Consider the following 227,137-nt stretch of genomic DNA (forward strand, 5'->3'; position numbering starts at 1 on the left):
ACACGATTCGCCACTGTAATCGAACGGGGACGGGGAGTTCAGGGGCTGCTCGGTATGCCCCCTGTGCCCGAAGAGCGAAGGTTTCCGGCGGGCCTCGCACGGTTTCCGCACACGGGGACGGGGACGGGGCCCGGCGGCGCGGAGCCGGACCCCGAGAGGTAGGGGGTCCGGTCCGGGTGGGCGTCAGGCGCGCGGCGGCGTGGGTACCGCGTCCTCATGCTCAGGTACGACAGCCGCAGCGTCGTCATCCGAGTTGATCTTGTCGATGATCGCGAGCCGTTCGGGGGTGTCCTCGGGCCGCAGGAAGCCGATGCCGATGTAGAGGACCAGCGAGACGGCGAGCGGCACCGAGACCTGATACTGCAGAGGTACGCCGCCGTCGACGTTCCAGCTGATCGGGTAGTTGACGAGCCAGAACGCCAGCAGCCCCATGGACCAGCTGATCAGCGCCGCCGTCGGACCGGAGCGGCGGAACGGCCGCAGCAGCCCCAGCATCATCGGGATGGCCATCGGCCCCATGAGCCCCGCGACCCACTTGATGACGACGGTGATGATGTCCTTGAACGCGGGGGAATTGACCTGGGTCGCCGCCGCCATCGAGAGCCCGAGGAAGACGACGGTCGTGACGCGCGCGACCCGAAGTCCCTGCCCCTGGTTCCAGGTTCGCGCCCGCTTCCAGATCACCGGCGCGCAGTCCCGGGTGAAGACGGCGGCGATCGCGTTGGCGTCGGAGGAGCACATCGCCATCGTGTGGGAGAAGAAGCCGACGATGACGAGCCCCAACAGCCCGTGCGGCAGGAGCTGTTCGGTCATCAGGCCGTACGAGTCGGAGCCGTCCGGCTTGTTCGACCGCACCAGCAGCGGCGACATCCACATCGGGTAGAACAGCACGAGCGGCCACACCAGCCACAGCACCGCCGACAGCCGCGCGGAGCGCTCCGCCTCCTTCGCGTTGGGCGTGGCCATGTACCGCTGGGCCTGGTTGAGCATGCCGCCGTTGTACTCGAACAGCTTGATGAACAGGAACGCCAGCAGGAACACCGTGCCGTACGGGCCGACGAGCGGCTTCTCGTGGCCCTGCAACGCGGGTTCGTCCCAGGCGCCGACGAACCCGATGCCCTTGTCGTTGAGTTCGAGGATCACCGCGACGAACATCGCGATCCCGGCGAGGAGTTGGATGACGAACTGCCCCAACTCCGTGAGCGCGTCGGCCCACAGGCCGCCGATCGTGCAGTACACGGCCGTGATGGTGCCGGTGATGAGGATGCCCTGGTTCAGCGAGATGCCGGTGAAGACCGACAACAGGGTCGCGATGGCCGCCCACTTGGCGCCGACGTCCACGATCTTCAGCAACATGCCGGACCAGGCGAGCGCCTGCTGCGTCTTCAGGTCGTACCGGTTCTTCAGGTACTCCAGCGGGGAGGCCACATGGAGACGGGAGCGGAGCCGGTTGATGCGCGGCGCGAACAGCTTGGAGCCGATCGCGATGCCGAGCGCGATGGGGAAGGACCAGGTGACGAAGGAGGTGACGCCGTAGGTGTAGGCGATGCCGGCGTACCCGGTGAACATCACCGCGCTGTAGCCCGACATGTGGTGCGAGATACCGGAGAGCCACCACGGCATCTTGCCGCCCGCGGTGAAGAAGTCGCTCACGTCGTCGACGCGCTTGTGCGACCAGACGCCGATGGCGACCATCACGCCGAAGTAGCCGATGAGCACGGCCCAGTCGAGACCGTTCATGTGCCCCCTTCCAGGGTTCGCCGTCAACGTGGGGGTACGGGGCAGACAGGCAGGGCAGGCATGTGAACTCTGGGTGTGATGAGGTACGCACGGCAAGCTCAAGGCAGGTCAAGGGACGGTAAAATCGTTCGGCTGGGTGACCTCAATTCTTGTACGTGAACGGTGAGTTGAGTGTTCAGCGCATCAGTTCCCCCGCGTTCACCAGCAACGACTGCCCCGTGATCGCCCGCGCCCGCGCCGACGCCAGAAACACCGCCGCATCCGCCACATCCCCGTCCGTCGCCAGCTCCGGCAACGCCATCCGCCCACTGAGCCGCCCCAGCACCTCGGCCTCCCCAACTCCCTCCGCCTGCGCGGTGAACCGCACGTACGCCTCCACCGGCGGCCCCCACATCCACCCTGGCAGCACGGTGTTCACCCGCACCCGGTACGGCCCCAACTCCCGCGCCAGGGAGTACATCACGCTCGTCAGCGCCCCCTTGGACGCGGCGTACGCGGCCTGCCGCACCTGCGTCGGCGCCGCCACGGCGGACTGCGTCCCGATGAACACGATCGCCCCGCCCCGCTCCTTCAGCGCCGGCAGACACGCCCGCGTCATCCGCAGAGTCCCCAGCAGATTCACGTCCATGACGGACCGCCAGGTCTCGAAGTCGGCGTCCTCGAGCCCGCCGAAGTAGGAGTCCCAGGCGGCGACATGGACGACGGCGTCGACGCCTCCGAACCGGGAGACCGCCAACTCCGCGAGCCGCACGCACTGTTGCTCGTCGGTGATGTCGGTGGCGAGGTAGGCCGTCCGCGCCCCGTCGGGGTCGATGTCCCGCGCCGACTTGGCGAGTCGGTCCTCGGTCCGCGCGCCGAGCACCGCGTTGCCGCCCTCCCGCACGACGGCCGCCGCGACCTGGTGCCCGAGACCCGTGCCGACTCCGGAGACGACGACGGTCTTGCCGGGGAGCAGAGACATGGGCCCTCCCTGATACTTCCGCATTGTCTGACGGACCGTCAGAGTATGGGCGACCGCGCAGGAAAGGGGAACGAGCATGAGCGAGGGCGACAGCGCCGACCTGTATGCCGAGTTGGCGTCCACCGGCCCCTACGGAGTCCACCCCGGGCACGCCCTGATCACCATGGTCGAGCCGCATCCCGGACACGAGTACGCCTACAACCGCTGGTACGAGGACGACCACTACTACGCGGGCGCGATGGCGATGCCCTGGATGTACGCGGGCCGCCGCTGGGTCGCGACCCGGGACCTCCAACTCCTGCGCGAGCCCGAGAAGTCGGCGATCGCCCAGCCCGTCACCCAGGGCTGCTACCTCTCCACCTACTGGATCACCGAGGGCCGTTACACCGAGCACATGCGCTGGACCGTCGCCGTCAACAAGCGCCTCAACCACGACGCCCGCGTCTACCAGGATCGCACCCACGTCTTCACGGCCTTCCAGGACCACGAGACGACCGTCTACCGCGACGGCGCCGCGGGCCCCCGCGACTTCCACGCCCTGGACCACCCCTACCAGGGCCTGATCCTGGAGGTACTGGAGAGCGAGTCGCCCGACCAGCGCGCCGAACTCGTCCACTGGCTGCGCACCCGGCACCTGCCCAAGACCCTCAAGGCGTCCCCCGCCGCCCTGGTGACCGTCTTCCGCCCGACGCCCCTGCCCGTGGACCGCATGTCCTACGTGAAGCAGGTGGAGGGCACCGACACCCGTCTGACCCTGCTCTGGTTCCTCGAACAGGACCCCCGCACCTGCTGGGCCGGCCACTTCGCCGAACTCGCCACGCGGGTAACGGAGTCGGGCCTCGGCAGGGCGGAACTGGTGGCCCCCTTCATCCCGACGGTCCCGGGCACCGACCGGTACGTGGCGGAGCTGCGATGAGCCGACCCCCGGTCAACTCTTCGGACACAGCGGCGAGTTCGCCGGCATCAGCCAGTAGAACGTCTCCCGGTCCGGGCGCCCGGCCACACACGTCGGATCGGCCGCGGTGGTCGCGGTGACCCGGAACGGCCTGCCGTGGTCGTCGAGCGTGAGCACCCCCTTGCGCGCGCCGGTGGTCCAGTCGAGCAGGATCCGGAACTCCGTGTCGTAGCGCCGGGATCGAGGCTGGATGACGAGGTATTCGGAGTCCCCGCGCTTGACCGCGTAGGGCCAGTCGCTGATGGGCCGGCTCCCCTTCTCCTCCGGCGGCCCGCCGGTGACCTCGGCGGGCACCAACCGCGGCGCGGGCCGGTCGAGATCGAGGTCGAACACCCGGGGGGAGACCTCGGATCCGCAGGGGTTCACGATGTGCGTGCCGTGCGCGGGCGGGCGCCGGGCGACGATCCGCACACGGGCCCCGGTGAGCGTCAACTCCTCCTCCCCGCTGCCCTGGAGGACGACGCTCAGCTTCCCGGAGGCGCGGATGCCGCCCTTCGGGAACTCCTGCATCGGCGCCATCCCGTCCGCCCCGATCCTGAGCCCCGGCACGACCGCCGAGTCCTCGCACTTCCAGGCGGTCGTCTCGACATTGGCCCCCAGCCGCGTCTCCTCCTGGCCGCCGCGCGACAGGTAGACGCCGGTCAGCGTGAGGGCGGCCAGGAAGGCGGCGCCCAGGGCGAGATGGCGCTTGCGGACACGGCGCGGAGGATGGACGACGACGCTGCCGATGTCACCGGCCTGCACGACCGGCCCGTGGAACTCGCCGCCCTCGACGCTGCTACGTACGTCGCCCGCCATCGTCCGCCTCCGCTGCCCCGCCCGTCTGCGAGAAGGAAAGCAGAACTCCCGGCGAAGCGCCCGGAGTTCGCCGGGCGCTCACCTCAAGAGGCGACAAAAACCCCGTACTTCACCGAACCCTCACGCGAATCCGTCGCCGAACCCTCGTGCGGCCCTCACTTGAGTTCGTCCGGGCACGGCGTCCCCCGGGGCAGCTGATACGGCGCCGCCAGCCGGTAGATCCCCGCCGACGGCGCGACCAGCATCGTCCACTTGTCGCCCTCCGCGTCCTCCTCCGTCTCGTAGAGGCAGCCGTGCAGGTTCTCGTACACCTTCGGCTCGCCCTCCTCACGGTGCTTGGACGCCTCCGTCTCCTCGGGGGCCTTGAGGCTCTTGCCCTCGGCGTCGACGACACTCAGCCAGGGGGAGTAGGGGATCTTGACGAGGACACGCCCGGCGCGCTTCACGTCGATCGTCATCTCACCCTGCTCGGCCCGCTGGACCACCGCGTCCGGCTCGGCGAGGGGCGCGGGGTCGTTGACGCGGAAGAGCTGCCAGTTGGCGTCGCCCCAGATCTGCTTCAGGTAGGGCAGACCCCGCTGGACCAGCTCACGCTCGCGCTTGCCGCCGTCGCCGTCCGGGGCGTCCTTGGGGACGACGACGAAGTGGACGGCCCACCGCTTGAGCCATTCGTGGTAATTCGCGGAGTTGAGGGTGTCGTCGTAGAAGAGCGGGTTGCGCTTCATGTCGGCCTGCCGGTTCCAGCCGCGCGCGAGGTTCACGTACGGCGCGAGCGCGGACGCCTCCCGGTGCGAGCGGGCCGGGACCACCTCGACCCGGCCCCGCCCGGCGCCGACCTGTTGGAGCTCGTTCACCAGCGGCGCCAGCTCCCGCGCCCAGGACGCGGCCGGGGTGGTGCGGACGACGTCGTCGACCGACTTGAAGCCCACCCACACCACGAACCCGACCGTCGCGATCACCAGCGCGTACCACTTGCGGCTGCGCGGCACCGCGAACGGCACCGCGCACGCCACCACGACCCCGCCGAACAGCATCGCGAGCCGCGTGATGTTCGACCCGATCTGCGAGCTGACGATCCACACGCCGAGCACGAACAGCCCGTACACGGCCGCCGTGATCCGCACCGTCTTCCAGTTCTTCGGCACCGCCAGGAAGACGATCACCGAGTAGACGAACGGCAGCGACGCGGACCCGACGGACATCGGCTGCGTCCCCGAGAACGGGAACAGCCAGGCCGAGACGCCGACGACGACGGCCGGCGCGATCCCCAGCGCCCACGCCCCCGGCCGTCGCTTCTGCAAAAACAGGGCGACCGCCACGAGACCGACGAACAGCCCCGCGACCGGCGACGACATCGTGGCGAGCGCGGCCAGCGGCGCCGCGACCAGCGCCTTCGCCCACCGCTTGTGGCGCCACTTGTGCGGCCAGCAGAAGACGGCGGCCACCGCGCCCAGCGCGAACATGTTGCCCAGGCCGAAGGTGACGCGCCCGCTCGCCGCGTTGCACAGCAGCGCGATCACGCCTATCAGCGCAGGCCAGACCGGGTTCTTCACCGGACGGGAGCGCAGCAGGACCAGCGTCAGCAGGCCCGCGGAGAGCGTGCCGGCGATCATCATCGTCGTCCGCACGCCGAGCACCGACATCAGGTACGGCGAGATGACGCTGTACGACACCGGGTGCATGCCGCCGTACCAGGCGAGGTTGTACGCCGAGTCGGGGTGACGGCCGACGAACTCCGCCCAGGCGTCCTGCGCGGCCAGATCGCCACCGCTGTTCGCGAACGTGAAGAACCAGAGGAGGTGCAGACCGCCCGAGAGGACGGTCATGGAGAGCACGAGATGGCTCCTCAGCCAGGCGCCCAGCCGGACGAGGCGCGGGCTCGACCGCAGCCGTGACACCAGCCGTGACCAGCGCCCGGCGCTCACCGGGGTCTCCTCGGGAGCGAGCCGGTCATGGGAGCCGGACTGCGGCGCGGGCAGCCGTATTCGCGGGCCGGTGTCCTGGCCCGGACCGGTGTCGTCGCGTGTCGGCTCCGCAGTGGCCACCTGTAGGCACTCCCCGTGTCCCGTCTACTTCTTCTCTCGTCCCCCTGCGCCTTCCCGTAAGACCGCGGGGTTACGACCACAGGGTGAGCGGCCGTCGAGTTGTGTCCGTTTCGTGACGCTAGCACGCAGCCCGCCGACCAGCCCCGGGTGGTACTGGTCGACGGGCCGCGGGAGCGAGAAGGGTCAGCCGAGGCGGGTCAGCTTGGCGCCGAAGCCGGGCTCGGCCAACTCACTCTTGAGTGCTACGGGTACCTTCACCGCGCCCGCCGAGCCGCCGTCACCGACGGTCAGGGTCGCGACCTGGGTACCCGCCTTCGCGGTGTGCGGGAGATCACCCGCGACGAAGGAGAGCTTCACCTTCAGACCGGGCCAGCCGACCGCGGTGACGTCCTTCGTGACGACGACCGGGGTCCGGCCGCCGAGACCGTCGTCCACATAACCGACGACCGCGCCCTTCTTCAGGATCGTCGCCGACGTCAGGACGGACTGGGCCGCGCGGATCAGCTTGTCGCCGCCGTCCAGCGCCGCGCTGAGGATCGTGTTCTCCGGGCCGCCGGCGGGCTGGCGGACGACCGCGCCGATGATCGTGCGGGTCTCGCCGCCGACCTCCTTCTTCGCTGCGAACATCAGGTTGCCGAGCGCCGAGGTGGTCGTGCCGGTCTTGATGCCGACGACCTTGTTCTTGCCGACCAGACCGTTCCAGTTCGAGTGGTACTCACCCTTGTAGTCCGTGTACGACATCATCGCCGCGACCTCGCGGAAGACGGGCTGCTCCATCGCCGCCTTGCCGAGCTTGACCTGGTCGATCGCCGTGGAGACGGTCGTGTCGTTCAGGCCCGAGGGGTCCGTGTACGTCGTGTTCGTCATACCGAGGTCCTTGGCGGCGGCGTTCATCTTCTCGACGAAGGCCGTCTCCGAACCGGCGTCCCAGCGGGCCAGCAGACGGGCGACGTTGTTCGCGGACGCGATCAGGATCGACTCCAGGGCCTCGCGCTGCGTGATCGAGTCGCCGGCCGTGACGTTCACGGTCGACTCCTGACCGGCGTTCGACTGGTCCTCGGCGGCCTGGTCGATCTTGATCTTCGGGCCGTCGTCGCCGCTCTTCAGCGGGTGGTCGCGCAGGATCAGATAGGCCGTCATCACCTTGGCGACACTGGCGATCGGGACGGGCTTCTCCTGACCGGACGAGCCGAACGTGCCGACGCCCTGGACGTCCAGCGCGGCCTGGCCCTTCGCCGGCCACGGGATGTCCACCTTCGCGCCCTCGAACGTGTACGAGTTCGCCGCCGTCAGGTCCAGGGTGGGGGTCGGCAGCGGGCGGACACTCTGCGCGATCGCGAACACGACCGCCAGCAGGAGGATCAGCGGGGTCCAGATCTTCACCCGGCGCGCGAGGGTGCGCAACGGGGTGGGCGGGGGCGGCGGCGTGTTCGTCAGCTCCGCCAGCAGGTCCAGGGGCGGCTTCGGCGGCAGCGGCTGCTGCGTCGTCCGCTCCGGCCCGACCTGCGGCACGGCCGCCGTCGCCGCTACCCCCGTGGAGGTACGGGGCTTACGGGTCGAGGGGTCGTCGAGCGGCTTCAGCGCGACGAAGTTGCCGGCGCGCTCGGCGCCGGGCTTCTCGGGAGCGTCGGGCGTCTTCCCGGTGCCGGGTGCCTTCTCGACGGCCGCTTTCTCGCCGGCCGCCTTCGGGGCGTCGCCGGAGCCCTTGCCGCCGGTCGCCGCCGCAGCCGCGCCGGGCTTCTCGGCGTCGGACGTCGTCGAGGCGCCGTCGGTCTTGCCTGCGCCGGGCGCGATCCTCGGGTCGGGGGCCTTCCCGGTGCCGGGTGCCTCGGCTGCGCCGGGCTTCTTCACGTCGCCCAGCTTCAGCATCGTCGTCGGCTGGTCGACGTCCGGCTTCGGGCGTACGGCCTTGAAGACGGCGGTCGGCTGGTCGACGGAACGGGGCGTGTCCTCGGGGGAGGACGGGGCGTCGGTGGACGCGCTCGGCTCGTCGGCGTCGCTGCTGGACTCGGCGTCGGTGCTGGACTCGGCGTCGTCGTCGGACTCGGCCTTGTCGCCGGGTGAGTTGGAGTCGGCGGTGGCGGAATCGGGGTCCCCGGTGGGGGACTTGTCCTCCGTGGCGCTCGCATCCGGTTCGTCCGCAGGCGAGTTGCCTATCACGCCGTCGGCTTCGGTGCGGGCTTCCTCATCGACGTCGGCGTCGGAGTCGGAGTCGGCCTTGGCTTCGTCGGCGTCCGAATCGTCCGCGTCCTGCGCCGAGTTGTCCCGGGCGTCGCCCGAAGCGTCCGGTTCCTCATCGGAGTTGGTCTCCGCGTCAGGCGTGGACTCGGCATCGTCCGGAGCCGCCTCCGCGTCGTCCTCGGCCCGCTCGCCGGAACCTCCGGAACCCGCCGTGGCGCCGTCGTCGTCCGCGTCGCGGTCCTCGGCCTCCCGCTCCGAGCCCCCTTCGGCGCCCTCAGGAGCCCCCTGAGCGCCCTGCGCGCCCCCGGAACCCCCCGATCCGCCCGCGGGCTCCTGGACCCGCTCAGAACCCGCTCCAGGCCCCTCGGCACCCTCGTCGCCACTGACCGGAACGGCATCCTCACTCTGAGCCCCCACGGGGCCCTGGTCGCCCCCGGCGTCCCCGGCGGCCGCGGAGTCGCCGGTCTCCCGGGTCTCCTCGGCGTCCTCGGAACCCTCGGCGTCCCCGGAATTCCCGGCGGCTTCCGAGGCCCCGTCGGCGTCACCGGCGTCACCGGCGTCCCCGGCCTCGCCGGATCCGTCGCCGTCCCGGGCCCCCTCGGCACCCTTCTCGTTCCGCGAGGTCTCCTCGGTGGCGGGCGAAGACTCGCCGGCGTCCGGGGAGTCGGCCTCGGCCGTGTCCCGCGCCGCGCCCTCCGGGTTCGTCGGCAGCGTGAGGACTCGGGTCGCCAAGTCCACGCCCCCCGGCGTCTGTTCGGGGTCGTGGGGTTCGGGAACCGGGGTGCCGGAACCCTGCGTCGGTCGTGACGACTCGTGCTGCTTCGACCTGTCGGGGGACTCGCCCGCCACCGATGCCTCCTCCATACGCCGCACGCCCTGCCGTACGGCAACGAACCGTGTGTCCGGACACCCTCCCCGTGCGCGGACGGCGCCGGGGGCGCTGTCCGAACCATGTACCAGTGTCCTGTGTGGAGCGCTTGGCCCCTGCGGTAGACGAGAACGACATACCTGCCGGTTCCCTTACAAACAGGTCACGCACCCTCGACAGATGAATGTGAGAGGGGTCACCCTGTCTTTCATCCACGCGGGGAGGCATGGATGGGCAGGAGCCGCAGAACACTTCCGGAAGAGCTTCTGCTGCTGGCGTTGGACCCGACCACGGGCACCACCGCACAGCCGCAGTCGCTCGACCTCGGTCTGGCCGGAGCACAGCTAGTGGAGCTGGCGCTGGCCGGACGGATAGCCCCTGACGGGGATCGTATCGCCGTGGTGGCACCACGGCCGACAGGTGATCCGACACTGGACCACGCACTGGAGTTGCTGCGCAGGCGCGGCGCCCCGGTACGCGCGGTCCACTGGATCGGCGGACCCCGCCTGGGGCTCCGCCAGACGTACCTCTCGCATCTCGAACGCTGCGGCATGGTCGCCGCCGTGGCGGGACAGATGTGCGGGGTGCTGCCGACCACGCGCTACCAGGCGACGGACAACGAGATCAGCCGGGAGATCAGGTCCCGGCTGGATTCCGCGATCCGCACCGGCGTCCCGCCGGACCCGCGGACCGCGGCGCTCGCGGCGCTCGCGCACGCGGTCGGTCTCGGCAAGCACCTGTATCCGGGCAACGAGGGACGCTCGTCCCGCTCCCGGCTACGGGACCTGATCAGGCACGACCCGATGGGCGGCCTCGTGGCGCACGCCGTGATGGACGTCCAGAACGGCGTGGCCGTCCAGCCGCGCCGCGCCCCGGCACCGGCCGGCCGTCAGGCCGCGCCACCCGCCAGGGCGAACGCGGAAACGGCCCGTGGGGTCCCGGCGCAGCCACGCCGGCCGGCCACCATGGCGCGTGTCGTGGCCCACTGAGCCGCGGTCCACGACACCCTCGCAACTCCGCGCCCCACCGGACCCGTTCGGGAGCCGCGCGCACCGCGCGGGGTGGTGTCCGTCTCGCCGATCAAGGCGAAACGGTACGCCGCCCCGCGCGGACGCATGTCCGAAAACAGCCGTCCGGTACGGGAGTTGGGCTGGTCACGGGGCAGACGTAATCCACCAGTATCCCCGAACTTGCGGGCCTCGCTGGCATATCCGAGGTTTCCCGGCGGTAATAAGCCTGTTGGTGGCAGTCTGCTCAGCAGCAGATACGCAAAGTATCAACAGGCATCCAGCCGGAGGTGCACATCACATGCCGTCCAACACCAATCCCACCGTGCGTCGTCGGCGTCTCGGTCTGGAGCTGCGCCGGCTCCGCGAGTCCAAGAACATGACCGCGGAACAGGTGGCCAAGCGGTTGCTGGTCTCGCAGTCGAAGATCAGCCGACTGGAGAACGGCCGGCGCAGCATCAGCCCCCGGGACGTCCGCGACCTGTGCGGGGTGTACGAGATCGACGACGACCGCGTCGTCGACTCCCTCATGCAGATGGCCCGCGAATCCCGCCAACAGGGCTGGTGGTACGCCTTCAAGGACGTCCCCTACAGCGTCTACATCGGCCTGGAGGACGACGCGTCGAGCCTGCGCGTCTACGAACCCCAGCTGATCACCGGGCTGTTGCAGACCCCGGAGTACGCGGAGGCGGTGGTGCGGGGCGGGGCGCCGGAGTCGACGGAGGAGGAGGTCTCGAAGCGGGTCGAGGTGAGGATTCGCCGTCAGGGGCGGCTCGGTGAGCAGACCAACCCCAACACCGGCGAGATCAAGGAGGCGATCCGCCTGTGGGTGGTGCTGGACGAGGCGTGCCTGCGCCGGGTCGTCGGCGGTCGGCGAGTCATGCGGGAGCAGATGGAGCACTTGGCCGAGCAGGCCCGGCTGCCCCATGTCACCGTGCAGGTGCTGCCGTTCGGGGTGGGGGCGCACGCCGGTCTGGCGGGGCAGTACGCGATCCTGGAGTTCGCCGAGCTGGCCGACTCCAGCGTCGTCTACATCGAGGGCGTCACGAGCGACCTGTACCTGGAGAAGCCGCACGAGGTGCAGAAGTACTCGCTGATGTACGAGCACCTGAGGGCGCAGTCGCTGAACCCCGAGGAATCGCTTCAGCGCATCCAGGACGCGGCGAAGGAATACGCGCGCTGAAAGGCGGCACCCTACACGGGGCGTCACCCACGCGTGACATGTTCCTGGAATATGCCACTAGGTCGGGTGAATCGCTACCTACTGAGGAGGGGGCTCCCAGTAGCGTCGAATCGCGCCAGTGATCAAAGGTGCTGGCGTGAACGCAACCAGCTACTGGAGTGAAGATGGCAATTCGCCAAGAGTCCACGCATACGTGGACCAAGTCCTCGTACTCCAACGCACAGAGCGCATGCGTTGAAGTCAGGACGCCCTCCGCGTCGTCCTTGGCCGTTCGGGACTCCAAGACTCCCGAAGGTGCCGCGCTGGCCTTCCCCGCGGGTGTGTGGAACGCCTTCGTGGAGTCGGTCAAGTAACTGAACAAGCACCACCGAGAGCCCTCTCGACGAGATCGCCGTCCTTGCCGAGGGGGCTCGGCTTGTGCCCTCAGCCGATCAACTCCTCCAGTTTGCGGGCGGATTCGTCGGGAGAGAGGGCGACCTTGGTGATCAGTTCCTTCTCCGCTTCGAGGTGGACGTCCACTTCTTCCGGGTCGTTGATCATCAACTGGGACGAGAGCATCTCGTAGTACACGGTCGAATTGCCACCGTCGTAGCCCAGGGTGATGAACGCTCCGAGGCTGCCGATGTGGACGGACCGGTGCATCGGGATGATCTGGACCGTCATGTTGGGCCGGTCCGACAGCTCCCGCAGTCTGCGGAGTTGGTCCCGCATGATGTGCGGTCGTCCTTCGAAGACCTGGTGGAGTGCAACTTCGTGGATCACCACGTGTCCTTCGAAGGGCGGGGTGGAACGAGTCAGGATCGCCTGGCGTGCGATGGTCATGTCCGCGTCTCTCTCCACCTTCTGGGGGTCGAGGCCGAACGCGGCATTCACCGCACGCCGGTAGTCGCTTGTCTGCACCAGCCCAGGCACGAGAGCGGTGTTGTAACAGAACTCCCGTAGCGCCTGCGACTCCAGCTCCACGAAGTTGCGGAGGCCGTCCGAGAGCAGATCGGCGTACCGCATCCACCACCCCGGCTCGTCCGCGTCCCTGCACAGCCGCTCGAAGTAAACCCGCTCATCCACCCCCACCCGGTACAGATCCGCCAGCCGCGAATACGTGTCCAGCGACACCTTCGTCCGCCCCGTCTCCCACCGGCTGGCCGTCGCCAGGCTGACCTCCAGCCGGTCCGCGACCTCTTGCAGTGTCAGCCCCTCGGCCAGTCGCCACTGCCGGAGCTGTGCTCCAACTCGACGCCGGCGCGCGGATGTTGCCTCACCCATGTGAACCTCCTGACGCCAGTCTGGCAGTTGCACCACGGGATGGTCATCACCCTGGAGGGTGAGAGTTTTCAGATAGACGAGAACTGCTTGCGCGCTGCCTGGAAACAGGCGCACACTCCTCATCATCGCAACGACCCACCACCCGTGGGGGGACCCATGCATCAACCCCGCCCTTCCCGCTCGGCGGTCGTCTACCTCTGCACGACCGTCCACGCGGACGCCCGCAGCCTCCTCGACGCCTGCCACACCTACGCGAGTAACCGCGGCTGGCACGTCGTCGAGACGCTGCACGACGACACGGGCCTGAGCGACCCGACCAGACCCGCCGAACGCCCCGCCCTGGCAAGGGCGATCGAGGCGCTGGACAGCACGGACGCCTCCGTGCTGCTCACCGTCTCGGCCGGGATGATCTCGTCCCTCCCGGCCGAGTACGACCAGGTCACCCGCCGCGTGACGGACGCGGGCGGGTTCATCCACACGATGGGCTGGGTGAGGACCCGGCCCGCCGACAGGAGGTCCGCATGACCACGTACGAGTTCCGGACGGCCGCCGCATGTGGCGGTCCCTGCTCCGAGGGCTGCCTGGAGGTGGCCACCAATGTTCCCGGCATCGTGGCGCTGCGGGACACCAAGACGGGCACCGTCATGCAGTTCACCCCGCAGGAGTGGGCGGATTTCCTGACCGGCGCGAAGAGCGGTGAGTTCGACCTCGGTGCCTGACCCGGACGACGGCACACGGCCGCACCCGGCGTCGGGTGCGGCCGTCTCGTACGCGCCGTACGCCTCGTGCACCCCGTACGACTCCTGGCGTACGAGCCACCCCACCCACTGGGAGGTACGGGGACTCCACTGGCACGCCTACTCCTGGCGCGGCGACGGCAAGAGGCTCGGCGACGCGGCGGCCCGCAGATCCGCGGCCGAGGACATCGTGCCGTTCGCGTCACGGGACTGGCTGCTCAAGGATGCCCGTCTGATCAGGGCTTCCCCCGGCACGCCTGAAGAGGCGCTGACCTGGCTGCGCGAGCACTTCGACGCGATCGCCCCCACGATGCGGCCGGCACGGCAGCGCACCTTCCTCCGCGACGAGGTCAGATTCGGCACGGCGCTCTACACGCTGCGCTGCGGAACCGACCTGTCCTGGGGCTTCTGGCTGGCCAACGGCTCGTACCAGGCCCTGTCACTGATCGCCGTGGACTCCAGGCAGTGCCCGCTTCACCCGCCGGCGCCCCGCCGCACCGGGAACGCCACATCGCACACCGGATCGTCCGCCCCTGCCGCGTCCCAGTCCGTGAAGCAGGTTTTCCACGGGCTGTTGTAGGACCAGCCCTCCAGTCTCATCCACCGATCTCGCCGGGCAGGGTCCGGTTCTTCAGGGGCGGGGCCCGTTCTCGCGTAGCGGGACGGGAGGAGCCGGATCGCCGCCAGGGTGATTCGGCTTGCCGGAAGACTCAACGGCGCGTCGCAGGTACCACAGCATCTGTCCGTGGGCGGAGCGTCCGTCGTGCGCGGCGGCTGCCTTGATGGCGGCATGGAGGTCGTCGGGGAGTCGGAGATTGAAATTCACCATGCACCCAGAGTAGACCCGGACCAGTCTTGACCATGCACCCATAGTGCACCCACAATGGGTGCATGAGTCGTTTTCGGATGTACCCCACGCGTGGGCAGGAGCAGCAGATGCTGCTGCACTGCGCGCACGCCCGGTACGTCTGGAACCTCGCTGTCGAGCAGCACTCCCACTGGCGCGGGGGGCGCAAGTCCGCCCCTGGTTTCGCGGAGCAGTGTCGCCAGCTCACCGAAGCCCGACGCGACAACGAATGGCTCGGCGCGGGGAACGCCGACGTGCAGCAGCAGGCCCTGAAGGACTTTGCCAAGGCCAAGAGCGCCCGCTTCACCTCCGGGTTCGGTGAGCCGACCTGGCGCAGGAAGTTCCGTCATGAAGGCTTCCGTGTCATCGGCACCGACCGCGTACCCGAGCACAACACCGACGGCTCGCCGAAGCTGAATGCGAAGACAGGCAAGCAGGTCATGGGCCGGTCAGTGGTGTTACAGAAGCTGAACCGGCGGTGGGCGCAGGTCAAGGTGCCCGGCTGCGGCTGGGTCCGCTTCCGCCTCAGCCCGAAAGGCAAGGGCGCCGAGCTACCGTCCGCGAAGACGTTCCGCGTCACGTTCCGCAACGGTCAGTGGCACATCGCGTTCGCGGTCATCCCCCAGCCGATCGACGCGCCCGGTACGGGCGAGGCCATCGGCATCGACCGGGGTGTGGCCGTCACGGCCGCCCTCTCCGACGGCCGCACCCTCAACTGCCCCCAGCTCACCACCCGCGAGCGCGCCCAGATCCGCAAACACCAGCGCCGCGCCGCCCGCGCGAAGAAGGGCAGTCCCGAGAAAGCCGCCGGGTACGCCAAGGTCGCCAAGCTGAAGGCGCGGGAGGTGAACCGGCGTAAGGACTGGTGCGAGAAGACCTCGACCATGCTCGCCCGCACCTACGACCTGGTCCGGTTCGAGAAGCTGAACATCAAGACGATGACCGCCAAGGCCAGGGCGAAGCCCGACCCCGACCAGCCCGGCCAGTACCTGAAGAACGGCCGGGCTGCGAAAGCCGGGCTCAACCGGGCCATCCTCGCCCAGGGCTGGGGGCTGCTGCGTCAGCGTACCGGGCACAAGGCGCCCGGCCGGATCGAGGATGTACCCGCCCCCTACACATCCCTGCGGTGCAGTGCCTGCGGATGGATTGACAAGAACTCGCGCAAGAGCCAAGCCGAGTTCGAGTGTTCCTCCTGTGGCTTCACCTGCAACGCGGACACCAACGCTGGCATCAACGTCGCGGCAGGACAGGGCGGGGTTCCCCGCCCCCGGCGAACAGCCGGTGCCGGAGGGGCGACACCCCGCAAGGGGTCGAGCGTCCGTGAACCTCAGCCCGCATGGGTTGGAATCCCCCTCTTTTGAGAGGGGGAGGATGTCAAACCGGCAGCTCGTCCGCGAGGACGTGCCGGGTCTCGGTGATCAGCCACTGCGCCGGGATCTCCACGAGTTCGACGTCGAACTCGGCGTACAGGTCAGCCATGTCCTGGCTCCTTCCGGTCGTACGGTTCAGCCGACGACGGAGGTGGCCGACGAGGGCGCGCCGCTCGGCGTGCCGGGACTCGGCCTCGGACCAGTAGGCGTCGAGGAGCCCGGCGCCGCGCGCGCCCTCGGCCTCGACGATGCCGGCGATCTGCGCGAGCGGCATGTCCAGCCGGCGCAACAGGGCCACCAGGCGGGCCCGTTCGATCTGGTCCTCGTGGTAGCGGCGGTAGCCGGTCACGGCGTCGACGTGGGCCGGTGTGAGCAGGCCCAGCCGGTCGTACAGCCGCAGCGCCTTCGCGGAGAGCCGTGCGCGGGCCGCGAAGGCGCCGATGCCGAGCAGGGACCCGGGGGCGTCGATGCCGAGCAGGGGCCCGGGGGCGGGTGCGCCCTCGGGGCCGCGTACGTCCTCGTCCATGCCGTCATCCTCCGTCACCGGGCGGGGTGCCCGGTGGGGAGGAGACTGGGGTCTTCCCCTAGGGGAAGGTCAACCAGGGGTTGGCCAACCAGGGGAAGGCCGACGCCGGGTCAGCTCGCGAGCTGTGCCTCCACCGCCGTCACGACCTCCGCCGACTCCGGCTCCGTCTGCGGGGCGAAGCGGGCGACGACCTCGCCGTCCCGACCGATCAGGAACTTCTCGAAGTTCCAGCGGATGTCACCGGTGTGGCCCTCCGCGTCGGCGAAACCGACCAGGCGCTCGTACAGCGCGTGCCGCCCCTCGCCGTTGACCTCGACCTTCTCGGTCATCGGGAAGGTCACGCCGTACGTCGCCGAGCAGAACTCCGCGATCTCCTCGGAGGTGCCGGGCTCCTGGCCCATGAACTGGTTGCAGGGCACGCCGAGCACGGTGAAGCCCTGCTCCGCGTACCGCTCCTGAAGCTTCTCCAACCCGGAGTACTGGGGAGTGAGTCCGCACTTGGAGGCGACGTTCACGACGAGTACGACCTGGCCGGCGTACCGGGACAGCTCGGCGGAGCCGCCCTTGAGGGCGTCGATCTCGACCTGGAGGGGGGAAGTGGCGTTGGTAGTCATGCTTCGGATGCTAACTCCGGCGTCCACACGGTCCATGAACTCCAGCATCCGCCGGTCGATCTCCGCCGCGTGATCGATCTGCGGCCCGTGCCCGGTCCCGCTGACGATCTCGGCGCGGGCTCCCTCGATCAGGCGCGGCACCCGCTCCAACTGCCGCTCCGGGTGCAGGAGAAGACTCCGCCGGCCGAGGACGACGTACATCGGGGTGCGGATCGAGGACAGGGCGTCGTCCGGGAGGGGCAGGGGAGCCGGACGCCGGATGCGGTACGCGCGGACGGCCGTCCTGATCATCGTCCGCAGCTCCGGCATGACGAGGACCGGCTGCTCCAGCCAGGCCGCGAGGCGTGGCCGCAGGCGCTTGGGCGCGAAGGTCGCGAAGAGGCCGGCGAAGAGCCAGACGAAGAACCGCAGGCCCACCTTCTCCAGCCCCCCAGGGTCTAGGGGTATCACCGAGGCGAGGCGGCCGGGCCTGCGGTGCGCCTGGTTCAGGACCAGCCAGCCGCCGTACGAGATACCTACGAGGTGTACACGGTCTAGACCGAGCCCGTTCAGCGTCTCGTCGAGCCACCGCGCGGCGTGCTCCGGCTCGTGGATCGGGGCGCGCTGCACGCTGCGGCCCGGGTCGCCGGGGGTGTCCAGCGCGTACACCGGGCGCCGCGCGGAGAGGTCGGCGGTGTTCGGGTACCACATCGCCGAGCACGAGCCCGCGCCGTGGACCAGTACTACGGGGGTACGGGACTCGTCCGCCGGGTCGTCGGGGCCGTAGCGGTAGACGTGCGTGGTGCCGTACGCGGTCTCGACGTCCAGCTCCGCGCGGGCGGGCGCGCCGAGCGCGTAGACGGCGTCGCAGGCCGCGAAGTAGCGGGCGCGCCAGGTGTCGTCGACGTACCGGCCGACGTCGGGGCGCGGGCGGGCATAGGGCTCGGGCATGTCCACCTCCGGAGACCATCGTTTTTATGGTACGAACGTATCACTACTGTGGTACGGCTGTACCATCAAAAAACGCCGGGGCTGGAGCGGGGGCCGGAGCCGGTGAGCGGCGAAGATGCCGGGCAGGGGTGTTCGGCGAGGATGCCGAGCGGAGGTGCCCGGCGGGGACGCCAGTCGGGGACGTCGAGCGGAGGCGCCCGGCAGCGACAGTGAACGGAGGCCGGCGGATGCCGAAACGGGTGGATCACGCGCAACGGCGCACCGAGATCGCCGAAGCGCTCGTCCGCGTCGCCGGCCGGCGCGGGCTGCACGCGGTGGGCATGCGCGACGTGGCCGCCGAGGCGGGGGTCTCCCTGAGACTCGTCCAGTACTACTTCGAGACGAAGGAGAAGCTGCTCCTCTTCGGCCTGGACCACCTGACGCGGTCCTACGCCGCCCGGGTCGCCGCCCACCTCCGGGCCGCCCCCGCGCCCACCCCCCGCACCAGGATCGAGGCCCTGCTCCTGACGGCCCTCCCGACGGACGACGCCGGCCGCACGTTCCACCACCTCTACACCTCGTACGCGATCCTCTCGGTGACGGACGAAGCACTCGCCGCCCAGCCCTTCATCACCAGCCCCGACGCGGCGGAAGCCACGGTGACCGACCTCCTCCGCGAGGCCCAACACCTGGCCCACCTCCCCGCCGACCTGAACCCCCACCTCGAAGCCGTCACCCTCCTCGCCATGTCAGCGGGCCTCGGCACCAGCGTCCTGGTCGGCCAGCGCACCCCGGAATCGGCGAAGGCGGCACTGGAGCACCACCTGAACCGCCTGTTCGGGGGCGGGGGAGAGGGGGAGGTCGAGGGCGGGAGCAGAGAAGAGGGCGGGAGCCGGGGCGGGAGTGAGAGCGAGGGCAAGGGTGAGGGCGGGAGCCTAGGCGGGAGCGGGCGCGAGGAGTAGTTGGCGGCGGGAGCGAGCGGCGGCCGGCAGTGGGGTGGGGAGTGGCCGGCGGCGGGAGCAAGGAGCGGCTGGCGGCGGGAGCGAGGGGGTGACCGGGAGCGGGAGTTGAGGAGTGGCCGGCGGCGGGAGCGAGTGGCGGCCGGCAGTGGGGGTGAGGAGTTGTTGGTGGCGGGAGTGAGGGGCGGCCTGGGAGCGGGGGCGAACAGCGGCCGGGAGCGGGAGTTGAGGAGTGGCCGGCGGCGAGGAGCAAGGGCGGCCGGGAGCCGGAACGAGGAGTAGCCCGGCAGCCCGGGTCCCCTCGCCTCGCCAAGCCCGCTCGCCTCGCCAAGCCCGGGTCCCGCTCACCCCGCCAAGCCCGAGGCCGCCTCACCCCCCAACCCCCCGAACCACCCCCTCCCCCACCCCCGTCCGCACATACAGCACCGACCTCCCCACCCGCCTCCGCTCCACCAGCCCCGCATCCCGTAGTACCCGTAGATGCCGTCCCACGGACCCGAGCCCCTGCCCGGTCACGGCGACGAGCTGGCTCGTGCTCATGGGCCGCTCGACCAGCAGCAGAACCCGGGCCCGCCCGGCACCGAGGAGTGCGTCGAGTGCCCCCACCCGCCCCACGGCCCGCTCCTCGGCGAGCACCCCGGCGCAGGGGTAGACGACGGCGTACCGGGAGGGCTCCTCCCAGGCGACCCACCCGGTCTGCGGGGTGACGGGGACGAGGACGAGCTGCGCGCCGGCGATCGAACGGGGCGGATACTCATGCCGGTTGACCTGGAAGAGGCTCGCCCCGAGCCACCGCGTCCCGGGCCGGAGCGAGTCGAGGACGGCGGCCCACCCGCCCCGGCTGACCTGGTCGAGCCGCACGGCGACATCGGCCTCAAGGACCTTCCGCCGCCGCTCCCAGTAGGGCTCGACGGAGGACGCCCAGACCCAGGAGAGAAGGTCGGCGGCGAGGTCCCCGAGGTCGTCCCTGAGGAGTACGGGTGGCAGCTCCCCGCCGACCGCCGTCCGCAGATGCGCCCGCGCCTCGGCGCCCGCCACCCCCCGTACCCGTAGTACCTCGGAGGGAAAGTCCTCCCCACCCCGGGGCGCGGGCGTGAGGAAGTCGGCGATCCACTCCCGCCCGAGCCCGGCCCGGACGAGCGCCGCGCTCACGGGATCGGCGGCGAGCCGGGCCCGGTAGGCGGGCAGATGCGCGCCCAGCCACCGGCTCTCCCCGGGATGCCGCCCCACCCCGGCATGCAGCAGCTTCAGCGCCGCGAACGTCTCGGCGAGCGGCGAGAGAACGAACCGGCTCCGCGCGAGCGTGTCCGCATCAACCTGCCAAACCCCCACGAACCCCCCTCACTTGACCCCTCGCCGCCCCTTCAGCGCCTCCTTGCCGCACACGACCTTTCGCGCCCCCTCGCCGCCCGCGACCTTCAGCGCGCCCTTGCCGCCCACTTCACGCTCGCCCCCTCACCGCCTCCCCGGAGCCCGCAACCTTTCGCGCACCGGCGAAACAATAACCACCACACGGGCCCCACCCGGAGACTCCGCCCATGCCCACCGACACCACGGCGACGACGACGCCGTACACCACCCTGTTCAGAACCCCGGAGTTCACCCCCCTCTTCCTCTCCTCGGCGGCCCACGTGGCCGCCCAGACCCTCGCCGGCCTGGCCCTGGGCACACACGTCTACGAGCGGACCGGCTCCCCCCTGCTGTCGGCCCTGAGCATGTTCGGCCCGTCGCTCGCCCAGGCCCTCGGCGCCACCTTCCTCCTCTCGGGCGCCGACCGCCTCCGCCCCCGTACGACCCTGACGACCCTCTCAGGGTCCTTCGCCGTGACGACGGCCCTGCTCGCCCTGCCCCTCCCGCTGCCCGTGGTCTTCGGGCTGCTCCTCCTCCAGGGCCTGGTGTCGGCGCTCGGCGGCGGAGTCCGCTGGGGCCTGCTGAACGAGATCCTGCCGCCCGGCGCCTACCTCCCCGGCCGCGCCCTGTTCAACATGGCGAACGGCCCGACGCAGATCGCCGGTTACGCGACGGCCGGCCTCCTCCTGACGCTCCTGACCCCGCCCCAAGTCCTCCTGCTCGCCGCCCTGTTGTACGCCGCGTCCGCGACATTCACCCGGACCTCCCTGACCGACCGCCCGCCGAGAACCACCGGCCGCCCCACCCCGGCGGAGACCTGGCGCACGAACGCCGAACTCTGGCAGGACCGCCCCCGCCGCCTCACCTACCTGGGCCTGTGGATCCCGAACGGATTGATCGTCGGCTGCGAGTCCCTGTTCGTCGCCCACGACCCCGGCGCGGCGGGCACCCTGTTCGCCTGCGCGGCCCTCGGCATGCTGGCCGGCGACGTGACGGTGGGCCGCGTCCTGAAGCCGGCGGCACGCCAACGCGCCGCGACCCCCCTGCTGTTGCTCCTGGCGGCCCCCTACGCCGTCTTCGCCTTCAGCCCCCCACTCCCGGTGACGGCGACCGCGACCGCCCTCGCCTCGATCGGCTTCGGCGCGAGCCTCGCCCAGCAGGAACGCCTGATGAACCTGACGCCCCCTCAACTCGCCGGCCACGCCCTCGGGTTGCACTCCTCCGGCATGATCACCCTCCAGGGCCTGGCCGCCGCGGCAGCCGGCACCCTGGCCCAACTCACCACCCCCGCACGGGCGATGACGGCCATGGCGGCGGCGTCCGTCGCGGTCACCCTCGCCCTGCACCTGGCCGACAAGGGGCGTCGAATCCGGCGATAAGGGGGAGAACCCAGAAGCCCCCCGCGCACGCGGCGAGAACGGAGCTTTCCGGATGAGCGGCGCTCTGCAAGACCTCTTGGTCAACCTGTCCGCGGCGTCGCTCGCGTTCGTCGCGGGACGCTCGTTCGGCCGGGTCCGCGACCTGTGGCGCTTCCGCGACACCCGGGGCTTCTGGAGGCCGTTCGCGACGCCCGACCTGAAGATGGTGACGTCCGTCTTCATCGAGGGCGAGCAGTACATCTGGGAGCGCTCGGGCCTGGTGGGCGTCGGCGACGTCCTCGCGATCCACGAACTGCGCCAGCAGTTGCAGCGCACGGGCGTGAGCCACCTGCCCCTCACCCCGAGCCACCAGCTGACCGGCTCGGAGCGGCGGGGCAACCTGATCCTCGTCGGCGGCCCGCACTCCAACCGCGTCACCGCCGAGATCGTCCAACGCCTGCCGCTCACCTATACGTTCGGCCCCGCCGACGAACACGACGCCAGGATCACCGACTCCCGCACCGGCGAGGTGCTGTCCCCGCAGACCGACGCCCACGGCCAACTCGCCGTGGATCTCGGCATTTTGGTCCGCGCCGCCAACCCCTTCCAGCCCGGCCGCCACGTCGTCGTCCTCGCCGGCAGCTTCGGCTTCGGCACCAGCGCCGCCGCCCGCCTCCTCGCCGACCCCGACTTCCTCAACAACCCCCTGGTGTCCGGAGGTTCACCCTTCGAAGCCGCCTTCTCCGTCGAGGTCGTCGCCGGCGAACCCCAACGTATCGACCTCAAGGAACTCCGCCCCCTCGACACGGCATCCAGGAGACCGGCGGGCACCTGAGAACGCCGCCTGCCTTCACCGCTCCTCCGGCACCCCGCCCTCCAGCAGTCGTTCCCCGATGTCGTCGGACCAGGAGTGGGCCCAGGCGCGCAGCCGGGCCACGTCGGGACAGCCGGTGAAGGCGGTGTCGTCGAGCCATTCCGTGCGGAGCAACCGGCCCTGGAGATCGGGGAGTTCGAGGCCGTCGGGACTGTGACGGCGGCCCAGCTCCTCCAGTTCGGGCCAGCTGAAGGAGTCGGCGCAGGCGGCGATCCGGGAGAGGTCACGGCCGTAACCGCGCCGGACGAAGTCACGGACCTTGACGCCGAGCGCGTCGGGGAGAGCGAGAGCGAGCCCGGCGGGCGTCCGCACGGGAGGGCGGCAGAAGACCTCCTTGGAGAGGGAGATGGTGACGCCGTCGGCCGTGAGACGCGCGAACAACGGCCCTCTCTCGGAGAGTTGCGCATCCCACCCCAACTCCCCCAGCCCGACGGCCACTTGCGAGGCGATCCACTCAAGTCGCGCAGGATGCTCGGTCGCGACCCCGACCCCCCGCGACCACCCCACCACCCCATGCGCACGCAACGCGCACCCACCCGTGAGGGCGAGCGGAAACTCCGCCCCGACGGCCAGCACATCGGCCTCCAGGGCCCGTTCGGCGAACATGGCTGGATTATGCCGGGCGGACATGCCCCCCGGGGGGCGCGCACTCGCCCCGACGCTCCTCACCGGCACCATCGGCCGTTCCACGGGCACTTGACGCACTCGACACCCGCCCTGACCATGAGCCCATGAACGCGATGTCCGACGAGATCGCAGTCATGTTGTCCGCCGGCGGGCAGGAGGAGGCGTACCGCCAGTACCGCCACCACAGAGAGCTCTTCACACGGCCCCTGTTCGCCCAGGACTGGCGGGCGAGGCCGACGGACCCGGGCCGGCGCGCCTACGAGCGCTACCTCAGACTCCTGCCGGCCCTGCGCCCCACGGAAGCGGCCACGGACCTCCGCGAGTCGGTCACCCTGCACGAGTGGGCGACGACCGTCGACCCGCACCTCGCCCTCCTGCTGAGCGTCCAACTCAACCTGGCCCTGGGCACGTTGACGGAACACTCGCCCCGGACGGGCGAACCCGAGCGGACCCGCCGCCGGATGCTGGAGGGCCGCGCGGTCGGAAGCTACGTGGTGACCGAACTGGGCCACGGCAGCGACCTCAACAACATCGAGACGACCGCCGAATTCGACGACGACACAAGGGAGTTCGTGCTGACGACCCCGTCGCCGACCGCGGTGAAGTTCATGTCCAGCACAGCCCCGCCCCCGCTGGCCGGCTGCGCCCGCTTCGGCATCGTCCTCGCCCGTCTGATCCTGCGGGGCGAGGACCGGGGCCCGTACGCCTTCCTGGTCCACCTCACCGCCCCCGACGGCACGGTCCTGCCCGGCGTCACGGTCCGCCGCCTCCCCGACCGGCCGGTCCTCGGCATCGACAACGCCCTCACCCGCTTCGACGGCGTCCGCGTCGGCCTCGACTGCCTCCTCTCCCCGGACGGCACCCACGTCACCGAGCGGGGCGAACTCGTCGGCCCGCTCGCCGGCGACAGCCGCACCTGGCGCGCGCTCGGCCGCGTCCGCACCGGCCGGATCGTCGCGGCGGCGATGGCGGCAGCGGCGGCCCGCGCCGCCCTGGCCATCGCCGTGCGCCACGCCACCCAGCGCGAGATCGAGAGCAAGGCCGGCGGCCGGATCCCCCTCGCCCACGTCCGCTCCCACCACGGCCGCCTGCTCGACGCCCTCGCCGACACCTACGCCGCGACCCTCGCCGTCCGCGAGGCGACGTCCGCGCTCGACGGCGTGCCGGACGAGTACGCGCCCGTCGTCACCGACGAGATCGCGCTGGCCAAGCACTTCGTGACGGACGTCGCCGCGCACGCCTGCGACGAGGCCCGCGAACGGCTGGGCGCCCAGGGGGCGTTCGCGCACAACCGGATCGTCGAGTACCGGGCGCTGCGCGACGCGGTCACCACCGCCGACGGCGACAGCCGCGTCGGCGCGCTGCACGCGGCCTACCGGCGCCTGACGCTCCCGGAGGAGAAGGGCACCACCCGCTGGGACCCGTCTCATACCTGCGGTGCTGATACCCCGGAGCTATGGCTGCGCTGGCTCGCCGTACGTGAGGAGTACCTCCACCGCAGGGCCCGCCGTCTGCACGCCATCTCCGGCGGCGACGCCCAGAGCCGCTGGGACCGCACCTCCCACGCCGCCCTCGCCGCGGCCGAGGCCCACGCCGCCCACCGCGCCGCCGACGCCCTCGCCCGCCGCACGGCCGGCGTCTCGCCCGCGACCCGCCGCGTCCTGGACGACCTCCTCACCCTCTTCGCCGTCCGCCAATGCCGCGCACACGGCGCCGACTTGCTGCCCGACGGCCCCTTCCCGGCGCTCGCCGAACCCCTGCCCGCGCTCACCGACCGCCTCCACGACCGCCTCGCCCCGCACCTGCGCACCCTCACCGCGGCCTTCGACCTCCCGACGGGCCTCCTCGGCACCCCCTTCGAGGCGCCCGAGGGCTTCGTCTCCCACTACGCCCGCGCACTGGATCCCGCCGGGGAGCGAAGGCGCGAAGGCACTCAGTGACACGAGACGCACGCTCCGCCGAACCGGGGAGCGCGCGGGGCGCTTAGCCGTATAAGCCAACAAGTCACGCACGCCCCTTCCGTACGCCCCCATGCACCCGAGATCGATATCCGGCCCTTGGATTAGGTCGGCCCGGGTTGTTGCATGGGTGCCTCCCAGCACCCCTACGACCTCGGAGTTTTCCCCGATGACTACCGCCACACTCGCGCCCCTCTCTCCCGTCCTCGCGTCGGACAGCCCGTTCGTTCGGCGCCTCCGTCGTATGAGCGGTCTGAAGGCGATTCAGGAGTCCGCGGCGCACGGCACCGGGTTCTTCCCGTTCAGCGACGGGCTTGGTGTCCGGGTCCAGATGGCCGAGCGCGGCCGGGTGATCCTGAGCGCCACCCCGACGGACGGACACAGCAGCTGGCCCGGTTTCACGCACGGCGGGTTCACCGCGACCCTGTGCGACACGGCGTGCGCGCTGGCCGCGCTGTCGACCGTGCGGCGCGGCACCAAGGCCGTGACCGGCAACTTCAGCATGAACCTGCTCCAGCCGGTGCCGGCGGGCAGCTTCCGCATCTCCTGCGTGGGCAGAGCGACCCAGACCCAGGGCCCGCGCATCCTCGCCCACGCGGACGTCACCACCCCTGACGGCACCCTCCTGGCGCACTCGACGGCCCTGTTCATCACGAAGGACCTGATGGCCTGACACCCCCTGCCTCCGCATAGCCTCCCGTAGCCGTAGGACGCCCAGACCGGGCGTCCTACGGCTTTTGCGTTCCCGGAACCCTCTCCGGCACCCTCATCTCCGGGGAAAATAGCGCTCGTTACGCAACCCGGCGACACGCGCCACGCCAACGGCACTGAGTGCACACCGATTTGGGCGGCGGCCTTCCGGTGGAATGTCCGCGGCGCGCGCGGACCGCGACTGCCCGTATGGCGGAAGCCAGTTGCTCCAACTCGGGGGGCACGGGTGCGGCCGAAATTTCCAACGTTCGGCGGACGCCTTTCAGACGCCGCGCGCGGCACCGTCGAGCCGGCTCTTCAGCGTCGTCGTGAGCGGCACCGTGTCGAGCGCGGTGAAGAACCGGGGCACGGCATGTCCGGGCAGCCGGTTGCTGCACCAGTTCACCAACTCCCCTTCGGACGCGTCCGATACGACCTCCGCGGCCACCACCGACCCGACGAACGGCGCGGTCCGCGCGAACACCCGCGCCCAGTGCACGTCCGGATGGGCCAGCAGCACGTCCCGCACCTGCCCCGCCGACAGCCTCAACCCGCCCACGTTCAACTGGTCCTGGCCGAGCCGACCGCTCAACACCACGCGCCCGCCCACGAATTCGGCCCGGTCACTGGTCGCCACCCACTCCGGCACCCCGTCGGCGCCGTGCACCGGACGCACGTACAACTGCCCGTCCCGCACCCGCAGTCCGGGCTTCGTGCCGTCCGACGGCCGCTCCAGCCACTCGACGGGGAACCCGGCCTTCCCGTCGTGGACGACGACGCACGCGCCGGCCTCCGTCGACGCGTAGATCCAGCTGATCCGCGCGCCGGGGAAGACGCCCCGCAGCCGGTCGAGCAGCGGCTGGTCCACCGGCTCCCCGCCCAGCGTGATCTGCCTGGGCCGCAACCGCTCCAGCTCCGGGTCCCCCGAGGCCAGCGCCAGCCGCCAGAACGACGGCGTCGCCGACACCGCGTCCACGCCCTCCGCGAGCGCGACCGGCAGCCACTGGTCGGGCCGCGGCCCCGGCGCCGTCACGAGGTCCTGCCCGGGGAACGTGAGGCTCAGCGCGACCAGTTGCCACCAGGCGTAGGTGCCGGGGGAGTAGGGCAGCAGCCAGCGGTAGGGCGGCGGGGCGTCGCCGAGCGTCGTCAGCGAGGACAGCGTGTGCGCGAGGAGGCGGGGCCGGCCCGCGCTGCCGCTCGTCGTCAGCCAGATCCGCCCCGGCCGCGTGGACCGCCCCTCGGCGAACCTGCGCAGCTCCTTGCACAGCGTCTCGTCGACCCGTTCCCGCGCGACGACCAACAGCTCGCCGGGGTTGCCGAGATGGGCGCGGGCGGCCATGAGCGCGGCGAGCTGGCCGTCCGCCGTGACGACGGTCCGCCGCTCCAGCGGTGGCGGGTCCAGCCGCCACCAGGTGCCCCGGAACCCCTCGCAGACGATCCGGTTGTCGAGCGGATCCCCGGGCCGCGCGCCCGCTCTCCGCCCCCACCGCTCGCCCGGCGGGACGCGTCTGTGCGGCATACCGGCTCCTTCCAGCCACGCCACTCCCACGCCACGTTCCGGGCACGGGAACCACACCTATCCCGAAGGCCCCCTCCCCGGGGAGGCGTACGGCAGGCGCTCAAGTGGCAACCGGCTCCCGGCCCCCACCCCGTATGCCCCCGCCTCACCCGTCCGCTGGATTGCCGCCCCCGGCGCAGGGGGGAAAGTTGACGGCGCGGCGGCCGGAGCCGCCGCGCCAAGTGCCCCCGGGACGCCTCCCAGAACGCGCCCGGAGGGCACCGTCTACGGCGCCACCGCCCGCCCGGTCGTGGGCGAGATCGTCCCCGGGCACAGCCCGCGCGACGCCAGGTTCTGCGCGATCCGAGGGATCGCGGCCCGCGTGTTCGCCGGGCCGTCGTGCATGAGGATGACCTGCCCGTTGCCGAGCCGTCCGACGGCGGCGACGATCGCGTCGGTGCTCGCGTTGTTCCAGTCCTGCGAGTCGACGTCCCAAAGGACCTGCCGCATCCCGTACTTGGCCGCGACCGACTGCACGGTCGCGTTGGTCGCCCCGTACGGCGGCCGGAACAGCCGGGGCGTCCCGCCGCCCGCGTTCGCGATCGACTGCTGGGTGCGCGCCAGCTCCGAGTCGACCTGTCCTTGCGGGAGTTGGGTGAGGTTGGGGTGGGTGTAGCTGTGGTTGGCGACCCACATCCCCGCCGACACCTCGGCCCGCACCAGCGCCGGATAACTCGCCGCGTTCTGGCCGGTGTTGAACATCGTGGCCCGAAGGCCGTTCGCCCGCAGGGAGTTGAGGAGGGTCTGGGTGTTCCCGCCGGGCCCGTCGTCGAAGGTGAGACCGACGTACCCGGAGCAGGCCGCGGCGCGCGCGGGTGCGGCGTCCACCGCGAACGCGCCCGCCGCCGCCAGCGCGGCGACCGTCACCGTGGCCGCGAGAGGTCGTACCGAGAGCATGGGGTCAACTCCCTCAGTTCACGGTGATGTTGGAGTTGCCGCTGCTCTGGTAGCCCTCCGTCGCCATGATCATGTAGTAGTTGAACGAGCCCAGCCGCATCCCGGCGCGCGCCCACGCGTCGAAGTGGTTGCCGGCCGTGATGGTCCCGCCGGTGCGCTTCTGCTGCCGGACGCTCCAGTACTGGTTGAAGGTCTTGACGCCTTCCACGGACGGGGCGTTGTAGCGCGTCGTCTGGTAGATGTCGTAGGTGCCGCCGTCGCTGGTCACGGTGCCCTTGTACGTCCCGGTCGGGCGGTACGTGCCCCAGTTGTCGACGATGTAGTACTCGACCAGCGGATTGGCCGTCCAGCCGTACAGCGTGAGGTAGGCGTTGCCCGACGGGTTGAAGCTGCCGGAGTAGTTCACCGTCCGGCGGCTGCCGTTGCTCCAGCCCTTCCCGGCCACGAAGTTGCCCGTGTTGCGCCAGGAAGTGCTGTAGTTCCCGCCGTTGTTGAGGGTCATCGAGACGGTGCCCTGCGCGTCCGTCCAGAACGAGTAGTAGTAACCGGAGTTGGTGCCGGTCTGGTTGGTCGTGACGACCGTCGCGGCGTGCGCGGTGCCCGGCATGACCAGGGCGATCAGCGCGACCAGAGCTGTGGTGCAAACACTTGCTGCGAACAGTTTGAAGCGGCTCAGAGCTTTCACAGCGTGCTTCCTCCCAGTACTCCAGAGGTGGGGGAGCCTGACGCTGGACAGTGTTGGTATGACCCCGTCAACTGTCAACAGTTTCGGCAGCGAGTTCGAAACATTCGCGCGCAATATGCCAGCTCAGCGCTAATCGATCAGAGGTAATGCGGCTGAATGCACCAGAAAGCGGCCCGTGAAAGCCGAATGTTTCGAAGGATTTCCGGCTACTTTTTACCGTCGGAAATTCCCCGGTCCCGCTCCAGCAGCGCCTGCACCACCGACGCGATGTCGTCCCGCCCGAGCGGGGTGTGGTCGAAGAAGTTGTGCAACGTGAACCCCTCGACGAGCGCGTCCAGCGCCCGCGCCGTGAGCGGGTCGAAGTGCCGGGCCAGCGCGTCGCGGCTGGCCCGCATCCAGCTGTTCAGCACCGTCCGCAGCTCCGGCGTGCGCGCGGCGAACGCGTACAGCTCGAACGTCAGCAGCGGATCGCGCTCGCTCGTCCACAACGTGCCGCTCATGATGTCGACGACCGCGTCCCGGGCCTCCTCCGGGGTGCGGGCGGCCTCCAACTGGGCGCGGTAGTGCGCCGAGACCGTCTCCGCGAGGCGCGTGAACGCCTCCGTGAGGAGCTGGTTCAGGTCGTCGAAGTAGTAGGTCACCGAGCCGAGCGGGACCCCGGCCGCCGCCGCGATCCTGCGGTACGTGACCCGGATGGCCCCCTCCTCGGCGACCACGTCCAGCGCGGCGGTGAGGATCCGGTCGCGGCGGCCGGTGGGTGCGGGTGTGTCCTGAATCATTGCCGAAAACGCCTTCTTACCGCCGTGAACAGGCATGTACGTTTGTCCAAGCCGGTGGGCGAGTGGGCTCGACCGGACGCCGACCCCGTACCCACGGAGCTGCATTCTCATGGACCAGGCCGTGCGCAGGCGCCGCCGGGCGCTGTTCGTGTTCTTCCTGCTCGCCGGGATCGCGCTGTCGTCGTGGGTGACCCGCACCCCCGCGATCCGCGACCGGCTCGACGTCTCCACCGGCGAGATGGGCCTCGTCCTCTTCGGCCTCTCCCTCGGCTCGATGCTCGGCATCCTCTGCTCCGGCCGCCTCGTCTCCCGCTTCGGCACCCGGCCCGTCGTCGTCTGGGGGACGGCCGTCCTGATCTGCGGCCTCGCGACGATCGCCGCCGGCGCGCTCGCCGCGTCCACGCCGCTCGTCACCGCGGGCCTGTTCCTCTTCGGCGCCGGGGTCGGCGGCGGCGAGGTCGGGATGAACATCGACGCGACCGACGTCGAACGCCTCTCCGGGGTGACGACCATGCCGACCCTCCACGGCTGCTTCAGCCTCGGGACGGTGCTCGGCGCGGGCGTCGGGATCGCCGCGACGGCGGCGGACGTGCCGGTGCAGTGGCACCTCGGCGGCGTCACCGTCGTATCCGTAGTACTCCTGAGCTACGCGGTCCCGGCGATTCCCCCCGGCACAGGGCGAGTTGATGCCGGTGCTACCCGAGAGGTACGGGACGCGGGGGCGGCCGTCTGGAAGGACCGCAAGCTGCTGCTGATCGGGGCGATCGTGCTCGCGATGGCCCTCGCCGAGGGGTCCGCCAACGACTGGCTGCCGCTGATCATGGTCGACGGGCACGGGATGGGGGAGGCCGCCGGGTCCCTCGTCTACGCCGGGTTCGCCGCGGCGATGACGCTCGGGCGGTTCGGCGGGGCGTACTTCCTCGACCGGTACGGGCGCGTGACCGTCGTCCGCGCGAGCGCCGTGTCCGGCGGGCTCGGGCTGCTCCTCGTCATCGTCGCCGACAGCGCGGTGATCGCCGGGATCGCCGTCCTCCTCTGGGGCCTCGGCGCCTCCCTCGGCTTCCCCCTCGCCCTCTCCGCCGCCGGCGAGTCCGGCCCCGACGAGACCGCCCGCGTCAGCCTCGTCGCCATCATCGGCTACCTCGCCTTCCTCGTCGGCCCACCCACCCTCGGCTTCCTCGGCGAACACATCGGCCTCCGCCCCGCCATGCTCGTCGTCCTCGCCTTCGTCACGTGCGCGGCGTTCCTGGCCCCGGCGGTGGACGTCCGGGGGCGGCGGGAGGCGGTGGGGGAGGGGGCGTGAGGCGGCGGGCGCGGGCCGGGTACGGCCTCCTCCGCGGTGGGGCGGGCGGCGTGCGGGTCACGCCTGGCCGAGATCGACCTCCACCGCGAAGGGAGCGACGGCCTTGACGACGCCGGTGAACACGTCCCCGTCCCGGTACACCCTCGTCGCGGGGTCGAGGACGTACGTGTAGACGAGCGGCACGCCCGTCGCCGTCTGCTCGATCCGCCAGTAGAAGCCGATGCCCGCCTTCGCGTACTGGTCCACCTTCACGATCCGGTCGGTGGTCTCCGAGCCCGGCGACACCACTTCCGCGACCAGCAGTACGTGCTCGGGGCGGGTGGGGGTGACGTCGATCGTGTCCGCGCGGTACACGACGACGTCGGGGCGGCGGTTGGTGAGGGGGACGTCCTGAAGACGGACGTCGAAGTCGGTGTCGGCGTTCCACTCCGGGCCGGCGGCGGCGTCGAGGGCGTTCGCCAGGATCCGGGCCAGCCGGTTGTGCCGTTTGGATGCGCTCGGGCTCACGACGACCATTCCGTCCACGATCTCGATACCGGCGCACTGCTCCTCGGACCAGGAGTCGTACTCCTGCGCGGAGATCTGCTCGTGCATCCATGCCGGGGGCACCATCTCCGCCGTCATGAAGCACCTCCGGGACCCGTACTACGGGGTTCGGCCCCGGACAGCAGGCCCGGGGCCGAACGGGGCACCTTCCTGAGGCGCCCGAACACTGTGCCCCCGGCAGGATTCGAACCTGCGACACCGGCTTTAGGAGAGCCGTGCTCTATCCCCTGAGCTACGAAGGCAATGGCCAAGGACAGGGTAGCGGATGTGGGCGGGGGGATGGTTTCGGGACTGGTTCATTGACTGTTCGTCACCGCCTGGTTTCTGGTAGTTGTTGCGGCGGGGTACGGGCGAGAGCCCGTGGCGGTGTGGATCGGCACCGCGGGGAGGGACGGGCATGGGCACGACGACTCGGGACGAGATCCTGGCCGGCGAGCAGCGGGCGGTGGATCACGCGTACGACTGTTACGCCAGGAAACTGGCCGAACTGAGCGGCACCTCCGCCGCCACCGCCTCGGCGAGCGGCAAGGACGGCATCGCCAACCGGGCCGAGGCCGAGGCCCGCGCGGCGGCCTACGACGGGCTCGGCGACGAAGCCCTGGTCTTCGCCCGCGTGGACGCGCCGCAGGACCCCGGCGAAGCCCCCCGCCCCTGGTACATCGGCCGCCGCTGCGTGCACGACGCCGCGCACGAACCGGTCGTCCTGCTGTGGACCAGCCCCCTCGCGAAGAAGTGGATCGAGACCCGCCCCGAGAACCCCGGCGAGGTCGTCCTGCGCCGACGCCTGCGCTGCGTCCAGCGGACCGTCGAGCACTACGTCGACGACATCGCCCTCCCGACGTCCGCACCGACGCCCTCGCCGACACCCGAACCGGCGGCCCTTCAACCCGCCGCCCCTCGACCGGCCGTCCCCCGGCCCGCCGCCCCTCGACCGGCCTCTCCTCAACCGACCGTCCCCCGACCGTCCGCGCCCGAACCGGCCGCCCCGCAGCCCGCTCTCCCCGAGCCCGCCGCGCCCGAACCGATCACCCCCGAGCACACCGCCCCCGAGCCGGCCGTCCCCCGGCCCGGCGCCCCCGAGCCACCCCGCCAACCCGCCGCCACCCCTCCACAGCCCCCACCCCCACCCGCACCCACCCCACCCCCCACTCCCACCGACCCCGCCCGCCGCCGGCGCCGTAAACCCCTCCAGCCGGACGACCTCCTCTTACGCGAGCTCCAGCGCTCCCGCCGAGGCCGCATGCGGGACATCGTCGAGACGATCCGCAGGGACCAGCTGGAGCTGGTCACGGGTGCGCCGGCGGACATCATGGTCGTGCAGGGCGGCCCCGGCACGGGCAAGTCGGCGGTGGGCCTGCACAGGGTGACGTGGCTCGTGGACAACGAGCACTTCAGGGCCCAGGACATCCTGGTCATCGGCCCGCACCAGCGGTTCCTCGACTACGTCGGACAGGTCCTGCCGACGCTCGGCACGCGGGACGTGAACGCGGTCCGGCTGGCCCGCCTGTGGGAGGGCGAGACGACCGGCACCGACACCCCGAAGGCACGCCGGGTGAAGTCGGACGGCCGGATGGCGGACGTCCTGCGGCGCCGCGTCGAGAGCGACTACCGCCCGGCGGCGCTGGACGCCCTGACCGTCGCCCCGTCCTTCGAGGGCGACGAGCCCGCGATCGTCGTCACCGCGGGCAGCACGACGCTGCGCGTCCCGAAGTCCGAGGTGCTGGCCCTCCTCGACCGCGCCCACAGCGGCGAGGGCCCGTTCCGGGAGCGCCGCGAGCGGTTCCGGGGCCTCCTCGTCGACCGCCTCCTCCAGGAACTCGCCGGCATCGCGCCCCGCCGGGGGCAGACCGGCACGATCCGCCGGGACCTGGAACGCAACCGCCGGGTCGAGCGCCTGGTCGACCGGGTCTGGCCGTCCCCCGGCGCGAGGGAGGCCCTGCGCAGCCTCTACGACACGCCCGACCTCCTGCGGGAGTGCGCGGACGGCATCCTCGACGAGGACGAGCGGACGGCGCTGCTGCGCCCCCGCGCCGCCACCGCCGACGCCGACCCGTGGACCCTCGACGACCAGGTCTGCCTCGAAGAGCTGCGCGTCCTGATCAGCGGCGACACCCCGCCGAGGTACGGGCACATCGTGATCGACGAGGCCCAGGACCTCACCCCCATGCAGGCCCGCTCCCTGCGCCGGCGCTGCGGCGCGGGCGGCTCCATGACCGTCCTCGGCGACCTCGCACAGGCGACGGGCGCCCACCTGCCGGCGGACTGGGACCTGCTCGGCGCGCTCCTGTCCGACCACGGCGACTGGCGCGTCGCCGAGCTGACCACCAGCTACCGCGTCCCCGCCGAGATCATGGACTTCGTCGCCCCGCTCGCCCGCGCCATCGCCCCGGACCTGCCGTTCCCGCAGGCCGTCCGGGAGGCCGGCGCGGACGCCGTGCGGACAGTGGCGACCGAGCCGTGGAAGCTGCTGGACGACACCGTCGCCCACGTGGCCCGGCTCATGGACACCAGCGACGGCAGCACCGCGCGCTCCGTCGCCGTCGTCGTCCCCGACGACTCGGACTGGCTGGACGCCATCAGCCGCCGGATCGCCGAGGACGACGACATCGGCGCGCGCAGCCGGGAGACCGTGTCCGTGCTGGCCGCGGCCCAGGTCAAGGGGATGGAGTACGACCACGTCCTGGTCGTCGAGCCCGCCACGATCGCCGACCGGGGTCCGGCGGGGCTGCGCCAGTTGTACGTGGCCCTCACGCGCAGCACCCAGAGCCTGACGGTCCTGCACACGGCCCCGCTGCCGACGCGGCTCACGGACACCGACGCAGACGCCGACGCCGGTTCAGGGGAGGCGCGGACGGAGGACGCCGGTGCCGGCAAGCTCCCCCCGATCGGCACGGACGTCCGCGTCGAGGTCGTCGGCCGTGCCCCGGGCGGCCGTTACAAGGTCAGGCCGCTGTCACCGGTGCTCGACCGGCCCCTCGTCCTCACCGTCCGCCACGGCTCGGTCCCCCCTCGGCGGAACGAGAAGGTGGACTGCTGGGTGTTCGCCAACGAGACGACGCAGACGGTGCTCACCGCCGACCAGCGCGGCCGGTCCCCCGTCTCGGAGCGGATGGCGGGGCGCTACCTCGCGGCGCTGGACGTGCTCGGGGAACTCGCCGGGAGCGACGACGGCGACGTCCCCGACGCCCGCGTCCGCCTGTCCGAACTCCAGGGCATGGCCAACCGCATCCTCCGCCGGGACCAGGCCGACTGGGTCAGCGTCCTCCACCTCTTCGGCGACCCGGACCGCGAACGCCTCGGCGTCCTGCGCGACCTCGCCGCGACGACCAGCCGCGCGCTCAAGGAGAGGACGTTCGACGCGGGCCGGCTCGCGGAGGCGGTGACGGCGTCCGGCTGGACGGAACCGCTCGCGCGGGCGCGCCGGGAGCTCCAGGAGCGCTTCGGCAAGGAAGAGCAGGAACCGGCCGCGCAGGAACCGGCTCCACAGGAACCGGAAGAACAGGAAGCAGAACGCCAGATGACCGCTGTGGACACCGTCGCGGAGCCCGCCTCCGCCCCGCAGGACGCCTTTCTGCGCGCGCTGGAGGAGTCCGCCCGCGCCGACCGCGCCTGCAAGAAGCACGAAGCGGTCCGCCACGCGCTGAAGGCGTCGCTCCTGTGGGCGGACCTCCAGCCGGCCGACTCCGCGATCGTCGACGTCAGCTGCGTCACCCGGCACGGCCTGTTCCTGTACGAGGCGCTGGGCGCGGGCCACTGCGCGTACGCGGACCTGCGCGCGGGCGCGACCCGTCTGCTGGAGGTCAACCACACGCTGCCCACCCCGGCCGACGGCCTCTACCTCGTCCTCCCCGAACCGCCGGCCGAGGACTGGTCCGCCGGCACGATCCGCGACGTCTTCCGCGTCCACGTCATCTGGCGCAGCCCGACCGGCTGGGGCGGGGAGGACACGGACACCGCGTTCGGCTCCTGAGGACCCGGCGCCCACGGGAACGCGCCGGGTGGCCCCGCTCTGCCTCCGCCCTGATATTGGGTGCGTCGGGACAAGCGGTGAAAGGGGAACGCGTGGCGCGCGTCGGATGGTGTGCGGGAATTCTGGTCGCGGCGTCACTGCTGGCCGGTGTTCCGGCCGAGGCGGCGGACGGGAGCGGTCGGGTCGCGATATGTGTGGCGGGTTTCGGGAAAGGGGCGAGTTTCGGGAAAGGGGCGGGTTTCGGAAAAGGGGAATCCGCGCGGGAGTTCACGGTCCGGGTGCCACGGGAAAGCGTCGACGCGGTGCTGCGCTCGACCGCTTCGTACACCGGCCCGTGCGCCGAGTACGGCAGCCCGGTGCGGCTCGGGGACGGTGTGCTCAGGGCGTACGAGCAGCGGGCGGGGGAGCGGCCGGTGGCGCTGGGCGTGGTGTTCTCGGCGGCGGCGCTGCGGGGACTGCCGTCGGCCGTCAGCGACGAGAAGCACTGTTTCGACAAGGACGGGAACGGCGGGATCGACCCGCACACGGAATGTTCCGCGGGCCACGAGAACGTGCTGCAACAGCCGACCGCCACAAAGTCCCCCTTCACCTGGGACCTGGTGAACTGGAATCCCCAGGGCCATGTTCCGAAGGGCGTCTACGACGTCCCGCATTTCGACTTCCACTTCTATCTCCAGCCGTTGGCGCAGCGCGACGCGATCCGGCCGGGGCCGTGCCCCATGCTCACGGACTGCGCGGATTACGCACGGGCGAAGAAACCCGTCCCGGAGCGGTACCTCGCACCGGGCTTCATCGACGTCGACGCGGTGGAGCCGGCGATGGGCAACCACCTCCTCGACTCGGCGTCCCCCGAACTGAACGGCGCCCCGTTCACCCACACCTGGATCTACGGCACGTACGACGGCGAGATCACCTTCTACGAGTCGATGATCGCGAAGTCATGGCTTGAGGGCCTGCGGGACGGCACCGTCGCGGACACCTGCGTGCCGTTCCGCCAGCCGAGCGCGTGGCTCCGGACCGGCTGGTATCCGACCCGGTACTGCGCGGAGTACCGGGAGAACCGGGGGGAGTACACGGTGTCCCTCACGGGGTTCACCTATCGCAGGGGTACTTGAGAGGTACCCCGGCACCTCTCACAACTTCCGTTCCACCGACTCCGCGAACCGCGCCAGCAACCGCGCGAACTCCCGCACGTCACCCTCCGGCCAGCCCTCAACCAACTCGTCGAACACCCGCTGCTGGAACTCCCGTGACCGCGCGAGCAGTTCCTCCCCGGCCGGTGTCAGCTCCAGCACCCGGCGCCGGCTGTCGCGCTCACACCGGACACCGGCCGCGCGCTGTCCGCCCTCTACACGGTCCTGATAGGGGTCGGCCTCGGGCTCATGACCCAGATCTACGCCCTCGCGGTCATGAACAACTCCCCGATGCGGGACCTCGGTGCCGCCGTCTCCCTCCAGACCCTCAGCCGCCAGCTCGGCGGCTCCCTCGGCCTCGCCGCGTTCAACGCCGTCTTCCACGCGGAGCTCGTCGAAGGGCTCTCGGGACTGGACGCCGGTCGGGCGAGGGCCGCCGAACAGCCGGAGAACGTCCACGAGTTGACCGGGAGCCTCCGGGAAACGGTGCTGGACGCCTACGACACGGCTGTCGACCGGGTCTTCCTCGTCGCCGCCTGCCTCCTTGCCGTCGCCTTCGTCCTCGCCCTGCTCCTGAAACCCGCGCGCCGCGCCGTCACCGCACGCGGATGAACCGTGACACCACCGCCAGCTCCTCCGTGATCCGCCCGGCGGCGGTGAGCAGTTCGGGCAGGAGAGCGGAGACGCACTCGTCAACGGACCGCCGCGCCACGTGAGTTGCCGCGTTGACGGCGGCCACGACCCGCCCGTCCCGCCCCCGCACCGGCACCGCGAGGGCCCGCACCCCGGCCTCCAACTCCTCGTCGACCAGGGCGAATCCGCGCTCTCGTACCTCGTTGAGCACCTTCCGCAGCTCCCGCGGATCCGTCACGCTCCGCGCGGTGAACGCGCGCAGCTCGCCCAACTGCCGCCGCTCGTCCGGGAGATCGGCCAGCAGGACCCGTCCGAGCGACGTCGCCCACGCGGGCAGCCGCGTCCCCACGCTGATGTCCACGCTCATCACATGCCGCCCGGCGACCCGCGCGGTGTACTGCACCTCGTCACCGGCCAACACCCCCAGCGACACCGGCTCCTGGATCCGCGCCGACAGCTCCTCCAGGTGCGGACGGGCGATCCGCGCGAGGCTCGTCCGCGACATCGGCGGGAACCCCAGCGACAGCACGCGCGGCGTGAGCGCGAAGTCCCGTGGATCGGCGCCGAGTCGGACGAGTCCCAGGTGCCGGAAAGTGATCAGCGCCCGGCGCGCGGTGGCCCGGGGGAGCCCCGTCACCTTCGCGACCTCGGCGAGCGACAACTCTGCCCGCCCCTCCCCGAACGCGGTGAGCACGCTCAGCCCCCGCGCCAGCGACTCCACGAACTCCCGCCCCAACTCCTGCTTCGACGCCCCCGTCCACCCCGCGAGCCCGGCGGGCGCCGGCCCCGCCACCGCCTCCGGCGCCGTCCGCAGAACCTCCTCCATCCCGGCCACGGCCTCCCGCAGCCGTGGCAGCAACACCTCGCACAACCCCCCAGCCGTATGCCGACTCGTATGACTCACCACACTCGCCACACACACCACCCGCCCCTCCCCATCCCGCACCGGCACAGACACCGCCACGAGTCCCGGCTCGATCAACTGATCATCCACCGCGAACCCGTCCCGCCGGGCAACCTCGACCCGCCGCACGAACTCGTCATCGGGGGAGGCGAGTTCACCGCCCGACGCGACCCCGGGCCCACCCGCTGCCGCAACCTCGGCCCCGCTCTCCGGCGCAGCTCCGGGCCCGCCCGTCGGCGTGACCCCGGGCCTGGTTTCCGGCTCGTCCCCGAGCTTGCCCCACGGCTCACCGCCTGCCCCGACCCACAGGCCGGCTTCCACGGCCCCACCCGCCGAACGCCCGTGCCCCGCCCCACCTTTGAGGCCGGCCCTGGCCCCGGCTTCGGCTTCGGCCCCGACCCCGGCCCCGGCTTCGGTCCCGGCTCCGGCTTCGGTCCCGGTCCCGGCCCCGGCTTCGGTCCCGGCCTCGGCCTCGGCCCCGGTCCGCCGCCCGTGCCCCGCAGCCCCGCCCGCCGAACGCCCATTCCCCGCCCCGCCTTTGAGGCTGGCGCCGGCCCCGATGTCGGTCCCCACGGTCGCCCCGGCCCCCCGCTCACCCGCTGCCTCCGTGCTCGTCGGCCAGACCTCCCGCGCCTCCCTCTCCGGCACCGTCCCGAACCCCGCGTCCGTGGGATCCGCCGTCCGCCGCGCGCGCCACTGCGCCCACTGCTCCTCGTCCCACTCGCCCGCGAACACCGCGCCGGGGGCGGTGCGTTCGGCGGGGAGGAGGTCGCCGATGCGGAAGGAGAGGGAGAGGGTGCGGCGTCGGGTGGCCTGGTGGATGAAGCGGATGCCGTCCCGGTCGGCGACGGCGAGGGAGACGGACTCGTCGAGTTCGTCGGCGAGTCGATCCGCGCGGGCGGCCAGCAGCGAGGGCAGCCGCAGCGCGGAGAGGTACGCGTTGCCGAGTTCCGCGACCCGGGGCGCGAGCGAGGCGTCACGGCCGTCGAGCCGGACGTACCCGACCCGCTCCAGCGTGACGGCGATCCGGTCGACGGTGGACCGCGCGAGCCCCGTCTCCCGTTCCAGCGCGCTCAGGCTCAGCGTCCCCCCGGCCCTGGTGAGCCGGTCCAGCACGGCCACACCCCGGATCAGCGGGGCCACGGCCTCGGGCGGAACAACGTCGGACGGCGTCATGGGCGGTGCACTCCGGGGTGAGATCTCGAAAACTCACCGTACGGGAGATCAGCCGAACGGCCTGCTCCGTGTCACCGACACCGCGTAGTTCCCGTCCATGTCGATCCCGCCCACCCCGATGCTCACCCCGTGCTCGCGGTCCACGAACCGCTGCCCCGGGCGGAACGTCGCGTCGGACAACTCGGCGTGGACGTTGGGACTACGGGTGCACCCCCCGCTGTCGCGCCGCGAGTCGTGCACGGTCACCGGCCCCATCCCGGTGTCCACCGCCGCGTCGACCTTGTAGATCAGCACCCCCGGCCGGCACACCGTCTCGTCGTTGCCGCCCCGTGTGCGCAGCTCCACCGCGTACCCGCTGCGCCCGCTGACCGGCACGAACAGCAGCTTGCGCCCGCCCGGGGAGGCGAGCGGCGTCAGTGTGTACTCCGAAGTCCCCTGGGCCGACGCGCAGTTGACCTGCTCCGGGGTCAGCCAGCCCAGCTTCCACTTGTGCCAGCCGAGGAGGTCGTTGTTGGCGCCCCAGTCCTCGCTCATGATGTCCCAGTGCCCGACGGCCCCCCCGCCCTCGGCGGTGTAGAGGTCGGGCAGCCCGAAGACGTGCCCGTTCTCGTGCGGCAGCACCCGGTACCCGGTCTGCCCGTACGTCCCGGAGCCGTCGTCCTGCCGCGAGTACACGAACGACGCGTTGGCCACCGGCACCCCGTCCGCCGTCGGCGCCTCCGTGTTGCCGGCGAACGTCACCGACAGCACCGTGTCCAGCGCGGACGGCCCGGCGTTGGGGGTGACCAGCACGTTCAGCAGGTCGTAGTCCCGGAAGTCGACGCCCGGATCGGCGGCGGCGACGATGTCCTCGACGAGTTCCCGGTACCCGGGGTCGAAGGGCGCCCCGCGCTCTATCCCGTACGCCTCGAACGGCTTCGGCATCCGCAGCCAGCGCGGCACCGGCGCCTCCGCGCGGTAGTCGAGCCGGCCATAGGACGCGGTCCTGAACCAGTCGGCGGTCTGCGGGAAGAACTCCCCGAAGCGGTCCAGCGCGCTGCCCGGCCCCTTGGCGTCCGGGAAGTCGATCATCAGGGTGAGCGCCCTGACCGTACCCGTAGACCTGGAGTAGCCCCCCGGCGTCGGTACTCCCTCGGACATCTGCACCGCCGCCGCGCCCCGGATCATGCAGGGCCCGAGCGCGGAGGCGCGGGCCAGGGTCATCGGGTTCGCGCCGGCCGCGACGGGCCGGGGCGCGCGCGCCCGCTCGCCGGGCCCCGCCGACGTCCCGACCGCCAGCGTCAGCGCGGTCACCGACACCAGCGCGGCCATCCGGTGCGGGCGTATCCGTCGGCGCGGCGAGTGCGGCTGCATGCGGGGCCCTTCGGTCCAGGCAGCCCCGGTCACCGGCTGCACCCTCCCGTTCACCCTCTGCCGGGGCGTGCGGGGGCGCGCGCTGGAAGCGTCCGATCGTGGCTCCACCCCGGAACCCCTGAGGGTGTGGCACAGGTCACATCCGTCCGGGGAAATAACCGGGGACCCGATCCCCGTTTAACCCTGCGTCCGAGCGAAACGGGGACCGGATCCCCGGATCGCGGCAGAAACCTCCCCAGCCGAAGCCGAAGCCGAAGCCGAAGCCGAAGCCGAAGCCGAAGCCCGAAACCGACACCGACACCCTCATCCGACCCTCCCCGCAAGGAGACCGCCGTGGAACCCCTCACGCTTCCCGCGCAGCGCAAGACGCCCCGGCCCCGCGCCGACGCCCTGCGCAACCGGGAGCGGATCGTCGCCGCCGCCCGCGAGATGCTCACCGAGTTCGGCCCCGACGTGCCGCTCGACGAGATCGCGCGCCGGGCCGGCGTGGGGAACGCCACGGTCTACCGGAACTTCCCGGACCGCCAGGCCCTCGTCCGCGAGGTCGTCTGCTCGGTCCTGGACCGCACGACGCGCGCCGGTCAGGAGGCGCTGGCCGAGGAGGCCGACGCCTTCACCGCCCTGGAGCGCTTCGTGCACGTCTCCGCCGACGAACGGATCAGCGCGCTCTGCCCGATGATCTCCGAGTCGTTCGACGAGGACCACCCCGACCTGGCCGCCGCCAGCAAGCGCGCGGAAGGCATCATCTCGGAGCTCATGGACCGGGCGAAGGCGGCCGGCCAGCTCCGGGAGGACGTCGGCCCCGGCGACGTGATGATCGTCGTGGCCCAGCTGAGCCGGCCCCCGGCGGGCACCATGTGCGCCAGCGCCGACCGGTTCATCCACCGTCACCTCCAGCTCGTCCTGGACGGCCTGCGCGCGCCCGCCGCCTCGGAGCTGACGGGCAGCCCCATGACCATCGAGGAGCTGCGCCGGCCGTGACCGATCAGTTCAGCCGATTAGTTCGGCCGCCCCGACCCGTCTGATCTCCGTACACCGTCGTACCGATCACCTTCACCTCACCGTCACCGCGTCGCGCTCGTCCTAAGCGACGTCGTTCTCACCAACGAAGTCCCGGAGTGGGTTCACCCATGTCTCAAGCAGTCCCCATAGCCCCCGACGCCAACCGCTGGAAGGCCCTGGCGTTCATCGCCATCGCCCAGCTGATGGTCGTCCTCGACGCCACCATCGTGAACATCGCGATGCCCGCCGCCCAGTCCGACCTGGGCATCTCCGAGGGCAACAAGCAGTGGATCGTCACCGCGTACGCCCTCGCCTTCGGCGGCCTCCTGCTCTTCGGCGGCCGGATCGCCGACCTGTGGGGCCGTAAGCGCACCTTCGTCGTCGGCCTCGGCGGCTTCGCGCTCGCGTCCGCCCTCGGCGGCGCCGCGACCAACCAGGCCATGATGTTCGGCGCCCGCGGCCTCCAGGGCGTCTTCGGCGCCCTGCTCGCCCCCGCCGCGCTCTCCCTGCTCGCCGTGATGTTCACGGACGCGAAGGAGCGCGCCAAGGCGTTCGGCATCTACGGCGCCATCGCCGGCGGTGGCGGCGCGGTCGGCCTGATCCTCGGCGGCTTCCTCACCGAGTACCTGAACTGGCGCTGGACCTTCTTCGTCAACATCCCGTTCGCGATCGTCGCCGCGGCCGGTGCCTACCTGGTCATCCGTGAGCCCGAGGGCGGTCGCAACCGCAACCCGCTCGACATCCCGGGCGTCCTGCTCTCCACCCTGGGCCTGGTCGCCCTGGTCTACGGCTTCACCCGCGCCGAGAGCGCCGGCTGGTCCGACGCCCTGACGATCGGCATGTTCGTCGGCTCGGCCGTCCTGCTCGCCGCCTTCGTCGTCGTCGAGACGAAGGTCAAGGCCCCGCTGCTGCCGCTGCGCGTCGTCACCGAGCGCAACCGCGGTGGTGTCTACCTCTCGCTGGGCCTCGCCATCATCGGCATGTTCGGCCTGTTCCTCTTCCTCACCTACTACCTCCAGATCGTCAAGGGCTACTCCCCGGTCAAGACCGGGTTCGCGTTCCTGCCGATGGTCGTCGGCATGATCACGGGCTCGACCCAGATCGGGACGCGCCTGATGACCCGGGTCGCTCCGCGCCTGCTGATGGGCCCCGGCTTCCTGGTCGCCGCCCTCGGCATGTTCCTGCTGACCCAGATGAAGGTCGACTCCTCGTACGCGGCCCTGCTGCTGCCCGCGATGCTCCTGCTCGGCCTCGGCATGGGTACGGCGTTCATGCCGGCCATGTCGATGGCGACCCAGGGCGTCGAGCCCCGGGACGCCGGTGTCGCCTCCGCGATGGTCAACACGTCGCAGCAGGTGGGCGGCGCCATCGGCACCGCCCTGCTGAACACGATCGCCGCGTCCGCCACGACCTCCTACGTCAAGGACCACATCGCCGGTGCCGCCGGCCGCTCGCAGCAGCAGCTGGTCCAGCTCGACGGCATGGTCCACGGCTACACGAGCGCCATCTGGTTCGCCGTCGGAATCCTCGTCGCCGCCTCGGTGATCGCCTTCACTCTCGTCAACGCCGGCCGTCCGAACCTCGGCCACGGTGTCGAGGAAGGTGCTGAGGACGAGTTCAAGGTTCCGGTGGTCGCCCACTGACCGACCCGCTCGGACCTGCGCGGGCCCTGGGGACGAGGTCAGCGCAGCCAGGGTAGGTCAGCACCCGCTTCGTTGGGCTGAAGGCCCTCGGCGACGATCGTCAGGATCTCGCCGAGGGCCTTCGTCTGTTCCGGGGTCAGCCGCTGGAACAACGCGGCCCTGACGGCCTCGACATGGCCCGGCGCGACCCTGCGCAGCACCTCGAGCCCGGCGTCCGTGAGGACGGCGAACTGGCCCCGTTTGTCGGAGGGGCAGTCCTCGCGCCGCACCCACCCGTTCTTCTCCAGCCGCGCGATCGCGTGCGAGAGGCGGGAGCGGGTGATCTTGGACTTCATCGCCAGCTGGGTCATCCGCAACCGGTGCTGCGGGGCCTCGCCCAGGCCCACCAGCAGTCCGTAGTACATGTGCGGCATGCCGGCGTCGCGCTGGAGCTGACGGTCGAGGTAGTCGTCGAGGAGCGTCGACGCGTGCAGATAGGCACGCCAGACACACTGCTCCTCTTCGGAGAGCCACTGCGGCTCATCGGGGGTCGGGGAGGGGGATGCCTTCATGTACTCCACAGTAACGCTCCCATCATTGAAATTTAAACAAACAGGTCGTAGGGTATGTATAAGTCGATGCTGCAGATTTGAAGCAATCGGAGGGAGTCACCACCATGTCCGCCGCCAACCCGCAGCGCATGCCCGCCCTGTACCTCAGTCACGGGGCACCGCCGCTCGCCGACGACCCCGTCTGGCCCGGCCAACTCGCCGCCTGGTCCGCGGACCTGCCGCGCCCCAAGGCGATCCTCACCGTCTCCGCGCACTGGGAGGAGGCCCCCCTCGCCCTAGGTGCCGTCAACCCCGTCCCCCTTGTCTACGACTTCTGGGGCTTCCCCGAGCACTACTACAGAGTTACGTACGACGCCCCCGGCGCACCGGCGCTCGCCGAGAGCGTGCGCAAGCTGCTGCGCGCCCCGGGCATCCCCGTACAGGACATCCCCGACCGCGGTCTGGACCACGGCGCCTACGTCCCCCTCGTGGAGATGTTCCCGGACGCGGACGTCCCTGTCCTCCAGATCTCGATGCCGACCCTCGATCCGGTGAGCCTCATGGGCATCGGACGCAAGCTCGCACCCCTGCGCGACGAGGGCGTCCTGATCGTCGGCTCCGGCTTCTTCACCCACAACCTCGCCGCCCTGCGCGGCACCGGCGTCCCCACCTGGTCCGCCGAGTTCGACGACTGGGGGCACCGCGCGCTGGAGTCCCGCGACTGGGACGGCCTCCTCGACTTCCTCCACAAGGCACCGGCCGGCCGCTACGCGCACCCGCGCACGGAGCACTTCGCGCCGCTCTTCGTGACGATGGGGGTCGCCGAGGCGGGGGGCGAGCTGGACGCGCAGAAGTCGGTGATCGACGGGTTCTGGATGGGGCTCGCGAAGAGGTCGGTGCAGTTCGGGTGAGGTGAGGGTGGTGAGGGTGGTGAGGGTCTACAACGCCTTCTCGTACCAGGCGACGTCCCAGTACCGGCCGAACTTCCGGCCGACCTCGCGGTACGTCCCCACGTGCTGGAACCCGAAGCGTTCGTGCAGCCGGGTCGACGCCTCGTTGGGCTGGGCGATGCCCGCGTACGCGCGATGGAGGTCCTCGCCGGCCAGCGCCTCGAACAGGGCCGTGTAGAGGAGCGTGCCGACACCGCGCCCGCCCGCGTCGGGGGCGACGTACACCGTGACCTCCACGGACGTGGAGTACGCCGCCTTCGGGCGGTAAGGGCTGGATGTGGCGTACCCCAGAATTCGCCGTGAGTCCGTGGCCGTGGCAACCATCAGGCGGTAGGGGCCGTCTTCAGGGTGGGAGAGCAGCCAAGGACGGCGCTCCTCCGCAGTGAAAACCCGGGTATCGAATGTGATGGCCGTCTCACGGACGTAGTGGTTGTAGAGCTCGGTGAGGGCGTCGAGGTCCCCCTCGACTCCCGGCCTGACCTGCACGTCTGCCGACTCCGACACATCCGCCTCCTCCGCGTGGCCGGGCAGGATACTGCAAGATCAGAAAATTGGGGGCACGGGTTGGGAATTCTGTCCTGATTCCAGTCGTTGTTTCCATCGAACGGATCTGAGGGACCCGGATCGGAAGAACGGGAACCCCGGACCCGTCCGGACCACCCGGCAGCCACCATTGTTAGGGAGCACGCATGGCAACCCGTGCCGTCGCCCGTCGTCAGTCCGCCACCGGCGAGACAGGCGCTGTGGCCCGCAGTGTTCGCGCCACCGGCGGGGAGATCGCCGACCGCGATCTGGTCGGCATGTACCTCGACGAGATCGCGCGCACCCCCCTGCTCGACGCCGCCAAGGAAGTCGAGCTGTCGCAGATCATCGAGGCGGGCGTGTTCGCGCGACAACTCCTCGACGGCTACGAGGAGTCGGGGTCCGACGCCACCCGCGAGGAGCTGGCGGCCCTGGTCGCCGCCGGTGAGCGCGCGAAGGACGTCTTCATCCGCTCCAACCTCCGCCTGGTCGTCGCCGTCGCCCGCCGCTACCCGCGCAGCGGCCTCCCCCTGCTCGACCTCATCCAGGAGGGCAACGCGGGCCTGGTCCGCGCGGTGGAGAAGTTCGACTACACCAAGGGCTTCAAGTTCTCCACGTACGCGACGTGGTGGATCCGCCAGGCCATCACCCGCTCCATAGCCGACCAGTCCCGCACGATCCGCCTCCCCGTCCACCTGGTCGAGGAGCTGGGCCGGATCCGCCGCGTCCAGCGCGAGTTCAACCGCGAGCACGGCCGCGACCCCGAGCACGCCGAGATCGCCAAGGAGCTGGGCTCCACCCCCGAGCGCGTCTCCGACGTCCTCGACTGGGCCCGCGACCCCGTCTCCCTCAACATGTCCGTCGACGACGAGGGCGAGACCCAGTTCGGCGACCTCCTGGAGGACACGTCCGCGGTCAGCCCCGAGCAGTCGGTCCTCACGCTCCTGCGCAGCGAGGAGCTGGACGGCCTCATCGACCGCCTCGACCCCCGCACCGCCTCCATCATCAAGATGCGCTACGGCATCGAGGACGGCCGCGAGCGCACCCTCACCGAGGTCGGCAAGGAACACGGCCTCACCCGCGAACGCATCCGCCAGATCGAGAAGCACGCCCTCCTCGAACTGAAGAAGCTCGCGAGGGACACGGGTTTCGAGGCGGCGGCGTGAGCGGGGGAGTGGCCCCCGGGGCGTGAGTTCGTGACCTCGCGCGAGGCCGCGGTGTCCGGAACCGAACCCCTCGGGACGCCGGCCCGCATGCCCTGGGCGAACACGCGCTCGCCCCTGCTTCAACCGCCCCTCCCAGGGGAACAAGTCTCCAGGGAACGGCAGTTCACCCCCCAACCCGAGAAACCTCGCACCCCCGCCCCCAGTTGACACCCCCAACAGAGACCACGTCCCGACGCACTCCCCCCGGCGCCGGGACCACCCCAGCCGGGCTCCGGCGCCCTCCCCCCCCCGGGCGCCGAAGCCCGGCTCTTCTTCTCTCCCCACACACCCAAAGAACGGGTCACCCCGAACCTGAACCCCGGGGTGACCCGCCCAATCTCCAAATACTGCCACACCCCCAACTACCCACCCCCACCCCCCACCCACATTCCGCCACCCCCACAAACCTCAGGCCCGCGGGGGGTTGCATCAACGCGCGGCCACCCCCAAGCACCTAAGGGACGCGGGGCTGTACCAACATGCGGCCACCCCCAAGCACCCAAGGGGCGCGAGGCTGTACCAACATGCGGCTACCGCCACGCACCTCAGGGGCGCGGGGAACTGCGCGACCAGCCACATCGAACCCGCACCCGCCAAACCACCGCCCCACCCCCAACCGACCGCGCCCCACCCCCTCACCCGCACTCACCAATCCCCCTCCACCCCCACCCACCCAGGGGCGCGGGGAACTGCGCGACCAGCCACATCGAACCCGCACCCGCCAAACCACCGTTCCACCCCCGACGGACCGCGCCCCCCACTCACCCACCCCCACCCCCCGCCCTCCCCAACCGCTCCCCCAACTCCCGCACACACCGCACCAGTTCCTCCGGCCCCTCCACCACAAAATCCACCCCCACCACCGCAAGCTGCACGGCCAACCACTCCACAGGCCCCCCACCGACCCCCCGAACCCGACACCCCCCACCCTCGACACCCTCCACCCGCCCCATCCACCCCGGCACCCGAGCGGCCACCTCCTCCACCTCCCCGGCGAACACGACAGAGAACTCATACGCGGCCCGCCTCCCCTGAAGCGCCTTACGGACGAACTCCGCCGCATCCCCTTCGGGCAACTCCCGCGCCCCGAACCGAGCCCCGGTCGCAAACGGCTCACTCACCCGATCGACCCGAAACGTCCGCCAGTCCCCCCGATCGAGGTCGTACGCGACGAGATACCACCGCTGCCCGGCGGAAACGAGCCGATACGGCTCGACAACCCGCCGGCTCCCCACCCCATCCCGCGCGCTGTACGCGAACCGCAACCGCTCGCCCCCGGCGATGGCCGACGCGATGACGGTCAACGTCTCCGGCGCGATCCGAGCCCCGTCCCCACTGGTCAACGACGTCGTCGCGGCCTGCAACGTCACCACCCGCCTCCGCAGCCGCGCAGGCAGCACCTGCTCCAGCTTGGCCAACGCCCGCACGGACGCCTCGTCCACCCCCTCCACCGCGTGCCCGGCCCCCGCCCGCAGCCCCACGGCGATGGCCACGGCCTCCTCGTCGTCGAGCAGCAGCGGCGGCATCGCCTTCCCGGCGACCAGCCGGTACCCCCCGTCGGCCCCCATGGTCGCCCGCACGGGATACCCCAGCTCCCGCAACCGGTCGACATCCCGCCGAACGGTCCGCCGGGACACCCCGAGCCGCGAGGCCAGCTCACCTCCGGGCCACTCCCGAGGCGTCTGGAGCAGCGACAACAACTGAAGCAACCGTGCGGGAGTGTCAGTGGTCATGCCCAGAGCATGCCCCACCACTAGGCCAGCCCCTGACCTAAACCCCCACCCGCCCAAACCCTGCCCCAATCCCCACCCCGAAGCCCGATCATGCCCGATCGAAGTCCGAACCTGTTTACTTTCCGGAAATCTGGGCGTAGCCTCCCACCGAAACCACAAGTTCGGACACGAAACAGGCGGCAACCGGACACGGACAGCCGAGAACCGGACACCTCGGAGGCAGCGATGTACGCACCGGAGCGACAGCAGGAAATCCTGCGCCTCGCCCGTGACGGCGGCAGAGTGGACGTCGTGTCGCTGGCCGAGGAGTTCCAGGTCACGGCGGAGACGATCCGCCGGGACCTCAAGTCCCTGGACCGCGCCGGCCTCGTCCGCAGAGTCCACGGCGGCGCGATACCGGTCGGCCGGCTGGACTTCGAACCGGACCTGGCGGAACGCGAGTCCACCTCCGCCGACGAGAAGGACCGCATCGCGAAGGCGGCCCTGGCCGAACTCCCGCCCGACGGCACCCTGATCCTGGACGCCGGCACGACGGTCGCCCGCCTGGCCGCCGCGATCCCCCTGGACGCGACCCTCACGGTCGTCACCCACAGCCTCCCCATCGCCGCCCGCCTGGCCGACCACCCCGGCATCCAGCTCCACCTCGTCGGCGGCCGGGTCCGCCACCGCACGCGCGCGGCGGTCGACGCGTGGGCCCTGCGCGCGTACAGCGAGATCCGCGCGGACGTCCTGTTCGTCGCCGCCAACGGCTTCTCGCCCGGCCACGGCCTCACCACCCCCGACCTCGCCGAGTCCGCCGTCAAGCGCGCCGCGATCGCCGCCGCCCGCAGGGTCGTCCTCCTGGCCGACTCCGCCAAGCACGGCCAGGAACACTTCGCCCGCTTCGGCGACCTCGCCGACATCGACCTCCTGATCACCGACCACAGCCTCGGCGACGACGACACGGCCGCCATCGAACGCGGCGGCACGGAAGTAGTACGCGCATGAACGCCACCCCCGTCCCGACGCACACCCCCGGCGCTCCGACCGCCGGGCGCGGCACGATCCTCACCGTCACCCCCAACCCCTCCCTCGACCGCACCTACGAGGTCCCCTCCCTCGACCGCGGCGAGGTCATCCGCGCCACCGGCGAGCGCATGGACCCCGGCGGCAAGGGCGTCAACGTCTCCCGCGCGGTCGCGGCGGCCGGCCGGCGCACGGTCGCCGTCCTCCCCCTCGGCGGCGCCCCCGGCGCCCTCGTCGCCGACCTCCTCGACGCCCAGGGCATCGAGGTCGCCCCCGTCCCCGTCGCCGGCGCCACCCGCTCCAACATCGCCCTCGCGGAATCCGACGGCGTCCTCACGAAGATCAACGCCCCCGGCCCCGAACTCTCGCCCGCCGAACAGGAACTCCTCCTGGAGACGGTCCGCGAGCACTCGGCCGGCGCCGACTGGATCGCCTGCTGCGGCAGCCTCCCGAGGGGCCTCACGCCGTCCTGGTACGCCGACGTCGTCACCCGCGCGCACGCGGCGGGCGCCCGCATCGCCCTCGACACCTCCGGCCCCGCCCTCCTGGAAGCCCTCCGCGCCGGCCCGGACGTCGTCAAGCCCAACGCGGAGGAGCTGGCCGAGGCGGTGGGCCGCCCCCTGAAGACGATCGGCGACGCCCTGAAGGCCGCCGAACAGCTCCAGGACATGGGCGCCCGAGCCGTCCTCGCCAGCCTCGGCGCCGACGGCCAGCTCCTCCTCGACGCCACCGGCACCTACTTCGCCGCGTCCCCCGTCACCACCGTCCGCAGCAACGTGGGCGCCGGCGACTCCTCCCTCGCCGGCTTCCTCATCGCCGGCGGCACCGGCCCCGCCGCCCTCGCCTCCGCCGTGGCCCACGGCGCCGCCGCCGTCCAGCTCCCCGGCAGCCTCATGCCCACCCCCGCGGACCTCACCCCGGACGCGGTCACCCTCACCTCGGACATCCCGGTGAACCGCCCCCTGAGGGAACCGACGCCATGACACCCCCGAGGCCAAGGCGCCCTCACCCGCACCCACCGGCCGTGGCCGCAGGCGCCCCGCGAGCACGGCCGGACGGCAGCCTCCCGGCCACCCACCACCGCGCACCCGCCCCCACCCGGCCTTCCACCCCCGGCGGGACCCCCACCCACCCGGCCCCCACGCGGCAGAGCCCCTTAAGCGGCGCCCTCGCCACCCCCACCCCCGACTCCACCCCCGCCCCACCGGCGATACGCGTGCGAAGGAGCCCGCGATGAGCGACATGATCACCGCGGACCTGGTCGACCTCGACCTGTCCGCCGAGAACAAGGAAGCGGCGGCCCGGTCCCTCGCCGCCCGCATGGTGACCCTGGGCCGGGTCACGGACCTGGACGGCTTCCTGGCCGACGTGGCCGCGCGTGAGGCGCAGATGCCGACCGGCCTGGACGGCGGCATCGGCATCCCGCACTGCCGCAGCACCCACGTCACGGAACCCACCCTGGCCTTCGGCAGGGCCACCCCCGGCATCGACTTCGGCGCCCCCGACGGCCCCGCCGACCTGATCTTCCTGATCGCGGCCCCGGCCGGCGCGGACGACGCCCACCTCACGATCCTGTCCGCCCTGGCCCGCCAGCTGATGAACACGGCCTTCACGGACGCCCTGCGCGCGGTCACGGACCCGGCGACGGCGGCGTCCCTGATCCGGGGCGACCTGACCCCCGAGGACATCACCCCCGAAGACTCCGCTGCGGCACCGGTGGCGGCCTCCACCGGTGCCGCAGCGGCCGAAACCCCGGCGCCCGCGGCCGCTGCTGGGACCCCCGAGCCGGCCCCCTCCGCCGAGCCCGCCCCGGCGACCGCCCCCGCGGCTCAGCCCTTCCGCATCGTCGCCGTCACCTCCTGCCCCACCGGCATCGCCCACACCTACATGGCCGCCGAGTCCCTGGAGAACGCGGGCCGGGAGGCCGGTGTGGAGCTGACCGTCGAGACCCAGGGCTCGGCCGGCTTCACCCGCCTCGACCCGGACGTCATCGCCGCGGCGGACGGCGTGATCTTCGCGCACGACGTCCCCGTCCGCGACAAGGCGCGCTTCGCCGGCAAACCGACCGTCGACGTCGGCGTCAAGGCCGGCATCAACCGCCCCGCCGAACTGATCGCCGAGGTCCGCGACAAGGCCGCCCGGGGCGTGACGACCGCCCCGGCGACCGGCACCACCCCCGTCGAGCGCGCGGGCGACTCCACCGAGGGCTACGGCACCAAACTCCGCAAGTGGCTGATGTCCGGCGTGAGTTACATGGTCCCCTTCGTCGCGGCGGGCGGCCTCCTGATCGCTCTCGGCTTCGCGATCGGCGGCTACAAGATCAACAAGGCGCCCTCGGTGATGGACCACTTCGCGTGGACCCAGGCCGACAGCTGGGCCGCCCTGCTCTTCCAGATCGGCGCCGTCTCCTTCGGCTTCCTGGTCCCCGTCCTCGCCGGCTACATCGCGTACGGCATGGCGGACCGGCCCGGCCTCGTCCCCGGCTTCGTCGGCGGCATGATCGCCTCCACCATCAACGCCGGCTTCCTCGGCGGCCTCGCCGCGGGCCTCCTCGCGGGCGGCGTGGTGATGGGCATCCAACGGGTGAAGATCCCGACGGCGCTGCGCGGCATCATGCCGGTCGTGGTGATCCCGCTGATCTCGACGGCGATCGTCGGCTTCCTGATGTTCGTCGTGATCGGCAAGCCCATCGCCTCCGCCCAGAAGGGCATGACGGACTGGCTGAACGGCCTCACCGGCTCGAACGCGATCCTCCTGGGCGCCCTGCTCGGCCTGATGATGTGCTTCGACCTCGGCGGCCCCGTCAACAAGGTCGCCTACACCTTCGCCACCGCCGGCATCGCCGTCACCGACCCCGGCGACTCGGCGATGAAGGTCATGGCCGCCGTGATGGCCGCCGGCATGGTCCCGCCGCTGGCGATGGCCCTGGCGACGACCGTCCGCGGCAAGCTCTTCACCGAGACCGAGCGCGAGAACGGCAAGGCCGCCTGGGTCCTGGGCGCCTCCTTCATCTCCGAGGGCGCCATCCCGTTCGCCGCGGCCGACCCCCTGCGCGTCATCCCCGCGTCCATGGCGGGCGGCGCGGTCACCGGCGCCCTGTCGATGACCTTCGACGCCACCCTGCGCGCCCCGCACGGCGGCATCTTCGTCGTCCCCCTGATCGGCAACCCCTTCCTCTACCTGATCGCCCTCGCGGCCGGCGTCGGCGTCACCACCGCGCTCGTGATCCTCCTCAAGGGCCTGCGCAAGTCCTCCCCGGCCGGCGCGGTCCCCTCCGGGGCGGGGACGGCCGACCGGTCTGCCGAGGCCAAGCAGCCGGTGGCGGCGTAGGCGGTGGTATAGCGCCCTCCATCCCGGCGACCGGCCGTGGCCTCCTCGTGAGGGGGTCACGGCCGTCGTCGTCCCACACCCCTCACAGCCCTCCTCCGGCAGGCGCGCACCACCCTCGTACGCCCCTCGGACACCCCATGCGCCCTTCGCAACTCCCAAGCCCCATATGCGCATTTAATACCCCCCGCGAGCCCTGCCGGATTCTCCACGATCCGGCACAAAAGTAACGAACCGTGGTGTCTACTGGTTCCCATGCCCGCGCATCTCACCCTCCCTCAACTCGCCGCCCTCACCACCCTCACGCTCGGGGCCCTCACCTGGCTGACCACCGTGGCCCGCACCCTGCGCCGCCCCCGCCACCCCCGCGGCCCCACCCGGTACACCACCACCCCCCTCCGCCACCGCGCCGACGGCCTCCCCGCCCTCCCGCACCAACGCCGCACCGGCCCCGCCGCCGAAACCGTCCGCCTGACCCCCGCCGAGGAACACGCCTTCGCGACGCTGGTCCGGCAGTTGGCCGAGGAGCACTGAGGCGGACGGCGTGTCTTGAACCGTGCGGTTGAGGCCGATGTCGTGCACGTGAGGCCGACGCCGTGCGTTGTGAGGCCGACGGAGGATCACCTTGCCGGCCCGGCCGCTGGCCCGACGCCCCTCGCCGCGCCGCCCGCCTGGCGATCACGGACACACCCGCCAAACCCTCCGCGCCGCCCCCTCACCTCTCAACAAGCCGCCGCATCACGACAGTTGCGCGGCCCGCCGTTCCATCGCCGCCCGCGCCTCGTCCTCCGTCGCGTACACCTCGCACATGTGCCGCCCGTCCGGCGTCGCCGTGTGCTCCACCTCCCACAGGGACACCTCCTCCCCGTCGGCCAGCAGGAACGCGTGCTCGTAGAGCGCGTACCCGAGCTTCGCGCGCCCCGCGCGACAGGGCCGGCCGAAGGACTGGGTGATCTCGTACGCCGCCGCCGCGGCCACCAGCTCCGTCAACTCCCGCGCGGGCCGGTCCGTGTTCTCCGCCCGCCGCATCAACCGCCGTACGTGGTCCGCCGAATCACCCCGCACGTACATGTGCCGGGGCACCGGCATCGGCGCCAGCTGCACGTACGCCGGCAGTTCGAACTCCGGCGAGTCCGGCGGTAACGGCAGCCGGACGGTCGCCTCCCGCAGCTCCTCCGGATCCGCGTACACCTCGTGCTGCGGCTCACCGCTCGCCGTGACGTTGTGCACCAGCTCCCACAGCGTCAGCGCCTGGCCGTCCGCCAGCAGCCAGGTGTGCCGGTACGTCTCGCGGTGCAGACCCGCGCTGTGGTGCGCGGAGTGCAGCGAACTGTCGTGCGCCAGCGCGCCGTCGAGCCGCCTCAGCACCTCGTCGGCCAGCTCGAAGGAGTTCAGGGCCCGACCGAGGAGCCGCGCGAGGTGCTCCTCCGGAGACTCGGGCGACTCGGCTGGTTCGTACGCCGCCATCTCGTACGGAACGCTCAAGGTTTCTCCCGGCGTTGCTGCATGTCACCTTGTGGGTGCATACGGTAGCCCCTCGGCCCGACATCATGTCCCCGAACAGCGAAACGTATGCCTTCTAAAACGCACCCCCCACCCAGAAAGTTCCCCCACCCCAGACAAACCATCAAAACCCACAACTCCCCACCCCCACCCCACACAACACCCCCAACCTTCCCACCCCCGAACGCCCCCTCGCCCTCGCCAACCCACCCTCACCCGTACAACTCCCGATAAGACGGCCACACACCCCCGTCCCCCTCCACCGACTCCGCCGCCCGCACCGCCTTCACGATCGCCCGGGTCACCGCGTCCGCCCCCGCGACCAGCACCTCGTTCAACGCCAGCGGATCCTCCGAGGTCAACTCCCGCACTCCTGTGGCCAACGCGAACACCGTGTCCCCGTCGTGCATCAGATGCGCGGGCCGCACAGCGCGGGCGATCCCGTCATGAGAAACCCCGGCCAACTTCTGCGCCTGCGCCTTGGACAACCCGACGTCCGTCGCCACCACGGCCAGCGTCGTGTTGAGCGGCGGCGGCACGACCCCCTCCGCGCACTCCGCGAGCCGCCGCCGAGCGGCCTCGTGCACGGCACGCGGCGGACACTTCACCCGCCCCCGCGCCAACTCCCCGTACAACGCCCCCGTCTCCGGCTCCACCACGGACCCCACCGCGTTGACGACGACCAGCGCCCCCACGACACCCCCCGACCCCAGCCGCACACTGGCCGTCCCGACCCCACCCTTCATCGCCCCCGCGACCGCCCCCGCCCCGGCCCCCACGCACCCCTCGGCCACCGGCTCCCCGACCCCGCTCGCCGCGGCGGCCTCCACCGCGGCCCGCCCCATCACCGCATCGGGCCGCGCCCGGAAATCCCCGCCCCGCCCCAGGTCGAACACGCAGGCCGCCGGTACCACCGGCACGACATGCCCCGCCTCGGGCCCCACCCGCACGCCCCGCCCCCGCTCCTCCAGCCAGCCCATCACCCCGGACGCCGCGTCCAGCCCGTACGCGCTCCCCCCGGTGAGCACGACCGCCTCCACCCGCCGCACCACGTTCCGGGGATCCAGCGCGTCCGTCTCCTTCGTCCCCGGCCCACCTCCACGCACGTCGACGGCGCCCACCGCACCCCCTTCCGGCGCGAGCACGACGGTCGTCCCGGTCAGCCACCCACCCCCGACCCGCGTCGCATGCCCGACCCGCACCCCGGCGACATCCGTCAAAGCGTCAACTGTCATACCCCCAGTCTCCCTTCACGCCCCCGCCCTCACACGCACCCCCGCCCGCGCACTCAACGCTGTCCCCACCGCCACCGCGCACGCCCCCACCACCCCGGCCGCGAGCACCGCCCCGTGCCCGAGGAAGGTGCGGCGCAGCACCAGCACCGCCGTCCCCGGCAGCACCGCCTGCTGCCCGGACCCCACCTTGAAGTGCCGCGCGTGCAACGCCCGGACGGTCACCAGACACAGTGCCGCTGGCACGGTGACGACCGCCGTCGCCGAGACATGCGCCTTGCCGATCGCCTCCGCGGCCACCGGCACACTCAGCTCCCCGACCACCATCACCAGAAACACCCACACCCGCACCCGCACCCCCTCGGAAAACACCAGCAGCCCCAGCACCCACGCGACCGCTCCCGGCCTCCCCCACACCCCCGTACCCTGGAGGAATGAGCACCCCTCCCGCCGCCCCCCGCGACCCGAAGGCCGCCCTGGTCTTCGACGACCCCCTGGACCGGCAGTCCTCGGACGACACGGACCGCGGCTGGGGCGAGTCCGCCACGACCGGCGCCGACGCGGCGGCCGACCTGAAGCGCTTCCTCGACGAGAAGCCGCCCCACCACATCTGAAGCGCCCCGCACCACCGCCGAAGGCTTCCACGGAGCCGGCCCCGAAGCCCCCGGGACAGCAGAACGGCCCCACGGGCGAGGCCGGACGCCGCCCGCAGGGCCGAGGAGAACGCGGCTACCGCCCGTCGCCCTGCCCCGAACCGCGCTGCGCCACCAGAGCGTCGCGGATCTCCTTCAGGACCTCCAGCTCGGACACCTCGATGACCTCCTGCGTGCCCTCCTTCGCCTTCTGGCGCGCGGTCTGCCGTGCCAGGTACTTCGACATCGGCAGGACCATCAGGAAGTACACGACCGCGGCCGTGATCAGGAAGCTCAGCGTCGCCCCGAGCACCGAGCCCCACTGGATGAGGACGCCGCTCTCGACCGACCCGTCGGCCGCCAGCCTGCAGGGGTCCTTCAGGCACGTGCTGTAGCTGTCCAGGTTCTTCGTGCCGATCGCACCCACCAGCGGGTTGATGACGCCCTTCACCACCGAGTTGACGATGTTCGTGAAGGCGGCGCCGATGACCACCGCGACTGCCAGATCGACGACGTTGCCACGCGTCAGGAAGGCTTTGAAGCCGTCCCAGACGCCGGCCCCCTTCTTTTCGCTCACCTCGGTGACACTCCTCACATGTACAGGTTGTGGAACGAACAGCTCCGCAACCTACGCCAGAGCGAGGCGTACATGTCCAATTCGGTAGCTCGAACGAGGGACTTGACGACAGCGGACCGAACACAGAACGGAAGACGGAGGTCACCACAGGGTCACCGCCAGCCGTGCCGTGGCGCCCGCGCCGGCCAACTGCGCCGCCGCCTTGCGCGGCACCGCGAGGACGACCAGCGCGCCACTGTCCGGACTCTCGCCCAGCGGCTCCGGCACCTTCGACACCAGCGCCCCGCGTGCGACGACCCGCGCCTCGCCACCACCCGCCGCGGCCTGTTCGGCGGCGATCACGTCGACCCGGTCACCCGGCCGCAGCAACCGCACGGTCTCCGCGTCCGCGATCCGCACGGGCGCCGACACCGTCTCGACGGAGGCCCTCCGGCCGGGCGGGGCGGCGGCGAGCCCGGCGTCCTCGGGCCGGCCGCGCGCCGAGTCGGCGGCCTGCGCGGTGCTCTGCGCGCCGTCCTGCGGCCCCGCCGCCACGAGCGCGGCGGCGGTGACGGCGAGCCCCAGCGCCAGCGCCCTGCGCCGGTGCCGTACGAGCCGCTGCCACTGATACCGCGCGCCACGCACCCGCACGGGCGAGAAGTGCGGGACCTCGCACGTGACGGGAGTGTCCGAGCCCGGCGGGCAGACCTCGGACGACGGGGGAGGGGGCGGAACGGACATGGGATCACCACCTGCGACGAAGGGCCGGCCCGCTGCACACAGAGCACACGGCGTACAGAACGGACCGCACAGGCCGCGAGACCGGCCTGCGAGATCCACGATGAGCAATTCGGCAACGCCCCGCCGCGGCCTGTGGGTAACCCCGCACCTGTGGAAAACTCCGTCACCCGATCGGGAGCCAGGTACAGAGCCAGGTACCGCCGAACCGTTCCGCCACCCCCCCCGGAGGCAGCTCCGTCAGCCCCCTACGGCAGCGCGAACCCCGGCTCAAGCCCGCCCAACGCGTTCACGCAGAGACACGTCCGCCCGTCCACCGCCGGCAACTCCGCCACCACGTCGAACAACACGTCCCGCAACCGCCCCACGTTCGCCGAGAACACCTCGAGCACCTCCTCGTGGGACACCCCCTCACCGGTCTCCGCACCGGCGTCCAGGTCGGTCACGAGCGTCAACGACGTGTAGCAGAGCTCCAGTTCACGGGCGAGCGCGGCCTCGGGATGCCCGGTCATGCCGACCACCGACCAGCCCTGGGCCTGATGCCACAGGGACTCGGCGCGCGTCGAGAACCGCGGCCCCTCGATCACCACCAGCGTCCCGCCGTCCACCGCCTCCCAGTCCCGCCCGCGCGCCGCCTTCAGCGCGGCCGCCCGCCCGGCGGGGCAGTACGGGTCGGCGAGGGAGACGTGGACGACGTTGGGGACGGTCCCGTCGGGCAGGGGCAGTCCGTCGAAGTACGTGCCCGCCCGTGTCTTCGTGCGGTCCACCAGCTGGTCGGGCACCAGCAGCGTCCCGGGCCCGTACTCGGGGCGCAGCCCGCCCACCGCGCACGGCCCGAGCACCTGCCGCACCCCGACCGACCGCAGCGCCCACAGGTTCGCCCGGTAGTTGATCCGGTGGGGCGGCAGATGGTGCCCGCGCCCGTGCCGGGGAAGGAACGCGACCCGCCGTCCGGCGACCTCGCCGAGGAAGAGGGAGTCACTGGGAGTGCCGTAGGGCGTGTCGACCTGTATCTCGGTCACGTCGTCGAGAAACGAGTAGAACCCGGAGCCGCCGATCACGCCGATCTCTGCGTTCGTCATGCCCGGAACAGTAGCCGCAAACACCGAAGACCCCGCCGTCACCGGACGGCGGGGTGCGCGGAAGCGAGGTGTCTCAGGCGGCGGTCGACCCGGCGGACGGCTTCGAACCCGAGGCGGGCTTCGCGTCGGACGACGGCTTGGAGTCCGAGGACGACGAGGAGGACGCCGGCTTGGACGACGTCGAGGCGGGCGAGCTGCTCGACGACGAGCCGCGGCTGTCGTTGCGGTAGAAGCCGGAGCCCTTGAAGACGATGCCGACCGCGGAGAACACCTTCTTCAGGCGGCCACCGCAGCTGGGGCACTCGGTCAGGGCGTCGTCGGTGAACTTCTGCACCGCCTCAAGGCCCTCGCCGCACTCGGTGCACTGGTACTGGTAGGTCGGCACTGTCTTCCTCCTGGCACTCTCACTCGATGAGTGCTAACGAGGGTCCATAGTGACGTATTCCTGAGGATCAGTCCACTGCCACCGGCACGCGGTGACCGACGCCACGTGCCACCGTGCGCCCGCGCGTGGGCGACGCCAGCCGGGAACGCAGCGCCACCACGGTCGCCAGCGCCAGCACCGTGCCGCCCAGCGGGACGAGGAACCCGGAGCCGCCCCAGAAGCGGTCCTCCAGCTGCCCGGCGACCGTGACGGCCGCCGCCTGCCCCAGCGCGACCGCGCCGGTCATCCATGTGAACGCCTCCGTGCGCGCGCCCGCCGGGACCAGCTCCTCGACCAGGGTGTAGCCGGTGATCAGCGCGGGCGCGATGCACACACCGACCAGCAGTCCGAGCCCGGCGAGCAGCAGCACCGAGTGCGCCGCCCACAGCCCGGACGCGGCCAGCGCGAGCGCGCCGTACGCGACGAGCAGCCGGCGCCTCGGAGCGACCTTCCAGGCGATCGCGCCGCAGACGATCCCGGAGAGCATGTTGCCCGCCGCGAACGTGCCGTACAGGACGCCGTTCAGACCGGGCTCGCCGATCGACTCGGTGAACGCGGCCAGCGACACCTGCATACCGCCGAAGACGGACCCGATGCCGAGGAACGCGACGATCAGCACGCGCACCCCGGGGACGCGCAGGGCGGAGGCGTGCTCCACGCGCGCGTGCCCGTCCGCGGTGACCGGCGGCTGGGTGCGCTTCTGCGCGGCGAACAGCAGCCCGCCGACCAGCGTCAGGGCGGCCTCCGTGACGAGCCCGGCCGCCGGGTGGACGGCGGTGCACAGCGCGGTCGCCAGCAGTGGGCCGACGACGAACGTCAGCTCGTCGGTGACGGACTCGAAAGCCGCCGCCGTCGTCATCAGGGGCGAGTCCTTCAGCGTCACGCCCCACCGCGCGCGCACCATGGGCCCGACCTGCGGCACCGAGGCGCCCGTGGGGACGGCCGCCGCGAACAGCGCCCACAGAGGCGCGTCGGCGAGCGCGAGGGCGGTCAGCGTGAGGCCCGCCAGCGCGTGCACGACGACGCCGGGCAGCAGGACGGCCCGCTGCCCGTACCGGTCGGCGAGACGGCCGCTGAGGGGCGAGAACAGGGCCAGGGAGACGCCGGTGACGGCCGCCGCGGCGCCCGCCGCCCCGTAGGAGCCGGTGGTGTGCTGGACCAGCAGCACGATGGAAATGGTCAGCATCGCGAACGGCTGCCGTGCCGCGAAGCCCGGCAGCAGGAAGGTCCACGCGCCGCGCGTGCGCAGCAGTTGTCCGTATCCGGGACGGCCTTCGGCCGACGTCTTGGTGACCGTGGATGCCACGGCCCGTGCCTTTCTGCCGCCTGGTAGCGCGACCCCGGAGGGGGACGCCGAGAGCTGTCCTCTTGCGCGCTCTGCGGTAGATACCGTCGTCCCTGCCAGGAGGGTGTCTCGGCCGCCATACGGTCGCGCCAGCCCTGCTTCAGACAGAGTTGGTTCGATCAAGGTGCGCGTTCATCGTACAGCGGCGACGCCTCGCGCGGCCTGTGAAAGTGAGCACTGCGAAACCTGCCCTTAACGCGTGCGCCCGCGCTCAGCGCGTTCCGCCCGTCCCCAGCCACCCGGCGAGCTTGCCGCCGTGGCCGACCGCGCGCAGGCGCTTCTCCGCCGCGTCCCGCACGGGGTCGGTGGCGACGACCAGGAGCTCGTCGCCGTGCCGCAGGACGGTCGTCGGGGACGGCACGAAGGACGTGTCGTCCCGGACGACGAGCGTGACCGCCGCACCGGCCGGCAGCCGCAGTTCGCCGACCTCGACGCCGTGCATCCTCGACCCGTCGGGGATCGCGACGGACAGCAGGTGCCCGCGCAGCCGCTCCAGGGGCGCCGATTCGATGCCCAGGTCGGTCGCCTCGCTGCCGTCGCCCAGGCGCAGCTTGCGCGCGAGCCAGGGCAGCGTCGGCCCCTGCACGAGCGTGTAGACGACGACCAGGACGAAGACGATGTTGAAGATGCGCCGGTTGCCGTCGACGCCGTTCACCATGGGGATCGTCGCCAGGATGATCGGCACCGCGCCGCGCAGCCCCGCCCAGGACATCAGCGTCTGCTCCTGCCAGGGCACCCGGAACGGCAGCAGGCACAGCAGGACGCTCAGCGGGCGCGCGACCATCGTCAGGACCAGGCCGATGATCAGGGCGGGCAGGAAGTCGTCGCCCAGTTCGTGCGGGGTGACCAGCAGGCCGAGCAGGACGAACATGCCGATCTGGGCGATCCAGCCGAGCCCTTCGGCGAACCCGCGCGTGGCGGGCCAGTGCGGCAGCTTGGCGTTGCCCAGGACCATCGAGGCGAGGTAGACGCCCAGGAAGCCGCTGCCGTGCGCCATGGCGCCCGCCGCGTACGCGGTGACGGCGATGGCCATCACGGCGATCGGGTAGAGGCCGGAGGCGGGCAGCGCGACGTGCCTGAGGCCCCAGGCGCCCGCGAAACCGACCGCCAGGCCGATCGCGGCTCCGATGGCCAGCTCCAGGGCTATCTCGCCGAGCAGCACGTACCAGTGCTCGACCGGGCCCGCCGTGGAGAACGCGACGACCAGGATGACGACCGGGGCGTCGTTGAAGCCGGACTCGGCCTCCAGGGTGCCCGTCACGCGCGCGGGCAGCGGGATCCTGCGCAGGACGGAGAAGACGGCCGCCGCGTCCGTGGACGACACCACCGCGCCGATGATCAGCGCCTGCCGCCACTCCAGGCCCACCAGGTAGTGGGCGGCACTGGCGCTGACGCCGACGCTCACCGCGACCCCGCCCAGCGCCAGCACGGACGCCGCCGGCAGGGCCGGCCTGATCTCCTTCCACTTCGTGCCCAGACCGCCCTCGGCGAGGATCACGACCAGGGCCGCGTACCCGATGACCTGGGTCATCTCGGCGTTGCTGAAGTGGATGTCGCCGATGCCGTCCTGGCCCATGAGGACGCCGATGCCCAGGTACACGAGCAGGCTGGGAAGCCCGCTGCGCGAGGAGATCCGGACGGCTGCGACGGCGACGAGCAGGACGAGCGAGCAGACGAGCAGGAGCTGGTTGAGGTGGTGGACGGTCAGCGGCGGATTCCTTTCCTGGCGCGCGGGCGGGTGGGGGACCAGGTGCGTCGCGGAAGCCGACGCACGCATCCGCGCGCGGGGTGCACGAACACATCGGACATGAAGCATCGACGCCACACATCCAACTACTTCGTTACCTTACCTAACTCTTGACGATTTCTTGACGCTCGCCGAGGTGTGGATCGAACACTCCCGCGTCCGCGTTCCCGACTCCGAGTCAAGTGGCGCCTGAGCCTGCGCCTATGGTTGCTCCAGCGTTCATTCAAAGTCACAGCCCGACCTGCCGCTCGCGTTAGGACAGCAAGGACAGCGATGCCCCCGAATACCACCGCCACAACGGGTGACAACCCCGGCAAGTCCGGCAGGAAAAAGGGGCGCAAAGCCCGCCTGATCGTGATCATCCTGGTCCTAGCGGTGATCGGCGGCATCGCCTACGGCGGTTACTGGTCCGTCAGTACGGTCCGGGCCTCCTTCCCGCAGACCTCGGGGGAGACCGACCTCAAGGGCCTCTCCGGTCCCGTCGAGGTCAAACGCGACGGTTACGGCATCCCGCAGATCTACGCCTCCTCCGACGAGGACCTGTTCATGGCGCAGGGCTACGTCCAGGCGCAGGACCGGTTCTACGAGATGGACGTGCGCCGGCACATGACCTCCGGGCGCCTGTCGGAGATGTTCGGCAAGGGCCAGGTCGAGAACGACGAGTTCCTGCGCACCCTGGGCTGGGACCGCGTCGCCAAGGAGGAGTACGACAAGGTCCTGTCGGCCTCCACCAAGAAGTACCTCCAGGCGTACGCCAAGGGGGTCAACGCCTACCTCCGGGGCAGGTCCGCCGAGGACATCTCCCTGGAGTACGCGGCCCTGGGCTTCACCAACGACTACAAGCCCGCCGAGTGGACCCCCGTCGACTCGGTCTCCTGGCTCAAGGCGATGGCCTGGGACCTGCGCGGCAACATGAAGGACGAGATCGACCGCGCCCTCATGACCAGCCGCCTCGGCCCGCAGCAGATCGCCGACCTCTACCCCGCCTACCCGTACAGCCGCAACCAGGCCATCGTCCAGGACGGCCAGTACGACGAGCTGACCGGGGAGTTCGAGGCGAAGAACGGCTCCACCGGCTCCTCCGAAAGCTCCAGCGGCTCCTCCACGGGCTCGGGAACCGGCTCGGGCTCCGGAACCTCGACCCAGGGCTCCACGGCCCTCCAGAGCCAGCTGGCGGGCCTCAACGGCGTCCTCGACGACCTTCCCGAGGCCGTCGGCGTGAACGGCAACGGCATCGGCTCCAACTCCTGGGTCGTCTCCGGGAAGCACACCATCACCGGCAAGCCGCTCCTCGCCAACGACCCGCACCTCACCGCGTCCCTGCCGTCCGTCTGGTACCAGATGGGCCTGCACTGCCGCACCCTCTCGGCCACCTGCCAGTACGACGTCTCCGGCTACACCTTCGCGGGCATGCCGGGCGTCGTCATCGGCCACAACCAGAACATCGCCTGGGGCATGACCAACTCCGGCGTCGACGTCACCGACCTCTACCTGGAGAAGATCACCGGCGACGGCTACGAGTACGACGGCAGGGTCCGGCCGTTCGCCACGCGCACGGAGACCATCGACGTCGCCGGCGGCAGCTCCAAGAAGATCGTCGTCCGCCAGACCGAGGACGGCATGCCCTTGCTGTCCGACCGCAACGACGAACTCGTCGACGTCGGCAAGAAGGCCGGCGTCACCTCCGCCGCGCCCGACCGCGGCGACGGCTACGGCGTCGCCCTGAAGTGGACCGCCCTGCAGCCCGGCACCACCATGGACGCCGTCTTCGCCATGGACAAGGCGGCCGACTGGGAGGACTTCCGCGACGCCGCCGAGCTCTTCGACGTCCCCTCGCAGAACCTGATCTTCGCCGACACCAAGGACGACATCGGCTACCAGCTGCCCGGCAAGATCCCCACGCGCGGGAAGAACCACGACGGCTCCATCCCGGCGCCCGGCTGGGACTCCAAGTACGCGTGGACCGGCTACCTCAAGTTCGACCAGCTGCCCTACGAGTACAACCCGGACCGCGGCTACATCGTGACCGCGAACCAGGCCGTCGTCGACCCGGACGACTACCCGTACACGCTCACCACGGACTGGGGCTACGGCACCCGCAGCCAGCGCATCACCGACCTGATCAAGCAGAAGATCGAGGGCGGCGGCAAGATCTCCACCGACGACATGCGCCAGATGCAGCTCGACAGCAGCAGCGAGATCGCCAAGCTGCTCGTGCCGAGGCTGCTCAAGATCGACCTCGCCGACCCGGACGTCCGGGAGGCCCAGAAACTCCTCCAGGGCTGGGACTACACCCAGGACGCCGACTCCGCCGCGGCCGCCTACTTCAACGCCGTCTGGCGCAACATCCTCAAGCTCGCCTTCGGCAACAAGCTCCCCAAGGAGCTGCGCGTCGAAGGACAGTGCCTGTGGGTCGACCCGGTCAACTCCACCGGGCCCGTCGACGACACCCAGAAGGTCCGCGAGTGCGGCATGCGCGACGCCGACCAGGCGCAGCCCGACGGCGGCGACCGCTGGTTCGAGGTGGTCCGCAACCTCCTGGACAAGCCCAAGAGCGAGTGGTGGACGACCCCCCGCGCGGGCACGCGCCCCGGCGCCACCGACCGTGACGGCCTCTTCAGGCGCGCGCTGATCGACGCCCGCTGGGAGCTGACCGCCAAGCTCGGCAAGGACATCGACACCTGGAGCTGGGGCCGCCTGCACCGGCTGTTCCTGAAGAACCAGACCCTCGGCACCGAGGGCCCCGAGTTCCTGCGCTACATCCTCAACCGCGGCCCCTGGAAGCTCAGCGGCGGCGAGGCGTCCGTCAACGCGACCGGCTGGAACGCGGCCGGCGGCTACGGCGTCGTCTGGGTGCCGTCGATGCGGATGGTCGTCAACCTCGACGACTTCGACAAGTCCAAGTGGATCAACCTGTCGGGCGCCTCCGGGCACGCCTTCAGCGCCCACTACACCGACCAGACCGGCAAGTGGGCCAACGGCGAACTCCTTGACTGGTCCTTCTCCTCGAAGGCCGTCGACGGCAGCACGAGCGACACCCTCACCCTGAAGCCCTGACCGGCACAGCGGACTGAGAAAGGGGCCCCCGCGCGGGGGCCCCTTTCTTTTTCTTTTTGTCTCGTGCTCCCTATGCCCTGCCCTGTACGCCGATGCGCCAGCGTTACGACGATACGGAACCGTACCGACGAATCCCGGACGGTGTCACCACCGCGTGCACCGCACGGTCGTGCTCCTCCGAAGGCACCCGCGCGACGACCTCGCCGTCGTACAGGAGCACCACCAGGGCCGCCCCGGCGCCCGCCCGTTCCAGCCGGGCCAGCACCCGGTCGTACGACCCCCCGCCGCGCCCCATCCGCACCCCGCGCCCGTCGACCGCGAGACCGGGCAGCAGGACCACGTCGGCGCCCGTCACGGCGTCCGGGCCGAGCCGGTCGCCGACAGGCTCCAGGAGGGCCATCCGGCCCCCGTGCCGGACGCTCGCGAGAGAGCCCTCGCCGTCGTAGACACCCCAGTCCAGGTCGTTGTCCGGCAGCAGCGCGGGCAGCAGGACGCGCACGCCCCGCGCGCGGAGCGCGTCCAGGAGCGCGAGCGTGCCCGGTTCGCTCCCCACGGACACGTACGCGGCCACCACGCGCGCCTGCGCCAGCTCGGGCAGCTCCAGCGCGCGCCGGGCGAGCGCGGCAGCCGATTCCCGCAGGTCGTCGGGGGTCAACCCGGCCCGTGCGGCGAGGAGTTCCCGCCGTAGCTCCCGCTTGTCCGACGCGGCCGGGCCGCCGGAAACGCTCATGCACCACTCCGCACTGTCTCGAATGCGCTCATATGAGCATCCATGATCCGGTGTCACGGATTCCGCTCAAGAGCACCGGATAGGGTGACCGCCATGACTCACCCCAGGATCAGCAAGGCTGTCATCCCCGCGGCCGGCCTCGGAACCCGGTTCCTGCCGGCGACCAAGGCGACTCCCAAGGAGATGCTGCCGGTCGTGGACAAGCCCGCGATCCAGTACGTGGTCGAGGAGGCCGTCTCCGCCGGCCTCGACGACGTCCTCATGGTCACCGGCCGCAACAAGCGGCCCCTTGAGGACCACTTCGACCGCAACTACGAGCTCGAGTCGGCCCTCCAGAAGAAGGGCGACGCCGCCCGGCTCGCCAAGGTCCAGGAGTCCAGCGACCTCGCGACCATGCACTACGTGCGCCAGGGCGACCCCAAGGGGCTCGGCCACGCGGTGCTGTGCGCGGCCCCGCACGTCGGCCAGGAGCCCTTCGCGGTCCTCCTGGGCGACGACCTGATCGACCCGCGCGACCCGCTGCTCCAGCGGATGATCGAGGTCCAGGAGCGCCACGGCGGCAGCGTCGTCGCCCTCATGGAGGTCGCGCCCGAACAGATCCACCTCTACGGGTGCGCGGCCGTGCGCTCCACCGCCGACGCCGACGTCGTCGAGGTGACCGGCCTGGTCGAGAAGCCGGAACCCGCGGACGCCCCGTCCAACTACGCGATCATCGGCCGCTACGTCCTCGACCCGGCCGTCTTCGACATCCTGCGGACCACCGAGCCCGGCCGCGGCGGCGAGATCCAGCTCACCGACGCCCTCCAGCAGCTCGCCCAGGACAAGACCGCCGGCGGCCCCGTCCACGGCGTCGTCTTCAAGGGCCGCCGCTATGACACCGGCGACCGCGGCGACTACCTGCGTGCCATTGTCAGACTCGCGTGCGAACGTGAAGACCTGGGACCGGACTTCCGGACCTGGCTCCACCGTTACGTCACCGAGGAGTTGCAGCCGAGTTGAGCACCCCCCGCCCCGCCCCGCAGGGCCGCACCTGGTCCGTGGACGAGCACGTGCAGGACGTCCTGGCCACCGTCCGCGCCCTCGAACCCATCGAGCTGCAACTCCTCGACGCCCAGGGCTGCGTCCTCGTCGAGGACGTCACGGTCGCGGTCTCCCTGCCGCCGTTCGACAACAGCTCCATGGACGGGTACGCGGTGCGGGTCGCGGACATCGCGGGCGCGAGCGAGGAGTTCCCGGCCGCCCTGGAGGTCGTCGGGGACGTCGCGGCAGGCGGACCGGCGGGCCTGCTGCACGTCGGCCCGGGACAGGCCGCCCGCATCATGACCGGCGCCCCCCTGCCGCCCGGCGCCGAGACCGTCGTCCCCGTCGAATGGACCGACGGCGGGCTCGGCGCGGGCCCGGTCGGCTCCATGCGCGCGCACAGCCTCGCCCCCGAGGGCGCCTTCGGGCACGTACGCGTGTACCGGCCCGCCGAAGCACGCGCGCACGTACGCGCGCAGGGCAGCGACGTCCGCGCGGGCGACCGCGCTCTGAGCGCCGGCACGGTCCTCGGGCCGCCGCAGATCGCCCTGCTCGCCGCGATCGGCCGGGGCACCGTCCGCGTACGCCCGCGCCCGCGCGTGGTCGTCCTGTCCACCGGCAGCGAACTCGTCCAGCCCGGCGAGGAGTTGGCCGACGGTCAGATCTACGACTCCAACAGCTTCGCCCTCACCGCCGCCGCCCGCGACGCCGGAGCGATCGCCTACCGGGTCGGCGCGATCGCCGACGACCCCGAGACGCTGCGCTCCGCCATCGAGGACCAACTGGTCCGCGCCGACCTGCTGGTGACCACCGGCGGCGTCAGCGTCGGCGCGTACGACGTCGTCAAGGAGGCCCTGTCGTCCGTCGGCGACGAGGACGAGGCGGGCGGCGGCGTCGACTTCCGCACGCTCGCCATGCAGCCCGGCAAACCCCAGGGCTTCGGCACCGTCGGTCCCGACCACACCCCGCTGCTGGCCCTCCCGGGCAACCCGGTCTCCTCCTACGTCTCCTTCGAACTGTTCGTGCGGCCCGCGATCCGCGCCCTGATGGGCCTCACGGACCTCCACCGGCCCACCACGCGCGCGAAGCTCACCGCCGACAAGCCCCTGACGTCCCCCAGGGGCCGCCGCCAGTTCCTGCGCGCCACCTGCGCCGACGGCGCCGTCACCCCCGTCGGCGGGGCGGGCTCCCACCTGGTCGCCGCACTCGCGCACGCGGACGCGCTGATCGTCGTCCCGGAGGACACCGAACGCGTCGAACCGGGCGCCGAGGTCGAGGTCGTCCTGCTCGGCTGAGGCACACGCGCGTGTCCGGCGGTTCGCGGGACGGTCCCGTTCCGTCGTCCCGCCGGTCGGGGAGTACCGTGTCGCGGACAACAGGCCCGACCGGGAGCGCCACACAGCATGAGCACGCAGGACCGACTGACGCACATCGACGAGGCGGGCGCCGCCCGGATGGTCGACGTGACCGGCAAGGACGTGACGGCCCGCACCGCGCGCGCCTCCGGACGCGTCCTCGTCTCCCCGCGCGTGGTCGAGCTGCTGCGCGGCGAAGGCGTCCCCAAGGGCGACGCGCTGGCCGTCGCGCGCATCGCCGGGATCATGGGCGCCAAACGCACACCGGACCTGATCCCGCTGTGCCACCCGCTGTCGCTGTCCGGTGTGACACTGGACCTGTCGGTCGCGGACGACGCCGTCGAGATCCTCGCCACGGTCCGCACGGCGGACCGCACGGGCGTCGAGATGGAAGCCCTCACCGCGGTCTCGGTCGCCGCGCTCACCGTGATCGACATGGTCAAGGCGGTCGACAAGGGAGCGGTCATCACGGACGTGCGCGTGGAGGAGAAGACGGGCGGCAAGTCGGGCGACTGGAGCAGGGCATGACCCCCGGCACGCCCGCCGGCGGCGCGCTGTCCGCGCCGTACTCCGCGCTGGTCGTGACCGCCTCCAACCGGGCCTCCGCGGGCGTCTACGAGGACAGGGGCGGCCCGCTGGTCGCCGAGGGCCTGCGCGGCCTCGGATTCGCCGTGGACGGCCCGCAGATCGTCCCCGACGGTGACCCGGTGGAAGCGGCCCTGCGCGCGGGTGTGGAGGCCGGGTACGACGTGATCGTGACGACCGGCGGCACCGGCGTCTCGCCCACCGACCGCACCCCCGAGGCGACCCGCGCGGTCCTCGACCGCGAGGTCCCCGGCATCGCCGAGGCCATCCGCGCGTACGGGCGCGACAAGGTCCCCACGGCCGCGCTGTCCCGGGGACTCGCCGGCCTCGCGCGCGGGACGCTCATCGTCAACCTCCCGGGCTCCACCGGCGGGGTGAAGGACGGACTGGCCGTCCTGGAGCCCCTGCTGGTCCACGCCGTCGACCAGATGCGCGGCGGCGACCACCCCAGACCCGGGGGTGCGAGCTGAACAGCCCCTCCTGGCCCGCCCGGCTGGTGGACGGCGACATCGTCCTGCGGCCCATAAAGGTGCGCGACCAGAACGCCTGGCGCGAGGTCAACCGGCGCAACCGGGACTGGCTGCGCCCCTGGGAGGCGACGATCCCGCCGCCCGCCCCGAACGGGCCCCTCGCGCACCGGCCGACCTACCGCCAGATGGTCCGCCACCTGCGCTCCGAGGCGAACTCCGGCCGCATGCTGCCCTTCGTCATCGAGTACCAGGGGCGCCTCGTCGGCCAGTTGACGGTCGCCGGCATCACCTGGGGCTCCATGTGCTCCGGGCACATCGGCTACTGGGTGGACCAGGACGTGGCCGGGCGGGGCGTCATGCCGACGTCCGTCGCGCTCGTCGTCGACCACTGTTTCCGCACCGTGGGACTGCACCGCATCGAGGTCTGCATTCGCCCCGAGAACGGCCCGAGCCGCCGGGTGGTGGAAAAACTCGGATTCCGCGAGGAGGGGCTGCGGCCGCGTTATCTGCACATCGACGGCGCCTGGCGTGACCACCTCGTGTTCGCACTCACCTCCGAAGAGGTACCCGAAGGGCTGCTGAACCGCTGGCGCCGTTCGTACGACCGGCACCGCGCGCCGGGTAATCCCACCGGACCAGGAAATTGAATAAATGTTCGATATTGATCGAGCGGTGACCGACTCGAAACGCTGAAGTTCCCACTCCTGGCGGTCCGCTGATCGCATCGGTCACAAAAAAAGCTCGAAATATCAGCCAGATCGTGCGACACACCGGCCCAATTGGCGGATGGCCTCAACCAAATCCCTCTACGGTGTGAGGCGTGAGCAGCAGCGGCCTCATCTACGCAGTCATTGTCGGGGCCTGGGCCGCCTACTTGGTGCCGATGTGGCTCCGTAGGCAGGACGAGCTGAACGAGGCCCGTCCGACGGAACGCTTCAGCACAGCCATCCGGTTGCTGTCCGGCCGGGCAGGGATGGAGCGCCGGTACGCCCGGGACCTGAGGGCCCGCTCCGCCGAGGCGGGGGAGCCCGACGACGCCTTGGACGTCGACACCGAACCGGTGGACGTCCGGGCCTTCGCCATGCCTCCGGCGCGCCCGCAGGCGCACGCGGTGGCCCCGGAACGAGAACCGGGCCGGCCGGCTCCCCAGGGGCGCGAGGCCAAGCAGACGCCCGCATCGGACCCCGCGCACCCCGCGCACGCGCGCGAGGCGCACGCCGGGCGGGAGGCGGGCCCCGGACGCGAGACGGGCGCCCCCCGCGAGGCAGCCGCCCCCGCGCGCGAGGCGAGTGCCGCACCCGCGCGTGAGGCGGGCGCCGCACCCGCGCAGCAGCGCGTACCCGCCGCCCGGCGCACGGCCCCGGAACGTCCCGCCACCGCGCGGGCGACCGAGCGCGCCCAGCGCTCCAAGGCCCTCGCGCGCCGGCGCCGCACCACGGTCCTCCTCTTCCTCGCCTTCACCCTGGGCGCGGTCGTCGCCGCCGTGGGGGGCCTCGCGTTCCTCTGGGCGCCCGGTGTGCCCGCCGTCCTGCTCAGCGCCTACATCGCCTACCTGCGCTCCCAGGAGCGCCGCCGCTTCGCCGTCCAGATGGACCGCCGGCGCGCGGAGGTCGCCGCGCAGCACCTCAAGGAACGTGTCCGCCAGCCGCACCGCCGCGCGTCCGCCGCCGTGCCCACGGAGGCGTTCGACGTCCCCGCAGAGGAGCCCGAAGCAGCCCCTGAACCCGAGGACCCGGGGCTGCTCGCCCTCGCCGCCGACCGCCGGGCGCTCGTCGAGCAGACCGACCACGCCGAGTGGGTCGACCAGCAGCGCGAGCGGCAGCGCCGTCCGGACCACGGCGACAGCTGGGACCCCGTCCCGGTGCCCCTCCCGACGTACGTCACCGCCCCGGTCGCCCCGCGCGCCACCTCCGACGTCGACCTCGGCGCCCCCGACACCTGGAGCTCCGCCCGCTCCAGCGCGGTCGCCCCGGATCACGAGGCGGAGCCCGAGACGGCCGCCTCGGAGCCCGCCCCCGGGGACGACGACGCCGCGCGCGCGGACGGCGGCGAACGCTCCGACGCCCGCCGCGCCGCCTCGGCCCGCCGCTCCCGCGAACGCGGCCGCACCCCCCTGTTCGACCAGTACGAGGACGGCGACCGCCCGCGCGCGGCCAACGAGTGACCGTCCGCCCCGTGACCTGCGAGCGGGCCTCCGGACCCCCGAGGGGGACGGATTTCCGAGCAGGGCGATGAGGGTGCTAGAGTTTCACTCGTTGCAAGGGCCTGTGGCGCAGTCCGGTAGCGCACCTCGTTCGCATCGAGGGGGCCAGGGGTTCAAATCCCCTCAGGTCCACCCGCAACAACTGCTCGCAATGCGAGAGCGGTTGAGAAGACCCCATCCAGTCGGATGGGGTCTTCTGTTTTAGCCAGGGCCTTCCGGCTGACGGGGTGTCCGGAGCAGGGCGCCCGAGACCGGAGTGGTTCCCGGGGTGTCGCCGTCGGTGTGGCGCAGGACCCAGTCGTCGAGGTCGAGAGCGGCTTCCAGGGGCTCTTGGAGGACGTAGGGCGGGAGTTGGGCCGTCCTGGCTGTGTCGAGGGCCCCCAGGGGCCGCAGTTGCTCGTGGAAGGCAGCCTCGGCGAGGGCGAAGCGGACGCGGGCGGCGCGGGGTGAGATGCCCAGGACGGCGCCGACGAGATCCCAGCCGGCGCCCGCGAGGCGTTCGTGGACGACGGCGGCGTCCAGGAGCCGGTGCGCGGCGGCCAGGACGCCGGCGGCCTCGGTCAGGAGGGCGCCCGGGGTGCCGGCGGCCACGGGGATCGGGACGGCCGCGCGCGCGAGGTCGGACAGGACGTACGCCTCGTACGAGGCGGCCAGTCGCGCACGGAGCGCCGGAGTCGGGGTGTCCTCGGACATGGGGATCCTCTTCAGCCACGTAGGAAGTACAGGACCGTCATCGCGGTCGCCGTCGTCAGGACGACGCCCTGGAGCAGTCGCGCGGGCATACGGCGGCCCAGATGGGCACCGGCGAAGCCGCCGGCGACCGCGCCGGTCAGGAGGGCCGTCAGGTGGCCCGGGACGCTCAGGGCGTTTGAGGCGGTCAGGAACAGGACGGTCGCACTCAGGTAGACCGCCGTGACCTGCGCCGTGCGCATCGGATTGCCGGTAGCCGCGTCCAGGCCCGTACCGACGCTCCACAGGGCCATCATCAGGATGCCTACGGCACCGCCGAAGTATCCGCCGTACACACCGAGCAGGAACTGACCCGCCAGGAGCACGCGCGGTGACAGGACCGCTGCGCGCCCGCGTGAGGAGGCGAGCGTCCGGGACAGGCGGGGACCGCAGGCCAGGGCGACCGTCGCGAAGGCGATCAGCCAGGGCACCGCCGCGTCGAACGACGAGGCCGGGAGCGCCAGCAGAAGACCCGCGCCCACCGAACCGCCCAGGACGCCGACGACCGTCAGATCCCTCGTTGCGACCCCTTCGACCTGCTTGATCTCCCGCCGGTACACCCACGCGCTCGCCACCGAACCGGGGACGAGCGCGACCCTGGACACCGCGTTCGCGGTGACCGGCGGCACGCCGAGGGCGACGAGGGCGGGCAGCGCGACGAACGTGCCGCCACCGCCTATGGCGTTGAGGGCACCGGACGCGACGCCGGCCAGGAGGACGATCAGGAACTCGGACACACGCCGAGCATCGCGGCACCACCGGCACGCCCACAATGCGCGATCGGCGCAGTCTGCCTATGGCCCGGACATAGGCTCGCAACCGTGCGCTACGACCTGGACGACCTGAGGCTCTTCCTGCACGTCGTGACCGAGGGGTCCATCACGGCCGGTGCCCGCCGCATGCACCTGAGCCTCCCGTCGGCCAGCGCACGCGTACGCGCGCTGGAACGCCAGGCCGGAGTGGAACTGCTCGTCCGCGAACGGCGCGGCGTACGGCCCACCCCGGCGGGGACGACGCTCGCCCGGCACGCGCGCGATGTGCTCGACCGGACCGCGCGCCTGGAGAGCGCCGTGGCCAGCTACAGCCGCTCGCCGGCGGCCCCTCTGGTCCTGCTGGGCGGCGGCTCCGCGATGCACCGGCTCGTGCCGCACGCCCTGGTGACGTTCCTGCGCGCGCACCCGGACGTCGACGTCACGGTCTGCGAGAGCCCCACCCCGAGAACCGTGCGCAGGCTCGCCGACGGGCAGGCAGACCTGGGCGTCGTCCTGGACGCCGAGGCCCATGACTGCGGGCTGCGGACGGAACCCCTGGGCGACGACTCCCTCGTGGTGATCGGCCAGGCCGGAGGGATCCTCGCCGGGCGGACGGCCCTGTCGTACGGCGAGGTCGCGGAGCACCCGCTCGTCGGGCTCGACGAGAACTCGTCGCTGCGCCGCTGGATCGAGCGCCGCCTCGGCGAGCACGCGCCGGCGGTGCGGTACCGGACGACCGTCGCGAGCCTGAACGTGCTGGTCGCCCTCGCGGCCGGCGGAGTCGGCCTCGCGGTCGTCCCGCGCCGGGCCCTCGACCCGGGGCGACCGCTCGACGTGTGCGAACTCCAGGACCCCTGGGCCCGCCGCCGGCACCTGCTGGCCTGGGGCGTCAAGGACAGCCCGAGGACGGCCGTCACAGCCCTCGCCGACCACCTGAGGCGCGCGGCCCTGGCCGAGCCGCCCTCCGGCGCCCTGACGGCCACGGAGAGCGACTGAGGGTCCTCTCGCGCCCGGCCGGCCCGTCACGCCTTCCGGCCCGCCCGTGCCGCGAGCGCCGCGGCCGACGCGAGGACCGCGAGCAGCGCGCAGACGGCCGTGACCGCGCCCAGGGCCGCCCAGGGCGGCGACAGGACCGGCGGCGCCGACAGCAGGCGCAGGGCCGCGCTCATGCCGGACAGGTCGACGAGCGTCACCAGGAGCCCCAGGACCGCCCCCGCGATGACGACGACCAGGGCCTCCAAGGCGGTCAGGCGCAGGAGTTGCGCGCGCGTCGCGCCGGTCAGCCGCAGCGAGGCCAGTTCGCGCCCCCGGTCGGACGCGGCCATCAGCAACGTGTTGACCAGCGCGATCGTCGTGTAGAGCACGGCGATGCCCAGGACCAGGAAGACACCCACGCGCGCGGCCCGGTTCGCGGCCGGACGTGCGGCCCGCACCCACTGCTCCCCCGTGAACGTCCGCGCACCGTCCACCGCGCGCAGCGCCGACTCCACCGCCGCCCGGTCGGCCCCCGCGCGCACGCGTACGTCGACACGGTCGACCACCGCCCCGGGCGCGTTCGCCGGGGTGACGTACGCGCCGTTCGCGCCCGTGCCGACGGCCAGGACAGCGGCGATCCGCAAGGTCCGGGGCGTGCCGTCCGCGAGCCACACGCGGACCTTCTCGCCGGCCCTGTGACGGGCCCACTCCTCCGTGACGACGATCGAGCCGTCGTCGAGGTCGGCGAGCCTTCCGGACACCACCGGCAGCCGCGCGGTGGCGGACAGCAGTGTTGGATCGACCGCTCGGGCCTCGGACTTCACCAGAGCGACACCGTCCTCCAGCGTGTGCAGGACCGTCGGAGCGGAGGCGGACACGTCGGCCCCGGGCACGTCCTTCAGGCGCGCGGCCGAGGCCGGATCCGACGGCCGGACGACGAAGTCGGCGGTCGTCTGCTGGCGTGCCTCACGCGCGCGTGCCTCCGCGAGCGTCGCGGGCGCGCCCAGCAGGGAGCCCGACAGGGCGACGGTCACCAGGACCGGGGCCGCCAGGGAGGCGGTGCGGCGCAGCGAGGCGGAGGCGTTCTCGCGCGCGAGGAGCCCCACGGCGCCCCTGAGACGGGTCGCGGGCCAGGAGACCAGCCGCACCAGCGGGCGGATCAGCGCGGGGGACAGCAGCGCCACCGCCGTGATCAGCAGCATGGGGCGGCTGACGTACGTCTTGCGGTGCAGCAGGTCACCCGGATCGGCCAGCAGGCTGTACGCCAGGGTCGCGACCGCCGTCAGCAGGAGGGCCGCGCCGCAGACCCGGCGCCCCAGGGGCAGTGTGCCCGCGTCCACGGAAGCCTCGCGCAGGGCCTGCGACGGGGCCGTGCGGCCCGCGCGCCAGGACGCGGCCACGGCACCGCCCACCGCGACTGTGACGCCCGTCCAGAAAGCCGCGTGGTACGGCCACGCGCGCCCTCCCACGGTGAACCAGGCGGGGGCGAGACCGGCGTCCACCACCAGGTCCGCCGCGTACGGGGCCGCGTACGCGCCGAGCGCGCACCCCGCGGCCGACGCGAGCACACCGATCAGCAGGGCCTCCGTGAGGACCGTCCGGCGGACCTGGCCCGCGGTCGCGCCCGCCATGCGCAGCAGGCCGAACTCCCGGCGCCGGCCGGCGACCGTGAAGGCGAAGGTGGAGGCCACGACGAACACCGACACGAAGGCCGTCACCCCGCCCGCCGTGCCGAACAGGGCGTTCAGCGCGGTCAGTTCCTCCGCCTGGCGGTCGGGGACGGCGTCGGCGTCGGCACGGTCGGCGCCGGTCAGGATCCGCACGTCCGTGCGCGCGAGGGCGTCGCGTACGGCCGACGGGTCGGCCTCGACCACCGCCTGCACGGTCCGCGGGGCGAGGGCGGCGGCCTGGGCGGCCGTGAAGAACACCGCCCGCTCGAAACCGAGGTCGCCTGCGAGTCCTACGACCTCGAACGTGCCTTGCAAGGTGCGGAGTTGAGCGCCCGGTGAACTCCAGTTCCCGGTCACCACGACCTCGTGGGAACTCTGCGGCGGACGTCCCTCGTTGAGGCGGTACGGGGCGAAACGCGCCGTCGGCCAGGGGTGGCCGACGAGGTCGCCGGGGCCGCCGTCGACGCGGACCGGGAAGGCGCGGTCCTCGGTGACGCGACCCGAGGCGCGCAGGGCGGTGAGGGTTTCGGCGGACAGGGGGCGCGGGGTGGCGAGTCCGGAGGTGCGGACACCGGTCGGGGTGGGCACACGCAGGGTGTCCTGGGCGCGGACGACCACGGGCGCCGCCGCGAAGCGCTCGGGGACGCGTTCGGGCGCCTGGAGCGAGGCGGCCACCGCCTGCCCCATGACGACGAGGAGGGCCACGGCCGGGACGAGGGCGACGAACGCGCCCAGGAACGTCACCCAGCGGGCGCGCAGACCGGCCAGGGTGACGCTCAGCACGGCAGCGCCTCCCGCCGCGCGTCGAGACCGCCGCGAGAGTCCTTCGCGTCCGGGCGCGCCCCTGCCGTCAGCCCCGCCATGTGCGCCGCGATCCGCTCCGCTCCCGCGCCCGCCAGCTCGCCGTGCACCCGCCCGTCGACCAGGAACAGCACCCGGTCCGCGTACGACGCGGCCAGCGGATCGTGGGTCACCATGACGACCGTCCGGCCGTCGGTGTCGACCGCCTCGCGCAGCAGCCGCAGTACCTCGCGGCCGGCCGTCGAGTCCAGGGCGCCGGTCGGTTCGTCGCCGAACAGGACGCGCGGACGGGTGATCAACGCGCGGGCGACCGCGACGCGTTGCTGCTGGCCGCCCGACAACTCGCCGGGGCGGTGCTCGGCCCGGTCGGCGAGCCCCACGCGCGCAAGCGCCTCCCGCACCCGCGCCGACGACGGACGTCGGCCGGACAGCCGCAGCGGAAGGGCCACGTTCTGCGCGGCCGTCAGGGACGGCAGCAGGTTGAACGACTGGAACACGAAGCCGATGTGTGCGCGCCGCAGCAGCGTCAGCCGGCGCTCGCTCAGCCCGGTCAGTTCGGTGCCGTCGATCCGCACCGAGCCGGACGTCGGCCGGTCCAGCCCCGCCGCGCACTGGAGCAGCGTCGACTTGCCCGAGCCGGACGGCCCCATGACGGCGGTGAAGGACCCGGCGGGCAGCGCGAGGGAAACGGCGTCCAGGGCCGTCACACCGGCGCCGTACCGCCTGGTCACAGAGGTCAGTTGAACGGCGGGGCGGGCCGTGGCACCGTCCGGCGCGGAAGCTGTCGAGGTCATGCCCCAACGAAACCGCCGCGACCCCCGCGCGGTCGTTGGGGCAGGGGCGAGACCTGGGGTAGGGCCAGGCATACCCCCGAGGCTCGGTCCCGCCGTATGGCCCGGCCGGGGCGGCGCTTCTACGGTGATCCGCATGGGGCGGGACGCGAGCGTGCGCGATGTGTGGGAGAGCCTGGCCGGGCGGGGGTACCTGCTGTCCCCGTGGCCGTGGCGGGCGGTGCTGTACCTGCTGACGGGCGCGCTGACCGGGGCGGCCGTCCTGGTGGGGCTGGTCCTGCTGGCGGTGGCGGGGAGCGTGCTCGCCGTCGTCCTCGTCGGGCTGCCGCTGCTCGGCTGTCTCGCCCTCGCCGGGCTGCCCGTCGCCGCGCTGGAACGGCGTCGGCTGCGGCTCGTCGACCGGGACGAGGCGCGCGGGGCGCACGCCGAGCCTGTGGAGCCGGGGCTGCGGGGCTGGCTCGCCGTACGCGTGCGCGAGCGCGCCACCTGGCGGGAACTGGGGCACGCACTGCTGACGGCCTGCCTCTGGTGGCCCGCCGAGGCGGTGCTGCTGGCCCTCGCGCTGGGCGGACCGGTGACGATGATCGCGGCGCCGGTGCTGTTCGGCACGGTCGGCGGCGGGCGCGAGACCAAGGTGCTCAAGGTGTGGACGGTCACCGGGTGGCCCACCGCCTTCGTGGCAGCCCTCGGCGGTGTGGTCCTGCTGGCCGCCGGGCTGTACGTCCTCGGCGTCGCCGCCGGGGCGCGCGGCGCGCTGACCCGGCTGCTCGTCGCCCCGCGCGCGGGCGACCTCGGCGAACGGGTCGTCGAACTGACCCGCTCGCGCGCGCGGCTGGTGGACGCCTTCGAGGCCGAGCGGCGGCGTATTGAACGCGACCTCCACGACGGGGCTCAGCAACGGCTCGTCGCCCTCTCCATGGCCCTCGGGCTCGCACGCCTCGACGCACCGCCCGACAGCGCGCTCGCCGCGCAGCTCGCGCGGGCGCACGAGGAGGCGGGCGCGGCACTGGCCGAGCTGCGGGAGCTGATCCAGGGCATCCATCCCCGGGTCCTCGTCGACCACGGTCTGCCCGCCGCCGTCGCCGATGCCGCCGACCGGTCACCCGTCCCCGTCGACACGGAGTGCGCGCTGCGCGGGCGCCTCCCGGAAGCCGTCGAGGCCACCGCCTACTTCGTCGTCCGGGAAGCGCTCGCCAACGTGGCCAAGCACAGTGGTGCCGAACGGGCCTGGGTGCGGGTCGGGACGCGGGGCGGAGCGCTGGTGGTGGAGGTGGGCGACGACGGGCGCGGTGGGGCGGACCGGGCCGCCGGGACCGGGATCACCGGACTCGCCGACCGGGTGTCGGTGGTGGGTGGAAGACTGGCGCTGAGCAGTCCGGCGGGCGGGCCGACCGTGCTGCGGGCGGAGATGCCCTGCGCCGCCGGGCGTTGACGGGGGAGGGAGCCGCCGTGGGGCTGAGGGTCGTCCTGGCCGAGGACAGTGTGCTGCTGCGCGACGGGCTGAGCGCGCTGCTCGCCCGGTTCGGACACGAGGTCGTCGCGGCCGTCGGGGACGCGGACGCGCTGCTCGCCGCGGTGCGCGAGGAAGCCCCCGACGTCGTCGTCACCGACGTACGGATGCCGCCCGGGTTCCAGGACGAGGGGCTGCGCGCGGCCGTCCGGCTGCGCGAGGAGCGGCCCGGTCTGCCGGTGCTGGTGCTCAGCCAGTACGTGCAGCGCGCCTACGCCGGTGACCTGCTCGACTCGGGGGACGGCGCCGGCGTCGGCTACCTCCTCAAGGACCGGGTCGGACAGGTCGAGGAGTTCGTCGCCGCGCTGACCGAGGTGGCGGGCGGCGGGACGGTCGTCGACCCCGAGGTCGTCCGGCAGTTGCTGCGCCGGCGGCGGGATCCGCTGGCTCGTCTCACCTCGCGGGAGAGGGAGGTGCTGGCGCTGATCGCCGAGGGGCGGTCCAACGCGGCGATCGCCCGTGAGCTGGTCGTCTCCGAGGCCGCGGTGGGCAAACACATCGGGTCCATCCTCGCGAAGCTGGACCTGCCGCCGGCTGAGGACGCACATCGACGAGTGCTGGCGGTGCTGGCGTTCTTGCGGGAGTGAGCGGGAGCGAGCGGGAGTAAGAAGGGGTCGCGGCGAGGGCGGCGAAAAAAATTCTGGGGAATCCGGGGAATCGTGAACCGGTCGGCGGGGCCGGAACGATGAAGGGGTACAAGCGCGAAAAATCGGGAGCGGAGGAGACGAGGAGGCTTCGGTGAAGGCGATGAGGCAAGCGGTGAGGACAAGGTCGGGGCGGACCGCCGAGGCGGAAAGAGAAAGGGGACGGCGGTCCGGGCCGGGCATCGGCGGCGGTGCCCTCGGCTACAGCGGCTTCGCGTAGCAGCGACTCGAGTCGTAGTCGCGGTAGTAGCCGAACTTCGGGCAGGGCTCGTAGCCGCTGGAGAGGTACAGGGCGATGGCCTCGGGCTGCTCGGTGCCGGTCTCCAGGATCATGCGGGTGCGGCCGGCGGCTCGGGCGTCGTCCTCCAGGGCGGCGAGGATGCGGCGGGCGAGGCCGTGGCCGCGCATCTCGCGGATGACGAACATGCGCTTGAGCTCGGCGTCGCCGTCCGAGTGGCCCTCGTCGCTGTGGTCCTGGCTGCGCCAGCCGCCGGTGGCGACGGGGCGGTCCGCGTCGTCGTAGGCGATGAGGTAGAGGCCCCGCGGCGGCTTGAAGTCGGAGGGCTCCAGGTGGGTGGCGTCGCCGCCGTCGCCGTAGCGCTCGTGGTACTCGGCCTGTACCTCGTCGTTGAGCTTGACGGCGTCGGGGTGGTCGAAGGGGACCGGGCGTATGTTCATGCAGGTCACTGTACTTCTATGCGGAATCGGAGGGAGGTGGTTATCCGGGCTTGGTCCAGTGTGCCGGTATCGTTCCGGCGGGCCGACCGTGACCAGGGTGAAGGGGTCACGTGGCCGCGACGTGAGAGGCGAGTCTTGTGCTCACTGTGACGACCGTGAACGTGAACGGGCTGCGTGCCGCCGCGAAGAAGGGCTTCGTGGAATGGCTCGCGGACACCCCCGCCGACGTGCTGTGCCTCCAGGAGGTACGGGCCGAGGAGAAGCAGCTGCCGCAGGAGGTGCGGGCGCCGGAGGGGTGGTTCGTCGTCCACGCGCCGGCCGCGGCGAAGGGGCGGGCCGGGGTGTCCCTCTACAGCCGGCGGGAGCCTGACGCGGTGCGGGTCGGGTTCGGGTCGGAGGAGTTCGACGACAGCGGGCGGTACGTCGAGGCGGACCTGCCCGGTGTGACGGTCGTCTCCCTCTACCTGCCCTCCGGTGAGGTCGGGACGGAGCGGCAGGACGAGAAGATCCGGTTCATGGACGAGTTCCTGGTCCACCTCAAGGAGCTGCGGGTGCGGGCGGCGGCCGAGGGGCGCGAGGTCCTTGTCTGCGGCGACTGGAACATCGCCCACCAGCAGGCCGACCTCAAGAACTGGCGCGGCAACACCAAGAACTCCGGGTTCCTGCCGGAGGAGCGGGAGTGGCTGGGCGCGGTCCTCGACGAGGGGGACGGGGGGTACGTCGACGTCGTGCGGGCCCTGCATCCCGATGTCGAGGGGCCGTACTCCTGGTGGTCCTACCGGGGGCGTGCCTTCGACAACGACACGGGGTGGCGCATCGACTACCACCTCGCGACGCCGGGGCTCGCGGCGAAGGCGGTCAAGGGGTACGTCGAGCGTGCGGCGACGCACGGGGAGCGGTGGTCGGACCACGCGCCGGTGACGGTGGTGTACGAGGTCTGAGGGGGGATCCTCGGCCGGGGCTGCGGGGCTGCGGGGCTGCGGGGCTGCGGGGCTGCGGGGCTGCGGGGCTGCGGGGCTGCGGGGCTGCGGGGCCGCGGGGCCGCGGGGCGTCCTCGCGCAGGGGGTGTTGGCTCTCCGGGGGCGGGGGACTCGTCCGCTTCGGGGGTGCCGGGGTGGCAGTTCCTTGAGGGGGGCCTCCGGAGCCTGTCTGTGTTGTGCCGCTCGCCTGGGGTGCCGTCAGTCCGGCGGGCGTAGGTGGCGGTCGAGGGAGAGGGAGAGTTCTGCTTCGAAGATGGCCTTGGCGAGGGGGCGGAGGCGGGGGAGTTGGGAAGGGGGGAGGTGGTGGAGGAGGGTGGTGGTGAAGAGGTCGGCGAGGGCGTCGGTGTGGGCGCGGACCTGGTGGGCGGTGGCGAGGATGGCGGAGAGGGGGATGCCTTCGCGGACGAGGGTGGAGGAGACGTCGAGGAGGCGGCGGCTGATGTGGACGATCTCGTCGCCGTCGGTGCCGAGGTAGCCGAGGGAGAGGGCGGCGGCCAGGTTCTCGGGGGTGGCCTGGCCCTCGAAGCGGGCGGCCAGTTCCTCGGGGGTGAGGTGGACGGGCTCTTCCTCGGTGGGGGCGACGCCGAGGAGGTCGGCGACGTCGCGGCCGTGGTCGAGGGCTTCGGCGAGTTCGGCGATGCCGTTGAGGGTGTGGCCGCGTTCGAGGAGGGCGGCGATGGTGCGCAGGCGGGCGAGGTGGTGGTCGTCGTACCAGGCGATGCGGCCCTCGCGGCGGGGCGGGGCGAGGAGTTTGCGTTCGCGGTAGAAGCGCAGTGTGCGCACGGTGATGCCGGCGAGGGAGGCCAGCTCCTCCATCCGGTATTCGCGCTTCACCGAGGTCTCGTCCTGACTGTCCGCCACGCCCCGAACTGTATGTCGTACCGCCGGTAACTTTCCTCCGTGCGACCCCTACCCATCGGTAAGGCGCTGCTCTACAGTCCGACTGTGCCAGTGATTACTGGCGCGGTCGCGCGAAGGAGGGCGTCTTCATGGCTGGACGCGAGCATGTGAGGGTGGCGGTGATCGGGTCCGGGTTCGGCGGGCTCGGGGCCGCCGTGCGGTTGCGGCGTGAAGGGATCACCGACTTCGTGGTCCTGGAGCGGGCCGACAGCGTGGGCGGCACCTGGCGGGACAACAGTTATCCGGGCTGCGCCTGCGATGTGCCGTCGCACCTGTACTCCTTCTCCTTCGCGCCCAACCCCGAGTGGCCGCGCGTCTTCTCCGGGCAGGGCCACATCCGGGCCTACCTGGAGAAGGTCGCGGACGTCTTCGGGATCCGGCCGCATCTGCGGTTCGGGGCCGAGGTGAAGCGGATGGAGTGGGACGGGCGGCGGCTGCGCTGGGACATCGAGACCGCCGCCGGGGAGTTCTCCGCCGACATGGTGGTCTCGGCGACCGGGCCGCTGTCCGACCCGAAGGTGCCCGACGTCCCCGGCCTGGAGACGTTCCCGGGTGAGGTGTTCCACTCCGCGCGCTGGAACCACGACTACGACCTGCGCGGCAAGCGGGTCGCCGTGATCGGGACGGGCGCGTCGGCGATCCAGATCGTGCCGGCGATCCAGCCGCTCGTCTCCGGACTGACGCTGTTCCAGCGGACCCCGGCGTGGGTCATGCCGCGCGTGGACCGGGCGATCAGCGGCGTCGAACGCGCGGTGCACCGCAAGCTGCCGTTCACGACGCAGGCCAGGCGCGGACTGCTGTGGGGCATCAGGGAGTTGCAGGTCCAGGCGTTCACCAAGCACCCCAACCAGCTCGGTCTCGTCGAGAAGTTGGCCAAGGCAAACATCGCCAAGTCCATCAAGGACCCTGCGCTGAAAGCCAAGTTGACGCCCGACTACCGCATCGGCTGCAAGCGGATCCTGCTGTCCAGCGCCTACTACCCGGCGCTCGCGCGGCCCAACGTGGACGTCGTCGCGAGCGGCCTGAGCGAGATCCGCGGGTCGACGCTGGTCGCCGCCGACGGCAGCACGGCCGAGGTCGACGCGATCGTCTTCGGCACCGGCTTCCACGTCACCGACATGCCGATCGCCGACCGCGTCGTCGGGGTGAACGGCCGTACGCTCGCGGAGAGTTGGGGCGAGAGCGGCATGGAGTCGCTGCGCGGCGCGGCGGTGGCCGGGTTCCCCAACTGGATGACGGTCATCGGGCCCAACACGGGCCTCGGCAACTCCTCGATGATCCTGATGATCGAGTCGCAGCTCAACTACATGGCCGACTACCTGCGCCAACTCGACGTCCTGGGCGGCAAGGTGGCCCTCGACGCCCGCTCCAGCGCCGTGCACCGCTGGAATCGGCGCGTGCAGGACCGCATGGAGCGGACCGTCTGGAACACGGGCGGCTGCGTCAGCTGGTACCTCGACGAGCGGGGCCGCAACACGACCGTCTGGCCCGGCACGACCAGCGAGTTCCGCCGCGCCACCCGACGCGTCGACCTCGCGGAGTACGACGTGCTGAGGGCGCCCGGCCCGCAGCAGCACAACTCCCAGCAGGACAACTCCCAGCAGGACAACTCCCTGGAGAACAAGGCGAGTCGCGACGTCGACGAGGTGGCCGCATGAGAACGCTCACCGCCACCTCGCGCGACGGCTCCCCGCTCCACGTCGAGATCCACGGCCCCGAGACCGCGCCCGCCGTCGTCCTCGTGCACGGCTGGACCTGCTCAACCGCCTTCTGGGCGGCCCAGATCGACGGCTTGAAGCGCGATCACCGCGTCATCGCCTACGACTTGCGCGGCCACGGACGCACCCCCGCGAGTCCTGTGTCCAGCACGGAGGCGCTGGCCGACGACCTCGAAGCGGTGCTGCTCGCCACCCTCGCGCCGGGCGAGAAGGCGGTGGTCGCCGGTCACTCGATGGGCGGCATGACCGTGATGGCGGCGGCCGGGCGGCCCGCGTTCGAGGCGCACGTCGCGGCAACTCTGCTGTGCAGCACGGGGAGTTCACGACTGGTCGCCGAGTCGACGGTCGTCCCCATCGGGCCGGGGCGGGTGCGGACCTGGCTCACCGGGAAGATCCTCGGGTCGAAGGCGCCGCTCGGGCCGGTCACCCCCGTCGGCAAGCGGATCCTCAAGTACGCGACCATGGGCCCCGGTTCGGCCCCGGAAGCGGTCGAGGCGTGCGCGCGGATCGTGCACGCCTGCCCCCGGAAGGTGCGCCACGACTGGTCCGTCGTCCTCGAATCGATCGAACTCGGCGACCAGCTCGCCCGGTTGAGGGTCCCGACGGCCGTCGTCGCCGGTGCCGCCGACCGGCTCACCCCGCCCGCGCACGCCCGGGAGATCGCCGCCGCGCTGCCCAACTGCCTCGGCCTCACCGAGCTGTTCGGGGTCGGCCATATGACGCCCGTCGAGGCGCCGGATCTGGTGACCGCGCGGATACGTGAACTAGCCACCACCTACAGTCAGTTGAAGGAGGGCGCATGAGCAAGGTGAGCCTGGACGGACAGGTCGCCGTCATCACCGGGGCCGCGCGCGGTGTCGGTGAACTGCTCGCACGGAAGCTCTCCGCGCGCGGGGCGACCGTCGCGCTCGTCGGACTTGAGCCCGAGGCGCTGAAGGAGGTCGCCGAGAAACTGCACGGCGACAGCGGCCACTGGTACGCCGACGTCACCGACCAGGACGCCATGAACCGGGTCGCCGCCGAGGTGAAGGAGCGGTTCGGGAAGGTCGACGTCGTCGTCGCCAACGCGGGCGTCGCCGCCGGGGGCACCTTCCTCGACTCCGACCCCGACGCGTGGCGGCGCGTCATCGAGGTCAACCTCATCGGCTCCGCCGTCACCGCCCGCGCCTTCCTGCCCGTCCTCATGGAGAGCCGCGGCTACCTCCTCCAGATCGCCTCCCTCGCCGCGCTCACCCCCGCGCCGATGATGAGCGCGTACTGCGCGTCCAAGTCGGGCGTCGAGGCGTATGCGCACAGCCTGCGCGCCGAGGTCGGCTACCGGGGGGTGCGCGTCGGCGTCGGCTACCTCTCCTGGACCGACACCGACATGGTCCGCGGCGCCGACCAGAACGACGTCATGCGGGAGTTGCGCCAGCGGCTGCCCTGGCCCGCGAACAAGACGTACCCTCTCGGGCCCGCCGTCGAGCGCATCGCCGACGGCATCGAACGCCGGGCCACCCATGTCTACGGGCAGTGGTGGCTGCGGGGGATGCAGGGTGTACGGGGTTACCTCCCCGGGGTGATCGGCGCGGTCGGCGTCCGCGAGATGCGCCGGGTCGCACCCCGGCTGGCCGGGATGAGTACGGGGCTGGTGGGGGCGGGCGGGTCCGCCGACGAGGCGGTCAGGGCGGCGGTACGGGAGGGGTGAAGGGGAGGGGGACGGGAGGGTGAGGGGCGGGCGTACGCCGCTGGGGGTAGGGGGGCTACGGGTATGACGGGGACGGGGTGGCGCGCCTCGTGCGTAGAACCGCTGCCCCGCGTCCGCACGTCATACCCGTAGCACCCGTAGCACCCGTAGCACCCGTAGCACCCGTAGCACCCGCACCGCCCCACAGCACCGCCCACCCCGGAGCCCCCATGCAGCGCACCGACACCGACGAACCCTTCGTCCGTGCCCTCCTCCGCGACCAGCACCCCGACCTCGCGGACCTTCCCATCCGCCCGGTCGCCGGCGGCTGGGGCAATCAACTCTGGCGGGTGAGCGGGGAGTTGGCGGTGCGGCTGCCGATGACGCAGGACGCGCCCGAACTGCTGGCCAACGAGTTCCGCTGGCTGCCGCAGCTGGCCGGCCGGCTGCCGCTGCCCGTGCCGACGCCGTTGCGGTTCAGCGAGCCGAGCGAACGGTTCCCCCGGCCGTGGACGGTCGTGAAGTGGGTGCCGGGCGAGCCGGCGGACGGGGCCGAGATCACCGAGGTGGCCCGCTCGGCGGACGTCCTCGCCGGGTTCCTGCGGGCCCTGCACCGGCCGGCGCCGGACGACGCGCCCGTCAACCCCCGCCGCTGCGGCGACCTGGCCCCGCTCACCGAGTCGTTCGAGGGCGGGCTGAAGAGCCTGGTCGACGACGCCGACGCGCCCCGGCTGCGGGACGTGTGGAAGCGGGCGGTGGCGGCGCCGCGCTGGGGCGGGCCGCCGGTCTGGGTGCACGTCGATCTCCACCCCGCCAACGCCCTCGTCACGGACGGCGTGCTCTCCGGCGTCATCGACTTCGGCGACATGGGTGCGGGGGATCCGGCCGCCGATGTCGCCGCCGCCTGGAAGCTGTTGCCCGAGGGCGGGGCGGACGGGTTCCTGCGCGCGTACGGGGACGCCGACGAGGCGATGGTCCACCGGGCGCAGGGGTGGGCCGTGCTGTCGGCGTTCGGCCTGCTCAGCGTCGGCCGGGCGTGGGAACAGGGGCTGCCCGGCGGCCAGCCGACATGGGGGAGGGCGGGACGCCGGACGCTGGAGAGGGTGCTGGCGCACGGGTAGGGGGGCGCGGGTATTACGGGTTTCACGTACCCCTCATGAGCTACCCCTCATGAGCTACCCCTCATGAGCTATCCCTCCCGAACTACCCCTCCCGAGGCGGCAGCTTCGGCCTGGACCGGTCCGGTACCCCCCGTAGATCCGGCGGCCCCGCCACCTCCCCCTTCTCCAGCAGCTCCAGCGCCAGCCCCACCGCGTCGTCCAACTGGGCGTGCCTCCCCTCGGCCCAGTCCAGCGGTGTGCGCAGTGCCTCGACGTCGGGATCGACGCCCCGGTTCTCCACGGACCAGCCGTACGCGTCGAACCAGGCCGCGTTCATGGGGACGGTGATCACAGTCCCGTCCCCCAGTTCGTGCCGCCCGGTCATGCCGACGACTCCGCCCCACGTCCGCTGCCCCACGACCGGCCCGATGCCGAGGAGTTTGAACGCGGCGGTGATCATGTCGCCGTCGGAGGAGGTCGCCTCGTCGGCGAGGGCGACTACCGGGCCGCGAGGGGCGTTCGACGCGTACGACACGGGCTGGGCGCCCCGCGTGACGTCCCAGCCGAGGATCGTGCGGGACAGCTTCTCGACGACCAACTCGCTGATGTGGCCCCCCGCGTTGCCCCGCACGTCGACGATCAGCGCGGGCCGGGACACCTCCATCCGCAGGTCCCGGTTGAACTGCGCCCACCCCGAACCCCCCATGTCCGGGATGTGCAGGTACCCGCACCGCCCGCCGCTCAACTCCCGTACGACCTCACGGCGTTTGGCCACCCAGTCCTGGTAGCGCAGGGGCCGTTCGTCGACCAGCGGCACGACCGCCACCCGCCGCGCGGGCCGACCCCCCTCCTCCACCCCGCCCTCCACGAACGTCAGTTCCACCGTCGTCCCGCCCGCCCCCGCGAGCAGTGGGAACGGACCGCTGACCGGATCCACGACCCGCCCGTCCACATGGGTCAGCACCGCCCCTTCCCGGATCCCGGTCCCGGCGAGCGGTGAACGGGCCCTGGAATCCGAGGAGTCACCGGGAAGAACCCGGGCCAGCACCCAACGCCCCTCCCGGCGGACGAAGTTGGCGCCGAGCAGCCCCTGCCGGCGCTGGTAGTGCGCAGGCCCCTCGTTGCGCCGCGCGGCGGCGACGTACGCGTGCGAGGTCCCCAGCTCGCCGACGACCTCGCGCAGCAGATCAGCGAACTCGTCGGGAGACGCGACGCGTTGGACGAGCGGACGGTACTGGTCGAGGACGCCGTACCAGTCGATGCCGCACATGCCGGGGTCCCAGAAGTAGGCGCGGATCAGCCGCCCCGCCTCCTCGTAGGACTGCGCCCACTCCGCGCCGGGATCGACCTCGTGGAGGATGCGGCGCAGGTCGATCCAGACGGTCGAGTCGCTGTCGCCGGGCTCGGCGGAGGGGACGGCGCGCAGCTCGTCCTCGTCGACGACGACCAGGCGCGTGCCGTCGCCGCTGAGCGCGAACCAGTCGAGGTGGGCGACGAGTTCGGACTTCTTGGCCTTGCTGATGGTGAAGTGTTCGAGGGTCGGCCGCTCGCTGGTGTCGTCCGGGTTGGCGAAGGTCTCGCCGAGCGCGCCGGAGATCGGCCAGCGCAGCCACACCAGCCCGCCGCCGGCGACCGGGTGGAGCGCGGAGTACTTGGAGGCGGTCACCGGGAACGGCGTGACCCTGCTCTCCAGCCCCTCGACCTCGACGGTCACCGCGCCGCCGTCCTCGGTCTCGGCGGGTACGGGGTCGAGCCCGCCCGCCGCCGGACGCCCGTCCGGGTTCAGCGCGAACGGGGAGGGGGTGGCCGAGGAGAGGGGGACCAGGTAGGGGCGGCAGCCCAGGGGGAAGGAGAGGTCGCCGGTGTGGACGTCGTAGACCGGGTCGAAGCCGCGCCAGGACAGGAACGCGAGGTAGCGGCCGTCGCTGGTGAAGACCGGATTCTCGTCGTTGAAGCGGCCGTTGGTGACGTCGACGATCAACCGGTCCTTCATCCGGGCCAGTTTGATCTGCCGCAGCGAGCGCCCGATCCCGGGGTGGGACCAGGCCAGCCAGGACCCGTCGGGGGAGAACGCGAGGTCTTTGACGGGCCCGTTCACGGACCGGATCAGCTCCGTCGGGGTCTCCGGCCCGGAGACGTCCAGCAGCAGCACCCGCCCGTCGTGCGAGGCGATCGCCAGCCGTTCCCCCTCCGGGTCGGAGACCAGCTCCAGGACCCGGCCCAGTTGCCCGGACGCCAGCCTGCGCGGCGGGCGTTCACCGCTGGCGCGCGGGAGGTAGGCGATCTCGACGGCGTCCTCGCCCTCGGCGTCGGTGACGTACGCGATCTGGCCGCCGGAGCCCAGCATCTCGGGGAGTCGTACCCGTACCCCTGGGGTATCAGTGATCGTCCGCGCGGGCCCGTCGCGGTGGGTCAGCCAGTAGAGGCTGCCCCGTACGACCACAGCGCTGGCCCGGCCGGTCTCGTCGACGGAGACGCCGTCGACGTGCTGCGCGGCCGGGATCTGGTAGGGCCGCCGGCCCGCGCGGGGGCCGCCGAGGCGGACGTCGAGTCGGCGGGGGACGGCGCCGGCGGACAGGTCCTCGACGAGCCACAGGTCGCCGGCGCACTGGTAGACCACCCGGGTGCCGTCGGTCGAGGCGTTGCGGGCGTAGAAGGCGTCGTGATCGGTGTGCCGGCGCAGGTCGGAGCCGTCGTACGCGCACGAGTAGAGGTTGCCGACGCCCTCGTGGTCGGAGAGGAACGCGACGCGGCCGGCGACCAGGAGCGGGGAGGAGAGGTGGCCGGCGAGGTCCGGCAGGAGCCGGCGGCCGTGCAGCCACAGCCGGCCCGTCGCGCCGCCCCGGTACCGCTTCCAGGCGGCCGGTTCGTGCGGCGGGGTGCCGGTGAGCAGGAGGGTCTTGCGCTCGCCGTCGAGGTCCGCGACCTGGAGGTCGCTCACCGGGCCCCAGGGCAGGGGGCCGCCCGGGTCGCCGTCCGGGGGGACGTCGTACGCCCAGGTGAAGTGGGAGAAGGGCTGGTTGTGGGAGGCGACGGCCAGGACGTGGCCCTCGGGGGTCCAGCCGCAGACGCGGGTGTCGGCGCTGCCCCAGTGGGTGAGCCGGCGGGAGCGTCCGCCGGCTACGGGTACTACGTGGATCTCGGGAGCGAGGCTGCGCCAGGTGGTGCAGGCGATCTCGGTGCCGTCGGGGGAGAAGCGGGGGTGGCCGGTCTTGGTGCGGTCGACGGTGAGACGCCAGGCGCGACCGGGGCCGTCGAGCGGGGCCAGCCAGAGGTCGTCCTCGGCGACGAAGCACAGGAGGTCGCCGGCCAGGTGGGGGAGGCGCAGGTAGCTCACGGGTTCCATGCTTTTCCGGGGGCGGGGGAGGGGCAACTCAGAAGTAGGGGGTACCTCAGGGGTACCCCGGAGGTAGGGGCGGCTCAGGACGCCGGGCCCGGGGCCGCGCGCACGCGTTCTTACGCTTTTTTCACCAACGTGACCCAAGCCACGTACGAAACCGTTTCGTTTCGCTTGGCCCTCGGGGTATCGTCATGGACGTAGGAAAACAGCGCGGAGAAGAAGCGCGGAGAAGCGGAGGGGCGTCATGACCGATGTCGCAACGGCGCGTCGCAGTCGGATCACGCCCGAGCGCGAGGCGGAACTGTACGAGGCCGTCCTCGAACTCCTCCGCGAGGTCGGCTACGACGCCCTCACCATGGACGCCATCGCCGCCCGCACCCGCTCCAGCAAGGCCACGCTCTACCGCCAGTGGGGCGGCAAGGCCGAACTGGTCGTCCGGGCCATCCGGTACAGCAAGCCCGACGCGACGGGAGACATCGACACCGGCTCCCTGCGCGGCGATCTGCACGCCGTCGTCACCCTGGAGGACGACTGCACCCACGAGCGGAACTCGGCGCTGATGCGGGGTGTCGCCATGGCGATGCACAACAACCCCGATCTGCGCGAGGCCCTGCGGGCGCAGCTCGTCGACCCGGAGCTGTCCGACTTCCAGACGGTGATCCAGCGGGCCATCGACCGGGGTGAAGTCCGCGCGGACTGCCCGGCGTTGGAGTTCATGCTGCATATGCTGGTCGGCGGTTTCGCCACCCGGATGCTGCTCGACGACCAGCCGCCGACGCAGGCATTCCTCACCTCGTACATCGACGCCGTAGTCCTCCCCGCACTCGGCGTCGACCCCACTGCCTGACCCTGCCCGGCCCTCCCCGGGCCGCAGCTCCTCACCTCCCCGAACCACAGCACCACGCCACACCTGACGTCACCGCTCAAGTCGTCGGGCCGATCGACGCCGCCCTCGAACGGGCTACCTCCCCAGTGCTACCTCCCCGGTACTACCCCCGTCGATCACCCCTGCCCTGAACACCACACACGACTGACCGGGAGTACGCCTCCGTGGCCACGTTCCTCTACAAATTGGGCCGGCTTTCCTTTAGGCGACGGCATTTCGTCGCCCTGATCTGGATCGCCCTGCTGACCCTCGCCGGAGTCGGCGCGGCGAGCGCCCCCTCCGCCGGGGAGACCTCGTTCTCCATCCCCGGCACCGAGGCGCAGAAGACCTTCGACCTCCTCGAACAGCGCTTCCCCGGCTCCGCGGCCGACGGCGGCACCGCCCGGGTCGTCTTCAAGGCGCCGGCCGGCGAGAAGATGACGGACGCCGAGAACAGGGCGACCGTCGAGAAGACCGTCGAGGAACTGGGCGGCGGCCGTGAAGTCGCCTCCGTCACCGACCCGTTCACGACCCACGCGGTCAGCGGAGACGGCACGGTCGCCTACGCGTCCGTCAAGTACAAGGTCCCCGGCATGCAGTTGGAGGAGTCCTCGCGGGACGCCCTCAAGGACGCCGCCGCCGAGGCCCGTGACACCGGCCTGACCGTCGAGGTCGGCGGCGACGCCCTCCAGGCCGCCGCCGAGGCCGGCATCGGCGAGGTCATCGGCATCGCCGTCGCCGCCCTCGTCCTCGTCGTCACCCTCGGCTCGATCGTCGCCGCCGGGCTGCCGCTGCTCACCGCGATCATCGGCGTCGGTATCGGCGTCGCCACGATCACCGCGCTGGCCAGCACGCTCGACCTCGGCTCCACGACCTCCACGCTCGCCTCGATGATCGGGCTCGCCGTCGGCATCGACTACGCCCTGTTCATCGTCTCCCGCTACCGCAGCGAACTCGCCGACGGCCGCGACCGCGAGGAGGCCGCCGGGCGCGCGGTCGGCACCGCCGGCTCCGCCGTCGTCTTCGCCGGGCTCACCGTGATCATCGCGCTGGCCGGCCTGTCCGTCGTCAACATTCCGATGCTGACGAAGATGGGTGTCGCCGCCGCCGGTACGGTCGCGGTCGCCGTCCTCGTCGCGCTGACGATGGTGCCCGCGCTGCTCGGTTACGCGGGCCGCAAGGTCTCGCCGGCCGGGGAGAAGGGCAAGCTGCTCAGCAAGGGCAAGGGCAAGGTCAACTCCGGTCACAGTGACGCCGGTCAGCAGGCCGGCGCCGTCAACCAGCCCAACATGGGCACCCGTTGGGCCCGCTTCGTGCTGCGCCGCCCCGTCGCCGTGCTCACCGTCGGAGTCCTCGGCCTCGGCGCGATCGCATTGCCCGCCAGCCAGCTCCAGTTGGGCCTGCCGGACGACGGCTCGCAGCCGACGTCCACCACGCAGCGCCGCGCCTACGACCTGCTCTCCGAGGGCTTCGGCCCCGGCTTCAACGGCCCCCTGATGGTCGTCCTCGACGCGAAGGGCAGCGCCGACCCGAAGGCCGCCGCGACCACCGTCAGCGACGAGATCAAGGGCATCAAGGGCGTCGAGGGCGTCACCCCGGCCACGTTCAACCGGGCCGGTGACACCGCGATGATCACCGTCACGACCGACTCGAAGCCGGCCTCGGCGGAGACCGAGGACATCGTCCACGAGATCCGCGGCAAGGCGGCCGGGATCAAGGCCGATACCGACGCGCAGGTCCTCGTCACCGGCACCACCGCCGTCAACATCGACGTCTCGCAGAAGATGAACGACGCGCTGATCCCCTACCTCGGGCTCGTCGTCGGCCTCGCGTTCCTGCTGCTCATCCTGGTGTTCCGGTCGATCCTGGTGCCGCTGAAGGCGGCCCTCGGGTTCCTGCTCTCGGTCCTCGCCGCGCTCGGCGCCGTCGTCGCGGTCTTCCAGTGGGGCTGGCTGGCGGGCGCGCTCGGGGTCGACGAGACCGGGCCGATCATGTCGATGATGCCGATCTTCCTGGTCGGCGTGGTCTTCGGACTCGCCATGGACTACGAGGTGTTCCTCGTGACGCGGATGCGGGAGGCGTACGTGCACGGGGAGCGGCCCGGCGAGGCCATCGTGACCGGCTTCAAGTACGGGGCGCGGGTCGTCTCCGCAGCCGCCGTCATCATGATCGCCGTGTTCGCCGGGTTCATCACCTCCAGCGAGTCCATGGTCAAGATGATGGGCTTCGGCCTCGCGATCGCCGTCCTCTTCGACGCGTTCGTCGTCCGCATGGTCATCGTGCCGGCCGTCCTCGCGCTCCTCGGGGACAAGGCGTGGTGGCTGCCCGCGTGGCTCGACCGGGCGCTGCCCAACGTCGACGTCGAGGGCGAGGGGCTGCGCACCGACGCCGAACGCCTCGCCCAGGAGGAGAAGGAACTCGCCCGCGTGTAAGGGGAGTTCACCGAGCCGCCGGTGAGGGTCCGTGGGGACGGGGAGCCCTCACCGGCACCAACTCCGCCCGCGTCGCTGCGATCATCAGGCCATGCGCTTAACGATGATCACGGTCGACGCGGGCGAAGTCGTACTCAACGACCGGCGTACGCAGTCGAGTTGGACGGTGAAACTGGCGCCGTACGCGCTCTCCCGGTGCGCGGTGACGCAGGCCGAGTACGCCGCCCTCACCGGCACACCCCTCACCGAACCCCTCCTCCCCGCCGTGCACGTCACCTGGTGGGACGCCGTCCGGTACTGCAACACCCTCTCCCTCGCGGAGGGTTTGCGCCCGGCGTACCGCTTCCGAGGCGAACTCTCTGAACTCGGCGAAGAAGAAGTCGAGTTGGTGAACCCCTCCGGCTACCGCCTCCCCACCGAGGCCGAATGGGAACACGCCTGCCGCGCCGGCACCACCGGCCCCCGCTACGGCCCCCTCGACGACATAGCCTGGCACCGCGCCAACTCGGCAGACTCTCTCCGGGAAGTAGCCACCCGCCTCCCCAACCCCTGGGGATTCCATGACCTGTTGGGCAACGTCTGGGAATGGTGCTGGGACCTCTACGACCCCGCCGTCTACGGCACCTACCGCGTCCTGCGCGGCGGCGGCTGGTTCGACGAACACTGGAGCTGCCGCGCCTCCGTCCGCCGCCGCAGCCACCCCACGTACGCCGTCGACGACGTGGGGTTCAGGGTGGCGCGGTCGGTCTGAGTACGGGCCCCGCCCCGTCGCGCTCAGACCTTGACGACGCTGACGCGGGGTGTCCGGTGGTCAACAGCTCGATGTCCTCCGCGTCGGACGTGAGGATCGTCACCGGACCCGGAAACTACAGGGCGGCTTCGTTGATCCGAGGGCGGATGACCTCGACGAGCACGGCGGCGGAGGTCACGACAGGGAGGTCCGTGTTCCTGGCCGCCGTGAGCCACTCGTGGACCTCCCGATCGCGGCGCACGGCTCTCGCCAGCCCTTCGCCGCCCACAACCAGAGCTCTGCTCACACCGCGGCCCCGGCTCCGCGATCAACTCGTCGAGGTTGTCCCGCTCGATCTGGCGCTGCGCCGCCTTCTCCAGATAGGTGGACACGCCGCGTTTCCCGACGCGCTCACGGATCGCCTGAAGCGTGCCGGCCGTCAGGGTGACGGAGATGCCGTTGCTCGGCCCGTCCCCAGGGGGGAATTCGGGGTCATCGCTCATGCGGGAATGGTGGCATTCGAAATGCCATAGCGTGAGCGCTCGGGTTCAATCCCGTCGCCTGCCCCCTGCATCGACCGCTACCGTGCGCCCATGACGACAACTGACGCACACCCCCTGTTCGCGCGAGCGCTCCAAGAGATGGGGCTCGATGAGGTGTTGGGGAGGGTGCGGAGGTTTCCGGAGGGGGCGCGGACGGCGGCCGATGCGGCGGCGGCGATCGGGTGTGGGCTGGGGGAGATCTGTAAGTCGTTGATTTTCGCGGCGGACGGGGTGCCGGTGGTGGTGTTGATGGATGGGGCGTCGAGGGTTGATGTGGGGGCGGTCAGGGGGGTGTTGGGGGTGGAGGAGGTGACGCGGGCTGACGCCAAGGTCGTACGGGAGTTCACGGGGTACGCCATCGGGGGTGTGCCGCCGTTCGGGCACCGGACCCGGACGCGGGTGCTTGCCGACCGGGGGCTGATGGAGTTCGCGGAGGTGTGGGCCGCCGCCGGGAATCCGCACGCCGTGTTTCCCATGGCCCCCAAGGAGCTGGTGCGGCACGCGCAGGCGACCCTGGTCGACGTGCGGGAACGGGCGTGACCCCAGGGGTCACCGGGGCCGTCTTGCTCGCGGCGGTCACGCACGCCTGCTGGAACGCCCTCGCGCACAAGATCCCGGACAAGCTGGTGGGGCTCGCCCTGATCTCCGGGGGCGGGGCGGTGCTGGGGTTCGCGGCGGTGCCGTTCGCCGCGTTCCCGGACGGCGCCGCGTGGCCCTACCTCATCGCCTCGGCCGTCATCCACATGGCGTACTTCGCACTGCTGATGTGGTCCTTCAGGATCGGCGACTTCGGCCAGGCGTACCCCATCGCGCGAGGCAGCGCCCCGCTGATCGTCACCCTCCTCGCCGCCCTGTTCGCCCACGAGGTCCCGGACGGCTGGGCCGCGGCCGGCATCGCGCTGTCGTGCGCGGGCCTCAGCGGCGTCGCCCTGTGGGGACTACGGGGACGACGCCCCGACTGGACGGCGATCGGCGCGGCCCTCGGGACGGGGTTCACGATCGCCCTCTACACGGTCGTCGACGGACTCGGCGTCCGCGCCTCGGGGTCCTCGCTGGGTTACATCGCATGGCTGATGGGCGTCCAGGGCCTGGTCCTCCCGGCGTACGCATGGGCCCGCTGGCGCGGGCAGACGCTCGCCCGCCTCAAGCCGTACGCCCGCGTCGGCGCGCTCGGCGCCGTCCTCTCCTTCACCGCCTACGGCCTCGTCCTGTGGGCCCAGACCCGCGCCGAACTCGCCCCGATCGCCGCGCTCAGGGAGTCGTCCATCATCGTCGGCGCCGCGATCGGCGCGCTCTTCTTCAAGGAACGCTTCGGCGCACCCCGCGTCCTCGCGGCCGGGGTACTCGTCGTGGGGATCGGGCTGATGCTGCACAGCGGGTGAGGCGGGGCTGGCGCCGGGGCTGGAGTCAGAGTTGGGGCTGGTGCTGGTCCGCCCGTCGGACGGAACGGACGGCCGTGGTGGATCAGGCGGCGGTCGGGCGGCCGGCGTCGGCGCGCTTCTCCCCAGCTCCCCGAACGGGGCCAGGCGTCGCCGCCTCGCCCCGCAGCCGCGCGCCCCGCATCGCCCCGCGCCCTGTCGCGCCCCTCTCCGAGCCCGCGCCTCCCCGCTCACCACACCCCGCTCCTCCCCGCACCCCTCCGCTCACCGGCACAACCCCATCCCCCCGCGCGCCCTACCCGCCGGAAACCGGATCTACCCCAGCGGAAGCGCGTCCTGGTAGCCGTTCGACGGGCGGTCGATCCTCTTCAATGTCCGTGCGTCCAGGGCGACTTCGGCCGACGCCGTGCCGAGTGCGCCGGACGGGTGCCAGGTCCCCGTCACCGACACCCACGTGTCCGCCTTCGGCGGTGTCACCCCGTACACCTTGACCTTCAGCGATTGCGCGTCCGCCGCGCAGCAGCTGAGGAGGAGGCGGGTGAGGTACCACTCGCCGGGCCGGCCGGCGGGGGTGACGAAGCCGGTCAGGGTGACGGAGCGGGCGGCGATCGCCTTCGTGCGGTCCTGCTGGACGCGGGACGTGAAGTCGCCGAGCGTGATCGGCAGGGGGGACGTCGACGGCAGCGGGCCGAAGCCCTCCTCCGGCGCCGCCGCGACCGCCTTCGGCGACTCCCGGGACGCCGTGTACGAACCCAGCTCCGGCGGCGCGTACACCAGCAGACTCAGCGCCGGCAGGAACAACAGCCAGGCCACCGGCGGGACATGGGCCCCGCGAGCCCCCCGGTGCCGGTACGCCGCCCACGCCTCCGCCGCCCCGAGCAGCAGCAGGACGACGCCGGAGAGGATCAGCGGCGGACGCATCCCCTCCTTCACGTACCGCAGGAACACCTCGGAGAACAGGGCGACTTGGAGGAGCCCCGCACCGGTCAGCGCCAACAGGGCGGCCTGGAGCACGCGTTTCACAGCAGCGCCTCTCCGATCAGGACCGCGCACAGCACCGCCACGACCGTCGTCGCGGCGGAGAACCGCACGGCGAACGCCCGCCCGAACGTGCCGGCTTGGAGCGCGATGAGCTTGAGGTCGACCATCGGGCCGACGACCATGAACGTCAGTCGGGCGGTGGGGGAGAAGCCGGTCAGGGACGCCGCGACGAAGGCGTCCGCCTCCGAGCAGACGGCGATGACGATCGCCAGCGCCGCGAGGAACACCACGGACAGCCAAGGGGAGTTGGCGAACGTGTCCACCCAAGTACGCGGGACGGTGACGTTGAACGTGGCCGCCGCCATCGCCCCGATCACCAGGAACCCGCCCGCGTGCAGGAAGTCGTGCTGGAACCCCTCCCTGAACTCCGCCCAGCGGCTGCGCCCCGGCTCGTGACCGGTGTGCCGCACGGCCGGCTTCAGCCACTCCTCGCGCCCGAACCGCAGCCACAGCCAGCCCATCACGGCCGCCGCCGCGAGCGAGGCGGCCAGCCGGGCGACGACCATCATCGGCGCGCCGGGGAACGCGACTGCCGTCGCCGTCAGCACAATTGGGTTCACGGCCGGCGCGGACAGCAGGAACGTGAACGCCGCCGCCGGGGCAACTCCCCGTCCGATCAGGCTGTTTGCCACCGGCACCGACGCGCATTCGCACCCCGGCAGCACAACTCCCGCCACACCGGCGACCGGTACGGCCAGCGCCGGACGCTTCGGGAGGGCCTTGCGGAACACGGACGCCGGGACGAACGCGTTGATCGCGCCCGACAGGGCCGTCCCCAGCAGCAGGAAGGGCAGCGCCTGCACGGTCACCGACAGGGCGACCGTCCGCCACGCCTCCATCGCCGGGGTGTCGCCCCAGCGGCCGAGGACGACGAGGAGGGTGCCGGGGACGAGGGCGGCGGCGAGCAGGAGGAGGGGGCCGTGCCGGGGCCAGGGGGACGGTTCGGCAGGGGTGACCTCACCCGGTACGTGGTCCTCTACTGCCGTCGGCCCCATTCCCGCCCCTGCCGGTGGTCCTCACATGTCCTCCACATGTTCCGACCAACATACCGGCGTCCCGGTCACGCCAGTGACTCGCGTACCGCCCTCACCAACGCCTGCGGCCTCGGGTCGGCCGTGACCGTCCTGCGGAAACCGTTGGTGACGTAGCCGAACGCGATGCCCGTCTCGGGGTCGGCGAAGGCGAGGGGGCCGCCGCGGCCGGGGTGGCCGAAGGAGGTGGGCGCGAGGAAGGGGGAGGCGGGGCCGTGCAGCATGTACCCCAGTCCGAAACGGGAGTTGACGACCAGGACGCGGTCTCGGCCCGACGACTGCTCCCCGCGCGCGAGTTCGACCGTCGCCGGGGTGAACAGGGCCTGTTTGCCGTCGAGTTCGCCGATCAGCGAGGCGTAGATCCGGGCCAGCCCGTCGGACGTCGCGACGCCGGTCGAGCCGGGGAGGGCCGCCGCGCGGTACACCGGGTCGTTCTCGTCGGCGTCCACGATCGCGCCGAACGCCCTGCGCGTAAGGGAGCCCGGGTCGGCGTACGCCTCGGCGATCGCCGGTTTGGGGCGCGACCTGAGGGCGCCGGCCTCCGTCGCCGTCTCGACCATCGCCGTCCGGCCCACCCGCCACGCCTCACCGGGCGGCAGGCCGAGCCAGAAGTCGGCGCCGGCCGGGCCCGCGATGTGCGTGGCGATCCACTCGGCGGCCGGGCGGCCGGTGATCCTGCGGACCAGTTCGCCGACGGTCCAGCTGAACGTGTGCGGGTGGTAGCCGTGGTCCTCGCCCGGCGTCCACGCCGGGGCCTGCGCCGCGACCGCCGCCGCGCCCGCGTCCGGGTCGGCGGCCTCGGCGACCCCTAGGGGGCGGTCCAGTACGGGGACGCCGGCGCGGTGGGAGAGGAGGTGGCGGACGAGGGTGCGCTCCTTGCCGGCCGCCTTGTACTGCGGCCAGTACGCGCCGACCGGGGCGTCCAGGTCGAGGGCGCCGCGCTGGTGGAGCAGGAGCAGGGCCGCCGCGGCGACGCCCTTCGTGGCGGAGCGGACGATCTGGGCGGTGCCCCGCTGCCAGGGGTCGGTGCCGTCGACGTCCCTCGTGCCGGACCACAGGTCGACGACCTTGCGGCCGTGGCGGTACACCGTCACCGCCGCGCCCCTGTCGCCCAGGGCCGTGAAGTTGCGCGCGAAGGCGTCCCTGACCGGTTCGAAACCGTCGGCCACCGTACCGTTCACTGCCCGTCCTCCCGGGGTCGTCCTTCGACACCGGGTGCAACGCGCCGGGGGCGCCTGGGATTCCTAGGGGCCGGTCCGGGGGTCAGCCGAGGAGAATCGTTACGTCGATGTTCCCGCGGGTGGCGTTCGAATACGGGCACACCTGGTGCGCCGCGTCCACCAGCCGGGCGGCGATCTCGGCGTCCAGGATCGGCAGCGAGACGCTGAGCGCGACGGCCAGCCCGTACCCCTTGGTCGTGTTGGGGCCGATCCCTACCTTCGCGGCGACGGTAGACCCGGTGAGGTCGTACCCCGCCCGATTCCCCACAAGGATCAGCGCGTTGTGGAAACACGAGCTGTACCCCGCCGCGAACAACTGCTCCGGGTTCGTCCCGTTTCCGTCCCCACCCAGCTCCGGCGGCATCGCCACCCGCAGCTCGATCTGCCCGTCCTGGCTGGTCACATACCCGTCCCGGCCACCGTGCGCCGTCGCCTCCGCGACATACATGATCTTCGTCGGACGCGTGTCGACGGCAGCGCCTTCCGTCATGGCGGGACCTCCCCCGGTTGTGCCCAGTTACATCGTGCACAAGGTACTGGCTGGTAGGCAGGGAGAGGTGAGCAGGGGGTGATAACCACGGGTAACGCCAGGTGGGGGATGTGGAGAGGGTGGGGAGGAATGGCTAGGAGAGGGTGGGGTCGGCCAGTACGACCCAGGTGTCCGGGAGGTAGCAGCCCTCGAAGCTGTAGGAGATGGTGAGCCGCAGCATGTTCTCGACGCGGAGGTTCAGTTCTCTGGGCTTCCCGACAGCCAGGGCGTTCTTGGAGAGGACCGTGTCGTCGCCGTGGATCGTCAGCGTGGCCGCCGACTCCGTCGAGTCGTCGTCCACACCGACCGTCGCCCTGAAGCGCTTCCAGTCCCGGCCCAGGTTGTACGTGATGCTCGCGCGGCCCGGACACTGCCGGTCGGACACCAGAGCATCGGCGTACTCCCGCCCGTCCAGGTCGGCGCCGGTCACCTTGAAGTCGTAGTACCCCTCCAGCGGATCGAGCGTGGTGAGGCGTACCCCCTCAGGGGTAGGCGCGGACGTGGTTCCTTCGGGGGAGGGCGATGTGCCGCGCGGGGGAGGGGGCGTAGACGACTGTGCGGCGGACGACGAAGGGCTCGTCGGCGGAGGTGACACGGTGGCCGTAGGTGGAGGCGACGCGCTGTCCCCGCCCTTCGCCGAGGTGGCGAGCACCGTGGCCGCCGTCCCCACCACCGGGACCACGATCCCGATCACCCACCAGGCCCACCGGGGCGGATGCGCGGGGCGGTCCGGCGTCGGAGCGGGGTTTCCTGGATCAGGTTGGCCGGTTGTCCGCGACACGTCTCAACTCCCCCGGGAGAGAACGGTGTTGGTGCCCTTGTGAACGCGCTTCGCTGGTCTCTCGATTCCCCTGCCCGGGTTTCGGTATGCCCCCGCTACCGCGCCCGCTCCGCCACCCCCTCCGCCCGTTCCGCCAGCCCCCACAGCTCCTCGCGCAGCCGGGCCACTTCGGTGCCGCCGAGGCCCGTTGCCGAGAGGAGGGTTTCGGGGACGGCTGCCGCGCGGGTGCGGAGGGTTTCCGCGTGGGGGGTGCAGGTGATCAGGATGGAGCGGTCGTCGTGGGGGGAGCGGGTGCGGTGGATGAGGCCCGCGGTCTCCATTCGCTTCAGGAGGGGGGACACCGTGCCGTAGTCGAGGTGGAGGGTGGACGCCAGTTGTTTGACCGGCGTCTCGCCGTGCTCCCAGAGGGCGAGGAGGACGAGGTACTGGGGGTAGGTGAGGCCCAGCTCGTCCAGCAGGGGGCGGTACGCGGCCGTCACCGCGCGCTGGGCGGCGTACAGGGCGAAGCAGAGCTGGTCGTCCAGGCGTGGGGGGTCCTGGGTCTCCGGGTTCGTCACGCGCCCATTGTGCCGGGTTCGTCACGCGCCCATCGTGGCGGAGCGGGGATCGAAGCCGAACGGCAGCTCCAGGCGGTGGGCGCGCATCAGCTCGGCGTCGGACAGCACCTCCACCGTCCGGCCGTCCGCCGCGATGACGCCCTCGCTGAGCACGAGCGAACGCGGGCAGAGCTCGAGGGCGTACGGCAGATCGTGGGTGACCATGAGGACGGTGACGTCCAACGCGCGCAGGATGTCGGCGAGTTCACGCCGGGACGCCGGGTCGAGGTTGGACGACGGCTCGTCGAGGACCAGGATCTCCGGCGACATGGCGAGCACCGTCGCCACGGCCACCCGCCGGCGCTGCCCGAAGGAGAGGTGGTGCGGCGGCCGGTCCTTGAACTCCCGCATCCCGACCTGGTCGAGGGCGTCGTCCACGACCTTCTCCAGCTCCGCGCCCCGCAGTCCGGCCGCCGCGGGACCGAAGGCGACGTCCTCGCGGACCGTCGGCATGAAGAGCTGGTCGTCGGGGTCCTGGAAGACGATGCCGACCTTCCGCCGGATCTCGGCCATGTGCCGCTTGCCGACGGGCAGTCCGGCCACCCGCACCTCGCCCGCACCCCCGGTGAGGATGCCGTTGAGATGCAGGACGAGCGTCGTCTTGCCCGCCCCGTTCGGCCCGAGCAGGGCCACGCGTTCGCCCCGCGCGATGGTGAAGTCGACGCCGAACAGCGCCTGATGGCCGTCCGGATACGCGAACGCCAGGCCCGATACCTCAAGTGAAGCTGTCACAGCGACCATCCCAGCAGACAGACCCCGAGCGCCGCGACCGGCAGGGCCAGCGCGGCCGACCACTGCGCGCGCGAGGCGCTGATCTCGTCGATGACCGGCATGGACCCGGCGTACCCCCGGCTGACCATCGCGAGGTGCACCCGCTCCCCCCGCTCGTACGACCGGATGAACAGCGCCCCCGCCGACTTCGCGAGCACCCCCCAGTGCCGGACTCCCTTGGCCTCGAAGCCCCTTGACTCCCGCGCGATCCGCATACGCCGCATCTCGTCGGTGATGAGGTCCCCGTACCGGATCATGAACGACGCGATCTGGACGAGGAGTTCGGGCAGCCTGAGCCGCTGCAACCCGAGCAGCAGCTCCCTCAACTCCGTTGTCGCGGCGAGGAGTACGGACGCGGCGACCCCCAACGTCCCCTTCGCGAACACGTTCCACGCGCCCCACAGCCCGTCGACGCTCAGCGACATACCGAGGACGTCGGTCCGCTCGCCCTCCGCGACGAACGGCATCAGCACCGCGAACGCGACGAACGGCACCTCGATCAGCAGCCTGCGCAACAGGAACCCGGCGGGCACGCGCGCCCGGAACGCGACGGCGCCCAGCAGCACCGCGTACGCCCCGAACGCCCACATCGCCTCGCGCGGCGTCGACACGACGACCACGACGAACGCGAACACGGCCGCGAGCTTGGTCTGCGGCGGGAGCGCGTGCACCGGCGTGGACCGCTTCAGGTAGAGCCGGTGGGCATGGCCCGCGCCCATCTCAGGCGTCCTCCGCGCGGCGGCGCCGCACCGCCCAGAACACCCCGGTCCCGGCGACGACGGTCACGCTCACGCCGATCACCCCGGCGAGCCCGCCCGAAAGCCGCGCGTTCTCCACGTCCTTGACGCCGTAGTCCGCCAACGGCGAGTCGGCGGCGGCGTGTTCCTCGACCTTGGTGTCAAGTCCCTTGTCGGCAGCGACCTTTTCGAGCCCGTCGGGGTTCGCGGAGGCGTAGAAGCTGACGACACCGGCGAGCAGCAGCGACGCCGCGAGCCCGCCGATCCACAGACCGCGCCGGGAGATCGCCGGCGTGGAGCCCGACGAGGACGACGCCGGCGTCGGGGCCGCGTCCACCAACTCCCCGCCCACCCGCAGCTTCAACGGCGCCCGAAGCCCCCGCGCCCCGTACACCAGGTCCGGCCGCACGGCGATGACCGCGCCGACCGTCAGCGCGGTGATCGCCGCCTCACCGATCCCGATGAGCACGTGCACGCCGATCATCGCGCCCGCGACCTTGCCGAGCGACACGTTCGTCGTCCCGCCGACCGCGTACAGCAGCGTGAACGCGGCGGCAGCGGCGGGCACCGAGAGCAGCGCGGCGACGAAGGACGCGGCGGTGACGGTCCGGCGTCCGCGCGGGAGCACCTTCACCAGGCCCCGGAAGACGGCGTAGGCGACGACGGTCGTGACGACCGCCATGTCCGTGATGTTGACGCCGAGAGCGGTGAGGCCGCCGTCCGCGAAGAGGATGCCCTGCATGAGCAGGACGACGGAGACGCACAGGACCCCGGTGTAGGGGCCCACGAGTATCGCCGCGAGGGCGCCGCCGAGGAGGTGGCCGCTTGTTCCCGCCGCGACGGGGAAGTTCAGCATCTGTACCGCGAAGATGAACGCCGCGACCAGGCCGGCCAAGGGAGCCGTCCGCTCGTCCAGCTCCTTGCGGGCGCCGCGCAGGGACACGGCGACCGCGCCGGCCGCGACGACGCCGGTCACGGCGGAGGTCGGGGCGTTGATGAATCCGTCAGGTACATGCACTGTCAGATGATGTGGCCTGTTGCGAAGCTCTTGCAAGAGCAGTGGGTGAGCAAAATGTCACCCCCGTAAATCAGAAAATATGCGACATTATTAAGTGAAGCGGTCGTATAGCTTCCATGTAGGTCACGCACCGTAAGGGGCTGTCTGATGTCGGTAGTCGAACAGCATGCGCGCGCTCATATCGTCACCGACGAGGATCTGGTCGAGCAGGAGCGCGAGGCCGTACCCGTAGTACTCAGGTACGACCCCGACGACGATCCGCGCACCGTACGCGTCGACCTCCCCGGCGCCCATCGGATGGCCGTCTCCCGCACCCTCCTGGAACAGGGGCTGCGTGCCCCGGCCGGTACCGGAGAGGTACGGGTATGGCCCTGCGGCCGGGTCCAGGCGATCGTCGAGTTCCACTCGGCGCAGGGCGTCTCGGTGGTGCAGTTCGAGTCGAAGACCCTGGTGAGCTTCCTGCGCCGGACCTACGCCGCCCGCTAGCCCAGCTTCAGCAGCGCCGCCACGATCGGCCCCGCCGTGTCCCCGCCGTGCCCGCCCGCCTGGACGACCCCGGCCGCCGCGAGATCGCCCCGGTACGCCGTGAACCAGCCGTTCGCCTTCTCCTGGCTGTCGACCTCCGCCGAACCGGTCTTCGCGCCGTAGTCGCCGCTCATCCCGGCCATCGCCCCGGCCGCCGTCCCGTACTGGGCCGTGTACTTCATCAGCTCGCGCAGCTGGCCCAGGGTCGCCGGGGACATCGTGCGCGAGGCCGTCGCCAGCGTGCGGTGGTCGAAGTCGGGGGAGACCAGGTAGGGCTGGTGGAAGGTGCCGGACTTGACGGTCGCCGAGACCGACGCCATGTTCAGCGGGTTCATCCGCACCCCGCCCTGCCCGATCAGCGACGCGCCCATCTGGGCCGCCTTCTGCACCGGCACCGCGCCGTCGAAGGTCGGCACACCCACCGACCAGTTGTCCCTGGCCAGCCCGAACACCTGCTGGGCCTGCTTGGTGAGGCTGTCGTTGTCCAGCTTCGGCGCCTGGCTGATGAACGCGGTGTTGCAGGAGCGCGCGAAACTCGCCTTGAACGTGCCCTTCTTGATCTCGAACTCGTCGTCGTTCTGGAACTTCCAGCCGCCGTACGTGAAGTACTTCGGGCAGGGGTGCTCCTTGTCGGCGGACGCGAGCCCCTTCTCGATCAGCAGCGACGACGTGATCACCTTCATCGTCGAACCCGGCGCGAGCGAGCCGAGGAAGCCGACGTTGAAGCCCTTGCCGTTGTTCGCGACGGCCAGGATCTCGCCCGTGGACGCCTTCAGCGCGACGACCGACGCGCGCGGTTTCGCCGCGACCTGCTTCTCGGCGGCGGCCTGCATCGCCGGGTCGATCGTCGTCTTCACCTCGCCCGGCGTGCCCTTGCTCAGTTCGAGGACCGTCTTGTCCGACAGGTCGAGCTTCTTCGACGCCGTCCCGCGCACGACGCGCAGTTCGACGCCCGCCTTGCCGCCGGCCTTCTTGCCGTACTTCTCGCGCAGGCCGTCCAGGACGCTCGCCAGCGACGGGTACGCCTTCGCCGTCAGCTCCGCGCCGTCCCTGTCCAGCGCCTTCACCGGCGGGGTCCCGGACTCGCCGGTCACCAGGGTGTCGCCGTCCGCGAGGTCCGGGTGGACGACCGACGCGTGCCAGTCGATCTGCGGCTCGCCCGTCGTCGTGCTGCGCACGACCGTCAGCGCGCTCGCGTACGCCAGGGGCTTGCTGACCTTGTCGAACGTCACCGTGCCCTTCACGGCGAACGGCACCTTCGCGCCGACCGGGGTGCCCGGGGTGAGCGTCACGGCCGTCACGCGCGCGTCCTTCGCGTACCCGGTCAGCAGCGCCGTCGCCGCCTTCGCGTCGTCCGTCACCGCCGCCGCCCGCGCGACCTCGCCGCGCTGCCAGGACGTCAGGAACGCCGTCGACGCGGACGTCACCTCCGCGGCCGTCAGCGGGCCCGTCTTGATCTTGGGCTTGCCGTCGGACGACGACGAGGACGACGCCGTCGAGCCGTTCTCGGCCGCCGCGCCGCCGCCGTACAGCGCGTACACGCCGAAGGCGGCACCGCCGACCACCACGGCGGCCATCCCGCCGACGACGGCCGGACGGCGCTTGCTCGCGCGCGTCTCGTCGACGCGCCTTCTCTTGCCCACGTACGTGACCTCCGCGCTCCCCGGGGACCCCACTGCCCTCACCCACCCCAACGACGGTGACCAGCCTAGGGTCCCCTTCTGCCCGGGTGACGTGGTTGTGACCTCAGCCACCCGTCCGTAGCGGGGTTGTGACAACGGGGGTGGATGGGGCGGGTGTTGTGGGGTACGGCATGCGTTCACGGTAGGGGGCGGGGGTCACCCGGGGGACGGGTTTCGGAGAAGCGGTGTCAGTCCGCCCCGAGGACGCTCGCCACGATCGGGCCCGCCGCGTCGACCCCGTGGCCGCCGTCCTGGACCATCGCGGCGGCGGCGACGTCGTCGCGGTAGGCGGTGAACCAGCTGTCGGAGGTGGCGCTGCCGTCGCTCTCGGCGGAGCCGGTCTTCGCGCCGATGTCGCCGCCCAGGCCGGACATGACCTCGGCGGCGGTGCCGGAGACGGCCGTGCGGCGCATCATCGAGCGCAGTTGCGCGGACGTGCTCGCGGACAGCCCGCGCGCGGTGGCCAGTTGACGCTCCTTGACGGAGAGCGGGACGAGGACCGGCTGGCGGAAGGTGCCCGTCTTGGCGGTCGCCGTCACGGACGCCATGTTCAGCGGGTTCATCTGCACCTGGCCCTGCCCGATGAGGTTCGCGGCCTTGTCGGGGCCGGAGACGGCGGGGACCTTGCCGTCGGCGGACGCGATGCCGATGCTCCAGTCGTTACGGCCGAGCCCGAACCGCTCCTGCGCCTCGCGGGTGAGGGCGTCGGTGGCGAGGTCGTCGGCGAACTTGATGAACGCGGTGTTGCAGGAGCGCGCGAAGCTCTGCGCGAGCGTGGCGCCCTCGTCCGGCGTGAGGGTCTTGAGGTTCCCGAAGGTCTGGCCCTCCCACAGCGCGGTCGGCGGGCACGGCGCGGGCCTGTTCGCGCTGGTCAGCCCGTTGTCGATGAGCGTCGCGGCGGTGACGATCTTCATCGTGGACCCCGGCGGGCGCGCGCCCTGCACGGCCGCGTTGAAGCCGTCCGCCCGGTTGTTGGCGATCGCGAGGATCTGCCCGCTGCTGGGCTGGAGCGCGACCACCGACGACTCCGGGTAGCGCTTGACGGCCGTCTCCGCAGCCGCCTGCACGCGCGCGCTGAGCGTCGTGCGCACCTTGCCGGGCTTGCCCTCGGTGAGCGTCAGCAGCGTCTTGTCCGGCACCGACCCGTCGCCGTGCCGGACGGCCAGCTCGACGCCCGGCGTGCCGCCCGCCTCGACGGCGTACTCCTTGCGGAGTAGATCCAGCGTGGCTCCCAGGGAGGGGTACTCGCCGGCCGTGAGGACGACGCCGTCCCGGTCCACGGCCTCGATCGGCGGCTGTGTCGCGCCGCCGGTGACCAGGGTGTCCGTGGTGCTCGTCAGCGCCGGGTGCAGCACGCTCGGCTTCCAGTCCACCAGCGCCTTCCCGGTGGTGAGACCCCGTACGACCCTGAGACTGCTGCGGTACGACAGGGGTTTCGTCGTACCTCCGTACGACACCGTCGCGTCGACCCTGAAGGGGACGGTGTCCCCCGTGATCGTCCCCGGGGTGATCCTCACCCCGCCGATGTGCGCCTCGTTCCCGTACCCGGTGAACATCGTCCCGGCGACGGGCGCGTTGTCGGTCAGCCCCGCCGCGACGCTCGCCTCGCCCTTCTCCCACGCCGCGAAGAACGCCCTCGCCGTCTCCTTCACCTCACCCCCGTCCGGCGGCCCCGTCTTCACGGCCACCGGCCCCTTCGCCTCCGACCCCCCACTCACCGCCGACAACAAGTTGTACGCCCCGTACCCGGCCCCGCCCACCATCACGGCGAACACCGACCCCACCACGGCGACCTTGACCCCCTTGGCCATCCCACGCTCCCTCTCGTCTCCCCGTAAGCCTTTTTGAGCGCGTTCAAAAAGACCCCTCTGCCCCGCACTGTACGCACGCCCAGCCACTCCTGTGACCCACGTTTCGGAAACTTGTCCGAATGGAGACGAGCGGAGGGGCTGAACGCGGCGGGGGGCATGCCCGCGAACACGCGCGGAGGGCGGGGCCTGCCGCACGCGCGCAAGGCGGGGTCAGCCGTACTCACGCAAGGCGGGGTCAGTCGTACTCGCGTAAACCGGCGCCCAGCCGGCGCCCCTCTTCCGCCCTGCGGCGCAGCAGCACGGCGGCGGTGGTGTGCAACTCTTTCCAGGAGGGCGGGCGTCCGGCGTCCGACGCGTCGACGACGGACTCCATGGCGACGGCCGAGGCATGCGCCGCCTCTCCAGCCGCCGCGAGTACGCGGCGCGTTTCCCATCCCCGGACCACGCCATGTGCGCCTGCATGCTCAAGGCCGCCCGTCGAGCTGGACGCGTAACCGGCATGTCGACCTTCCGCCGCTCCTAGGCTGGTTCGTCTCTACTGGACCGGAAGAAGGAACCCATGCGACCTGCGCGCTTCCAGGACTGGCTGATCGACGTCGTCAAGAACACGCCGGGCGTCGATCGCGTCCAGTCCCTCGCCGACGCCGGAGACGGCAAGCAGCCCTTCGGTATCGCGCTGACGCGGGGCGGCAAAGAAGAGCGCTGGCAGATCACTCACCAACTGGCCGACGGCGAGAAGCACGAGCACGAGGAGAGCGTGGTCAAGGACACGCCGTTCACCGCGCCGGTCCCGGAGGCCGGCGTCGCGGCGGACGTCTGGCTCGTCGGGGCGATCGGCGCGTCCGAGTCCCCGGAGATCGCCCGCGTCGAACGCTGGCAAGAACGCCCGGAAGGAGCCTCCCAGTCCGGCTTCACGGTGTTCTTCCACGCCGGTTCACGCGCCTTCGTCCGGCCCCTGTAGCCCCTCCGCGTCGGAAGGCTCTTGCACGGGGCCGTGCGCCTAAACCCACGTGTCCAGCCACATCCGCGCCCGCCAGTCGTCCATCGGCATCGCCGTCCCCGTGTAGATCGGCCAGAAGTAGATGAAGTTCCAGGCGATGAGGAGCACCAGCACGCCCGCCCCCGTCGCGCCGATGACGCGGCGGTTGTCGGGGGAGCCCGGGGGGCCGGCGAGGGCGCCGATCATGAGGGCGAGGGCGAGGCAGAGGAAGGGGAGGAAGACGTCGGCGTAGAAGAAGAAGATGGTCCGCTCCTGGTACATGAACCAGGGGAGGTAGCCGGCGGCGACGGCGCCCGCGATCGCGCCGGCGCGCCAGTCACGGCGGAAGAACCAGCGCCACAGGACATAGAGGACGGCGAAACAGGCGGCCCACCACAGGAGGGGCGTGCCCAGGGCGAGGACTTCGCGGGGGCACTTCTCCAGCGCGCCGGAGGGGCAGCCGTCCGTCCCCGCGGACGGGGTCTCGTAGAAGAAGGAGACGGGGCGGCCGAGGACGAGCCAGCTCCAGGGGTTGGACTGGTAGGAGTGCGGCGAGGTGAGGTGCGTGTGGAACTTGTACACCTCGTGCTCGTAGTGCCACAGGCTGCGCAGCCAGTCGGGCAGGAGCCAGGTCCAGGTGCCGCCCTTGCCGTCGGTGGCGGCCCAGTTGCGGTAGTAGCCGCCGGACCCGTCGGACGGCGAGAGGATCCAGCCCGTCCAGGAGACCAGGTAGGTCAGAAGTACTACGGGTACGGTCGTGAGGAACGCGCGCCCGGTGTCGTACTTGAGGACTGCCTGGTACGGGTTACGCGCCCCCGCGACCTTCCGCGACCCGGCGTCCCACAGCAGCGCCATGACGATGAACGCGGCCATGAAGTACAGCCCGTTCCACTTCGTCCCGACCGCGAGCCCCAGCATCAGCCCGGCCCCCCACCGCCAGGGCCGCCAGCCCAGGCGCAGGTGGTCGCCGACGGCGGCGTCGGGCCGGCAGCGGCCGTCCGCGTCCGGCGTCAGCGCCGCCGCCAGCTTCTCCCGCGCCTTGTCCCGGTCGACGACCAGGCACCCGAACGCGGCGAGGACGAAGAACATCAGCACCCCGTCGAGCAGCGCGGTGCGGCTCATCACGAAGTGCAGCCCGTCGACGGCCATCAGGGCGCCCGCGAGGCAGCCGAGGAACGTCGAGCGCAGCAGGCGCCGGCCGATCCGGCACAGCAGGAAGACCGACAGCGTGCCGAGCAGCGCGGTCATGAACCGCCAGCCGAAGGGGTTGAAGCCGAACATCAGCTCACCGAGGCCGATGACGTACTTCCCGACCGGCGGGTGGACGACGTACGCGGCGTCCGAGGGGATGGGCACGTTGCCGTCGGAGCCCAGGATCAGCTGGTTGACGTTCTTGTCCCAGTTGACCTCGAAGCCTCGGTGGACGAGGGCCCACGCGTCCTTCGCGTAGTACGTCTCGTCGAATATGACCGCCTTCGGACTGCCCAGGTTCCAGAACCGCAGCAGCCCCGCGAGCAGCGTCACCAGCAGCGGCCCGATCCACGCCGACCAGCGCGTCAGCCACCCCGCGAGCCGGTGGGAGACGCCCAGCGCCTCCCAGAGCCGGGGGCTCGGCTCCGCGTACGGCGGCACCAGCCGCTCCCTGACGTCCGGGGCGGGCCGCCCCGACCAGCCGAATCGCCGCAGCCGCCGCTGCCACGACAGCCGGTCGGCCTCCGACACGTCGTCATCGAGGGCGGGCCGCTGTTCCGTGGAGTCCGTGGAGGACGCGGTACTGGTCACCGCGCCATCGTAGGGAACACCTCTGTGTGAGTCCCGTGCTTGGCCCGACACGGCTCACAACTGCGAGGATGGAAACGTGACACCGACACCCGGAACCCTCGTCCTCGCCGGCACGCCCATCGGAGACATCGCGGACGCGCCGCCGCGGCTCGCCCAGGAGCTCGCGGAGGCGGATGTGATCGCCGCCGAGGACACGCGGCGGCTGCGGCGGCTGACCCAGGCGCTGGGGGTGACCCCTAGGGGTCGGGTCGTGTCGTACTTCGAGGGGAACGAGTCGGCTCGTACTCCGGAGCTGGTGGAGGAGCTGGTAGGGGGCGCGCGCGTACTACTCGTGACCGACGCCGGCATGCCGTCCGTGTCCGACCCCGGGTACCGGCTGGTCGCCGCGGCCGTCGAGAAGGACGTCCGCGTCACCGCCGTCCCCGGGCCCTCCGCCGTCCTCACCGCACTCGCGCTCTCCGGGCTGCCCGTGGACCGGTTCTGCTTCGAGGGGTTCCTGCCGCGCAAGGCGGGCGAGCGGCTGTCGCGGCTGCGGGACGTGGCCGGCGAGCGCCGCACGCTCGTCTACTTCGAGGCCCCGCACCGGCTGGACGACACGCTCGCCGCGATGGCCGAGGTGTTCGGCGCGGAGCGGCGCGCGGCCGTGTGCCGGGAGATGACGAAGACGTACGAGGAGGTGCGGCGCGGCGGGCTCGGCGAGCTGGCCGCGTGGGCGGCGGAGGGGGTGCGGGGCGAGATCACCGTCGTCGTGTCGGGTGCGCCGGAGCGGGGGCCCGAAGAACTCGGCGCCGACGAGCTCGTCCGGCGGGTGCGGGCCCGCGAGGAGGCGGGGGAGCGGCGCAAGGAGGCGATCGCGGCGGTCGCCGTGGAGGCCGGGATCGCGAAGCGGGTCGTGTTCGACGCGGTCGTCGCGGCCAAACACGGCTCCTGACGTCACGTTCTGGCAAAGCCGTCTCTCCGAAGGCAAAGCCCAACCGCCCCTCGCGGCTCCTTCGGTAAGGAAACGCCAAATCGAGTCCAACAAAGAACAGGGCGGGTGCCGCCGGGCCGCTCCCGGGCGTCCACTGAGGTGAGGGACACGACAGAAGTCCCCTGATCCAGCGGACCTAAGGAGCTGGAATGAGCGAGATCTCAGGGCGGACCGGCCTGCGTGACGGAGCGACGGCCGTGGTCAACGAGTCCTACTCCTTCGCCTGCATGCGCTGCGGGCACGGCTGGGAGCAGTCGTACGAGATTGAGCACCACACCGACGCGGACGGCCACGAGTTCGTCATGTACGTCGTGGACGGCAAGGTCGTCCCGTCACCGCTGTCCCGCCCGACGTGCCAGAACTGCGACGCGCACCTCGTGAGGATCATGCGCGCGGGCCAGGTCTCGTCCGTGCGCGAGGCCACCCGGCGCCTCCACGAGGTGCCGGCCTCCCGCACGGAGCCGGCCACGGACGACGCCGTCCCCGCCGGGTCCCGCGAGACCCACCACTGGCACCTGTCCGACCTCCTCCACCCGTTCCGCAAGGCGAGCTGACGCCGGGGCCCGGCCGGGGTGCGGGGCGTTTCCGTAGGATCAGTGCATGTCTGCGAACGCCTCCGACAAGAACGCCGCCCCGCCGCTCCCGGACCCCCTCCGGGTCGCCGTGGCCGACTCCCACACCCACCTCGACATGCAGTCGGGGACGGTCGAGGAGGCGCTGGCGAAGGCGGCGTCGGTCGGGGTGACGACGGTCGTCCAGGTCGGCTGCGACGTGCGCGGCTCCCGGTGGGCGGCCGAGACCGCCGCCGCGCACGACGCCGTCCACGCGGCCGTCGCGCTGCACCCCAACGAGGCGCCCCGCATCGTCCACGGAGACCCCGACGGCTGGTCCCGCCAGGGCGCGCGGCAGCCGGGGGGCCGGGCCGCGCTGGACGACGCCCTCGCCGAGATCGACCGGCTCGCCGCGCTGCCCCACGTCAAGGGCGTCGGCGAGACCGGCCTCGACCACTTCCGCACCGGCCCGGACGGCAAGGAGTCCCAGGAAGCCTCCTTCCGCGCCCACATCGAGATCGCCAAACGCCACGGCAAGGCCCTCGTCATCCACGACCGCGACGCCCACGACGACGTCCTGCGCATCCTGAAGGAAGAGGGCGCCCCCGACCGCACGGTCTTCCACTGCTACTCCGGCGACGCCGACATGGCCGCCGTCTGCGCCCGCGCCGGCTACTTCATGTCCTTCGCCGGCAACGTCACCTTCAAGAACGCCCAGCCCCTGCGCGACGCCCTCGCGGTGGCCCCCCTGGAACTGCTCCTGGTGGAGACGGACGCCCCCTTCCTCACCCCCACCCCCTACCGGGGCCGCCCCAACGCGCCGTACCTGATTCCGGTGACCGTCCGCGCCATGGCCGAGGTCCGGGGCCTCGACGAGGACACGCTGGCGACGGCCCTGGGGGCGAACACGGCACGGGCGTTCGCCTACTGAGCCACCCGCTCAGCGAACGCCGTCCATCGCCAGGCTGTTGACGAAGGCGCTGAACGACGACGCCGCCAGAGTCAGGGTGCCGAGGGCAGGCGCTTTCGAGTCACGGACGGAGGGGCCCGCCGCGGTGACGGCGACTTCCACGCACTCGTTGTCGGCCGCGGTGTCTGCCGCCTGCGAACGCAGGTGGTCAAACATGAGCGTGTAAGTCCGCACATCGGTCGGCGAGTCCAAGTAGAGCCCCCGCTTGTGGAGTTCGAGATAGACGACGTTCATGCCGTTGAGCCATGGTGCGCAGGTACTCGATCTGTTCCACCGTCACCTCGGCGTCGCCGACCATGCGGGGGAGGCGACCGCGAGCATGTGGCGAGGCGTCTGAAGCAGTCCTGGCACGAGGGCGTTGGCGAAGACGTGTTCGTACTGGGCCACGTCCTCGAAGGACAGAAGTGGGTCCATGATCTCGGGGACGGCGGGATGGTCCCTGTGGAGACACCGGCGCTCTTGGCGACTTCGGACTGGGTGAAGCCCGCCTGAGCGCGGAGCGTTATCGCCCAGGGGCGCGGGGCCCGGCTCGGTGAGCCCGGAGCCGGCTTCCGCGGCAGCCTCTTCCTGCCGGGCGACGACCTGGAGTCCATCACAGGCGAGTTGGTCGCCAACGCCCTGGAACACACCGACAGCCGCACGGTCACCGTCGTCTGCTCCCTGACGCCCCGAACGCCGACCGGGAACGCGGCCGGGGCCTGCTGATCACCGATGCCCTCGCCACGCGGTGGGGGACGTGCCGGACACGGGGGGCTGACGGCCTGGGCGTAGATCACCCTCGCCCCCTGACCGGACCTCACCCCAAGTCGTACTCCGCCGACAGCGCGCGGCCCGAGCCGACGAAGTCGACGGCGTACTCGACGACGCGTTCGTCCTGGTCCCAGTAGTGGTTGGTCATGACCAGCGCGAGGGAACCGGCCTCGGTGCCCAGGAGTGTGGCCAGTTCGTCCGGTACCGGAGCCAGGGTGACCGTGTCCCGGCGGCGGACGGTGCGGCGGCCGGTGCGGTCCTCGATCAGGCCGAACGTCATCTTCGGGAGGGGGCCGGTCTCCAGGAGTTCGGGGGCCGCCTCGGCCAGGATGCCGTCGAGCCATGACGTGGAGACGGTCACGACGCCTTCGTCGTCGAGGTAGCGCCGACGCCGGCGGACCGTGGGAGCCCCCTCGTCGACGCCGAGCGCCGCGGCGACGTCGTCGGGCGCCGGTACGAGATCCGCGCTGACGATCTCGACACGTTCTCCCGGCTCGAAGCCGGTTCCCCCTGCCCTGAGCATCTGGAGCCGGTCAGAACCTGCTGTGAGTTTGCGCGGCACAGTGACCACCGTTCCGATCCCGGGAACCGATTCGACGTGCCCTTCTGCCCTGAGTACGGCAGCGACGCGGGTCGCGGTGGCGGTGGTGACACCTTCGGTCCGCATGATCTCGCGGACCGACGGGATGTGGTCTCCGGGCTGGAGCTCACCCCTCTCGATCTGCTCCCGGATCTTGGCGGCGATGCGCTGGTAGGGCGGCAGCGCCTGCGGACTCTCAGCCATACGGCGACCTCTGTTCTAGAGCACTTTGAAGCACCCTCTTGACCGTGTGGGGTGCTCTAGAGCATCTTAGAACCGCCGCTGGACGGTGAACAGGTGATGCCCGGTCTGGGCTGACACACCTGCGCTGAACTGCGGGTTCGCACGTCAGGCGCGAAGATCGAAAGGAGCGCCATGGAGGGACAGATCGTTCAGCTCCAGGAACTGGACGGCTCGCTGCTCGAACGGATCCGGCACGAGGCGCTGACCGCCCCCGTTCCCTGGCGTGCCGAATACAGCGAGTTCCAGTCCGGCGGCTGGTGGACGGCGTCGCTGATGAACCCCTCCGGTGACGCGGCGGACGTGAGGATCACCGACGGCACCGCCCGCCCCACCGCCCTGCTGGGTCACATGCCCGCCACCGCGGGTCTGCTGTCCGGACTGGGACTCGGCTACATGTGGGTGCGGCTGGCCAGGCTGGAGGCGAACGCGTTCCTCTGGGAGCACCGCGACTACGACGAACTGACCAAGGCCGAACGGCACCGGCTGCACATCCCGCTGCACACCAATTCCTCGGCCTTCCTGGTCATCGGCGGCACCAAGGTCCACCTGGACGGCGGGCGGATCTGGCGGCTGACCCCGACGTACGCACACGGAGTGTGCAACCTGCTCGGCCCGGACCGGGTCCACCTGATCGCGGACGTCTACGCGGACGACGCCTACCGGGAACTGGCCAGGCAGGCACAGGAGCCGTCGTACGCCGTACCCCTGCCGAACGCGTCCGAGGCGGAACTGGACGAACACCTCGCAGCCGCCCGGCGTCTGGCCGACCTCGGCTACCCGACGGCGGCCGAACACCTGCTGCTGCGGCTGTTCTACGCCTTCGCCCTCCCGGAGGGCGCCGTCTACGACCTGATCGCCGGCCTGTACACCGCGCTCGGAGACCGCGAGGCGAACCAGCGCTGGACGGCAGCCAAGTCCACGCTCCTCGCACTGACCTGAGGACCGCCGATGCCCACCGCACTGCGCCTGACCGAACTCGCCGAGGCCAACCGCCCCAGCCAACTCCCGCTGCTGACCCGGATCGCCGAGGTGCTGTCCGCCTCGCCGTCGGTCACCCACCTGCTGGTCCGCGGCTCGCTCGCCTCTGGCACTGCCGACCGCCTCTCCGACGTCGACTTCGTCGTCGGTGTCCACGACCGCGACCTGCCCGTCTTCATCTCGGCGCTGGACGACCTGATGACGGTCGCGGGCGGAGCCCTGCTGCCCGGCTGGCGCGACACCATCGTCGCTGACCTGGGCGGAGCCGGGTTCGTGTATCTCGTCCAGCACGAGGGGAAGCTTCAGCAGGTCGACCTCTACCTCGTGCCCGCTTCCCGGATCGCCGTGCTGGGCCGGACGGTCGGCGGGAAGTCGCTGCTGGACAGGTCTCCGGTCGAGATCACTCCGGCTCAGGTCCAGCGGGCGCGGGCCCACCTGGCCGAACTCGCGGCGCGGCCCCGTTCGTGCGCCGAGCTGCTGATCGAGCACCTGGTCCTGGCGGTACTGCTGCACAAGCGCATCCGGCGGGGCCAGCGGTTCATCGCTTACGCCGAATGGCACTTGCTGCACACGGCGACAAAGGACCTGATCAAGACGGCCCTCGCTCCAGCATCGGCGTTTTGGGGCTGGTACCGGCTCCGGGAGGACCTCACGCGCACCCCGATCGGCCGGTCCTGCCTGGCCGACCTGGACGCGGCGATCACCTCTCCGGCCGTCCCCGACGCCGCCGATGTCGACGAGGCCCTGGACCGGGTGATCACGCTGACCGCGAGGGCCTGCCCGCACGCACTGGATGGCCTCGCGGACGCGATCACCGCCTACCGCACCTACCTGGAGTTGGTGTGACACCCCGGGGGCGGTCTCACGGGAACGCCGTGTTCTTCGGCGGGGTCGTCCCCGCCTCACCGGGCGAGGAACAGTTCGCCGAAGAGGTAGGCGTGGCCCTCGCCAGGGCTGGGTTCGTGCTGCTGCACGGCGGTTACAACGGGCTGATGGAGGCCGTTGCCCGAGGTGCGGCGGCCGAGGGCGGCACGGTCACTGCGGTCACTCTCGCGGACAAGCACGCTGAATGGGGCGAGTTCAACCCGTACATCACCGACGAGGTCCACCTGCCCGACCTCGGCACCCGCCTCAACCACTATCTGGACGCGGCGGACCTGGTGATCGCGATGGGCGGCGGTGTCGGCACCCTGCACGAACTGACCGCGGCCCTCTACTACGCGAGCACCCTCCGCCCCGTACCCGTCTGGATCACCGGCCCCACCGCGCTCGGCCTCCTGGCCCACCTGCGACGGGAGAAGTGGCTGTTCGAGACGCCCACCCGGCCCTTGGACTTCATCACCTCGATCACGTCACCGGCGCTGTTCGCCACCCGGCTCCACGAACTGACCTGCCAGAAGGAGACCAGCACATGACCCCCGCGACCCTGGCGGCGAGGATCACCGAGACCGCCTGCGTCAACGGCCCGTTCACGCTGCCCGACGGGCAGGAACTGGACTCGTACTTCGACGAGTACCGGCTGGCCTGCGACCCGTACCTGCTGCGCGATGTCGCCGTCGCGATGGCAGCCCTCGTCCCCGACGACGCGGAGGCGCTGGCCGGTATCGCTCTGGGCGGTGTCCCGCTGACCGTCGCCCTGTCGGCGGCCACCGGCCTTCCGGCTGTGTTCCTGCGGCAACAGCCCAAGAGGTACGGCTCACGGCGCCAGATCGAGGGCACCTTCGTTCCGGGACGGCGAGTTGTCCTGGTCGACGACGTGGTCCGCTCCGGCGGCCAACTGCTGGCCATGACCGGGCTCCTGCGGACCGTCGGAGCCCCGGTCACCGACGCCCTCTGCGTGCTGGAGAGGCCCTTGGGCGGCCGGCGGCTTCTGCGCACCCACGGCATCGCCCTGCACCCGCTCCTGACCGAGGCCGAGCTGCCGTCGTGAGCGATCTTGGTGCCCGACCCGCTACAGTCGGCCGCGTGGCGGACGTGTCCGTCACGTTGTTGCTGTGACCGACGGATCTGGAGTCAAGGTGCGGCCCATGGGGGCGCGAGCTATCTGCGTCGAGCCGGAGAACTGAGAACCCTCTCAGTCCCGTTCTCGGCCCGGCTCGGCGTGTGCACCCCCACCCACCTTCCGTGACTCTTCCGCGAGGTCATGCCGCCATGCGTTCGACGCAGATCCGTACGACGTTCACCGATTTCTTCACCTCCCGCGGCCACCACAGGGTGCCGTCGAGCTCGCTCGTCCCGGACGACCCGACCCTGCTGCTCACGAACGCCGGGATGAACCAGTTCAAGCCCTACTTCATGGGCGAGACCACTCCCGCGTTCCCTCGGGCCACCAGCATCCAGAAGTGCGCCCGCACCAGCGACATCGAGAACGTCGGCCGCACCGACCGGCACGCCACGTTCTTCGAGATGATGGGCAATTTTTCCTTCGGCGACTACTTCAAGGAGGACGCCATCGCCTTCGCCTGGGAACTCCTCACCGAGGGCTACCGGCTGGAGAAGGACAGGCTCTGGATCACCGTCTTCGAGGACGACGACGAGGCCGAGCACATCTGGCGCCGGATCGGCGTCCCCGCCTCCCGCATCCAGCGGCTCGGGATGGCGGACAACTACTGGTCCATGGGCGTCCCCGGCCCCTGTGGGCCCTGCTCGGAGATCAACTACGACCGCGGCCCCTCTTTCGGTGAGGAGGGCGGCCCCGCTGTCGACGGTGGGCGCTACGTCGAGATCTGGAATCTGGTCTTCATGCAGTTCCAGCGGGGTGAGGGCGACAAGAAGGGCGACTTCCCGATCCTCGGTGAACTCTCCCGGACAGGCGTCGACACCGGCCTCGGCCTGGACCGGCTCGCCGCGATCCTCCAGGACGTGCGGAACGTCTGCACCACCGACCTGCTCCTGCCGACCTTCCGCACCGTCCAGGACCTCGCGAGCCGCGAGTGCCCGGCCGACGGCGAGGAGACCGTGTCCTTCCAGGTCGTCACCGAACACGCCCGCTCCATCGCCTACTTGATCGCCGACGGTGTGCTGCCCGCGAAGGACGGCCGCGGCTACGTCCTGCGGCGCCTGATGCGCCGCGCGATCCGCCACGCCCGGCTGCTCGGCATCGAAGGCCCCGTCCTGCCCGCCGTCACCGCCTCCGTGATCGGCAACCTCGCCGATGTGTGGCCGGAACTCGCGGCTCAAGCCACGCTGATCGAGCAGGTCGTCACCGCCGAGGAAGAGTCCTTCACCCGTACCCTCACCCAGGGCACCCGGCTCCTGAACGCCGCGATCACCCGCAGCCGGGGCAGTGGCTCGGCCGCGTTGACCGGTGAGACCGCCTTCGAACTCGCCGACACCTACGGCTTTCCCCTGGAACTGACCGTCGAGGCTGCCCGCGACGCCGGACTGACCGTCGACGAGGACCGCTTCGCCACGCTGCTGGACGAACAGAGGAACCGTGCGAAGGCGGGCGGAAGGGCCAGGACCGCCGAGGCCCTGCGCCGGATGGGCACCTACCGTGAACTGGCCGCCCGTCTCCCCCGCACCGAGTTCGTCGGGTATGAGCGGCTGACCGCCGAAGTCACCGTCACGGGTCTGATCACGGGTGGCACGGACACCGAGCTGGTGCTCGACCGCTCCCCGTTCTACGCCGAAGCCGGTGGGCAGGTCGGCGACACCGGGACCCTGACGCTGACCGACGGCACCACCGTCCGGATCACCGGTACCCGCTACGGCCTCGAAGGCTTCCGCGTCCACACCGTCCGCGTCCTGCACGGCGAACTCCGCACCGGCGCGATCGGCGAAGCCGTCGTGGACGCCGAACGCCGGGCCGGTCTGACACGCTCCCACTCCGCCACCCACATCCTGCACGCCGTCGTCATGGCAACCCTCGGCGACCATGCCCGCCAGCAGGGCTCCCTCGTCGAACCCGACCGGCTGCGCTTCGACTTCGCCCACTTCACCGACCTCACCCCGACCGGCTCCAGCAGATCGAGACGGCCGTCAACGGCCATGTCCTCGACGACCCGGAGGTGCGGGCCTGGTACGCCGACCGCGCCGAGGCCGAAGCCGCGGGCGCCATCGCGCTGTTCGGCGAGAAGTACGGCGACACCGTCCGCATCGTCGACATCGGCGACTTCTCCCGCGAACTCTGCGGCGGCACCCACGTCGCCCACGGTTCCCGGATCGGTGCCTTCCGGCTCCTCGGCGAGTCCTCCGTCGGCTCCAACCTCCGCCGCGTCGAAGCCGTCACCGGCCACGGCGTTCTCCGTCACCTCGACACCGAACGGCGGCTGCTGAACGAACTCGCCGTGCTGCTCGGTGCGCGTCCCGTCGATGCTCCCGGTGCTCTGCGCAAGCGGCTTGAGGCTTTCGCCGTTGTGCAGGCGGAGCTGGAACGGCTGCGGACCGGAGAGCTGCGACGGCGGGCCGGACACCTCGCCGGACGGGCCCGGCGTGCCGGTCGCGGGCAACTGATCGTCCAGGAAGTCACCGGCGTCACCTCCGACGAACTCCGTCTCCTCGCCGCCGAGACCCTCACCAGTCTCGGCCACACTCCGGCCGTCGTGATCTTCGGAGCCGAACACGACGGCAAGGCTCTCCTCGCCGCCGCGCTCTCGACCGACCTGCACCTGCGCGGCGTCGAAGCCGGTCGCCTCCTCACCGACGCGGCCCGCATGGTCGGCGGTGGCTCAGGGGGACATGGCCCGCTCGCGAGCGCCGGAGGACGCCGTCCGGAAGAACTCCGCCGGGCTCTGGACCTCGCCGCCCGCGAGGCGGATCGCCTGCTCGGCGAAGACTGACGGCGTGAACGTTCGGACGAGCCTCGAACGCGACCCTCAGTAGTCGAGTCGCTTTGGAGAGTCACCGTCGAGCCGCTAGGTTCTGTGGGCCCGATCGACCACCGGCCCACTGGAGCGTCGGCGTGAGTAGTCCGCAGTACACGTACGCACCGCAGTACGAGCCGTCCGCGGGAGTGGGTGAATATCCGGGCGGTCAGTCTGTTTTGTACGGCGGGACGGGGGAGTACGGGGACGTCGGCTCGTACGAGGTCCCCGGGCTGTACGACGCGCCCGTGCTGGACGACCCCCTCGCACCGAGCGACGCCCCTGCGCCGAGCGGCACCCCCGCCGGCCCCGTCTTCCCCAGGCAGGCCGGGGAAGGGGGTGGGCGGCGGAAGGCGGCGCGGCGGAGGAAGGCTCGGGGTGGGGAGTCGGCGGCGCGGAGGCTGTTGCCGCAGGCGTTGGTGGTGGCGTTCCTCGCGGGCGGGACGAGCGCGTTCGTGGCGCAGGACAAGGCCGTCGAGCTGACGGTGGACGGGGCGCCGAGGACGCTGCACACGTTCGCCGACGACGTGACCGAACTGCTCGCCGAGGAGGGCGTCGCGGTCGGCGAGCACGACCTCGTCGTCCCCGCCCCCGGCGAGGCGCTGGCCAGCGGCGACGAGGTCACCGTGCACTACGGCCGCCCCGTGCGGCTGACGCTCGACGGCACCCGGCGCGAGGTGTGGACGACCGCCCGGACCGTCGCCGGCGCGCTCAGGCAGCTCGGCGTGCGGGCGGAGGGCGCGTACGTGTCGACGTCCAGATCGCAGCGGATCGGCCGCGCCGGGCTCGCGTTGGACGTCCGGACGGAGCGGTCGGTGACCGTGATGGCGGACGGGCGGGCGCGGACGATCCGCACGAACGCCGGGACCGTCCGCGAGGCCGTCGAGGCCGCCGGGATCACGCTGACCGGGCAGGACACGACGTCCGTGCCGCCGGGGAGCTTCCCCCGCGACGGGCAGACGATCACCGTGCTGCGGATCACCGGGACGCGGGAGGTGCGCGAGGAGCCGGTGCCGTTCGAGGTGCGGCGCACCGAGGATCCCTCCCTGTTCAAGGGGACGGAGGTCGTGGAGCGGGCCGGCGAGTACGGGCTGCGCCGCGTCACCTACGCGCTGCGGACCGTCAACGGGGTGAAGCAGAAGCCGAAACGGGTCCGCGTGGAGGTGGTCCGCGAACCCCGGGAACAGTTGGTCCGCGTGGGCACCAAACCCCTCCCCACGTCCGTCGCCGGCGCCGACGGGCTGAACTGGTCCGGCCTCGCCGCGTGCGAGTCCGGGGGGCGGCCGAACGCCGTCGACCCCTCCGGGACGTACGGGGGGCTGTACCAGTTCGACACCCGGACCTGGCAGAGCCTCGGCGGGAGCGGCCGGCCGCAGGACGCCCCGGCTTCCGAACAGACGTACCGGGCCAAGAAGTTGTACGTGCGGCGGGGGGCGAGTCCGTGGCCGCACTGCGGTGCGCGGCTGCACGGGTAGTACGGGAGGGGTAGTACCGGGGACCGTCACCCGGCCCACCCCCGTAACCTTGTCCCGTGACCAGCCCCCTCCCCGATGCCCTCCTCGGCCCCGCCGACATCCGTGAGCTCGCCGCCGTCCTCGGTGTCCGGCCCACCAAGCAGCGCGGCCAGAACTTCGTCATCGACGCCAACACCGTCCGCCGGATCGTCCGGACCGCCGACGTCCGGGCGGACGACGTCGTCGTCGAGGTCGGTCCCGGTCTCGGGTCGCTCACGCTGGCCCTGCTGGAGTCCGCCGACCGGGTGACGGCGGTGGAGATCGACGACGTCCTCGCGAGCGCGCTGCCCGCGACGATCGCCGCGCGGATGCCCCAGCGGGCCGACCGCTTCGCGCTGGTGCACTCGGACGCGATGAAGGTCACGGAGCTGCCGGGCCCCGCGCCGACCGCGCTGGTCGCGAACCTCCCGTACAACGTGGCGGTCCCGGTGCTGCTGCACATGCTGGAGACCTTCCCGAGCATCGAGCGCACGCTGGTGATGGTCCAGTCGGAGGTCGCCGACCGCCTCGCCGCCCCGCCCGGTTCGAAGGTGTACGGCGTCCCGTCGGTCAAGGCCAACTGGTACGCCGACGTCAAGCGCGCCGGCGCCATCGGCCGCAACGTCTTCTGGCCCGCGCCGAACGTGGACAGCGGACTGGTCTCCCTGGTCAGGCGGGCCGAGCCGATCAGGACGACGGCCTCCCGCGCCGAGGTCTTCACGGTCGTCGACGCCGCGTTCGCCCAGCGCCGCAAGACCCTGCGGGCGGCGCTCGCGGGCTGGGCGGGTTCGGCCGCCGCCGCCGAGGCGGCCCTCGTCGCGGCGGGCGTCTCCCCGCAGGCCCGGGGCGAGTCCCTGACGGTGGAGGAGTTCGCGAGGATCGCGGAGAACAAGGGCGCGGAGAACCCGGGCGCCGGGGGCAAGACCGCCGAGAACGACCCCGCCAAGAACAAGGACGTCGAGAACAACACCCCCGAGGCCCGTCCGGAGGACTCCCAGTGACCGTCACCGTCCGCGTCCCCGCCAAGGTCAACGTCCAGCTCGCCGTCGCCGCCTCCCGCCCCGACGGCTTCCACGACCTCGCGAACGTCTTCCTCGCCGTCGGCCTGTACGACGAGGTCACCGCGACCCCGGCCGACGAGCTGAGGATCACCTGCGAGGGGCGGGACGCCGACCAGGTCCCCCTGGACCGGACGAACCTCGCCGCGCGGGCCGCGATCGCGCTGGCCGAGCGGTACGGGCGCGGCCCCGACGTCCACCTGCACATCGCGAAGGACATCCCGGTGGCCGGCGGCATGGCGGGCGGGAGCGCGGACGGCGCCGGCGCGCTGGTCGCCTGCGACGCGCTGTGGGGCACGCACGCCTCACAGGCCGAACTCCTGGAAATCTGCGCCGAGTTGGGCAGCGACGTCCCCTTCAGCCTGGTCGGCGGCGCGGCACTCGGCGTCGGACGGGGCGAGCGGCTGACCCCCCTGGAGGTGGGCGGCGCCTTCCACTGGGTGTTCGCGACGGCCGTCAGGGGCCTGTCGACGCCGGCCGTGTACCGGGAGTTCGACCGGCTGACGGCGGGCACCGAGGTCCCCGACCCGGTGGCGTCGGCGGAGCTGCTGGACGCGCTGGCGAAGGGCGACGTGGACGCGCTCGCGGCGACCGTGTCGAACGACCTCCAGCCGGCGGCCCTCTCCCTGTTCCCGGAGCTGACGGCGACCCTGGACGCGGGCCGTGCGGCGGGCGCGCTCGCGGCGCTGGTCTCGGGCTCGGGTCCGACGACGGCGTTCCTCGTCCGGGACCCGGCGGGCGCGCAGGCCGTCGCGGCGGCGCTGGCGGCGTCGGGGACGTGCCGGAACGTGCGGACGGCGGTGGGCCCGGCCCCCGGCGCGACGGTCGTGACCCCCGATGGCTTGAACTGACCTGTTAGCCAAGGGGTTGTGAAGGACTCGGGGGGATCCCGTAGGTAAGCCTCCGACCTGCGTGAACATTGTGCCGAATGTTATCTACGCCACAGTATTTTAATGTTCACCAATGCGGTTCATGGTCCATTTCGCGCCAGTCTGACCGGCCGGAACGTGGTGGCAGGATCAGGCCACCCCGGCCGAGAGGAAGTCCCGATGGGACACATGGACCACTTCAGCGCGGGATGGGTCACCCCCGTCCTGTCGTATGTGATGGCGTGCGTCGGCTCCGCGCTCGGACTGCGCTGCACCGTCCGCGCACTGGAGTCCGAGGGCGCCTCCAAGCGCAACTGGCTCGTCCTCGCCTCCGTCGCCATCGGCTCCGGCATCTGGACCATGCACTTCGTCGCGATGCTGGGCTTCGCCGTGCACGGCACCCCGATCCGCTACGACGTCCCGCTGACCGTCCTCAGCCTGCTGATGTCGGTCGGCGTCGTCGCGGCCGGCGTCTTCACCGCCGGGTACGGCCGCTCGCGCGTCACCTCGGTCGTCCTCGGCGGCCTCGGCACCGGCCTCGGGGTCGCCGCGATGCACTACACGGGCATGGCCGCGCTCAACCTGCACGGCGCGGTGAGCTACGACCCCGCCCTGGTCATCGCGTCCGTCGTGATCGCGGTCGTCGCCGCGACCGCCGCGCTGACGCTGACGCTGGTCGTCCGGGGCCCGGTGCTGGCCGCGCTCGCCGCCCTCGTGATGGGGCTCGCCGTCAGCTCGATGCACTACACGGCGATGTTCGCCGTCCGGATCTCGCTGGACCCGAGCAGCGCGCCGCTCGCCGGGGTGACGGCGACGCAGTTCATCTTCCCGCTGGCCGTCGTGCTGGGGTCGTTCCTGTTCCTGGCCTCCGCGTACGTCGCGCTCTCGCCGACCGGCGCCGGGAGAAACGATTCGGCAGTGGCTGCCGAACTCCTCCGCGAGGTCGAGCTGACCACAGCCTGAGCCGACCCCCTCAGACCGGGTGCGGTGCCGTATCGGGGGTCGGCGCCGCACCCCTCCCCCCACTTCCTGCCGAGAGGTCACCATGCGCATGCCCCGGTCGTCCGTGCTGCGTCCCAGATCGGTACGGGCGAAGATCGTCGCCCTCCTGATGCTGCCCGTCGTCTCCCTGATGGCCCTGTGGGGCTTCGCGGCCGTGACGACCGCCTCCAGCATCGGCGACGCCGAGCGCGGCAAGGACGTCAACGCCGAACTCCTCGCCCCCGTCGGCGCATTCGTGACGGCCGTCCAGGCCGAGCGGACGGCGGCCCTGCGCGGCGACGAGACCGCCTACCGCACCGCGCAAAGCGCCACCGACCGCACGGCGAAGGCGGTCCGCGACGGCGTCAACTCGGCCGGCTCCGACGCCGGGCTCCTCGACGCCGCGCTGCCCGGCCGCCTCGCCACCCTCAAGGCGGACACCGGGGCGCTCACCGCGCAGCGCGCCCGCCCCTCCTACACCGGGTACTCGGCGATCGTGAGGCACGGACTCGCCGTCACCGGGGCGCTCACCGAGGCCGCGCGCAGCGCCGACGCCTCCGACGGGCGGGTGCTGCTGGAGCTGGCGCGGGCCCGCGAGGCCGTCGCGCAGGAACAGGCGCTGCTCGCGGACGGGACGCTGACGCGGGACGAGTACGCCGCGTTCGTCGGCGCCGTCGCCGTCCAGCGCGAACTCCTCGAACCCGCCGTCGCCGATCTCAAGGCCGCCCACCGGCCCGCCTACCGGCGGGTGCTCGACGGGGACCGGTACGCGCGCGTGCGCGCCGTCGAGGACCAGGTGCGCGCCGCCGGGCCCGGGGGTGCCGTCCCCCTCACCGGCTGGGACGCCGCCGTCACGCAGGTCCTGAGCGGGCTGGCCGGCGCCGAGGCCGACGCGGGCGTCGCCGCCACCGCCAAGGCCGACCCCTTCGGCTGGGACACGCTCGGCGCCTCCGGTGTCGCCGTCGTCCTCGGCCTCGTCGGCGTCCTGCTGTCGCTGCTCGTCTCCGTGCTCGTCGGGCGCGGGCTCATCGTCGAACTGCTCGACCTGCGCAACTCCGCGCTGGAGGTGGCCGGCCGGCGCCTGCCGCAGGCCATGCGGCGGCTGCATGCCGGGCAGGGCGTCGACATCGACGCGGAAGCGCCCATGCGGCGGCTCGCCGGCGACGAACTCGCCCAGGTGGGCACGGCGCTGACGGCCGTGCAGCGGGCCGCGCTGAAGGCGGCGTCCGAACGGGCCGAACTGCTCAGCGGCATCTCCGGGGTGTACGTGAGCCTCGCTCGCCGCAGCCAGGTGCTCCTCCACCGCCAGCTCGACCTGCTCTCGGCGCTGGAACAGCGCCGGCAGGACCCCGCCGAACTGCGCGACCTGTACCGCGTCGACTACCTCGCCACCCGCATGCGGCGCCACTCCGAGAGCCTTCTCATCCTCTCCGGCATCGCCCCCGGACGCGGCTGGCGCGACCCCATCCCGCTGACCGACGTCCTGCGCGCGGCCGTCGCCGAGATCGAGACCCCCGACCGGGTCCAGGTCTGGGCCGTCCCCCGCGTCTCCCTGCTCGGCGGCTCCGTGGCCGACGTCATCCACCTCCTCGCCGAACTCGTCGAGAACGCCGCGTCCTTCTCCCCGCCCTCCACCCAGGTCCAGCTCCGTGCCGCCCGCCTGCGCGAGGGCCTCCTCATCGAGATCGAGGACAGCGGCTTCGGCATGAACGAGGACGCCCTCGCCGACGCCAACCGCAAGATCCAGTCCGACAAGGTCGACCTGCTCGACGCCAAACAGATCGGCCTCTTCGTCGTCAACCGCCTCCGCGCCCGCCAGGGCCTCCAGGTCGAGATCCGCGCCTCCGACACCGGCGGCGTCACCGCGGCCGTCTTCGTCCCCGAGAACCTGATCCGCGACGACATGCCGGTCGGCGAACGGGGGCGGGGACTGGCACCGGCTTCGGCGCTGGTGCCGGAGCAGCGGAGGGCGACGGGGTACGCCTGAGGGGGCGGCCTGTTGTCAGCCGGCCGGCTGGGCGTGGGGGACGGGCGGCCGATGGCGGCCTCCGTGTTCGTCGATGCCGCGCTGCCCGCCCGGGTCGGGCCGACGCCCGTCGCCACCGGAACTGCTGGAGTTCCCGCGCCGTCGGCCGTGGACGGCAGGCTGCCGCGCTGCACCGACTGGCGGGACGAGGCGGACGTCGCGCCCATGGTTCCCGCCCCGCCCCGCCGGGACGGCACGGCGGCTCGTGGGCCTCGTGGCCCCGCGGTGGCGGGCTCGCGCGGGAGGGGGCGGCCGTGCGCATTACGCTGGGAGGCTGACAACCCCCTGGGCAGGAGAACAATGGCCGTCAACCTCGTCAATGTCGAGAACGTCAGCAAGGTGTACGGGACGCGTGCGCTTCTGGACGGGATCTCGCTGGGGGTGTCAGAGGGGGACCGGATCGGGGTCGTCGGGCGGAACGGGGACGGGAAGACGACGCTCATCCGGATGCTGGCCAGGCTGGAGGAGGCGGACTCCGGGAGGGTGACGCACTCCGGGGGGCTGCGGCTGGGGGTGCTGACGCAGCACGACTCGCTCGATCCGACGGCCACCGTGCGGCACGAGGTCATCCGGGACATGGCCGACCACGAGTGGGCCGGGAACGCGAAGGTCAGGGACGTGCTGACCGGGCTGTTCGGCGGGCTGGACCTGCCCGGGTTCCCGCAGGGGCTCGACACCGTCATCGGACCGCTGTCCGGCGGTGAGCGGCGGCGGATCGCGCTGGCGAAGCTCCTCATCGAGGAGCAGGACATGATCGTCCTCGACGAGCCGACCAACCACCTGGACGTCGAGGGGATCTCCTGGCTCGCCCGGCACCTGCAGAACCGCAGGTCGGCGCTGGTGTGCGTGACGCACGACCGGTGGTTCCTCGACCAGGTCTGCACGCGGATGTGGGACGTCCAGCGCGGCGCCGTCCACGAGTACGAGGGCGGCTACTCCGACTACGTCTTCGCCCGCGCCGAACGCGAGCGGATCGCCGCGACCGAGGAGGCCAAGCGGCAGAACCTGGTCCGCAAGGAGCTGGCGTGGCTGCGGCGCGGGGCGCCCGCGCGGACGTCGAAGCCGCGCTTCCGCATCGAGGCCGCGAACGCGCTCATCGAGGACGTGCCGCCGCCCCGCGACTCCAGCGAGCTGATGAAGTTCGCGTCGTCGCGGCTCGGGAAGACGGTGTTCGACCTGGAGGACGTCACCGTCCAGGCCGGGCCGAAGACGCTGATGAAGCACATCACCTGGCAGCTCGGACCCGGCGACCGCATCGGCCTCGTCGGCGTCAACGGCGCCGGCAAGACGTCGCTGCTGCGGGCCCTCGCGGACGCCTGGCGCACCGAGGGGGAGGCGCAGCCGGCCGCCGGGCGGGTCGTCGTCGGCAAGACCGTCAAGCTCGCGTACCTCTCCCAGGACGTCACCGAACTCCCGCCCACCCTGCGGGTGTTGGAGGCCGTGCAGCAGGTCCGTGAGCGTGTCGACCTCGGCAAGGGGCGCGAGATGACCGCCGGGCAGCTGTGCGAGACGTTCGGCTTCAACAAGGAGAAGCAATGGACGCCGGTCGGGGACCTGTCGGGTGGTGAGCGGCGCCGGCTCCAGCTCCTGCGGCTGCTCATGGACGAGCCCAACGTCCTCTTCCTCGACGAGCCCACCAACGACCTCGACATCGAGACGCTGACCCAGCTCGAAGACCTCCTCGACGGCTGGCCCGGGTCGATGATCGTCATCTCCCACGACCGGTTCTTCGTCGAGCGGACGACGGACCGGGTGTTCGCGCTGCTCGGGGACTCGACGCTGCGGATGCTGCCGCGGGGCATCGACGAGTACCTGGAGCGGCGGGCGCGGATGGAGGAGGCGGCGGCCGCCTCCGCCCCTGTGGCGCAGAAGACGGCCGTTCCGGAGAAGAGCGCCGCCGACCAGCGGGCCGCGAAGAAGGAACTCCAGAAGATCGAGCGGCAGTTGGACAAGGTGTCGGCTGCCGAGAGCAAGTTGCACGCGCGGATCGCCGAGAACGCGACCGACTTCGCGAAGGTCGCCGAACTCGACGTCGAGTTGCGGGCGTTGGGGGCTGAGCGGGAGGAGCTGGAGATGCGGTGGCTGGAACTCGCCGAGGATGCGTGAGGTTGGGTGGAGGGCTTCGGGAGGTGTCCGCTGAGCGTCCGCCGGCCGCGCGTAGAGCGCCGGAACAGCCCGTGAAGGGGGCGTGAAGGCGCGTAACGGAGGCATCACGGCCCGGTCCGCCCTTGGGAACAGGGGAGGATTTGGGCCGTTCTGCCGTCTCGGGCCAGTGATAGAAAGGGCCTTCTGGTACGTCTCGGTACCGGTGCGCGTCCTGGGCCCTCGGGGGTCGGGGCGTGGCTGAAAAGCGGTGAACTACATGGGGGAACAGGTCGATGGCTCAGCCGCCGCCGCATGACGGGCACGGGAATTCGCCGGGGGGTGGGTTCGGCCCGGCGCCGGGCGCTCCGCAGGGGCCGTACGGGCAAGGGGGGCAGGGACAAGAGGGCTACGGGCAAGGGGGCTACGGGTCTCCCCAGGCCGGCCCCTACGGGAACGCTCCGCAGCCCGGCCCTTACGGGAACCCTCCCGGTCAGCCGCCTGTCCCTCCGCAGGGGTACGGGTATCCCCAGGCCGGCCCGTACGCCGCCCAGCCCTCCGGTGCACCTGGTACCCCTAGTACCCCCGGTGTACCCGGCCCCTACGCCGCCCAGCCTCCCGCCGGCCCCTACGGGAACCCCCCGCAGGGCTACGGGGGCTACGGGTACCCCCCGGCGCAGCCCCCCGGCACCCCCGGCCCCGGCCGCTCCGGGAAGAAGCCCGCGCTGGTGATCGGCGCCGCCGTCGCCGCGCTGCTCGTCATCGGCGGGACCGTGTGGGCGGTGAGCGGTGGCGGTGACGACAAGGAGCCGGTCGCGCGCACGAGCACGACCCCGACGCCGGCCGCCTCCGACGCGCCCGTCAACCCCGGGGACGGGGAAGGCGACGGCAAGAAGGAGGACGACACCGACTTCAACGCCTCCCGCAAGGCCGGCGAGGCGAAGGTCCTCTGGTACAAGGAGGCCCCGGACACCCCGGCCGACGGCGCGGACGCGCCCGGCATGTGGTTCGCGGACTCCATCGCCGTCAAGGCCGCGTACAAGGAACTCGTCGGGTACAAGGCCGCCGACGGGACGCCCGCGTGGCCCGCGGTCACGCTGCCGCAGAAGATCTGCGCGGTGACCCGGCAGCAGACCGCCGACGACAAGGTCGTCGTCGCCTACATGAGCGGGGTCAGCAGCCGCGCCCAGTGCAACCAGCTCCAGCAGATCGACCTGCGGACCGGGGCGAAGGGGTGGACCGCCGAGGTTCCCGACGGGAAGCTCTTCGACAGCGCGTCCGACATCAGCCTCAGCCTCGCGGGCAACACGGTCATGGTCGGGCGGTCGCAGTCCGGCATCGCGTACGACGTGCGGACCGGGAAGACGCTGTACGAGAAGGAGAAGTACAACGAGGACTGCTTCCCGTCCGCGTTCGCCGGGTCCGCGAACCGGCTGATCTCCGTCGCCTCCTGCGACGCGCTCGGCACGAACGAGCACGTCGAGATCCAGGAGCTGAACCCCGCGACCGGCGCGGTCAAGTGGACCCGGCCGCTCGACAAGGGCTGGGAGGTCGAACGCACCTTCTCCGTCGACCCGCTCGTCGTCTACAGCACCAACGACGACAAGAACCTCATGAACATCGCCGCGTTCAAGGCGGACGGCACGGTGCGGTCCCAGGTCGGCTTCAACCTCAAGGTCGGCACCGACTGCGGGTGGGACCTCTTCCACCGCGACCTCCTCGGCTGCGGGGGGACGGCCGCCGACGCCAACACCCTCTACCTCCCCACCGACTCGACCAACGACCCCAACGACGTCGTCGCCATCGACCTCAACACGGGCAAGGAGAAGTGGCGCGCCAAATCCCCCGGCGACGCCCCCATGCTCCCCATCCGCACGGACGGCTCCACGGTCATCGCCTACCTGGAACCCACCTACGACGCCCCCGGCCGCGTAGTCTCCATCCCCACCTCCACCCCCACCCACACCCCCACCACCCTCCTCCAACTGCCCACCTCCACCGCCAAGATCGAGTCCGGCTTCAACTCCCGCGACGTCGCCTACCTCGACGGCCGCTTCTACCTCTCCACCACCCGCATCACCGGCAACGACGAAACCCGCCAAAAACTCATGCTGGCGTACGGCAAGTGAGCGGCGCGGATGAGCCAACGGTACGAAGTGCACCGGCGGCACGGAGTAGGCCGGCGGCGGGGAGCGGACCGACAGAGCGGAGTGCACCGGCGGTGCGGGCAAGACGACCGCGCGAGTTCGCCGACGGCGCATGTGGTCGGACGTACCGCCCGCCAGCGTACGCCGATCACCGTCCCACCGGCTGGTGCGGCCCAGCGTTTCGGGAGCACAGCCCGGCCTCGGCCGGACAGGCTCGGCGTGCCGCCCGGCGGTGCGAGTGGACGAGCGGGGTTTTCCCGGCGGCGGCGCGAGCCGGTGGCGCGAGTGCGTCGGTGGTGCGGGCGAGTTGGCCGGGCGAGTCCGCTGGCGGCGCGCGCGGGCCGGCGTCGCATGCGGTCGGACGTATGGACCGGATCCCGGCACGAGCCAGCCGGCCGCGTGCGCGGACCCGTGGCGTGCACCGGCACCTGGTCTCAGGTCGGCGCGAGCCGGGCGGACGTACGGGTCGCCCGTCGGCGTGGGCCGATCACTGTCCCGAGCCGGACGCCGGTCCGGGGCAGCCGTCTGTGCGAGCTGCCCCGTACGAGCCGCCCCTGTCGAGCCGCTGGGCGCTCCGAGTCGCCGCCCCGTGCGAGTCGCCCGGCCCTCCGAGTCGCCGGCCCCTTCCAGTCGCCCGGTGCTGTCCATGAACCCGCCGAGGTCGTCGCCCCTTCGGAGCCGGCCTGCGCTGTCCGTGAGCCGGTGTCGTCACTGAGCCGGGTCCGGCTCCCACGTCCCCTCCCCACCCGAGTCTTTCCCGAGGTACCCACACCATGACCCAGCCCCCGCAGGGCCCGACTCCCGGCACCCCCTCGGACCAGCCCCCGGCGTACGGCGCCCCGCAGGGCCCCCCGCCGGCCCCGCAGCAGCCCCCGTCCCCCGAGCAGCCCCCTGCCTTCGGTGCGCCCCAGGGTGCCCCGGCGGCCCCGGCGCAGCCCCCGGCGTTCGGGCAGCCGGAGAGCTCCCCGAAGCAGTCCCCGGCATACGGCCAGCCGACCCCGCCGCAGGGTCCCCCGGCGCAGTCCCCGGCGTACGATCAGCCTCCGTCCCCCGAGCAGCCCCCGGCGTACGGTGCCTCCCAGGGCGCCCCGGCGGCCCCGCAGCAGCCCCCGGCGTACGACCAGCCGACCCCGCCGCAGGGTCCCCCGGCGCAGTCCCCGGCATACGGCCAGCCGACCCCGCCGCAGGGCCCTCCGGCGCAGCCCCCGGCGTACGGCCAGCCCCCGTCCCCCGAGCAGTCCCCGGCGTATGGCGCCCCCCAGGGCCCGCCCCCCGCCGCTCCCGCGGCCCCGCCGCAGCCCCCCGCCTACGGCCAGCCGGCCCCGGCGCAGCTGCCCGCCGCCCACACTCCCCAGCCCCCTGCCGCCCACACTCCCCAGCCCCAGCCCCAGGCACAGCCGCAGCCCCCCACTCCGCCCCAGCCCGCGTACGGCTACCCGCACCCCTCACCCCAGCCCGCCTACGGCTACCCCGCCGCAGGTGACCCCTCCTACGGGTACCCGGGGCAGCAGGGGTACGGGTACCCCTCGCCTCCCACCACCCCCATGCAGCCGCAGGCGGAACCGGCCGGGGACAACGGGCTGATGGCGCAGATCATGATTGTCGCGTCGGCGCTGGTGGCGATCGCGTTGATCATCGGTGGCGGGGTCTGGTACTCGAACTCGAAGGGGGAGGAGAACGAGGCGAAGGGGGACGGGAAGGCGAGCGCGAGCCCGAGTCCAGGGGGAGGTGTGGCCGAGGGCGTGGAGAAGGCGCCCGCCGACCCGAAGTCGAAGGTCCTGTTCCAGCTCCCGATGCCGAAGCTCGCGAAGGGTGAGAGCGAGAACACGGACGGCTCGTGGATCACCGACAAGGTGTACGCGAAGTCGGGCATCGCGGAGGTGAACGGCTACGACCTGGACAAGGGCGGCAAGCTGTGGACGGCGAAACTCCCCGGCCCGGTCTGCGCAGCCTCCCGCTGGCTCAGCGCCGACGGCACGAAGGCGGCGATCGTCTTCAAACCGGCGATGCCCACGAAGCAGACGTACCAGCAGTGCAGCCAGGTCGGCGCACTCGACCTGAACACCGGCAAGCTGCTGTGGACGAAGACCGCCGGCGCCGGTGACTACGCCCTCAGCTTCGACGCCGTGACGATCAGCGCGAGCACGGTCGCCGCGAGCGGCACGAGCGGCGGCGCCGCGTTCGACGTCACCACCGGCAAGCTCCTGTGGCAGCCGAAGACGGCCGACACCTGCACGGACCGCGGCTACGGCGGCGGCCCGAAACTCGTCGCGGTGCGCAAGTGCGGCGGCTACGACAACCCGACCCTGAGCGTGCAGACCCTCGACCCGCTCTCCGGCAAGGTCCTCTCCGAGTACAAGCTGGCGCCCGGCATCGAGTACGCGAGCATCGTCTCGACCGACCCGCTGGTCGTCGGCGCGGACGTCGGCGACAGCGCCGGCGACGGCAGCTCCCTGTCCGACCTGTTCTCCATCGACGGCGCGACGGGCCAGCTCCGCGCCCGGATCTCCGTCCCCGGCGACGACTACGGCGCCGAGTGCGAGATCAGCGAGGCGGACGGCTGTCAGGGCATCGTCGCCTGGGGCGACCGGCTCTACATCCAGACCGAGGACAGCGTCGGCTCGGGCGGGCAGAGCAGTTCGAAGCAGATCGTCGCCTTCGACGTCGTCACCGGAAAGCAGACCGGGCAGCGCGCGGACGGCGGGGAGTTCGACCTGTACCCGCTGCGGATGGACGGCAGGAACCTCCTCGCGTACAAGAGCGCGTCCTACGACCACGGCGGCCAGGTCGTCAGCATCGACGGGACGACGTTCAAGCAGACGACGCTCCTGCGGAACCCCGACACCAAGACGGTCCTCGACGTCGAGGGGCAGATGTCGCCCGGGTTCGCGGAGATCCTGTACGCCAAGGGGCGGCTGTTCATGTCGCAGACGTACGTGAGTGACAGCGACGCGGACGAACAGCTCGCGATCGCGTACGGCACCGGTTCCTGACCGTTTCCGTGCGGTCGACGGCCTCGCATCCGACTCGGGTGCGGGGCCGTTCGCTTACCGTTCGCCGCCCGTGCAGGGGAGGTTTTTCCTCGATCGGGGGCACTTCTCACCAGTAGGGGGAGCGCGACGTCGAACAAGCGTGTAGCTTCCGGGGGCATGAAAGGCGGGGTGCCGGGGGGCTCCCCGCGTGAACCTGTCCGGGTGGGGCATCCATGGGGGGACTGGGGGGTGGCTCGATGGGAGTCCGGCTGATGGTGGTCGACGACCACCGCCTGCTCGCCGAGGCGCTGGCCTCGGCGCTGAAACTGCGCGGTCACCGTGTGCTGGCCGCCGCCGCGCCGGCCGCGGGCGCCGCGGACCTGGTGATCACCAGGGCGCCCGAGGTGTGCCTGCTGGGGACGGCGGCGCCGGCGGAACCGGGGACGTTCGACCCCGTCGTCCGTATCAAGCGGGAGCGGCCGCAGGTCGCCGTCCTCGTCCTCGGCCCCGTGCCGAGTCCGCGGGGGATCGCGGCGGCGTTCGCGGCGGGGGCGTCCGGGTACGTCCGTCACGACGAACGCATAGAGGGCGTCGAACGCGCCATCATGAAGGCCCGCGCGGGAGAGGCGGCGGTGGCCCCCCAGCTCCTCCAGAACGCCTTCAGCGAACTCCTCAACCCCGCCGCCCAGCCGGACGACGAGGGCCAGCGCCTCCTCCACATGCTCACCCCCCGCGAGGTCGAGGTCCTGGTCCGCGTCGCCGACGGCGAGGACACCCGCCTCATCGCCGCCGGCATGGGCATCGCCCCCTCCACCGCCCGCACCCACGTCCAACGCGTCCTCATGAAACTGGGCGTCGGCTCCCGCCTCGAAGCCGCGGCCCTGGCCGCCCGAACCGGCTTACTGGACCGGGCCTCCCCCCACACCCAACCCCAACAGGGCCCGGAGAGCTGAGACCACCGCGGCGCCTGAGCACCAGACGGCGAGGGCGGCCCACCACGCCACGACGCCGGACGAGGCCACCTGCTCTCACCGGCGGTGCGGGGGCGTGGGGGCCTGCGGCCACCGCGCCGCACGGCGTGGGTGGCTGCCCGAGCTGTGGTGTACGGCACGGGCGCTCGCCCCCAAACTCGGTGCGCGGCCGGGGTTCTCGCCTCCAACTCGGCGCACAACGGGACCCGTTCCTACCGGAAGGCACACGCCCGCACACCGGCCCGCCCCGGCAGGGGGCAGCAACCCCCTTCGCCAGGCGACCTGAACAGCCCTCACACCAGCGGCAGTCGAGGTTCGGCCCACAGCGTTCCGGCTGCTCGGGGCGCTGGAGACGCGCGGGTTCGCCGAGCAGGGGACCGCAGTACCGGGGCGAGAACCGGCTCGGCCTCAGGCTCGTACGCCTCGTGCCCATGGGCGACTTCCGGCGGAGACACCGTGTACGGTTCCGGCGCGACGTTCGCCGTCCGGCGAGGACGCAGCAGCGTCGTTATCGCCGACGGCTTCCGCCCGCCCCCGGAAAGAAGGGCGCCCCCCCACACAGGGAACAGACACCCGCGCGCTGCACCGCCCCCGAAGGATCAGACCCCGCAGGCACCGGCCCCGGCGAGCGCAGCGCCCTCGCCCCGTCGGGGCCGGACCCTCAGTTCACCCCGTCCCCTTTTCCTCCCCCTCTACCGGGAGTTCCGGCGTCGGGGCCGCAGCGGGGCGGAGCCACTGCCAGGTGAGGAAGAAGAGGCCCAGCAGGAGCATGCCGAGGCCGGTCCAGAGGTTGATGTTGATGCCCTGGGCCTTGTCGATCTCGGCGTCGCTGTCGGTGAGGCCGGTGATGGTGACGATGACGCCGTAGACGACGAAGAGGCCGCCGATGATGAGGCGGAGGTCGAAGATGCGGGCGGCGGTGGCGGACTGCGCCTCAAGGGCCGTCACCTCGCGGTGGACGTCATGTTCCGAGTGGTGGTCGGACATGGAGCGTTCCTTTCAAAAGGGGGGCTCAGAAGGAGAACGGGATGTAGCAGGCGGCGGCGAGGACGACCGCGCTCCAGCCGAGGAGGGCCGGCCGGCGGTACCAGGCGTCGTCGCCCTTGGCGGGCGCCTCGGACATGCCGGGGGAGCGCGTCCCGTACACCAGGCCCTGGAGTTCGGCCTCCGGCTTCGGCGCGGTGAACAGCGACACGATCACCATGACGACGGCGCCCGCGACGAACCCGGCGATCGCGGAGACGAAGTTCGCGCCCTGGTCGGAGGGGATGCCGATGACGTCCTGCTTGTAGAGGACGAAGTAGTTGACCATCGCGGCGGTGGTCCCGGCGAGCAGCCCCCAGAACCCGGACTTCGCGGAGGCCCGCTTCCAGAACATCCCGATGATGAAGACGACGAACATGGGGACGTTGAAGAAGGAGAACAGCGTCTGGAGGTAGCTCATGATGTTGGAGAAGGAGGACGCGAGGAAGGCCGTGCCCACCGACGCCGCGACGCCGATCGCGGTGATGAGGCGGCCGAAGCGGACGTAGTACGCGTCCTCCCGGTCCCGCACGACGTACTTCGCCCAGATGTCGTTCGTGAACACCGTGTTGAACGACGACACGTTCGCCGCCATCCCCGCCATGAACGCCGCGAGCAGCCCGGTGACGGCGATCCCGAGCACCCCGTTGGGCAGCAGCTGCTCCATGAGGTAGGGGATCGCGTCGTTGTACTGGAGGTCGGACCCGGACGTCCCGATCTTCGGCACCAGCACCGCCGCCACCAGCCCGGGGATCATCACGAGGAACACGATGAAGATCTTGGGGAACGCGGCGATGAGCGGCGTGCGCTGCGCGGCGGAGAGGTTCTTCGCGGACAGCGCCCGCTGCACCTCCGCGAAGTTCGTCGTCCAGTACCCGAAGGACAGCACGAACCCGAGCCCGAGGACGATCGTCAGCCAGTTCGCGCCCAGGGGATTGTCACTGCCGATCCCCGTACCACCCCAGGCGGTGACGAAGTCGTCCCCGTGGCTCGCCTTGAGCGAGTCGGTCAGCCCGTCCCAGCCGCCGACCTTCTTCAGCCCCAGCACGGACAGCGGGATCAGCGCCGCGAGGATGACGAAGAACTGCAGCACCTCGTTGTAGATCGCCGACGACAGTCCGCCGAGCGTGATGTACGCGAGCACGAAGAACCCGGCGACGAGGATCGCGACCCACTCGGGCCAGCCGAGCAGCGCCTCGACGACGATGGCGAGCGCGTACAGGTTGACGCCGGCGATGAGGATCGCGGCGAACGCGAACAGCGCGGAACTGAGCAGATGCGCCCACTTGTCGAACCGCAGCAGCAGCATCTCGGGGACGGACCGCACCTTCGACGAGTAGTAGAAGGGCATCATCACGAGCCCGAGGAACACCATCGCCGGGATCGCGCCGATCCAGTACCAGTGGACGGTGTACGCCCCGTACTGCGCGCTGTTGGCGGCCATGCCCAGGATCTCGGTCGCGGCGAGGTTCGCCGAGATGAACGCGAGCCCGGTGATCCAGGCGGGCAGTGAGCGCCCGGAGAGGAAGAAGTCGAGGCTGGTCTTCACGGAGCGCCGGGCGGCGAACCCGATGCCGAGGACGACGACGAAGTAGATGCCGAGGATCGTGTAGTCGAGCGCGTTGACGGGGAGCCGCAGCTCGGCCGAGAGATACATGGGGGGATGCATGCGCAGCGTGCCTTGTCTCGTAGTCGTACGGTGGTTTATGTTTCTATGTGTTTGGTTCTGTTTGAGTGTGGGATGAGGGACGGAGCGTCCGACGGTGAAGAAGACCTCGACCCGGCTGGCCGACGGTCGTGAGCTGATCTACTACGACTTGCGGGACGACTCGGTGCGCGACGCGGTGGACCGCCGCCCACTCGACCGGACCGTCACCACTTCGGAGGTACGCCGGGACCCCCTCCTCGGTGACGAGGTCGCGATCGCCTCCCACCGGCAGGGCCGCACCTACCACCCCCCGGCCGACCAGTGCCCCCTGTGCCCGACGCGGGGCGACAACCTGAGCGAGATCCCGGACTCGTCGTACGACGTCGTCGTCTTCGAGAACCGTTTCCCCTCGCTGGCCGGCGACTCGGGCCGCTGCGAGGTCGTCTGCTTCGCCTCCGCCCACGACGCGTCGTTCGCCGACCTCACCGAGGAGCAGGCGCGTCTGGTCCTGGAGGCGTGGACCGACCGGACGTCCGAGCTGTCGCATCTTCCTTCCGTCCAGCAGGTGTTCTGCTTCGAGAACCGGGGCGAGGAGATCGGGGTGACCCTCGGCCACCCCCACGGGCAGATCTACGCCTACCCCTTCACCACGCCCCGCACCGCCCTGATGCTGCGCCAGGTCGCCGCGCACAAGGACGCGACCGGCGGGGAGAACCTGTTCGACGCCGTCCTGGAGCGGGAACTCGCGGACGACCGGGTCGTCCTGGAGGGTGAACACTGGGTCGCGTTCGTGCCGTACGCGGCGCACTGGCCCTACGAGGTGCACCTCTACCCCAAGCGCCGGGTCCCTGACCTGCTCGGGCTCGACGAGGACGCGCGCACAGAGTTCCCCAAGGTCTATCTGGAACTCTTGAGGCGCTTCGACCGGATCTTCGGTGAGGACCAGCCCGTGACGCCGTACATCGCCGCCTGGCACCAGGCGCCGTTCGGCCAGCTGGAGGAGTTCGACGGCGTCAGCCGCGACGACTTCGCGCTGCACCTGGAGCTTTTCACGATCCGACGCACTTCCGGCAAGCTGAAGTTCCTCGCGGGCTCCGAGTCGGGGATGGGCGCGTTCATCAACGACATCTCCCCGGAGCGCGCGGCCGAGCGATTGCGAGAGGTAGCGAGTTCATGAGCAAGTACCTGGTCACGGGCGGGGCGGGTTACGTCGGCGGCGTGGTGGCCCAGCACCTCCTGGAGGCCGGCCACGACGTGACCGTCCTCGACAACCTCTCCACCGGCTTCCGCGAGGGCGTCCCGGCGGGCGCGACCTTCATCGAGGGCGACATCCGCGACGCGGGCAAGTGGCTCGACTCCTCCTTCGAGGCGGTCCTGCACTTCGCCGCCAGCTCCCAGGTAGGGGAGTCGGTCGTACGACCTGAGAAGTACTGGGACAACAACGTCGGCGGCACGATGGCCCTGCTGGGCGCGATGCGCGAGGCGGGCGTCCGCAAGCTGGTCTTCTCCTCGACGGCCGCCACGTACGGCGAGCCGGAGTCGGTGCCGATCCCCGAGACGGCCGTCACCAAGCCGACCAACCCCTACGGGGCGACGAAGCTCGCGGTCGACCACATGATCACCAGCGAGGCCGGGGCGCACGGCCTCGGCGCGGTCTCGCTGCGCTACTTCAACGTCGCGGGCGCCTACGGGGCGCAGGGCGAGCGGCACGACCCCGAGTCGCACCTCATCCCCCTGGTACTTCAGGTGGCTCAGGGTCGCAGGGACGCGATCTCCGTCTACGGCGACGACTACCCGACGCCGGACGGCACCTGCGTCCGGGACTACATCCACGTCGCCGACCTCGCGGACGCGCACCTGCTGGCGCTGAAGGCCGCGACGCCGGGCGAGCACCTGATCTGCAACCTCGGCAACGGTGAGGGCTTCTCCGTCCGGCAGGTCATCGACACCGTCCGCAAGGTCACCGGGCACCCCATCCCCGAGGTCGTCGTCCCCCGGCGCGGCGGCGACCCCGCCGTCCTCGTCGCCTCCGCCGCCACCGCGCGCGAGCGGCTGGGCTGGCGGCCGTCCCGCACGGACCTCGCGGGTATCGTCGCCGACGCGTGGGCTTTCACGCAGCAGATTTCTAAGGAGAGTTGAGTTGGGCGCACAGCAAGTCCGGGACGGCTTCGAGGAGTTGTACGGGGCCGCCCCGGAAGGCGTCTGGGCGGCCCCCGGCCGCGTCAACCTCATCGGTGAACACACCGACTACAACGACGGCTTCGTCATGCCGTTCGCCCTCCCGCACACGGCGATCGCGGCGGTCTCGCGCCGCGAGGACGACGTCCTGCGCCTGCACTCCGCCGACATCGACGCCGGTGTCGTCGAGGTGACGGCCCTGGAGCCGGGCTCGGACACCGACTGGACGGCGTACCCGGCGGGCGTGGTCTGGGCGCTGCGCGAGGCGGGCCACCCCGTCCGGGGCGCGGACATCCACCTGTCCTCCACGGTCCCCTCCGGCGCCGGCCTCTCCTCCTCGGCCGCGCTTGAGGTGGTCGTCGCCCTCGCCCTCAACGACCTCTACGAACTCGGCCTCCAGCGCTGGCAGTTGGCCCGCCTGTGCCAGCGCGCGGAGAACGTCTACGTGGGCGCCCCCACCGGCATCATGGACCAGACCGCCTCCGCCTGCTGCGAAGAAGGCCACGCCCTCTTCCTCGACACCCGCGACCTCTCCCAGAAGCAGATCCCCTTCGACCTCACCTCCGAAGGGCTCCGCCTCCTCGTCGTCGACACCCAGGTCAAGCACGCCCACAGCGAGGGCGAGTACGGCAAACGTCGTGCCGGCTGCGAGGAGGGCGCCGCGATCCTGGGCGTGACAGCCCTCCGAGACGTGCCCTACGCCGACCTGCCCGAGGCCCTGTCCCGCATCGACGACGAGGAGATCCGCCGCCTGGTCAAGCACGTGGTCACGGAAGACGAACGAGTAGAACGCGTCGTCACCCTCATGACCACCGGCGCCGACGCCCGCGAAATCGGCCCCGTCCTGGTAGAAGGCCACGCCTCTCTCCGCGACGACTTCCGCATCTCCTGCCCGGAGCTGGACCTGGTGGTCGACTCCTCCCTGTCAGCCGGCGCGCTGGGCGCCCGCATGACGGGCGGCGGCTTCGGCGGCTCGGCCATCGTCCTCGCGGAGGAGTCCGACGTCGCCAGTATCACGAAGACCATCGAAGAAGCCTTCGCGACAGCCGGCTTCACGGCCCCCCGCGTCTTCGAAGCAGTCCCGGCACCCGGGGCGCGGCGACTGGCCTGACTTCGGGGCGAGTCCGCACAAGAAGCGGTTCCCGCAGGTTACTTGCCTGCGGGGACCGCTTCTCCGGTCATGAGAACAGCGCCGGGGTCACCAGGGCGATACGGACGATGCCGGGCTCAGGCGGAGGGGCGTCGTAGACGTAGGTGACGGTCAGGGGCGGGCGGGAGTCCGTGCCCTCGATCCGGGTCGTGCAGAGCTTCATCCCGCCGGTGGCACTGCGGGCTTGGCGGCCGAGCGCCGGGTTCTTCTCCAACTCCGCCCTCAGCGCCTGTGTCACATTCCCGGCCGGGCGCCCGCCGTCTGGCACGCACTCCCCCAAGCTCTCGACTTCGCTCGACCAGGGGGCACCCCCGTCGCGGGCGCTCCGGCGCCTTGCGATCTGGGGGTACCCCCTGCTCGTCAGAGCTTGGGGGAGCATCAGACGACGCGCGCTGATCCGACCGGGGATGTGACACAGGCTCTCAGCGCCTCGACGGCTTCGAGCGCGCCCGCCCCGATGGCCTCGCAGCGGGAAAGCGCCTCGTGCGTGATCTCGGCGATGGTCGGTCGCGACGCGTCGGTCACTCCGCCGTCCTCCGAGCCTCCTGGATCTCCGCGACCGCCGCACCGACGGCCGCGTCGAACGCCGGGTCCTGCCGGGCGGCGATCCGTCCTCGGAACTCTTCCACCAGGCGGACGATGCCGGTGAGGTCGGCCGGGTCGGCGTGGTTGATCTCGCGAGCCAGTTCGGCCTCGAAGTCGTCGGCGTCGCCGGGGAAGCCGTAGCCCATGGTGAGCGCGGCACGGAGTTCGCCGATGGTGCGCAGGGGAGGGACCGATGGCGTGTCGATGGGGTGGGCGGTCATGGCGGCGGGCCTTCCTTCCGTCCGTTCACGAACGAACCCTGTCCTTCCCTGGATGGAACGTAACGCTACCGCGCCGCAAGGTCACGTCGTCCGCCGATGCCGCGCCTTCGGACCCCGGCTCCGCACCCGCACCATCACGAACAGCACCAGCCCGACCGCCGCGAGCCCCACGACCACCTTCGACAGCACGCCCACGTACGCCTCGACGAGTTCCCACTGATCCCCGAGCCAGTAGCCGGCCATGATCAGGACGGAGTTCCAGATGAGGGAGCCGAGGGTGGTGAGGGCGATGAACGTGGGGAGGCGCATGCGTTCGACGCCGGCGGGGACGGAGATGAGGCTGCGGAAGACGGGGAGCATGCGGCCGAGGAAGATGGCTTTGGTGCCGTGCCGGGCGAACCATTCCTCCGTGCGGACGAGGTCCGCCGGCTTCACCAACGGGAGCTTGGCCCAGATCGCGTGGACGCGGTCCCGTCCGACCAGCATGCCGATCCAGTAGAGGACGACCGCCCCGACCGTCGCCCCGAGGGTCGTCCAGAAGAGGGCCGAGTACAGGCTGAGCACACCCTGCCCCGCCGCGAACCCGGTCAGCGGGAGGATGACCTCGCTCGGGATCGGGGGAAAGAGGTTCTCCAGGGCGATCGCCAGCCCGGCGCCGGGCCCTCCGATGGTCTCGATCAGGTTGGTGACCCACCCGGTGATCCCGTCTTCCGAGGGTTCTTTGGGCTGGGCGGCGAGATACAGGGCGGTCATAAGGTAAAGGTAATGCAAAGTGCCCGCCGGAAACGAACGCGGTAAACGGCCGCGGGAAAGGAGCCCGGCGATGGAACGGACGAGGACCCACGAGGAGCTGATCCTCGTGGAACGCCGCCTGTTCGGCCTGATGGACGTCGACACGGACACCTGGCCCGAGGGCCGACACCCGCAGGACGAACCGGTGACGATCCACCCCGGCCGGATCGACTTCGTGAGCTGCGCCCCCGACCACCGGGCCCTCGTCCGCCTGGAGTCCTGGCCGACAGAACCGGCGGAGCCGGAGGCGCAGGGCGACGACGACGAGATCGAACTCCCGTCGGGACACGTCCAGTTGTGGACGCTGACGATGGGCCCCGGCGAGGGGATCTTCGAGGTCGGCCCACCCGGCCGCTACGCCCTGCGCACGACGACCGAGGGCTGCGAGACGGCCCTCGAACTCGCCATGACGGGCCGCCCGGTACCCGACGGCACCGAGCGGTACGTCATACGCTTCTGGCCACTGACGCCCGGCGATCAGTCGACGATGCGGACGTAGAACCGGTCCCCGTCGAGAATCCGGTCCCGCCCGTACCAGGCCCCCAGCCGGCTCCCCGCCTCCTGGTTGTCACTGAACAGCACGGGCCGCACCGAGAACTGCCCGTACGGCACCCCGGGTTGGTACAGATGCCGCGCCGCGCCCTCGTACGTCGCCGAGAACGGATACTCGTCACAGTCCTGACTCAGCTCGGGATACCCCGGCCACCGCGCCTGGCAGACGGGGACGGCGAACCGCTCCCGGTTCGCGTCCCGCCGCGCGGTGTCGTGGTACAGCCGCCGCAGCGGATCGGCGGCCGAGGCCCCCGGAACGCGCTTGCCGTCGACACGGGGGTACGTCGACTCGGGGTGATCCTGCGCGTCCCGGATGTGCCACGCGCTCTCGTTGACCTCGGAGTCCTTCGTGCTGTAGCTCAGCCACGGCGTCACCCGGTCGAAGATCGACCCCTCCTTCTTCGGCAGGTACCACGCGGAGTCGAAGCGGACGCTGGTGACGGGCCCGTCCGCGCTCTTGTTCCCGCCGTCGGCCCGGAAGTCGTACTCGAACGAGAACGTCCCCGTCTTGACCTGCTCACCCCTGGACGCGTCCGCCGGATCCGCCCACGAGTGGAACAGCAACGACCCCTCGGAGTCGGCCTCCCACTGCGGTACGAGTTTCGTCACCTGGTCGAACCCGCCGGAGACACACGCGTCCGACGTCGACCCCGCGCAGTCCGCCTCGATCTTCAGGCTCCCCGCGTCGCTGGTGCCCCACGAGCTGATCTCGTCGACGTACACCTTCCAGTCGACGTCCCGCAGCCCGTCGTAGGCGTACCCCATGTGGGTGATACGCCCGCTGAACGCGCCGGCGGGGACGCAGAAGATGGTCCAGCAGCGGAACTGTTCCGCCGTGAGGACCGTGATCTGGCAGTACGAGAAGTGGTTCTTGATCCACCCCTCCGCCCGCCACGACAGATCACTGTTCTCCCGGCACTCCTCCGGCGTGATGTCGTCCTCCTGCAAGGTGCTGACCTCACCGGCCGCCAACTCCTCACTGGCGGTCCCGTATTCGGCCCCGCTCTTGACGGCCAGCGCGTGCGCCTCGTCCGCGTCCGTCACGGCCGCTTCCCGGTCGGGCGGCGCGGTGGTCGCCAACTGGTCGGCCCTGACTTTCTTGTCCCGGTCGGCTGGATCGGCCTTCAACGCCCCCGCCACGGACCCATCGGCACTCAGCCCCTCGTCCCCGGGCAACGCCCGCACAACATTGACGAGCCTCCCCTCACCGTTGTTGTCGACCGCCACGGCATTCGCCGGAGCAATCGAGGCCGCCACCAACGCGACCAGCCCCACGACCATCCCTGCACGCCATCTCCCTGTCATGCCCATGCCATCCTCACATCGCATTTTTCCACCGGCAACGCCTCAAACATGGGCGCGCCTCAAGGACGGGTCAAGGGGCGTCGGGCAAGCGTGGGTACCATCCCGGCCGAACTTGCCACACCGGTGAACTCCCAGCTGAGCGCCGGTTGTTCGACTCCCCGTACGACCCCGGCACGCATGGCGAAGCCTTGCCAACCTGGCCGAGAAACGGGGGTTGACAAGGCTTGGCTGTGAGGGGGCTGTGAAAGGGAGTTTACGGAAGCGGAAGGTTCCGCTGCTCCTGATCTGAGGTGTCGCCTTCATGCTGGACGTGGGAGGACCCATGACTCAGCAGACCCTGTACCGGCGGCTGCGCGCCATGCGTGACCACTTCACTCCGCCGCCCGGCTTTGCCTGGCCCGAGATCAGTGACGGGAAGATCGTCATGATGCTGAGCCCGCGGCCGCGCCACCAGCTGACCGCGATGCGGGTGCGGAGGCAACTGGACGCCCAGCTCTCCGAAGGGCTGGCCGTGTTCGAGGCGACAGACACCGACGACGAGTCCCTCGGCACCTTGCGCATCCCGGATCTCCACGTCTGCACGGACGAGGCCATGGAGACCGACGGTCCCCTCGACCCCCGCGAGATCGCCCTCGCGATCGAGATCGTCTCCCCCTCGAACCCGGAGAACGACTACCGGGAGAAGTCCCGCGACTACCCCGCCATGGGCATCCCCCACTACCTGATCCTCGACCCCCGCGACGGGACCTGGACCTACCAGTGGGGCATTGTCCGGGCCGAAGGGCGTCCGGGCTACGACAACCGGCTGCACATGCCGTACGGGGAACCGGTCACCGTGGTCACGGAGCTGGGCACCTGGAAGATCGAGACCACGGAGCTGCCCCGCTACAGCCCGAAGGACATGGGGCTCGCCCCGGAGTAGCGGCGCCCGGCGGTCACCCCAGTCGCTTCGTGAACGTGAACTCCGTGACGCCCGGCGGGTAGTCGGGGATCGCGCAGACCTCGTCGTAGCCCAACTTGCGGTAGAAGTCGGGGGCTTGGAAGTCCCAGGTCTCCAAGCGGACGGCCGTGCAGGCGTGTTGGGTGTGGGCGATGCGTTCCGCTTGGGTGAGGAGGCTCGTGCCGAGGCCGGTGCCGCGGTGGGCGGGGTCGACCCAGAGGAACGCCACGTGGAGCCAGTTCGCCCAGGTATGGCCGACGAGGCCGCCGCAGAGGGGGTTGCCGGGGGCGGTCGCCCAGATGTGTAACGGGGTCTCGTGGACGTCGTGCAGCGCCCGAAGCGCCGGAGACGCCTCCGTGTTCGCCGCACGCAGGCGCGAACGGAGCAGCGCGCGCCGGGCATTGTCCACTTCCGTCTCAAAGCTGAACATGCGCCTCACCATAAACGCGTCCGCCGACCAGTTCTGTGAAACTGCTTCCGCTCCGTGCTCCCGGCCCTACTCTGTGAACAGCGCCGGCGGGGGGCCGGTGCCGATCAGGGGGCGAGACAGTCGGGTACGGCACTCGCGGTGGGGGTAGCAGTACGCGCACGGCGGCGGCCGTGCGGCACCCGCCACGGGCGTCGTACCCGCAGCCGTCGTTCTCGGACCTTTTTCTGGGGTATCCCCAGCTCCGCGAGGGGCGTTGGGGGAGGGGGTTTCGTGGTTCGCATCCGAGTTCTGGTCGTCGACGACCACCGTATCTTCGCCGAGTCGCTGGCCGCGGCGCTCGCGGCCGAGCCGGACGTCGAGGTGTCCGCGGCCGGCAGTGGGCCCGCCGCGCTGCGCAGTCTGGAACGGGCCGCGGCGGAAGGACGCCGGTTCGATGTGCTCCTCGTCGACGCCGATCTCGGCGCCGTCGTCACGGGACTGCGGCCCGCGCCGTCCGTCCACGAGGTCAGTGAGAACGGGCACGTGGACGGCATCTCCCTCGTCTCCGCCGTGCGGTCGTCCCAGGCGTACGTCCGGGTCGTCGTCCTCGCGGAGAAGGACGATCCCCGGCGGGCTGCGCTGGCCCTCCAGGCGGGGGCGTCGGGGTGGGTCGCCAAGGACTGTTCGCTGTCCCGGCTGCTCACCGTCATCCGGGGGGTGCTGCGGGACGAGACGCATCTGCCGCCCGCGTTGCTTACCGGTGTGCTGCGGGAGTTGACGGCCGCGCGCAAGCATCGCACCGAGAGTGAGCGGTTGGTGGAGTCTCTGACTCCCCGTGAGCGTGAGGTTCTTCGGTGCATGGTCGCCGGGCTCGGGCGTAAGGCTGTTGCCGAGCGGTTGTTCCTGTCCCCGCACACGGTGCGGACCCATATGCAGAACGTGCTCGGGAAGTTGGGCGTGCACTCGACGCTGGCGGCGGTCGCGCTGGCGCGGCGGGCGGGGGTCGGGCCCGTCGATCTCGCCGGTGAAGTGGTGGAGCGGGGCGGGCAGTTGGCGTAACGCCCAAGGGGGTGGGGGGAGTTGTGGCGGGGCGTGTGCGGGTGCGTTGTGGTTTCTCGCGCCCACGCGGCGGAGCCGCATATTAGACACAGCCCCGCGCCCCTAAAAGCGCTCAGCTCGCCGACCCTGGTAAGCCCAGCCCGCCAGCCCGGCGTCAGCCGCCAACCCAGCCCTCAGCCCGGGATGTTGTCGAACGGGGCCGTCAACTGGCGTAGGAGGCCGGCCAGTTCTACTCGCTGGGACTGGGAGAGTTCCGCGAGGATCGCGCGCTCTTGGGTGAGGAGGCCCGCGAGGGCCTGGTCGGCGCGGTCTCGGCCCTCCGGGGTGAGGCGGACGAGGACGCCGCGGCGGTCCGTGGGGTCGGGGAGGCGTTCGACGAGGCCCTTTTGGGTGAGGCGGTCGATGCGGTTGGTCATGGTGCCGGAGGTGACGAGGGTCTGGGTGAGGAGTTGGCCGGGGGAGAGCTGGTAGGGGGCGCCTGCCCGGCGCAGGGCCGTGAGGACGTCGAACTCCCACGGCTCAAGCTGATGCTCCGCGAAGGCGAGCCGGCGGGCCCGGTCTAGGTGGCGGGCCAGCCTGCTGACCCGGCTCAGTACCTCAAGTGGTTCCACGTCGAGGTCCGGGCGTTCCCGACGCCACGCCGCGACCAGCCGATCGACCTCGTCCTCCATGGCGATCAGTGTAGTGGTTGTGTCGACATGAAGTCTCTTGATGTCGAGTCTCTTGACGTCGAGAGAATCAAAGGGGCAGGGTGAGAACATGACCAGCCCCTCCTGGGACCCCGCCCAGTACCTCCGGCACGCCGGCCACCGCGCACGCCCCTTCACCGACCTCCTCGCCCGCGTCCCCGACCTCCCCGGCCCCCGCCCCCGCATCGCCGACCTCGGCTGCGGCCCCGGCAACGTCACCCGCCTCCTCACCGAACGCTGGCCCACCGCCCACGTCACCGGCTACGACAACTCACCCCGGATGCTGGCCGACGCGCAGACGCACGCCGGCCCGAACCTCGACTTCGCCCACGCGGACCTCACGACCTGGACCCCGGACGAGCCGTACGACCTCCTCATCTCCAACGCGGCCCTCCAGTGGGTCCCCGGCCACCTGGACGCCCTCCCTGCCTGGCTCGACGCCCTCGCCCCCGGCGGGGTCCTCGCCTTCCAGGTCCCCGACAACACCGACGCCCCGCTCCACACCCTCATGCGCGACCTCGCCGCGAGCCCACGCTGGAAGTCCCGCCTCGCCGACGTCCTGCGTCCCCACGGCTCCGTCCACACCCCCGAGACCTACCTCGCGCGGCTCGGCGGCACGGCCGACGTCTGGCAGACCACCTACCTCCACGTCCTCCCTGGCGACGACCCCGTCCTCGACTGGGTCAAGGGCACCGGCCTGCGCCCCGCCCTCGACGCCCTCGCCGACGACCCCGAGGCCCGCGACACCTTCGTCCACGAATACCGCGACCTCCTCCGCACGGCCTACCCCCGCAGGCCCCACGGCACAGTCCTCCCGTTCCGCCGCCTGTTCGCGGTGGCGACGAAGGCGGCGTGACGGAGAGCAGGCGGCCTACAGCCGGTCCAGCGCGTCCATGCTGATGTCGATCTCGATGTCGAAGGGCGCGGTGACCTTGATGTGCCCGTGGAAGGTTCCGGTCAGCCCGTAGGACCTGGTCACGGGGTCGAGTTCGTAGACGCGGACGACGGGGTGCGGATCGGTGTCGCTCATCTCCACCAGCCAGAAGTGCCGGATGCCCGCGGCGGCGTACTTGCGATGTCCGGCTTCGGGCCGTTACAGCTGTTCAGGACGACGGTCATCTCACGGCGAACCCGGCAGAGTGAACAGATCGTCCACCGTGTAACCCTCGGGCGGCGGCACAGGCCAACGCGTGCTGGAGACCGGCTCGGCAGTCATGGTGATCCCTCCCATGGACGGGATTCCGGGTCCGAGGCGACCGCTACGGGGTGCGGCCCAGGTGGGTTACGAGGATGTGGATCACCTCGTCGTCGATCACGTAGAGGACCCGGTAGTCGCCGACGCGCAGACGGCGGAGGTCGGGTGAACCGTATGCGTACGATCCGGTCGGCCGAGGATCATCGGCGAGCTTGTCGATGGTGTCCAGGAGCAGGGCGAGGCCGTTCGGGTCCTCTTCGAGGAAACGAGCTGCGGCGTTCAGGGCGTGCGGCTCGAAGACGATCTCGTAGGTCACTTCTGTTCGAGTCCCAGCTGCTTGCGTACCTCCGCCATGGGGATGCCCGGCTCAAGAACTCCCTCGGCCTTGCGCCGCTGGTAGTCGGCGAACGCCAGCGCATCCTCGAAATCCTCTATCACCTGCGGCGAAACCAGCAGCGCCGCCACGTGCCCGTGGTCGGTGAGCGCGATGGTCTCGCGGCCGTGGGCGGCGCGGCGGACGAGGTCGCCGAGTTGGGCCCGAGCCGCGCTGATCGTGATCTCAGTCATGGACCCATGGTGGCACAAGATTAACCCTCTGCTCCATAGGTCTCACTCTTTCGAGGGTTCGCTACGACTTCCGGCGCCCTATCAAGTGGGGTTTCGCCTCCATGCCGTCCAACCCGTGCCACGCGATGTTGACCAGGTGCGCGGCGACCTCGGCCTTCTTGGGGCGGCGGACGTCGAGCCACCACTGGCCGGTGAGGGCGACCATGCCGACGAGGGCCTGGGCGTAGAGGGGGGCGAGTTTGGGATCGAAGCCGCGGCTCTTGAACTCGCGGCCGAGGATGTCCTCGACCTGCGTCGCGATGTCCGAGATGAGGGACGCGAAGGAGCCGGTGGACTGGGGGATGGGGGAGTCGCGGACGAGGATGCGGAAGCCGTCCGTGTACTCCTCGATGTAGTCGAGGAGCGCGAACGCGGCCTGCTCGCAGAGTTCGCGGGGGTGCCCGGCGGTGAGGGAGCTGGTGACCATGTCCAGCAGACGCCGCATCTCACGGTCCACGACGACCGCGTACAACCCCTCCTTGCCCCCGAAGTGCTCGTACACGACCGGCTTGGAGACCCCGGCCTTCGCCGCGATCTCCTCCACCGACGTCGCCTCGAACCCCTTCGCGGCGAAGAGGGTCCGGCCGATCTCCAGGAGCTGCTGACGCCGCTCCGCACCGGTCATCCGGGTCCGGCGCGCGCGCCGGGGCTTCTCACTGCTCTCGGTGCTGCTGGGATCGATGGCCACAGCGTCCATCATGCCGCGTCGAGGCTCGCCTTCCGCCGTCGGGCGCCGCCCTCGTCCGTGTTGCGGCGGGAATCGATACGCGAGCGTGACGGCCAGCGCACGTCGTACGCCCACCCCAACGCCTCGAACCAGCGGATGAGCCGCGCCGACGAGTCGATCTGCCCGCGCTCGACACCGTGCCGCGCGGACGTCGGGTCGGCGTGGTGCAGGTTGTGCCAGGACTCCCCGCAGGAGAGGACCGCCAGCCACCACACGTTCCCGGAACGGTCACGGGACTTGAAGGGGCGCTTGCCGACGGCGTGACAGATCGAGTTGATCGACCAGGTGACGTGGTGCAGCAGACCGACACGGATCAGCGAACCCCAGAAGAACGCCGTGAACGCGCCCCACCAGGACATCGTCACCAGGCCGCCGACCAGCGGCGGGATCGCCAGCGAGAGGAACGCCCACACGATGAACGTCCGCGAGACCAGACGGATCGCCGGGTCCTTGATCAGGTCGGGCGCGTACTTGTCCTGCGGGGTCTGCTCCTCGTCGAACATCCAGCCGATGTGCGCCCACCACAGCCCCTTCAGCAGCGCGGGGACCGTCTCCCCGAACCGCCACGGCGAGTGCGGGTCACCCTCCGCGTCGGAGAACTTGTGGTGCTTGCGGTGATCGGCGACCCACCGCACCACCGGCCCCTCCACCGCCATCGACCCGGCGACCGCGAGCGCCACCCGCAGCGGACGCTTCGCCTTGAACGAACCGTGCGTGAAGTACCGGTGGAAACCGACCGTGATCCCGTGGCAGCCCAGGAAGTACATGACGACCAGGAGACCGAGGTCGAGCCAGCTCACCCCCCAGCCCCACGCCAGCGGCACCGCCGCGAGGATCGCGAGGAACGGAACGATGATGAAGAGGAGGAGCGTGATCTGCTCGATCGAACGCTTCTGCTCCCCGCCCAGCGTCGCGGACTGCGTCGGCGCGCTGGGCGTCGCCTCCGGCGCGTCGTCGATCACATCGGAGCTTGTGGCCATGGGGCGTCCCCTGTGGGGTCGAGGGTGTGGATCGGATACCTGGGGCCTGCCGGCCCTCGCCGAGGACGGTTTCCTACGGTTCCGTAACCTACGGCGTCGTAAGTATGGCAGTGCGCACCGGTGCGGCAAGAGCCCGACCGTCTGCGCGTGCCGTCGGACACCTATCCTTGGACTCGGTCGGACAGCGCGGTCCGCTCTGTTTCTTCCCTGATGTCCGGCCGGTATGCGACAGTCAGCCGCGTACCCGCCTGACCTCCGGGTTTCCTCCAGATGCCAGACGAGCTTCACCACTGCAAGGAGCCGCACCTGTGAGCAGTGCCGACGACCAGACCGCTCCCCAGGAGACCACCTCCGCCGAGCTGCGCGCCGACATCCGACGGCTGGGCGACCTCCTGGGCGAGACCCTCGTACGGCAGGAAGGTCCCGAACTCCTGGACCTGGTCGAGAAGGTCCGCCGCCTCACCCGGGAGGACGGCGAGGCCGCCGCCGAGCTGCTGCGCGGCACCGAACTGGAGACCGCCGCCAAGCTGGTGCGCGCCTTCTCCACCTACTTCCACCTCGCCAACGTCACCGAACAGGTCCACCGCGGCCGCGAGCTGCGCGCCCGCCGCGCCGCCGAGGGCGGCCTGCTGGCCCGCACCGCCGACCGCCTCAAGGACGCCGACCCCGAGCACGTCCGCGAGACGGTCCGGAACCTGAACGTCCGCCCCGTTTTCACCGCCCACCCGACCGAGGCCGCACGCCGGTCCGTCCTCAACAAGCTGCGGCGCATCGCCGCGCTCCTGGAGACACCGGTCATCGAGTCCGACCGCCGCAGGTACGACACCCGGCTGGCCGAGAACATCGACCTGGTGTGGCAGACCGACGAACTACGGGTCGTACGCCCCGAGCCCGCCGACGAGGCCCGCAACGCCGTCTACTACCTCGACGAACTGCACGCGAACGCCGTCGGCGACGTCCTCGAGGACCTGACCGCCGAACTGGAACGTGTCGGCGTCACCCTCCCGGACGACACCCGCCCCCTCACCTTCGGCACCTGGATCGGCGGCGACCGCGACGGCAACCCCAACGTCACCCCCCAGGTGACCTGGGACGTCCTCATCCTCCAGCACGAGCACGGCATCAACGACGCGCTGGAGACCATCGACGAACTGCGCGGCTTCCTCTCCAACTCCATCCGCTACACCGGTGCTACCCAAGAGCTACTGGACTCCCTCGCGCTCGACCTCGAACGCCTCCCGGAGATCAGCCCCCGCTACAAGCGCCTCAACGCCGAGGAGCCCTACCGGCTCAAGGCCACCTGCATCCGGCAGAAGCTGGAGAACACCAAGACGCGCCTCGCCCAGGGCATCCCGCACGCCGAGGGCCGCGACTACCTCGGCACCTCCGAGCTGCTGGCCGACCTCACCCTCATCCAGACGTCCCTGCGCCGGCACCGGGGCGGCCTCTTCGCCGACGGCCGCATGAACCGGACGATCCGCACGCTCGCCGCGTTCGGCCTCCAGCTCGCCACCATGGACGTCCGCGAGCACGCCGATGCCCACCACCACGCCCTCGGCCAGCTCTTCGACCGGCTCGGCGAGGAGTCCTGGCGCTACACCGACATGCCCCGCGAGTACCGGACGAAGCTCCTCGCGAAGGAGCTGCGCTCACGCCGCCCGCTGGCCGGCACGCCCGCGCCCGTCGACGCGGCCGGAGCCAAGACCCTCGGCGTGTTCGAGACGGTCAAGAAGGCCCTCGAAGTGTTCGGCCCCGAGGTCATCGAGTCGTACATCATCTCGATGTGCCAGGGCGCGGACGACGTCTTCGCGGCGGCCGTCCTCGCCCGCGAGGCCGGTCTGATCGACCTGCACGCCGGGTGGGCGAAGATCGGCATCGTGCCGCTCCTGGAGACGACGGACGAGCTGAAGGCGGCCGACACCATCCTGGAGGAGATGCTGTCCGACCCCTCCTACCGGCGGCTCGTGGCTCTCAGGGGTGACGTCCAGGAAGTCATGCTCGGGTACTCCGACTCGTCGAAGTTCGGGGGTATCACGACCTCGCAGTGGGAGATCCACCGGGCGCAGCGCCGACTGCGCGATGTAGCCCACAGGTACGGGGTACGGCTGCGGCTCTTCCACGGCCGCGGCGGCACCGTCGGCCGCGGGGGCGGTCCCTCGCACGACGCGATCCTCGCGCAGCCCTGGGGGACCCTGGAGGGCGAGATCAAGGTCACCGAACAGGGCGAGGTCATCTCCGACAAGTACCTCATCCCCTCGCTGGCCCGCGAGAACCTGGAACTGACCGTCGCCGCCACCCTCCAGGCGTCCGCCCTGCACACCGCCCCCCGCCAGTCCGACGACGCGCTCGCCCGCTGGGACGCCGCGATGGACGTCGTCTCCGACGCGGCGCACGCGGCCTACCGGGAGTTGGTGGAGGACCCGGACCTGCCGGCGTACTTCCTCGCCTCCACGCCGGTGGACCAGCTCGCCGACCTGCACCTCGGTTCCCGGCCCTCACGCCGGCCCGGCTCGGGAGTCTCGCTCGACGGCCTGCGCGCCATCCCGTGGGTGTTCGGCTGGACCCAGTCCCGGCAGATCGTCCCCGGCTGGTTCGGCGTCGGCTCCGGCCTCAAGGCGCTGCGGGAAGCGGGCCTGGACACCGTGCTCGTCGAGATGCACGAACAGTGGCACTTCTTCCGCAACTTCATCTCCAACGTCGAGATGACCCTCGCCAAGACCGACCTCCGCATCGCCGCCCACTACGTCGACACCCTCGTCCCCGACGACCTCAAGCACGTCTTCGACACCATCAAGGCCGAGCACGAACTCACCGTCGCCGAGGTCCTGCGCGTCACCGGCGAACACGAACTCCTCGACGCCACCCCCGTCCTGAAGCAGACCTTCACCATCCGCGACGCCTACCTCGACCCCATCTCCTACCTCCAGGTCGCCCTCCTCAAGCGCCAGCGGGACGCCGCCGCAGCAGGCGCCCCGGCCGACCCGGTCCTGTCCCGGGCCCTGCTCCTCACCGTCAACGGCGTGGCAGCGGGTTTGCGCAACACCGGCTGACACTCGGCGAGTTGAATGGGCGCTCCGGGCAACCGGGGCGCCCTTCGGCTTGGTCGGGGTGTTCCGCCGGACGGTGCGGATGGTGTGGGCGGGGCGGTCGGGGGAGTACGGGGTGCGGCGGACTCGGCGGGTGACGCGGACGTCATCGCTGCCCGGCCGGGCGGTGCGTGGCAGAGGGGTGCCGCGAGCCCGGCTGGGGCTTGCGGCGCGCGGGCGCTTCGCCCTCCGGCGGGACGCCGTGCCGGTCGGGGCCGGTTCAGGGGGCCGCTTCTCGGGCCTGGGCCCGGGTGGCGCGGACGATGCGGACGGGTTGGCCGGGGAACGCGGGGCGGGCTCGGTTGGCGGCGCGGGCGTCATCGTCGTCCGACATGGCCGCGCGCGGCCTCCGGGTCACACCGTCAGGAACGCCGCCGTCACCAGGGCCACGCCCGAACCCGCCATCAGCCAGGCCAGGCGGGACTTGCGGAGGCCGCCGGCGACGACGATCGAGGCGAGGAGGAGGGCGCCGCCGAGGGGGACCCAGGCGTAGAGGATGCCGGCGGGGCCGGAGCGGACGCCTGCGTCGGAGTCGGGTTTTATGACCACGGAGTAGGTCTGGCCGACCTTCAGGGCGATCGGCTCGGCGATCGTCAGGGATCTACGGGCGGTCGCTCCTGTCGACACCGGGGTGAAGGGGCCCGTGCATGATTCCTCGCCGCACTGTGTCACCACCACCGTCCCCTTTTCCCGGCCGCCGGGCAGCATCACATGCTGTGCCGTCCCCCAGGACGCCCAGACGCCCGCGATCAGGATCAGGAGGGCGACCAGTCCCATCGACGCGAGCCGTCCGGCACGCAGGGCGGCCGACGACGAACGACGGGGCGGGGCCGCCCGGCGACGACGGGAGGCTGGCATGGCGGGGATCATTGGCCATGCCCCCGCGGTCCGTCAATGTTGCCTGGTCAGGGACGGGCGCCGGAGGGGTAACTCCCTACGGGTAGCCCCCTGCGGGTAGCTCAGGAGTTGTACGTCTGCTGCGCCCGCTCCAGCCCCTCCGTCACCAGCGCCTCCACCGCGTCCGCCGCCCGGTCGACGAACCAGTCGAGCTCCTTGCGCTCGGTGGCCGAGAAGTCCTTGAGGACGAAATCGGCGACCTGCATACGGCCGGGCGGGCGGCCGATGCCGCAGCGGACCCGGTGGTAGGCGGGCCCCATGGACTTGGTCATGGACTTGAGGCCGTTGTGCCCGTTGTCCCCGCCGCCGAGCTTCAGACGCAGCGTGCCGTAGTCGATGTCCAGCTCGTCATGGACGGCGACGATGTTCGCGAGGGGCACCTTGTAGAAGTCCCGCAGCGCGTTGATCGGCCCGCCGGAGAGGTTCATGAACGACATGGGCTTGGCCAGGATCACCCGCCGGCCGGCCGGACCGGGCGCACCGAGCCGCCCCTCCAGCACCTGCGCCTGCGCCTTCCCGGCCCGCTTGAACCGCCCCCCCATCCGCTCGGCGAGAAGATCGGCCACCATGAAACCGACGTTGTGCCGGTTCATCGCGTACTCGGGCCCGGGATTGCCGAGCCCGACGATCAGCCAGGGCTCGGTGGACGTGGGGGTGGTCATGAGAGGAATCTCCTAGATACACGGCGAAGCCGCCGCCCCCGGAAGGGGAACGGCGGCTCGGAGCTTAACCGGCGTGGAAGCCGAAGGCTCAGGCCTCGGCAGCCTCGTCGCCCGCGGCCTCGGCGGCCTCCTCCGCCTGCGCGGCGAGGACCTGGAGGACGACAGCGTCCTCCTCGACGGCGAGGGAGACACCGGACGGCAGCGTGATGTCCTTGGCGAGGACGGAGGCACCGGCCTCAAGACCCTCGACGGAGACGGTGACGGCCTCGGGGATGTGCGTCGCCTCGGCCTCGACCGGCAGCGCGTTCAGCACGTGCTCCAGCAGGTTCCCACCGGCGGCCAGCTCACCCTCGGTGTGGACCGGGATCTCGACCGTGACCTTCTCGCCACGCTTGACCAGCAGCAGGTCGACGTGCTCCAGGAAGCCCTTGATCGCGTCACGCTGGACGGCCTTCGGGATCGCCAGCTCGTTGCCCTTGCCGTCGATGTCCAGGGAGATCAGGACGTTCGGCGTACGCAGCGCGAGCAGCAGCTCGTGGCCCGGCAGGGTCAGGTGCTGGGGCTCGGTGCCGTGCCCGTACAGGACGACCGGAACCTGGTTGTTGCGGCGGATCCGGCGGGCGGCGCCCTTGCCGAACTCGGTGCGGACCTCGGCGGCGAGCTTGACCTCGGACATGGGGATCAACTCCTCGTAGAACTCGGGTAACGAAGGACAGGTCACCCGGCCGAACATCGGCCTGCTACGAAGAGCGCGTCGATAACGGACCGCCCTATCCCATGAATGAGATACGGCCTCCCTCGCCGAGCAACTTTCGCAGTGTACTCGGGGAGACAGGCCGCACCCAAAACGATCAGCTCAGAGCGTGCAGAAACCTCACTGCTCGTCGAACAGGCTCGTCACCGAACCGTCCTCGAACACCTCACGCACCGCACTCGCGATGGTCGGCGCGATCGACAGCACCGTCAGCTTGTCCAGGCTCGCCGCCAGCTCACCCGGCGTCGGCAGCGTGTTCGTGAACACGAACTCGCTCACCCGCGAGTTCTTCAGCCGGTCCGCCGCGGGCCCCGACAGCACACCGTGCGTCGCCGTCACGATGACGTCCTCCGCACCGTGCGCGAACAGCGCGTCCGCCGCGGCACAGATCGTCCCACCGGTGTCGATCATGTCGTCCACCAGGACACACACCCGGCCCTTGACCTCACCCACGACCTCGTGGACGGTCACCTGGTTCGCGACGTCCTTGTCCCGGCGCTTGTGGACGATCGCCAGCGGCGCCCCGAGCCGGTCGCACCAGCGGTCGGCCACCCGCACCCGGCCCGCGTCCGGCGACACGACCGTCAGCTTGTTCTTGTCGACCTTCTCGCCCACGTAGTCCGCCAGCAGCGGCAGCGCGAAGAGGTGGTCCACCGGGCCGTCGAAGAAGCCCTGGATCTGGTCGGTGTGCAGATCCACCGTGAGGATCCGGTCCGCACCCGCCGTCTTCATCAGATCCGCGATCAGCCGCGCCGAGATCGGCTCACGACCGCGGTGCTTCTTGTCCTGGCGCGCATAGCCGTAGAACGGCACGATCACCGTGATCGACCGCGCCGACGCCCGCTTCAACGCGTCGATCATGATCAACTGCTCCATGATCCACTGGTTGATCGGAGCCGTGTGGCTCTGGATCACGAAGCAGTCGGCGCCACGCGCCGACTCCTCGTAGCGGACGTAGATCTCGCCGTTCGCGAAGTCGAAGGCCTTCGTCGGAACGACACCGACCCCCAGCTGGTGGGCGACCTCCTCGGCAAGCTCGGGGTGGGCGCGGCCGGAGAAGAACATCATCTTCTTCTCGCCGGTCGTCTTGTTCCCGGTCACAGCACTGTCTCCTCAGAGGTGTCTCAGCCGCGCGACTGTGTGACCTCACAACTGGGCGTGAGGGATCGTCTCAGCTGGTGGGTGCGGGTGTGCACTTATCACGGTACGCCCTGTTCGGCGCAGCCGTTTATCGGTCAGCTATCGCCTTCGCCCTGCCGGGACGCCGCCTCGGCCGCCTTCGCCGCCGCGCTCCCCGGACGCTTACGAGCCACCCAGCCCTCGATATTCCGCTGCTGGCCACGGGCCACGGCCAGCGAACCGGGCGGCACGTCCTTCGTGATCACCGAGCCGGCGGCGGTGTACGCGCCGTCCCCGACCGTGACCGGTGCCACAAACATGTTGTCCGAACCCGTCTTGCAGTGCGAGCCGACCACCGTGTGATGCTTGCTCTCACCGTCGTAGTTCACGAACACACTCGCGGCACCGATGTTGCTGAAATCACCGATCGTCGCGTCACCCACGTACGACAGGTGCGGCACCTTCGTGCCCTCGCCGATCGACGAGTTCTTCGTCTCCACGAACGTCCCGATCTTGCCCCGCGCACCCAGCCGGGTACCCGGACGCAGATACGCGAACGGACCGACGCTCGCCCCCTCACCGATCGTCGAGGAGACGGCAACGGTGTTGTCCACGCGCGCGCCCGCCCCGACCCGGGTGTCCGTCAGCCGGGTGTTCGGCCCGACCTCCGCGCCCTCGCCGATGTGCGTCGCCCCCTGAAGCTGCGTCCCCGGGTGGACGACGGCGTCCTGCCCGAACGTCACCGCCACGTCCACCCACGTCGTCGCCGGGTCGATCACCGTGACGCCGTCCAACATCGCCTGCGTGAGGAGGCGATCGTTCAGGATGCGGCGGGCCTCGCCGAGCTGGACGCGGTTGTTGATACCGGCGATCTCACGGTGGTCGTCCGCGACCGACGCGCCGACCCGGTGACCCGCCTCACGCAGGATCCCCAACACGTCCGTCAGGTACTCCTCGCCCTGACTGTTGTCCGTCCGCACCTTCTTCAACGCGTCCGCCAGCAACTGGCCGTCGAACGCGAACACACCCGAGTTGATCTCCCGGATCGCCCGCTGCTCCTCGGACGCGTCCTTGTGCTCCACGATCGCGGTGACGGCGTTCGTGCCGCCGTCCCTGACGATCCGTCCGTACCCCGTCGCGTCCGGCACCTCCGCCGTCAGCACCGTCACCGCGTTGCCGTCCGCGTGGTGTGTGGACGTCAGACCCGCGAGCGTCGCGCCGGTCAGCAGCGGGGTGTCCCCGCACACGACCACGACCGTCCCGTCGACCCCGCCGCCCAGCTCCTCCAACGCGATCCGCACCGCGTGGCCCGTGCCGTTCTGCCGCTCCTGCACGGCCGTGCGCACGTCCGCGTTCGTCTCCGCGAGGTGCGCGGTCACCTTCTCCCGCGCGTGACCCACCACCACGACCAGGTTCTCCGGGCTCAACTCCCCTGCCGCGGCCAGCACATGACCCACCAACGTGCGTCCGCACAACTCATGCAGGACCTTCGGTGTGGCCGACTTCATACGGGTGCCCTCACCCGCTGCGAGAACGACGACGGCTGCCGGGCGGATGGCGCTCACGGAGTTGCCCTTCGGCTTTGTGTGGGTGGGGACACCCGAAGGATACCGGGGCGTTTCTCGGAGGACATGAGAGCGGGTCCTGACCGGACTTTGCCGGTCAGGACCCGAACTTCGTGCTCCGCCGCCAGGACTCGAACCCGGACATAGGACACCAAAAGACCCAGTGCTGCCACTTACACCACGGCGGATGGCATATCGGTCAGGAGGCTAAAGGCCGCGCGACCGAACGCCTTCTACTATGCCGTACCACCAGCCCTCGATGCGACGGTACAACTCAGTTCCGCTGCGAACGTCGATGCGAAGGCAGCCGTGGTAGCCCTCGTCGATGTTCTTGCGGTTCGTGCTCGGGATGTGCTTCTTGAGGGTCGTCTTCAGGAATGTGGTCCGCTCGACGCCCACGTGGTCCGCCCAGAACTGCTCGGCGCGCGCTACGTCAGCGGTCTCGTGGATGTGGACCGCGAACCTGAGGTGTTCTGGTTCGACGGCCAGGAGTGCGAGCCAGTCCAGGAAGACCGTGATCATGTCGGGATCGCTGTTGATGAAGGTCACCCGCTCCCGACGCGCGTACGGCTTGCTCTTCGAGCCCTCGGCCCAGTAGAGCCCCGCGCCCAGGAGGAACAGCTCGCGGTCGGTGAGTTGGCCGACCTCCTGTGCTGCCGACTGCTTGGTGCGCTGCCGCTCCTCGTCCCGAAGTCGCAGTTTCGCCTCCCAGCCGCGTTTGGCGATCGCCGATGACTCTTCATGGGTTCGCTTCTTGTGTTCCGGCTTCGGCAGGTCCCGTACCCACAGGGATATCGAGCTCTTCGAGCAGCCCAGCTCCACCTGGATCTGGTCGTAGGTCCAGCCCTGGAGGCGGAGTTCGCGGGCCCTGGCCTTGAGGTCGTCCTTCGCGTTGGGGCGCTTGGTCCACTCCGGGGCGGGCTCGCCGTCGAGGAGGCGGTTGAGGAGGTCGTTGTTGTCGACGTGGAGACGGTCGCGGATCTGACGTCGGCTGAGCCCGGAGCGGCGTAGGGCCACGGCTTGGGTGCGCAGTCCCTCGAAGTCGGCGTATTTGCCGGGTGCATGTGCCATAGGCATAGCGTGCAGTTGGGGCCGTGGATTCGGGAGGGGAACAGGAATAGTTCACCTGTTCGAATGAGCGGGGCGAGGGCGTTGTCGGGTGTCCGTGCGGAAAGTTTCCGGAAAACGGGGTGGGGGCGCCCGTAGGCTGGAGGCATGACCAGGACGGGGGAAGAGGTGGCCGCGGGCCGGGGAGGGCCGTGGTGGTGGGAGCGGTGGCGGGGGGCGGCGCTGGATCTGGGGCTGGGGTTCGCCTCGGCGGTGGAGTGCGGTGTCGAGGGGACGAAGTTCGCCAGGGACGCGGGGATCCCGCTGTGGGCGGGCGTCGTGTTCGGCGTGCTCGCCGGAAGCGTGCTGGTGGTGCGGCACAAGTGGCCGATCGCCGTGGTGCTGGTGGCGATCGCGATCACGCCGGCGCAGATGGGTTTTCTGATGGGGTTGGTGGGGCTGTATACCTTGGCCGCCACCGAGCTGCCCCGGCGGATCATCGGCTCGCTGGCGGGGATGTCGCTGGTGGGGATGCTCGTCGTGACGTTCGTGCGGCTGAAGCAGGGCCCGGCCACGGGCGCGAATCTGAACGTGGGCGACTGGGCCGTCCCCGTCGTGTCGATCGCGGCTGCGCTGGGCGTGACCGCGCCGCCGGTGCTGCTGGGGCTGTACGTGGGGGCGCGGCGGCGGTTGATGGAGAGTCTGCGGGAGCGGGCGGACAGTCTGGAGCGGGAGTTGCAGTTGCTCGCGGAGCGGGCTGAGGAGCGGGCGGAGTGGGCGCGGGGTGAGGAGCGGACGCGGATCGCGCGGGAGATGCACGACGTGGTGGCGCACCGGGTGAGCCTGATGGTCGTCCACGCGGCGGCGCTCCAGGCGGTGGCGCGGAAGGATCCGGAGAAGGCGGTCCGCAACGCGGCGCTGGTCGGGGACATGGGGCGGCAGGCGTTGACAGAGTTGCGGGAGATGCTGGGGGTGCTGCGCAGCGGGGGTGAGCGGACGGGAGCGATGGGGGCGGCGGGAGTCACGGGAGCGGCCGGGGCGCCGCCGTTGGCCGCTGTCTCGGCTGCGGCTGCCGCTGCCGCGTCTCGTGCGGTGGAGGAGGGGGAGGGGCCGTGTCTGGCGGATGTCGAGGAGTTGGTGGGGCAGTCGGCGGCGGCCGGGATGGTTGTCGCGCTGTCGGTGGACGGGGAGGTGCGGACGTATCTCGCCGAGATCGAGCAGACGGCGTTCCGGGTGGTGCAGGAGGCGTTGACCAACGTGCACAAGCATGCGGCGGGGGCGAAGACGTACGTCCGGCTCGCGCATCGTGCGGAGGAGATCGCGATGCAGGTGGAGAACGAGCCGCCGCCGGAGGTGTTGTCGGCGGGGGCCGCGCGGTTGCCGTCCGGCGGGAACGGGCTGGTGGGGATGCGGGAGCGGGTCGTCGCGCTGGGCGGGGTGTTCGTGTCGGGGCCGACGGAGGCGGGCGGGTTCCGGGTGTCGGCGGTGATTCCGCTGCGGGGGTGAGGGTGGTGGGGCGCGGAGGGAGGGCGGTGGAGTGAGGGGGTGAGGGGTGTCGGGTCGATGGGGGGCTCCTTCGCCTGGTTTCCGCTTGTACCCCTTCATCGCTTCGGGCCCCTCGCCCGGTTCACGGCTCCGGCGAGTTTTTTTGGGCCGTTCAGGACGCCGTCGTCAGGCGGGTCGGGGTGGTGCCCGATATGAGGGCGGCGAGGGCCTGGTCGATGGTGGGGCCGAGGTACCAGTCGCCGGTGTGGTCGAGGGCATAGACGCGGCCGGTGGTGTCGATGGCGAGGAGGGAGTGGGTGGCGGGTTCGGCGCCGAGGGGGCTGAGGTCGGTGGAGAGGGCGCGGCCGAGGTCGGAGAGGGTGCGGGCCTGGTGGAGGCCGTGGAGGGGGTCGAGGTGGAAGACGGCGGGGGCGATCTGACGGCCGGGCCCGGTGGGTGTGATGTGCAGGCCGCCGAACTCGGCCCATGCCTCGACCGCGGCGGGGAAGACGGCGTGCCGGTGGCCGGCGGGGGACGTGTGTTCGCGGAGGGCGTCCGCCCAGAACTCGGCCTGTTTGATGTCCCAGCGGCCCGGCAGCCAGCCCGCAGAGCGCAGGGCGGCGTCGATGGGGACGGGGAAGCGGGTGGTGGAGGTGCGGTCGGTGTGGTGCATCTGCCGTTCGTTCGTCGAGGTCAGGGCGGTAGTGCGGGAGGCTCGGGGGTGTGGGGCGGGTGGGGCCGGGGTGATCCGTGGGCCAACGGATGGTGACGGGGTCTGATCTTTGTGACGCCGTCGTCCGGTGGTCGGTTCTGCGGCCGGTCCGTGTGCCTTTGTTCGGACGGCGCCCGCGCGCTCGCGTACGCGTGCGTGACGGTCCGCGTCCTCGGACCGGCGCTCGCCCTCACTGGCGCCCGCCTTCACCGTCGTCCGGCTACTCCTCGGACGTTTCGACCACCCGGATGCCGAAGTGGGAGGTGAGGGCGGTGCAGGCGCGGCAGGGGGGTGCGAAGGTGCCGTGGAGGGGGTCGCCGTCCTCGCGGATGTGGCGGGTGGTGAGTTTGGACTGCTTGAGCGCCTTGCGGGCCTCGCCGTTGGTCATGGGTTTGCGGGCGGCGCGGCGGCTGCGCGCGGCGTCGGCGGCGGCGATGTGGCGGGAGATGAGGAGCGCTTCGGCGCAGCGGCCGGTGAAGCGGTCGCGGCGGTCGCTGGGGAGCGTGTCGAGGAAGTCCTGGACGAGGTGGTGGAGCGGGGGCGGCTGGTCGCCGCGGGCGGCGGTGCCGGTGAGGGTGGCGCCGCGTACGGAGAGCGCGGCGGCGACGGTGGGGAGTATGCCGTCGCGGCGGTGGCGGAGCGCGGGCGCGTGGGGGGTGTCGGCGGACCAGCCGATGCGGGGGTCGCCGCCCGCGCGCGGGTCGGTGTTCGGGGGGTGGTCGCCGGGGGCGGTTCTGTGGGGTGGCGGGACCTGGGGCGTGTGGGGTGGTCTGTGGGCGCCGGGTGACGCTGGGTGAGCGGTGGCGTCGGCGGTGCGGTCCGTGCCGTGCGGTCCTGTCTGCGTCGCGTTCATGATCGTCTTTCCCTCCCCGGGCATCCCCCCGGAGGACACAGGGTGCCAAATGGCGTGGCCTGTGCGGAAGCTGGGGCGTGGCGACACGCCCGGGGCGGGCCGGGCTGTCACCAGAAGGTGACGGCTGGTCACCGTACTGGAGAGCCTGTGTCACATCCCCGGCCGGGCGCACGTCGTCTGGCACGCGCGCTCGCGGCGTTGCCGAACCGCCCACGTGGCTCCGCCACGCGGACGCTCCGGCGCCTTGCGATCGCACGCACCAGACGACGTGCGCTATCCGACCGGGGATGTGACACAGGCTCTGAGGGGGACGAAGTGGAGGGCCGGTGACCCGTCCGGGCGTACCGCATAGGCTGTCGGCACCGTGGGTGCGCGACGGACGTGTGCCGGGAAGCGGTGGAGACAGTCGGATACGGGGCGTGTCGGGCGGGGCCGGGAAGCGGAACCGCCGGCGGGCGCCGTACAGAGCGCCGCAGGGGGCAACCGCCATGACGACAGGTCGGCTCGGGCAGACCGCGCCGCCGAACGCGGCTTACGCCGGGCAGGTCGTGCACTTTCCGGACCCGGTCCGGGCGGGCCGTCACCCCAGAGGTGTACGGGTCGACGAGCGCGGCTACCCCGACTTCTCGCCGTACGCGCGCGCGGTGGCGGAGATCGCCGATCCCCCGGAGGGGTTCGGGGTCGACGAACTACGTCTTACGGACTACGTGTCGGCGAACGCGGCGCAGTCGGCGTCCGGGCACGCGCTGTGGGACACGGTCTCGCCGGTCGCGACGCCGCACGGCTGGACGTGGCACCACGTCGCCGGGACGCGCCGGCTCGAACTGATACCCGTGGAGGTGAAGGCGCTGCTGCGCCACCACGGGGGGATCTCGACGGCCCGGGTCGATCACGCGAAGCGGGGGACGCGGCCGCTCCAGGAGACGCGGCCCGCGCACTTCCGGCTGCCGAAGTCGGGGGTCGCGGTGACCGAGTCGCAGGTGCAGGGGGTCGAGGAGGATCTCGGCTACCGGCTGCCGGGCGCCTATCGGACGTTCCTGAAGGCGGCGGGCGGGTGCGCGCCCGTCGGGGCCGCGCTGGACGCCGAGTTGGGGCTCCTCGTCGACCAGCCGTTCTTCACGGTCCGCGACGAGGCCGCCGTCAACGACCTCGTGTACGTCAACAAGTGCCTGCGTGACCATCTCACCAAGGACTACCTGGGTGTCGGGTTCGTGCAGGGCGGGCTGCTCGCCGTCAAGGTCAAGGGCGAACGGCTCGGTTCGGTGTGGTTCTGCGCGTACGACGACGTCCGTGACGCCGATCCCTCCTGGACGCCGGCCCAGCGCGTGGAGCGGCTGCTGCTGCCCTGCGGCGACGACTTCGACGCGTTCTTGTCCCGACTCGCCGGTGATCCGCCGGAGTTGGAGACGGTGGCCGACCTGATGGTGGACGGCGGGTTCACGCGCGTCGTTCCGGTTGCTGGGGAGTGATCCGCACGATGGTGACGTTCGCGCAGGCGCAGGAGCGCGCGGAGGAGTGGGTCAACGGGGACGTGCCCGTCTACCAGCATCGCGAGGTGCGCGTACGGGAGTTCGGCCTCGGGTTCGTCGTCTGGGCGGAGGACCGGGCGGAGGGGCCCCGTGGCGACGGCGGTGCTCAGCGGCTCGTCATCGCCCGTGACAGCGGCGAGGCCACGCTGTGGCCCGCGCTGCCCGTCGGCGAGGTGATCCGCCGGTACGAGGAGCGGTACGGGGGTGAGGCGGGGGTCGTCGCCGACGCGGTGCCGGCTGCCGCCGCGCGCGTCGATCTCAACCAGACGTCTTTCCTCCTGACGCCGCCGGAGTGGCTACAGGACGCGGCGGACAAGCTGGGCATCGGGGACGGGGCTCAGGGGGCGGAGTCAACTCCGGCGCCGGGGGCGGGTGTTGGCGGTGGCGCTGGGGCGCCGGGTGCCGCGTCCGGCGGGCCGGGTTCTGGTGCGGGCGCTGCTGCCGGAGGGTCGGGGGCTGCTGCTGCCGGGCCTGGTGCGGGTGGCGTTCCTTCCGGGCCGGGTGGCGGTGGCGGTGCTGGTGCTGGTTCGGCTGCGGTGCCGGGTGGCGGGACGGCTGCGGGGGCCGGGGCCCCTGGGGCTGCGGGTGTTCCCGCCGGGGCGACTCCCTGGGCCGGGACCGACACCAACGGCGACGGCGGTGAGGACCGGTCCGTTCCGCTGCCGGCGACCGTGTTCGCCCCGCCGCTGAGCGACCCGAACGAGCGGCGTGGGCCCGGGGTTCCGGCCGACGCCAAGACCGAGTTGATGTCCGGGGGGAGCCAACTGCCGCCCACGGCCATCGCGCCCGCGCTGGACGGCACGGTCGGTGGAGCGCAGGGTGCCGGGGGTGGGCCTGCGGGAGGTTCGGCGTACGGGTATCCGCAGGGCGGCGGTCCGGGTGGGCCCGGAGCGGGTGGGCCGGGTGTCGGTCAAGGCGCCGGTGGCTCCAACTCGGCTGCGCCGGGTGGGGTTCAGGGGCCTGGCGGCCCCAACTCGGCTGTACCCGGCGGGGTTCAAGGGCCCGGCGATCCCAACTCGGCTGTGCCGGGCGGGGCTCAGGGACCTGGCGGGTTTGACTCTGCTGCGCCGGGCGGGACTCAAGGGCCTGGTGGCTTCAACGCGTCCGCGCCCGGTGGGGCTCAGGCGCCCGGCGGCCCCAACTCGCCGGTGGCGGGCGGGGGGCAGGGGTCTGCTGTCCCCAACTCGGCTGCTCCTGGCGGGGTTCAGGCGCCCGGTGGGCCTAACTCGGCTGTGCCGGGCGGGGCTCAAGGGGGCGGTGCGCTCAGTCCGACGCTGCCCGGTGACGGTCAGGGTGCCGGGGTGGCCGGTCCTGGGGCCGGTGTCGCCGATGCGCCTACCGCTGTCGCGACTCCGGGACTGGGCATGCCCAACGCCGGTGTGCCCGGCGGGACTTCGCAGGCCGGTGATTCCGCGGGGCGGGGGCTCGCCCCCAACGCCGGGGACATCGCCGACGCCGCGACCAGCAAGGCCGCGCCGCCTCCGCGCCGACGGGGCGGGGGAACGCCGCCGCCTCCGCCTGGCGCGCCCGGGGTTCCGGGTGCCCGGCCGGGGAACGCGCCCGGCCCCATGCCTGGAGGCGCGCCGGACGGTGCCGTCGGGGGAGCCCCGGGTGCCGGTCCCGCCGGTACCCCGGGTGCGCCCGCCGGAGGCTACGTGCCGACGCAGTTGGTCTCCGCGCTCGGTCCCGACGGACCTGATCTGATCTCCGGCCCCGGCGGAGCCCCGGGCACGCCCCCGCCCGGTGCCCAGCCGCCCGGCGCGGGCCAATCCGGCGTGACACAGCCCGGCGTCGGCATGCCCGGCGCCGGTCAGATGCCCGGCGCCGTACCCCCGCCCCCGCCGGGCGCCCCCGGCGTCCCCGGAACGGCCCCCGGCACTCCCGGAGCCCCAGGTACCCCTGGTGCGCCCGGCGCTCCTGGAGCCCCCGGTGCTCCCGGCACCCCGGGCGCCCCCGGTGCCGTGCACCAGGCCGAGACCATGCTGGCCGCACCCCCGGTCGGCGGACCGGGCGCGCCGCCGCCCCCGCCGGGCGCCCCCGGCGTCCCCGGAGCGGGCCCGCGTACCCCTAGTACTCCAGGTGGACCGAACACCCCGCCGCACGGCGCCCCGGGCACCCCCGGAACTCCGCCGCACGGCGTCCCGCCGGCCCCCGGTGCCCCGCCGCACGGCGCCCCGCCCGCTCCCCCCACCCCGCCGGGTGCTCCCGGAGCCGGAGCCCCGTTCCCCGGCGCCCCTGGTGCACCCGGGACACCTCCCGGCGCGCCCCCGGCCCCGTTCCCGGGCGCCCCCGGCGCGGCCGGTGCCCCGGCGGCGCCTCCCGGCGTGCCCGGAGCCGGCCCCTACTCCGGTACCCCGATGGTCCCCCAGGGGATGCCCCCGTCGGCCTACGGGTACCCCAACCCGGCGGGCCAGCCGATCGTGGGCCCCGGCTACCAGGCGGTCCTGCGCTACCGCGCGCAGGACGGCTCGGAGCAGCAGCTCATCCGGCGTTCCGCGCCGGGCACCCCGCACCCGGAGTGGCAGATCTTCCACGAGCTGCGCGGGATGAACGTCCCGCCGGGCCAAGTGCTGGAGCTGCACACGGAGTTGGAGTCGTGCGAGCTGCCGGGCGCGTACTGCGCGCGGATGATCAGGGAGCAGTGGCCCCAGGCGAGGATCACGAGCATCGCCCCGTACGGCACGGACCACGCGAGCCGGCAGCAGGGCATGCGGCAACTCCTCGCGCACCAGGGCGAGTTGCACCAGGTCGCCGACGGTCCGGCGAGGCCCGCCCCGGTGCGCGCACCGCTCCCGCCGGTGCAACAGGCCCCGGCGATACCGCCGGAGGCGATCGCGCAGGAGCTGGCCGCCGCGTTCGGTCCCGGCGTGTTCCGGTTCGAGCAGGCGGCGGTGGCCCGGCAGGGCGTCCCCCCGGTGGTGGCGCACATGCTGGTCGCGGCGGGACTGCCGCTGGACATGGGCCCGTTCTTCTGGGCGCAGGCCCAACCGGGGCGCCCGGTACCGACGTTGGCGGAGCTGGCGCAGGAGCGCGGGGTGCAGCCGGCGGCGGACGCGGGGTCGTACCTGGTGATGGGCAGCGACTTCGGCCGGGCGATCTGCGTGCAGTACGGCACCGCCAACATCGTCGCGGTGCCGGTCGAGGCCGGGCCCGGCGGGGCCCCGGTGGCGCCGCAGTTCGTGAACTCGGGGCTGCCCGAGTTCGCGCGCTGCCTCGCGCTGCTCGGGCGGATGTGGCGGCTGCGGTTCGGGCTGAACCCGGAGCAGGCGGGCCGCTGGACCGTCGACTTCCAGGCGCAGTTGGCGTCGCTGGACCCGGCGGCGCTGGGTTCGCCGGACAGTTGGTGGTCGGTGCTGCTGGAGCAGATGTGGGACGGGCTGCTGTGACGCCGTCCTGAGCGCTCACCGAGCCGAGAGGGCCCGCACCCGGGAGACCGGGGGCGGGCCCTCGTCGTGTGGACGACCCTTACGACCCGTACGCCCCGTAACCCCCTCACGGAGTGTCACGTTAGGCACCTTTTGATCCGAGCCGTCAAGATATGCGCAAAATCGTTCGGATCTCGTGGGGAGTTTCCATCATGGGCAGCGCGTCGGTGTCGCCGTACGGGTTCGGAGCGGTCCGTGGACGGGGGTACCGCCCCGCGCAGGTCGAGGCGTACGTCGCGGCGCTGTGCGCGGACCGGGACTCCGCGTGGGAGCGGGCGGCGCGGCTGACGGTGCGGGTCAAGGAGGGCGAGGCCGAGGCGCGGCGGCTGCGTGAGGTCGTCAACCGGCTGGCTCCACAGGACTACGACACCCTCGGCGAGAGTGCCCGCCACCTGTTCCGCCTCGCGCAGGACGAGGCCGACGCGCTGGTCGAACGCGCCCGGCGCGAGGCGCGCGAGCGGGGCGCGCAGGCGGACGCGCACGCCGTCGTCGTCCACGAGGAAGCGCGGGAGGAGGCGCGCGTGACCCTCGCGGAGGCGGAGGAATGGGGACAGCGGCGCACCGAACAGGCCCGCGCCGAGGCGGACGAGATCCGGGTGGCCGCCCGGCGCGGCGTGAAGGAGGCGCGTGCCGCGTCCCTCGCCGAGCTGCGCGAGGTGCGCCGGAGCACATCGGCCCTGCTGGCCCGCCAGGAACAGGACCACACGCGGCGCTGGACGGCGGCGGAGCGCGAGGCCGCCGACCGCGCACGCGCCCTCGACGCCCACTACGCCGACCTCGTCGCCCGCGCCGAGTCCGCCCTCACCGAGGCCCGCGCCTCCTACGCCGACGCCGAGACCTCCGCCCGCCACCTCCAGGACCGCGCCCACACCCACGCCACCGCCCTCCTCACCCAGGCCCACCACCAGGCCGACCGCATCGCCCGCGAGACCGAACGCGTCCTGCGCGAACACGGCGAACGCTGGGACGACGTCCGCGCCCACATGGACTACGTCCGCAGCAGCCTGAGCGCACTGACGGGCCGGACGGTGGAGTAGCCCGCTAACTCCCTGGTATTGGGCACCCCGGCTCACTCCCCGGAGGGATCCAGCACCGGAAACCTCCGAGGCGCGAGCAACAGCACGGCGAACGCGAGCGCCGCCGCCGTCGCCGCGCCGAAGTACACGGCGTGGACGGCCTCGGCGACGGCGTGGCGGACGGGGGCGGGGGTGCCGTCGGGGCCCCAGGTGCGGGTGACGGAGTCGAGGTCGGCGCCGCCGAGGCGGGCCGCGAGGACGCCGTTGGCGACGGCGCCGAAGAGGGAGGCGCCGAGGGTCTGGCCGGTCTGGCGGCAGAAGAGGATCGACGCGGTGGCGGTGCCGCGTTCGCCCCAGGTGACCGTCGACTGGACGCCGACGATCAGGGGGAGCTGGAAGAGGCCGAGCGCGGCGCCCAACGCCAGCATGAGCAGGGCGGGTTGCCAGGCGGAGCCGGGGTAGGGGAGGAAGGGGAACGCGAGCAGGAACAGCGTCGCGAGGCCGATGCCCAGCAGGGCCGTGTCACGGAAACCGATGCGCCGGTAGACGTGCTGGCTGAGCGCGGCGGAGACCGGCCAGCTGAGGGTCCACACGGACAGCACGAACCCGGCGGCGACCGGCCCGAGCCCGAGGACGGACTGCGCGTACGTCGGGAGGAACACGGTCGGCGCCACCATCAGCAGCCCCAGCGCGCCCAGCGCCAGGTTGACGGACGCGATGGTCCGCCGCCGCCACACCCAGCCGGGGATGATCGGCTCGGCGGCCCGCCGCTCGACGACGACCACGACGGCGACGAGGACGAGCCCGGTGCCCAGCAGCGCGAGCGAGGGCGCCGACAGCCAGTCCCAGGCGACCCCGCCCTGCACGAGCGCGGTCAGCAGGACCCCGCCACAGGCGAACACGGCGACGGCACCGGCCCAGTCGACGCGCGGCTTCACCAACTCCCGCGCGGGCTCGTGGAGGTGACGGACGATCAGCCACAACGCGACCGCGCCCACCGGAACGTTGACGAGGAAGATCCACCGCCAGTCGGCGTACGCGGCGAACAGCCCGCCGACGGCCGGGCCCGCGACCGCCGACACCGCCCACACCGTGGACAACTTCGCCTGGATCCTGGGCCGTTGCTCCAGCGGATACAGGTCGGCGGCGAGGGTCTGCACGGTCCCCTGCAACGCCCCGCCGCCGAGCCCCTGCACGACCCGGAACGCGATCAGCGCGCCCATGTTCCAGGCGCACGCGCACAGGACGGACCCCAGCAGGAACAGGGCCGCGCCGACGACGAGGACCGGCTTGCGGCCGAAGGTGTCGGAGAGCTTCCCGTACACCGGGAGCGTGACGGTCACCGCGAGGAGGTAGCCGGAGAAGAGCCACGAGAAGACCGAGAAGCCGCCGAGGTCCCCGACGATCTGGGGGACGGCGGTGGAGACGATCGTGGAGTCGAGGGCGGCCAGCGCCATCGACAGCATGAGCGCGGCGACCACCGCGCCGCGTCGGCCGGGGGTACTACGGTCCCCGGTCTCAGGTATGACCGGCCGAACGCTCTCCGCCACTGACGCTCCCCGTGCTCCGGCGCTCCGGTGATCCCGTGCCCCTTGCATCTATCTGCCGTCGATCAGCTTCTCACTTGACCCTCACGTCGCGGCAGGGTGCAGCCTTAGGGGGCCGGAGGGTGGAGGGATCCCTGAATTTCGCTCCACCCGTCGGTGGAGAACCCCTAGGGGTACCTCCGTACTACGTCTCGGGGAGGGTTCGTACCGACGGATGACGAGGAGCCGCCGCCCCGCTCCTTAATCTGGCTTTACGCCGACGGGGGGTGGGGTTAACCCCCCGGGAAGAGGGGGCCCGGCCCCAATGCGCCGACTCCCTCCCGGGGACCAGACTCGTCGTCGTACCCAAGCACCAAGCATCCAGGTACCCCAGTACTCAAGCGGGCCCGCCAGCGGGGCAGCCGCGTCTCAAGTGATGACCGACATAGGAGACTTGCCATGACATCGGCCGTGACCATTCCCCGGCACGGGGGTTCCGGAGGGCGTACGGCCGTCGCCGCGCGGGGGCGGCAGGTCGTGAAGGCGTACGGCGCCGGGGAGACCCGCGTCGTCGCGCTCGACCACGTCGACGTGGACATCGCGCGGGGCGAGTTCACCGCGATCATGGGCCCCTCGGGTTCCGGGAAGTCCACGCTCATGCACTGCCTCGCCGGACTCGACACCGTCAGCTCGGGGAAGATCTACCTCGACGACACCGAGATCACCGGCCTGAAGGACAAGAAGCTCACCCAACTCCGGCGCGACCGCGTCGGGTTCATCTTCCAGGCGTTCAACCTGCTCCCCACGCTCAGCGCGCTGGAGAACATCACGCTCCCGATGGACATCGCCGGCCGCAAGCCGGACAAGCAGTGGCTGGCCCGCGTCGTCGAGACCGTCGGCCTCGCGGGGCGGCTCAAGCACCGGCCCAACCAGCTCTCCGGCGGCCAGCAGCAACGCGTCGCCGTGGCAAGGGCGTTGGCCGCCCGCCCCGAGATCATCTTCGGCGACGAGCCGACCGGGAACCTCGACTCCCGTGCGGGCGCTGAGGTGTTGGGCTTCCTGCGCCGCTCCGTCGACGAACTCGGCCAGACCATCGTCATGGTGACCCACGACCCGGTCGCCGCGTCCTACGCGGACCGTGTGCTGTACCTCGCCGACGGCCGCATCGTCGACGAGATGCTGCGCCCGACCGCCGAGACCGTCCTCGACCGAATGAAGGACTTCGACGCCCGGGGGCGCACGTCATGACCGTCATGAAGACCTCGATGCGCAACTTCTTCGCCCACAAAGGGCGAATGGCGCTCTCGGCGATAGCGGTGCTGCTGTCGGTGGCGTTCGTGTGCGGGACGCTGGTGTTCACGGACACCATGTCGACGACGTTCGACAAGCTGTTCGCGGCGACGTCGTCCGACGTCACGGTGAGCCCCAAGGACGCCTCCGACACCGGGGAGACGCAGGCCGACAACGGCAAGCCGCCGGTCATGCGGGCGTCGGTCCTCGACACCGTCCGCAAGGCGAAGGGCGTCAAGGCGGCCGAGGGCGCGGTGTTCTCGACCTCCGTGACCGTCGTCGACGCCGACAAGGACAGCCTCTCGCCGAACGGCGGCGGACCGACCATCGTCGGCAACTGGACCGCCAACGACGCCCGCACCATGAAGGTCACCTCCGGGACGCCCCCCAAGGGTCCGGACCAGGTGATGGTGGACGCGGACACCGTCGACAAGCACCACCTGAAGCTCGGCGACGAGATCGCCGTCATCACCGCCGTCGGCACCCACACCGCGAAGGTCTCCGGCGTCGCCGCGTTCGAGGTCACCAACCCCGGCGCCGCGATCTTCTACCTCGACACGAAGACCGCGCAGCAGACGCTGGTCGGCGAGACCGGGGTCTACACGAACGTCAACGTCACGGCCGCCGAGGGCGTCAGCGACGCGCAGCTGAAGACGGACGTCAGCGCGGCACTCGGCGCCGGTCAGTTCAAGGTGCAGACGGCCAAGGAGACGGCGGACGCCAACCGCGCGGACGTCGGCGAGTTCATGGACGTCCTCAAGTACGCCATGCTCGGCTTCGCCGGGATCGCGTTCCTCGTCGGCATCTTCCTGATCATCAACACGTTCTCGATGCTGGTCGCGCAGCGCACCCGGGAGATCGGGCTCATGCGGGCCATCGGGTCCTCGCGCAAGCAGGTCAACCGGTCCGTGCTGGTCGAGGCGTTCCTCCTCGGGGTCGTCGGGTCGGTACTAGGGGTAGGGGCCGGGGTCGGGATCGCCGTCGGGCTGATGAAGCTCATGAGCTCCGCCGGCATGAACCTCTCCACCGACGATCTGACGGTCGCCTGGACCACCCCGGTGATCGGGCTCGTCCTCGGGGTCGTCGTCACCGTCCTCGCCGCCTACCTCCCGGCCCGGCGTGCCGGGAAGGTCTCCCCGATGGCCGCCCTGCGGGACGCGGGCACGCCCGCCGACGGCAAGGCCGGGCTGGTGCGCGGGGCGATCGGGCTGCTGCTCACCGGCGGCGGCGTCTTCGCCCTGTACCTCGCGGGCAGCGCCGACAAGGGCGGTGAGGGCGCGCTCTGGCTGGGGCTCGGGATCGTCCTGTCGCTCCTCGGGTTCGTCGTCGTCGGACCGCTGCTGGCGGGCGGGGTCGTACGGGTACTAGGGGTGGTCCTGCTGCGGGCCTTCGGGCCGGTGGGGCGCATGGCCGAGCGCAACGCGCTGCGCAACCCGAGGCGTACGGGGGCTACGGGGGCGGCCCTGATGATCGGGCTCGCGCTGGTCGCCTGCCTCTCCGTCGTCAGCTCCTCGATGGTGGCCTCCGCGACGCAGGAGCTGGACAAGACCGTCGGCACCGACTTCATCGTCGGGTCGGACGCCGGGCAGCTCGTCATCCCGCAGGCCGTCAAGGCGATCAAGGAGACGCCGGGCATCGAGCGGGTCACCGAGTACAAGTGGCTGGAGGCCGACTACACCACCCCCGACGGCAAGACCCTCAAGAACACCGACATCACGGCGGCCGACCCGTCGTACGCGACCGACGTCCGCAAGGAGACCGTCGCGGGCGACATCAAGGACGCCTACCGGATCGACTCGATGTCCGTCCACGAGGACTTCGCCAAGGAACACCGCGTCACCCTCGGCTCGAAGATCGCCGTCAAGTTCAAGGAGGGGTCGACGGCGCACCTCACGGTCCGCGCCATCACCCGCAGCGACGACGTCATCGACTCCGGCGCCAAGTACATGTCCATCGCGACCCTCGCGAAGTACGTGCCCGCCGACAAGATGCCCCTCGACTCCATGCTCTTCGCGACGGCGCAGAAGGGCCAACAGGACGCCGTGTACCAGGCGTTGAAGTCCTCCCTGCACGACTACCCGCAGTACAAGGTGCGCGACCAGACCGACTACAAGCAGGCGCTCAAGGACCAGATCGGCCAACTCCTCAACCTCATCTACGGGTTGCTGGCCCTCGCGATCATCGTCGCCGTCCTCGGCGTGGTGAACACCCTCGCGCTGTCGGTCGTCGAGCGGACCCGGGAGATCGGCCTCATGCGCGCCATCGGCCTCTCCCGCCGCCAACTGCGCCGCATGATCCGCATGGAGTCCGTCGTCATCGCCCTCTTCGGCGCGCTGCTCGGCCTCGGGCTCGGCATGGGCTGGGGGGCCACCGCGCAGCAACTCCTCGCGCTCCAGGGCCTCGGCGTCCTGGAGATCCCCTGGCCGACCATCATCGGCGTCTTCATCGGGTCCGCGTTCGTGGGGCTGTTCGCGGCACTGGTCCCGGCGTTCCGGGCGGGACGGATGAACGTCCTCAACGCGATCGCCACCGACTGAGCCACCGCATACGGGGGTTGCGGGGGAAGACCCGGTGCCGGGAAGCCAACAGGGCTTCCCGGCACCGGGTTTCGCGCGCGGACGCTGCCGCGCACGGGCGTCACTTCACGCGCTCGCCGCCCCGAACGCGTCCGCCCCGAAAGAGTCCGCCCCGAACGGCGCACCCTCATAGGTGTACGGGTAGTCCACCCCCATCGTCGCGAGCGTCGCCGCCCGCCGCCGCTCCCACTGGAGCCGCAACTCCCACGCGGCCTCCGCCTGAGCATCGCGCTCGGCCTGGAGCCGGAAGAGTTCGGCGGCTTCTTCCTTGCTGGGGCTGGTCCACGGGCGGGCCCAGGGGCTGACGTACGACTCGGCGGCGGCCGGTGCCGGGGTCGATGCCGGGGCCGGTGCGGGGGCCGCGCACTTGCGGCGCTTGCCCCGAGCGGGGAGGAGGTACGAGAGCAGGGTGTGCAGGGACGCCAAAATGGCGCGCGCGATAGAGTGGCGCACGGCGACAGTCTTCCTCTCACGGTGATGTCGTCACGGCCCCATCAGCGGAGTGTTGGTAGCACTCCGAGCCCTGGTGGGGCCACTTTGTTGTGTTGTGTGGAGCACCGTAGCACTCAATTACCCCTTTGCAGAACGGAAGTTGAGTTCTGTGATCTTCCGTTCGGTTATGGCGGGATCATGCTCCCGAACGCGCCGCTCACCGCCAACTCACGAACACCGTCAGCGAGTCCAGCCCCGGTGGGCGGGGGTGGGCAACGGGAGTTGGGACGTGTCCGGCTGATACCCCGGAGAGTTATAGGTACCTGGCGTGGCGGTTCGTCCGCATGCTGATCGTCGTGTCCGCGAGGGCGGGCGTATCGCTACCGGGAAACGGGGAGTGTCATGCGGGTCGGGATGAGGATCGCGGGGATGACCGCGACGGCGGTGCTGACGGGGCTGGGTGTGCTGGCGACGGCGGTGCCCGCGGGGGCCGCTTCGACGCCGGCGCGGAACAACAGCAAGAGTGAGGACGTGCTGCTGGTGCACGGGTACGACCCGGTGTGGGCGGCGAAGTTCGACTGCAAGGACTACTTCAAGGACGTCATCAAGGGGTTCAAGGACTACAAGTGGAAGGGGAAGGTGCGGGGGGTCGCGTTCTACAAGGACGACTGGAACTGCGACTTCAGGATCGCGAAGGGGGAGCGGGACAGAGGGCTCAAGCAGTTGGGCAAGGACCTCGCCAACAAGATCTACAAGGACTACACCTCCAAGGGTAAGTCCGTCGACCTGCTGGGGCACTCGATGGGCGGGCTGATCATCCAGGCCGCGCTGACCGGCGTCGCGAAGAAGGAGTCCGGCTTCCCGAAGAAGCTGTACGTCGAGGACGTGGTGACCCTGGGGACGCCGCACGCGGGGACGGGCTGGGGCTGGGGCCACGACTACCAGCAGACCAAGGACATGCGGCCGAAGTCCTCCTTCCTCAAGTGGCTGAAGAACAACCCGCAGTCCACCCAGGCCACCGACTGGACAGCGATCGGCAGCAACAGCGACGCGATCGTCTCGGAGACGTCGGCGACGGCGGGCGGCTTCAAGCACTGGGCCCGCTACGACAACCTCCCGGGCGTGGACGACCACGCCGCCCTGAAGGCCGTCGGGACCGGCACCCACAAGATGCAGTACCGCAACGAGCCGGGCGGCACGAGCAGTTGGAAGAAGCGCGGCGCGCCCGTCGACTGGGCCACCGCCTCGCTGTACTACTACACCTCCTGGTGACGTGACGCCCCCTCACCACTGACACCGGCGCCGTCGGGACCTCCCGGCGGCGCCGGAGCCGTTCCCGGCACGCTCAGTCCAGCACCGCGACCGCCTCGATCTCGACCAGATGCTCAGGCACGTCCAGCGCCGCGACCCCGATCAGCGTGGCCGGCGGCCGGTGCTCGACGCCGAGCCGCGCGGCCCCCCGCCCCACCCCCTCCAGCAGCGCCGGCATCTTGTCCGGCGTCCAGTCGACGACGTGGACGGTGAGCTTCGCGACGTCCGTGAAGGCGGCCCCGGCGCCCGCGAGGGCCGTGCCGACGCTGACGTACGCCTGCTCGACCTGGGCCGCGAGATCGTCCGCCGCGTCCCAGGCGACCTGGCCGGCGACGTACACGGTCCGGGTGCCGGAGGCGACGGAGACCTGGTGGTAGGCGTCGATCGCGGGCAGGCCGCCCGGATTCAGCAGGGTGATGGTCATGCCGAAACCGTAGGGCCGCCCCCTCTGACGTGGAAGAACGCACTTTTCGGTGACCGGGGAACCTCTTGGTGACCCAGCAGGTCAGGCCATGGCTCCGTCTTCGAAAGGGTGACGGCCGTCAACGGCCGGCCCACGCGCTGCCCAGGCCGGAGGGTGACGCGGTCGTCCACAGGCCGGTGGTTGTCCACAGGCCCGGCGCTTGTCGGCGCCAAGTCGTACGCTGGATGACCCCCGGCCCGTGACACGCGTCGGGCCCTCGGTGTTGCCCGTACCTGCCGTAGACCCCCACCGGAAAGAACCCATGAGCCTGCACGGTCTGCTAGACGCCGTCCTGAAGGACAAAGCCCTGTCCGAAGCCGTCCGGGCGGCGGCCGACGGCAACCGCACGCACGTCGACCTGGTCGGCCCCCCGGCGGCGCGCCCCTTCGCGATCGCCGCGCTCGCGCGCGAGTCCGGCCGCCCGGTGCTGGCGGTGACGGCGACGGGCCGGGAGGCCGAGGACCTGGCGGCGGCGCTGCGCTCCCTGCTGCCGGCGGACGGCGTTGTGGAGTACCCCTCGTGGGAGACCCTGCCGCACGAGCGCCTGAGCCCGCGCAGCGACACCGTGGGCCGCCGCCTGGCGGTCCTCAGACGCCTGGCGCACCCGAGCGCGGACGACCCGGAGACGGGCCCGGTGTCGGTCGTCGTGGCCCCCGTGCGGTCGGTGCTCCAGCCACAGGTCAAGGGCCTGGGCGACCTGGAGCCGGTGGCCCTGCGCACGGGCAGCACCGCCGACCTGAACACGGTCGTGGAGGCGCTGGCGGCAGCCGCGTACGCGCGCGTGGAACTCGTCGAGAAGCGCGGCGAGTTCGCCGTGCGCGGCGGCATCCTGGACGTCTTCCCGCCCACCGAGGAACACCCCCTGCGCGTCGAGTTCTGGGGCGACGACGTCGAGGAGATCCGCTACTTCAAGGTCGCCGACCAGCGCTCCCTCGAGGTCGCCGCGCACGGCCTGTGGGCGCCCCCGTGCCGGGAACTCCTGCTGACGGACGACGTGCGCGAGCGCGCGCGGCGGCTCGCCGAGGAACACCCCGAGCTGGGCGAGCTGCTGCACAAGATCGCCGAGGGGATCGCCGTCGAGGGCATGGAGTCCCTGGCGCCCGTCCTCGTCGACGACATGGAACTGCTGATGGACGTCCTGCCCAAGGGCGCGATGGCCGTCGTGTGCGACCCCGAGCGGGTCCGCACGCGCGCCGCCGACCTGGTGGCGACCTCGCAGGAGTTCCTGCACGCGTCCTGGGCGGCCACGGCGGGCGGCGGCGAGGCCCCGATCGACGTCGGCGCGGCCTCCCTGTGGTCGATCGCGGACGTCCGTGAGCGGGCGCGCGAGCTGGACATGATGTGGTGGTCGGTGTCCCCGTTCGCGGCCGACGAGGAGCTGACGGACACCTACGCCGCCGACGCGGCGGGCGACACGCTGAAGCTGTCCATGCACGCCCCGGAGACCTACCGGGGCGACACCGCGAAGGCCCTCGCGGACACCAAGGGCTGGCTCGCGGACGGCTGGCGCACGGTGTTCGTCACCGAGGCACACGGCCCCGCCACCCGCACCGTCGAGGTCCTGGGCGGCGAGGGCGTCGCCGCGCGCCTGGCCGCCGACCTTGGCACCATCACCCCGTCCGTCGTCCACGTGGCGTGCGGCTCGATCGACTACGGCTTCGTCGACCCGGCGCTGAAGCTCGCCGTCCTCACCGAGACCGACCTGTCGGGCCAGAAGGCGGCCGGCAAGGACGGCGCGCGCATGCCCGCGCGCCGGCGCAAGAGCATCGACCCGCTGACCCTGGAGGCCGGCGACCACATCGTGCACGAGCAGCACGGCGTGGGCCGGTACGTCGAGATGGTCCAGCGCACCGTCCAGGGCGCCACCCGCGAGTACCTGGTCGTCGAGTACGCGCCCGCCAAACGCGGCCAGCCCGGCGACCGCCTGTACATCCCGACGGACCAGCTGGAGCAGATCACCAAGTACGTCGGCGGCGAGGCGCCCACCCTGCACCGCCTGGGCGGCGCCGACTGGACGAAGACGAAGGCGCGCGCGAAGAAGGCCGTCAAGGAGATCGCGGCCGACCTGATCAAGCTCTACAGCGCGCGCATGGCCGCCCCCGGCCACGCGTTCGGCGCCGACACGCCCTGGCAGCGCGAGCTGGAGGACGCCTTCCCGTACGCGGAGACGCCGGACCAGCTCACCACGATCGCCGAGGTCAAGGACGACATGGAGAAGACGGTCCCGATGGACCGCCTGATCTGCGGCGACGTCGGCTACGGCAAGACCGAGATCGCCGTGCGGGCCGCGTTCAAGGCCGTCCAGGACGGCAAGCAGGTCGCCGTGCTCGTCCCGACGACCCTGCTCGTCCAGCAGCACTTCGGGACGTTCTCCGAGCGGTACGCGCAGTTCCCGGTCAACGTCCGCGCGCTGTCCCGCTTCCAGACCGACACCGAGGCCAAGGCCACCCTGGAGGGCCTGCGCGAGGGCGCCGTCGACGTCGTCATCGGCACCCACCGGCTGTTCTCCTCCGAGACGAAGTTCAAGGACCTCGGGCTCGTCATCGTCGACGAGGAGCAGCGCTTCGGCGTCGAGCACAAGGAGCAGCTGAAGAAGCTCCGCGCGAACGTCGACGTCCTCACGATGTCGGCGACGCCCATCCCGCGCACGCTGGAGATGGCCGTCACCGGCATCCGCGAGATGTCGACGATCACCACGCCCCCGGAGGAGCGCCACCCCGTCCTGACGTTCGTCGGCCCCTACGAGGAGAAGCAGATCGGCGCCGCGATCCGCCGTGAACTCCTGCGCGAGGGCCAGGTCTTCTACATCCACAACCGGGTCGAGTCGATCGACCGCGCGGCCGCGCGCCTGCGCGAGATCGTCCCCGAGGCGCGCATCGCGACCGCGCACGGCCAGATGTCCGAACAGGCCCTGGAACAGGTCGTCGTCGACTTCTGGGAGAAGAAGTTCGACGTCCTGGTGTCGACGACGATCGTCGAGTCCGGCATCGACATCTCCAACGCGAACACGCTCATCGTGGAGCGCGGCGACACCTTCGGCCTGTCCCAGCTGCACCAGTTGCGCGGGCGCGTGGGCCGTGGCCGCGAACGCGGGTACGCGTACTTCCTGTACCCGCCGGAGAAGCCCCTCACGGAGACCGCGCACGAACGCCTCGCGACGATCGCCCAGCACACCGAGATGGGCGCCGGCATGTACGTCGCGATGAAGGACCTGGAGATCCGGGGCGCGGGCAACCTCCTGGGCGGCGAGCAGTCCGGGCACATCGCGGGCGTCGGCTTCGACCTGTACGTGCGCATGGTCGGCGAGGCCGTCGCGGACTACCGCAAGCAGCTGGAGAACGGCGAGATCGAGGACGAGGCGCCCCTCGACGTCAAGATCGAACTGCCGGTCGACGCGCACGTCCCGCACGACTACGCGCCCGGCGAGCGGCTGCGCCTCCAGGCGTACCGGGCGATCGCCTCGGCCAACTCCGAGGACGACATCAAGGCCGTCCGGGAAGAACTCACCGACCGCTACGGCAAGCTGCCCGAGCCCGTCGAGAACCTGCTGCTCGTCGCGGGCCTGAGGATGCTGGCGCGCGCGTGCGGGGTCGGCGAGATCGTCCTCCAGGGCACCAACGTCCGCTTCGCGCCGGTCGAGCTGCGCGAGTCGCAGGAGCTGCGCCTCAAGCGCCTGTACCCGGGGACGGTCGTCAAGCCGGCCGCGCACCAGGTGCTCGTCCCGCGCCCGAAGACCGCGAAGGTCGGCGGGAAGCCGCTGGTCGGGCGCGAACTGCTCGGCTGGGTCGGGGAGTTCCTGGCGTCCGTGCTCGGGTCGTAGGAAACGCACATAGCGGGCGTTCTTGACAGGCGTCGGTGACGGTTCGAATCTGGACACACCGGCGCCCGCCCGGCGCGCGGACCCAACGGCGCCCGCCAGGCGCCCCGTTCATTCCAGGGGGAGGAATGAACAGTGTCGTCTCCGGCGGTCTCTCCGCCTCGCTGACCGACCGTCACGGCGTCCGCCTCACGCGCGTGACACCCCGGCCGACGGTCCCGCACCCGAGGCCCCCGCGCGCCCCGGACACCCGGCCGTACCTGGTGGGCCGCGCCCCGGAACTCGCCCGCGTACGCGCGCGCGAGGCCGTCGAGTTCACCGGCCCCTGCGGGACGGGCAAGACGACGCTCCTGCGGGCCGTCCCGGACGGCGTGTACGTCCGCGTCGGCCCGACCGCCCTGGAAGACCTCCTCCAGGACCTCATGCGCCGCTTCCACACCTGGCCGGGCCCCGTACGGTTCACCACCGAGGAGTGCGCGCGGGCGCTCGCCGCCGTGGAGGCCACCGTCGTCCTGGACGACGTCTCCTACACCCCGCAGCAGCTCGCCTACCTCAAGGACGTGCTGCGAGGCTGCGCCCTGGTGACCGGCGCCGTCGTGCCCGCGCTCGGCGCCGCCGGCGGCTCCTGCGCCCTCCAGGGGCTCTCCGAGGGCGCGGCGACCGCCCTCCTCGCCCACGACCTGGGACGCGCCCTCAGCGGCGCCGAGCAGGCCGTCGTGGGCCGTCTGGTGACCGCCGTCGGCGGACAGCCGCTGCACCTGCGGCAGGCCGCCGCGCTGGTCCGCCACGACGGCCACACCCTCGCCGACGTCACCACGCGCGCGGAGGGCGACCCCGACGTCCTGGACGAGCTGTGCATCGCCGCGCTCGGGCCGCAGGCCAAACGGGTGCTCGCCGTGCTCACCCTGCTCGGCGGCGCGCTGCTGCCCGCCGGGGTGCTCGCGCAGATGGCCGACGTCGCCTACGTCGCCCAGACCTTCGAGTCGCTCTCCGCGCGCGGGCTCGCCGAACAGCGCGACGACCGGTTCGGGCTGCCCGTCTGCAAGGCCGAGCCCTACCGGCACGTCCTCTACCGCCACCTCGGGCTCGCCGTCGCCGCCCGCTCCCTCGCCTCCTGGCTCGCCTCCTGCGCCCCCGCCGGTCCTGACGCGCGCGGGGCTCTCGACGCCGCCCTCGGGCTCCTCGGGCTCGCCGCCGAGCGCCGCGAGTGGCAGACCGTCGTCCGCCTCGTCACCGTCGTCGAGCGCGTGCTGTTCGTCCAGGGGCACTGGGAGGCGTGGCAGAACACCCTCGCGCAGGGGATCACCGCCGCGCGCGAGGCCGGGGACGCGGCGGCCGAGGCGTACTTCGCGCATCAGCAGGGGGTGCAGCACTTTCTGCACGGGCGTGTCGAGCACGCGCGGGGGATGCTGCGGCGGGCGCTGGAGCTGCGGGAGTCGTTGGGGGATGCGGCGGGGGCGGAGGTGACTCGGGCGAACCTTGCGCTGCTTGCCGCGGCCGGGGCGCCGCCGCTGCCGTCGGCTCCGCCGGGTGGGCTGGGTGTGCCGGGTGCGTCCGGTCGTTCCCCTGACGCGCGGCGGCGGGTGGTGGTCGCGGTCGCCGCGGTGGTGGGGGTGCTGGTGATCGGGACGGCGGTCGGGCAGGGGATGGGCGGGGGTGGCGAGAGCGGCGGGGGTGGTGCGTCGGCCTCGCGGGTGGGGGTGACGGCCGGGGAGAGCGGGAGTGCTACGGGGGCGGGGGCGGGAGGAGCGGGGGTGGGCGGGTCGTCAGGGGAGTCGTCCGGAGGGGATACGGGTCCTACGGGGACGGTCTCGGGGTCGGCCTCGGTCTCCTCGTCGGCCTCGGGGTCGTCGTCTTCAGGGTCGTCGGGGTCGTCCTCCTCAAGTACTACGGGTACCCTCGCCGCGCCCCGGATCTCGCCGTCCTCGCGGGACTTCGGGATGACGCACATCCATCCGTCCGTCGACGCGCCCACCGTCGACTTCACCGTCACCAACCCCAACGACCGGGCCATCGACCTCGGCCCCGCGACCGTCCCCGGCGCGAGCGCCTTCTCGTACGCGGACGGCACCTGCGGGGACCGGCTCGGGGCGGGGGAGTCCTGCACGGTGACGGTCGAGTTCGCGCCGAGCGGGCTGGGCCCCGAGAGCGACCGGCTCACGATCGCGTCCGGGGGCAGGACCGCGACGGCGGACCTCAGCGGGACGGGGTACGTCGGCCTCACCGTCGTCCTCCTCGGCGGGCGCGACAGCTCCCGGCTGACGGCGACGGACCCCTCGGCCGGGGAGGTCTGCGCGGGGTACACCTCCGTGCAGTGCACGATCCGGGTGACGGCGGAGCCGGTGCTCACGGCCGTCCTCACGGACCCCGGGGCCCGGTACGTCATGAAGGGGTGGAGCGGGGCCTGCGTCGGCTCCAACCCCTGTGTGCCCGCGCTCGCTTCGGACGACAGCTCGACCGTGACGGCCCGGTTCGCGCCGTACCTCGGCTGAGGGCGTGCCAGGGGCGGACGGCAGGGGTGGGCGTCCGGGGCTGGTGTCCGGGGCTGGCGTCAGGGACGGCGCAGGCCCTCGATCAGCAGTGCCACCAGGCGGCGTGCGTCGTAGCGCGGGTCCGCGTCCGCGCCCGCGCACAAGTTGCCGATGCCACGCAGGAGTTGGTACGCGTCGAGGCCGGGCGCGTGGATCTCGCCGGAGACGGTCGCGGCGTCCAGGAGGCCGGCGCAGACCGGCAGGAGGCGGTCGAGGAAGTAGGTGTGCAGGGGGCCCAGGCAGGCGCTGTCGGACTGCATGGCGCCGGCGAGGCCGTGCTTGGTGACGAGGAAGTCGACGAACAGGCCGGTCCACTCGGCGAGCGCGGCGTACGGGCTGGGGGCGTCGGCGAGGAGCGCGGGGCCCGCCTCGGCGCAGGTGTCGACCTGGTGGCGGTAGACGGCGACGACCAGGTCGGCGCGGGTGGGGAAGTGCCGGTAGACGGTGCCCGTGCCCACGCCCGCGCGCGCGGCGATCTCGCGGACGGGGGCGTCCACGCCCGACGTGACGAAGACGGCGGCGGCGGCGTCCAGCAGGGTCTGCTGGTTGCGGCGGGCGTCTTTGCGGCGGGGGGGGTCGAGGGGTGGCTGGGTGGGGGCGGGCACGGTGCTCCTTTGCGGGCGGGGCGTTGGCGGGCGGGGTCTCTGGCGGGCCTTGCGATACGGAACAGCGTTCCGTATCGTCTTAAGCGGAACGGTGTTCCGCTTTGCCATGATGGCAGACCGGCGGACGGCCTGTCATGCCGCCTCGGTGCACCCCGGCATCGACCCGACCCGTACGGGTCCTACAGGTCGTACCCGTACCCCTCACCCCTGACGAAAGGCACAGCCATGCCCGGATCATCCCCGATCGTCTCCGTGAAACCGGTCCTCCTGCCCGCCCCCGGCCGGGGTGACGACCTCCGGGTCCGCGTCAGTGCCCCGCTGACCGGCACCGGCCTCCCCGTCCTCGTGTTCTCGCACGGTTTCGGCTCGTCCATGGACGGGTACGCGCCGCTCGCCGACCACTGGGCCGCCCACGGCTTCGTCGTCGTCCAGCCCACGCACCTCGACTCCCGCACGCGGGCCCTGCCCGCCGAGGATCCCCGGACGCCGCTGATCTGGCGGCACCGGATCGACGACGTCGTCCGCGTCCTCGACTCCCTGGGCGCCCTCGAAGCGGCCGTGCCGGGGCTGGCCGGACGCGTTGACCGGGGCCGGGTCGCCGTCGCGGGGCACTCCTGGGGCGCGCAGACGGTCGGCGTGCTGCTGGGGGCGCGGGTGCTCGGGGTTCCGGACGACTTCACCGACCCGCGTGTCAAGGCGGGCGTTCTGCTCGCGGCGGCCGGTCTCGGTGACGAGTTGACGCCGTTCGCGGCCGAACACCTCCCCTTCATGCGGCCGTCGTTCGCGTCGATGACCGCCCCGGCGCTCGTCGTAGCCGGTGACAGCGACCACTCCCAGCTCTCCACCCGGGGGCCCGACTGGTTCATCGACCCGTACCTCCGCAGTCCCTCCCCCAAGGGTCTGCTCACCCTGACCGGCGCCGAGCATTCCCTAGGGGGCATCCCTGGGTACGAGTCCGCCGAGACGACCGACGAGAACCCGGAGACGGTCGCGCTGATCCGGCGGGTGAGCACGGCGTTCCTGCGTGGGGCGCTGGGGCTGGAGGGGGAGGACTGGAAGTCGGTCGACACGGGGGTGTTGGGGAAGGTGGAGAGCAAGTAGGCGCTGGGCCTGGGGTCTTGCGCTGTGCGGCCGGGCGCGTCCCTCAAGTGCCGTTGCACTCCCGGGAGTTCACGTCCCGCGCGCTTCCTCCCACTCCCGTTCCAGCATCGCGTGGACCACCGAGTCGCGCCACGCGCCGCGCTTGTGGACGTGTTCGCGGATGCGGCCCTCGACGGTCATGCCGGCGCGGGACATGGCGCGGGCGGAGGGTTCGTTGGCGGGGGAGCGGGCGGCCCAGACGCGGTGGAGGGCGAGGTCTTCGAAGGCGAGGGCGAGCAGGAGGCGGACGGTCTCGGTGCCGAGGCCCTGGCCCCAGTGGGCGGGGTTCAGGGCGAACCCCATGGTGGCGGCGCGGAGTTGATGCGGGTCGGCGGCGAGGCGGGCGACTCCGACGAGGGTGCCGGTGGCGTGTTCGGCGACGCCGAGGACGTACTCCGTACGGGGGTCCACGCGGGCGCTCGCCTCGGCGTGGGTCACCATCGCGCGGACGTCGTCCCGGGTGCGGGGTTCGAACGAGAGGTGGGCGGTGGCGAGTTCGCTGCCGTAGATCGCGAACAGGGCGTCCGTGTCGGATGGTTGGAGTTCGCGGAGGTGGAGGCGCGGGCCTTGGCGGAGGACCGGGTGCATGAGGGGACTCTAGCGAGCGGGGTGGCGAGGTCTACGGGGGTTACGGGGGCTGCGGAACGCCGGCTACGAGGTCCGTGGAACGCCGGGAGCCGCCCCCGTACCCGTAGTACTTCCAGGCAGGGGGCGGAGTATCCCGATCGCGGCGGCGCGCTACTGCTGGTCGGGCGAGCTGCGGTCCATGCCCAGTGCGCCTTCGATCTTCTGCTGGGCGTCGTCGACCTGGCCCTCGAACTTGTTGCCGGTCTTCTCGTTGATCTTCTGCTCGGCGGCGTCGGACATTTCCATGGCTTTGTCCTGCGCCGCCTGGTTCTTGAACCTGTCAAAGATGCCCATCGAAGGCTCCTTCCGGAGGTGATCCAAGACGACCATATGTCTGGCTTGCTCCGAATGCCCACCCGAACGTGCGTGGGAGCGCGACGCGGCCGTACCCATGGAGTGCCCCCGCACGCCCGCTCGTTAGCGTGTACGCGGCCCTGACCGGGGAAAACGTCCGGTGCGGGGCGTCGGAACGGGTGCGAGAGAACATCGGAGGGGCGCGCGTGAAGCGTGTTCGGGGCGGGGTGGCGGTCACCGCTGTGCTGGTCGCGGTACTGGCGGGTTGCGGCGAGGGGACCGAGGGGAGCGGCGCGTCCGGCCCCCAGAGCGGGGCGGCGCTCGCGGCCGCGCAGGCGCTCCAGGTGAAGGGCCGGGCGCCGAAGACCGGCTACTCCAGGGACGCGTTCGGCTCGGCCTGGGCCGACACCGACTCCAACGGCTGCAACACGCGCGACGACATACTCCAACGGGACCTGAAGAGCGTGAAGTTGACCGGTGGTGACTGCAAAGTCACCTACGGGATCCTGGAGTCCGACCCCTACTCCGGCAAGGACGTCACCTACCGGCGCGGCAAGAGCCAGGTCGACATAGACCACGTCGTCGCCCTCTCGGACGCCTGGCAGAAGGGCGCCAAGTACTGGCCCGCCCGCAAACGCATCGCCCTCGCCAACGACCCCCTCAACCTCCTCGCCGTCGACGCGAGCACCAACCGCTCCAAGGGTGACGGCGACACCGCGACCTGGCTTCCCCCGAACTCCTCCTACCGCTGCGCCTACGTCGCCTCCCAGGTCGCCGTCAAGAAGAAGTACGAACTCTGGGTCACCGCAGCGGAGAAGTCCGCGATGGAGAAGGTCCTGAAATCCTGCCCCGGCCAGAAACTGCCGACCGGCGGGAACCCGACGTCGGCGCCGGAGAGGTTCGGCGCGAAGTAGCCGGGGCGGTTCGGTGTGTCCGGCCCCTCCTTTTTGCCCCTGTGACACAGGTCACAAATCAGCCGTGAACCGAACGGCAAGATCATTTCGACGAAGGGGTGTGAAGGCCGAACGAGGGGGTGGATGTGATGACGCCGAACTTCTGGACGATGCCGAACTTCTGGACGCCGTGGCCGACGGGGACCGCGCCGCGTTCGAGGAGCTGTTCCGCAGGTTCGCGCCCTGGCTCAGGGGGCGGCTGCGACAGAGATGCGCCGATCACGTCCTGGTGGACGAGGTCGTCCAGGACGTCTTCGTGGAGGTGTGGCGCCGCCGCGAGAGCGAGCGCGCCGCCCGGGTCGGGGACGTGAGCGGGTGGCTGTGGCGGGCCGGCAGCAACCGGCTGACCGACGCCCGGCGGGCGCAGGAGCGGCGGGGCCGGCTGCTGGGCCGCCTCGCGGGGCTGCCGCGACGGCACGCGGTGTCCGCCGAGGAGGAACTGCTGGCGCACTGGGGCGACGGCGCGCTGGACGCGGTGGAGCGGCTGCCCGCCGAACTCCGCGCCGTGATGCGGGCCACGGCGCTCGAAGGGCTGACGGTCCAGGAGACGGCCGAGCGCCTGAAGATCCCGACGGGAACGGTCAAGTCCCGCGCGTCGAGGGCGAGAAGGCTGCTGAGGGAGCGGTTGTCGACGTGAGGGGGCGCGGCGAGGGCCGGGGGCGGACGCGGGTGCGCGGCGAGGACAGGGGCGTACGCGGGTGGGCGAGAACCAGGGGCGCACGCGGGAGCGGCGAGGGCCAGGGGCGTGAGGCGAAGGCAGTGACCGACGACATGGGCAGGAGGTGGAGACGATGAGCGAGACACGGCCGACCGGCTCGGCGCACCTGAGCGCCGGCCTGCTCCGGGCGTACGCCGCCGGGCCGCTCCCCGAGGAGACCAGGGACGCCGCTGAGGCCCACCTGGACCACTGCGCCCGGTGCCGGGAACGGCTCGGCCCGCTGATGGCGGACGACGCGGAACTGACCGCGCTGTGGCGGCGGGTCGACGACGCGGTGGACGTACCGGAGCGGAGCCTGGTGGAGCGGTGGGCGCTGCGCGCCGGGGTCCCGGAGGACGCCGCGCGGCTGTGCGCGGCGATGCCGGGGCTGCGCAGGTCGTGGTGGGCCGGGGCGGCGCTGCTGCTCGGGCTCGCCGTCGCCGCCGCGCGGTGGAGCGGGTCGGCGTCGGCGCCGCTGCCGTTCTTCGCGCTGGTGCCCGCGCTGTCGGCGGTGGGGGTCGTCGCGGTGACCGGGAGGCGTTTCGACCCGGCGTACGTGTGGGTGGAGGTCTCCCCGCTGGGCGGCTTCCGGGTCGTGCTGCTGCGCGCGGCGGCCGTACAGATCCTGAGCCTCGTCCTGGGCGCGGCGGGCGCCGTGGGGATGCCGCTGCCGTTTCCGTACACGCTCGGCTGGCTCGTCCCGTCGCTGATGCTGACGGCCGTGTGCCTCGCCCTGTCGAGCCGCATGGACGCGCTGCCGGCCGTCGCCCTGACGCTCGCGGCGTGGGGCCTGTGCCTCGCGGTCGCCTACGACACGGCCCTCCCGGCGGCGACGCGCACGCTGCTGCCGGGGGCGCAACTGGCCATGGCGGGCGTCGGGTTGGTGGCCGTCGGTGCACTCGTCGTGCTGCGCGACGGGTTCGAGAGGGACCGGACGAGGGGGGTGGCGTAGATGGGAACGGGACAGGTCACGCTGACGGACATCGGCGTGCGCTACGGGCGCCGCACGGCGCTGAGGGACGTGTCGCTGCGGCTGGGGCGGGGAGTGACGGGGCTGCTGGGGCCCAACGGCGCGGGCAAGACGACGCTGCTGCGCGTCCTGGCCACGGCGAGCGGACCGGACACGGGCACGCTCTCGGTCCTGGGCCTCGACCCGCTCACCCCGGCGGGCCGGCGGGCCGTGCGCAGGCGGCTCGGCCACCTCCCGCAGAACCCCGGACTGCCCGCCCACTTCACGGCGTTCGAGTTCGTCGACTACGTGGGGATCCTCAAGGAGATCGGCGACCGGGAGATCCGGCGCACCGAGGCCCGGCGCGTACTGGAGGCGGTCGGCCTGACGGCGGACCGGGGACGGCGGATCCGCAAACTGTCCGGCGGCATGCGCCAGCGCGTCGCACTCGCCGCCGCCCTGGTCGGCGACCCCGAACTGCTGGTCCTGGACGAACCGACCGTGGGGCTCGACCCCGAACAGCGGCTGCGGTTCCGTGAACTCGTCACCGGACTCGGCGACGACAGGACGGTCCTGCTCTCCACGCACCAGACGGAGGACGTCGCGGCCCTCTGCCAGAACGTCGTCGTGCTCGACCACGGCACCGTGAAGTTCCACGGCACCCCGGCCGAACTGGCGCTCCTCGCGCGGGGGCGGGTCTGGAGCAGCGGGAAACGCGCGGACGGCGCGCTCGCGGCCTGGCGCACCGGAGCCGGCGCGTTCCGCAACATCGGGACGCCGCCGACGGGCGCGGACCTGCTCGAACCGACCATCGAGGACGGGTACCTGCTCCTCCTGGACGGCGACCGGGAGGGGGCGGACGCGGGATGAACGAACCCACCTCCACGCACCGGACGAGCCGGGGCCGCACGCACGCCGAGCCCCCGGCACCGGCCCCCGCCGGCCTCGCCGGTCCCGTCCCGGTGACGCCTCACGACGTGCCGCGCGCCCAACTCGCCCTGGCCCGCTTCGAGTCCGCGCGGGTCCTGCGCCACCCGGCGTTCCTCACGGCCGTCGCCCTGTACGCGGCCCTGTGGGCGTACGAGGCGTGGGGCGGCGGGCCGCGCGGCCGGTATCCGGTGCTCCAGGACGAGGACCGGTACACCCAGCTGCCGCTGCTCCTGCTGGCCGCGGGCGCCCTCGTCGCCACGCACCTCACCGCGACCCGGATGCTCAGGTCCGGCGCGCAGGCGCTGTGCGGCGTGCTGGCCCTGCCGCCGTGGCGGCGGACGCTCGCCCACCTCGTGACCGCCCTCCCGCCCGCCGGGGTGGCGGCGGCGTTGGCCGGGGCCCGTATCACGGCGTACGCGTCGTCCCCGGCCGCCGTGGGCAGCCCGTCGACGCTGGAACTCGCCACCGGACCGGCGGCCGTCCTGCTCGCGGGCTGCGCCGGGGCGACCCTCGCGGGCTTCACCGCCTCGACGATGGCGGGCCCGTTCGCGGTCCTGTGCCTCGGGGCCCTGCTGCTGTGCGGCGCGCTCGGGGTGCGCGGCCTGAGGTGGACGGGCCTGGTGGGCGTGGAGGACGAGTTCGCGGCGCCGCTGCCGAGCGCGCTGATGGACCGCCCGGTGCCGGAACACCTCGGCTACTTGGCCGCCGTGACCGGCGTCCTGGCCCTGCTCGCCCTGGTCAGGGCCGGGGCGCGGGCCGTGCCGGTGCGGGCGGCGCTCGCCCTGCTGGCGGTGACCGCCGTCGCGGCCGGCGTCGCGCAGTACCGGCCGCTCGACGACGCCGTGGCGGCCCGCCGGGCGGACGCGGAGCAGCGCCCCGGGGACCGGCAGAGCTGCCGGGCCGCGGGCCGGGTCACGTTCTGCGCGTTCCCCGAGTTCACGCGGCGCGGCCAGGACTGGCAGCGGGTGACGGACGGCGTCCTGCGCGAGGCCCCGCCCGGCGGGGGCCCGTACGCGGTACGGCAGCGGATCCTCCTCGACGGCGGCCCCGGCGGCGTGGCCGACCCGCCCCCGCTGGAGGCGTGGGCGCGCGACGACGCCCGGCACGGCACACCCGGCGCGGTGACCGTCGGCACCGACTGGGGCACGGACGACATCGGCGGCGGGGCGATGCTCTCCTTCGCCGTACGGTTCGCCGACCGGGTGGTCCCCGGGCGCGCGCAGGAGGAGCGGCCGACGGGGGAGCTGCTGTGCCGGGCCCGCGCCGTGACCGTGCTGTGGCTGGCCGCACAGGCGACCCCGGAGACCGCCGACGCCCTGCGCTCCCTGGACCGGCGCAGCACCGGCGGGATCTCCGTCAGCACCCTCGGCTCCGGCCAGTCGCTCGGCGTGAGCGACCCTGAAGTGCGGGTTGTACGGGACCTGTTGACGCTGCCCGACGCCGAGGTCGGCAGCCGCCTGCGAGCCGCCTGGCCGGCCCTGGCCGACGAACGCACGAGCACCGAGCGCGCGGCCCGCCTGCTCGGGGCCACGCCGCCGCCGGACGCCGAGCGGGGAACGGAGGGCACGCGATGCGCCACGCCCTGACCCTCCCCACCGCCATCGGCCCCCACCTCCTGCGCCTCGCGCCCCGCCTGCCCCTGGCGCTCGGCGCCGGCCCCGCCCTCGTCGTCGCCGTCCTCCCCCTGGCGCTCGCCGCCCACCCCGGCCAGGGCGACGCGGCCCTGCTGCTGCGGGTGACGACGGTCCTGTGCGCGCTTCCCGTCGCGTTCGCGCTGGACGACCCCGCGGCGAACACCACGGCGGCCCTCCCGTTCCCGCCGGCGCTGCGGCGGGCCCTGCGGCTGGCGCTCGCCTGCGCCCCGATGGCCGTGACCTGGACGGCGTGCGCGTTCCTGCTGCGCGCCGCGCTGCACCCGTACGACCGCGCCGCCCTCCCCCTGCCGGGGCTCGCCCTCGAAGCGGCCGGACTCACGGCGGCGGCCGTCGCGCTGGTCGGACTCGGACTGCGGCTCACCGGAGGCGAACGCGGCAGCACCCTGGCCGCCCCCGGAAGCACGCTGCTGCTCCTCGTCCTCACCCTGAGCCCGGCCCGCGCGGAGCTGTTCGCCGTGCCGTACGGCGAGTCCTGGACGTCGTCACGATGGACGTGGGCAGCGGGACTGGCGCTCGGGGCGGGGCTCGCGGCGGCGCTCCTGCGCGAGGGACGGGGTGGCGGGCGGTGAGCCGGGGCTCAGGCGGGGGCCGCTGTGTAGGCGGTGATGGTGTAGGTCGCCTCGTCGTCGACGGCGTTCTTGGAGTCGTCGAGGACGAGGCGGGTGGGGCGGCCGTCGGGGGCGTACTCGATGTCCGCGGTGTCGGCGTCGCGTTCGCGGGCCTCGCGCAGGCGCGTCAGGAGGTCGCCGATGGTGGGGAGCTGGGGGAGGAGGCGCTTGTCGTCGAGGCCGGTGGCGGCGGTGACGCGCGCGTCGCGGACGGTGATGCGGAAGGTGCCGGCGAGGACCTGGGTATCGGAGACGAGGGTGTAGGCGTAGGAGGAGGGCTCGCGCCAGGGGGTGGTGTCGGGGCCGGTGCGGGCGGGGGCGGAGGCGCAGGCCGTGGTCAGGAGCAGGAGCAGGGTTGCGGGTGGCAGGAGGCGTACGGCGGGCATGGGGTCCTCTCGTCGGGACGGCTGGGACTACGACGCCGTACGCCTCCGGGAGGTTCAGGTGGCGGACTTCAGGGAGGTCAGGACCTGGGTGGTGAGCTTCTTCGCGCTGGGGGCGCCGTCGGAGGGGCCGTCGGTGGACAGGACGGTGACGACGTTCGTGCCGAGGCGGGCGGCGACGAGGGTGGTGCCGGTCTCCCAGGCGTCGCTGGTCAGGGTGATGGTGTAGGCGTCGTCGCCGAGGCCGGGGGTGGTGACGCCGGTGATCTTGACCTTGCTGTTCGTGTCGGTGTCCGTGTAGCCCGGGCAGCCCTCGACGACCTTGCGCAGGGCGGCCATGACGTCCGTGGACGTCGTGCCCCGGTAGGCGTCTATCTCCTGGTCCAGCTCGGCGGTCGTCGTCTTGTTCACGTACGACGCCTGCGCGAACGAGACGCCCTTGATGCCCGTCTGCTCGATCCACGCGGTGCCGCCGAACGCGGAGCAGTCCGGCTTCGTCGCGGTGTCCGTCACCGGGGCTCTGTAGGTGTCGCCGGTGTCCCTCGTCGCGTCCGGGTCCACGGCGAAGCCGGACGCGAAGTACGTCGCCGGTGCGAGCGCCTTCTTCAGCTGCGTGCCGGTGAGGACGCCCGCGTTCGGGTCCTTCGGCTTCGCCGGAGCCGCCTTCGCAGTGCCGTCCGTCTTCGGGGCGTCGTCCGAGGAGTTCGAGGAACAGGCGGTCAGGGCCAGGGGGAGGGCCGCGGCGACGGCGAGCGTCTTCAGGGCGTGGGTGCGCATGGGGTGTCCTTGAGCTGTCTGCACATGACTGCGGGCCCGATGGTCACCGGGCCCGCAAGGTTCATCGTAGGAAGGTCAAGAAAACAGAAAAAACACCGAATGTCCAAATCCGGACCGAAGTGGGCCGGCTCAGTGGCCGTACGGAGGGCCGCTCTGGTACGGGTTCGGCTGCGGCGGCGCGGCGTACGGGGCCCTGGGCCGGGCGGACTTGGGGTCGAAGACCGCGAACAGGAGCAGCGCCGAGCCCATGGCCATGCCGAGCAGGAGGGCGACGGAGAAGGCGTTCTCGCCGGTCTCGCCGTCGATGAAGATGACCCACGTCCAGACGGCGGCCTCGTACACGCTGAACGAGATGAACGCGCCCCAGTCGGACGGCAGCCCGCGGCGGATCGCGACGTAGAAGAAGGGGATCCAGGCGAAGAGGCTGAAGGTGCCCCAGACGGGGACCGTCCAGGCGATGCGCTGCAACCAGCCCGCTTCCAGGCGCCGTTGGGCGACCGGCGGCGGCGTGGAGTACTGGTAACCGCCCGCTGTGCCCGTCATCCCGTCCCCATCCCCGCGTCCCGCCCCCGGTCGTCGGATCAGCCTAGGCCACCCGGTTCGGGTGAACCCACGCGCGGCCGCCCTCTACTGTGGCGTGGGGGATTCTTATGACGATCGGAAACGCCCGTTTCCGAGACGCGGGCGCGCGAGCGGTTACCTTGTGACCCGCACGGTTTCGAACGGACCAGGGGTGGGCATGGCGGAGCACCGGCAGTCGAAGAAGCGCAGATACATCGCCTGGGGCGTGGCGAGCGCCGTCGTGGTCGCCGGGGGCGCGGTCGCGGCGCAGCAGTCGATGGCCGCGACCACCTGGCCGGCGCAGAAGACGTTCACGGGGCGCGCGTTCGACACGTGCGCCGCCCCCTCGCTCGCCGCGATGAAGGCGTGGAAGGCCGACGGCTACTACAGCGGCGCCGCCGTCTACATCGGCGGCAAGAACCGCGGCTGCGCCCAGCCCAACCTCACCAATTCCTGGGTGAAGTCGGTCAACTCGCAGGGCTGGAAGCTGATCCCGCTGTACGTCGGCGCGCAGCCGCCGTGCCAGACGGGCTCCAGCCCCGAGAAGATCAGCGCCGCCACGGCCACCTCGCTCGGCGCGGCCGACGCCGCCGACGCCGTCGCCAAGGCGTCCGCGCTCGGCATGAAGGCCGGCAGCCCGATCTACCTCGACATGGAGCCGTACGCCATCACCGACAAGGCGTGCAACGACGCCGTGCTGGCGTATGTGCGCTCGTTCACGAAGACGCTGCGGGGCAAGGTCTACCGCGCCGGGTACTACGGGTTCACCTCCTCCAGCGCGAAGGCCGTCGCCACCGCAACCAACAAGACCGACCTGCCCGGCAACCTCTGGTACGCCCTGTGGGACGGCCAGGACACCACCACCGCCGACTGGCCCTGGGGCAAGGACCAGTTCACCAACCACAGCCGCGGCCACCAGTACAAGGTCAACAGCAAGGAGACGCGCGGCGGTTACACGATCACCGTCGACCGCGACAGCTGGGACGCGCCGGTCGCGATCGTCGGCTGAGGCGGAGATCGGGGGCTGAGGAGGAGGGGCCGGCGGAGGGGGTTCAGGCCGGGAGAGGGCTGAGGCGGAGGGGTGGTTGAGGGGCGGGGCGGCGGACGGAGGGTTCGCGGGCCGGAGTTGGCAGGACGCGCGCGTGTGCGTGCGCCGGTGGGCCCGTCCGGCGCGACGGCGCCCCTCCGCACCGTCCGCCCCTCCGCGCCGTCCGCCCGCGCCGCCCGCCCCCTCCGAACTGTTCGTCGGTCTCGAAGAGCACTCTCGAACACGCCCCGGACGGCACCCCCTGCGCGCGTGACGCGGGCGTGCCGGTGCCCCAAGTCCCGGTGAATCGTTGGTCGAATGGGTTGGCCCCAGGCGCACCACTGCCTACCATCGATCACCGCAAGACTTTGTGCACCGCCGCACAAGCTCCCACAGGAGGTCTCCTTGCACCGCCGACGTCGTCGTACCGCGCTCCTGCTGACCGCCACGATCGCCGCGGCAGCCCCCCTCCTCACCGCCTGCGGCAACGACGCGCACCCCGGTGCCGCGGCCGTCGTCGGCGGGCAGCGGATCACCGTCTCGCAGCTGGAGAACCGCGTCAGCGAGGTCCGCGACGCCCAGCGCGCGGCCGTGCGGGACGACGCCCAGTACGCGCAGGCCATCGCCCAGACCGGCACGCTCACGCGCGACACCCTGCACGGCATGGTCCTCGACAAGGTCATCCAGAAGGCCGCCGAGAACGCGGGCGTCACCGTCAGCCGCCGCGAGATCCAGGAGATGCGGTCCGGGCTCGAACAGCAGGCGGGCGGCGCGCAGGGGCTGGAGACGGCCTGGCTCCAGCAGTACGGGGTGCCTCCGCAGCGGATCGACGAGAACCTGCGTCTCCAACTGGAGGCCCAGAAGCTGGCGACGAAGCTGGGCACGGACACCAGTCAGCCGGCGTTCTGGAACACGCTGTCGACGGCGTCGAAGGAACTCGGGGTGGATCTCAATCCCCGGTACGGGAGTTGGGACGCGAAGAAGGTGAGCCGGGTGGATGTGGCGACGCCGTGGGTGCGGGAGGTCTCGGCGGGGGCGCAGGGGCCTTCGGCGGGAGCGTAGGGCTTCGGCTGGGGCGTAGGGGTCTTCGGCGAGGGCGTGCGGCCGGTGGACGTACAAGAGGGTTGTACGACTTGAATCCCCAGGCTGTGGATAACTTTCCCGGCGGGGTCGGGGGGTGGGTTACGTTCGGGGTGTGAACGAAACCAGCCCCGTAGATCCCGCACAGCCCACCGGCCGCATCGTCCTCCTCACCACCAGCCACCGCGTCGCCCCCGGCCTGCTCTCCTGGCCCGCCTGGCAGGTGCTCCACGCGGCGGACCGGGTCGTGTGCGGGGACGGCGCCCACCCCCAGGTGCCGTATCTGCGGGAGGCCGGTGTCGCCGTCGACACCGGCTCGCCCACCGCCGAGGAACTGGTCGCGCAGTGCGCCGGCGGGCGGACCGTGGTCGTCGTCGCCACCGGCGAGGGTGAGCCCGCACTCACCGACGGGCTCGCCCGTCTCGCCGGGTCCGGCAGGGTCGCCATGCCCGAGCTGGAACTCCTCCCCGCCTCCTACGACCTCCCCGGCGCCCGCCTCCTCGACCTCGTCCAGGTCATGGACCGCATCCGCGCCGAGTGCCCCTGGTCCTCCCAGCAGACCCACAAGGGGCTCGCCAAGTACGCGGTCGAGGAGGCGTACGAACTCGTCGAGGCGATCGAGGAGGGCGACCGCGAGGAGCTGCGGGAAGAGCTGGGTGACGTCCTCCTCCAGGTCGTCTTCCACGCGCGCATCGCCGAGGAGGATCCGGAGACGCCGTTCTCCGTCGACGACGTCGCCGCGACCATCGTCACCAAGCTGATCCACCGCCATCCGCACGTCTTCGGGGACGCGGTCGCGCAGACCCCCGAGGAGGTCCGGGACCAGTGGATCCGCCTCAAGGCGGTCGAGAAACGCCGGACGTCCGTCACCGACGGCGTCCCCCTCCACCAGCCCGGCCTCGCCCTCGCGGCGAAACTCGCCTCCCGCGTCCGCACCGCCGGCCTCACCGTCCCCCTGCCCACCGGCGACGGCATCGGCTACGACCTCCTGACCCTGGCGGCTCGCGCCGAGAGCGAGGGGGTGGACCCCGAGGCGGCGCTGCGGGCGGCGGCGAGGGTGTACCGGGAGGCGATCCGGGGGGTTGAGGGGGTGGGGGAGGAGGACTGAGGTGGCGCGGCGGGGGTGAGGTGTTCCCCGGCGGGGCGGAGTGTTCCGGGGAGGACTGGGGCGTTCCGGCGGGCGCGGGGCGCGGGGCGCGGGGCGCGGGGCGCGGGGCGCGGGGTGGGCAGGGAGGGCCGGCGTGCCTCGGTGGGTGGGGTGGTCCGGCGTGAGGGGTGGGTTGCCTCGGTGGAGGGTGGCGGTGCCTTTTCGGTGCCGCGTCCCTATGGAGGTGCGGTTATGGGGGGCGCGGTCCTCTATATAGGGGTCGCCTGCATATGGGTGTCGTCACGGATTGGACGTCGTTCTTCGCGCGGCCAGGCTGGGCGGTGGTTGTGATCACGCCGGGCCGGGTCCGTCCCGGTGCGCCGGCTGAGTTCGAGAACGGGGAATCAAGTGTTTCGTCAACTGTCCAGGACGTCGCTCGCGTTGGCCGCGGTCGCGGCTTTCGGTCTGACCGGGATGTCGGGTACGGCGCAGGCCGCCGACGCGGGGATCCTCAGTGCGACCGGGTGCACCGGCAACGCGGGGTCCACCGACGGGTCGGGGTCGGTGTGTCTGGAGATCAAGGGGACCAAGCTCCACGTCGACAGCTTCAAGCTGTCCAAGAAGTCCAACAACCGGGCCTGGACCGACCGTCCGATCGTCGAGATCGGCAGCAGCTACGGCTACTTCGGCACGCTGGAGAACGCCTCCCGCACGGAGACGGTCACCGTGGGCGCCACCGTCAACCAGAACTTCTCCAACAACTCGAAGGCGTGCGGGTGGTGGGAGAAGTACCCCGGCACGAAGGCTTGCGTGACGATCCACAACTGATCGCGGTGCGCCGGTGATCGGTGCAGAGAGGACGCCCTGTCCGCCGGAGGGTTCGGTGGGCGGGGCGTCCGTCGTGGGCGGCGAGTGCGGGAGGGTGCCGCGCCGCCGGGTAACTTCATGCCCCGCCCTTTTCGGCGCCGTTGCTTCCTGGCCCAGGGCTGGGGCCGCTCTCAACCCGCCCTGTCCGCCGGGGGGTTCGGTGGGCGGGGTGTTCGTCGTGGGTGGGGAGGCAGGGTGTCGCCTCGTCCGGGTGCGGCAGCCGGTGTCGTGGGGTGTGCTGCCGGGGCGGGGCCATGCGGGCGGTCGGTGTTCGGCCGGTGCTGAAGGGGCGGTTGTCAGCCTGTCCGCCTGGCTGCGGGGCGTGTTGCTCACCGGCGCCGCGACCTGTTGTGGCTTGCCGGCCGCCGTTCCGGTGGGCGACGTGCGGAGAGGCACCGGCTTTGCGCCGCCGCGCCAGGGGCATCGCCGGTGTCACGGATGCCGGCGGGTGACTCCGCGCTCCGGCTCGGCCGGCGTCGTCGTCTTCGGCGGGTTCGTGCGGCGGCGCTTCATCGGCGTCGGTGTTTCCAGGGGACGGCGCCGGACTGCCCCAAACTCACCCCGCCCTCCAGCCTTCCCCGCCCCCCAACTCTCTCCGTCCCCAACGCTCTCCGCCCCTCGACTCGGTCGTGTCCCCCGTCGTGGTGTAGCCGATCACGGTCCGTCGCTTCCGCTTCGGAGCCGTCCGGTACGTGCCGCTGCGGTCCGTCGTGCGATCACCACTGGTCCCGGCTCGGTGAGCCCTCAACAGGGCCGCCGGCGAGGGCGATTCGGGCCGCGACCTGCGGATTCCGCCAGCTTGATCGGCTACACCACTCGGCGGGACGCCATCCTCGACTCTCCCTGCCTTCAACACGCCCCGCTCCCAACTCACCCCGCCCCGCGAGAAGTTCCGTCGGCCGGGGTGTTCCGTGGGGGAGGGGTGTTCGGGTTGGGCAGCGAGTACGGTGGGGCTCTGATCCGGTTCTCGGGGTGCGGGGGCTTGTATGAAGCGGGAGTTGGAGGAGCTGGCGGTCAGGGCGGAGGAGGTGCTGGGGGGTGCGCTGAGGTCGCCCGCGGGGGCTGACGTCCGCTGGGCGTTGCGCGATTGGTTCGAGGAGGTGGATCCCGGGGGACCCCGTCCGCCGGCGCTCTTCAGCGAACTCGAACTGTCCGACGTCCCGTTGTTGGCCCTCCATTTCCGTGACGCCCTCGACCGTGCGAGCGGGCAGCAGGCCGACCGCCTCCACGAACTGATCGCCCGCTACGCGCACCGCGTGGACCTGGCCCCACCGATCACCCCACCGACCACCCCGCCACCCCACGAGCACCCCCTCACCCCCGACACCCCCACACCCCCGGCCCTCTCCGACCGCGCCGACCGGGTCACCACCCTCACCTCCATGCTCGTCGGCGCGAAACTGGAACAGCCGACCCCGGACACCCCGGACGCCCAGCACCTCGCCCTCACGGACCCGCACCCACACGCGCAGAGCGACCGCCCCGAACCCTGGCCCTCCCCGGCCCCCGCCGCCGACCGGGCTCCCACCCTCGCCCACTCCGACCAGTCCCCACAGCGCGACCGCCCGGCACCTCCCCCCTCCCCGCAACCCGCGACCGACCCCGCTCCCACTCCCGCGCACCTCACCCCACCCCCACACCGCCCCGCAAACCACCCCACCCCCGGCGCCCACGCCGACACCCCCCACCCCGGCACCCCCTCCCCGAACTCCCCCGACACCTCACCCACGTCCCCTACCCCTGCCCCCTACCCCGGCCGGCGTTTCCGGATCCCCCGCGTTCGCACGGACGGACCCCCGTCCGGCACCCCCGGCCGCCTCCGCTTCCCCCGCGTTCGCGCGGACGAGCCCCCCTCCGACACCTCCACCCCTGCCCCCGACCGCCCCTCATCTCCCCGCGCCCACGCGGACAAGCCCCCGTCCAACGCCCCCGCCCCTGCCCCCGACCGCCCCCTCACCTCTCGCGCCCGAGTGGACGAGCCCTCGTCCAACGCCCCTGCCTCTGCCCCCGATCACGCCCCGTCCTCCCGTCCCCGCGCGGACGAGCCCCGGTCCAACATCCCCGCCCTCGCCCCCGACCGCCCCCTCACCTCTGGCGCCCGCGCGGCCGAGCCCCCGTCCAACACCCCCAGCCTCGCCCCCGACCGCCCCCTCACCTCTGGCGCCCGCGCGGCCGAGCCCCCGTCCAACACCCCCAGCCCCGCCCCCGACCACCCCCTCACCCCCCGCCCCCACGCGGCCGACCCCCCCTCCGACACCCCCACCCCCACCCCGACCCCCAACCCCCGCGCCAACACCCCCCACCCCACCCACGACTACCTCGACTTCAGCGCGTCCACCTTCACCGCCCCCGTAACCGGCGCGGTGACAGGCGACGTCTACATCAACCACCCCATCACCCCCCACCCCGCCCCCCACACCTGGCCCACGCTAGGAGACGCGGACCCCCTGGCGATGGGAGTCCGCGCGGCGCTGCGCCTCAAGGAGTGGCCGAGGCTGACGGAGTACGTGGAGAGGGACATCGACGAGAGTGTGGAGGGCTGGTTCGAGGAGGACGGCCTGCTGGTGATCACGGGACGCCAGTTCGCGGGGAAGACGAGAACCGCGTGGACCGCCCTCCAGACCGAACTCCCGCCGGAGACAAGGGTGTACGCCCCGAGGCCGGGCACGGACCTGCGGACGCTCCCCGCGCTCCTGGCATCCCGCCCCGGCCACCACGCCCTGTGGCTGGACGACTTGGACGCCCACCTGACCCGACACGACCTGGACACAAGCCTGTTGGCGGAGCTGAACAGGGCCAGAGTCCCGGTCGTCGGGACGATGAGCGACGCCGTGTACGAGGCCCACATGGACGCCGCGGACACCTTGGCGCACAGAGTCCTCGCGCTGGCGAGGGTGGAACGCCTCAGCACGGTATGGAGCGAGCCGGAACTCCGGCGGGCCGGCGACAGCGGGGACCCGAGGCTCGTCGAGGCCCTGGAGTGGCGGGGCGAGACGGGCGTCGCGCAGTACCTGGCCGTCGCCCCCCTGTTCGCGAGGACGATGCACCGCGCGGCCGGTTCCCGCAGCAGAAGGAGCCCCGCCCAGACGTTGCTGCTCGCGGTCGCCGACCTCGTCCGGTGCGGCCTGCACGGCGACATCCCGCTGAGCCTGCTGTACCGGGTGTACCCGTACTACGACCGCGGCGGCCGGTACCCCCACTCCGACGAGACCCTGCGGAAAGCCGTCGCCGAGCTGACGACCCCCCTGCACGACGACACCACCGGCCTCCTCCTGAAGGGCAAGGCCGGCACCGTCCGCCCGTACGGCTCCCTCGTCGCCGACACCCTGCGGGACCCCTCCGCCCCGGTGCCGATGGACATCTGGCTCACCGTCCTGGCGGCCACCGCCGACGACCCCCGGCACACCGTCCTCAGCACCGCCCGCGCCCGTTTCACCCCCCTCGCCGAAGCCGGCGACCCGCACGCCATGCACATGATGGGCATCGTCAAGGAGGCGGACGGCGACCAGGACACCGCGCTGCACTGGTACCGCAAGGCCGTGGACGCCGGCCTGCCGCACCTCGCGGAACAGGTCGGCCGGCTCCTCCTCACCCGGGGCGCCCCCGACCAGGCCCTCCCCTATCTCCGCACGGCCGCCGAGAAGCCCTACGCCCGCACGGCCTCCCGCCTCCTCGCCGAAGCCCACCTCGCCCTCGCGGAACAGGCCCTCCGCACAGCCGCCGACGCGGGAGACAGGGACGCCCGCCACCGCCAGGGCGACCTCGACCAGAGGCTCGCCGACGCCTCCCGGGCCACCCAGTACTACGCCCGCCTCGACCAGGAGACCCCCCTCGCCCGCGGCCTCGCCGTCTACCACCTCCTGCGCGGCGAGCCCGAGACCGCCCACCCCTACCTGGAGCGCGCGATCCACGACGGCGACGACAGAGCCGTCCGCATCCGCGACGACCTCGCCGCCGCCCCGCAGACCCTCGACGACGCCGAACGGCACTTCCGCCGTAGCACCGACCCCCAGGACCTCGCCCACCTCGGCGTCGTCCTGGAGCGGCGGGGGCGGACGGCGGAGGCGCTGGCGGCGTACGAGGAGGCCGCCGCCCGGGGCGACGCCTTCGCCCGCGCCCGTGCCGAGACCCTGCGTGGCGACCGGGATACCGTCGAGGAGTGACCAGCAGCGACACCACCCCCGCCCCCACCCTCTTCACCTGGGAGTTCGCCACCGACCCCTACCCGGCGTACGCCTGGCTGCGCGAGCACGCCCCCGTGCACCGCACCACCCTCCCGAGCGGCGTCGAGGCATGGCTGGTCACCCGCTACACGGACGCCAAGCAGGCCCTCGCGGACGCCCGCCTCTCGAAGAACCCGGCGCACCACGACGGACCGGAGCACGCGCGGGGCAGGACCGGCATCCCCGGCGAGCGCAAGGCGGAGCTGATGACGCACCTGCTGAACATCGACCCGCCGGACCACACCCGCCTGCGCCGCCTGGTCAGCAAGGCGTTCACCCCGCGCCGCGTCGCCGAATTCGCCCCCCGCGTCCAGGGGTTGACGAACGACCTGATCGACAGGTTCGCGGCGACCGGCGAGGCCGACCTCATCCACGACTTCGCCTTCCCCCTCCCCATCCACGCCATCTGCGACCTCCTCGGCGTCCCCCGCGAGGACCAGGACGACTTCCGCGACTGGGCCGGCATGATGATCCGACACGGCGGCGGCCCGAGGGGAGGCGTCGCCCGCTCCGTCAAGAAGATGCGCGCCTACCTCCTCGACCTGATCCACCGCAAGCGCGGCGACCTCGGCGACGACCTCATCTCCGGCCTGATCCGCGCCTCGGACCACGGCGAGCACCTGACGGAGAACGAGGCCGCGGCGATGGCGTTCATCCTCCTGTTCGCCGGTTTCGAGACGACCGTCAACCTCATCGGCAACGGCACCCTCGCCCTCCTGACCCACCCCGACCAGCGTGACCGCCTCCAGAAGTCCCTGGCGGCGGGCGAGCGCGGCCTCCTGGAGACCGGCGTCGAGGAACTGCTGCGCTACGACGGCCCGGTGGAGCTGGCGACCTGGCGGTTCGCGACCGGCCCGCTCACCCTCGGCGGCCAGGACATCGCCCCCGGCGACCCGGTCCTCGTCGTCCTCGCCGCCGCCGACCGCGACCCCGCCCGCTTCGAGCACCCCGACACCCTCGACCTCGGACGGCGCGACAACCAGCACCTCGGCTACGGCCACGGCATCCACTACTGCCTGGGCGCCCCGCTGGCCCGCCTGGAGGGCCAGACGGCGCTCGCGACCCTGCTCACCCGCCTGCCGGACCTTCAACTGGGCGTGCCCGTGGACGAGTTGAGATGGCGCGGCGGCCTCATCATGCGCGGGCTGCGGACGTTGCCGGTGACCTTCACGCCCCGCACGCCCGACGGGCCGTCAGAGCGGCTGTCAGACCGGCCGTCGGACCGGCCGTCCCGGCAAACATGACACGCCCTCAACTCTGTGATCTTCACGTGATCCGCGCGGCATGAACTTGTGACAAGCGATCGTATGCCGATACGTTCACAAGCCGGAGCGGCCCCCACGCCACTCCCGCCCCCACCGTCGTGAGAAAGGCGCCCGCATGCTCTCCGGGAACGGCCGTCACCGTCGCCCTCGTCAGGCCCCGGCTCTCCTCGTCGCCGCAGGAGTGACCGGCACCGCGATCGCGATCCCGCTGCTCGGCGCGAGCGGGGCGAGCGCCGCCGACGGATCGGCCGTCTGGGACAAGGTCGCGGGCTGCGAGACGGACGGCGACTGGAGCGAGAACACCGGGTCGGGCAAGTTCGGCGGCCTGCACCTCACGCTGGACGACTGGCAGAAGTACGGCGGCCTCCAGTACGCCGAGCGCCCCGACCTCGCGAGCCGCGCCGAGCAGATGACGATCGCCCAGAAGGTCCTCGCCGACCAGGGCCCCGGCGCCTGGCCCGTCTGCGCCCTCACGACCGGCCTGACGAAGGAGAACGGCTCGGTCGCGCTGGACACCCCCACGCCCACGCCGTCACCCAGCACGCCCGACTCGTCCGGTACCTCCGGCTCGTCCGGCTCGTCCGGTACGTCGGACTCGTCCAAGGGGTCCGGCGCGACGGGGAGTTCGGGGCAGTCCGGGACGACCGACCCCGCGGCGCCGAAGACCCCGGCGACGCCCACGCCGTCGACGTCCCCGTCCCCCTCTCCCGCGCCCGTCGACCCCGACGCGTCGTCCGGACGGCCGACCGGGGAGGTGCCGGGGGACTCCGCGGGGGGCGACAAGTCCGACACGTCCGGGAATGCCGCGCCGAACGCTCCACAGGTACCGGACAGCGCACCCACAGCTCCGGCGACCGAGGACAACCCCGTGCAGAGCGCCGGTTCTTGGAGCCTCGTGGACACCGGGGCCGGCGCGTCCGATGAGGCGGTCTCGGGGGCGTCTCCGCTCTCGATCGGGACCGGAAAGCACCGCGGGGCGAGCGGGGACGAGCCGACGACGTACACCGTCCGGGTCGGGGACACGCTCACCTCCATCGCCGACTCCCTTGCGCTTGACGGCGGATGGCGCGCCCTCTACGCCGCGAACAAGGGGGTCATCGGGGTCGACCCGAGCGACATCGTCCCCGGTCAGACGCTGTCTCTCGGGAACTGAGGCGGCGGGCGGCAAAGGCGTAAAAGCGGGCGGAAACACGGCAGTTCAGCGCCCGGCTTCGCGCTGAATGTCCGTTTTGGCGAAAGTGTGGGATGAGTCTCAGAAGCCCTGATCGTCTTTGAAAATCGGCTCGGGGCATGTCTACGGTCGAGGCCGCTCGGCAACCCGAGCCCCGGCTGCCGCAACGCCGAATCCTGCCAGCGGCCGTCCGGGAACAGTCGTCGCGTCAAGCGCCGTAGGCAGGAGCGGGGGACCCAAGGTAAGTGCTGGGGACGGTGGTTGGGGCCACCGGAACCGGCTTGGGGTGAAGTCGCACATCAGGTGCGGCAGGGCAACTCAACCGGCCCTAACCCGACAGCTCACCTCGCAGGCGTCGGTGAGGGGATCGAAGCATGCTGTTTTCCGGCAAGGGCAAGCACCGTCGTCCGTCCAAGGCCACTCGTGCCGTCGCGCTCGCCGGTGTCACCGGTGTCGCCGTCGCCGCCCCGCTGATGGCGGCCGGCAACGCCTCCGCCGCGACCGCCTCCGAGTGGGACGCCGTCGCGCAGTGCGAGTCCGGCGGCAACTGGTCCATCAACACCGGCAACGGGTACTACGGCGGGCTCCAGTTCTCGCCGTCGACCTGGGCCGCGTACGGCGGCACGGCGTACGCGTCGAGCGCCGACCGGGCCAGCAAGTCGCAGCAGATAGCGGTGGCCGAGAAGGTCCTCGCCTCGCAGGGCAAGGGTGCCTGGCCGAGCTGTGGCGTGGGTCTGTCGGGCGCGAGCTACAGCGGTGGCGGTTCGTCCTCGTCCAGCGGTTCGAGCAGCCGGACGGAGACGCCCAGCTCCTCCCGCTCCACCGAGCGTCAGGCCGCGCCCAAGCAGAGCGCCCCGAAGTCGACGTCCTCCAAGACCGTCACCACGCCGACCGGCAAGAAGGTCAAGAAGGGCGACGGCGAGTACAAGGTCGTCAAGGGTGACACCCTCAGCTCCATCGCGGCGAAGCACAAGGTCGCGGGCGGCTGGCAGAAGCTGTTCCAGCTGAACAAGGACATCATCCAGGACGCGAACCTGATCTACCCCGGCCAGCAGCTTCACCTGAAGTAAGCGGGCCCCCTGTCGCCTGCCCCGGTGCGTGCTCCCCCGTTACGCACCGGGGCAGGTTTTTTCGTGCCCAGCGCCGCGCCCGCTGTTCGCCTTCTCGCCACCCCCTCTTTGTTCCGTCTTGGAACAATGGGTACGGTCGGTTCTGTCCCATGGGGCGGTCGGTCGGCTGGCCGAAGCCCCCGGGCCGGTTAGGCTCTAGTCGCAAGGCCCCAGCGGCCCCGCACAACCAGCGTCACATCCAAGAAGGAGATGCTCGTGCCGTCCATCGACGTCGTCGTAGCCCGGGAAATCCTGGACTCCCGAGGCAACCCCACGGTCGAGGTCGAGGTCGGCCTCGACGACGGCAGCACCGGTCGTGCCGCCGTCCCGTCCGGCGCCTCCACCGGTGCCTTCGAGGCCATCGAGCTGCGCGACGGTGACCCGAACCGCTACCAGGGCAAGGGCGTCGAGAAGGCCGTCCTCGCCGTCATCGAGCAGATCGGCCCGGAGCTGGTCGGCTACGACGCGACCGAGCAGCGGCTGATCGACCAGGCGATGTTCGACCTGGACGCCACCGACAACAAGGGCTCGCTCGGCGCGAACGCCATCCTCGGCGTCTCCCTGGCCGTCGCGCACGCCGCCTCCGAGGCGTCCGACCTGCCGCTCTTCCGCTACCTCGGCGGCCCGAACGCGCACCTCCTGCCGGTGCCGATGATGAACATCCTGAACGGCGGCTCGCACGCCGACTCCAACGTGGACATCCAGGAGTTCATGATCGCGCCGATCGGCGCCGAGTCCTTCTCCGAGGCCCTGCGCTGGGGCACCGAGGTCTACCACACCCTCAAGAAGGTCCTGAAGACCAAGGGCCTGTCCACCGGTCTCGGCGACGAGGGCGGCTTCGCGCCGAACCTCGACTCCAACCGTGCCGCGCTCGACCTCATCCTCGAGGCCATCAAGCAGGCCGGGTACGTCCCCGGCGAGCAGATCGCGCTCGCGCTCGACGTCGCCGCGTCCGAGTTCTACAAGGACGGCGCGTACGAGTTCGAGGGCAAGTCCCGCTCGGCCGCCGAGATGACCGAGTACTACGAGGACCTGGTCGCCTCCTACCCGCTGGTCTCCATCGAGGACCCGCTGTTCGAGGACGACTGGGCCGGCTGGAAGGTCCTCACCGACAAGCTGGGCGACAAGGTCCAGATCGTCGGCGACGACCTCTTCGTCACCAACCCCGAGCGCCTGGCCCGTGGCATCGAGGAGGGCACGGCCAACGCCCTGCTCGTGAAGGTGAACCAGATCGGCTCGCTGACCGAGACGCTGGACGCCGTCGAGCTGGCCCAGCGCAACGGCTTCAAGTGCATGATGTCCCACCGCTCCGGCGAGACCGAGGACGTCACCATCGCCGACCTCGCCGTCGCCACCAACTGCGGCCAGATCAAGACCGGCGCCCCGGCCCGCTCCGAGCGCGTCGCCAAGTACAACCAGCTCCTGCGCATCGAGGAGATCCTGGACGACGCGGCGGTCTACGCCGGCCGCTCCGCGTTCCCGCGGTTTCGCTCTGCGAACCATTAAGCACAGCAAGGGCTGACCCTAGGGGGCTGAACCCCCTAAGGGGCGTCCCTTAAGAGGCGTCGTCCGTACGTCCCCGTACCCGGTCCCGTACCGTGTGCGGGGACGTACGCACGTATGAACGGGAGGCGGGACGCATGGCCGTGAAGGACAGGGACCGGTTCTCCACCGCGACCAGACTCCGCATCCTCGGCGAGCAGACCGCCGCCCGCGTCTACCGCTCCCAGACGAAACGCCAGCAGCGCCGCTCCCGCCTCACCGGCCGCGCGGCCCTCCTCGCCCTCGTCCTGTGCACCCTCGTCGTCGCCCTCGCCTACCCGATGCGGCAGTACGTCTCGCAGCGCGCCGAGATCGCCGACCTCGAACGCGAGCAGGAACAGGCCCGCCAGAAGGTCGAGCAACTGCGCGACCAGAAGGCCCGCTGGCAGGACGACGCCTACGCCGAGCAGCAGATCCGCCTCCGTCTGCACTACGTCCTGCCCGGCGAGACCGGCTTCGTCGTCGTCGACCCGGACGCCGCCAAGCAGGCCCGCGCGGACGCCGGCGCCGCCGACCGGCCCTGGTACGCGAACGTCTGGGACGGGGTGGACAAGGCGGACGCGGTCGGCAGGTGAGGCCAGGGGGGCGGTCCCCTGATACTGGAGGGGCACCAGCACCGGCACCCACCCTCGCCGGCACCGGCCCTTCACCGACAGCAGAGAGACGATCGTACGAACATGCAAACGCCTCCCCCGACCACTGAGCGCACCGAGCCGACCGACGCGGACGTCGAGGCGTTCCGGCAGCAGCTCGGGCGCCCCCCTCGGGGCCTGCGCGCGATCGCCCACCGCTGCCCCTGCGGCCAGCCGGACGTCGTCGAGACGGCGCCCCGCCTGCCCGACGGCACCCCCTTCCCGACGCTGTACTACCTGACGTGCCCCAAGGCGAACTCCGCCATCGGCACGCTGGAGGCGAACGGCGTGATGAAGGAGATGACCGAGCGGCTGGCCCGGGACCCGGAACTCGCGGCGGCCTACCGCGCGGCCCACGAGGACTACGTCCGCCGGCGCGACGAGATCGAGGAGCTGAAGAACTTCCCCAGCGCCGGCGGCATGCCGGACCGCGTGAAGTGCCTGCACGTCCTGGTCGCCCACTCCCTCGCCGCCGGCCCCGGCGTGAACCCCCTCGGCGACGAGGCCCTGGCGATGCTGCCGGAGTGGTGGCGCAAGGGCGCGTGCGTGACGCTCACCGAGGAGACCGCGCAGTGACCCGCGTCGCCGCCGTCGACTGCGGCACCAACTCGATCCGCCTCCTCGTCGCCGACGTCACCCTCGAGACCGGTGAACTGACCGACCTGGACCGGCGGATGACGATCGTCCGGCTCGGCCAGGACGTCGACCGCACCGGCCGGCTCGCCCCTGAGGCGCTGGAGCGGACGTTCGCCGCGTGCCGCGAGTACGCCGCCGTCATCAAGGACCTCGGCGCCGAACGCGTCCGCTTCGTGGCGACGTCCGCGTCCCGTGACGCCGAGAACCGCGACGAGTTCGTGCGGGGCGTCGTCGACATCCTCGGCGTGGAGCCGGAGGTCGTCTCCGGGGAGCAGGAGGCGGCGTTCTCCTTCACCGGGGCGACGAAGGAGCTGACGGGGCGCGCGGACCTCGCGACGCCCTACCTCGTCGTCGACATCGGCGGCGGCTCCACGGAGTTCGTCGTCGGCGACACCGCCGTCCGCGCCGCGCGCTCCGTCGACATCGGCTGCGTCCGGATGACCGAGCGGCACCTCGTGCGCGACGGCGCCGTCACCGATCCGCCGACCGAGGCGCAGGTCGCCGCGGCGCGCGCGGACATCGAGGCGGCGCTCGACCTCGCGGAGAAGACGGTCCCGCTGAGCGAGGCGCGCACGCTGGTCGGGCTCGCCGGGTCGGTCACCACGCTCTCGGCGATCGCCCAGGACCTCCCCGCGTACGACTCGACGGCCATCCACCACTCCCGGATCCCCTACGCGAAGGTCCGCGAGCTGACCGAGTGGCTGCTGCGCTCCACCCACGCCGAGCGCGCGGCGATCGGCTCCATGCATCCGGGGCGCGTGGACGTCATCGGCGCGGGCGCGCTCGTCCTGCTGGCGATCATGGAGCGGACCGGGGCGGCGGAGGTCGTGGTCAGCGAGCACGACATCCTCGACGGGATCGCGTTCGAGGTGGCGGCGGGCTAGGGCGCTGGGCAGGGGGAAGCCCCGGCACCTCGCAAGAGGGGGCCGGGGCTTCGTACGTCCGTCAGGCGTGGACGTTGATCCTGGAGCTGCAGTCGCTGAACGAGCCCTGGACGAGGCAGACGTACATCGTGCGGGTGGCGCCCTCGTCGAGGTCGCCGGTCGTGCGGTCGGTGTACGGCGCGGACTGGCCGCGTGTCGTGGCGATGCGGCCGTCGCTGAGGTGGGCCTCGATGCCGTAACCGTCCGCCAGCTGGTCGGAGGCGATCAGGGTGTCCCCGGTGGAGGAGTCGAGGGAGCCCGGGTCGGCCGCCCACATGGCGGTTCCGGCGTAGTCGCCGTTGTTGAAGACGTCGATGCGGCCGGAGCCGTCGGTGAACGTGTAGCTGCGGAAATTGACGGTCGGCGCGGCGTTCGCCGGGCTCGCCGGGCCGGCCAGGACCAGACCGCCGGCCAGTGCCAGCGCGGAGGCGACGACGGACGCCGCTCTCTTACCCCGTGTCTTCACGTGTGACCTCGTCTCACAGAGTTGATGTTGTGAAGGAGGCACATCATTCATGGCGGGGGAGGGGAAGAAGAAGCGATTTTCGGCCAAGTGTGGAAATCAGGCCGCTGAGGGTCTGGGGCGGCTGCTCCTGCCGTTCTTCCACTTGATTCTCCGCTGAGCAGGGACGACACCGTTTGAGCGGGGTCGAGGGGCGGTGCGGTGACGTCCTGTCGGCAAAGTTCGTGAAGTTCTTCACAAGGAAATGGGTCCCGTCGGGCGAGGAATGTGCCCCGGTTGGCCCTTCCGGGGCCCCAACTGGCGTATGAACACGTTCAAAACGGAGGGACGGGGGCGTTTCGACGCGATGTCGCGGAGGTGTCGTCCGGCCCTGTCGGGAGGGGTTTCGAGCGGTTGACGGGCAGCTCACGGCCCATTGACAACGGTGTGAGGAGGGGCCGGGTTCCCACTCGCGGACATGACATGGATCACGCGAGTCGCGGAGGATAACACACCCCCCGTCAAAGCTTGTGAAGGGGCGCACGAGCGACCCCCCTGACCCGGGTGGATACTCGATGGCATGAGCACCACGGAGCGTCCCAGGATCCTCGTAGTAGGCGGTGGGTACGTAGGCCTGTACGCAGCTCGGCGCATTCTCAAGAAGATGCGCTACGGCGAGGCGACCGTCACGGTCGTCGACCCCCGGTCGTACATGACCTACCAGCCCTTCCTCCCCGAAACCGCCGCCGGCAACATCTCCCCGCGCCACGTCGTCGTCCCGCTGCGACGCGTGCTGCCGAAGGCGGAGGTGCTCACCGGCCGGGTCACCACCATCGACCAGGACCGCAAGGTCGCGACGATCGCGCCGCTCGTCGGCGAGGCGTACGAGCTGCCCTTCGACTACCTGGTGATCGCGCTCGGCGCCGTCTCCCGCACCTTCCCGATCCCCGGCCTCGCCGAGCAGGGCATCGGCATGAAGGGCGTCGAGGAGGCCATCGGCCTGCGCAACCACGTCCTCGAACAGCTCGACAAGGCCGACTCCACGACCGACGAGGAGATCCGCCGCAAGGCGCTCACCTTCGTCTTCATCGGCGGCGGGTTCGCCGGCGCGGAGACCATCGGCGAGGTCGAGGACCTGGCCCGGGACGCGGCCAAGTACTACAAGACGGTCTCCCGCGAGGACATGCGCTTCGTCCTCGTCGACGCCGCCGACAAGATCCTCCCCGAGGTCGGCCCCAAGCTCGGCCTCTACGGCAAGGAGCACCTGGAGAGCCGCGGCGTCGAGATCTACCTCTCGACCTCGATGGACTCCTGCGTCGACGGCCACGTCGTCCTGAAGAACGGCCTCGAGGTCGACTCCAACACGATCGTCTGGACGGCCGGCGTCAAGCCGAACCCCGTCCTCGCGCGCTACGGCCTGCCCCTCGGCCCCCGCGGTCACGTCGACACCTCCGAGACCCTTCAGGTCCAGGGCACCGACTACATCTGGGCCGCCGGCGACAACGCCCAGGTCCCCGACGTCGCCGCCCGCAAGGCCGGCGTCGAGAACGCCTGGTGCCCGCCGAACGCGCAGCACGCGCTGCGGCAGGCCAAGGTCCTCGGCGACAACGTGGTCTCCGGCATGCGGGGCTTCCCGCAGAAGACCTACTCCCACGCCAACAAGGGCGCCGTGGCCGGCCTCGGCCTCCACAAGGGCGTCGCGATGATCGTCTTCGGCAAGATGAAGATCAAGGTGCGCGGGCGGCTCGCCTGGTACATGCACCGCGGCTACCACGGCATGGCCATGCCGACCTGGAACCGCAAGATCCGCGTCTTCGCCGACTGGACGCTCGGGATGTTCCTCAAGCGTGAGGTCGTCGCGCTGGGGGCGCTTGAGACTCCTCGCGAGGAGTTCTACGAGGCCGCCAAGCCCGCGCCCGCGCCCGCGGCTGCCAAGACGGAGTCCAAGACGGAGGCCAAGGCTTCCTGAGAGAAGGGGAGTTCGGGGCCCCGTTCCCTGAATTCCCCTCCGCCTCTCTGCTGTCGCTGCTTACACAAGGCAGTTGGTCCGCGAGCCCTGTTCCGGGGCTCACGGACTCGTACCGGTCCTCGTCCGAAGGGGCCGCCCGCCATCCGTGGTGCGGGCGGCCCCTTCGGCGTACCGGGGTGCAGCTGAGTAGGAATGCTCATGCGGCCGCCCGGATGTGGGGGTTGGATGGACGGTGGTGGCCCTCGGGGGTCGGCTGTCGGTGGCGGTGGTTAGAGTTGACTGTGTGATCCGTACGGGGAGGGTGACGGGATGTTGCTGGAGGGCGGGGAGAACCCGGCGATCGACGCGCGGAACGCGATTCAGGCGCAGGCCGACATGGCCACGGAGTACGCGTCGTTCACAGGTTTCCGCACGCGGATAGACGAACTGATCCGTACCCTCAAGGGCTCCTCGGCCGGCCCCGCCGAACTGGCCCAGGACCAGCTCACCCGCACCCAGTTCGGCGGCGGCAGCGAGGGCTGGATCGAGGCGGCGGGTCTCTTCACGGCGTACCAGACGGTCATCACCGAGCTGGAGAACCTCTCCAAGCTCCTCTCCGACTCCATGGAAGGCATGGGCATCGCCGTCCTCGCCTCCCACAAGGGCTACGAGAACATCGACCTCGACATCCGCCAGCGCATGGCCGCGATCAGCGCGGAGACGACGAAGGAGTACGGCGGGGTCTACGACCCGGGCCAGCCGCAGCAGACGGCCGCCCAGCCGTCGTCCGGCGCCGCCACGAAGAACGCGAAGGGCGGCGCGATCTGATGCGTGACGCTCAGAGTTCGGGCGGTACGTTCTTCGACGGTATGAGCCATGAGCAGATGCTGGCGTGGCTGGACCAGGCGAACGCGGGCGTGGTCAGTGGTGCGGCGGACCGTCTGAAGAAGGCGGCCACCGAGATCCAGAGCATCGCCGACGAACTGAAGGTCCGTCCGCAGTGGGTCGCCTGGAAGGGCGAGGGCGCCGATGCCTTCCGCACCTGGGCGGCCGACCTCGCGAACGCGACCCTGCGGCTGAGCGACTTCAGCCGCGACTCCGGCACCTGGCTCTCCCACGCCTCCGACGCCATCTCCCTGGCCCAGTCCGCCATCCCCCGCGACCTCCCCGGCGCCACCGCCAACCTCGCCGCCGCGAACGCCGCCCACAACGACCCCGACGCCGCCTCCATCGCGTCCAAGTCCTCCGCCGAACTCGCGGCTCTGAAGGCGGACCGGGAGAAGGTCCGCCTGGAGGCGGCCACCCAGATGAACAAGCTGGCGCAGTCGTATTCGTGGTCGGCTACGCAGTTGAACTCGTTGGAGAGGCCGAAGCTTCCACCGCCGCCGAAGGCGTTCCTGCCCCCCGATGTCCGCGCAGTCGACAGCATGAGGGATAAGGCGCCTACAGGGGACAGCGGTTCGGCCGGTGGGGGGTCGGCTCTCGGGTCCGTTTCCACGTCTCGTGGTGTGACGGGAGATGGCAGCACGACCGGGAAGTCTCCTGAACGGCATGCCTCAGGCGCTTCCGCGCCGCTGCCGCATGCGTCGGTGGACGCGGTATTGCCGCCGACACGAACGGCCATCGACTCGGTGGGGACTTTGCCGTCACAGACCCCGGTGCAGGTCCCGCACACCCCTGTCGACCCCGGCCCGCTGAAGGGCGGGGTGCAACAGTCGCTTCTGGCGCCCCCGTTGTTCGGTACTGGTCAGGTACTCCCCGGCAACAACCCTGTGGTGCAGGGCCGAGCTACTGGTGCCGGCACGATCCCCATGCCCTCGACGAGTCAGGGAACTGGGACCGCGACGCCGGTCGGGCGGATCCCGAACGGAGTCGGTGGAGGCAACGGCATCGTCGGCGGCCGTCCTGTCCTGCCGTCGGAAAGCAGGCCGACCGGAGCTATTCCGCGTGGCACGGTCGTCGGCGGTGAAGGCGTACAGGCGCGCGGCCCGATGGGACAGACGACAGGCATGACGAATCCGGTCGGCCGAGCGGCCGGTGTATCGGGTGCGACTTCTGGCAACCGTCCGGTGTCCTCTCCCGGCGGCGTTGTCGGAGGCCGTCCGGCAGTCAATTCCGCTGTCGTAGGAGGCGATCCCGCCAGGCAGCCGAGGCGTACAGGAGGCCGCATTCCTGGTTCCGGTGCGATCGGTGCCGGCGGGGAGGGAACGCGGAATCCTACTGCAGGTGGAACAACCTCCGGCGGGAGCTGCAACGCAGCAAGCCCTGCCTCGCGCCCGCCGCAAGGGACGCCGCCGGCACAGACGCGAAACGGGAGCGGTCGACCGTACGGTGTGACGGAGGACGAGGAGACCTGGCGGCGGAACCAGCGGCCCACCGTGCCGCCGGTCGTCGAGTGATGCGTTCAGGGACAAGGGAGAACCAAGTTCATGCGGACCGGTAGCGCTCGGTACAGGCTGTGCCGTGTGATGACAGTGACGGTCTTGGGGCTGTCGCTGGTAGGTATCGCCGGAACGCCGGCGAGCGCGGAGACGATCCGTCAGGAACAGTGGTTTCTCGACGCCATGCAGGCCGAGAACATGTGGAAGATCAGCACCGGCGAGGGCGTCACGGTCGCGGTCATCGACTCAGGTGTGGATTCCACGAATCCTGATCTCGTAGGACGTGTTCTTCCCGGCAAGGACTTTTCCACGGGGCAGCCCGGTGACGCACATACGGATTATGAAGGCCATGGCACCGGGATGGCTGGCCTGATCGCGGGAACAGGTGCGTACAACGGCGGGCAAGGTGCCTTTGGCCTCGCTCCTGGGGCAAAGATTCTGCCCATTCGGCTTCCCAACAGTGGCGCTGCGGCTAATTTGGCCGAGAGTGACAAGGTATTCAACGATGCGCTTCCCTCGGCGATCCGTTATGCCGCCGATCACGACGCGAAGGTGATCAACATTTCCCAGGCGTCAACAGAAACGACGCCACAGGTGACCGCCGCAGTCACCTATGCCCTCAAGAAGGGCTCATTGGTATTTGCTGGTGTCGGCAATGATGCGGAGAAGGGAAATTTGGTGATGTACCCGGCGGCCACACCTGGTGTGGTCGGCGTCGCGGCGGTAGGAAAGGACCTTCACCGGACGGCGGAGTCCGAGTACGGTCCTCAAGTCGACATGGCCGCACCGGGTGAGCAGATGGTCCACGCCTGTGGAACCAAGAGCGGCATGTGCGAAAGCCACGGCACCAGTGACGCCACCGCCCTGGCCTCCGCCAGCGCCGCCCTGATCTGGTCCGTCCACCCCACCTGGACCAACAACCAGGTCCTGCGCGTCATGCTGAACACCATCGGTGGCCCCACGGACGGCGCCAAGCGCAACGACGCCATCGGCTACGGCATCGTCCGCCCCCGCATCGCCCTCCAGAACCCCGGCGACCCGGGCCCGGCGGACGTCTACCCCCTCCCCGACCTCGCGGAGGCGCAGCAGCCAGCGTCCCCCGCCCCCACCCCGTCGGCGAAGGAGAGCGAACCGGCGAAGGCGGCGGCTGCGACGAAGGGCGACGACGGCACCCCGTGGCTGGGGATCGGCCTCGGTGTGGGCGCCCTCGTCGCGGCCGGCGTGGCAGCGACGATCGTCGTCAGGAAGCGCCGCACCACCGCGCCGCAGCCCACCGGGAGCCAGCCCTACCCGGCGCCGCAACAGGGCTTCGGCCCGCCCCCGGCGATGCCGGCGAACGTTCCGCCCCAGCCTCCTCGGGGCCCGGACGGCAACTGATCCCCCGCTCCCGCCCCCCGTCGGAACGATCTCCCCGAACGCTTCACACCCCTGCACCGATCGATGCGAAACACGCCTCCCTGACTCTCTTACCAAGTTGCTAACTTGTACGGAGATCGGGGACGCGCGGCCACGCGAGTGGTGCCGTACGGAGGAAAGCCGCGGTGGCGAGCCGCACACGGGGAAGGTGGCAGGCCGATGGCCTGGGACGAGTGGGAACAGCTCAAGGCGGGTGCGCTGGAGCGCCAACAGGGCTCCTCCGGGATGCAGTTGAACAGCGTGGACCTCGGCACGGACTCGAACGGCCGTCAGGCCACGATGCCGAGTGCGTACGGCGTACTCAAGGTCTCGCAGAAGGACCTCGCGGCGATCGGCAAGTCCGCCCACACCTTGTTCAACGACCTGTACGACAAGGCCCGGGTCGCGGGCCCCTCCAGTGACTCGGCGGCGAAGGATCTCACGGGGCAGGGCTTCGCCCTCGGCGCCGCACTCCAGCACGTCTCGACCCGCTGGACGGCCCAGCTCAAATCGCTGTTGGACGCCTGCGCGCACATCTCGAACCACATGCACGTCACGAAGAGGCTGCACGCCGGGGACGACGACTACATCGCGCGGGTGGTCAGCAGCATCGCCGTCCTGGACGACGGCTTCGACGAACGCGTCGGCAAGCCGGGTACGCCCAACTCGGTGTACGGGGAGCCGAAGAAGAAGGAGTGAGGACGGCGACGTACCGCACCGCCGAGCCCTCCGCCCCGCCCACCGAGGAATGACGCCCCGTGAAATTCGACGCCCTGTACCACGCCAACTTCACCCTGCTCTCCGAAGCGGTCACCGACTGGGGGACGCTCGTCACGAGCCTGGCGCAGCTCCAGAAGGACGCGGAGACCGGGCTGCACCAGGCGGCCAACAAGGCCAACTGGGCTGGCGTCAACCAGCAGGTCAGCAAGGAGTTCATCGGCAAGACGGCCGGTGAGTTCGCCGACGCCCACACCCAGGCGAACAGCATCTACCGGATCCTGGAGGACACCCTCGGCGAACTCAAGGGTTTCCACCAGCAGTTGACGACGGCCGTCAGCAACGCCAACACCAAGGGCTTCAGCGTCCTCCCCAACGGCGACGGTTTCATGGTCACGTTGACGACCCGCCCCCAGGACCCCGCGGGCAAGGAGCCGGACCGCACCGCCGAGATGACCGCCGTCCGCGACGACATCCAGAAGATCCTCAACCAGGCGTCCACGAGCGACAGTTCGGCGGCGACCGTCCTCAAGGCCCTCGTGGACCAGAGCGAGTTGGGCTTCTCGGGTGCCGACTACAAGGACCGGGATTCCGCCGCCGAGGCCGTCAAGGAAGCCGACAACCTCGCCAGGCTGGCGAAGAAGGACCCCCACGACCTGACGGTCAAGGAGTTCGACCAGCTCAACGCGGGTTTCAAGAAGTACGCCGACGACCCGCTGTTCGCCGAACGGTTCGCCGCGACCCTCGGACCGCAGAAGACCCTGGAGTTCTGGTCCGGCCTCACCGACGGCCGCAACTACGACGTCGTCGACGAACGCCGCGACCAACTCGACGACCTCCAGCGGGGGTTGAGCCTCACCCTCGCGGGCGCCTCGCAGAGCGACTCCTCCGCGATGACCGCCTGGAAGCGCGACATGACCGGCCTCGGCGCGACGAGGATCGGCGGCGACAGCGGCCCCATGGGCTTCCAGGTCATGAGCAACCTGATGCGCGTCGGCGACTACGACGACAAGTTCCTCACCGGTTACGGCAATCGCCTGATGGCCGAGGAGAAGCAGCTCACCGCCTACGGCCAACAGCCCAACCGCGTCTGGCAGTTCGGCGGCGCCGGCGGCACCTACCAACGCCTCAACTTCCTCGGCGACGACACCGGCGCCGACCCCCTCACCGGCTACATGCGCGGCCTCGCCAACAGCCCCGACGCCGCGACCACCTTCTTCAACGCCGAGTACGTAGCCAAGGACGACCCCAACAACCCCTTCGAGCGAGACTCCGACGACGAGAACAGCTACAAGGGCAAAGTCGGCCTCTCCAACTTCCAGTACCTCTTCGAAGAACGCGACTGGCCCCAGGAAACCAACCTCAAAGGCGACGACCTCCACACCGGCCAGAACTACATGGCCATGGCCCTGGAAGCAGCGACCACAGGGCACCCGGCGGGGGAGATGCCCACCGCGGACACGCCGCCGCACAACAGCCAACAGACCAAACTGTTCGAGTCCATTATCTCGTCGATCTCGCAGAAGGACACGCTCCTTACTGGCAATGGCTATATGTCGGACAGTATGGGGCAGATTACGGCAGAATACATGCCGGACATTCATCGGCAGCTGTCTGCGGGAAAAAATGATGAGGCTCTTTATCCGGTCGTGGGTTCTGTTGCGAACCCTGGAGAGAAGGAATTGACTCGATTCCTCTACGCACTTGGCAGGAATCCGGAAGGGTATGCTGCTGTAAATCTGGGTCAGTACAGCTACACGACACAGTTGATGCATCACCACTTCACGCATCCCGGTGTTTATCTCGACCCGGGATTCTCTCAGTCCGACAGTCTCAAGCAGGGAATGGAGGGGGTTGCGAAGACTGCCGGACAGATTGAAGGGATTATCGCTGCCGGTCGCGCTTACGAGAACGAGGTTCGTGGCGCGGAAGCGGATGCCGAGTACAACTCGGCACTGGAATCCGCTGGCACTTGGGGCGGAACTGTCATCGGTATTGGCATTGGTATGGCTACTGCGCCGATGACAGGACCGGGCGGAGCCGTCATCGGTGATGTGGCGGGTACGGTTGCGGATGAACTCATCGGCAGCATCACCGGCGGCATGGCAAAGGACAGTACCGATGAAATTGTCTACCGCAACGGAAGTCTGTTCAATGACACCAGGGACTCGACTTATTCCTTGGTCGAAGAAGCTGCCAAGAAGGCCGGAGAAGCAGCTGGTCAACGTCATCCACTCATCGAGGGTTCCGTGGCCAACGCTGCAGAGTCAGGATTCGATACCGCCCGTTCTAAGATCAATGACTACATCGAAGGCGAGGGTGTACCCCGAAGCCTCGACTCGGAAGGCTGAACGTTGAAAATCAACCGCCCGAAGATCTTCATCCCTGCAGGGTTCGTGTTGGCTGTAGTCCTGGTCATGACAGTGCTGTATGTCTTTGGGTTTCCGCCGTTCAAAGAAGTGCGAGAGATTAAGGCTGGCGAAGTATGCGGTTCGCTCGGTGACGCGGCGCGTGCTGGAGCGGCGTTGAGGGAAGTTCTGCCCAAAAAGTCAGAATATTCCTCGAGGGATGATGTTACTGCCTCCCGTGTTGATGAGATGGATAGCTCTTACGGGACGTATTGCTTTGTTTACGGTGACGGCAAGCAGGTTGCTGTGGCCCGAGCGGAGCTGGTGGAGTACGAGAATACGGATCAATGGGTGAAAGAGGTGGTTGAGCAACTGGTTCCCGCGTCCTCCCTGACTCCTTTCGAAGCAGGTGATAGGGCCGTGGCTTCCAGTCGGATTGCGGCAATCTATTCACCTTGCCTGTCGCGCGGAGCGAATAGGTACCTCAGCGTGCATGTCCATTTGAAGGAAAAGGGTGATGCGGGCGATTCGGAACTGCGATCGGGCCTCATTGAATTGGCGGAGAATGCGACCGTGTATGCCCACTCTCGCGCCAGGTGTGACTTGCCTTCCAAAGTGAATGCTGCCAGTTGATGATGCCGACCTTGTCAACGGTGGAGCGGTCGGACTCTGAAGCGATGAAGGAGCTGATCGTGTCCTACGTTCAGGGATGTGAGGGGGCTGGCGGGGGTGGCTGAGGTGTGCGGTGACCGGATCTGACGGATTTACTGTGGCTTGATGGTTGTAAGGGAGTGGAACGGGGGTGGGTGGGTGTTTAGGGGGTGACAGGTCGTTCCGGGATCGATGTCACGGAGGTGGGTGTCATGGGTGGTGCCGCGGTGCGGCTCAAGGGGGCGTTGGAGTTGGTGGCCGGCGGGGAGGTGCCGGTGCGGATCCGGGCGTGGGACGGGTCCGAGGCCGGGCCGGAGGAGGGGCCGGTGTTGGTGGTGAGGAACCGGCGGGCGTTGCGGCGGTTGTTGTTCAAGCCGGGGGAACTGGGGCTGGCCCGGGCCTGGGTGGCGGGGGACGTCACGGTCGAGGGGGATCTCTACCGGGCGTTGGAGCTGCTGGCCGGGGTCATCTGGGAGCGCGGGGAGGAGGCGCCCTCACTGGCGCAGTCGCTGCGGCGGGCCGACTTCAGGCGCGGAGTCGTCGGGCTGATCAGGCTCGCGGGGCTGCCCCTCGCACCCACGCCGCCGCCCGAGGAAGCCCGGCGGGTCCGGCATCTGCACACCCGGCACACGGACCGCCGCGCCATCAGCCACCACTACGACGTGGGGAACGAGTTCTACTCGCTGGTGCTCGGGCCGTCCATGGTCTACTCCTGCGCCTACTGGAGCGAGGACGACGAGACGCTGGAAGCGGCGCAGCGGGACAAACTGGAGCTGGTGTGCCGGAAGTTGGGGGTCGGCGCGGGGCAGCGGGTGCTGGACGTCGGCTGCGGCTGGGGCTCGTTCGCGATCCACGCCGCGCGCGAGCACGGCGCCAGAGTCGTCGGCGTGACGCTCTCGCAGGAGCAGGCCGCCCTCGCCCGTAAGCGCGTCGCCGACGCCGGGCTCACGGACGTCGTCGAGATCCGCGTCCAGGACTACCGGGACGTCGACGACGGCCCCTTCGACGCGATCTCCTCCATCGGCATGGCCGAGCACGTCGGCGCCGAGAAGTACCTGGAGTACGCCCGCCGGCTCCACCAACTCCTCGCTCCCGGCGGCCGGTTGCTCAACCACCAGATCGCCCGGCCGCCCCGGATGGACGAAACCGCCTACGAGGTCGACTCGTTCATCGACGCGTACGTCTTCCCCGACGGCGAACTCGCGCCGCTCGGCACCACCGTCACGCAGTTGGAGCGCGCCGGGTTCGAGGTGCGCGACGTCGAGTCGATCCGCGAGCACTACGCGCTGACGCTGCGCCGCTGGGTGAGCAACCTGGAGGACGGATGGGAACGGGCGCTGAAACTCGTCAGCCCCGGACGGGCCCGGGTCTGGCAGCTCTACATGGCCGCCTCCGCCCTCGCCTTCGAACGCAACCGCATCGGCGTCAACCAGGTCCTCGCCGTCCGCACCCCCGAGTCGGGGAGCTCCGGACTGCCGCTGCGGACCCGGGTCTGGGCCGGGTGACGGGGCCTCCCCACAGCCCCTGCCCGGAAACACCCCGCACATGAGAGACGGGGCGGTCTCCACCCCCGTTATGGGAGACCGCCCCTCGACCCACCCCCCCTCAACCCACCCCCCGCTACTCGGACTTGATCGCCCCCAGCATGTTCAGCCGGGCCGCGCGCCGAGCCGGCCACAGCGCCGCCAGCATGCCCACCACACCCGCGAGGGCGAGGAAGAGGGCGATGCGGTCCCAGGGGAGGACCAGTTCGTACGTCCGCAGGCCGCTCTTCATCAGCTCACCCGCCGCCCAGCCGAAGAAGATGCCGAGCCCGATGCCGAGGACACCGCCGAAGAGGGAGATGACCAGGGACTCCAGCCGGACCATCCGCTTGATGCCCCGCCGGTCGAGCCCGATCGCCCGCAGCATCCCGATCTCCTGGGACCGCTCGAACACCGACATGGCGAGCGTGTTGACGACCCCGAGGACGGCGACGATGACGGCCATCGCGAGCAGCCCGTACAGCAAGTTCAGCAGCAGCGTGAAGAACTGGGCGATCTCGTTCGAGATGTCCTTCTTGCTCTGGACCTTGATGCCGGGGTTGTCCCCGAGCGCCTTCTCCAGCCCGTCCTTCACCGCGGCCGACGTGCCGCCGGCCGTCTTGACCATGACCTGCATGTCGGTCGCGTCGCTCTGGTGCGGCGCGAGCGTCGCGGTGTCGAGGAGGATGCCCCGCAGGAAGTCGTTGCCCTCGTAGATCCCGCTCACCGTGAGCTTCTGGTCCTTGCCGTCCTCGTAGTGGACGGTGAACACCGAACCCGGCTTCCAGTCGTGCAGCCCGGCCGTGGACTTGTCGACGACGACGTTCGTGCCCCCGACCTCGAAGCGCCCCTCCTCGACCTTCGGGCCGACCAGGTCGCCGATGACCGCGCCGGTGACACCCGTCAGGTACTCGGTGTCGCCGTCGATCCTGGACGGCGCGTTGCGCAGCGGGCTGGTCGCCTCGACGCCCGGCGTCTCCTTCAGCTTGCGCTCCACGTCGAGCGAGAGGGCGTTGCCGTTGGCCATGGAGACGACGTAGTCGGCGCGGATCGAGTCGGACGCCATCTTCTCGATCGCCTTCTGGAGGCTCCCCGCGATCACCGTCATGCCCGTGATCAGCGTCAGCCCGATCATCAGCGCGGACGCCGTCGCGGCCGTCCGGCGCGGGTTGCGCACCGAGTTCTGGCGGGCCAGCTTGCCGGAGATCCCGAACCCCCGCATCAGCGGCCCGGCCGCCGCGATCAGCGGGCGCGACAGCAGCGGCGTCAGGATGAAGACCCCGATGATCAGCAGGACCGCGCCGATGCCCATGGCCGTGCGCGCCTCGGTGCCCTGCATCGTCGTGGCCGCCAGGACCGTCCCCGCGCCCGCGGCCGAGACCAGCGAGCCGAGCGTGTTGCGCACGACGAGGGAGCGCGTCGTCGCCTGGGCGTGCACGCTGCTCATCGCGGCGACCGGCGGGATCTTCGCGGCGCGCCGGCCCGGCAGCCAGGCGGCGAGCATGGTGATGACGACGCCGACGGCGAGCGCGGAGGCGATCGTGCCGGACGAGACGACCAGCGGGCCGTCCGGGAGGATCGCGCCCGTCATCCCCAGCAGGGCGCGCAGGCCCGCGCCGATGCCGATGCCCGCGACGAGGCCGCTCACCCCGGCGACCAGGCCGACCACGAACGCCTCGATCAGCACCGACCGCGTCACCTGCCGGCGCGAGGCGCCGACCGCGCGCAGCAGCGCCAGTTCCTTGGTGCGCTGGGCGACCAGCATCGTGAAGGTGTTGGCGATGATGAAGGTGCCGACGAAGAGGGCGATCCCGGCGAAGACCAGCAGGCCCTGCTTGAGGCCGCTCATCGACGCGGAGATCACCTCGGCCTGGTCGGCGGCGAGCTGGTCGCGCGTCGTCGTCTCGACCTTGTCCGTCGGGAGCGCCTTGTCGAGGGCCGACTTGAGGGCCGTCTGCGAGACGCCGGCGGCGGCCTTGACGTCGATCTCGTCGTACGTGCCGGTCTTGCCGAAGAGCTTCTGCGCGGTGGCCGTGTCGAAGAGGGTGAGGCTGCCGCCCGCCGCGACGTTGCCGTCGTTCGTGGTGAAGATGCCGGTGACCTTCGGGGTCAGGACGGGGCCGTCGACCGAGAGGCGGACGGTGTCGCCGACCCGGTAGCCGGCGCGCTTGGCCGTCTCGGCGTCCAGGGCGATCTCGTCCGCGCCCTTCGGGGCCGTGCCGCTGGTCAGCGGGTAGCGCGGGTCCTGGGCGCCCCAGTAGTTGCCGCCCTGGGAGTCGAAGCCCTCGCCGATGAGTTCGCCGTCCTTGTCGGCGAGGGCGGTGAAGCCGGTGACCACGCCGGTCGCCGAGGCCGCGCCGTCGACCGAGGCGGCGCGCTTCAGCAGGGCGTCGGTCAGCTCGGGCCGCTTGGCGACCTCGTCGGCCCTGGCCTTCTGGGCCTTGGGCTGGACGGCGACATCGACCTGGTCGAAGCCCTTCGCGGAGCTGTTCTCCAGGGCGCCCGAGAGGGTGTTGGTGAAGACGAGGGTCCCCGAGACGAACGCGACGCCGAGCATGACCGCGAGGACGGTCATCAGCAAGCGGGCCTTGTGCGCGAGGACGTTGCGCAGGGCGGTGCGGAACATCAGCTCGTACGGCCCTTCGCGTCGAACTGCTTCATCAGGTCGAGGACGGAGTCCGCCGTGGGGTTGTGGACCTCGTCGACCACGCGGCCGTCCGCCAGGAAGATCACGCGGTCCGCGTACGACGCGGCGACCGGATCGTGGGTCACCATCACGACCGTCTGGCCGAGCTCCCTTACGGAATTACGCAAAAATCCGAGGACTTCCGCGCCGGAGCGGGAATCGAGGTTACCGGTCGGTTCGTCACCGAAGACGATGTCCGGACGGGAGGCCAGCGCCCGCGCCACCGCGACGCGCTGCTGCTGGCCGCCGGAGAGCTGGGAGGGGCGGTGGCTGAGCCGGCCCGACAGGCCGACCATGCCGATGACGGTGTCGAGCCACTGCTTGTCGGGTTTACGGCCGGCGATGTCCATCGGCAGCGTGATGTTCTCCAGTGCCGTCAGCGTCGGCAGGAGGTTGAACGCCTGGAAGATGAAGCCGATCTTGTCCCGGCGGAGCTTGGTGAGCTGCTTGTCCTTCAGGCTGCCCAGCTCCGTGTCCCCGATGCGGACCGAGCCGGAGGAGAAGGTGTCGAGGCCGGCCACGCAGTGCATGAGCGTCGACTTGCCGGAGCCCGAGGGGCCCATGATCGCCGTGAACTGGGCCTGGTGGAAGTCCACGGAGACGCGGTCCAGGGCGACCACCCGGGTTTCTCCCTGGCCGTAGATCTTCGAAAGATCCGTGGCTCGGGCGGCCACGGCGGCGGTGGGCCGAGCTGCGAGAGGGCTGGTGGTCACGGGATGCGCTCCTGAGGACGGGGGCTGGACTCGTCCATCGTCGACGGCGCACCCCGTCGTTGTAGTCACTCTTCAGTTCAATCTGGAGATGCCCTCTCGGGTCTGACACAAGGCGCTCTTGTCATACCTGGGGAGGAGCCGTGACCCTGACACCGGAGGTGACGGTGGGAACACGGTGTGCGGCGGGGGCGGTTGTCGAGAACCGGTGGAGCGCCCTTGTTCAGGCGGTGAAATTCCGTCATTCCGCGTACACGCGCGGTGATCGCCCGTAAGGCTACTGGCAAGTGCGTATGGCCTGTTCCGCGGCCTGATGCTCCCTCAGACATCAATAAAATAAGACAACATCGGTTCCCCCGCCCACTGTTGGGGGGGAGGGCCCCGATAGGCTCGGGACGCGACGTCGCGGAGCCCTTGGCCAGCCCAGATGGTGGAATGCAGACACGGCGAGCTTAAACCTCGCTGCCCCGAAGCGGGCGTGCCGGTTCAAGTCCGGCTCTGGGCACCTCCGCCCCCTTCGGCGAACGTATGACCCTTTTGTTCGACCGCGCCGACCACCGTGCCGGCCGCCGCGGCGACCGTTGCGCCGACCGCGCTCCCCGAACCCGTTGACACTGCCTGATGGCGGGCGCAGACTCATGGGCAGAGGTTGGTGAAGGAAACTTCACTACGCGAACACCCTTGAAGGGAACGCTCGATGCGCACCACCGTCGGCATCATCGGCGCCGGCCCCGCCGGCCTCCTCCTCGCACGCCTGCTCCACGACGCCGGCATCGACTCCGTAGTACTGGAGAGCCACGACCGGGAGTACGTCGAGCACCGCCAGCGGGCCGGGATCCTGGAACAGGGGACGGCGGACGTCCTCCGGGCGGCCGGAGCGGGGGTACGGCTCGACAAGGAGGGACTGCGGCACGACGGGATCGAGCTGCGGTACGAGCGGCGCCGGCACCGCGTCGACTTCCCCGGCCTCACCGGCGGACGGTCCGTCACCGTGTACGCCCAGACCGAGGTCTGCAAGGACCTCATAGCGCTCCAGCTCGCCGACGGGGGGCCGCTGTTGTTCGAGGCGGAGGCCCTTGCCGTCGAAGGCGTCGAGGGGGAGCGGCCCCGGGTGCGGTTCCGGCACGCGGGCGCCGAGGACGTGCTGGAGTGCTCGTACGTCGTCGGCTGCGACGGGTTCTGGGGGATCGCCCGGCAGGCCGTGCCCCCCGAGGTGTCCCGCACCTTCGAGCGCGCCTACCCCTTCGCCTGGCTCGGCATCCTCGCGGACGTGCCGCCGTCCCACGACGAACTCGTCTACGCCCGCCACGACCGCGGCTTCGCCCTCCTGTCCATGCGCTCCCCGTCCGTCTCCCGCCTCTACCTCCAGGTCCCGGCGGGCACCGACGCGGACGACTGGACCGACGACGAGATCTGGGACGAACTCGACCGCCGCCTCGAAACGGACGACGGCTGGACGCTCCGGCGCGGGCCCATCACCCAGAAGTCCGTCACCCCCATGCGCTCCTACGTCCACGAGCCCATGCGCCACGGCCGCCTCTTCCTCGCCGGCGACGCCGCGCACATCGTCCCGCCCACCGGCGCGAAAGGACTCAACCTCGCGGTCGGCGACGTCGTGACCCTCGCGCGGGCCCTCGCGCACGAGAAGGAGACCGGCTCACCGGAACTCCTCGACACCTATTCGGCGGACTGCCTCCACCGGATCTGGCAGGCCGAACGCTTCTCCTACGACATGACGACGATGCTCCACCGCGCACCCGACGCGGACCCCTTCGACAGCCGCCTCCAGCTCGCGCGCCTGGAGCGGATCGCGGGGTCGCGGGCGGCGAGTGCGGAGCTGGCGGAGGGGTACACGGGGTTCTCGTACTGAAGGTGTACGGGGCGGATAAGCGGACGGTCTCCCCCCGGTTCCGGACGTGTCGCGACTTGGTCATGAATGGGTTCCGACCGGCCAGGGAATCAACAAGCCGCGTAGCGTGTTGGCGCAACCACGGCGGAGAAAGATCCTCCTCAAGCACTAGGGTCATTCCTTTGCCGTTCCATTACTCTTGATGCCAAGGCCACGCGAGGTGGCCATGGAGGAGTGAAATGAGGAGCAGAAACCCGGTCTTCTCGCGACGGGGCTTCAGCCGCGACAACGGCTACGCGGGCTTCAACGCCACGCCGCAGGCCGGGGGACCCGCTGTCGCCACGCAGGCGAACCCGTATGCCCAGCAGGCGGGTAACCCCTACGCGACGAACCCGTACGCCCAGCAGACCCAGCAAGGTGCCCCGCCGCAGGCCGCCTCCGGCGCGATGACGATCGACGACGTCGTCTCGCGCACCGCGATGACGCTCGGCACGGTCATCGTGACCGCGGTCCTCTCCTGGCTCCTGCTGCCGGTCGACGAGGCCAACCTCGGCAAGTCCTACGGCATCGCCATCGGCGCCGGCCTGGTCGCGATGGTGCTGGCGCTCGTCCAGTCCTTCAAGCAGCGTCCGGCCCCCGCGCTGATCCTCGGCTACGCCGCCTTCGAGGGCGTCTTCCTCGGGGTGATCTCCGCCGCGGTGTCGACGTACATCTCGGCCGGCGTCGTCACCCAGGCCGTGCTCGGCACGATGGCGGTCTCCGCCGGTGTCCTGGTCGCCTACAAGGCCGGCTGGATCCGCGTCAACCGCCGCTTCTACGGCTTCGTGATGGCCGCCGCGCTCGGCTTCGTGCTGCTCATGGCGATCAACATGCTGTTCGCCGTCTTCGGCGGCGGGGACGGCCTCGGCTTCCGCAGCGGCGGCCTCGGCATCGTCTTCGGCATCATCGGCATCCTGCTCGGCGCGTGCTTCCTCGCGCTGGACTTCAAGCAGGTCGAGGACGGGATCGCCTACGGCGCGCCCCGCGAGGAGGCGTGGCTCGCGGCCTTCGGGCTCACCATGACCCTCGTCTGGATCTACATGGAGTTCCTGCGGCTCCTGGCGATCCTCCAGGGCGGGGACGACTAGTACCCCGTAGTACCTGAGCGGTACCCGTAGTACCTGAGAGGGCCCCGCGGTTCGCGCCGCGGGGCCCTTTCGTGTGCGGGGGCAGCTACCTTGCGCGCGGGCTACCGGAGTTTGCGCGCGGCCCTCCTCAGGTCGTACTCGTGGATGAGGGCTTTCGCGTGGCCGTAGGCCAGGTTGTGCTCGTGACGGAGCCAGCTGACCTTCTCCTCGAAGCGGAGAGCGGGGCCTTCGTCGACGGTGCGCAGCCAGTCGGAGACTTCACGACCGGTGCAGTGGGGGATGCGGGCGAGCAGGTTGCGATGGGTCTCCTCGGAGAAGACTTGGGACATCGGCGCCTCCGGACGCGATGGGGTGTGAGCCGGTCCTTCAAGTCACCGTGCCTGAGGGTTCGCCCGTTGGCAACAGCCCCGTCCCGGAGGAGTCGTGGGGGTGTGGTGGCGTAGTCTCGCGGGCGTGGTGGATACGACGCCGTTGTTGCGCGCGGTTGATTTGTTTGCGGATCGGTTGAGGGCGGCACCGCAGAGCCGTCTCCAGCGGGGCGCTGCCGCTGAGGCGCTGCGGCTCGCTCAGGATCTGGCCCGGTGGGCGCAGGAGGTGGAGACGCCGGGGGACGAGGTCCGGGTGATGCCGGACGCCGGGATGTTCGCCGTCGCCGATCAGATCACCGTCGCCGCGCATGACCTCGCGGTGGTCCTGCGGAGCGTGGGTGAGGTCGAGGAGGCGGTGCGGGTGGTGGAAGACGCGCGCAAGAGGGCGGGGGTCTGAGGAGCGTTGGCGGCTTTCCCGCCGTCGTGGTTGTTCGCGCCCACGCGGCGGAGCCGCATATCGATACAGCCCCGCGCCCCTGAAAACCACAAGCGCCCGCCCCTGCATCGCCCCCTACAAGCTCGCTATCACCCTGTCCGCCAGGATGTAGACCGTCTCCTCGCCGCACTCGAACGTCAGGGTGTACGCGCCCGA

The 227,137-nt window shown here is 71.4% G+C and carries 202 protein-coding genes, 4 tRNA genes, 7 pseudogenes and 1 riboswitch (1 of these 214 only partly in view); of the genes and pseudogenes, 116 read left to right on the top strand and 97 right to left on the bottom strand.

Annotation, left to right across the window (positions count from 1 at the left end):
• Nucleotides 1-183: 183 nt before the first annotated feature.
• Nucleotides 184-1,740 carry a sodium:solute symporter family protein gene (locus tag IAG44_RS23555; RefSeq protein ID WP_187749053.1) on the bottom strand — a complete coding sequence of 519 codons (1,557 nt, stop codon included), beginning with the start codon at nucleotides 1,738-1,740 and terminating at the stop codon, nucleotides 184-186.
• A 175-nt stretch (nucleotides 1,741-1,915) separates the two neighbouring features.
• Nucleotides 1,916-2,701: an SDR family oxidoreductase gene (locus IAG44_RS23560; protein ID WP_187749054.1), complete on the bottom strand. Its 786-nt coding sequence runs from the start codon at nucleotides 2,699-2,701 to the stop codon at nucleotides 1,916-1,918.
• 76 nt (nucleotides 2,702-2,777) lie between these two features.
• Between IAG44_RS23560 and IAG44_RS23565 the strand changes: the two genes are divergently transcribed.
• Entirely contained in the window at nucleotides 2,778-3,617 is an 840-nt protein-coding gene (locus IAG44_RS23565; protein ID WP_187749055.1) for a hypothetical protein, read from the top strand.
• 12 nt (nucleotides 3,618-3,629) lie between these two features.
• Here the strand turns inward: IAG44_RS23565 and IAG44_RS23570 are convergent, their stop codons facing one another.
• The 3 genes from IAG44_RS23570 to IAG44_RS23580 all read right to left on the bottom strand — a co-directional run bounded on the left by IAG44_RS23570 (nucleotide 3,630) and on the right by IAG44_RS23580 (nucleotide 9,529).
• A complete protein-coding gene (locus IAG44_RS23570; RefSeq protein ID WP_187749056.1) occupies nucleotides 3,630-4,454 on the bottom strand; it encodes a hypothetical protein in 825 nt (274 codons plus the stop codon).
• Between the two features lie 155 nt (nucleotides 4,455-4,609).
• Nucleotides 4,610-6,499, bottom strand: a complete 1,890-nt coding sequence (locus tag IAG44_RS23575) for an MFS transporter (RefSeq protein WP_187749057.1) — start codon at nucleotides 6,497-6,499, stop codon at nucleotides 4,610-4,612.
• Between the two features lie 183 nt (nucleotides 6,500-6,682).
• Entirely contained in the window at nucleotides 6,683-9,529 is a 2,847-nt protein-coding gene (locus tag IAG44_RS23580) for a D-alanyl-D-alanine carboxypeptidase (RefSeq protein ID WP_246562013.1), read from the bottom strand.
• Nucleotides 9,530-9,778: 249 nt separating this feature from the next.
• On the opposite strand from IAG44_RS23580, the gene IAG44_RS23585 reads away from it, so the two are divergent.
• The 3 genes from IAG44_RS23585 (at nucleotide 9,779) to IAG44_RS23595 (ending at nucleotide 12,091) form a co-directional block, all read left to right on the top strand.
• The gene (locus IAG44_RS23585) at nucleotides 9,779-10,537 is read left to right on the top strand and encodes a GOLPH3/VPS74 family protein (protein WP_187749059.1); all 759 of its coding nucleotides are present in this window, start codon (nucleotides 9,779-9,781) and stop codon (nucleotides 10,535-10,537) included.
• Nucleotides 10,538-10,856: 319 nt separating this feature from the next.
• Nucleotides 10,857-11,738, top strand: a complete 882-nt coding sequence (locus tag IAG44_RS23590) for a helix-turn-helix domain-containing protein (RefSeq protein WP_187749060.1) — start codon at nucleotides 10,857-10,859, stop codon at nucleotides 11,736-11,738.
• Nucleotides 11,739-11,902: 164 nt separating this feature from the next.
• Nucleotides 11,903-12,091, top strand: a complete 189-nt coding sequence (locus IAG44_RS23595; protein WP_187749061.1) for a DUF397 domain-containing protein — start codon at nucleotides 11,903-11,905, stop codon at nucleotides 12,089-12,091.
• 70 nt (nucleotides 12,092-12,161) lie between these two features.
• Here the strand turns inward: IAG44_RS23595 and IAG44_RS23600 are convergent, their stop codons facing one another.
• Nucleotides 12,162-13,001, bottom strand: a complete 840-nt coding sequence (locus tag IAG44_RS23600) for a helix-turn-helix domain-containing protein (RefSeq protein WP_187749062.1) — start codon at nucleotides 12,999-13,001, stop codon at nucleotides 12,162-12,164.
• Nucleotides 13,002-13,157: 156 nt separating this feature from the next.
• Between IAG44_RS23600 and IAG44_RS23605 the strand changes: the two genes are divergently transcribed.
• Genes IAG44_RS23605 through IAG44_RS23615 form a run of 3 tightly spaced genes read left to right on the top strand, consistent with a single transcriptional unit; the run spans nucleotide 13,158 to nucleotide 14,318 of the window.
• A complete protein-coding gene (locus tag IAG44_RS23605; protein ID WP_187749063.1) occupies nucleotides 13,158-13,526 on the top strand; it encodes a hypothetical protein in 369 nt (122 codons plus the stop codon).
• Nucleotides 13,523-13,720: a DUF397 domain-containing protein gene (locus IAG44_RS23610; RefSeq protein WP_187749064.1), complete on the top strand. Its 198-nt coding sequence runs from the start codon at nucleotides 13,523-13,525 to the stop codon at nucleotides 13,718-13,720. The genes IAG44_RS23605 and IAG44_RS23610 overlap by 4 nt, the downstream gene beginning before the upstream one ends.
• On the top strand, nucleotides 13,713-14,318 hold the full coding sequence (locus IAG44_RS23615; RefSeq protein WP_187749065.1) for a hypothetical protein: 606 nt from the start codon (nucleotides 13,713-13,715) through the stop codon (nucleotides 14,316-14,318). The genes IAG44_RS23610 and IAG44_RS23615 overlap by 8 nt, the downstream gene beginning before the upstream one ends.
• 51 nt (nucleotides 14,319-14,369) lie before the next feature.
• Here IAG44_RS23615 and IAG44_RS23620 read toward each other — a convergent pair whose 3' ends face one another.
• Nucleotides 14,370-14,609 carry a toxin-antitoxin system HicB family antitoxin gene (locus IAG44_RS23620; protein ID WP_343075748.1) on the bottom strand — a complete coding sequence of 80 codons (240 nt, stop codon included), beginning with the start codon at nucleotides 14,607-14,609 and terminating at the stop codon, nucleotides 14,370-14,372.
• Nucleotides 14,610-14,629: 20 nt separating this feature from the next.
• Here IAG44_RS23620 and IAG44_RS23625 point away from each other — a divergent pair, with 20 nt between their 5' ends.
• A complete protein-coding gene (locus tag IAG44_RS23625; RefSeq protein ID WP_187749067.1) occupies nucleotides 14,630-15,946 on the top strand; it encodes an RNA-guided endonuclease InsQ/TnpB family protein in 1,317 nt (438 codons plus the stop codon).
• A gap of 19 nt (nucleotides 15,947-15,965) precedes the next feature.
• On the opposite strand, the pseudogene IAG44_RS23630 reads toward IAG44_RS23625, so the two are convergent.
• The 3 genes and pseudogenes from IAG44_RS23630 to IAG44_RS23640 form a co-directional block, all read right to left on the bottom strand.
• Nucleotides 15,966-16,481 (bottom strand): annotated as a pseudogene (locus tag IAG44_RS23630) (MerR family transcriptional regulator); the annotation flags it as partial.
• Nucleotides 16,482-16,591: 110 nt separating this feature from the next.
• Nucleotides 16,592-17,095, bottom strand: coding sequence for a glutathione peroxidase (locus tag IAG44_RS23635; protein ID WP_246564295.1), 504 nt, complete (start codon nucleotides 17,093-17,095; stop codon nucleotides 16,592-16,594).
• Between the two features lie 21 nt (nucleotides 17,096-17,116).
• Nucleotides 17,117-18,025 (bottom strand): annotated as a pseudogene (locus IAG44_RS23640) (alpha/beta fold hydrolase); the annotation flags it as partial.
• Nucleotides 18,026-18,252: 227 nt separating this feature from the next.
• Between IAG44_RS23640 and IAG44_RS23645 the strand changes: the two are divergent.
• On the top strand, nucleotides 18,253-18,966 hold the full coding sequence (locus tag IAG44_RS23645; RefSeq protein WP_187749068.1) for a TetR/AcrR family transcriptional regulator: 714 nt from the start codon (nucleotides 18,253-18,255) through the stop codon (nucleotides 18,964-18,966).
• Between the two features lie 366 nt (nucleotides 18,967-19,332).
• Here IAG44_RS23645 and IAG44_RS23650 read toward each other — a convergent pair whose 3' ends face one another.
• Nucleotides 19,333-20,295: an ArsR/SmtB family transcription factor gene (locus IAG44_RS23650; protein WP_187749069.1), complete on the bottom strand. Its 963-nt coding sequence runs from the start codon at nucleotides 20,293-20,295 to the stop codon at nucleotides 19,333-19,335.
• 206 nt (nucleotides 20,296-20,501) lie between these two features.
• On the opposite strand from IAG44_RS23650, the gene IAG44_RS23655 reads away from it, so the two are divergent.
• Together IAG44_RS23655 and IAG44_RS23660 are read left to right on the top strand one after the other, a co-directional pair.
• On the top strand, nucleotides 20,502-21,692 hold the full coding sequence (locus IAG44_RS23655) for an MFS transporter (RefSeq protein ID WP_187749070.1): 1,191 nt from the start codon (nucleotides 20,502-20,504) through the stop codon (nucleotides 21,690-21,692).
• A 52-nt stretch (nucleotides 21,693-21,744) separates the two neighbouring features.
• Nucleotides 21,745-22,506 carry a hypothetical protein gene (locus IAG44_RS23660; RefSeq protein WP_187749071.1) on the top strand — a complete coding sequence of 254 codons (762 nt, stop codon included), beginning with the start codon at nucleotides 21,745-21,747 and terminating at the stop codon, nucleotides 22,504-22,506.
• A gap of 15 nt (nucleotides 22,507-22,521) precedes the next feature.
• On the opposite strand, the gene IAG44_RS23665 is transcribed toward IAG44_RS23660, so the two are convergent.
• Nucleotides 22,522-23,151, bottom strand: coding sequence for a hypothetical protein (locus IAG44_RS23665; protein WP_187749072.1), 630 nt, complete (start codon nucleotides 23,149-23,151; stop codon nucleotides 22,522-22,524).
• Between the two features lie 125 nt (nucleotides 23,152-23,276).
• On the opposite strand from IAG44_RS23665, the gene IAG44_RS23670 reads away from it, so the two are divergent.
• Both IAG44_RS23670 and IAG44_RS23675 read left to right on the top strand, forming a co-directional pair.
• Complete coding sequence (locus tag IAG44_RS23670) at nucleotides 23,277-25,112, top strand: acyl-CoA dehydrogenase family protein (RefSeq protein ID WP_187749073.1); 1,836 nt, start codon at nucleotides 23,277-23,279, stop codon at nucleotides 25,110-25,112.
• 262 nt (nucleotides 25,113-25,374) lie between these two features.
• Complete coding sequence (locus IAG44_RS23675) at nucleotides 25,375-25,803, top strand: PaaI family thioesterase (RefSeq protein WP_187749074.1); 429 nt, start codon at nucleotides 25,375-25,377, stop codon at nucleotides 25,801-25,803.
• A 300-nt stretch (nucleotides 25,804-26,103) separates the two neighbouring features.
• Here IAG44_RS23675 and IAG44_RS23680 read toward each other — a convergent pair whose 3' ends face one another.
• The 4 genes from IAG44_RS23680 to IAG44_RS23695 all read right to left on the bottom strand — a co-directional run bounded on the left by IAG44_RS23680 (nucleotide 26,104) and on the right by IAG44_RS23695 (nucleotide 29,739).
• Nucleotides 26,104-27,339: an AMP-binding protein gene (locus IAG44_RS23680; RefSeq protein ID WP_187749075.1), complete on the bottom strand. Its 1,236-nt coding sequence runs from the start codon at nucleotides 27,337-27,339 to the stop codon at nucleotides 26,104-26,106.
• Between the two features lie 264 nt (nucleotides 27,340-27,603).
• Nucleotides 27,604-28,275, bottom strand: coding sequence for a polysaccharide deacetylase family protein (locus tag IAG44_RS23685; protein ID WP_187749076.1), 672 nt, complete (start codon nucleotides 28,273-28,275; stop codon nucleotides 27,604-27,606).
• Between the two features lie 13 nt (nucleotides 28,276-28,288).
• Nucleotides 28,289-28,936, bottom strand: a complete 648-nt coding sequence (locus IAG44_RS23690) for a glycoside hydrolase family 11 protein (RefSeq protein WP_281404338.1) — start codon at nucleotides 28,934-28,936, stop codon at nucleotides 28,289-28,291.
• 230 nt (nucleotides 28,937-29,166) lie between these two features.
• A complete protein-coding gene (locus IAG44_RS23695) occupies nucleotides 29,167-29,739 on the bottom strand; it encodes a TetR/AcrR family transcriptional regulator (protein ID WP_187749077.1) in 573 nt (190 codons plus the stop codon).
• Nucleotides 29,740-29,848: 109 nt separating this feature from the next.
• Between IAG44_RS23695 and IAG44_RS23700 the strand changes: the two genes are divergently transcribed.
• The gene (locus IAG44_RS23700; protein WP_187749078.1) at nucleotides 29,849-31,042 is read left to right on the top strand and encodes an MFS transporter; all 1,194 of its coding nucleotides are present in this window, start codon (nucleotides 29,849-29,851) and stop codon (nucleotides 31,040-31,042) included.
• 57 nt (nucleotides 31,043-31,099) lie between these two features.
• Here IAG44_RS23700 and IAG44_RS23705 read toward each other — a convergent pair whose 3' ends face one another.
• Nucleotides 31,100-31,666 carry a Uma2 family endonuclease gene (locus tag IAG44_RS23705; RefSeq protein WP_187749079.1) on the bottom strand — a complete coding sequence of 189 codons (567 nt, stop codon included), beginning with the start codon at nucleotides 31,664-31,666 and terminating at the stop codon, nucleotides 31,100-31,102.
• 91 nt (nucleotides 31,667-31,757) lie between these two features.
• Nucleotides 31,758-31,830, bottom strand: a tRNA-Arg gene (locus tag IAG44_RS23710).
• 155 nt (nucleotides 31,831-31,985) lie between these two features.
• Here IAG44_RS23710 and IAG44_RS23720 point away from each other — a divergent pair.
• Nucleotides 31,986-35,558 (top strand): AAA family ATPase, encoded by a 3,573-nt coding sequence (locus tag IAG44_RS23720; RefSeq protein ID WP_246562014.1) that lies wholly within the window; start codon nucleotides 31,986-31,988, stop codon nucleotides 35,556-35,558.
• 278 nt (nucleotides 35,559-35,836) lie between these two features.
• Nucleotides 35,837-36,673, top strand: coding sequence for a hypothetical protein (locus IAG44_RS23725; RefSeq protein ID WP_187749080.1), 837 nt, complete (start codon nucleotides 35,837-35,839; stop codon nucleotides 36,671-36,673).
• A gap of 18 nt (nucleotides 36,674-36,691) precedes the next feature.
• On the opposite strand, the gene IAG44_RS23730 is transcribed toward IAG44_RS23725, so the two are convergent.
• Nucleotides 36,692-36,853, bottom strand: coding sequence for a hypothetical protein (locus tag IAG44_RS23730; protein WP_187749081.1), 162 nt, complete (start codon nucleotides 36,851-36,853; stop codon nucleotides 36,692-36,694).
• Nucleotides 36,854-36,940: 87 nt separating this feature from the next.
• Here IAG44_RS23730 and IAG44_RS23735 point away from each other — a divergent pair, with 87 nt between their 5' ends.
• Complete coding sequence (locus IAG44_RS23735) at nucleotides 36,941-37,303, top strand: MFS transporter (protein WP_187749082.1); 363 nt, start codon at nucleotides 36,941-36,943, stop codon at nucleotides 37,301-37,303.
• On the opposite strand, the gene IAG44_RS23740 is transcribed toward IAG44_RS23735, so the two are convergent.
• On the bottom strand, nucleotides 37,287-39,404 hold the full coding sequence (locus tag IAG44_RS23740; RefSeq protein WP_187749083.1) for an IclR family transcriptional regulator domain-containing protein: 2,118 nt from the start codon (nucleotides 39,402-39,404) through the stop codon (nucleotides 37,287-37,289). The genes IAG44_RS23735 and IAG44_RS23740 overlap by 17 nt on opposite strands.
• Before the next feature lie 48 nt (nucleotides 39,405-39,452).
• Nucleotides 39,453-40,757, bottom strand: coding sequence for a M6 family metalloprotease domain-containing protein (locus IAG44_RS23745; RefSeq protein WP_187749084.1), 1,305 nt, complete (start codon nucleotides 40,755-40,757; stop codon nucleotides 39,453-39,455).
• Nucleotides 40,758-41,090: 333 nt separating this feature from the next.
• On the opposite strand from IAG44_RS23745, the gene IAG44_RS23750 reads away from it, so the two are divergent.
• Entirely contained in the window at nucleotides 41,091-41,738 is a 648-nt protein-coding gene (locus IAG44_RS23750; protein ID WP_187749085.1) for a TetR/AcrR family transcriptional regulator, read from the top strand.
• 149 nt (nucleotides 41,739-41,887) lie between these two features.
• Nucleotides 41,888-43,402 carry an MFS transporter gene (locus IAG44_RS23755; protein ID WP_187749086.1) on the top strand — a complete coding sequence of 505 codons (1,515 nt, stop codon included), beginning with the start codon at nucleotides 41,888-41,890 and terminating at the stop codon, nucleotides 43,400-43,402.
• Nucleotides 43,403-43,440: 38 nt separating this feature from the next.
• On the opposite strand, the gene IAG44_RS23760 is transcribed toward IAG44_RS23755, so the two are convergent.
• Entirely contained in the window at nucleotides 43,441-43,953 is a 513-nt protein-coding gene (locus IAG44_RS23760; protein WP_187749087.1) for a MarR family winged helix-turn-helix transcriptional regulator, read from the bottom strand.
• Nucleotides 43,954-44,057: 104 nt separating this feature from the next.
• Here IAG44_RS23760 and IAG44_RS23765 point away from each other — a divergent pair, with 104 nt between their 5' ends.
• Nucleotides 44,058-44,843 carry a dioxygenase family protein gene (locus IAG44_RS23765; protein ID WP_187749088.1) on the top strand — a complete coding sequence of 262 codons (786 nt, stop codon included), beginning with the start codon at nucleotides 44,058-44,060 and terminating at the stop codon, nucleotides 44,841-44,843.
• A 27-nt stretch (nucleotides 44,844-44,870) separates the two neighbouring features.
• Here the strand turns inward: IAG44_RS23765 and IAG44_RS23770 are convergent, their stop codons facing one another.
• Entirely contained in the window at nucleotides 44,871-45,386 is a 516-nt protein-coding gene (locus IAG44_RS23770) for a GNAT family N-acetyltransferase (protein WP_246562015.1), read from the bottom strand.
• Nucleotides 45,387-45,571: 185 nt separating this feature from the next.
• Between IAG44_RS23770 and IAG44_RS23775 the strand changes: the two genes are divergently transcribed.
• Nucleotides 45,572-46,570, top strand: coding sequence for a sigma-70 family RNA polymerase sigma factor (locus tag IAG44_RS23775; protein ID WP_187749089.1), 999 nt, complete (start codon nucleotides 45,572-45,574; stop codon nucleotides 46,568-46,570).
• Between the two features lie 800 nt (nucleotides 46,571-47,370).
• On the opposite strand, the gene IAG44_RS23780 is transcribed toward IAG44_RS23775, so the two are convergent.
• Nucleotides 47,371-48,342: a helix-turn-helix transcriptional regulator gene (locus IAG44_RS23780; protein ID WP_187749090.1), complete on the bottom strand. Its 972-nt coding sequence runs from the start codon at nucleotides 48,340-48,342 to the stop codon at nucleotides 47,371-47,373.
• 225 nt (nucleotides 48,343-48,567) lie between these two features.
• Between IAG44_RS23780 and IAG44_RS23785 the strand changes: the two genes are divergently transcribed.
• The 4 genes from IAG44_RS23785 (at nucleotide 48,568) to IAG44_RS23800 (ending at nucleotide 53,208) form a co-directional block, all read left to right on the top strand.
• Nucleotides 48,568-49,329, top strand: a complete 762-nt coding sequence (locus tag IAG44_RS23785) for a DeoR/GlpR family DNA-binding transcription regulator (RefSeq protein ID WP_187749091.1) — start codon at nucleotides 48,568-48,570, stop codon at nucleotides 49,327-49,329.
• On the top strand, nucleotides 49,326-50,330 hold the full coding sequence (gene pfkB / locus IAG44_RS23790) for a 1-phosphofructokinase (protein WP_187749092.1): 1,005 nt from the start codon (nucleotides 49,326-49,328) through the stop codon (nucleotides 50,328-50,330). Before IAG44_RS23785 ends, pfkB begins: the two co-directional genes overlap by 4 nt.
• 250 nt (nucleotides 50,331-50,580) lie before the next feature.
• On the top strand, nucleotides 50,581-52,677 hold the full coding sequence (locus tag IAG44_RS23795) for a PTS fructose transporter subunit IIABC (RefSeq protein WP_187749093.1): 2,097 nt from the start codon (nucleotides 50,581-50,583) through the stop codon (nucleotides 52,675-52,677).
• Between the two features lie 252 nt (nucleotides 52,678-52,929).
• The gene (locus tag IAG44_RS23800; protein WP_187749094.1) at nucleotides 52,930-53,208 is read left to right on the top strand and encodes a hypothetical protein; all 279 of its coding nucleotides are present in this window, start codon (nucleotides 52,930-52,932) and stop codon (nucleotides 53,206-53,208) included.
• A 204-nt stretch (nucleotides 53,209-53,412) separates the two neighbouring features.
• Here IAG44_RS23800 and IAG44_RS23805 read toward each other — a convergent pair whose 3' ends face one another.
• The 3 genes from IAG44_RS23805 to IAG44_RS23815 all read right to left on the bottom strand — a co-directional run bounded on the left by IAG44_RS23805 (nucleotide 53,413) and on the right by IAG44_RS23815 (nucleotide 55,796).
• A complete protein-coding gene (locus IAG44_RS23805) occupies nucleotides 53,413-54,159 on the bottom strand; it encodes a DUF6227 family protein (protein WP_187749095.1) in 747 nt (248 codons plus the stop codon).
• Nucleotides 54,160-54,389: 230 nt separating this feature from the next.
• On the bottom strand, nucleotides 54,390-55,412 hold the full coding sequence (locus IAG44_RS23810; protein WP_187749096.1) for a P1 family peptidase: 1,023 nt from the start codon (nucleotides 55,410-55,412) through the stop codon (nucleotides 54,390-54,392).
• 15 nt (nucleotides 55,413-55,427) lie between these two features.
• A complete protein-coding gene (locus IAG44_RS23815; RefSeq protein WP_187749097.1) occupies nucleotides 55,428-55,796 on the bottom strand; it encodes a hypothetical protein in 369 nt (122 codons plus the stop codon).
• A gap of 47 nt (nucleotides 55,797-55,843) precedes the next feature.
• Here IAG44_RS23815 and IAG44_RS23820 point away from each other — a divergent pair, with 47 nt between their 5' ends.
• Nucleotides 55,844-56,023, top strand: a complete 180-nt coding sequence (locus IAG44_RS23820) for a hypothetical protein (protein WP_187749098.1) — start codon at nucleotides 55,844-55,846, stop codon at nucleotides 56,021-56,023.
• 115 nt (nucleotides 56,024-56,138) lie between these two features.
• On the opposite strand, the gene mscL is transcribed toward IAG44_RS23820, so the two are convergent.
• The 6 genes from mscL to IAG44_RS23850 form a co-directional block, all read right to left on the bottom strand.
• Complete coding sequence (gene mscL, locus IAG44_RS23825) at nucleotides 56,139-56,618, bottom strand: large conductance mechanosensitive channel protein MscL (RefSeq protein ID WP_187749099.1); 480 nt, start codon at nucleotides 56,616-56,618, stop codon at nucleotides 56,139-56,141.
• A 141-nt stretch (nucleotides 56,619-56,759) separates the two neighbouring features.
• The gene (locus IAG44_RS23830; protein ID WP_187749100.1) at nucleotides 56,760-57,338 is read right to left on the bottom strand and encodes a hypothetical protein; all 579 of its coding nucleotides are present in this window, start codon (nucleotides 57,336-57,338) and stop codon (nucleotides 56,760-56,762) included.
• A gap of 245 nt (nucleotides 57,339-57,583) precedes the next feature.
• Nucleotides 57,584-58,417: an S-methyl-5'-thioadenosine phosphorylase gene (locus tag IAG44_RS23835; protein ID WP_187749101.1), complete on the bottom strand. Its 834-nt coding sequence runs from the start codon at nucleotides 58,415-58,417 to the stop codon at nucleotides 57,584-57,586.
• Between the two features lie 73 nt (nucleotides 58,418-58,490).
• Nucleotides 58,491-58,802 (bottom strand): FmdB family zinc ribbon protein, encoded by a 312-nt coding sequence (locus IAG44_RS23840; RefSeq protein WP_187749102.1) that lies wholly within the window; start codon nucleotides 58,800-58,802, stop codon nucleotides 58,491-58,493.
• Nucleotides 58,803-58,869: 67 nt separating this feature from the next.
• Nucleotides 58,870-60,147 carry an MFS transporter gene (locus IAG44_RS23845; RefSeq protein WP_187749103.1) on the bottom strand — a complete coding sequence of 426 codons (1,278 nt, stop codon included), beginning with the start codon at nucleotides 60,145-60,147 and terminating at the stop codon, nucleotides 58,870-58,872.
• A gap of 250 nt (nucleotides 60,148-60,397) precedes the next feature.
• On the bottom strand, nucleotides 60,398-61,963 hold the full coding sequence (locus IAG44_RS23850; RefSeq protein WP_246562016.1) for a potassium/proton antiporter: 1,566 nt from the start codon (nucleotides 61,961-61,963) through the stop codon (nucleotides 60,398-60,400).
• A 243-nt stretch (nucleotides 61,964-62,206) separates the two neighbouring features.
• Between IAG44_RS23850 and IAG44_RS23855 the strand changes: the two genes are divergently transcribed.
• On the top strand, nucleotides 62,207-64,990 hold the full coding sequence (locus IAG44_RS23855) for a penicillin acylase family protein (protein ID WP_187749104.1): 2,784 nt from the start codon (nucleotides 62,207-62,209) through the stop codon (nucleotides 64,988-64,990).
• A gap of 103 nt (nucleotides 64,991-65,093) precedes the next feature.
• On the opposite strand, the gene IAG44_RS23860 is transcribed toward IAG44_RS23855, so the two are convergent.
• Nucleotides 65,094-65,720: a 5-formyltetrahydrofolate cyclo-ligase gene (locus tag IAG44_RS23860; RefSeq protein ID WP_187749105.1), complete on the bottom strand. Its 627-nt coding sequence runs from the start codon at nucleotides 65,718-65,720 to the stop codon at nucleotides 65,094-65,096.
• Nucleotides 65,721-65,813: 93 nt separating this feature from the next.
• Between IAG44_RS23860 and galU the strand changes: the two genes are divergently transcribed.
• From galU to IAG44_RS23895, 7 genes are all read left to right on the top strand, one after another.
• A complete protein-coding gene (galU, locus tag IAG44_RS23865; protein WP_187749106.1) occupies nucleotides 65,814-66,719 on the top strand; it encodes a UTP--glucose-1-phosphate uridylyltransferase GalU in 906 nt (301 codons plus the stop codon).
• Entirely contained in the window at nucleotides 66,716-68,035 is a 1,320-nt protein-coding gene (glp, locus tag IAG44_RS23870; RefSeq protein WP_187749107.1) for a molybdotransferase-like divisome protein Glp, read from the top strand. Before galU ends, glp begins: the two co-directional genes overlap by 4 nt.
• A 108-nt stretch (nucleotides 68,036-68,143) precedes the next feature.
• Nucleotides 68,144-68,623 carry a cyclic pyranopterin monophosphate synthase MoaC gene (gene moaC, locus IAG44_RS23875; protein ID WP_187749108.1) on the top strand — a complete coding sequence of 160 codons (480 nt, stop codon included), beginning with the start codon at nucleotides 68,144-68,146 and terminating at the stop codon, nucleotides 68,621-68,623.
• Entirely contained in the window at nucleotides 68,620-69,150 is a 531-nt protein-coding gene (locus IAG44_RS23880) for a MogA/MoaB family molybdenum cofactor biosynthesis protein (RefSeq protein WP_187749109.1), read from the top strand. The genes moaC and IAG44_RS23880 overlap by 4 nt, the downstream gene beginning before the upstream one ends.
• Before the next feature lie 26 nt (nucleotides 69,151-69,176).
• Nucleotides 69,177-69,797, top strand: a complete 621-nt coding sequence (locus IAG44_RS23885; protein WP_187749110.1) for a GNAT family N-acetyltransferase — start codon at nucleotides 69,177-69,179, stop codon at nucleotides 69,795-69,797.
• 173 nt (nucleotides 69,798-69,970) lie between these two features.
• Nucleotides 69,971-71,314, top strand: coding sequence for a divisome protein SepX/GlpR (gene sepX / locus IAG44_RS23890; RefSeq protein WP_187749111.1), 1,344 nt, complete (start codon nucleotides 69,971-69,973; stop codon nucleotides 71,312-71,314).
• A gap of 97 nt (nucleotides 71,315-71,411) precedes the next feature.
• A tRNA-Ala gene (locus tag IAG44_RS23895) sits at nucleotides 71,412-71,485 on the top strand.
• 69 nt (nucleotides 71,486-71,554) lie between these two features.
• Here IAG44_RS23895 and IAG44_RS23900 read toward each other — a convergent pair.
• Both IAG44_RS23900 and IAG44_RS23905 read right to left on the bottom strand, forming a co-directional pair.
• Nucleotides 71,555-72,046: a hypothetical protein gene (locus IAG44_RS23900; protein WP_187749112.1), complete on the bottom strand. Its 492-nt coding sequence runs from the start codon at nucleotides 72,044-72,046 to the stop codon at nucleotides 71,555-71,557.
• Nucleotides 72,047-72,057: 11 nt separating this feature from the next.
• Nucleotides 72,058-72,819, bottom strand: coding sequence for a sulfite exporter TauE/SafE family protein (locus IAG44_RS23905; RefSeq protein WP_187749113.1), 762 nt, complete (start codon nucleotides 72,817-72,819; stop codon nucleotides 72,058-72,060).
• 84 nt (nucleotides 72,820-72,903) lie between these two features.
• On the opposite strand from IAG44_RS23905, the gene IAG44_RS23910 reads away from it, so the two are divergent.
• Nucleotides 72,904-73,830, top strand: coding sequence for a LysR family transcriptional regulator (locus tag IAG44_RS23910; RefSeq protein ID WP_187749114.1), 927 nt, complete (start codon nucleotides 72,904-72,906; stop codon nucleotides 73,828-73,830).
• A gap of 26 nt (nucleotides 73,831-73,856) precedes the next feature.
• On the opposite strand, the gene IAG44_RS23915 is transcribed toward IAG44_RS23910, so the two are convergent.
• Nucleotides 73,857-76,262: an FtsX-like permease family protein gene (locus tag IAG44_RS23915; protein WP_187749115.1), complete on the bottom strand. Its 2,406-nt coding sequence runs from the start codon at nucleotides 76,260-76,262 to the stop codon at nucleotides 73,857-73,859.
• Nucleotides 76,256-77,074, bottom strand: coding sequence for an ABC transporter ATP-binding protein (locus IAG44_RS23920; protein WP_187749116.1), 819 nt, complete (start codon nucleotides 77,072-77,074; stop codon nucleotides 76,256-76,258). Before IAG44_RS23920 ends, IAG44_RS23915 begins: the two co-directional genes overlap by 7 nt.
• A 133-nt stretch (nucleotides 77,075-77,207) precedes the next feature.
• Here IAG44_RS23920 and IAG44_RS23925 point away from each other — a divergent pair, with 133 nt between their 5' ends.
• Both IAG44_RS23925 and IAG44_RS23930 read left to right on the top strand, forming a co-directional pair.
• Nucleotides 77,208-78,503, top strand: a complete 1,296-nt coding sequence (locus IAG44_RS23925; protein WP_187749117.1) for a sensor histidine kinase — start codon at nucleotides 77,208-77,210, stop codon at nucleotides 78,501-78,503.
• A gap of 17 nt (nucleotides 78,504-78,520) precedes the next feature.
• Nucleotides 78,521-79,168: a response regulator gene (locus IAG44_RS23930; RefSeq protein WP_187749118.1), complete on the top strand. Its 648-nt coding sequence runs from the start codon at nucleotides 78,521-78,523 to the stop codon at nucleotides 79,166-79,168.
• Nucleotides 79,169-79,426: 258 nt separating this feature from the next.
• Here the strand turns inward: IAG44_RS23930 and IAG44_RS23935 are convergent, their stop codons facing one another.
• The gene (locus IAG44_RS23935; RefSeq protein WP_187749119.1) at nucleotides 79,427-79,903 is read right to left on the bottom strand and encodes a GNAT family N-acetyltransferase; all 477 of its coding nucleotides are present in this window, start codon (nucleotides 79,901-79,903) and stop codon (nucleotides 79,427-79,429) included.
• 137 nt (nucleotides 79,904-80,040) lie between these two features.
• Here IAG44_RS23935 and IAG44_RS23940 point away from each other — a divergent pair, with 137 nt between their 5' ends.
• Nucleotides 80,041-80,844: an exodeoxyribonuclease III gene (locus tag IAG44_RS23940; protein ID WP_187749120.1), complete on the top strand. Its 804-nt coding sequence runs from the start codon at nucleotides 80,041-80,043 to the stop codon at nucleotides 80,842-80,844.
• 237 nt (nucleotides 80,845-81,081) lie between these two features.
• Here IAG44_RS23940 and IAG44_RS23945 read toward each other — a convergent pair whose 3' ends face one another.
• Nucleotides 81,082-81,699, bottom strand: a complete 618-nt coding sequence (locus tag IAG44_RS23945) for a MerR family transcriptional regulator (protein ID WP_187752843.1) — start codon at nucleotides 81,697-81,699, stop codon at nucleotides 81,082-81,084.
• A 173-nt stretch (nucleotides 81,700-81,872) separates the two neighbouring features.
• Here IAG44_RS23945 and IAG44_RS23950 point away from each other — a divergent pair, with 173 nt between their 5' ends.
• From IAG44_RS23950 to IAG44_RS23965, 4 genes are all read left to right on the top strand, one after another.
• Nucleotides 81,873-83,441 carry a flavin-containing monooxygenase gene (locus IAG44_RS23950; RefSeq protein WP_187749121.1) on the top strand — a complete coding sequence of 523 codons (1,569 nt, stop codon included), beginning with the start codon at nucleotides 81,873-81,875 and terminating at the stop codon, nucleotides 83,439-83,441.
• Nucleotides 83,438-84,304, top strand: coding sequence for an alpha/beta fold hydrolase (locus IAG44_RS23955; protein WP_187749122.1), 867 nt, complete (start codon nucleotides 83,438-83,440; stop codon nucleotides 84,302-84,304). Before IAG44_RS23950 ends, IAG44_RS23955 begins: the two co-directional genes overlap by 4 nt.
• Nucleotides 84,301-85,188 (top strand): SDR family oxidoreductase, encoded by an 888-nt coding sequence (locus IAG44_RS23960; RefSeq protein WP_187749123.1) that lies wholly within the window; start codon nucleotides 84,301-84,303, stop codon nucleotides 85,186-85,188. Before IAG44_RS23955 ends, IAG44_RS23960 begins: the two co-directional genes overlap by 4 nt.
• Before the next feature lie 209 nt (nucleotides 85,189-85,397).
• Complete coding sequence (locus IAG44_RS23965; RefSeq protein ID WP_187749124.1) at nucleotides 85,398-86,288, top strand: aminoglycoside phosphotransferase family protein; 891 nt, start codon at nucleotides 85,398-85,400, stop codon at nucleotides 86,286-86,288.
• A gap of 82 nt (nucleotides 86,289-86,370) precedes the next feature.
• Here the strand turns inward: IAG44_RS23965 and IAG44_RS23970 are convergent, their stop codons facing one another.
• Entirely contained in the window at nucleotides 86,371-89,604 is a 3,234-nt protein-coding gene (locus IAG44_RS23970) for a S41 family peptidase (RefSeq protein ID WP_187749125.1), read from the bottom strand.
• Nucleotides 89,605-89,851: 247 nt separating this feature from the next.
• On the opposite strand from IAG44_RS23970, the gene IAG44_RS23975 reads away from it, so the two are divergent.
• The 3 genes from IAG44_RS23975 (at nucleotide 89,852) to IAG44_RS23985 (ending at nucleotide 93,655) form a co-directional block, all read left to right on the top strand.
• Nucleotides 89,852-90,454: a TetR/AcrR family transcriptional regulator gene (locus tag IAG44_RS23975; RefSeq protein ID WP_187749126.1), complete on the top strand. Its 603-nt coding sequence runs from the start codon at nucleotides 89,852-89,854 to the stop codon at nucleotides 90,452-90,454.
• Between the two features lie 203 nt (nucleotides 90,455-90,657).
• Nucleotides 90,658-92,904 (top strand): MMPL family transporter, encoded by a 2,247-nt coding sequence (locus IAG44_RS23980; protein WP_187749127.1) that lies wholly within the window; start codon nucleotides 90,658-90,660, stop codon nucleotides 92,902-92,904.
• A gap of 91 nt (nucleotides 92,905-92,995) precedes the next feature.
• Complete coding sequence (locus tag IAG44_RS23985; protein WP_246562018.1) at nucleotides 92,996-93,655, top strand: formylglycine-generating enzyme family protein; 660 nt, start codon at nucleotides 92,996-92,998, stop codon at nucleotides 93,653-93,655.
• Between the two features lie 118 nt (nucleotides 93,656-93,773).
• On the opposite strand, the pseudogene IAG44_RS43695 reads toward IAG44_RS23985, so the two are convergent.
• Nucleotides 93,774-93,941: pseudogene (locus tag IAG44_RS43695) on the bottom strand (DNA-binding protein); the annotation flags it as partial.
• 13 nt (nucleotides 93,942-93,954) lie between these two features.
• Nucleotides 93,955-94,137, bottom strand: a pseudogene (locus IAG44_RS43700) (hypothetical protein); the annotation flags it as partial.
• A 90-nt stretch (nucleotides 94,138-94,227) separates the two neighbouring features.
• On the opposite strand from IAG44_RS43700, the gene IAG44_RS23995 reads away from it, so the two are divergent.
• Nucleotides 94,228-94,716, top strand: coding sequence for a YbaK/EbsC family protein (locus tag IAG44_RS23995; protein ID WP_187749128.1), 489 nt, complete (start codon nucleotides 94,228-94,230; stop codon nucleotides 94,714-94,716).
• The gene (locus IAG44_RS24000) at nucleotides 94,713-95,558 is read left to right on the top strand and encodes a DMT family transporter (RefSeq protein WP_187749129.1); all 846 of its coding nucleotides are present in this window, start codon (nucleotides 94,713-94,715) and stop codon (nucleotides 95,556-95,558) included. Before IAG44_RS23995 ends, IAG44_RS24000 begins: the two co-directional genes overlap by 4 nt.
• Nucleotides 95,559-95,870: 312 nt before the next feature.
• Here IAG44_RS24000 and IAG44_RS24005 read toward each other — a convergent pair whose 3' ends face one another.
• From IAG44_RS24005 to IAG44_RS24050, 10 genes are all read right to left on the bottom strand, one after another.
• Nucleotides 95,871-96,578, bottom strand: coding sequence for a TIGR03943 family putative permease subunit (locus IAG44_RS24005; protein ID WP_187749130.1), 708 nt, complete (start codon nucleotides 96,576-96,578; stop codon nucleotides 95,871-95,873).
• On the bottom strand, nucleotides 96,575-97,591 hold the full coding sequence (locus IAG44_RS24010) for a permease (RefSeq protein WP_187749131.1): 1,017 nt from the start codon (nucleotides 97,589-97,591) through the stop codon (nucleotides 96,575-96,577). Before IAG44_RS24010 ends, IAG44_RS24005 begins: the two co-directional genes overlap by 4 nt.
• Before the next feature lie 65 nt (nucleotides 97,592-97,656).
• On the bottom strand, nucleotides 97,657-98,808 hold the full coding sequence (locus IAG44_RS24015; protein ID WP_187749132.1) for a serine hydrolase domain-containing protein: 1,152 nt from the start codon (nucleotides 98,806-98,808) through the stop codon (nucleotides 97,657-97,659).
• Nucleotides 98,809-98,890: 82 nt separating this feature from the next.
• Nucleotides 98,891-99,337, bottom strand: a complete 447-nt coding sequence (locus IAG44_RS24020) for an organic hydroperoxide resistance protein (RefSeq protein WP_187749133.1) — start codon at nucleotides 99,335-99,337, stop codon at nucleotides 98,891-98,893.
• Nucleotides 99,338-99,470: 133 nt separating this feature from the next.
• Nucleotides 99,471-99,806: an NPCBM/NEW2 domain-containing protein gene (locus tag IAG44_RS24025; RefSeq protein ID WP_187749134.1), complete on the bottom strand. Its 336-nt coding sequence runs from the start codon at nucleotides 99,804-99,806 to the stop codon at nucleotides 99,471-99,473.
• A gap of 52 nt (nucleotides 99,807-99,858) precedes the next feature.
• Entirely contained in the window at nucleotides 99,859-100,074 is a 216-nt protein-coding gene (locus IAG44_RS24030) for a hypothetical protein (RefSeq protein WP_187749135.1), read from the bottom strand.
• A 178-nt stretch (nucleotides 100,075-100,252) separates the two neighbouring features.
• A complete protein-coding gene (locus IAG44_RS24035) occupies nucleotides 100,253-100,714 on the bottom strand; it encodes a MarR family winged helix-turn-helix transcriptional regulator (protein WP_187749136.1) in 462 nt (153 codons plus the stop codon).
• Nucleotides 100,715-100,735: 21 nt separating this feature from the next.
• Nucleotides 100,736-101,494, bottom strand: a complete 759-nt coding sequence (locus IAG44_RS24040; protein ID WP_187749137.1) for an energy-coupling factor ABC transporter ATP-binding protein — start codon at nucleotides 101,492-101,494, stop codon at nucleotides 100,736-100,738.
• Nucleotides 101,482-102,243 carry a cobalt ECF transporter T component CbiQ gene (cbiQ, locus tag IAG44_RS24045; RefSeq protein WP_187749138.1) on the bottom strand — a complete coding sequence of 254 codons (762 nt, stop codon included), beginning with the start codon at nucleotides 102,241-102,243 and terminating at the stop codon, nucleotides 101,482-101,484. The genes IAG44_RS24040 and cbiQ overlap by 13 nt, the downstream gene beginning before the upstream one ends.
• Before the next feature lies 1 nt (nucleotide 102,244).
• Nucleotides 102,245-103,279: an energy-coupling factor ABC transporter permease gene (locus IAG44_RS24050; RefSeq protein ID WP_187749139.1), complete on the bottom strand. Its 1,035-nt coding sequence runs from the start codon at nucleotides 103,277-103,279 to the stop codon at nucleotides 102,245-102,247.
• Nucleotides 103,280-103,426: 147 nt separating this feature from the next.
• Here IAG44_RS24050 and IAG44_RS24055 point away from each other — a divergent pair, with 147 nt between their 5' ends.
• A complete protein-coding gene (locus IAG44_RS24055; RefSeq protein ID WP_187749140.1) occupies nucleotides 103,427-103,765 on the top strand; it encodes an SsgA family sporulation/cell division regulator in 339 nt (112 codons plus the stop codon).
• Here the strand turns inward: IAG44_RS24055 and IAG44_RS24060 are convergent.
• The 3 genes from IAG44_RS24060 to IAG44_RS24070 all read right to left on the bottom strand — a co-directional run bounded on the left by IAG44_RS24060 (nucleotide 103,762) and on the right by IAG44_RS24070 (nucleotide 107,742).
• Entirely contained in the window at nucleotides 103,762-105,447 is a 1,686-nt protein-coding gene (locus tag IAG44_RS24060; RefSeq protein ID WP_187749141.1) for a penicillin-binding transpeptidase domain-containing protein, read from the bottom strand. The genes IAG44_RS24055 and IAG44_RS24060 overlap by 4 nt on opposite strands.
• A 227-nt stretch (nucleotides 105,448-105,674) precedes the next feature.
• On the bottom strand, nucleotides 105,675-107,297 hold the full coding sequence (locus tag IAG44_RS24065; RefSeq protein WP_187749142.1) for a penicillin-binding transpeptidase domain-containing protein: 1,623 nt from the start codon (nucleotides 107,295-107,297) through the stop codon (nucleotides 105,675-105,677).
• Nucleotides 107,298-107,532: 235 nt separating this feature from the next.
• Nucleotides 107,533-107,742 carry a hypothetical protein gene (locus tag IAG44_RS24070; RefSeq protein ID WP_187749143.1) on the bottom strand — a complete coding sequence of 70 codons (210 nt, stop codon included), beginning with the start codon at nucleotides 107,740-107,742 and terminating at the stop codon, nucleotides 107,533-107,535.
• Nucleotides 107,743-107,856: 114 nt separating this feature from the next.
• Between IAG44_RS24070 and IAG44_RS24075 the strand changes: the two genes are divergently transcribed.
• The gene (locus IAG44_RS24075) at nucleotides 107,857-108,258 is read left to right on the top strand and encodes a hypothetical protein (protein WP_187749144.1); all 402 of its coding nucleotides are present in this window, start codon (nucleotides 107,857-107,859) and stop codon (nucleotides 108,256-108,258) included.
• Nucleotides 108,259-108,297: 39 nt separating this feature from the next.
• Here the strand turns inward: IAG44_RS24075 and IAG44_RS24080 are convergent, their stop codons facing one another.
• Nucleotides 108,298-110,058: a dolichyl-phosphate-mannose--protein mannosyltransferase gene (locus tag IAG44_RS24080; protein WP_187749145.1), complete on the bottom strand. Its 1,761-nt coding sequence runs from the start codon at nucleotides 110,056-110,058 to the stop codon at nucleotides 108,298-108,300.
• 76 nt (nucleotides 110,059-110,134) lie between these two features.
• Here IAG44_RS24080 and rsmI point away from each other — a divergent pair, with 76 nt between their 5' ends.
• From rsmI to IAG44_RS24095, 3 genes are all read left to right on the top strand, one after another.
• The gene (gene rsmI, locus IAG44_RS24085; protein WP_187749146.1) at nucleotides 110,135-110,989 is read left to right on the top strand and encodes a 16S rRNA (cytidine(1402)-2'-O)-methyltransferase; all 855 of its coding nucleotides are present in this window, start codon (nucleotides 110,135-110,137) and stop codon (nucleotides 110,987-110,989) included.
• Between the two features lie 188 nt (nucleotides 110,990-111,177).
• Nucleotides 111,178-111,582, top strand: coding sequence for a hypothetical protein (locus tag IAG44_RS24090; protein WP_187749147.1), 405 nt, complete (start codon nucleotides 111,178-111,180; stop codon nucleotides 111,580-111,582).
• 46 nt (nucleotides 111,583-111,628) lie between these two features.
• A complete protein-coding gene (locus tag IAG44_RS24095; RefSeq protein ID WP_187749148.1) occupies nucleotides 111,629-112,510 on the top strand; it encodes a TatD family hydrolase in 882 nt (293 codons plus the stop codon).
• Between the two features lie 9 nt (nucleotides 112,511-112,519).
• On the opposite strand, the gene IAG44_RS24100 is transcribed toward IAG44_RS24095, so the two are convergent.
• The 3 genes from IAG44_RS24100 to IAG44_RS24110 all read right to left on the bottom strand — a co-directional run bounded on the left by IAG44_RS24100 (nucleotide 112,520) and on the right by IAG44_RS24110 (nucleotide 114,083).
• Nucleotides 112,520-112,783 carry a DUF397 domain-containing protein gene (locus IAG44_RS24100; RefSeq protein WP_223006804.1) on the bottom strand — a complete coding sequence of 88 codons (264 nt, stop codon included), beginning with the start codon at nucleotides 112,781-112,783 and terminating at the stop codon, nucleotides 112,520-112,522.
• A gap of 42 nt (nucleotides 112,784-112,825) precedes the next feature.
• Nucleotides 112,826-112,963 (bottom strand): Scr1 family TA system antitoxin-like transcriptional regulator, encoded by a 138-nt coding sequence (locus tag IAG44_RS24105; protein WP_187749149.1) that lies wholly within the window; start codon nucleotides 112,961-112,963, stop codon nucleotides 112,826-112,828.
• A gap of 382 nt (nucleotides 112,964-113,345) precedes the next feature.
• Nucleotides 113,346-114,083 (bottom strand): GntR family transcriptional regulator, encoded by a 738-nt coding sequence (locus IAG44_RS24110; RefSeq protein WP_187749150.1) that lies wholly within the window; start codon nucleotides 114,081-114,083, stop codon nucleotides 113,346-113,348.
• Nucleotides 114,084-114,254: 171 nt separating this feature from the next.
• Between IAG44_RS24110 and IAG44_RS24115 the strand changes: the two genes are divergently transcribed.
• From IAG44_RS24115 to IAG44_RS24180, 16 genes and pseudogenes are all read left to right on the top strand, one after another.
• A complete protein-coding gene (locus tag IAG44_RS24115) occupies nucleotides 114,255-115,061 on the top strand; it encodes an aspartyl/asparaginyl beta-hydroxylase domain-containing protein (protein WP_187749151.1) in 807 nt (268 codons plus the stop codon).
• A 9-nt stretch (nucleotides 115,062-115,070) separates the two neighbouring features.
• Complete coding sequence (locus IAG44_RS24120; protein WP_187749152.1) at nucleotides 115,071-115,946, top strand: hypothetical protein; 876 nt, start codon at nucleotides 115,071-115,073, stop codon at nucleotides 115,944-115,946.
• 29 nt (nucleotides 115,947-115,975) lie between these two features.
• Nucleotides 115,976-116,515: an LOG family protein gene (locus IAG44_RS24125; RefSeq protein ID WP_187749153.1), complete on the top strand. Its 540-nt coding sequence runs from the start codon at nucleotides 115,976-115,978 to the stop codon at nucleotides 116,513-116,515.
• Complete coding sequence (locus IAG44_RS24130) at nucleotides 116,512-117,030, top strand: orotate phosphoribosyltransferase (RefSeq protein WP_187749154.1); 519 nt, start codon at nucleotides 116,512-116,514, stop codon at nucleotides 117,028-117,030. Before IAG44_RS24125 ends, IAG44_RS24130 begins: the two co-directional genes overlap by 4 nt.
• Nucleotides 117,031-117,251: 221 nt before the next feature.
• Nucleotides 117,252-118,991: pseudogene (gene alaS, locus IAG44_RS24135) on the top strand (alanine--tRNA ligase); the annotation flags it as partial.
• Nucleotides 118,992-119,110: 119 nt separating this feature from the next.
• Nucleotides 119,111-119,263, top strand: a pseudogene (locus tag IAG44_RS43705) (hypothetical protein); the annotation flags it as partial.
• 126 nt (nucleotides 119,264-119,389) lie between these two features.
• Nucleotides 119,390-119,881 carry a DHHA1 domain-containing protein gene (locus IAG44_RS43710; RefSeq protein WP_246564317.1) on the top strand — a complete coding sequence of 164 codons (492 nt, stop codon included), beginning with the start codon at nucleotides 119,390-119,392 and terminating at the stop codon, nucleotides 119,879-119,881.
• Nucleotides 119,882-120,003: 122 nt separating this feature from the next.
• Nucleotides 120,004-121,380, top strand: coding sequence for a resuscitation-promoting factor (locus IAG44_RS24140; protein WP_187749155.1), 1,377 nt, complete (start codon nucleotides 120,004-120,006; stop codon nucleotides 121,378-121,380).
• 56 nt (nucleotides 121,381-121,436) lie between these two features.
• The gene (gene rsmA / locus IAG44_RS24145; protein ID WP_187749156.1) at nucleotides 121,437-122,399 is read left to right on the top strand and encodes a 16S rRNA (adenine(1518)-N(6)/adenine(1519)-N(6))-dimethyltransferase RsmA; all 963 of its coding nucleotides are present in this window, start codon (nucleotides 121,437-121,439) and stop codon (nucleotides 122,397-122,399) included.
• Nucleotides 122,396-123,307, top strand: a complete 912-nt coding sequence (locus tag IAG44_RS24150) for a 4-(cytidine 5'-diphospho)-2-C-methyl-D-erythritol kinase (RefSeq protein WP_187749157.1) — start codon at nucleotides 122,396-122,398, stop codon at nucleotides 123,305-123,307. Before rsmA ends, IAG44_RS24150 begins: the two co-directional genes overlap by 4 nt.
• A 198-nt stretch (nucleotides 123,308-123,505) precedes the next feature.
• On the top strand, nucleotides 123,506-124,288 hold the full coding sequence (locus IAG44_RS24155) for an MHYT domain-containing protein (protein ID WP_187749158.1): 783 nt from the start codon (nucleotides 123,506-123,508) through the stop codon (nucleotides 124,286-124,288).
• Nucleotides 124,289-124,370: 82 nt separating this feature from the next.
• Nucleotides 124,371-126,293 carry a sensor histidine kinase gene (locus IAG44_RS24160; protein ID WP_187749159.1) on the top strand — a complete coding sequence of 641 codons (1,923 nt, stop codon included), beginning with the start codon at nucleotides 124,371-124,373 and terminating at the stop codon, nucleotides 126,291-126,293.
• A gap of 339 nt (nucleotides 126,294-126,632) precedes the next feature.
• Nucleotides 126,633-128,438, top strand: a complete 1,806-nt coding sequence (locus IAG44_RS24165; protein WP_187752846.1) for an ABC-F family ATP-binding cassette domain-containing protein — start codon at nucleotides 126,633-126,635, stop codon at nucleotides 128,436-128,438.
• Between the two features lie 704 nt (nucleotides 128,439-129,142).
• The gene (locus tag IAG44_RS24170; protein WP_246564330.1) at nucleotides 129,143-130,543 is read left to right on the top strand and encodes an outer membrane protein assembly factor BamB family protein; all 1,401 of its coding nucleotides are present in this window, start codon (nucleotides 129,143-129,145) and stop codon (nucleotides 130,541-130,543) included.
• 791 nt (nucleotides 130,544-131,334) lie between these two features.
• Entirely contained in the window at nucleotides 131,335-133,554 is a 2,220-nt protein-coding gene (locus IAG44_RS44320) for an outer membrane protein assembly factor BamB family protein (RefSeq protein WP_281404301.1), read from the top strand.
• Nucleotides 133,555-133,790: 236 nt separating this feature from the next.
• Nucleotides 133,791-134,486 (top strand): helix-turn-helix transcriptional regulator, encoded by a 696-nt coding sequence (locus IAG44_RS24180; RefSeq protein ID WP_187749161.1) that lies wholly within the window; start codon nucleotides 133,791-133,793, stop codon nucleotides 134,484-134,486.
• A gap of 684 nt (nucleotides 134,487-135,170) precedes the next feature.
• Here the strand turns inward: IAG44_RS24180 and IAG44_RS24185 are convergent.
• Together IAG44_RS24185 and IAG44_RS24190 are read right to left on the bottom strand one after the other, a co-directional pair.
• Nucleotides 135,171-135,491: a hypothetical protein gene (locus IAG44_RS24185; RefSeq protein WP_187749162.1), complete on the bottom strand. Its 321-nt coding sequence runs from the start codon at nucleotides 135,489-135,491 to the stop codon at nucleotides 135,171-135,173.
• A 25-nt stretch (nucleotides 135,492-135,516) separates the two neighbouring features.
• A complete protein-coding gene (locus IAG44_RS24190) occupies nucleotides 135,517-137,196 on the bottom strand; it encodes a sodium:solute symporter family protein (protein ID WP_187749163.1) in 1,680 nt (559 codons plus the stop codon).
• A gap of 94 nt (nucleotides 137,197-137,290) precedes the next feature.
• On the opposite strand from IAG44_RS24190, the gene galT reads away from it, so the two are divergent.
• From galT to galK, 3 genes are read left to right on the top strand one after another with little or no spacing between them, the layout of a single operon-like run.
• Nucleotides 137,291-138,352: a galactose-1-phosphate uridylyltransferase gene (galT, locus tag IAG44_RS24195; RefSeq protein ID WP_187749164.1), complete on the top strand. Its 1,062-nt coding sequence runs from the start codon at nucleotides 137,291-137,293 to the stop codon at nucleotides 138,350-138,352.
• Nucleotides 138,349-139,314 (top strand): UDP-glucose 4-epimerase GalE, encoded by a 966-nt coding sequence (gene galE, locus IAG44_RS24200; RefSeq protein WP_187749165.1) that lies wholly within the window; start codon nucleotides 138,349-138,351, stop codon nucleotides 139,312-139,314. Before galT ends, galE begins: the two co-directional genes overlap by 4 nt.
• A 1-nt stretch (nucleotide 139,315) precedes the next feature.
• On the top strand, nucleotides 139,316-140,464 hold the full coding sequence (gene galK / locus IAG44_RS24205; protein WP_187749166.1) for a galactokinase: 1,149 nt from the start codon (nucleotides 139,316-139,318) through the stop codon (nucleotides 140,462-140,464).
• A 67-nt stretch (nucleotides 140,465-140,531) separates the two neighbouring features.
• On the opposite strand, the gene IAG44_RS24210 is transcribed toward galK, so the two are convergent.
• The 4 genes from IAG44_RS24210 to IAG44_RS24225 form a co-directional block, all read right to left on the bottom strand.
• The gene (locus IAG44_RS24210; protein ID WP_187749167.1) at nucleotides 140,532-140,771 is read right to left on the bottom strand and encodes a hypothetical protein; all 240 of its coding nucleotides are present in this window, start codon (nucleotides 140,769-140,771) and stop codon (nucleotides 140,532-140,534) included.
• 110 nt (nucleotides 140,772-140,881) lie between these two features.
• The gene (locus IAG44_RS24215; RefSeq protein WP_187749168.1) at nucleotides 140,882-141,028 is read right to left on the bottom strand and encodes a hypothetical protein; all 147 of its coding nucleotides are present in this window, start codon (nucleotides 141,026-141,028) and stop codon (nucleotides 140,882-140,884) included.
• Complete coding sequence (locus tag IAG44_RS24220; protein WP_187749169.1) at nucleotides 141,025-141,309, bottom strand: hypothetical protein; 285 nt, start codon at nucleotides 141,307-141,309, stop codon at nucleotides 141,025-141,027. Before IAG44_RS24220 ends, IAG44_RS24215 begins: the two co-directional genes overlap by 4 nt.
• A gap of 81 nt (nucleotides 141,310-141,390) precedes the next feature.
• A complete protein-coding gene (locus tag IAG44_RS24225) occupies nucleotides 141,391-142,062 on the bottom strand; it encodes a DedA family protein (RefSeq protein ID WP_187749170.1) in 672 nt (223 codons plus the stop codon).
• 70 nt (nucleotides 142,063-142,132) lie between these two features.
• Here IAG44_RS24225 and IAG44_RS24230 point away from each other — a divergent pair, with 70 nt between their 5' ends.
• Complete coding sequence (locus IAG44_RS24230; protein ID WP_187749171.1) at nucleotides 142,133-142,600, top strand: hypothetical protein; 468 nt, start codon at nucleotides 142,133-142,135, stop codon at nucleotides 142,598-142,600.
• Here the strand turns inward: IAG44_RS24230 and IAG44_RS24235 are convergent.
• The gene (locus IAG44_RS24235) at nucleotides 142,579-143,958 is read right to left on the bottom strand and encodes a NucA/NucB deoxyribonuclease domain-containing protein (RefSeq protein WP_187749172.1); all 1,380 of its coding nucleotides are present in this window, start codon (nucleotides 143,956-143,958) and stop codon (nucleotides 142,579-142,581) included. The two genes, IAG44_RS24230 and IAG44_RS24235, sit on opposite strands and share 22 nt — an antisense overlap.
• Nucleotides 143,959-144,280: 322 nt before the next feature.
• Here IAG44_RS24235 and IAG44_RS24240 point away from each other — a divergent pair, with 322 nt between their 5' ends.
• The gene (locus IAG44_RS24240) at nucleotides 144,281-144,880 is read left to right on the top strand and encodes a Uma2 family endonuclease (protein ID WP_187749173.1); all 600 of its coding nucleotides are present in this window, start codon (nucleotides 144,281-144,283) and stop codon (nucleotides 144,878-144,880) included.
• Nucleotides 144,881-144,893: 13 nt separating this feature from the next.
• Here IAG44_RS24240 and IAG44_RS24245 read toward each other — a convergent pair whose 3' ends face one another.
• On the bottom strand, nucleotides 144,894-145,328 hold the full coding sequence (locus IAG44_RS24245; RefSeq protein ID WP_246562021.1) for a GNAT family N-acetyltransferase: 435 nt from the start codon (nucleotides 145,326-145,328) through the stop codon (nucleotides 144,894-144,896).
• Nucleotides 145,329-145,598: 270 nt separating this feature from the next.
• On the opposite strand from IAG44_RS24245, the gene IAG44_RS24250 reads away from it, so the two are divergent.
• Nucleotides 145,599-146,366, top strand: coding sequence for a LuxR C-terminal-related transcriptional regulator (locus IAG44_RS24250; protein ID WP_187749175.1), 768 nt, complete (start codon nucleotides 145,599-145,601; stop codon nucleotides 146,364-146,366).
• Between the two features lie 173 nt (nucleotides 146,367-146,539).
• On the opposite strand, the gene IAG44_RS44325 is transcribed toward IAG44_RS24250, so the two are convergent.
• Nucleotides 146,540-147,037: a MarR family winged helix-turn-helix transcriptional regulator gene (locus IAG44_RS44325; RefSeq protein ID WP_187749176.1), complete on the bottom strand. Its 498-nt coding sequence runs from the start codon at nucleotides 147,035-147,037 to the stop codon at nucleotides 146,540-146,542.
• A gap of 88 nt (nucleotides 147,038-147,125) precedes the next feature.
• Here IAG44_RS44325 and IAG44_RS24260 point away from each other — a divergent pair, with 88 nt between their 5' ends.
• A complete protein-coding gene (locus IAG44_RS24260) occupies nucleotides 147,126-147,911 on the top strand; it encodes a trans-aconitate 2-methyltransferase (RefSeq protein WP_187749177.1) in 786 nt (261 codons plus the stop codon).
• Nucleotides 147,912-147,926: 15 nt separating this feature from the next.
• Here the strand turns inward: IAG44_RS24260 and IAG44_RS24265 are convergent.
• The 5 genes and pseudogenes from IAG44_RS24265 to IAG44_RS24285 all read right to left on the bottom strand — a co-directional run bounded on the left by IAG44_RS24265 (nucleotide 147,927) and on the right by IAG44_RS24285 (nucleotide 150,563).
• Nucleotides 147,927-148,271, bottom strand: a pseudogene (locus IAG44_RS24265) (hypothetical protein).
• Between the two features lie 43 nt (nucleotides 148,272-148,314).
• Complete coding sequence (locus IAG44_RS24270) at nucleotides 148,315-148,566, bottom strand: type II toxin-antitoxin system RelE family toxin (protein ID WP_187749178.1); 252 nt, start codon at nucleotides 148,564-148,566, stop codon at nucleotides 148,315-148,317.
• Nucleotides 148,563-148,817: a type II toxin-antitoxin system Phd/YefM family antitoxin gene (locus IAG44_RS24275; protein WP_187749179.1), complete on the bottom strand. Its 255-nt coding sequence runs from the start codon at nucleotides 148,815-148,817 to the stop codon at nucleotides 148,563-148,565. The genes IAG44_RS24270 and IAG44_RS24275 overlap by 4 nt, the downstream gene beginning before the upstream one ends.
• Nucleotides 148,818-148,878: 61 nt before the next feature.
• Nucleotides 148,879-149,556 (bottom strand): TetR/AcrR family transcriptional regulator, encoded by a 678-nt coding sequence (locus IAG44_RS24280; RefSeq protein ID WP_187749180.1) that lies wholly within the window; start codon nucleotides 149,554-149,556, stop codon nucleotides 148,879-148,881.
• Nucleotides 149,553-150,563, bottom strand: a complete 1,011-nt coding sequence (locus tag IAG44_RS24285; RefSeq protein WP_187749181.1) for an acyl-CoA desaturase — start codon at nucleotides 150,561-150,563, stop codon at nucleotides 149,553-149,555. Before IAG44_RS24285 ends, IAG44_RS24280 begins: the two co-directional genes overlap by 4 nt.
• Nucleotides 150,564-150,871: 308 nt before the next feature.
• Between IAG44_RS24285 and ppc the strand changes: the two genes are divergently transcribed.
• The gene (gene ppc / locus IAG44_RS24290) at nucleotides 150,872-153,613 is read left to right on the top strand and encodes a phosphoenolpyruvate carboxylase (protein WP_187749182.1); all 2,742 of its coding nucleotides are present in this window, start codon (nucleotides 150,872-150,874) and stop codon (nucleotides 153,611-153,613) included.
• Between the two features lie 390 nt (nucleotides 153,614-154,003).
• Here ppc and IAG44_RS24295 read toward each other — a convergent pair whose 3' ends face one another.
• The 7 genes from IAG44_RS24295 to IAG44_RS24325 all read right to left on the bottom strand — a co-directional run bounded on the left by IAG44_RS24295 (nucleotide 154,004) and on the right by IAG44_RS24325 (nucleotide 159,717).
• Nucleotides 154,004-154,507, bottom strand: coding sequence for a hypothetical protein (locus IAG44_RS24295; protein ID WP_246562032.1), 504 nt, complete (start codon nucleotides 154,505-154,507; stop codon nucleotides 154,004-154,006).
• A gap of 101 nt (nucleotides 154,508-154,608) precedes the next feature.
• A complete protein-coding gene (pth, locus tag IAG44_RS24300; RefSeq protein WP_187749184.1) occupies nucleotides 154,609-155,208 on the bottom strand; it encodes an aminoacyl-tRNA hydrolase in 600 nt (199 codons plus the stop codon).
• A gap of 88 nt (nucleotides 155,209-155,296) precedes the next feature.
• Entirely contained in the window at nucleotides 155,297-155,884 is a 588-nt protein-coding gene (locus IAG44_RS24305; RefSeq protein WP_187749185.1) for a 50S ribosomal protein L25/general stress protein Ctc, read from the bottom strand.
• A gap of 198 nt (nucleotides 155,885-156,082) precedes the next feature.
• Nucleotides 156,083-157,063: a ribose-phosphate diphosphokinase gene (locus IAG44_RS24310; RefSeq protein ID WP_187749186.1), complete on the bottom strand. Its 981-nt coding sequence runs from the start codon at nucleotides 157,061-157,063 to the stop codon at nucleotides 156,083-156,085.
• 134 nt (nucleotides 157,064-157,197) lie between these two features.
• On the bottom strand, nucleotides 157,198-158,646 hold the full coding sequence (gene glmU, locus IAG44_RS24315) for a bifunctional UDP-N-acetylglucosamine diphosphorylase/glucosamine-1-phosphate N-acetyltransferase GlmU (RefSeq protein WP_187749187.1): 1,449 nt from the start codon (nucleotides 158,644-158,646) through the stop codon (nucleotides 157,198-157,200).
• A 116-nt stretch (nucleotides 158,647-158,762) separates the two neighbouring features.
• Nucleotides 158,763-158,834, bottom strand: a tRNA-Gln gene (locus IAG44_RS24320).
• 19 nt (nucleotides 158,835-158,853) lie between these two features.
• Complete coding sequence (locus IAG44_RS24325; protein WP_187749188.1) at nucleotides 158,854-159,717, bottom strand: hypothetical protein; 864 nt, start codon at nucleotides 159,715-159,717, stop codon at nucleotides 158,854-158,856.
• 144 nt (nucleotides 159,718-159,861) lie between these two features.
• On the opposite strand from IAG44_RS24325, the gene IAG44_RS24330 reads away from it, so the two are divergent.
• The gene (locus tag IAG44_RS24330) at nucleotides 159,862-161,199 is read left to right on the top strand and encodes a sensor histidine kinase (protein ID WP_187749189.1); all 1,338 of its coding nucleotides are present in this window, start codon (nucleotides 159,862-159,864) and stop codon (nucleotides 161,197-161,199) included.
• Nucleotides 161,200-161,350: 151 nt separating this feature from the next.
• Here IAG44_RS24330 and IAG44_RS24335 read toward each other — a convergent pair whose 3' ends face one another.
• Both IAG44_RS24335 and IAG44_RS24340 read right to left on the bottom strand, forming a co-directional pair.
• A complete protein-coding gene (locus tag IAG44_RS24335) occupies nucleotides 161,351-161,851 on the bottom strand; it encodes an SUKH-3 domain-containing protein (protein WP_187749190.1) in 501 nt (166 codons plus the stop codon).
• 259 nt (nucleotides 161,852-162,110) lie between these two features.
• On the bottom strand, nucleotides 162,111-162,743 hold the full coding sequence (locus tag IAG44_RS24340; protein WP_187749191.1) for a YwqJ-related putative deaminase: 633 nt from the start codon (nucleotides 162,741-162,743) through the stop codon (nucleotides 162,111-162,113).
• A 488-nt stretch (nucleotides 162,744-163,231) separates the two neighbouring features.
• On the opposite strand from IAG44_RS24340, the gene IAG44_RS24345 reads away from it, so the two are divergent.
• The 3 genes from IAG44_RS24345 (at nucleotide 163,232) to IAG44_RS24355 (ending at nucleotide 168,734) form a co-directional block, all read left to right on the top strand.
• Nucleotides 163,232-164,212 carry an SMI1/KNR4 family protein gene (locus IAG44_RS24345; RefSeq protein WP_187749192.1) on the top strand — a complete coding sequence of 327 codons (981 nt, stop codon included), beginning with the start codon at nucleotides 163,232-163,234 and terminating at the stop codon, nucleotides 164,210-164,212.
• Between the two features lie 8 nt (nucleotides 164,213-164,220).
• Nucleotides 164,221-167,658: an SUKH-4 family immunity protein gene (locus IAG44_RS24350; RefSeq protein WP_187749193.1), complete on the top strand. Its 3,438-nt coding sequence runs from the start codon at nucleotides 164,221-164,223 to the stop codon at nucleotides 167,656-167,658.
• A 191-nt stretch (nucleotides 167,659-167,849) separates the two neighbouring features.
• On the top strand, nucleotides 167,850-168,734 hold the full coding sequence (locus IAG44_RS24355) for a coiled-coil domain-containing protein (RefSeq protein ID WP_187749194.1): 885 nt from the start codon (nucleotides 167,850-167,852) through the stop codon (nucleotides 168,732-168,734).
• Nucleotides 168,735-168,766: 32 nt separating this feature from the next.
• Here IAG44_RS24355 and IAG44_RS24360 read toward each other — a convergent pair whose 3' ends face one another.
• On the bottom strand, nucleotides 168,767-170,263 hold the full coding sequence (locus IAG44_RS24360; RefSeq protein WP_246562034.1) for an MFS transporter: 1,497 nt from the start codon (nucleotides 170,261-170,263) through the stop codon (nucleotides 168,767-168,769).
• Between the two features lie 435 nt (nucleotides 170,264-170,698).
• On the opposite strand from IAG44_RS24360, the gene IAG44_RS24365 reads away from it, so the two are divergent.
• Both IAG44_RS24365 and IAG44_RS24370 read left to right on the top strand, forming a co-directional pair.
• Nucleotides 170,699-171,487 carry an ABC transporter ATP-binding protein gene (locus IAG44_RS24365; RefSeq protein ID WP_187749195.1) on the top strand — a complete coding sequence of 263 codons (789 nt, stop codon included), beginning with the start codon at nucleotides 170,699-170,701 and terminating at the stop codon, nucleotides 171,485-171,487.
• Nucleotides 171,484-174,066, top strand: a complete 2,583-nt coding sequence (locus IAG44_RS24370; RefSeq protein WP_187749196.1) for an ABC transporter permease — start codon at nucleotides 171,484-171,486, stop codon at nucleotides 174,064-174,066. The genes IAG44_RS24365 and IAG44_RS24370 overlap by 4 nt, the downstream gene beginning before the upstream one ends.
• 105 nt (nucleotides 174,067-174,171) lie before the next feature.
• Here IAG44_RS24370 and IAG44_RS24375 read toward each other — a convergent pair whose 3' ends face one another.
• Nucleotides 174,172-174,558, bottom strand: a complete 387-nt coding sequence (locus tag IAG44_RS24375; protein WP_187749197.1) for a hypothetical protein — start codon at nucleotides 174,556-174,558, stop codon at nucleotides 174,172-174,174.
• A 408-nt stretch (nucleotides 174,559-174,966) separates the two neighbouring features.
• Between IAG44_RS24375 and IAG44_RS24380 the strand changes: the two genes are divergently transcribed.
• Complete coding sequence (locus IAG44_RS24380) at nucleotides 174,967-175,809, top strand: PGAP1-like alpha/beta domain-containing protein (protein WP_187749198.1); 843 nt, start codon at nucleotides 174,967-174,969, stop codon at nucleotides 175,807-175,809.
• Between the two features lie 73 nt (nucleotides 175,810-175,882).
• Here the strand turns inward: IAG44_RS24380 and IAG44_RS24385 are convergent, their stop codons facing one another.
• Entirely contained in the window at nucleotides 175,883-176,272 is a 390-nt protein-coding gene (locus tag IAG44_RS24385) for a RidA family protein (RefSeq protein ID WP_187749199.1), read from the bottom strand.
• Between the two features lie 301 nt (nucleotides 176,273-176,573).
• Between IAG44_RS24385 and mfd the strand changes: the two genes are divergently transcribed.
• On the top strand, nucleotides 176,574-180,131 hold the full coding sequence (mfd, locus tag IAG44_RS24390; RefSeq protein WP_187749200.1) for a transcription-repair coupling factor: 3,558 nt from the start codon (nucleotides 176,574-176,576) through the stop codon (nucleotides 180,129-180,131).
• Nucleotides 180,132-180,256: 125 nt separating this feature from the next.
• The gene (locus IAG44_RS24395; RefSeq protein ID WP_187749201.1) at nucleotides 180,257-182,620 is read left to right on the top strand and encodes a hypothetical protein; all 2,364 of its coding nucleotides are present in this window, start codon (nucleotides 180,257-180,259) and stop codon (nucleotides 182,618-182,620) included.
• Nucleotides 182,621-182,679: 59 nt separating this feature from the next.
• Here IAG44_RS24395 and IAG44_RS24400 read toward each other — a convergent pair whose 3' ends face one another.
• On the bottom strand, nucleotides 182,680-183,264 hold the full coding sequence (locus tag IAG44_RS24400; RefSeq protein ID WP_246562037.1) for a TetR/AcrR family transcriptional regulator: 585 nt from the start codon (nucleotides 183,262-183,264) through the stop codon (nucleotides 182,680-182,682).
• 225 nt (nucleotides 183,265-183,489) lie between these two features.
• On the opposite strand from IAG44_RS24400, the gene IAG44_RS24405 reads away from it, so the two are divergent.
• Nucleotides 183,490-184,365, top strand: coding sequence for an alpha/beta hydrolase family protein (locus tag IAG44_RS24405; RefSeq protein WP_187749203.1), 876 nt, complete (start codon nucleotides 183,490-183,492; stop codon nucleotides 184,363-184,365).
• A 69-nt stretch (nucleotides 184,366-184,434) separates the two neighbouring features.
• Here IAG44_RS24405 and IAG44_RS24410 read toward each other — a convergent pair whose 3' ends face one another.
• Together IAG44_RS24410 and IAG44_RS24415 are read right to left on the bottom strand one after the other, a co-directional pair.
• The gene (locus IAG44_RS24410; RefSeq protein ID WP_187749204.1) at nucleotides 184,435-184,992 is read right to left on the bottom strand and encodes a GNAT family N-acetyltransferase; all 558 of its coding nucleotides are present in this window, start codon (nucleotides 184,990-184,992) and stop codon (nucleotides 184,435-184,437) included.
• A 150-nt stretch (nucleotides 184,993-185,142) separates the two neighbouring features.
• Nucleotides 185,143-185,325, bottom strand: coding sequence for an Rv0909 family putative TA system antitoxin (locus IAG44_RS24415; RefSeq protein WP_187749205.1), 183 nt, complete (start codon nucleotides 185,323-185,325; stop codon nucleotides 185,143-185,145).
• 206 nt (nucleotides 185,326-185,531) lie between these two features.
• Between IAG44_RS24415 and IAG44_RS24420 the strand changes: the two genes are divergently transcribed.
• The 6 genes from IAG44_RS24420 to IAG44_RS24445 all read left to right on the top strand — a co-directional run bounded on the left by IAG44_RS24420 (nucleotide 185,532) and on the right by IAG44_RS24445 (nucleotide 191,078).
• Nucleotides 185,532-186,239, top strand: a complete 708-nt coding sequence (locus tag IAG44_RS24420) for an HNH endonuclease family protein (protein ID WP_187749206.1) — start codon at nucleotides 185,532-185,534, stop codon at nucleotides 186,237-186,239.
• 100 nt (nucleotides 186,240-186,339) lie between these two features.
• Nucleotides 186,340-186,915 carry an RNA polymerase sigma factor gene (locus IAG44_RS24425; RefSeq protein WP_246562039.1) on the top strand — a complete coding sequence of 192 codons (576 nt, stop codon included), beginning with the start codon at nucleotides 186,340-186,342 and terminating at the stop codon, nucleotides 186,913-186,915.
• Nucleotides 186,916-187,069: 154 nt separating this feature from the next.
• Nucleotides 187,070-187,927, top strand: coding sequence for a zf-HC2 domain-containing protein (locus tag IAG44_RS24430; protein ID WP_187749207.1), 858 nt, complete (start codon nucleotides 187,070-187,072; stop codon nucleotides 187,925-187,927).
• Nucleotides 187,928-188,794, top strand: coding sequence for an ATP-binding cassette domain-containing protein (locus IAG44_RS24435; protein WP_187749208.1), 867 nt, complete (start codon nucleotides 187,928-187,930; stop codon nucleotides 188,792-188,794). It abuts the gene before it with no gap.
• Nucleotides 188,791-190,440, top strand: a complete 1,650-nt coding sequence (locus IAG44_RS24440; RefSeq protein WP_187749209.1) for a hypothetical protein — start codon at nucleotides 188,791-188,793, stop codon at nucleotides 190,438-190,440. The genes IAG44_RS24435 and IAG44_RS24440 overlap by 4 nt, the downstream gene beginning before the upstream one ends.
• The gene (locus tag IAG44_RS24445) at nucleotides 190,425-191,078 is read left to right on the top strand and encodes a hypothetical protein (protein WP_187749210.1); all 654 of its coding nucleotides are present in this window, start codon (nucleotides 190,425-190,427) and stop codon (nucleotides 191,076-191,078) included. Before IAG44_RS24440 ends, IAG44_RS24445 begins: the two co-directional genes overlap by 16 nt.
• A gap of 8 nt (nucleotides 191,079-191,086) precedes the next feature.
• Here IAG44_RS24445 and IAG44_RS24450 read toward each other — a convergent pair whose 3' ends face one another.
• From IAG44_RS24450 to IAG44_RS24460, 3 genes are all read right to left on the bottom strand, one after another.
• Nucleotides 191,087-191,503, bottom strand: a complete 417-nt coding sequence (locus tag IAG44_RS24450) for a DUF6174 domain-containing protein (protein ID WP_187749211.1) — start codon at nucleotides 191,501-191,503, stop codon at nucleotides 191,087-191,089.
• Between the two features lie 54 nt (nucleotides 191,504-191,557).
• Nucleotides 191,558-192,277, bottom strand: coding sequence for a hypothetical protein (locus IAG44_RS24455; protein WP_187749212.1), 720 nt, complete (start codon nucleotides 192,275-192,277; stop codon nucleotides 191,558-191,560).
• A 129-nt stretch (nucleotides 192,278-192,406) separates the two neighbouring features.
• Entirely contained in the window at nucleotides 192,407-192,820 is a 414-nt protein-coding gene (locus IAG44_RS24460; RefSeq protein ID WP_187749213.1) for a hypothetical protein, read from the bottom strand.
• A 196-nt stretch (nucleotides 192,821-193,016) separates the two neighbouring features.
• Here IAG44_RS24460 and IAG44_RS24465 point away from each other — a divergent pair, with 196 nt between their 5' ends.
• The 12 genes from IAG44_RS24465 to IAG44_RS24520 all read left to right on the top strand — a co-directional run bounded on the left by IAG44_RS24465 (nucleotide 193,017) and on the right by IAG44_RS24520 (nucleotide 208,361).
• A complete protein-coding gene (locus IAG44_RS24465) occupies nucleotides 193,017-193,847 on the top strand; it encodes a glycoside hydrolase domain-containing protein (protein ID WP_187749214.1) in 831 nt (276 codons plus the stop codon).
• 423 nt (nucleotides 193,848-194,270) lie between these two features.
• On the top strand, nucleotides 194,271-194,927 hold the full coding sequence (locus tag IAG44_RS24470; protein ID WP_187749215.1) for a SurA N-terminal domain-containing protein: 657 nt from the start codon (nucleotides 194,271-194,273) through the stop codon (nucleotides 194,925-194,927).
• A gap of 133 nt (nucleotides 194,928-195,060) precedes the next feature.
• The gene (locus IAG44_RS24475) at nucleotides 195,061-196,053 is read left to right on the top strand and encodes a nucleoside triphosphate pyrophosphohydrolase (RefSeq protein WP_187749216.1); all 993 of its coding nucleotides are present in this window, start codon (nucleotides 195,061-195,063) and stop codon (nucleotides 196,051-196,053) included.
• A 420-nt stretch (nucleotides 196,054-196,473) separates the two neighbouring features.
• On the top strand, nucleotides 196,474-196,860 hold the full coding sequence (locus IAG44_RS24480; protein WP_187749217.1) for a hypothetical protein: 387 nt from the start codon (nucleotides 196,474-196,476) through the stop codon (nucleotides 196,858-196,860).
• Between the two features lie 1,025 nt (nucleotides 196,861-197,885).
• Nucleotides 197,886-201,062 carry a hypothetical protein gene (locus tag IAG44_RS44330; RefSeq protein WP_187749218.1) on the top strand — a complete coding sequence of 1,059 codons (3,177 nt, stop codon included), beginning with the start codon at nucleotides 197,886-197,888 and terminating at the stop codon, nucleotides 201,060-201,062.
• Complete coding sequence (locus IAG44_RS24490) at nucleotides 201,059-202,366, top strand: cytochrome P450 family protein (RefSeq protein WP_187749219.1); 1,308 nt, start codon at nucleotides 201,059-201,061, stop codon at nucleotides 202,364-202,366. The genes IAG44_RS44330 and IAG44_RS24490 overlap by 4 nt, the downstream gene beginning before the upstream one ends.
• Nucleotides 202,367-202,502: 136 nt before the next feature.
• The gene (locus IAG44_RS24495; protein WP_187749220.1) at nucleotides 202,503-203,540 is read left to right on the top strand and encodes a LysM peptidoglycan-binding domain-containing protein; all 1,038 of its coding nucleotides are present in this window, start codon (nucleotides 202,503-202,505) and stop codon (nucleotides 203,538-203,540) included.
• A gap of 221 nt (nucleotides 203,541-203,761) precedes the next feature.
• Nucleotides 203,762-203,928, top strand: a riboswitch (cyclic di-AMP (ydaO/yuaA leader).
• Nucleotides 203,929-203,932: 4 nt separating this feature from the next.
• Nucleotides 203,933-204,628, top strand: coding sequence for a LysM peptidoglycan-binding domain-containing protein (locus IAG44_RS24500; protein ID WP_187749221.1), 696 nt, complete (start codon nucleotides 203,933-203,935; stop codon nucleotides 204,626-204,628).
• Nucleotides 204,629-204,877: 249 nt separating this feature from the next.
• Nucleotides 204,878-206,173 (top strand): phosphopyruvate hydratase, encoded by a 1,296-nt coding sequence (gene eno, locus IAG44_RS24505; protein WP_187749222.1) that lies wholly within the window; start codon nucleotides 204,878-204,880, stop codon nucleotides 206,171-206,173.
• Nucleotides 206,174-206,307: 134 nt separating this feature from the next.
• Nucleotides 206,308-206,784 carry an FtsB family cell division protein gene (locus tag IAG44_RS24510; RefSeq protein WP_187749223.1) on the top strand — a complete coding sequence of 159 codons (477 nt, stop codon included), beginning with the start codon at nucleotides 206,308-206,310 and terminating at the stop codon, nucleotides 206,782-206,784.
• A 102-nt stretch (nucleotides 206,785-206,886) separates the two neighbouring features.
• Entirely contained in the window at nucleotides 206,887-207,417 is a 531-nt protein-coding gene (locus tag IAG44_RS24515) for a DUF501 domain-containing protein (RefSeq protein ID WP_187749224.1), read from the top strand.
• Complete coding sequence (locus IAG44_RS24520; RefSeq protein ID WP_187749225.1) at nucleotides 207,414-208,361, top strand: Ppx/GppA phosphatase family protein; 948 nt, start codon at nucleotides 207,414-207,416, stop codon at nucleotides 208,359-208,361. Before IAG44_RS24515 ends, IAG44_RS24520 begins: the two co-directional genes overlap by 4 nt.
• Nucleotides 208,362-208,422: 61 nt before the next feature.
• Here the strand turns inward: IAG44_RS24520 and IAG44_RS24525 are convergent, their stop codons facing one another.
• A complete protein-coding gene (locus tag IAG44_RS24525; RefSeq protein WP_187749226.1) occupies nucleotides 208,423-208,866 on the bottom strand; it encodes a hypothetical protein in 444 nt (147 codons plus the stop codon).
• A 556-nt stretch (nucleotides 208,867-209,422) separates the two neighbouring features.
• On the opposite strand from IAG44_RS24525, the gene IAG44_RS24530 reads away from it, so the two are divergent.
• The 8 genes from IAG44_RS24530 to IAG44_RS24565 all read left to right on the top strand — a co-directional run bounded on the left by IAG44_RS24530 (nucleotide 209,423) and on the right by IAG44_RS24565 (nucleotide 219,787).
• Nucleotides 209,423-210,811 carry an NAD(P)/FAD-dependent oxidoreductase gene (locus IAG44_RS24530; RefSeq protein WP_187749227.1) on the top strand — a complete coding sequence of 463 codons (1,389 nt, stop codon included), beginning with the start codon at nucleotides 209,423-209,425 and terminating at the stop codon, nucleotides 210,809-210,811.
• A gap of 309 nt (nucleotides 210,812-211,120) precedes the next feature.
• Nucleotides 211,121-211,618: a hypothetical protein gene (locus IAG44_RS24535; protein WP_246562042.1), complete on the top strand. Its 498-nt coding sequence runs from the start codon at nucleotides 211,121-211,123 to the stop codon at nucleotides 211,616-211,618.
• 41 nt (nucleotides 211,619-211,659) lie between these two features.
• The gene (locus IAG44_RS24540; protein WP_223006805.1) at nucleotides 211,660-213,189 is read left to right on the top strand and encodes a WXG100 family type VII secretion target; all 1,530 of its coding nucleotides are present in this window, start codon (nucleotides 211,660-211,662) and stop codon (nucleotides 213,187-213,189) included.
• Between the two features lie 30 nt (nucleotides 213,190-213,219).
• Entirely contained in the window at nucleotides 213,220-214,548 is a 1,329-nt protein-coding gene (gene mycP, locus IAG44_RS24545; protein ID WP_187749229.1) for a type VII secretion-associated serine protease mycosin, read from the top strand.
• A gap of 198 nt (nucleotides 214,549-214,746) precedes the next feature.
• Nucleotides 214,747-215,265, top strand: a complete 519-nt coding sequence (locus tag IAG44_RS24550) for a hypothetical protein (RefSeq protein ID WP_187749230.1) — start codon at nucleotides 214,747-214,749, stop codon at nucleotides 215,263-215,265.
• A 59-nt stretch (nucleotides 215,266-215,324) separates the two neighbouring features.
• Nucleotides 215,325-217,634 carry a hypothetical protein gene (locus IAG44_RS24555; protein WP_187749231.1) on the top strand — a complete coding sequence of 770 codons (2,310 nt, stop codon included), beginning with the start codon at nucleotides 215,325-215,327 and terminating at the stop codon, nucleotides 217,632-217,634.
• 66 nt (nucleotides 217,635-217,700) lie between these two features.
• Nucleotides 217,701-218,264 (top strand): hypothetical protein, encoded by a 564-nt coding sequence (locus tag IAG44_RS24560; RefSeq protein ID WP_187749232.1) that lies wholly within the window; start codon nucleotides 217,701-217,703, stop codon nucleotides 218,262-218,264.
• Nucleotides 218,265-218,494: 230 nt separating this feature from the next.
• Nucleotides 218,495-219,787, top strand: coding sequence for an SAM-dependent methyltransferase (locus IAG44_RS24565; protein WP_187749233.1), 1,293 nt, complete (start codon nucleotides 218,495-218,497; stop codon nucleotides 219,785-219,787).
• Nucleotides 219,788-219,902: 115 nt separating this feature from the next.
• Here IAG44_RS24565 and IAG44_RS24570 read toward each other — a convergent pair whose 3' ends face one another.
• Nucleotides 219,903-222,431 (bottom strand): ABC transporter permease, encoded by a 2,529-nt coding sequence (locus tag IAG44_RS24570; RefSeq protein ID WP_187749234.1) that lies wholly within the window; start codon nucleotides 222,429-222,431, stop codon nucleotides 219,903-219,905.
• Nucleotides 222,431-223,204 (bottom strand): ABC transporter ATP-binding protein, encoded by a 774-nt coding sequence (locus IAG44_RS24575; protein ID WP_187749235.1) that lies wholly within the window; start codon nucleotides 223,202-223,204, stop codon nucleotides 222,431-222,433. The genes IAG44_RS24570 and IAG44_RS24575 overlap by 1 nt, the downstream gene beginning before the upstream one ends.
• Nucleotides 223,205-223,622: 418 nt before the next feature.
• Here IAG44_RS24575 and IAG44_RS24580 point away from each other — a divergent pair.
• From IAG44_RS24580 to IAG44_RS24590, 3 genes are all read left to right on the top strand, one after another.
• Nucleotides 223,623-223,706, top strand: a tRNA-Leu gene (locus IAG44_RS24580).
• A gap of 192 nt (nucleotides 223,707-223,898) precedes the next feature.
• Nucleotides 223,899-225,071, top strand: a complete 1,173-nt coding sequence (locus IAG44_RS24585; RefSeq protein ID WP_187749236.1) for a 4-hydroxybenzoate 3-monooxygenase — start codon at nucleotides 223,899-223,901, stop codon at nucleotides 225,069-225,071.
• 218 nt (nucleotides 225,072-225,289) lie between these two features.
• Nucleotides 225,290-226,177, top strand: a complete 888-nt coding sequence (locus IAG44_RS24590; protein ID WP_187749237.1) for a Bax inhibitor-1/YccA family protein — start codon at nucleotides 225,290-225,292, stop codon at nucleotides 226,175-226,177.
• 101 nt (nucleotides 226,178-226,278) lie between these two features.
• Here the strand turns inward: IAG44_RS24590 and IAG44_RS24595 are convergent, their stop codons facing one another.
• Nucleotides 226,279-226,506 carry a DUF4287 domain-containing protein gene (locus tag IAG44_RS24595; RefSeq protein ID WP_187749238.1) on the bottom strand — a complete coding sequence of 76 codons (228 nt, stop codon included), beginning with the start codon at nucleotides 226,504-226,506 and terminating at the stop codon, nucleotides 226,279-226,281.
• 124 nt (nucleotides 226,507-226,630) lie between these two features.
• Here IAG44_RS24595 and IAG44_RS24600 point away from each other — a divergent pair, with 124 nt between their 5' ends.
• On the top strand, nucleotides 226,631-226,942 hold the full coding sequence (locus IAG44_RS24600; protein WP_187749239.1) for a hypothetical protein: 312 nt from the start codon (nucleotides 226,631-226,633) through the stop codon (nucleotides 226,940-226,942).
• Between the two features lie 114 nt (nucleotides 226,943-227,056).
• Here IAG44_RS24600 and IAG44_RS24605 read toward each other — a convergent pair whose 3' ends face one another.
• Nucleotides 227,057-227,137, bottom strand: partial view of a hypothetical protein gene (locus IAG44_RS24605; protein WP_187749240.1) — the end only. Its footprint extends 702 nt past the window's final position; the window shows 81 of its 783 coding nt (coding positions 703-783); its start codon lies beyond the right edge, outside the window; it ends in the stop codon at nucleotides 227,057-227,059.

Source organism: Streptomyces roseirectus, from assembly GCF_014489635.1.
Classification (GTDB): domain Bacteria; phylum Actinomycetota; class Actinomycetes; order Streptomycetales; family Streptomycetaceae; genus Streptomyces; species Streptomyces roseirectus.

Bases quoted from the DNA above. Each gene is read 5' to 3' on its own strand.
- IAG44_RS23735 (WP_187749082.1), top strand. From the start codon at position 36,941: ATGACCCAGATCTACGCCCTCGCGGTCATGAACAACTCCCCGATGCGG.
- IAG44_RS23860 (WP_187749105.1), bottom strand. From the start codon at position 65,720: ATGAGCGTTTCCGGCGGCCCGGCCGCGTCGGACAAGCGGGAGCTACGG.
- IAG44_RS24590 (WP_187749237.1), top strand. From the start codon at position 225,290: ATGAGGAGCAGAAACCCGGTCTTCTCGCGACGGGGCTTCAGCCGCGAC.
- IAG44_RS24325 (WP_187749188.1), bottom strand. From the start codon at position 159,717: ATGGCACATGCACCCGGCAAATACGCCGACTTCGAGGGACTGCGCACC.
- IAG44_RS23960 (WP_187749123.1), top strand. From the start codon at position 84,301: ATGAGCAAGGTGAGCCTGGACGGACAGGTCGCCGTCATCACCGGGGCC.
- IAG44_RS23590 (WP_187749060.1), top strand. From the start codon at position 10,857: ATGCCGTCCAACACCAATCCCACCGTGCGTCGTCGGCGTCTCGGTCTG.
- IAG44_RS23645 (WP_187749068.1), top strand. From the start codon at position 18,253: ATGCCGAAACGGGTGGATCACGCGCAACGGCGCACCGAGATCGCCGAA.
- galE (WP_187749165.1), top strand. From the start codon at position 138,349: ATGAGCAAGTACCTGGTCACGGGCGGGGCGGGTTACGTCGGCGGCGTG.
- IAG44_RS24100 (WP_223006804.1), bottom strand. From the start codon at position 112,783: ATGAACGTCGTCTATCTCGAACTCCACAAGCGGGGGCTCTACTTGGAC.
- IAG44_RS24285 (WP_187749181.1), bottom strand. From the start codon at position 150,563: ATGGCCACAAGCTCCGATGTGATCGACGACGCGCCGGAGGCGACGCCC.
- IAG44_RS23850 (WP_246562016.1), bottom strand. From the start codon at position 61,963: ATGCGTGCGTCGGCTTCCGCGACGCACCTGGTCCCCCACCCGCCCGCG.
- IAG44_RS24220 (WP_187749169.1), bottom strand. From the start codon at position 141,309: ATGACCGCCCACCCCATCGACACGCCATCGGTCCCTCCCCTGCGCACC.
- IAG44_RS23695 (WP_187749077.1), bottom strand. From the start codon at position 29,739: ATGATTCAGGACACACCCGCACCCACCGGCCGCCGCGACCGGATCCTC.
- IAG44_RS24180 (WP_187749161.1), top strand. From the start codon at position 133,791: ATGGGAGTCCGGCTGATGGTGGTCGACGACCACCGCCTGCTCGCCGAG.
- IAG44_RS24120 (WP_187749152.1), top strand. From the start codon at position 115,071: ATGCCCACCGCACTGCGCCTGACCGAACTCGCCGAGGCCAACCGCCCC.
- IAG44_RS24230 (WP_187749171.1), top strand. From the start codon at position 142,133: ATGGAACGGACGAGGACCCACGAGGAGCTGATCCTCGTGGAACGCCGC.
- IAG44_RS24330 (WP_187749189.1), top strand. From the start codon at position 159,862: ATGACCAGGACGGGGGAAGAGGTGGCCGCGGGCCGGGGAGGGCCGTGG.
- IAG44_RS23610 (WP_187749064.1), top strand. From the start codon at position 13,523: ATGACCACGTACGAGTTCCGGACGGCCGCCGCATGTGGCGGTCCCTGC.
- IAG44_RS23680 (WP_187749075.1), bottom strand. From the start codon at position 27,339: ATGCCGCACAGACGCGTCCCGCCGGGCGAGCGGTGGGGGCGGAGAGCG.
- IAG44_RS24075 (WP_187749144.1), top strand. From the start codon at position 107,857: ATGCGACCTGCGCGCTTCCAGGACTGGCTGATCGACGTCGTCAAGAAC.
- moaC (WP_187749108.1), top strand. From the start codon at position 68,144: ATGAGCACGCAGGACCGACTGACGCACATCGACGAGGCGGGCGCCGCC.
- IAG44_RS24430 (WP_187749207.1), top strand. From the start codon at position 187,070: ATGAGCGAGACACGGCCGACCGGCTCGGCGCACCTGAGCGCCGGCCTG.
- IAG44_RS24345 (WP_187749192.1), top strand. From the start codon at position 163,232: ATGACGACAGGTCGGCTCGGGCAGACCGCGCCGCCGAACGCGGCTTAC.
- eno (WP_187749222.1), top strand. From the start codon at position 204,878: ATGCTCGTGCCGTCCATCGACGTCGTCGTAGCCCGGGAAATCCTGGAC.
- IAG44_RS24380 (WP_187749198.1), top strand. From the start codon at position 174,967: ATGACCGCGACGGCGGTGCTGACGGGGCTGGGTGTGCTGGCGACGGCG.
- IAG44_RS24405 (WP_187749203.1), top strand. From the start codon at position 183,490: ATGCCCGGATCATCCCCGATCGTCTCCGTGAAACCGGTCCTCCTGCCC.
- IAG44_RS24165 (WP_187752846.1), top strand. From the start codon at position 126,633: ATGGCCGTCAACCTCGTCAATGTCGAGAACGTCAGCAAGGTGTACGGG.
- IAG44_RS24445 (WP_187749210.1), top strand. From the start codon at position 190,425: ATGCGCCACGCCCTGACCCTCCCCACCGCCATCGGCCCCCACCTCCTG.
- IAG44_RS24105 (WP_187749149.1), bottom strand. From the start codon at position 112,963: ATGGACCCACTTCTGTCCTTCGAGGACGTGGCCCAGTACGAACACGTC.
- galU (WP_187749106.1), top strand. From the start codon at position 65,814: ATGACTCACCCCAGGATCAGCAAGGCTGTCATCCCCGCGGCCGGCCTC.
- IAG44_RS23775 (WP_187749089.1), top strand. From the start codon at position 45,572: ATGGCAACCCGTGCCGTCGCCCGTCGTCAGTCCGCCACCGGCGAGACA.
- IAG44_RS24160 (WP_187749159.1), top strand. From the start codon at position 124,371: ATGCGCATGCCCCGGTCGTCCGTGCTGCGTCCCAGATCGGTACGGGCG.
- IAG44_RS23995 (WP_187749128.1), top strand. From the start codon at position 94,228: ATGACGACAACTGACGCACACCCCCTGTTCGCGCGAGCGCTCCAAGAG.
- IAG44_RS24455 (WP_187749212.1), bottom strand. From the start codon at position 192,277: ATGCGCACCCACGCCCTGAAGACGCTCGCCGTCGCCGCGGCCCTCCCC.
- IAG44_RS24110 (WP_187749150.1), bottom strand. From the start codon at position 114,083: ATGGCTGAGAGTCCGCAGGCGCTGCCGCCCTACCAGCGCATCGCCGCC.
- IAG44_RS23820 (WP_187749098.1), top strand. From the start codon at position 55,844: ATGAGCACCCCTCCCGCCGCCCCCCGCGACCCGAAGGCCGCCCTGGTC.
- IAG44_RS24385 (WP_187749199.1), bottom strand. From the start codon at position 176,272: ATGACCATCACCCTGCTGAATCCGGGCGGCCTGCCCGCGATCGACGCC.
- IAG44_RS24365 (WP_187749195.1), top strand. From the start codon at position 170,699: ATGACATCGGCCGTGACCATTCCCCGGCACGGGGGTTCCGGAGGGCGT.
- IAG44_RS24055 (WP_187749140.1), top strand. From the start codon at position 103,427: ATGTCGGTAGTCGAACAGCATGCGCGCGCTCATATCGTCACCGACGAG.
- IAG44_RS23795 (WP_187749093.1), top strand. From the start codon at position 50,581: ATGAGCGACATGATCACCGCGGACCTGGTCGACCTCGACCTGTCCGCC.
- IAG44_RS24570 (WP_187749234.1), bottom strand. From the start codon at position 222,431: ATGTTCCGCACCGCCCTGCGCAACGTCCTCGCGCACAAGGCCCGCTTG.
- IAG44_RS23830 (WP_187749100.1), bottom strand. From the start codon at position 57,338: ATGTCCGTTCCGCCCCCTCCCCCGTCGTCCGAGGTCTGCCCGCCGGGC.
- IAG44_RS24115 (WP_187749151.1), top strand. From the start codon at position 114,255: ATGGAGGGACAGATCGTTCAGCTCCAGGAACTGGACGGCTCGCTGCTC.
- IAG44_RS23760 (WP_187749087.1), bottom strand. From the start codon at position 43,953: ATGAAGGCATCCCCCTCCCCGACCCCCGATGAGCCGCAGTGGCTCTCC.
- IAG44_RS23655 (WP_187749070.1), top strand. From the start codon at position 20,502: ATGCCCACCGACACCACGGCGACGACGACGCCGTACACCACCCTGTTC.
- IAG44_RS23600 (WP_187749062.1), bottom strand. From the start codon at position 13,001: ATGGGTGAGGCAACATCCGCGCGCCGGCGTCGAGTTGGAGCACAGCTC.
- IAG44_RS24340 (WP_187749191.1), bottom strand. From the start codon at position 162,743: ATGAACGCGACGCAGACAGGACCGCACGGCACGGACCGCACCGCCGAC.
- IAG44_RS24435 (WP_187749208.1), top strand. From the start codon at position 187,928: ATGGGAACGGGACAGGTCACGCTGACGGACATCGGCGTGCGCTACGGG.
- IAG44_RS23560 (WP_187749054.1), bottom strand. From the start codon at position 2,701: ATGTCTCTGCTCCCCGGCAAGACCGTCGTCGTCTCCGGAGTCGGCACG.
- IAG44_RS23765 (WP_187749088.1), top strand. From the start codon at position 44,058: ATGTCCGCCGCCAACCCGCAGCGCATGCCCGCCCTGTACCTCAGTCAC.
- IAG44_RS24540 (WP_223006805.1), top strand. From the start codon at position 211,660: ATGAGCCATGAGCAGATGCTGGCGTGGCTGGACCAGGCGAACGCGGGC.
- IAG44_RS23785 (WP_187749091.1), top strand. From the start codon at position 48,568: ATGTACGCACCGGAGCGACAGCAGGAAATCCTGCGCCTCGCCCGTGAC.
- IAG44_RS23965 (WP_187749124.1), top strand. From the start codon at position 85,398: ATGCAGCGCACCGACACCGACGAACCCTTCGTCCGTGCCCTCCTCCGC.
- IAG44_RS24225 (WP_187749170.1), bottom strand. From the start codon at position 142,062: ATGACCGCCCTGTATCTCGCCGCCCAGCCCAAAGAACCCTCGGAAGAC.
- IAG44_RS24465 (WP_187749214.1), top strand. From the start codon at position 193,017: ATGGCGGAGCACCGGCAGTCGAAGAAGCGCAGATACATCGCCTGGGGC.
- IAG44_RS23700 (WP_187749078.1), top strand. From the start codon at position 29,849: ATGGACCAGGCCGTGCGCAGGCGCCGCCGGGCGCTGTTCGTGTTCTTC.
- IAG44_RS24535 (WP_246562042.1), top strand. From the start codon at position 211,121: ATGTTGCTGGAGGGCGGGGAGAACCCGGCGATCGACGCGCGGAACGCG.
- IAG44_RS23955 (WP_187749122.1), top strand. From the start codon at position 83,438: ATGAGAACGCTCACCGCCACCTCGCGCGACGGCTCCCCGCTCCACGTC.
- IAG44_RS23685 (WP_187749076.1), bottom strand. From the start codon at position 28,275: ATGCTCTCGGTACGACCTCTCGCGGCCACGGTGACGGTCGCCGCGCTG.
- IAG44_RS23985 (WP_246562018.1), top strand. From the start codon at position 92,996: ATGCGCTTAACGATGATCACGGTCGACGCGGGCGAAGTCGTACTCAAC.
- IAG44_RS24560 (WP_187749232.1), top strand. From the start codon at position 217,701: ATGACAGTGCTGTATGTCTTTGGGTTTCCGCCGTTCAAAGAAGTGCGA.
- IAG44_RS23620 (WP_343075748.1), bottom strand. From the start codon at position 14,609: ATGGGTGCATGGTCAAGACTGGTCCGGGTCTACTCTGGGTGCATGGTG.
- IAG44_RS23585 (WP_187749059.1), top strand. From the start codon at position 9,779: ATGGGCAGGAGCCGCAGAACACTTCCGGAAGAGCTTCTGCTGCTGGCG.
- mfd (WP_187749200.1), top strand. From the start codon at position 176,574: ATGAGCCTGCACGGTCTGCTAGACGCCGTCCTGAAGGACAAAGCCCTG.
- IAG44_RS24240 (WP_187749173.1), top strand. From the start codon at position 144,281: ATGACTCAGCAGACCCTGTACCGGCGGCTGCGCGCCATGCGTGACCAC.
- IAG44_RS24190 (WP_187749163.1), bottom strand. From the start codon at position 137,196: ATGCATCCCCCCATGTATCTCTCGGCCGAGCTGCGGCTCCCCGTCAAC.
- IAG44_RS23625 (WP_187749067.1), top strand. From the start codon at position 14,630: ATGAGTCGTTTTCGGATGTACCCCACGCGTGGGCAGGAGCAGCAGATG.
- mycP (WP_187749229.1), top strand. From the start codon at position 213,220: ATGCGGACCGGTAGCGCTCGGTACAGGCTGTGCCGTGTGATGACAGTG.
- IAG44_RS24395 (WP_187749201.1), top strand. From the start codon at position 180,257: ATGAACAGTGTCGTCTCCGGCGGTCTCTCCGCCTCGCTGACCGACCGT.
- IAG44_RS23950 (WP_187749121.1), top strand. From the start codon at position 81,873: ATGGCTGGACGCGAGCATGTGAGGGTGGCGGTGATCGGGTCCGGGTTC.
- IAG44_RS24010 (WP_187749131.1), bottom strand. From the start codon at position 97,591: ATGGGGCCGACGGCAGTAGAGGACCACGTACCGGGTGAGGTCACCCCT.
- IAG44_RS23555 (WP_187749053.1), bottom strand. From the start codon at position 1,740: ATGAACGGTCTCGACTGGGCCGTGCTCATCGGCTACTTCGGCGTGATG.
- IAG44_RS24595 (WP_187749238.1), bottom strand. From the start codon at position 226,506: ATGTCCCAAGTCTTCTCCGAGGAGACCCATCGCAACCTGCTCGCCCGC.
- IAG44_RS24415 (WP_187749205.1), bottom strand. From the start codon at position 185,325: ATGGGCATCTTTGACAGGTTCAAGAACCAGGCGGCGCAGGACAAAGCC.
- IAG44_RS23675 (WP_187749074.1), top strand. From the start codon at position 25,375: ATGAGCGGTCTGAAGGCGATTCAGGAGTCCGCGGCGCACGGCACCGGG.
- IAG44_RS23570 (WP_187749056.1), bottom strand. From the start codon at position 4,454: ATGGCGGGCGACGTACGTAGCAGCGTCGAGGGCGGCGAGTTCCACGGG.
- IAG44_RS23705 (WP_187749079.1), bottom strand. From the start codon at position 31,666: ATGACGGCGGAGATGGTGCCCCCGGCATGGATGCACGAGCAGATCTCC.
- IAG44_RS24260 (WP_187749177.1), top strand. From the start codon at position 147,126: ATGACCAGCCCCTCCTGGGACCCCGCCCAGTACCTCCGGCACGCCGGC.
- IAG44_RS24495 (WP_187749220.1), top strand. From the start codon at position 202,503: ATGCTCTCCGGGAACGGCCGTCACCGTCGCCCTCGTCAGGCCCCGGCT.
- IAG44_RS44325 (WP_187749176.1), bottom strand. From the start codon at position 147,037: ATGGAGGACGAGGTCGATCGGCTGGTCGCGGCGTGGCGTCGGGAACGC.
- IAG44_RS24235 (WP_187749172.1), bottom strand. From the start codon at position 143,958: ATGACAGGGAGATGGCGTGCAGGGATGGTCGTGGGGCTGGTCGCGTTG.
- IAG44_RS24040 (WP_187749137.1), bottom strand. From the start codon at position 101,494: ATGGTCGCTGTGACAGCTTCACTTGAGGTATCGGGCCTGGCGTTCGCG.
- IAG44_RS23740 (WP_187749083.1), bottom strand. From the start codon at position 39,404: ATGACGCCGTCCGACGTTGTTCCGCCCGAGGCCGTGGCCCCGCTGATC.
- IAG44_RS24355 (WP_187749194.1), top strand. From the start codon at position 167,850: ATGGGCAGCGCGTCGGTGTCGCCGTACGGGTTCGGAGCGGTCCGTGGA.
- IAG44_RS23745 (WP_187749084.1), bottom strand. From the start codon at position 40,757: ATGCAGCCGCACTCGCCGCGCCGACGGATACGCCCGCACCGGATGGCC.
- pfkB (WP_187749092.1), top strand. From the start codon at position 49,326: ATGAACGCCACCCCCGTCCCGACGCACACCCCCGGCGCTCCGACCGCC.
- IAG44_RS24090 (WP_187749147.1), top strand. From the start codon at position 111,178: ATGAGCGAGATCTCAGGGCGGACCGGCCTGCGTGACGGAGCGACGGCC.
- IAG44_RS24585 (WP_187749236.1), top strand. From the start codon at position 223,899: ATGCGCACCACCGTCGGCATCATCGGCGCCGGCCCCGCCGGCCTCCTC.
- IAG44_RS23665 (WP_187749072.1), bottom strand. From the start codon at position 23,151: ATGTTCGCCGAACGGGCCCTGGAGGCCGATGTGCTGGCCGTCGGGGCG.
- IAG44_RS24440 (WP_187749209.1), top strand. From the start codon at position 188,791: ATGAACGAACCCACCTCCACGCACCGGACGAGCCGGGGCCGCACGCAC.
- IAG44_RS24155 (WP_187749158.1), top strand. From the start codon at position 123,506: ATGGGACACATGGACCACTTCAGCGCGGGATGGGTCACCCCCGTCCTG.
- IAG44_RS23900 (WP_187749112.1), bottom strand. From the start codon at position 72,046: ATGTCCGAGGACACCCCGACTCCGGCGCTCCGTGCGCGACTGGCCGCC.
- IAG44_RS23920 (WP_187749116.1), bottom strand. From the start codon at position 77,074: ATGACCTCGACAGCTTCCGCGCCGGACGGTGCCACGGCCCGCCCCGCC.
- IAG44_RS44330 (WP_187749218.1), top strand. From the start codon at position 197,886: ATGAAGCGGGAGTTGGAGGAGCTGGCGGTCAGGGCGGAGGAGGTGCTG.
- IAG44_RS23935 (WP_187749119.1), bottom strand. From the start codon at position 79,903: ATGAACATACGCCCGGTCCCCTTCGACCACCCCGACGCCGTCAAGCTC.
- IAG44_RS24280 (WP_187749180.1), bottom strand. From the start codon at position 149,556: ATGATGGACGCTGTGGCCATCGATCCCAGCAGCACCGAGAGCAGTGAG.
- IAG44_RS24020 (WP_187749133.1), bottom strand. From the start codon at position 99,337: ATGACGGAAGGCGCTGCCGTCGACACGCGTCCGACGAAGATCATGTAT.
- IAG44_RS23855 (WP_187749104.1), top strand. From the start codon at position 62,207: ATGCCCCCGAATACCACCGCCACAACGGGTGACAACCCCGGCAAGTCC.
- cbiQ (WP_187749138.1), bottom strand. From the start codon at position 102,243: ATGGGCGCGGGCCATGCCCACCGGCTCTACCTGAAGCGGTCCACGCCG.
- IAG44_RS23925 (WP_187749117.1), top strand. From the start codon at position 77,208: ATGGGGCGGGACGCGAGCGTGCGCGATGTGTGGGAGAGCCTGGCCGGG.
- IAG44_RS24335 (WP_187749190.1), bottom strand. From the start codon at position 161,851: ATGCACCACACCGACCGCACCTCCACCACCCGCTTCCCCGTCCCCATC.
- IAG44_RS23565 (WP_187749055.1), top strand. From the start codon at position 2,778: ATGAGCGAGGGCGACAGCGCCGACCTGTATGCCGAGTTGGCGTCCACC.
- IAG44_RS24550 (WP_187749230.1), top strand. From the start codon at position 214,747: ATGGCCTGGGACGAGTGGGAACAGCTCAAGGCGGGTGCGCTGGAGCGC.
- IAG44_RS24295 (WP_246562032.1), bottom strand. From the start codon at position 154,507: ATGCCAGCCTCCCGTCGTCGCCGGGCGGCCCCGCCCCGTCGTTCGTCG.
- IAG44_RS24185 (WP_187749162.1), bottom strand. From the start codon at position 135,491: ATGTCCGACCACCACTCGGAACATGACGTCCACCGCGAGGTGACGGCC.
- IAG44_RS24450 (WP_187749211.1), bottom strand. From the start codon at position 191,503: ATGCCCGCCGTACGCCTCCTGCCACCCGCAACCCTGCTCCTGCTCCTG.
- IAG44_RS24350 (WP_187749193.1), top strand. From the start codon at position 164,221: ATGGTGACGTTCGCGCAGGCGCAGGAGCGCGCGGAGGAGTGGGTCAAC.
- IAG44_RS23635 (WP_246564295.1), bottom strand. From the start codon at position 17,095: ATGACTACCAACGCCACTTCCCCCCTCCAGGTCGAGATCGACGCCCTC.
- IAG44_RS24275 (WP_187749179.1), bottom strand. From the start codon at position 148,817: ATGACTGAGATCACGATCAGCGCGGCTCGGGCCCAACTCGGCGACCTC.
- IAG44_RS24460 (WP_187749213.1), bottom strand. From the start codon at position 192,820: ATGACGGGCACAGCGGGCGGTTACCAGTACTCCACGCCGCCGCCGGTC.
- IAG44_RS23780 (WP_187749090.1), bottom strand. From the start codon at position 48,342: ATGACCACTGACACTCCCGCACGGTTGCTTCAGTTGTTGTCGCTGCTC.
- IAG44_RS23670 (WP_187749073.1), top strand. From the start codon at position 23,277: ATGAACGCGATGTCCGACGAGATCGCAGTCATGTTGTCCGCCGGCGGG.
- IAG44_RS24510 (WP_187749223.1), top strand. From the start codon at position 206,308: ATGGCCGTGAAGGACAGGGACCGGTTCTCCACCGCGACCAGACTCCGC.
- IAG44_RS23945 (WP_187752843.1), bottom strand. From the start codon at position 81,699: ATGGAGGAGCTGGCCTCCCTCGCCGGCATCACCGTGCGCACACTGCGC.
- IAG44_RS23605 (WP_187749063.1), top strand. From the start codon at position 13,158: ATGCATCAACCCCGCCCTTCCCGCTCGGCGGTCGTCTACCTCTGCACG.
- IAG44_RS24530 (WP_187749227.1), top strand. From the start codon at position 209,423: ATGAGCACCACGGAGCGTCCCAGGATCCTCGTAGTAGGCGGTGGGTAC.
- pth (WP_187749184.1), bottom strand. From the start codon at position 155,208: ATGACCACCCCCACGTCCACCGAGCCCTGGCTGATCGTCGGGCTCGGC.
- IAG44_RS24515 (WP_187749224.1), top strand. From the start codon at position 206,887: ATGCAAACGCCTCCCCCGACCACTGAGCGCACCGAGCCGACCGACGCG.
- IAG44_RS23975 (WP_187749126.1), top strand. From the start codon at position 89,852: ATGACCGATGTCGCAACGGCGCGTCGCAGTCGGATCACGCCCGAGCGC.
- IAG44_RS24370 (WP_187749196.1), top strand. From the start codon at position 171,484: ATGACCGTCATGAAGACCTCGATGCGCAACTTCTTCGCCCACAAAGGG.
- IAG44_RS24065 (WP_187749142.1), bottom strand. From the start codon at position 107,297: ATGGCCAAGGGGGTCAAGGTCGCCGTGGTGGGGTCGGTGTTCGCCGTG.
- IAG44_RS23660 (WP_187749071.1), top strand. From the start codon at position 21,745: ATGAGCGGCGCTCTGCAAGACCTCTTGGTCAACCTGTCCGCGGCGTCG.
- IAG44_RS24305 (WP_187749185.1), bottom strand. From the start codon at position 155,884: ATGTCCGAGGTCAAGCTCGCCGCCGAGGTCCGCACCGAGTTCGGCAAG.
- IAG44_RS23755 (WP_187749086.1), top strand. From the start codon at position 41,888: ATGTCTCAAGCAGTCCCCATAGCCCCCGACGCCAACCGCTGGAAGGCC.
- IAG44_RS24095 (WP_187749148.1), top strand. From the start codon at position 111,629: ATGTCTGCGAACGCCTCCGACAAGAACGCCGCCCCGCCGCTCCCGGAC.
- IAG44_RS23810 (WP_187749096.1), bottom strand. From the start codon at position 55,412: ATGACAGTTGACGCTTTGACGGATGTCGCCGGGGTGCGGGTCGGGCAT.
- IAG44_RS23720 (WP_246562014.1), top strand. From the start codon at position 31,986: ATGGGCACGACGACTCGGGACGAGATCCTGGCCGGCGAGCAGCGGGCG.
- IAG44_RS23880 (WP_187749109.1), top strand. From the start codon at position 68,620: ATGACCCCCGGCACGCCCGCCGGCGGCGCGCTGTCCGCGCCGTACTCC.
- IAG44_RS24565 (WP_187749233.1), top strand. From the start codon at position 218,495: ATGGGTGGTGCCGCGGTGCGGCTCAAGGGGGCGTTGGAGTTGGTGGCC.
- IAG44_RS23835 (WP_187749101.1), bottom strand. From the start codon at position 58,417: ATGACGAACGCAGAGATCGGCGTGATCGGCGGCTCCGGGTTCTACTCG.
- IAG44_RS24410 (WP_187749204.1), bottom strand. From the start codon at position 184,992: ATGCACCCGGTCCTCCGCCAAGGCCCGCGCCTCCACCTCCGCGAACTC.
- IAG44_RS23595 (WP_187749061.1), top strand. From the start codon at position 11,903: ATGGCAATTCGCCAAGAGTCCACGCATACGTGGACCAAGTCCTCGTAC.
- IAG44_RS24500 (WP_187749221.1), top strand. From the start codon at position 203,933: ATGCTGTTTTCCGGCAAGGGCAAGCACCGTCGTCCGTCCAAGGCCACT.
- IAG44_RS24245 (WP_246562021.1), bottom strand. From the start codon at position 145,328: ATGTTCAGCTTTGAGACGGAAGTGGACAATGCCCGGCGCGCGCTGCTC.
- IAG44_RS44320 (WP_281404301.1), top strand. From the start codon at position 131,335: ATGACCCAGCCCCCGCAGGGCCCGACTCCCGGCACCCCCTCGGACCAG.
- IAG44_RS23800 (WP_187749094.1), top strand. From the start codon at position 52,930: ATGCCCGCGCATCTCACCCTCCCTCAACTCGCCGCCCTCACCACCCTC.
- IAG44_RS24130 (WP_187749154.1), top strand. From the start codon at position 116,512: ATGACCCCCGCGACCCTGGCGGCGAGGATCACCGAGACCGCCTGCGTC.